This window comes from Candidatus Nanogingivalaceae bacterium (assembly GCA_015257795.3).
In the GTDB taxonomy this organism is placed as follows: domain Bacteria; phylum Patescibacteriota; class Saccharimonadia; order Saccharimonadales; family Saccharimonadaceae; genus Nanogingivalis.
On record CP072208.2, the window covers coordinates 461,371 to 663,355 of the forward strand.

Annotated in this window: 189 protein-coding genes, 17 tRNA genes and 1 pseudogene (1 of these 207 cut by a window edge); 53 read left to right on the plus strand and 154 right to left on the minus strand. The window is 35.6% G+C overall.

The features are described 5' to 3' along the window. On the minus strand, window positions 1–1,421 hold the 5' portion of the coding sequence (locus HXK94_002405) for a lysine--tRNA ligase (GenBank protein QTI96101.1). 91 nt of this gene lie to the left of the window's left edge; 1,421 of the gene's 1,512 nt are visible here — the first part of the coding sequence; the start codon lies at window positions 1,419–1,421; its stop codon lies off the left edge, out of view. A 129-nt stretch (window positions 1,422–1,550) separates the two neighbouring features. Here HXK94_002405 and HXK94_002410 point away from each other — a divergent pair, with 129 nt between their 5' ends. Together HXK94_002410 and HXK94_002415 are read left to right on the plus strand one after the other, a co-directional pair. After that, window positions 1,551–1,688 carry a hypothetical protein gene (locus HXK94_002410; protein ID QTI96102.1) on the plus strand — a complete coding sequence of 46 codons (138 nt, stop codon included), beginning with the start codon at window positions 1,551–1,553 and terminating at the stop codon, window positions 1,686–1,688. A gap of 108 nt (window positions 1,689–1,796) precedes the next feature. Then, on the plus strand, window positions 1,797–2,099 hold the full coding sequence (locus HXK94_002415; GenBank protein ID QTI96103.1) for a hypothetical protein: 303 nt from the start codon (window positions 1,797–1,799) through the stop codon (window positions 2,097–2,099). 89 nt (window positions 2,100–2,188) lie between these two features. Here HXK94_002415 and HXK94_002420 read toward each other — a convergent pair whose 3' ends face one another. The 8 genes from HXK94_002420 to HXK94_002455 all read right to left on the minus strand — a co-directional run bounded on the left by HXK94_002420 (window position 2,189) and on the right by HXK94_002455 (window position 8,320). Further along, a complete protein-coding gene (locus HXK94_002420; GenBank protein ID QTI96104.1) occupies window positions 2,189–3,667 on the minus strand; it encodes an IS1182 family transposase in 1,479 nt (492 codons plus the stop codon). A 135-nt stretch (window positions 3,668–3,802) separates the two neighbouring features. Next, window positions 3,803–3,940 (minus strand): hypothetical protein, encoded by a 138-nt coding sequence (locus HXK94_002425; protein ID QTI96105.1) that lies wholly within the window; start codon window positions 3,938–3,940, stop codon window positions 3,803–3,805. A 126-nt stretch (window positions 3,941–4,066) separates the two neighbouring features. Further along, window positions 4,067–4,210, minus strand: coding sequence for a hypothetical protein (locus tag HXK94_002430; protein ID QTI96106.1), 144 nt, complete (start codon window positions 4,208–4,210; stop codon window positions 4,067–4,069). Between the two features lie 17 nt (window positions 4,211–4,227). Continuing rightward, entirely contained in the window at window positions 4,228–4,641 is a 414-nt protein-coding gene (locus HXK94_002435) for a hypothetical protein (GenBank protein ID QTI96107.1), read from the minus strand. Window positions 4,642–4,952: 311 nt separating this feature from the next. Beyond that, entirely contained in the window at window positions 4,953–5,597 is a 645-nt protein-coding gene (locus HXK94_002440; GenBank protein QTI96108.1) for a recombinase family protein, read from the minus strand. A gap of 107 nt (window positions 5,598–5,704) precedes the next feature. Then, window positions 5,705–5,935: a hypothetical protein gene (locus tag HXK94_002445; protein ID QTI96109.1), complete on the minus strand. Its 231-nt coding sequence runs from the start codon at window positions 5,933–5,935 to the stop codon at window positions 5,705–5,707. 15 nt (window positions 5,936–5,950) lie between these two features. Beyond that, window positions 5,951–7,090, minus strand: coding sequence for a hypothetical protein (locus tag HXK94_002450; GenBank protein QTI96110.1), 1,140 nt, complete (start codon window positions 7,088–7,090; stop codon window positions 5,951–5,953). A gap of 132 nt (window positions 7,091–7,222) precedes the next feature. Further along, window positions 7,223–8,320, minus strand: coding sequence for a hypothetical protein (locus HXK94_002455; GenBank protein QTI96111.1), 1,098 nt, complete (start codon window positions 8,318–8,320; stop codon window positions 7,223–7,225). Window positions 8,321–8,451: 131 nt separating this feature from the next. Between HXK94_002455 and HXK94_002460 the strand changes: the two genes are divergently transcribed. The 7 genes from HXK94_002460 to HXK94_002490 all read left to right on the plus strand — a co-directional run bounded on the left by HXK94_002460 (window position 8,452) and on the right by HXK94_002490 (window position 14,279). Then, window positions 8,452–8,712: a hypothetical protein gene (locus HXK94_002460; GenBank protein ID QTI96112.1), complete on the plus strand. Its 261-nt coding sequence runs from the start codon at window positions 8,452–8,454 to the stop codon at window positions 8,710–8,712. Between the two features lie 9 nt (window positions 8,713–8,721). Further along, complete coding sequence (locus HXK94_002465) at window positions 8,722–8,925, plus strand: hypothetical protein (GenBank protein ID QTI96113.1); 204 nt, start codon at window positions 8,722–8,724, stop codon at window positions 8,923–8,925. Window positions 8,926–9,082: 157 nt separating this feature from the next. Continuing rightward, window positions 9,083–9,250, plus strand: a complete 168-nt coding sequence (locus tag HXK94_002470) for a hypothetical protein (protein QTI96114.1) — start codon at window positions 9,083–9,085, stop codon at window positions 9,248–9,250. Between the two features lie 2 nt (window positions 9,251–9,252). Further along, window positions 9,253–11,472: a type IV secretion system DNA-binding domain-containing protein gene (locus HXK94_002475; GenBank protein ID QTI96115.1), complete on the plus strand. Its 2,220-nt coding sequence runs from the start codon at window positions 9,253–9,255 to the stop codon at window positions 11,470–11,472. 93 nt (window positions 11,473–11,565) lie between these two features. Then, complete coding sequence (locus tag HXK94_002480) at window positions 11,566–12,369, plus strand: replication-relaxation family protein (protein QTI96116.1); 804 nt, start codon at window positions 11,566–11,568, stop codon at window positions 12,367–12,369. Further along, window positions 12,347–12,514, plus strand: a complete 168-nt coding sequence (locus tag HXK94_002485) for a hypothetical protein (protein ID QTI96117.1) — start codon at window positions 12,347–12,349, stop codon at window positions 12,512–12,514. Before HXK94_002480 ends, HXK94_002485 begins: the two co-directional genes overlap by 23 nt. A 61-nt stretch (window positions 12,515–12,575) precedes the next feature. Continuing rightward, a complete protein-coding gene (locus HXK94_002490; GenBank protein QTI96118.1) occupies window positions 12,576–14,279 on the plus strand; it encodes a recombinase family protein in 1,704 nt (567 codons plus the stop codon). 66 nt (window positions 14,280–14,345) lie between these two features. On the opposite strand, the gene HXK94_002495 is transcribed toward HXK94_002490, so the two are convergent. Then, the gene (locus tag HXK94_002495; GenBank protein QTI96119.1) at window positions 14,346–16,103 is read right to left on the minus strand and encodes a glycogen/starch/alpha-glucan phosphorylase; all 1,758 of its coding nucleotides are present in this window, start codon (window positions 16,101–16,103) and stop codon (window positions 14,346–14,348) included. A gap of 305 nt (window positions 16,104–16,408) precedes the next feature. On the opposite strand from HXK94_002495, the gene HXK94_002500 reads away from it, so the two are divergent. Next, window positions 16,409–16,684: a hypothetical protein gene (locus HXK94_002500; GenBank protein QTI96120.1), complete on the plus strand. Its 276-nt coding sequence runs from the start codon at window positions 16,409–16,411 to the stop codon at window positions 16,682–16,684. Between the two features lie 78 nt (window positions 16,685–16,762). On the opposite strand, the gene rpsP is transcribed toward HXK94_002500, so the two are convergent. Continuing rightward, on the minus strand, window positions 16,763–17,101 hold the full coding sequence (gene rpsP, locus HXK94_002505) for a 30S ribosomal protein S16 (protein QTI96121.1): 339 nt from the start codon (window positions 17,099–17,101) through the stop codon (window positions 16,763–16,765). Between the two features lie 148 nt (window positions 17,102–17,249). On the opposite strand from rpsP, the gene HXK94_002510 reads away from it, so the two are divergent. Next, window positions 17,250–17,606, plus strand: coding sequence for a hypothetical protein (locus HXK94_002510; GenBank protein ID QTI96122.1), 357 nt, complete (start codon window positions 17,250–17,252; stop codon window positions 17,604–17,606). 15 nt (window positions 17,607–17,621) lie between these two features. Here HXK94_002510 and HXK94_002515 read toward each other — a convergent pair whose 3' ends face one another. The 7 genes from HXK94_002515 to HXK94_002545 form a co-directional block, all read right to left on the minus strand. Further along, complete coding sequence (locus HXK94_002515) at window positions 17,622–18,539, minus strand: RimK family alpha-L-glutamate ligase (protein ID QTI96123.1); 918 nt, start codon at window positions 18,537–18,539, stop codon at window positions 17,622–17,624. Next, window positions 18,539–18,985 carry a RimK/LysX family protein gene (locus tag HXK94_002520; protein QTI96124.1) on the minus strand — a complete coding sequence of 149 codons (447 nt, stop codon included), beginning with the start codon at window positions 18,983–18,985 and terminating at the stop codon, window positions 18,539–18,541. The genes HXK94_002515 and HXK94_002520 overlap by 1 nt, the downstream gene beginning before the upstream one ends. 74 nt (window positions 18,986–19,059) lie before the next feature. Continuing rightward, on the minus strand, window positions 19,060–20,424 hold the full coding sequence (locus HXK94_002525) for a flavohemoglobin expression-modulating QEGLA motif protein (GenBank protein QTI96125.1): 1,365 nt from the start codon (window positions 20,422–20,424) through the stop codon (window positions 19,060–19,062). Between the two features lie 3 nt (window positions 20,425–20,427). Continuing rightward, complete coding sequence (gene rnc, locus HXK94_002530; GenBank protein ID QTI96126.1) at window positions 20,428–21,144, minus strand: ribonuclease III; 717 nt, start codon at window positions 21,142–21,144, stop codon at window positions 20,428–20,430. After that, on the minus strand, window positions 21,144–21,641 hold the full coding sequence (locus HXK94_002535; GenBank protein QTI96127.1) for an NUDIX domain-containing protein: 498 nt from the start codon (window positions 21,639–21,641) through the stop codon (window positions 21,144–21,146). The genes rnc and HXK94_002535 overlap by 1 nt, the downstream gene beginning before the upstream one ends. After that, on the minus strand, window positions 21,622–22,077 hold the full coding sequence (gene nusB / locus HXK94_002540) for a transcription antitermination factor NusB (protein QTI96128.1): 456 nt from the start codon (window positions 22,075–22,077) through the stop codon (window positions 21,622–21,624). The genes HXK94_002535 and nusB overlap by 20 nt, the downstream gene beginning before the upstream one ends. Before the next feature lie 72 nt (window positions 22,078–22,149). Beyond that, window positions 22,150–22,329 carry a hypothetical protein gene (locus HXK94_002545; protein ID QTI96129.1) on the minus strand — a complete coding sequence of 60 codons (180 nt, stop codon included), beginning with the start codon at window positions 22,327–22,329 and terminating at the stop codon, window positions 22,150–22,152. 127 nt (window positions 22,330–22,456) lie between these two features. Between HXK94_002545 and HXK94_002550 the strand changes: the two genes are divergently transcribed. Next, window positions 22,457–23,020, plus strand: coding sequence for a hypothetical protein (locus HXK94_002550; protein QTI96130.1), 564 nt, complete (start codon window positions 22,457–22,459; stop codon window positions 23,018–23,020). Between the two features lie 46 nt (window positions 23,021–23,066). Here the strand turns inward: HXK94_002550 and leuS are convergent, their stop codons facing one another. The 9 genes from leuS to hisS form a co-directional block, all read right to left on the minus strand. Beyond that, window positions 23,067–25,508 (minus strand): leucine--tRNA ligase, encoded by a 2,442-nt coding sequence (gene leuS, locus HXK94_002555; GenBank protein ID QTI96131.1) that lies wholly within the window; start codon window positions 25,506–25,508, stop codon window positions 23,067–23,069. 58 nt (window positions 25,509–25,566) lie between these two features. Beyond that, on the minus strand, window positions 25,567–27,582 hold the full coding sequence (ligA, locus tag HXK94_002560) for an NAD-dependent DNA ligase LigA (protein QTI96132.1): 2,016 nt from the start codon (window positions 27,580–27,582) through the stop codon (window positions 25,567–25,569). Continuing rightward, window positions 27,566–28,645 (minus strand): hypothetical protein, encoded by a 1,080-nt coding sequence (locus tag HXK94_002565; protein QTI96133.1) that lies wholly within the window; start codon window positions 28,643–28,645, stop codon window positions 27,566–27,568. Before HXK94_002565 ends, ligA begins: the two co-directional genes overlap by 17 nt. Then, window positions 28,646–29,473: a M48 family metallopeptidase gene (locus HXK94_002570; protein QTI96134.1), complete on the minus strand. Its 828-nt coding sequence runs from the start codon at window positions 29,471–29,473 to the stop codon at window positions 28,646–28,648. 64 nt (window positions 29,474–29,537) lie between these two features. Next, window positions 29,538–30,101 carry a LemA family protein gene (locus tag HXK94_002575; protein QTI96135.1) on the minus strand — a complete coding sequence of 188 codons (564 nt, stop codon included), beginning with the start codon at window positions 30,099–30,101 and terminating at the stop codon, window positions 29,538–29,540. A gap of 30 nt (window positions 30,102–30,131) precedes the next feature. Further along, window positions 30,132–30,219: transfer RNA gene (locus HXK94_002580), tRNA-Leu, on the minus strand. Between the two features lie 53 nt (window positions 30,220–30,272). Further along, window positions 30,273–30,587 (minus strand): hypothetical protein, encoded by a 315-nt coding sequence (locus HXK94_002585; GenBank protein ID QTI96136.1) that lies wholly within the window; start codon window positions 30,585–30,587, stop codon window positions 30,273–30,275. 24 nt (window positions 30,588–30,611) lie between these two features. Next, a tRNA-Cys gene (locus HXK94_002590) sits at window positions 30,612–30,685 on the minus strand. Between the two features lie 53 nt (window positions 30,686–30,738). Further along, the gene (gene hisS, locus HXK94_002595) at window positions 30,739–32,040 is read right to left on the minus strand and encodes a histidine--tRNA ligase (GenBank protein ID QTI96137.1); all 1,302 of its coding nucleotides are present in this window, start codon (window positions 32,038–32,040) and stop codon (window positions 30,739–30,741) included. A 49-nt stretch (window positions 32,041–32,089) separates the two neighbouring features. Here hisS and HXK94_002600 point away from each other — a divergent pair, with 49 nt between their 5' ends. Next, window positions 32,090–33,412, plus strand: coding sequence for a replication-associated recombination protein A (locus HXK94_002600; GenBank protein ID QTI96138.1), 1,323 nt, complete (start codon window positions 32,090–32,092; stop codon window positions 33,410–33,412). Here the strand turns inward: HXK94_002600 and sbcB are convergent. Further along, window positions 33,409–34,860: an exodeoxyribonuclease I gene (sbcB, locus tag HXK94_002605; GenBank protein ID QTI96139.1), complete on the minus strand. Its 1,452-nt coding sequence runs from the start codon at window positions 34,858–34,860 to the stop codon at window positions 33,409–33,411. The two genes, HXK94_002600 and sbcB, sit on opposite strands and share 4 nt — an antisense overlap. A gap of 122 nt (window positions 34,861–34,982) precedes the next feature. On the opposite strand from sbcB, the gene HXK94_002610 reads away from it, so the two are divergent. Beyond that, on the plus strand, window positions 34,983–36,146 hold the full coding sequence (locus HXK94_002610; GenBank protein QTI96140.1) for an insulinase family protein: 1,164 nt from the start codon (window positions 34,983–34,985) through the stop codon (window positions 36,144–36,146). A 31-nt stretch (window positions 36,147–36,177) separates the two neighbouring features. On the opposite strand, the gene obgE is transcribed toward HXK94_002610, so the two are convergent. The 11 genes from obgE to typA all read right to left on the minus strand — a co-directional run bounded on the left by obgE (window position 36,178) and on the right by typA (window position 51,083). Then, window positions 36,178–37,479, minus strand: coding sequence for a GTPase ObgE (obgE, locus tag HXK94_002615; GenBank protein ID QTI96141.1), 1,302 nt, complete (start codon window positions 37,477–37,479; stop codon window positions 36,178–36,180). A gap of 76 nt (window positions 37,480–37,555) precedes the next feature. Next, entirely contained in the window at window positions 37,556–38,749 is a 1,194-nt protein-coding gene (locus HXK94_002620; GenBank protein QTI96142.1) for a CHAP domain-containing protein, read from the minus strand. Between the two features lie 246 nt (window positions 38,750–38,995). Continuing rightward, window positions 38,996–40,165 carry an endolytic transglycosylase MltG gene (mltG, locus tag HXK94_002625; protein ID QTI96143.1) on the minus strand — a complete coding sequence of 390 codons (1,170 nt, stop codon included), beginning with the start codon at window positions 40,163–40,165 and terminating at the stop codon, window positions 38,996–38,998. Then, window positions 40,165–40,578, minus strand: a complete 414-nt coding sequence (gene ruvX, locus HXK94_002630; GenBank protein ID QTI96144.1) for a Holliday junction resolvase RuvX — start codon at window positions 40,576–40,578, stop codon at window positions 40,165–40,167. Before ruvX ends, mltG begins: the two co-directional genes overlap by 1 nt. Beyond that, on the minus strand, window positions 40,578–42,188 hold the full coding sequence (locus tag HXK94_002635) for a baseplate J/gp47 family protein (protein ID QTI96145.1): 1,611 nt from the start codon (window positions 42,186–42,188) through the stop codon (window positions 40,578–40,580). The genes ruvX and HXK94_002635 overlap by 1 nt, the downstream gene beginning before the upstream one ends. Before the next feature lie 11 nt (window positions 42,189–42,199). Beyond that, window positions 42,200–43,459, minus strand: coding sequence for a pilus assembly protein PilM (pilM, locus tag HXK94_002640; protein ID QTI96146.1), 1,260 nt, complete (start codon window positions 43,457–43,459; stop codon window positions 42,200–42,202). An 80-nt stretch (window positions 43,460–43,539) separates the two neighbouring features. After that, entirely contained in the window at window positions 43,540–45,423 is a 1,884-nt protein-coding gene (locus HXK94_002645; GenBank protein QTI96147.1) for a hypothetical protein, read from the minus strand. Between the two features lie 68 nt (window positions 45,424–45,491). Continuing rightward, a complete protein-coding gene (locus HXK94_002650) occupies window positions 45,492–46,784 on the minus strand; it encodes a hypothetical protein (protein QTI96148.1) in 1,293 nt (430 codons plus the stop codon). Window positions 46,785–46,794: 10 nt separating this feature from the next. Continuing rightward, window positions 46,795–47,559, minus strand: a complete 765-nt coding sequence (tpiA, locus tag HXK94_002655; protein ID QTI96149.1) for a triose-phosphate isomerase — start codon at window positions 47,557–47,559, stop codon at window positions 46,795–46,797. Between the two features lie 41 nt (window positions 47,560–47,600). Beyond that, window positions 47,601–48,920 carry a phosphoglycerate kinase gene (gene pgk / locus HXK94_002660; GenBank protein ID QTI96150.1) on the minus strand — a complete coding sequence of 440 codons (1,320 nt, stop codon included), beginning with the start codon at window positions 48,918–48,920 and terminating at the stop codon, window positions 47,601–47,603. 336 nt (window positions 48,921–49,256) lie between these two features. Further along, window positions 49,257–51,083 (minus strand): translational GTPase TypA, encoded by a 1,827-nt coding sequence (gene typA / locus HXK94_002665; protein QTI96151.1) that lies wholly within the window; start codon window positions 51,081–51,083, stop codon window positions 49,257–49,259. A gap of 377 nt (window positions 51,084–51,460) precedes the next feature. Between typA and HXK94_002670 the strand changes: the two genes are divergently transcribed. The 4 genes from HXK94_002670 to HXK94_002685 all read left to right on the plus strand — a co-directional run bounded on the left by HXK94_002670 (window position 51,461) and on the right by HXK94_002685 (window position 56,441). Then, a tRNA-Val gene (locus HXK94_002670) sits at window positions 51,461–51,537 on the plus strand. A gap of 148 nt (window positions 51,538–51,685) precedes the next feature. After that, window positions 51,686–52,174 (plus strand): hypothetical protein, encoded by a 489-nt coding sequence (locus tag HXK94_002675; GenBank protein ID QTI96152.1) that lies wholly within the window; start codon window positions 51,686–51,688, stop codon window positions 52,172–52,174. A 266-nt stretch (window positions 52,175–52,440) separates the two neighbouring features. Next, on the plus strand, window positions 52,441–53,910 hold the full coding sequence (locus tag HXK94_03465; protein ID QXT26400.1) for a collagen-like protein: 1,470 nt from the start codon (window positions 52,441–52,443) through the stop codon (window positions 53,908–53,910). A gap of 233 nt (window positions 53,911–54,143) precedes the next feature. Beyond that, window positions 54,144–56,441, plus strand: coding sequence for a DUF11 domain-containing protein (locus tag HXK94_002685; GenBank protein QTI96153.1), 2,298 nt, complete (start codon window positions 54,144–54,146; stop codon window positions 56,439–56,441). Window positions 56,442–56,514: 73 nt separating this feature from the next. Here the strand turns inward: HXK94_002685 and HXK94_002690 are convergent, their stop codons facing one another. Continuing rightward, on the minus strand, window positions 56,515–57,366 hold the full coding sequence (locus HXK94_002690) for a bifunctional 5,10-methylenetetrahydrofolate dehydrogenase/5,10-methenyltetrahydrofolate cyclohydrolase (protein QTI96154.1): 852 nt from the start codon (window positions 57,364–57,366) through the stop codon (window positions 56,515–56,517). A gap of 86 nt (window positions 57,367–57,452) precedes the next feature. Here HXK94_002690 and HXK94_002695 point away from each other — a divergent pair, with 86 nt between their 5' ends. Continuing rightward, window positions 57,453–58,010, plus strand: coding sequence for a hypothetical protein (locus tag HXK94_002695; GenBank protein QTI96155.1), 558 nt, complete (start codon window positions 57,453–57,455; stop codon window positions 58,008–58,010). A 53-nt stretch (window positions 58,011–58,063) separates the two neighbouring features. Here the strand turns inward: HXK94_002695 and murB are convergent, their stop codons facing one another. From murB to HXK94_002715, 4 genes are all read right to left on the minus strand, one after another. After that, window positions 58,064–59,110: a UDP-N-acetylmuramate dehydrogenase gene (murB, locus tag HXK94_002700; GenBank protein QTI96156.1), complete on the minus strand. Its 1,047-nt coding sequence runs from the start codon at window positions 59,108–59,110 to the stop codon at window positions 58,064–58,066. Window positions 59,111–59,173: 63 nt separating this feature from the next. Then, window positions 59,174–59,250, minus strand: a tRNA-Arg gene (locus tag HXK94_002705). Window positions 59,251–59,291: 41 nt separating this feature from the next. After that, complete coding sequence (locus HXK94_002710) at window positions 59,292–60,887, minus strand: glycosyltransferase family 39 protein (GenBank protein QTI96157.1); 1,596 nt, start codon at window positions 60,885–60,887, stop codon at window positions 59,292–59,294. Window positions 60,888–60,929: 42 nt separating this feature from the next. Next, on the minus strand, window positions 60,930–62,201 hold the full coding sequence (locus tag HXK94_002715) for a serine hydroxymethyltransferase (GenBank protein QTI96158.1): 1,272 nt from the start codon (window positions 62,199–62,201) through the stop codon (window positions 60,930–60,932). A 150-nt stretch (window positions 62,202–62,351) separates the two neighbouring features. On the opposite strand from HXK94_002715, the gene HXK94_002720 reads away from it, so the two are divergent. Continuing rightward, window positions 62,352–63,881 carry a UDP-N-acetylglucosamine 1-carboxyvinyltransferase gene (locus tag HXK94_002720; GenBank protein ID QTI96159.1) on the plus strand — a complete coding sequence of 510 codons (1,530 nt, stop codon included), beginning with the start codon at window positions 62,352–62,354 and terminating at the stop codon, window positions 63,879–63,881. Between the two features lie 31 nt (window positions 63,882–63,912). On the opposite strand, the gene HXK94_002725 is transcribed toward HXK94_002720, so the two are convergent. The 3 genes from HXK94_002725 to HXK94_002735 form a co-directional block, all read right to left on the minus strand. After that, window positions 63,913–64,314, minus strand: coding sequence for a hypothetical protein (locus HXK94_002725; GenBank protein ID QTI96160.1), 402 nt, complete (start codon window positions 64,312–64,314; stop codon window positions 63,913–63,915). A 91-nt stretch (window positions 64,315–64,405) separates the two neighbouring features. After that, window positions 64,406–64,482: transfer RNA gene (locus HXK94_002730), tRNA-His, on the minus strand. Window positions 64,483–64,527: 45 nt separating this feature from the next. Further along, window positions 64,528–65,019: a hypothetical protein gene (locus HXK94_002735; protein ID QTI96161.1), complete on the minus strand. Its 492-nt coding sequence runs from the start codon at window positions 65,017–65,019 to the stop codon at window positions 64,528–64,530. Window positions 65,020–65,098: 79 nt separating this feature from the next. Between HXK94_002735 and HXK94_002740 the strand changes: the two genes are divergently transcribed. The 4 genes from HXK94_002740 (at window position 65,099) to HXK94_002755 (ending at window position 66,004) form a co-directional block, all read left to right on the plus strand. Next, window positions 65,099–65,173: transfer RNA gene (locus HXK94_002740), tRNA-Gly, on the plus strand. Window positions 65,174–65,279: 106 nt separating this feature from the next. After that, window positions 65,280–65,356: transfer RNA gene (locus HXK94_002745), tRNA-Arg, on the plus strand. A gap of 7 nt (window positions 65,357–65,363) precedes the next feature. Continuing rightward, complete coding sequence (locus HXK94_002750) at window positions 65,364–65,882, plus strand: rRNA adenine N-6-methyltransferase family protein (protein QTI96162.1); 519 nt, start codon at window positions 65,364–65,366, stop codon at window positions 65,880–65,882. 45 nt (window positions 65,883–65,927) lie between these two features. Further along, window positions 65,928–66,004 (plus strand) — tRNA-Lys (locus HXK94_002755). Window positions 66,005–66,056: 52 nt separating this feature from the next. Here HXK94_002755 and HXK94_002760 read toward each other — a convergent pair. Together HXK94_002760 and HXK94_002765 are read right to left on the minus strand one after the other, a co-directional pair. Beyond that, window positions 66,057–68,432: an ATP-dependent Clp protease ATP-binding subunit gene (locus HXK94_002760; GenBank protein ID QTI96163.1), complete on the minus strand. Its 2,376-nt coding sequence runs from the start codon at window positions 68,430–68,432 to the stop codon at window positions 66,057–66,059. Further along, window positions 68,429–68,899 (minus strand): hypothetical protein, encoded by a 471-nt coding sequence (locus HXK94_002765; protein QTI96164.1) that lies wholly within the window; start codon window positions 68,897–68,899, stop codon window positions 68,429–68,431. Before HXK94_002765 ends, HXK94_002760 begins: the two co-directional genes overlap by 4 nt. A 132-nt stretch (window positions 68,900–69,031) precedes the next feature. Here HXK94_002765 and rny point away from each other — a divergent pair, with 132 nt between their 5' ends. Beyond that, complete coding sequence (gene rny / locus HXK94_002770) at window positions 69,032–70,537, plus strand: ribonuclease Y (GenBank protein QTI96165.1); 1,506 nt, start codon at window positions 69,032–69,034, stop codon at window positions 70,535–70,537. A 41-nt stretch (window positions 70,538–70,578) separates the two neighbouring features. On the opposite strand, the gene HXK94_002775 is transcribed toward rny, so the two are convergent. Genes HXK94_002775 through HXK94_002785 form a run of 3 tightly spaced genes read right to left on the minus strand, consistent with a single transcriptional unit; the run spans window position 70,579 to window position 74,737 of the window. After that, complete coding sequence (locus HXK94_002775; protein QTI96166.1) at window positions 70,579–71,808, minus strand: hypothetical protein; 1,230 nt, start codon at window positions 71,806–71,808, stop codon at window positions 70,579–70,581. A gap of 9 nt (window positions 71,809–71,817) precedes the next feature. Continuing rightward, window positions 71,818–74,313, minus strand: coding sequence for a hypothetical protein (locus tag HXK94_002780; protein ID QTI96167.1), 2,496 nt, complete (start codon window positions 74,311–74,313; stop codon window positions 71,818–71,820). After that, window positions 74,306–74,737 (minus strand): hypothetical protein, encoded by a 432-nt coding sequence (locus HXK94_002785; GenBank protein ID QTI96168.1) that lies wholly within the window; start codon window positions 74,735–74,737, stop codon window positions 74,306–74,308. The genes HXK94_002780 and HXK94_002785 overlap by 8 nt, the downstream gene beginning before the upstream one ends. 194 nt (window positions 74,738–74,931) lie before the next feature. On the opposite strand from HXK94_002785, the gene HXK94_002790 reads away from it, so the two are divergent. After that, the gene (locus HXK94_002790; GenBank protein ID QTI96169.1) at window positions 74,932–75,786 is read left to right on the plus strand and encodes a hypothetical protein; all 855 of its coding nucleotides are present in this window, start codon (window positions 74,932–74,934) and stop codon (window positions 75,784–75,786) included. Window positions 75,787–75,853: 67 nt separating this feature from the next. On the opposite strand, the gene polA is transcribed toward HXK94_002790, so the two are convergent. Then, window positions 75,854–78,433 (minus strand): DNA polymerase I, encoded by a 2,580-nt coding sequence (gene polA, locus HXK94_002795; protein QTI96170.1) that lies wholly within the window; start codon window positions 78,431–78,433, stop codon window positions 75,854–75,856. A 75-nt stretch (window positions 78,434–78,508) separates the two neighbouring features. Between polA and HXK94_002800 the strand changes: the two genes are divergently transcribed. Next, window positions 78,509–79,168 carry a DUF3800 domain-containing protein gene (locus tag HXK94_002800; protein QTI96171.1) on the plus strand — a complete coding sequence of 220 codons (660 nt, stop codon included), beginning with the start codon at window positions 78,509–78,511 and terminating at the stop codon, window positions 79,166–79,168. Between the two features lie 21 nt (window positions 79,169–79,189). On the opposite strand, the gene HXK94_002805 is transcribed toward HXK94_002800, so the two are convergent. Genes HXK94_002805 through HXK94_002825 form a run of 5 tightly spaced genes read right to left on the minus strand, consistent with a single transcriptional unit; the run spans window position 79,190 to window position 84,705 of the window. Further along, entirely contained in the window at window positions 79,190–80,128 is a 939-nt protein-coding gene (locus tag HXK94_002805) for an FAD-dependent oxidoreductase (protein ID QTI96172.1), read from the minus strand. A 1-nt stretch (window position 80,129) separates the two neighbouring features. Beyond that, complete coding sequence (locus tag HXK94_002810) at window positions 80,130–80,813, minus strand: FKBP-type peptidyl-prolyl cis-trans isomerase (GenBank protein QTI96173.1); 684 nt, start codon at window positions 80,811–80,813, stop codon at window positions 80,130–80,132. A gap of 8 nt (window positions 80,814–80,821) precedes the next feature. Continuing rightward, the gene (gene pheT, locus HXK94_002815) at window positions 80,822–83,323 is read right to left on the minus strand and encodes a phenylalanine--tRNA ligase subunit beta (GenBank protein QTI96174.1); all 2,502 of its coding nucleotides are present in this window, start codon (window positions 83,321–83,323) and stop codon (window positions 80,822–80,824) included. Window positions 83,324–83,367: 44 nt separating this feature from the next. Continuing rightward, window positions 83,368–84,387, minus strand: a complete 1,020-nt coding sequence (locus tag HXK94_002820; protein QTI96175.1) for a hypothetical protein — start codon at window positions 84,385–84,387, stop codon at window positions 83,368–83,370. A gap of 51 nt (window positions 84,388–84,438) precedes the next feature. Beyond that, entirely contained in the window at window positions 84,439–84,705 is a 267-nt protein-coding gene (locus HXK94_002825) for a hypothetical protein (protein QTI96176.1), read from the minus strand. Window positions 84,706–84,783: 78 nt separating this feature from the next. Between HXK94_002825 and HXK94_002830 the strand changes: the two genes are divergently transcribed. After that, window positions 84,784–85,620, plus strand: a complete 837-nt coding sequence (locus HXK94_002830) for an aquaporin (GenBank protein QTI96177.1) — start codon at window positions 84,784–84,786, stop codon at window positions 85,618–85,620. A 47-nt stretch (window positions 85,621–85,667) separates the two neighbouring features. On the opposite strand, the gene HXK94_002835 is transcribed toward HXK94_002830, so the two are convergent. Together HXK94_002835 and HXK94_002840 are read right to left on the minus strand one after the other, a co-directional pair. Further along, on the minus strand, window positions 85,668–86,768 hold the full coding sequence (locus HXK94_002835; protein QTI96178.1) for a DNA recombination protein RmuC: 1,101 nt from the start codon (window positions 86,766–86,768) through the stop codon (window positions 85,668–85,670). Window positions 86,769–86,857: 89 nt separating this feature from the next. Next, a complete protein-coding gene (locus HXK94_002840; protein QTI96179.1) occupies window positions 86,858–87,322 on the minus strand; it encodes a GreA/GreB family elongation factor in 465 nt (154 codons plus the stop codon). Window positions 87,323–87,426: 104 nt separating this feature from the next. On the opposite strand from HXK94_002840, the gene HXK94_002845 reads away from it, so the two are divergent. Next, window positions 87,427–89,457 (plus strand): LTA synthase family protein, encoded by a 2,031-nt coding sequence (locus HXK94_002845; GenBank protein ID QTI96180.1) that lies wholly within the window; start codon window positions 87,427–87,429, stop codon window positions 89,455–89,457. A gap of 63 nt (window positions 89,458–89,520) precedes the next feature. Then, the gene (locus HXK94_002850; protein ID QTI96181.1) at window positions 89,521–90,120 is read left to right on the plus strand and encodes an AAA family ATPase; all 600 of its coding nucleotides are present in this window, start codon (window positions 89,521–89,523) and stop codon (window positions 90,118–90,120) included. 49 nt (window positions 90,121–90,169) lie between these two features. Here the strand turns inward: HXK94_002850 and argS are convergent, their stop codons facing one another. Then, window positions 90,170–91,855 carry an arginine--tRNA ligase gene (argS, locus tag HXK94_002855; GenBank protein ID QTI96182.1) on the minus strand — a complete coding sequence of 562 codons (1,686 nt, stop codon included), beginning with the start codon at window positions 91,853–91,855 and terminating at the stop codon, window positions 90,170–90,172. A 54-nt stretch (window positions 91,856–91,909) separates the two neighbouring features. On the opposite strand from argS, the gene HXK94_002860 reads away from it, so the two are divergent. The 5 genes from HXK94_002860 (at window position 91,910) to arcC (ending at window position 96,696) form a co-directional block, all read left to right on the plus strand. Continuing rightward, window positions 91,910–94,267: a cation-translocating P-type ATPase gene (locus tag HXK94_002860; GenBank protein ID QTI96183.1), complete on the plus strand. Its 2,358-nt coding sequence runs from the start codon at window positions 91,910–91,912 to the stop codon at window positions 94,265–94,267. A 24-nt stretch (window positions 94,268–94,291) separates the two neighbouring features. Continuing rightward, window positions 94,292–94,645, plus strand: a complete 354-nt coding sequence (locus HXK94_002865) for a KH domain-containing protein (protein ID QTI96184.1) — start codon at window positions 94,292–94,294, stop codon at window positions 94,643–94,645. Between the two features lie 202 nt (window positions 94,646–94,847). Then, a complete protein-coding gene (gene trmD, locus HXK94_002870) occupies window positions 94,848–95,489 on the plus strand; it encodes a tRNA (guanosine(37)-N1)-methyltransferase TrmD (GenBank protein ID QTI96185.1) in 642 nt (213 codons plus the stop codon). Window positions 95,490–95,551: 62 nt separating this feature from the next. Then, window positions 95,552–95,628 (plus strand) — tRNA-Pro (locus HXK94_002875). A 132-nt stretch (window positions 95,629–95,760) separates the two neighbouring features. Next, complete coding sequence (gene arcC / locus HXK94_002880) at window positions 95,761–96,696, plus strand: carbamate kinase (protein ID QTI96186.1); 936 nt, start codon at window positions 95,761–95,763, stop codon at window positions 96,694–96,696. A gap of 71 nt (window positions 96,697–96,767) precedes the next feature. Here the strand turns inward: arcC and pyk are convergent, their stop codons facing one another. After that, a complete protein-coding gene (pyk, locus tag HXK94_002885) occupies window positions 96,768–98,198 on the minus strand; it encodes a pyruvate kinase (protein ID QTI96187.1) in 1,431 nt (476 codons plus the stop codon). Between the two features lie 112 nt (window positions 98,199–98,310). Between pyk and HXK94_002890 the strand changes: the two genes are divergently transcribed. After that, window positions 98,311–98,385, plus strand: a tRNA-Glu gene (locus HXK94_002890). Window positions 98,386–98,475: 90 nt separating this feature from the next. Here HXK94_002890 and HXK94_002895 read toward each other — a convergent pair. From HXK94_002895 to HXK94_002930, 8 genes are all read right to left on the minus strand, one after another. Then, window positions 98,476–99,333, minus strand: coding sequence for a hypothetical protein (locus HXK94_002895; GenBank protein QTI96188.1), 858 nt, complete (start codon window positions 99,331–99,333; stop codon window positions 98,476–98,478). 124 nt (window positions 99,334–99,457) lie between these two features. After that, window positions 99,458–99,532, minus strand: a tRNA-Gln gene (locus HXK94_002900). A gap of 42 nt (window positions 99,533–99,574) precedes the next feature. Further along, window positions 99,575–100,315 carry a hypothetical protein gene (locus tag HXK94_002905; GenBank protein QTI96189.1) on the minus strand — a complete coding sequence of 247 codons (741 nt, stop codon included), beginning with the start codon at window positions 100,313–100,315 and terminating at the stop codon, window positions 99,575–99,577. Continuing rightward, window positions 100,312–101,598 carry a DUF1727 domain-containing protein gene (locus HXK94_002910; protein ID QTI96190.1) on the minus strand — a complete coding sequence of 429 codons (1,287 nt, stop codon included), beginning with the start codon at window positions 101,596–101,598 and terminating at the stop codon, window positions 100,312–100,314. Before HXK94_002910 ends, HXK94_002905 begins: the two co-directional genes overlap by 4 nt. Further along, window positions 101,598–101,984, minus strand: coding sequence for a tRNA (adenosine(37)-N6)-threonylcarbamoyltransferase complex dimerization subunit type 1 TsaB (gene tsaB / locus HXK94_002915; protein QTI96191.1), 387 nt, complete (start codon window positions 101,982–101,984; stop codon window positions 101,598–101,600). Before tsaB ends, HXK94_002910 begins: the two co-directional genes overlap by 1 nt. Then, complete coding sequence (gene tsaE / locus HXK94_002920) at window positions 101,981–102,409, minus strand: tRNA (adenosine(37)-N6)-threonylcarbamoyltransferase complex ATPase subunit type 1 TsaE (protein QTI96192.1); 429 nt, start codon at window positions 102,407–102,409, stop codon at window positions 101,981–101,983. The genes tsaB and tsaE overlap by 4 nt, the downstream gene beginning before the upstream one ends. A 22-nt stretch (window positions 102,410–102,431) precedes the next feature. Beyond that, complete coding sequence (locus HXK94_002925; GenBank protein QTI96193.1) at window positions 102,432–103,598, minus strand: ComEC/Rec2 family competence protein; 1,167 nt, start codon at window positions 103,596–103,598, stop codon at window positions 102,432–102,434. 280 nt (window positions 103,599–103,878) lie between these two features. Beyond that, complete coding sequence (locus HXK94_002930; protein QTI96194.1) at window positions 103,879–105,135, minus strand: hypothetical protein; 1,257 nt, start codon at window positions 105,133–105,135, stop codon at window positions 103,879–103,881. 84 nt (window positions 105,136–105,219) lie between these two features. On the opposite strand from HXK94_002930, the gene HXK94_002935 reads away from it, so the two are divergent. Further along, window positions 105,220–106,515, plus strand: a complete 1,296-nt coding sequence (locus HXK94_002935; GenBank protein ID QTI96195.1) for a hypothetical protein — start codon at window positions 105,220–105,222, stop codon at window positions 106,513–106,515. 129 nt (window positions 106,516–106,644) lie between these two features. Here HXK94_002935 and HXK94_002940 read toward each other — a convergent pair whose 3' ends face one another. The 14 genes from HXK94_002940 to HXK94_003005 form a co-directional block, all read right to left on the minus strand. Then, a complete protein-coding gene (locus tag HXK94_002940; protein ID QTI96196.1) occupies window positions 106,645–107,124 on the minus strand; it encodes a hypothetical protein in 480 nt (159 codons plus the stop codon). 140 nt (window positions 107,125–107,264) lie between these two features. Continuing rightward, window positions 107,265–107,351 (minus strand) — tRNA-Leu (locus HXK94_002945). Between the two features lie 24 nt (window positions 107,352–107,375). After that, window positions 107,376–109,223, minus strand: a complete 1,848-nt coding sequence (locus tag HXK94_002950; protein ID QTI96197.1) for a hypothetical protein — start codon at window positions 109,221–109,223, stop codon at window positions 107,376–107,378. 7 nt (window positions 109,224–109,230) lie between these two features. Next, window positions 109,231–109,452: a preprotein translocase subunit SecG gene (gene secG, locus HXK94_002955; GenBank protein QTI96614.1), complete on the minus strand. Its 222-nt coding sequence runs from the start codon at window positions 109,450–109,452 to the stop codon at window positions 109,231–109,233. A gap of 5 nt (window positions 109,453–109,457) precedes the next feature. Continuing rightward, window positions 109,458–109,829 (minus strand): phage holin family protein, encoded by a 372-nt coding sequence (locus tag HXK94_002960; GenBank protein QTI96198.1) that lies wholly within the window; start codon window positions 109,827–109,829, stop codon window positions 109,458–109,460. A gap of 57 nt (window positions 109,830–109,886) precedes the next feature. Further along, a tRNA-Lys gene (locus HXK94_002965) sits at window positions 109,887–109,963 on the minus strand. A 45-nt stretch (window positions 109,964–110,008) separates the two neighbouring features. Further along, window positions 110,009–110,473, minus strand: coding sequence for a hypothetical protein (locus tag HXK94_002970; protein QTI96199.1), 465 nt, complete (start codon window positions 110,471–110,473; stop codon window positions 110,009–110,011). A 29-nt stretch (window positions 110,474–110,502) separates the two neighbouring features. Continuing rightward, the gene (dnaJ, locus tag HXK94_002975; GenBank protein QTI96200.1) at window positions 110,503–111,603 is read right to left on the minus strand and encodes a molecular chaperone DnaJ; all 1,101 of its coding nucleotides are present in this window, start codon (window positions 111,601–111,603) and stop codon (window positions 110,503–110,505) included. 42 nt (window positions 111,604–111,645) lie between these two features. Beyond that, window positions 111,646–111,990 carry a hypothetical protein gene (locus tag HXK94_002980; protein ID QTI96201.1) on the minus strand — a complete coding sequence of 115 codons (345 nt, stop codon included), beginning with the start codon at window positions 111,988–111,990 and terminating at the stop codon, window positions 111,646–111,648. 87 nt (window positions 111,991–112,077) lie between these two features. Next, on the minus strand, window positions 112,078–113,958 hold the full coding sequence (dnaK, locus tag HXK94_002985; GenBank protein ID QTI96202.1) for a molecular chaperone DnaK: 1,881 nt from the start codon (window positions 113,956–113,958) through the stop codon (window positions 112,078–112,080). A gap of 666 nt (window positions 113,959–114,624) precedes the next feature. Beyond that, a complete protein-coding gene (locus HXK94_002990) occupies window positions 114,625–116,988 on the minus strand; it encodes a phosphoketolase family protein (protein QTI96203.1) in 2,364 nt (787 codons plus the stop codon). A gap of 244 nt (window positions 116,989–117,232) precedes the next feature. Then, complete coding sequence (locus HXK94_002995) at window positions 117,233–117,760, minus strand: nucleotide exchange factor GrpE (protein QTI96204.1); 528 nt, start codon at window positions 117,758–117,760, stop codon at window positions 117,233–117,235. Window positions 117,761–117,770: 10 nt separating this feature from the next. Further along, entirely contained in the window at window positions 117,771–118,394 is a 624-nt protein-coding gene (locus HXK94_003000; GenBank protein QTI96205.1) for an NAD(P)H-dependent oxidoreductase, read from the minus strand. Window positions 118,395–118,408: 14 nt separating this feature from the next. Further along, complete coding sequence (locus HXK94_003005; GenBank protein ID QTI96206.1) at window positions 118,409–119,152, minus strand: hypothetical protein; 744 nt, start codon at window positions 119,150–119,152, stop codon at window positions 118,409–118,411. A 148-nt stretch (window positions 119,153–119,300) separates the two neighbouring features. Between HXK94_003005 and HXK94_003010 the strand changes: the two genes are divergently transcribed. Both HXK94_003010 and HXK94_003015 read left to right on the plus strand, forming a co-directional pair. After that, window positions 119,301–119,639 (plus strand): hypothetical protein, encoded by a 339-nt coding sequence (locus HXK94_003010; GenBank protein QTI96207.1) that lies wholly within the window; start codon window positions 119,301–119,303, stop codon window positions 119,637–119,639. Window positions 119,640–119,944: 305 nt separating this feature from the next. Beyond that, window positions 119,945–120,235: a hypothetical protein gene (locus tag HXK94_003015; protein QTI96208.1), complete on the plus strand. Its 291-nt coding sequence runs from the start codon at window positions 119,945–119,947 to the stop codon at window positions 120,233–120,235. A 41-nt stretch (window positions 120,236–120,276) separates the two neighbouring features. Here the strand turns inward: HXK94_003015 and HXK94_003020 are convergent, their stop codons facing one another. From HXK94_003020 to HXK94_003050, 7 genes are all read right to left on the minus strand, one after another. Further along, the gene (locus tag HXK94_003020; GenBank protein ID QTI96209.1) at window positions 120,277–121,005 is read right to left on the minus strand and encodes a hypothetical protein; all 729 of its coding nucleotides are present in this window, start codon (window positions 121,003–121,005) and stop codon (window positions 120,277–120,279) included. 12 nt (window positions 121,006–121,017) lie between these two features. Then, window positions 121,018–121,596, minus strand: coding sequence for a hypothetical protein (locus tag HXK94_003025; protein QTI96210.1), 579 nt, complete (start codon window positions 121,594–121,596; stop codon window positions 121,018–121,020). Next, window positions 121,584–122,267, minus strand: a complete 684-nt coding sequence (locus tag HXK94_003030; GenBank protein ID QTI96211.1) for a DUF2268 domain-containing protein — start codon at window positions 122,265–122,267, stop codon at window positions 121,584–121,586. Before HXK94_003030 ends, HXK94_003025 begins: the two co-directional genes overlap by 13 nt. Before the next feature lie 62 nt (window positions 122,268–122,329). Next, on the minus strand, window positions 122,330–123,037 hold the full coding sequence (locus tag HXK94_003035) for a YebC/PmpR family DNA-binding transcriptional regulator (GenBank protein QTI96212.1): 708 nt from the start codon (window positions 123,035–123,037) through the stop codon (window positions 122,330–122,332). Window positions 123,038–123,128: 91 nt separating this feature from the next. Then, window positions 123,129–124,502: an FAD-dependent oxidoreductase gene (locus HXK94_003040; GenBank protein ID QTI96213.1), complete on the minus strand. Its 1,374-nt coding sequence runs from the start codon at window positions 124,500–124,502 to the stop codon at window positions 123,129–123,131. A gap of 11 nt (window positions 124,503–124,513) precedes the next feature. Beyond that, on the minus strand, window positions 124,514–124,783 hold the full coding sequence (locus tag HXK94_003045; GenBank protein ID QTI96214.1) for a hypothetical protein: 270 nt from the start codon (window positions 124,781–124,783) through the stop codon (window positions 124,514–124,516). Then, window positions 124,780–125,520 (minus strand): hypothetical protein, encoded by a 741-nt coding sequence (locus tag HXK94_003050; GenBank protein ID QTI96215.1) that lies wholly within the window; start codon window positions 125,518–125,520, stop codon window positions 124,780–124,782. Before HXK94_003050 ends, HXK94_003045 begins: the two co-directional genes overlap by 4 nt. 319 nt (window positions 125,521–125,839) lie before the next feature. Between HXK94_003050 and HXK94_003055 the strand changes: the two genes are divergently transcribed. Then, a tRNA-Met gene (locus tag HXK94_003055) sits at window positions 125,840–125,916 on the plus strand. 115 nt (window positions 125,917–126,031) lie between these two features. Here the strand turns inward: HXK94_003055 and HXK94_003060 are convergent. Together HXK94_003060 and HXK94_003065 are read right to left on the minus strand one after the other, a co-directional pair. Next, window positions 126,032–126,109, minus strand: a tRNA-Met gene (locus tag HXK94_003060). Window positions 126,110–126,161: 52 nt separating this feature from the next. Further along, a complete protein-coding gene (locus HXK94_003065; GenBank protein ID QTI96216.1) occupies window positions 126,162–126,602 on the minus strand; it encodes a hypothetical protein in 441 nt (146 codons plus the stop codon). Between the two features lie 40 nt (window positions 126,603–126,642). Here HXK94_003065 and HXK94_003070 point away from each other — a divergent pair. Then, a tRNA-Ile gene (locus tag HXK94_003070) sits at window positions 126,643–126,718 on the plus strand. 87 nt (window positions 126,719–126,805) lie between these two features. On the opposite strand, the gene HXK94_003075 is transcribed toward HXK94_003070, so the two are convergent. The 3 genes from HXK94_003075 to HXK94_003085 are packed head-to-tail and all read right to left on the minus strand — an operon-like array spanning window position 126,806 to window position 129,361. Beyond that, window positions 126,806–127,048, minus strand: a complete 243-nt coding sequence (locus tag HXK94_003075; protein ID QTI96217.1) for a hypothetical protein — start codon at window positions 127,046–127,048, stop codon at window positions 126,806–126,808. Window positions 127,049–127,081: 33 nt separating this feature from the next. Continuing rightward, entirely contained in the window at window positions 127,082–127,765 is a 684-nt protein-coding gene (locus HXK94_003080) for a hypothetical protein (protein ID QTI96218.1), read from the minus strand. Between the two features lie 36 nt (window positions 127,766–127,801). Next, window positions 127,802–129,361 (minus strand): excinuclease ABC subunit UvrC, encoded by a 1,560-nt coding sequence (locus HXK94_003085; GenBank protein QTI96219.1) that lies wholly within the window; start codon window positions 129,359–129,361, stop codon window positions 127,802–127,804. 144 nt (window positions 129,362–129,505) lie between these two features. Here HXK94_003085 and HXK94_003090 point away from each other — a divergent pair, with 144 nt between their 5' ends. From HXK94_003090 to HXK94_003105, 4 genes are all read left to right on the plus strand, one after another. Next, a complete protein-coding gene (locus HXK94_003090) occupies window positions 129,506–129,790 on the plus strand; it encodes a hypothetical protein (protein QTI96220.1) in 285 nt (94 codons plus the stop codon). A 60-nt stretch (window positions 129,791–129,850) separates the two neighbouring features. Further along, complete coding sequence (locus HXK94_003095; GenBank protein ID QTI96221.1) at window positions 129,851–130,111, plus strand: hypothetical protein; 261 nt, start codon at window positions 129,851–129,853, stop codon at window positions 130,109–130,111. Between the two features lie 60 nt (window positions 130,112–130,171). Continuing rightward, window positions 130,172–130,411: a hypothetical protein gene (locus HXK94_003100; protein QTI96222.1), complete on the plus strand. Its 240-nt coding sequence runs from the start codon at window positions 130,172–130,174 to the stop codon at window positions 130,409–130,411. A 141-nt stretch (window positions 130,412–130,552) separates the two neighbouring features. Continuing rightward, window positions 130,553–131,479, plus strand: coding sequence for a helix-turn-helix transcriptional regulator (locus HXK94_003105; GenBank protein QTI96223.1), 927 nt, complete (start codon window positions 130,553–130,555; stop codon window positions 131,477–131,479). Window positions 131,480–131,530: 51 nt separating this feature from the next. Here the strand turns inward: HXK94_003105 and HXK94_003110 are convergent, their stop codons facing one another. From HXK94_003110 to HXK94_003185, 16 genes are all read right to left on the minus strand, one after another. Then, a complete protein-coding gene (locus HXK94_003110; protein ID QTI96224.1) occupies window positions 131,531–133,429 on the minus strand; it encodes a fructose-bisphosphate aldolase class I in 1,899 nt (632 codons plus the stop codon). A 65-nt stretch (window positions 133,430–133,494) separates the two neighbouring features. Beyond that, a complete protein-coding gene (locus HXK94_003115; GenBank protein ID QTI96225.1) occupies window positions 133,495–134,820 on the minus strand; it encodes an FAD-dependent oxidoreductase in 1,326 nt (441 codons plus the stop codon). A 127-nt stretch (window positions 134,821–134,947) separates the two neighbouring features. Next, a complete protein-coding gene (locus HXK94_003120) occupies window positions 134,948–136,513 on the minus strand; it encodes a histidine phosphatase family protein (protein ID QTI96226.2) in 1,566 nt (521 codons plus the stop codon). Window positions 136,514–136,717: 204 nt separating this feature from the next. Beyond that, a tRNA-Asn gene (locus tag HXK94_003125) sits at window positions 136,718–136,792 on the minus strand. Window positions 136,793–136,897: 105 nt separating this feature from the next. Next, entirely contained in the window at window positions 136,898–138,199 is a 1,302-nt protein-coding gene (locus HXK94_003130; GenBank protein ID QTI96227.1) for an ABC transporter permease, read from the minus strand. Further along, window positions 138,192–138,878, minus strand: coding sequence for an ABC transporter ATP-binding protein (locus HXK94_003135; GenBank protein QTI96228.1), 687 nt, complete (start codon window positions 138,876–138,878; stop codon window positions 138,192–138,194). The genes HXK94_003130 and HXK94_003135 overlap by 8 nt, the downstream gene beginning before the upstream one ends. A gap of 14 nt (window positions 138,879–138,892) precedes the next feature. Next, the gene (locus HXK94_003140; protein ID QTI96229.1) at window positions 138,893–140,479 is read right to left on the minus strand and encodes a PspC domain-containing protein; all 1,587 of its coding nucleotides are present in this window, start codon (window positions 140,477–140,479) and stop codon (window positions 138,893–138,895) included. 9 nt (window positions 140,480–140,488) lie between these two features. Then, window positions 140,489–140,830: a PadR family transcriptional regulator gene (locus tag HXK94_003145; protein QTI96230.1), complete on the minus strand. Its 342-nt coding sequence runs from the start codon at window positions 140,828–140,830 to the stop codon at window positions 140,489–140,491. Window positions 140,831–140,921: 91 nt separating this feature from the next. After that, complete coding sequence (galE, locus tag HXK94_003150; GenBank protein ID QTI96231.1) at window positions 140,922–141,935, minus strand: UDP-glucose 4-epimerase GalE; 1,014 nt, start codon at window positions 141,933–141,935, stop codon at window positions 140,922–140,924. Between the two features lie 76 nt (window positions 141,936–142,011). After that, complete coding sequence (gene uvrA / locus HXK94_003155; protein ID QTI96232.1) at window positions 142,012–144,822, minus strand: excinuclease ABC subunit UvrA; 2,811 nt, start codon at window positions 144,820–144,822, stop codon at window positions 142,012–142,014. An 81-nt stretch (window positions 144,823–144,903) separates the two neighbouring features. Then, window positions 144,904–145,455, minus strand: a complete 552-nt coding sequence (locus tag HXK94_003160; protein QTI96233.1) for a hypothetical protein — start codon at window positions 145,453–145,455, stop codon at window positions 144,904–144,906. A 38-nt stretch (window positions 145,456–145,493) separates the two neighbouring features. Then, entirely contained in the window at window positions 145,494–146,150 is a 657-nt protein-coding gene (gene trmB, locus HXK94_003165) for a tRNA (guanosine(46)-N7)-methyltransferase TrmB (protein ID QTI96234.1), read from the minus strand. 9 nt (window positions 146,151–146,159) lie between these two features. Continuing rightward, a complete protein-coding gene (locus HXK94_003170; GenBank protein QTI96235.1) occupies window positions 146,160–146,573 on the minus strand; it encodes a hypothetical protein in 414 nt (137 codons plus the stop codon). After that, the gene (locus HXK94_003175) at window positions 146,566–147,141 is read right to left on the minus strand and encodes a hypothetical protein (GenBank protein ID QTI96236.1); all 576 of its coding nucleotides are present in this window, start codon (window positions 147,139–147,141) and stop codon (window positions 146,566–146,568) included. Before HXK94_003175 ends, HXK94_003170 begins: the two co-directional genes overlap by 8 nt. After that, window positions 147,131–148,897, minus strand: coding sequence for an aspartate--tRNA ligase (gene aspS, locus HXK94_003180; GenBank protein QTI96237.1), 1,767 nt, complete (start codon window positions 148,895–148,897; stop codon window positions 147,131–147,133). The genes HXK94_003175 and aspS overlap by 11 nt, the downstream gene beginning before the upstream one ends. A 48-nt stretch (window positions 148,898–148,945) precedes the next feature. Continuing rightward, window positions 148,946–149,845, minus strand: coding sequence for a CBS domain-containing protein (locus HXK94_003185; protein QTI96238.1), 900 nt, complete (start codon window positions 149,843–149,845; stop codon window positions 148,946–148,948). Between the two features lie 80 nt (window positions 149,846–149,925). Between HXK94_003185 and HXK94_003190 the strand changes: the two genes are divergently transcribed. Then, window positions 149,926–150,657 carry a DsbA family protein gene (locus HXK94_003190; GenBank protein ID QTI96239.1) on the plus strand — a complete coding sequence of 244 codons (732 nt, stop codon included), beginning with the start codon at window positions 149,926–149,928 and terminating at the stop codon, window positions 150,655–150,657. A gap of 379 nt (window positions 150,658–151,036) precedes the next feature. Here HXK94_003190 and HXK94_003195 read toward each other — a convergent pair whose 3' ends face one another. The 5 genes from HXK94_003195 to arcA are packed head-to-tail and all read right to left on the minus strand — an operon-like array spanning window position 151,037 to window position 155,996. After that, window positions 151,037–151,624 (minus strand): TylF/MycF family methyltransferase, encoded by a 588-nt coding sequence (locus HXK94_003195; GenBank protein QTI96240.1) that lies wholly within the window; start codon window positions 151,622–151,624, stop codon window positions 151,037–151,039. Window positions 151,625–151,638: 14 nt separating this feature from the next. Continuing rightward, window positions 151,639–152,064 carry a hypothetical protein gene (locus HXK94_003200; protein ID QTI96241.1) on the minus strand — a complete coding sequence of 142 codons (426 nt, stop codon included), beginning with the start codon at window positions 152,062–152,064 and terminating at the stop codon, window positions 151,639–151,641. Between the two features lie 4 nt (window positions 152,065–152,068). After that, window positions 152,069–153,739: a hypothetical protein gene (locus HXK94_003205; GenBank protein ID QTI96242.1), complete on the minus strand. Its 1,671-nt coding sequence runs from the start codon at window positions 153,737–153,739 to the stop codon at window positions 152,069–152,071. Window positions 153,740–153,752: 13 nt separating this feature from the next. Further along, window positions 153,753–154,742: an ornithine carbamoyltransferase gene (gene argF, locus HXK94_003210; GenBank protein ID QTI96243.1), complete on the minus strand. Its 990-nt coding sequence runs from the start codon at window positions 154,740–154,742 to the stop codon at window positions 153,753–153,755. Window positions 154,743–154,745: 3 nt separating this feature from the next. Beyond that, the gene (arcA, locus tag HXK94_003215; protein QTI96244.1) at window positions 154,746–155,996 is read right to left on the minus strand and encodes an arginine deiminase; all 1,251 of its coding nucleotides are present in this window, start codon (window positions 155,994–155,996) and stop codon (window positions 154,746–154,748) included. Window positions 155,997–156,133: 137 nt separating this feature from the next. On the opposite strand from arcA, the gene HXK94_003220 reads away from it, so the two are divergent. After that, window positions 156,134–156,451: a hypothetical protein gene (locus HXK94_003220; protein ID QTI96245.1), complete on the plus strand. Its 318-nt coding sequence runs from the start codon at window positions 156,134–156,136 to the stop codon at window positions 156,449–156,451. Window positions 156,452–156,458: 7 nt separating this feature from the next. On the opposite strand, the gene HXK94_003225 is transcribed toward HXK94_003220, so the two are convergent. From HXK94_003225 to HXK94_003295, 15 genes are all read right to left on the minus strand, one after another. After that, entirely contained in the window at window positions 156,459–157,418 is a 960-nt protein-coding gene (locus tag HXK94_003225; protein QTI96246.1) for a mechanosensitive ion channel family protein, read from the minus strand. 41 nt (window positions 157,419–157,459) lie between these two features. Beyond that, complete coding sequence (locus tag HXK94_003230) at window positions 157,460–157,810, minus strand: hypothetical protein (GenBank protein ID QTI96247.1); 351 nt, start codon at window positions 157,808–157,810, stop codon at window positions 157,460–157,462. Next, window positions 157,800–159,494 (minus strand): LCP family protein, encoded by a 1,695-nt coding sequence (locus HXK94_003235; protein QTI96248.1) that lies wholly within the window; start codon window positions 159,492–159,494, stop codon window positions 157,800–157,802. The genes HXK94_003230 and HXK94_003235 overlap by 11 nt, the downstream gene beginning before the upstream one ends. Continuing rightward, window positions 159,442–160,887, minus strand: coding sequence for an O-antigen ligase family protein (locus tag HXK94_003240; GenBank protein QTI96249.1), 1,446 nt, complete (start codon window positions 160,885–160,887; stop codon window positions 159,442–159,444). Before HXK94_003240 ends, HXK94_003235 begins: the two co-directional genes overlap by 53 nt. Next, window positions 160,874–162,016 carry a glycosyltransferase gene (locus HXK94_003245; GenBank protein ID QTI96250.1) on the minus strand — a complete coding sequence of 381 codons (1,143 nt, stop codon included), beginning with the start codon at window positions 162,014–162,016 and terminating at the stop codon, window positions 160,874–160,876. Before HXK94_003245 ends, HXK94_003240 begins: the two co-directional genes overlap by 14 nt. After that, window positions 162,016–163,434, minus strand: a complete 1,419-nt coding sequence (locus HXK94_003250) for a sugar transferase (GenBank protein QTI96251.1) — start codon at window positions 163,432–163,434, stop codon at window positions 162,016–162,018. Before HXK94_003250 ends, HXK94_003245 begins: the two co-directional genes overlap by 1 nt. Window positions 163,435–163,518: 84 nt before the next feature. After that, window positions 163,519–164,397: a glucose-1-phosphate thymidylyltransferase RfbA gene (gene rfbA, locus HXK94_003255; GenBank protein QTI96252.1), complete on the minus strand. Its 879-nt coding sequence runs from the start codon at window positions 164,395–164,397 to the stop codon at window positions 163,519–163,521. 121 nt (window positions 164,398–164,518) lie between these two features. Next, window positions 164,519–165,523, minus strand: a complete 1,005-nt coding sequence (locus tag HXK94_003260) for a glycosyltransferase family 2 protein (protein ID QTI96253.1) — start codon at window positions 165,521–165,523, stop codon at window positions 164,519–164,521. Then, window positions 165,513–167,321, minus strand: coding sequence for a glycosyltransferase family 39 protein (locus HXK94_003265; GenBank protein ID QTI96254.1), 1,809 nt, complete (start codon window positions 167,319–167,321; stop codon window positions 165,513–165,515). Before HXK94_003265 ends, HXK94_003260 begins: the two co-directional genes overlap by 11 nt. Continuing rightward, window positions 167,311–169,869 carry a glycosyltransferase gene (locus tag HXK94_003270; GenBank protein ID QTI96255.1) on the minus strand — a complete coding sequence of 853 codons (2,559 nt, stop codon included), beginning with the start codon at window positions 169,867–169,869 and terminating at the stop codon, window positions 167,311–167,313. The genes HXK94_003265 and HXK94_003270 overlap by 11 nt, the downstream gene beginning before the upstream one ends. Continuing rightward, window positions 169,869–170,873, minus strand: a complete 1,005-nt coding sequence (locus HXK94_003275; GenBank protein QTI96256.1) for a glycosyltransferase — start codon at window positions 170,871–170,873, stop codon at window positions 169,869–169,871. The genes HXK94_003270 and HXK94_003275 overlap by 1 nt, the downstream gene beginning before the upstream one ends. 80 nt (window positions 170,874–170,953) lie before the next feature. Further along, window positions 170,954–172,153: an ABC transporter ATP-binding protein gene (locus HXK94_003280; GenBank protein QTI96257.1), complete on the minus strand. Its 1,200-nt coding sequence runs from the start codon at window positions 172,151–172,153 to the stop codon at window positions 170,954–170,956. Continuing rightward, a complete protein-coding gene (locus tag HXK94_003285) occupies window positions 172,153–172,977 on the minus strand; it encodes an ABC transporter permease (protein QTI96258.1) in 825 nt (274 codons plus the stop codon). The genes HXK94_003280 and HXK94_003285 overlap by 1 nt, the downstream gene beginning before the upstream one ends. A gap of 73 nt (window positions 172,978–173,050) precedes the next feature. Further along, window positions 173,051–175,327, minus strand: coding sequence for an RICIN domain-containing protein (locus HXK94_003290; protein ID QTI96259.1), 2,277 nt, complete (start codon window positions 175,325–175,327; stop codon window positions 173,051–173,053). Beyond that, a complete protein-coding gene (locus HXK94_003295; protein QTI96260.1) occupies window positions 175,299–175,910 on the minus strand; it encodes a hypothetical protein in 612 nt (203 codons plus the stop codon). Before HXK94_003295 ends, HXK94_003290 begins: the two co-directional genes overlap by 29 nt. A gap of 91 nt (window positions 175,911–176,001) precedes the next feature. Between HXK94_003295 and HXK94_003300 the strand changes: the two genes are divergently transcribed. Both HXK94_003300 and HXK94_003305 read left to right on the plus strand, forming a co-directional pair. Further along, window positions 176,002–176,967, plus strand: a complete 966-nt coding sequence (locus HXK94_003300; protein ID QTI96261.1) for a glycosyltransferase family 2 protein — start codon at window positions 176,002–176,004, stop codon at window positions 176,965–176,967. Then, window positions 176,936–177,364 carry a GtrA family protein gene (locus HXK94_003305; protein QTI96262.1) on the plus strand — a complete coding sequence of 143 codons (429 nt, stop codon included), beginning with the start codon at window positions 176,936–176,938 and terminating at the stop codon, window positions 177,362–177,364. Before HXK94_003300 ends, HXK94_003305 begins: the two co-directional genes overlap by 32 nt. 33 nt (window positions 177,365–177,397) lie before the next feature. On the opposite strand, the gene HXK94_003310 is transcribed toward HXK94_003305, so the two are convergent. The 13 genes and pseudogenes from HXK94_003310 to tilS form a co-directional block, all read right to left on the minus strand. Further along, on the minus strand, window positions 177,398–178,120 hold the full coding sequence (locus HXK94_003310; protein QTI96263.1) for an amino acid ABC transporter ATP-binding protein: 723 nt from the start codon (window positions 178,118–178,120) through the stop codon (window positions 177,398–177,400). Continuing rightward, window positions 178,107–178,811, minus strand: coding sequence for an amino acid ABC transporter permease (locus HXK94_003315; protein ID QTI96264.1), 705 nt, complete (start codon window positions 178,809–178,811; stop codon window positions 178,107–178,109). Before HXK94_003315 ends, HXK94_003310 begins: the two co-directional genes overlap by 14 nt. After that, window positions 178,808–179,596 carry a basic amino acid ABC transporter substrate-binding protein gene (locus tag HXK94_003320; GenBank protein QTI96265.1) on the minus strand — a complete coding sequence of 263 codons (789 nt, stop codon included), beginning with the start codon at window positions 179,594–179,596 and terminating at the stop codon, window positions 178,808–178,810. Before HXK94_003320 ends, HXK94_003315 begins: the two co-directional genes overlap by 4 nt. Before the next feature lie 76 nt (window positions 179,597–179,672). Next, window positions 179,673–180,128, minus strand: coding sequence for a hypothetical protein (locus HXK94_003325; protein QTI96266.1), 456 nt, complete (start codon window positions 180,126–180,128; stop codon window positions 179,673–179,675). A 1-nt stretch (window position 180,129) separates the two neighbouring features. Then, window positions 180,130–181,095 (minus strand): YidC/Oxa1 family membrane protein insertase, encoded by a 966-nt coding sequence (locus tag HXK94_003330; protein ID QTI96267.1) that lies wholly within the window; start codon window positions 181,093–181,095, stop codon window positions 180,130–180,132. Window positions 181,096–181,118: 23 nt separating this feature from the next. After that, window positions 181,119–181,472 (minus strand): ribonuclease P protein component, encoded by a 354-nt coding sequence (gene rnpA, locus HXK94_003335; protein ID QTI96268.1) that lies wholly within the window; start codon window positions 181,470–181,472, stop codon window positions 181,119–181,121. A 78-nt stretch (window positions 181,473–181,550) separates the two neighbouring features. Beyond that, the gene (locus HXK94_003340; protein QTI96269.1) at window positions 181,551–182,165 is read right to left on the minus strand and encodes a DUF4352 domain-containing protein; all 615 of its coding nucleotides are present in this window, start codon (window positions 182,163–182,165) and stop codon (window positions 181,551–181,553) included. Between the two features lie 137 nt (window positions 182,166–182,302). Next, window positions 182,303–184,525, minus strand: a complete 2,223-nt coding sequence (locus HXK94_003345; protein QTI96270.1) for a heavy metal translocating P-type ATPase — start codon at window positions 184,523–184,525, stop codon at window positions 182,303–182,305. 10 nt (window positions 184,526–184,535) lie between these two features. Next, complete coding sequence (locus tag HXK94_003350; GenBank protein QTI96271.1) at window positions 184,536–184,907, minus strand: cupredoxin domain-containing protein; 372 nt, start codon at window positions 184,905–184,907, stop codon at window positions 184,536–184,538. A gap of 44 nt (window positions 184,908–184,951) precedes the next feature. Continuing rightward, window positions 184,952–186,729, minus strand: a pseudogene (gene lepA / locus HXK94_003355) (translation elongation factor 4). A gap of 44 nt (window positions 186,730–186,773) precedes the next feature. Beyond that, window positions 186,774–188,405: a murein biosynthesis integral membrane protein MurJ gene (gene murJ / locus HXK94_003360; GenBank protein QTI96272.1), complete on the minus strand. Its 1,632-nt coding sequence runs from the start codon at window positions 188,403–188,405 to the stop codon at window positions 186,774–186,776. A 2-nt stretch (window positions 188,406–188,407) separates the two neighbouring features. Beyond that, window positions 188,408–190,279 carry an ATP-dependent zinc metalloprotease FtsH gene (ftsH, locus tag HXK94_003365; GenBank protein QTI96273.1) on the minus strand — a complete coding sequence of 624 codons (1,872 nt, stop codon included), beginning with the start codon at window positions 190,277–190,279 and terminating at the stop codon, window positions 188,408–188,410. 67 nt (window positions 190,280–190,346) lie between these two features. After that, window positions 190,347–191,222, minus strand: coding sequence for a tRNA lysidine(34) synthetase TilS (gene tilS, locus HXK94_003370; protein ID QTI96274.1), 876 nt, complete (start codon window positions 191,220–191,222; stop codon window positions 190,347–190,349). Between the two features lie 54 nt (window positions 191,223–191,276). Here tilS and tadA point away from each other — a divergent pair, with 54 nt between their 5' ends. Together tadA and HXK94_003380 are read left to right on the plus strand one after the other, a co-directional pair. Further along, window positions 191,277–192,551 carry a Flp pilus assembly complex ATPase component TadA gene (gene tadA / locus HXK94_003375; protein QTI96275.1) on the plus strand — a complete coding sequence of 425 codons (1,275 nt, stop codon included), beginning with the start codon at window positions 191,277–191,279 and terminating at the stop codon, window positions 192,549–192,551. 27 nt (window positions 192,552–192,578) lie between these two features. Continuing rightward, window positions 192,579–193,136, plus strand: a complete 558-nt coding sequence (locus HXK94_003380) for a hypothetical protein (GenBank protein QTI96276.1) — start codon at window positions 192,579–192,581, stop codon at window positions 193,134–193,136. Here the strand turns inward: HXK94_003380 and HXK94_003385 are convergent. Continuing rightward, window positions 193,133–193,876, minus strand: coding sequence for a recombination regulator RecX (locus HXK94_003385; GenBank protein QTI96277.1), 744 nt, complete (start codon window positions 193,874–193,876; stop codon window positions 193,133–193,135). The two genes, HXK94_003380 and HXK94_003385, sit on opposite strands and share 4 nt — an antisense overlap. A gap of 41 nt (window positions 193,877–193,917) precedes the next feature. Further along, window positions 193,918–194,952, minus strand: a complete 1,035-nt coding sequence (gene recA, locus HXK94_003390; GenBank protein QTI96615.1) for a recombinase RecA — start codon at window positions 194,950–194,952, stop codon at window positions 193,918–193,920. A gap of 128 nt (window positions 194,953–195,080) precedes the next feature. Between recA and HXK94_003395 the strand changes: the two genes are divergently transcribed. Next, window positions 195,081–195,470, plus strand: coding sequence for a type II secretion system GspH family protein (locus tag HXK94_003395; GenBank protein QTI96278.1), 390 nt, complete (start codon window positions 195,081–195,083; stop codon window positions 195,468–195,470). Between the two features lie 39 nt (window positions 195,471–195,509). Here the strand turns inward: HXK94_003395 and HXK94_003400 are convergent, their stop codons facing one another. Continuing rightward, complete coding sequence (locus HXK94_003400; protein QTI96279.1) at window positions 195,510–196,262, minus strand: PH domain-containing protein; 753 nt, start codon at window positions 196,260–196,262, stop codon at window positions 195,510–195,512. Next, entirely contained in the window at window positions 196,252–197,268 is a 1,017-nt protein-coding gene (gene ruvB, locus HXK94_003405; GenBank protein QTI96280.1) for a Holliday junction branch migration DNA helicase RuvB, read from the minus strand. The genes HXK94_003400 and ruvB overlap by 11 nt, the downstream gene beginning before the upstream one ends. Before the next feature lie 103 nt (window positions 197,269–197,371). Here ruvB and HXK94_003410 point away from each other — a divergent pair, with 103 nt between their 5' ends. Further along, window positions 197,372–197,791 (plus strand): hypothetical protein, encoded by a 420-nt coding sequence (locus HXK94_003410; protein QTI96281.1) that lies wholly within the window; start codon window positions 197,372–197,374, stop codon window positions 197,789–197,791. A 38-nt stretch (window positions 197,792–197,829) separates the two neighbouring features. Here the strand turns inward: HXK94_003410 and ruvA are convergent, their stop codons facing one another. From ruvA to rpmH, 5 genes are all read right to left on the minus strand, one after another. Continuing rightward, window positions 197,830–198,405: a Holliday junction branch migration protein RuvA gene (gene ruvA / locus HXK94_003415; protein QTI96282.1), complete on the minus strand. Its 576-nt coding sequence runs from the start codon at window positions 198,403–198,405 to the stop codon at window positions 197,830–197,832. 30 nt (window positions 198,406–198,435) lie between these two features. After that, window positions 198,436–198,921 carry a crossover junction endodeoxyribonuclease RuvC gene (gene ruvC / locus HXK94_003420; GenBank protein ID QTI96283.1) on the minus strand — a complete coding sequence of 162 codons (486 nt, stop codon included), beginning with the start codon at window positions 198,919–198,921 and terminating at the stop codon, window positions 198,436–198,438. Continuing rightward, window positions 198,918–200,429, minus strand: a complete 1,512-nt coding sequence (locus HXK94_003425) for a lamin tail domain-containing protein (protein QTI96284.1) — start codon at window positions 200,427–200,429, stop codon at window positions 198,918–198,920. The genes ruvC and HXK94_003425 overlap by 4 nt, the downstream gene beginning before the upstream one ends. Beyond that, window positions 200,416–201,483: a hypothetical protein gene (locus HXK94_003430; protein QTI96285.1), complete on the minus strand. Its 1,068-nt coding sequence runs from the start codon at window positions 201,481–201,483 to the stop codon at window positions 200,416–200,418. The genes HXK94_003425 and HXK94_003430 overlap by 14 nt, the downstream gene beginning before the upstream one ends. Window positions 201,484–201,578: 95 nt before the next feature. Further along, window positions 201,579–201,716 carry a 50S ribosomal protein L34 gene (rpmH, locus tag HXK94_003435; GenBank protein ID QTI96286.1) on the minus strand — a complete coding sequence of 46 codons (138 nt, stop codon included), beginning with the start codon at window positions 201,714–201,716 and terminating at the stop codon, window positions 201,579–201,581. Window positions 201,717–201,985 lie beyond the last annotated feature (269 nt).

Below are 201,985 nucleotides of genomic sequence, written 5' to 3' on the forward strand. Positions count from 1 at the left end.
CCTTCAAAAATCCAAAAGACTCGTTCAGAATACCCCATTCCACAAGCAGGTGGCATTCCATACTCAAGCATTTCAACATAGTCTATATCTAACATCATTGCTTCCTCGTCACCATCATCTCGCATCTTCTGCTGCTCAACAAAACGATTTAACTGATCGATTGGATCATTCAACTCGCTAAACAAGTTACAAAGCTCAGAACCAGCAATCACAACTTGTGCCCGTTGTGTCATTTCCGGAGAATCTGAATGAGTCTTCGCAAGAGGTGAAATGAATGTTGGGGTATTGACCAGCCAAATCGGTCCTGTTACATCTTTTCGAATATTTTTCCAAAGCTTATCAATTCCACGAGCTTTATTTTCAGTTTGCTCGATTTCTAAATTATTAGCTTTCAAAGCGGCTTTAACCTCTTCGAGCGAACAAGTGTAAGGATTCAATCCGTATCGTTTTTCAATAGTTTCAGCATAATCCCATTCTTCCCACTTTTTCGAAAGATCCACATCAAACTTACCAAGCTTAAATTGCAAAGTGCCAAAAGTCTGCTCTAGAACATATTTGAACATTTCTTCTTGGAATTTCAAACCATCTCGCCAATCCCAATAGGCCGCATACCATTCCATGGCAATATGTTCAGGTAAATGTTCATCAGAATAGTTCTCATTTCGAAAACGCGGACCAAGGTCATAAACCTTTTCGAAACCAGCTCCAAGCAAACGCTTTAGAGGAAGTTCGTGACTAATTCGAAGATAGAATTGTGCGCTATCTAGCGCATCCATATGCGTAACAAACGGATTTGCATCGGCTCCACCAGTAGTGTGCTCAAGGACAGGAATATTAATCTCAAGAAAACCTCGGCTATTCAAAAAGTCTCGTGTTGCTTTCCAGAATTTTGAACGACGCACAAAACGGTCGCGAACGTCAAGATTTACGTTCATATCCACATATCGTCTTCGAAAACGTTCTTCCTTATTGGTAAAACCATCTTGCTTTGTTGGCATTGGTCGCAATGATTTTGAAAGAAGTTTTAGTTCATAAGTTTCAATTGAAATTTCACCAGTTTTTGAACGAATTACTTTTCCGTCAGCTTGAACAAAATCACCAACATCAAGCAAATTCAAATTTTTTAAACCTATTAGGTTTTTCTCTTTTGAAGTTTCAGCTAAATTTTGCGCCGTAATAAATAGCTGTATTTTTCCTGAAAAGTCGCGCAAAACAATAAAGGCAATTTTACCAAATTTTCGAATACCGGCAATTCGCCCAGCAATTTTCACTTCTTGGCCTTCCATATCTTCAAAGTTAGCAACAATCTCACCAGCCATTGCTGTTCTTTCTGTTTCTGCAGGATATGGGTTTAAACCAAGACTTTTAATCTCTTCTAGTTTTCGTAGTCGCTCTTCGCGTAGTTCTTTCATTGTAGCCATAATTAACTATTATTTTAGCACATTTTCGAAACTTTTGCCAATTTTCATAAAATCTATTGACTTTTTTAAAAAATAATGTTATTATGTAAATCTATTTAGTCCTTGCGACGTTAAACACGAGGTAATGCTATGGCAAATCTGAATCGTTCTTTCCAATCTTCTACTTCTAATGTACTGGTAAGCCAAGGTTCTTCGAAAAAGAAAACTTCACAAACAGCAGCGCAACCAAAGGACGGTCGCGAACTTGAGTTCTGGCCAGAGCATTAGAAGTCGTAGCTCTCGAAATTTCGAGGGCTTTTAATTTGACTTTTTATACCTTTTGTGTTATTATAATAATATCCCACAGTCGAGAGACTTAAAATCTAGGAGTGTAATATGAATATTACAAGTACATCTACAAGTACATCTACAAGTACATTTGCTGTTGGTGATATTGTGCAGATTCTATATTCAAAGAATCCTGCAGGCAACTGTTGTATCGCTGTCGCTACAATAAGTGAAATACACGATACTTATGTTAAAGTAATTGATATTCGCTTTTTTACTGGTAACGCAGTTATGAAAGCTACTAGCAATGAAACAACACCGACTATTTTGAGCAAAATTGCTTTCTCAAGGATCTCAAAAATTTCAGAAGGAGAATACTTGAGAGATATGTACCTGTGCTCATATGAGTAATTGAAATACAGAAAAACTCATAAACTAAAAAACCCGCTAGAGGACAGCCTGACACTCAGCACTCTAAAAATAATCTGAGTTCACGCATCTTACAAGCACGTTAAAAGACGGTTCAAATGAACCGTCTCAGAATGAAGACAAACATCGTTTTTGATGTTTGTCTTTTTTATATTCTTACCTAATTCTCCTATAATCCAATAATATTGAGATATTTGGGTAAAATTATAGGTCTTTCCTGTCATCATTTTTACCAATTTTTTGATATTTAGACACGCTAAAGTAAGCCCAACCTTAGCTTCCATTTTGGACTTTCCTTTTTCTCTGGTATAACGTAAGTTATGATATTCTTTAGCTGTTCCGAATAACCGTTCTATCGTTTCTTTCCGGTGTTGATACCGTTCTTTCATACCACTTTGATGGCGAATATCTTCACAGACTTCTAGGGCATCTTTCCAAATATGACGCACAACAACTTTTTGGTGCTGGCGACTTTCAGTACAAATCGCTAACAAGGGACAGGTCTTACAAATTTTAGGATTACTTTTATACTCTCGATAACCTTCACGTGTGGTTGTACGATAAGTTAATACATGGTTCTCTGGACAAAGATAACAATCAAAATGCTCGTCATAGACAAAGTCTTTTGGACGTAAAAAATCTTTCTTACCTCTTGGTCTAGTGTAAGGGAAAACTGGTGTAATCCCTTTTTCTAGAAGAAACTTGGCAATACTAGGTGTTTTATAGCCTGAATCCGCAATAATGAATTCAGGTGAGAATGGTTCTAGTTTGACAAAAAGAGCAGAGAAAGCCTGACTATCATGGATGTTTCCTGCTTCAACCGTATAAGCTAAGGCCCAACCGTGTTTATCACAAGCTACTTGAGCATTGTAAGCGAAGACCTCCTTATGTTCTCCCTTATGAAACCAACCACTGTCTGGGTCCGTCGTTGATTGTTTCTTAGGTTTAGCCTCGCTTTTTTCGGCGGGCTTTAAGAGCTTTTTTGCGTGTTTTTTCCTATCTAAATTAATCTCAATCTCCAGTTGTTCACTCATGAATTTAGCTTTTTGATCAATAACAACAGTTTTGTACTTATGATTATTAGCAGCTGCCTTGATATGGGTCCCATCAATGAAGATTTCTGAGGGATCAATGAGCCCTGCTTCCAAAACATGATGAAGCACATGACTAAAAATGTGTGCTAACACTTCCTTGTTTTCAAAGCGTCGGCTATAGTTCTTACCGTAAGTTGTAAAATGAGGCACCTTATCGTCCAGAGATAAGCCAAGAAACCAACGGTAAGCCGTATTCACCTCAATATCTTTAATGGTTTGGCGCATAGAACGAATGCCATAAAAACATTGAATCAACGGAATTTTAACTAATAAAACAGGGTCTAGACTAGGGCGACCATTATCCGAGGAATAACTATCTTCGACAAGATCATAAATAAAAGAGAAATCAATCGTTTCCTCGACTTTTCTTAGAAAATGGTCTTTAGGCACAAGTTCATCAAGCGTATAGAATCCTACTTGACGTCGATTGTATTCAGGATTTTCTTTGTGAAACATAGGAACACCTCATCAAATACCTTTTTCTTTTATTATACTCCTTCAAAGCAAGAAAAATCCCCAGAAGTATAACTTCTGAGGACTTTGTCTTCAATCTGAGACGGTTCAAATGAACCGTCTTTTTCATGTATTCAACTATCGTTCACTAAAGGAGATTTTAAAATTATACATTGTACAATTAGGATTTTTACAAACTTTTATAACTTTACCACGTGCAGCATCTTCTGCATAAAACCATAAAACTTCGTTACATTTTGTGCATCTTTCAGTCATATTTGTCCTCCTATAGTTTATTACCACAGTTACAACACCGTTCTGGTCGGTCGCTTGTTTTTCGCCCGCAGGTTGGGCATTCAATAGTTGCTGTAAGAATTTTTTTAACTTGTTTAATCATAATGATTACCATCCAGATTTCTTTTGACAAGTTCCATAATTGCAGTTATGGTAAGAAAGATTGTGGTAAATAGCTTCTTTACACCAATCACATTTATTACCGCTTAAAGCTCGTTCACAAGCACAATACCATTCATTAGGGTTTCCCATTACGATTCCTCCTTGTTTTATATTTTAAGTCCAAAGTTTCTCGCCCATTCTTCCAAAGTTAGCCCACTCTGTGTTGATAAATCTAAAAGAGCCATTTCTATTTTCGCACGCCCCCCTTCGACTTCCGTTTTCCATCGTAAAGCTTCCTCTAGGTTTGGTATGACCACTTCTAATCTTCTTACAAATCTTTCGGTATCTTCTTTTTCTCGAAAAAGTTGCTTGTATTCATCATGATTTGCGGAACCTAGCTTTCCTCCAATTTCATTGAGGTCAGCTAAAAGTTCATAACGGATATTTTGGGCTGTTTCTAGCACTCTTCTAGCTAGTTCTAATTTTTCGTTGTATTCCTTTGTAGCAGACTCATTTGCTTGTATTTTAAACCATAAAATTCCACCAGTAATCGCAATTACTAATAACATCAAAAAAGCCATATTTTCTCCTTAACAAAACCTCTAAGTATTTGTAGCACATTAAAAATCGTATTTATCTTAATACGAAAAACCTCCTTTTTTTATTTTCACTCAAAAATCCCTGCTACAATAGGGGTGAGTTTGTTTTAGCGAACGGTCGTTTGTTAAAACAATCAAAGTTACCAATAAAAATATTTAAAATGCTGATTTGACAAGGTTTATAGGCTCTGTCAGGTTGGCATTTTTTGATTTTTCATTGTTTTAGTTGACGACCGTTTACTAAAACTGTTGATAGGTTAAATTTACTATTTTTCTAAGGAATTGTCAATCAATTATAGATGATTTTTTCTATTTATTTGAATACCATTGCGCTTTAGTACATTATAAATAGTTGCGGTAGAAATATTCAGCTGATTGGCTATATTTCGAACAGAATTTTCTTTTTGCTGGTATTGTGCAATAATTTGCTTTTCTTTATCTTTCGCTATTCCTTTATTACCAAGTTTCACACCTTTTTCTTTCGCTTTACGCAGTCCGTCTTTAGTACGTTCAGAAATAGCTTGAAGCTCCCATTCTGCAACATAACCCAGCATCAAGCAAAAGAATTTCCCAGTTAAAGAATCTGTTTCAATATTTTCATGAATTGATTGAAGATGAACACCATGTTTGGTTAAATCTTCCATAATAGCAGAGAGGTGAAACATCTTTCTGGTAAGTCTATCCAATTTATATACGACAAAATTTGTTTCAACTCCTTGTTTAGCATAATTCTTGGCTAATTTTAACGCTTTGTCAAGTTGTTGTCGCTCCTGATTTCCACCTGAGTCTTTTTCAATATAAAGCTTGTCACAGAAGTTAAGAGCTTCTGTTTGAACAGATAACCCTAATTCCTGACGATTATCTGTCGAGCTAACTCGGGCGTAACCTATGGTTATGGTTTCGATGTTTTCTAATTTGTTCTTGTGATGATTTGTCAAAATTTCTCCTTTCTTTACTATTGTAGCAGGGTGATTATATCTTTAGAAGAATGTTGAAATAAAAGAAAAGACCCACAATTTTTGTGAGTCTGAGAAGTTAGCGATTCCTACTTAATTAAACTTTTCTCCCAGGCGATTGCCTTTTCTTGAACTTTGAGCTCATATGAAGTTCTTTCTTCTAATTTCATATTTCTAATTTCTTCCTGAGCTTCTTGTAATAATTCCAGTTGTTTAATTGCTGGATAAAGGGCAGTTCCGATTATTCTTATTAACTCCTTGTTATCATCTAGTAATTTATTATGAGTTTGAGTAGTATTTAGGGCTTGTGTTTTAGACATGTCTATTCCTCTTTTCTAAAAATTATCATAAATAGTTTTCAAGAAATCAAAATCTTCATTAAGTAGATTATTGCTATGTTTAAGTGCTCGCACACGAATATCAGTCATATTATTGCGTACAACTCTCATATTGTAACTCAGTTGTTCAATAATTACAATACTTAGTGATTTTATTGTATTTTGCATAAAGTCACTATCCAGAAAATCTTTCTCGCCTATAAAAGTATTACTAAAATCATATTCCATGAATCCATAAAACTCCGTTTCTCTATTATTTATATTATCGCTCCCAATTCTAAAGATAATTTTTCTATGTTTATCAATCTTCAACTTTTTACTCGTTTTAGGGCTTTGAATCTCTTGGAATCGTTCATCGCTAACTTCATAACAGGTTTTATGGTTTAAGCTACTCTCAGAGAAAAATAATTCGTCATCAACAAACGATGAGTACATCTTATCTCTAGTATCAGAGGAATAAAAGTATAGACGTATATAAATTTCATCGTCTAATAATTTTTTCATTGCAAATTTAGTATCTTTCAATATATTTTTCAGAAAATTTTTCAAACCCTTGCAGTAAATTTTATCAAAAATAGTAATCATTTTAGTTGATAAAATCTTTAATAAAAACATTATACCATCTATATTCGAGGAAGCTGTTAGTTCATTGTTATTTTTTAATGCTTCCGTTGTGTTATATATTTCGTGAATAATAAGATTAGAAAACTCGTATTGATTAAAGGACTTATCCGTGTGCGTCAAATGAATTGTATTATTCTGAGTTAACCTTGAGCTATATTGTAACAACTCCTCTAATAGTTTATTCTTTTCTTTTACCTCGTTCCACTTTTTAATAAAAGAAAAGAATTGAGCAATAACTATAGCAGTCATAAAAATGATAGTCCATATTGCAAAAAATTCAGATACAGTTGTAGGTTGTTTGTTTGATATTTTTTCAATTTTAAATTCACTTAAATATCTAAAAAGATTCGATACCCAGTTTAGAAAATCAGTATTATCGATGATTAAAGTAAATAATCCAGAGATAAAACCTAATAATGTTATTGCTTTGAACGATAAAAAGTAATCTACAAAACTAAACCACTGATTTTTATCAGGAAAAAAATCTATAATAGAGTGAATCATTTTTTTCATTTTATATCTCCATTTCAAATATAAACCTAATTTCTTATCAACTTATTCTATCATAAAAGCGCTACGGACTCATTTGAAAACACTTACATCCAATGATTTTATTGAATTTATATCTGATTTCCGAATATTTTTTTACATAAAATACTTCTGTTCCATCAAACAAAAGAATACCAATTCATTTTTATTCATTTTTTCACCTGAACCCACCGTAAACTCTATTTTATCTTGTTTTGCGAAAGCTCTATTTTCTAGATAATTTACAATATTTTCTGTTAAGGTTATCATATCTTTCATTTTCGAAGCGGTATAGTCATAGCTGGCTTTTATAGACAAAGCAAAACTTTTAATCATAAAAATTTTATTAATAGCTTCTTTTGGTAAAAATCTATCCAAAGCTTTATAAAAATCTGCTTCGGATTGGCAAAATCCAGTAATTAAAGTTAATTTTGGGCTGTTCTCAAAGTTTTCTTCAATAAACTGTGTAATTCGTTCGTTGATGGTTTCGTTTTGAATTATTAAACCATTCTGGATAATTGGCATTTTAGAAATAGAATCTTGAATCAAAACTTTTAAAGTGGGTGAAAAGAGATTTTTATTATCGTTTAACGTTTCAGGCTTATATAAATCAAAATAAAAAATCTGCTGTTTGCTTTTTAAAGATTCTTCAATAGTTTTTCTATGTGAATATGGCATTAATAAAACCTCATTCTCAAGATATTTAAAAATGTGCTGGTTAATGATTTGCGTTTGTCTTAATTCTTCTGAGTTTTCGGAAGGAATATTCGAAAGATTTACCAAAAGAATGAAAAGGCTTGCCAAGTAAAGTTCATCTTCATGGCAATGATTAAGTAATTCTATTTTTTCGCTACCAAAAACAACGGTAGCTTTTTGGGTTTGGTTTAAAAGAGTTGATTTGATTTTAAAAACAGCTTGCCTATAATCAAAAGTTTCATCACGGTTTAAATCTTTCAAAACATCAGCTATCCTTTGGGATTGAAATCCTAAATCGCTAATTGGTAAAGCTTCTCGATAAAATTCTGGAACTTCTTCATCACCCGTAAAGAGGCGGTTACTGGAAACACGGTTAATTTCTGGAATAAATGAAATTTTAGGGTTGTTTTCACTCGCTAATCTATTCAAAATACTATTGACGAAATCTTCTTGGTTTCGTTTTTTCTTTTCAGATTTTTGCAAAATATAACAAAACCATCCTAATCTAAATTCGGTCACACGATTTCTCCTTGAGATTTCTGAGATTTTTTACCTGATGAATGAGATAAAAATATTCGCTACACTATAACCATAAACAAAGTCGACAATGTTTATAACATAAATTATATCAAAATCAAAGGAGAAATCTCATGAATCATATCCAAAAATCAACCCCAAAAGCAGAACTTTCTCAACTTGTTAATCCCTATCAGTTAAAAGTCGCCAAAACTCTAAGCGAAGCGATGGCAGATAATCAAGCCTTAGAGCTTCTAGCTAACGATATTTTATATAAAGTGGGCAATTTGGCACTTACTCAGTCTGAAATACTTAAAAATACTCCTGAAGCTAAAGAGTATACAGATTATATTCTTAAAGCATTCACTTATTATGCTACTGAAAAAATGAAATGAGGTAGCTTTATGATGGATTACTTTATAGCTTTTATAGTTATCGTTATTATTACTGTATTTCTTTGGGATTGGTTCGAAAAACCAAAACAAGCAAACGAAAAACACTGTAGCGAAGAAGAAATTGCTCTGGAGGAATTTCTGGAGAAACGGCAAGAAATCAATGAACTTTTCTTGGTTGCTAAAGCAGAAATGCGAAAAATTTCAAGAAAATAAAAGGACTGTTTAGACTAGACAAATGGTCAAAATATGTTGAAATATACTACTGTTTCATTGTTTAAATTTCATTCCAATCGCTCTTAAAACTGAAGGTAGCTAAATTTAACTTTTCACCAACTTTCTTGTATAAATATAGGCAGAAAGGAGACCAGCCATGAAAAAACTAATAGCATATATTCTTGGATTTGTTGCTTGTGCTTGGCTTATTAACTGGGCGTTGAAACTAATTCTGGAAGTTTGGTGGTTCTTGGTTTTGATGACGGCGGTCGTTTTCATCGGCTGGCTTACCTTTCGGATTATTAAAACTAAAGATTGGAGGTAGAGATGAAAAGAAAATTTGAAACACTATCTTGGAGTGAACTCAACTGGATGCGCCCGTTTAAAATAGATGATGTGAAATCTATGCTGGGTCAACTGGTGGGGTTAACTCGGCGTAAAGCGGTTATTTTTGAAATTCGATTATCTAAGAATCGCGTACGCTATCTATTAGGAACAGAAGAACAAGATAAGCGACATATCAGCCAACTAATTCAATCACACCGAGCTATTCAGTTTTCAAGAGCTCCTAAACGCGAAAAACTTTCGGTTGCACGGTTAGTGAACATCAAAGAATCTCACTATGCTTTAAAAACGGACTCTGTAGAAAACATGATACGTTCAAGCCTTGCAATTTCAAAAATACTTCAGCCAGATGAAACAGTAGTTGTTCAGTTGGTCATTGGTGCAGGCTCACCACCTCGGCCGCAGCCAAAAGATTTGCCGAATTTATCCGTTAAATGGTATCAAGTGATTACAAATAATATTCCTGAGCTTTCCGAAAACTCCAAAAAGCTGATGAAACAAAAATTAAACCAATCTACTTTTAAGTGTGAAATTCGTCTTGGTGTCCAATCTCGCAGTATTTTACGAACAAAAGAATTTTTTGATAGCTTGTTAAGTAGTTTTCGCATGATGGAATCAAATGCAACCATTGAATTAAAACCATTTGCTATCCAAAAACTAAATCAAGCACAACCTTCTTGGGCTTATCCCTATAGTTTGGGAATTTCAGACCTTGCTTGTTTTCTACTTCTACCAATTGGTGAAGAAAATATTGCAGGCGTGCCAAATGTTCACCCTAAATTAGTGACTCCGCCTTTGGGCTACAATATTAACCGAAAAAATCAGCGAAGTTTGGCGCAAACGGTTGAAAATCAATCAAGACCAATTCAAATTTCAGCACAAGCTGGCAAAAAGCACACCGTTTTTCTCGGCTCAACAGGTTGCGGGAAAACTACTGCCATGAGTCACTTGATTTTATCAGATATAAAATCTAAACATCATAGTGTAGTTGTGGTGGATGCCAAAGGTCAACTTACTCATGAACTTTTAGAGCGCACACCAACTGAACACGATGAAGATACAGTAGTCATTTCACCAACCACCAAACGAGTTGTTGGCATCAATCCTTTTGAACTCACCAAATATGGTATTGAACCCGAAGTTATCGCAGATTATCTACTGGAGCTATTTAAAGGGCTTTATCCTGAACATTTTGGAATTTACTCGCTGGACATTTTGTCACACAGTTTTCTAACGCTTGCTAGAATTCCAAATACCTCTTTAGTGATGTTACCAAGTTTGCTCACTAATAAGTCCTTTCGAAATAAACTATTAAGAGAGTTAAAAGACCCAATTGGACTGGAGAGCTTCTGGAACTGGTTTGAGCTACTCAGTGAAGCCCAACGTCACCAGATATTAAACCCCATTTTGAATAAATTCCGACAGTTTTTGCTTCGTCCGCAACTTCGGGCAATGTTGGGACAAACTAATCCAAATTTCAGTCTTGCAGAAATCTTCAAAAGCCGAAAAATCGTATTGATTCCACTAAATAAATCGGTAATCGGTTCAGAATCTGCGAAACTCATTGGTAGCCTCATCACTTCAATGCTCTGGATGTTAATTTTGCGCCAGTCGTCAGTTGAGCCAAGCAAACGCCAATCGGTCTTTATCTATATTGATGAAACACCAAGTTTCCTAGGAATCCCCAATTCTAACTTAGATGAAGCACTTTCACAATCTCGCCAATTTAATGTTGGCTGGAATATCGGCTTCCAGCATCTTGCACAGATGTCACCTCAGTTAAAAGCTGGTATTGAATCTAATGTTGCGAATAAAATTGTTTTTGGCTTAAATCTTGATGAAGCTCGCGAAATGGCAAAATATACTCTGGAGATTGATAAAGAAGATTTTTACAGTTTACCACCATTTTGGGCATATATTCGTACTGAAATTTCACAAAATACTTATCAATGGATTATTGGTAAAGCCTACCCACCTAAACCAAAAATTAGAGATAGTCGCACGCCATTTTTGAATAGCTTGAGCCGATACGGACAAGATATTTCAGAAATTGAAAGCCAATTTGAAAACTACATTTTTGAAAAATCTGCTTCAAAAAATGAAGATTCTAATCAAAAATTAACAGATTTAGGGAGGAAAAAGCGTTCCAATCGCTCTTCGAATCGTGTTGATGAAGAAAAATCTTCCACCCCTGACAAATAAAGGTTTTCAGGATTTTTACTCACACGACTTACTCCGTAACTAAGCACATTTTACAGGAGCACACCCTTTAAATTTTAATGGAGAACAAAACAGATGAAATGGAATTACAAAATAGATAACAACACGCAAATTCTTTACTTTTTGAGTCAAGCAAGATTTGCTACCACTAACCAATTAGCCAGACTCTTTTTCGCGGATAGCGCTCGATTTGAGACTACTATTCGCCGCACTAATTTTGCACTGCAAAGCCTGAAGAAAGCTGGATTGGTTTCACATTTAAAACGACGAGTTGGTGGCGCACGCCGTGGCTCCGCTTCTTATGTTTGGCAAATTACTTTTCAAGGACTAAAATTTCTTAAAAACCAAGATGAAACAGTTGTTTTGCGTTATAAAAATAAATACGAACCAACCCAGCACCACGTTGAACACACTTTGGGGATTACGGAAATTTTTGTTGAGACACTGGAGACCGTTCGAGATTCAGAAAAACTGTCGCTTGAAACTTTTTCCTTTGAGCCAAACTCTTGGCGCAGCTACCAAAAACTTTCTGGTGTTGGAATGACCCTAAAACCAGATGCTTATTTGGAACTGATTAATCACGATTATGAAGACCATTATTTTCTGGAAATAGACCGAAGCACGGAAAGTCTTGTACGTATCCTAAATACTTGTAAGAAATATATTGAATATTATCGGTCAGGTATTGAACAACGACAAAAGGAAGTTTTCCCCTATGTTTTGTGGGTTGTGCCAGACGACAAGCGAAAGCTGGCGATTTCGAAAGTGATTCAAAAAGAACTATACAATTTTTGGGAATTATTCACCGTGATTACTTTGGACGAATATTCAGATTATATCAAAGGAGGTATTTCGAATGAACCAGAAGAATCAAGATAGAGACTCAAAACAGGCTTCACACACCGCCGATGAAATTTGTCGAATTGGTCGAACGACTTACTTAATCCGTCACCGTTTTACTGGAAATCGCAATCTTGAAAATGTCCTAGAAAGGTTGATTTTAAGCGATAAATCACTACTTTAACAGTAGTAAAAATGGTATAATAGAGGTATAAGGTGTGTGAACTCCAAAAGGAGAAAAACACATGAACAGAACTTTGACAATTTCAGATTATAGACAAGTAGATACTTCAAAACTTTCAGATATTACGGTAGTTTATTGTCGCTTAAGTCAAGACGATGGTCTGGACGGAGACAGTAACTCGATTACCAATCAGAAGAAAATTCTGCTTGATGTAGTTACAAGAGAAAATCTCCCCAATCCTATTTTGTTTGTTGACGATGGCTTTAGTGGCACAAATTTTGACCGTCCAGCTATTTCGGAAGCACTTAGACTAGTGGAAAATCGACAAGTTTCAAACTTTATCGTTAAGGATTTGAGCCGTTTAGGGCGGTCTTATATCAAGGTTGGTCAACTAACGGAAATTACTTTTCCGAGCTTTGATGTTCGCTTTATCGCCTTAAATGATGGCGTAGATTCGAATAAACCTAATGAAACTAATTCAATTTTCTTGCCAATCAAGAGTCTAATGGATGAAATGTATGCGGCAGATACCAGCAAGAAGATTCGGGCGGTGGTTCAAGCTAAAGCCAAAGCTGGCGAGCGTGTAACTACTAACCCACCTTACGGCTATCTCAAAGATTCAAACAACCCTAAAAATTGGATTGTTGACCCAGTTGCCAGCGAAGTTGTGAAACGGATTTTTCAAGAAGCGAAAAGCGGAAAAAGCCTTTCGGAGATTGCTAAAGGGTTAGAAAATGACAAAATTTTTAAACCAGACCGCCACCGAATAGAAATCGGTTTGAAGTCTATTTCTTCCAGCCCAAATGTGGAAACTTTGCCTTATTTTTGGACGCGAGAAACCCTAAGCGCTATCTTAGGGCGTGAAGAGTATCTTGGGCATACTGTCAATCTTCGAACTCGCACGAAATCTTATAAAGATAAACGTAAAGTAGATAACCCAAAAGAAAATTGGCTGATTTTCAAAAATACTCATGAAGCAATTATCGACCAAGAAACTTTTGATATTGTTCGAAAAATCCGAAATCATAAGCGGTCTAATCAACGGTATAAAAATCGGACTGGTCACGAGAATTTGTTTGCGGGATTGGTTTTTTGCGGAACTTGTGGGCGAAAGCATTATTTTTGCCCACAAGAGAAAAATGGACTCAACCACGACCATTACAAGTGTTCTGGCTACCGTAAGCCGATTGATGGTTGTGAAAATCCCCACTATATTCAAAAATCTGCCTTGATTGAGATTGTGAGTGGTAAGCTCCGCCAAACTATTCAGGAAATCCACTTCGACCAAGAAGCCTTTTTGAAAAAGTTAGAACAGCAAAGCCAAGCTCAATTCAGCAAAAATAATAAACGCCAGCGCCAGCAACTCCAAAAGGATGAACACCGCTCTAAAGATATTGACAGCATCATTCAGAAGCTTTATGAAGATAATCTACTTGGAAAAATTTCAGATGAACGCTTTGTGAAGCTAAGTCAGAGCTATGAAGAAGAACAGAAACAACTTCAAACTTCCATTTCTGATTTAACTGAAAAACTCGCCAAACAACAAGAAGATAGCTTGAATATCTCCAAGTTTATGGCGAGAATTTCAAAATATACAGAGCTTCCAAAATTAACCGTTGAAATAGTGAATGAACTGATTGACAAGATTGTTATTCAGAAACCAACTGGCACGAAACGCAATCGAATTATTCAGGTTGACATTTACTACAATTTCATCGGAAAATTAAATAATGAAAAAAGCGAGCCAAACAACTGGGCTCGCTAATATTAACCCATTTAACTAAACTGCTATATGTCAGGTCAGCTGATGCGGGTTTTAAACTATTAAAATTTATTTTCCAAAAATTAACCTTAGATAATCCTTCATCATTCGAGAGCCAGAAATTACAGGAATATAGCCCTTCAATTGCTTTCGAATCTGTTTTTCAAGCAAATAATCATCTTTAAAAATTTGCCCAGCACGATTCATTTGAAGATATAAGTTTTTGACTTCTTCGTCATAATTTACACCGCTAACTTCTAAACACGGCGTTGGTGAAATATCTGCAACCCCACCATCCGCAGTCGAAATTAACATCTTCAAATTTGCTAAATCCTTCATAAATGACGTACCGCAAGCCTCAAGACCAACAATCGGTACATTTATCGCCACGTCTGAACCTACCGCTAAAGCTAAACCCAATTCCTCGTCATAATCCTGAATGAAATGCACTCGTTCTCTCAAAAAATCATCAGATTCAATTTTCGAAAGCACCGAGTTTAAAGTTGCTCGCATCTTTACATCACCTTGATGAACTTTTCCAGTTAAAATGTAGTGCGCGTTGTTATTTCTCAAGATTTGTCGAAGCTCTTCCATATTTTCGAAAGGCATCCATGGGCGCTTATAAGATACAAAACGCCGCTTGAAATCAAAAAGCATTGCATCTTCAGGAATTTGCACCACATGGCCATATTGATCTTTTCGATGTAACAGAATTTCATTCAACTTCTTGCGCCCAAGTTTTCGAAAGTTTCGAATATCCATTGAAGAAATCTTAGATAGGTTTTCTTTATAATTTTCTGTTGGCAGATCAAATTTATCAAATACCGCTTTATCTCGAAAATCTTCTAGAATTTCAGGCAAAACCCAAGTTGGCAGATCAATACCGTTAGTAACAGCCTTAAATTTAACCTTGTCCCCATTTATGTCTCGATAATCTGCAACGTTTGCGTGCAGTCTTGAAACACCATTCTTTGCTTCAGCTAATTCGATCGTAAGTGTTGAAAGCTTTAACTTCCCGTCTCTGAATAATCCCGAAATCCATGTTTTTAATGCAGAAGATTCTATATTTGGCATTACGATTCTATCAAATTGGTCATAAGAAAACTCACTTTCGGCAGCCTGAACTAATGTGTGGTTTGTGTAAAGTGTATGTTTTCGAACGTATACGATCGCTTCGTAAAGATTCATCCCATTCCGAACAAGCTCATCAAGCCGAGCAACTGCAGCAAAAATAGTAGCAGTTTCATTTAGCTGTATAACCGATGGCTTTAGGCCAACCATTTTTAATGCTTTGTACCCACCAAAACCAAGCGAAACTTCTTGATACAATCGATGATCACCCGATCCATCGCCAGCATAAAGTTCACCAAAATTACTTTCACTCATAGTCAAAAAACGCGTTGTTCCAAGAATTTTTTGGAAAATATTTAGGCGTGCTGGTGGCATATTTTTAGTATAAATCTCAACATCATCAAGATATTCAAAACCAAAATCTTCTGGATTAACCGAAATGAACTCTTCTCTTTGGTCAAGATTATAAATCGACTGATGTAATTCTTGTCGATAAAATGGTGTTATGCAAACAAATGGAATTTCAAGCTTTTCAGCAACGCGTCGCGTATCCGCGGCTAAAACACCTAAACCACCACCACCTTTAATGCCGTTGCTCTTATCGTAAACTTCCATTGTAAAATAGACATACGGACGATCTAACGAAAGTTTTTTAGTTAAATTTTCACGGTTGATCGCAGTGTAAAATTCAGCAACATCCTCAATATTCTGCTTTTGATAACTTTTATTTATTTTTTCGAAATAACTTCCCACCATTTTTCCTTTTTTACATTATTCTTATGTTTATATTCTACCAAACTTCGCATTTTTTCGCAAATTATTGACAAATATTTTTTAATATTGTATAATTTTGAATATTCTATACTTGGAGGTACATTTTATGCAAAACGGCAACAAAAAGAAAGATAAATCTCTCGCAAATATTTTAGAGGGCGTAGTTTACTTGATTATCTATTTAATTATTATATGTGCACATATAGCTAAATAATTTTATACAGAAAGGATAATCATAATACTCACTATTTACAAAGTCAGTCTATAGTTTATTTTGAGGTACTTGTATGAGTAAAGATAATTATAATAATAATGATGGGTGCTTTTCCTTTTTATTATTAATAGCGCTGTGCTGCTGTCTTGTCTTTGGCTTTATATCATACATAGATATGAAGCCTAAAGATGAGATAAAAGAAGAGATCATTAAAAAAGGAGACGAGTTTTCGGTAGATAGCGAAGATCTATCGAAATATATAGATGTCCTAGAAGATTTAAATCTTAGTTATAAGACATCTAAAGATGGCGACAAAATAATAATTAAGATTAATCGCCCTAACAAATAAGTCAGCAAATATTTGCTGGCTTTTTCTTTTTTCAAAAAAAATAAAATCACCTTTCGAAATGAAAAGTGATTTTTAGCTTTAAGCTTCTTCTGAAACTTCTTCTTTTGGTTGGTTGCGGCGAAGTTTTTCAACATTTTTAATCGCACGAGTTTTTTGTGTAGGTTTTTTAACCCATTTTGGCATTTCAATTCCTGCATCTTCCAAAAGTTTTACAACTCGTGGAGTTGGTTGTGCGCCGTTATAAAGATATTTTTCAGCCAATTCTTTTTCGATCTTAGCTTCTTTTGTATGTGGGTTATATGAACCAACATAGCTAACCACGCGCCCACTCGACGGATGTCGATGCGCTTCCTGAACCGCTACGCGATAAACAGGATAACCTTTGCGACCTAATCGCTGTAATCTGATTGCTAGCATTTAGATTATTTCCCTTTTATTAACTTTTATAGCTCTTATATTTTATCAAAAAATAACAAAAAATGCAATAGCTTTTTTATGATATTGACTAATCTATAAAAATATTGTATAATTTAACGTATCATAGCACTTTTTGGGGGTATAAAAAATGATTTCAAAAGAAAAATGGACAGAAATAAAGCTAAGTTGGGCAAGATACCGCAATGAGTATTTGTTTACAATAGCGTCCTGTATAGTTTTATTATTAGGAATTTGGGTTTTGGCAATTAAGCCTGCTATAGACGAGGATCATAACGAAACGTTAGTTGAGTTAAAAACTAAACTTCTTCAAAATATCAAAGACAATTCTGCAACTCTAGAATTTTCTAACGAGAATGAAGCCGTAGAAGCAAAATCAAATCTCGAAGAAATTTCAAGAAATGATAATATTCATTTTCGAAATATTAAACTTTCGAAAAATGGCGAAAAAACCGAAATTAAAGTTCAATTCAAAAGCGCAAAATAGATTGCGCTTTTTTCTTTATGCTCCAATTTTATCTTTTTTATTGCCGCGTTTTGCGTTTCGCTCAATATAATCAATAATTTTGCCAGCAACATTTCGATAAGTGACCTTTTCAATTCCAAACCCTGGACTTGCATTAACCTCTAAAACCAATGGACCACGCGCCGAACGCATCAAATCCACACCAGCGATCGTTAAACCCATCGCCTTTGCTGCTCGAACCGCCATTCGCTTTTCTTCTGGCGTAAGTTTAATCGGCTCACCTAGCCCACCTTTATGCAAATTCGAACGAAAATCGTCATCTAAACTCTGACGTTTCATGCTCGCAACCACTTGTGAACCAACCACAAAAGCTCGAATATCCGTTCCCGCCGACTCTTTAATAAATTCTTGAAGAAGCACATTAGTTCCATCAGAATTCGTCAAATAAAACGCTTGAAGCACTGATTTTGCAGCTTTTTTAGTTTCTGCAAGAACCACACCATTTCCATGTGTTCCGCGCGCAAGCTTGATAATTGCAGGTGTTCCACCAATTTCTTCTAACAAATCGTCAATATCATTCGAGTTTCGAGAAAAAACTGTTTTCGGAATCGAAACCCCATATTTTGCCATAATTTGAGTTGAACGCAACTTATCTCGCGCGCGCATAATTGCAATTGAACGATTCATAAAAAATGCCCGTGGATACGCCGCCTCAAGTTGGCGGACAACAGATGTTCCATATTCGGTCATATGGCTTGCAATTCGCGGAATAAATACATCAAATTTGCCGATATTTTCGCCACCATACATCACTTTTGGATTTTTTTCATCAATCGAAACATAACATTTTCCATAAGCAATAACCTCAACTTCATGCCCACGACTTTCCGCCTCTTCCCGCAAGCGCTTTGTTGAATAATTTCCTGGCCCGTTTGATAAAATTGCAATTCTCATTATTGTTTTTCTCCCATCTGTTTCCATTCTTCATCAAGATTAATTTTTCTGCACGAATCAACCAAAACATTATTTTTAATCAAAAACGCTCGGCCAATCAGCATTTCAAATTTCATTTTCGAACGATTATCTAGTCCAAATAATGCTTCAAATCTTTCGCCCTCAATCAAAATTCCAAATTTAACCAAAAAACGCTTTTTCACGCCACCGTGAGTGTTTCGAACATTTCGAAACCTAAAATCTCGCGTTTCAAAATGAAGTTTTTCATCACCAAATAAATCAAAACCTAAAATACCATCTTTTTCAAAAATATTTTCAGCATGAACAACTCCCGAAAAAGCTCCTGTATCAATTTTAGCGATAGTTTTAACTTCCGAGATTTTTTCTCCTGAAACATCAGTAAAAGTCACCTCTTCAAAAGTTCCAAAAATCACTTTTTCTTCCATGAAAGAATCACTCCTCGCTGAATTTATTATTTAAAATTATCTAAATTTTACCATGTTATCTAGTTTTTGTCAAACTATTTCTTTCCAACTTTAAGTTCATAAATCTGCCTTTGTTGATCTGAGTTGAACAAATTATTTTTTCCGCCAAGCAAAAAATCATCAATTAACGTTGGCGAATCAATATTTTCTTCAATGTACTTCCAAATTTCTTGACCACCGTTAAAATAGCTCAAGTCTTTAAACCAAGGCAATTCATCAGTTCCACGGAAAATCCTCTGCGTATTTCGATAAGCAATCTGACGTTTCTTATCAATATTCTCTTCCGAAAAATTATTTTTTCCGTCTAAAATGCCCATTCTCCAATTAGTTTCGAAAGCTTCACGAAAACTCATACTATTAAAATAAGCAAAACCTGCCGTTAAATAATGCTGAACACCTGCTTCTTGATATTTACCTTTTACAGCCATTTCCATAGCACGAGCAATCCCTTCTTCAGTGTTCATATACCCATCAAGACCAGTTCTCAAAGCTTGATTATCATAAGCTTCACCCATTTGAGCACGCATATAGTGTGTTCCAATTTCGTGCACAACCAAGCCTTCAAGCTCTTTTTTTGAGACTGGTTTTCGATTTTCAGGAATAAAAATCTTCTTATCTTTTGCTGAAACTGCAATCGCACCAGAATCTTTCCATTCAACATTAAATTTCGAAAAACCATCTTTTTCAAAATCTTTCAAAATATTTTCGAAAACCTCAAAAATTTCCTTTGCTGAGTATTTCTCGTTGCTATCTTTTTCCGGAATAAGTTCTAATTGCTTTGAATATAAGTATTTAATAATCTCACCAAATTTATGAAAAACTTCATCACTCGGTTTAAATCTTTCTGTGTTTTGATTTAAAATTTCATCATTTTTAATTAGTTCATAAAACTCTGAACGGATTCTTTCACCTTTTTCATCAAGTTTCAAAGCATCAATTTTTGTAATTTTATCTGAAAGTAGAGAATTGAATGTTTCAAAGTCCGGCTCGCCATAAACCTCAATATTGTTTTTCATGAATTCTTCTTGAGCTTTTTGTTTGTCTACCAAACTTTCAGCTTTTCGAAAATTACAGGCTGCTTCAAGCATTTTAACAGTTTTAATTCTTGTTTCGAGTTGAGTATTGTACATTTCTCGCTCAATCTCACCAAGTGAATTATCGTTTTCAACCGCTAAAATTGCATTCGAAATATTTTGGTAAAGATTTTCAATTTCAGCGCTATTTAATTTTTCATATTCATTATTTGGTCGAGAAAGATCATCGTTTGCAAGGAATTCAAGCTTTGCTTCATTTGCATTTTTTGGAGTAAATGTTGAAATAACCTTTGGCTCCGATTCTTTAAATATCTCTCTTGTATCAAGAAATTCATTTTTACCAAAATTACTTTCGAAATTATTCATAATTTATGCCTTTTCGCTATTTTTATATTTTCGAATCGCCTCTCGAGCCGCTTCTTGTTGAGCAATCTGCTTACTTGGACCTTCACCTTCACCCATTTTTTTATCACCAACAAAAACGCCTAGAGTAAAAGTCTTTTCGTGATCTGGTCCGTCTTCTTTTATCACCTTATAAATAGGTGTAAATCCATCTCTAGCTTGCGAAAGTTCTTGCAAGTAACTTTTTGGATCACGCCAAGATTCTTCTTCTAAAATTTGTGGCAAAGTACTTAAAATATTATCTGTGATATATTTTTTGGCAGCATCATAGCCTTTATCAAGGTAGATTGCGCCAGTTGTCGCCTCAAAAGCATTTGCTAAAATCTGCTGACGAGCTCGTGCTGAACCATGTTTTTCTCCTCGGCTCATTCTGATTAGTTTTTCATAACCAAGCCTTTCACCGGCAGCACCAATACTCTCTGTTCGAACTAAAGCTGAACGCCAAGCCGTCAAAATACCTTCCGGTTTGTCATAGTTTGAAAACAAAAAATCAGTAGTAACAAGTTCTAAAACCGCATCACCCAAAAATTCAAGTCGTTCGTTATGTTCTGTAGCTGATTTTTTATGTTCATTCAAATAGCTGCGGTGAGTTAAAGCCGTAACCAGTAAATCAATATTATCGAAATCGTAGCCGAGCTTCTCCTTTGCCCAGTCGCGATAAGGTGTCAATAAAATACCACTCATTACAATTTCTCCTGTCTAATTTTTTTCATAGCAAGCAATATAAGCTTACCGATATCTTCATATTCAATTTCTTCTAAAGCATCAGAGAAACTGAACCACTTAATACCATTCATCCAGTCTTCTTTCTGGATAGCATCCGTATCACCAAGAGCTTTCACTAGAAAAACTTGCGTCGTCATTAAAACTAGTTTATCAATTCTTCTATATCGAAAATTAATTTTACCAAGCCAGCCAATAATTTTCACATCGTGCAAACCAGCTTCTTCTCCAATCTCACGCTTTGCGGTCTCTTGTGCAGTTTCACCCTTTTCAATATGACCCTTCGGAATCGTCCAGCGATCTTTCGAATCTTGAATTAGTAAAATCTCAATCTCTTTTTTTTCGTTACGTCGAAAAATAACCCCACCAGCCGTCGGTTCTCTAACAATTTCTTGAATCGAAGTTCGGCGAGCTTTATGAAAATACTTTCGAAAATTCTCAACCTTCTTGTTCGCCATTTTGTTCCTCCACAAAAAGTTTATAAGCCGTTCCTAAAACGCCGTTTATAAACTTACTTGAATTATCGGAACCAAACGCTTTTGCAAGTTCAACAGCCTCATTGATTGCAACTTTTGGCGGAACCGTATCTCTAGAATATAATAATTCATAGAGACCAATTCTTAATACATTACGATCAATTCTTGCAATCTGTGAAATTGGCCATTCTGGTGCCATCGGCTGAAGCTTCGTATCAAGCTCAACTTGCTTTTCAATAATCCCGTTTAATAAATCTTGAACGAATTGCTTGTCACCAATCACTTCATCATACTGTTTCATATTTCGAAAAATAATTTCAGACAAATCTACGGTTTTATCCTGAGCCTGTAAACGAAATTCATATTCGTAAAGTGTTTGAAGAACAACAATCCTTCCTAAATGTCTATTTGATGCCATTTCTACGTAAGGTTCTTTCCTATTATTAAAATATTATTAAATTTTGTCAAATAAATTTAAAACGCCAGCAAATTAAGCAGCTAGCGTTTTATTTTCTTCGAGTTGCTTATTTAAAGCTTTACCAGCTTGTTTTTTAGTTGTATAAACTTTTACTGGTGATTTTTTGTTAACTCGACGAGCTAAATCCAATCGTAAGTGGCTGCGTCGCAAACCGGTCTTTCGAGGACTGCTCTGTTTCTTTGGCTGTGCCATTTAAAGTTTCTCCTTAGGTTTAATATTTATCTTCAGATTCAATTATACCTTATTTATCAAGATAAAGCAAGCCAATTATTTATTAAATATTGACTTTTGATAGTATTTATGCTATAATAACATTGTTATGGAAAAATACAAAAATAAAAACAATCAAGATCAAAACAAAGAATATATCAGAATTAACCGAGAAAAATTCAAAAAGCTTGGAACGAGAGTTTTAACCCTTAGTGCAGTTAGTGGCGCTTTAGCTGGATGGTTCGGACACGGCTTTTATGAAAAATATCAAGAAGCTGAAAGTCAAAAAATCTTCGAAATGGTTTCAGCTAAAAAATTGGACAACTCCCCAATGGATTTTGAAAAACTTGAAGAGATTTCAAAAGATGGTGGAAAAATTCATCTACAAAAAGGGGCATCTATCAGAAGTACAAATACTGACTATTTCGAAAAACCTGACTCTTACAATTTTAATGGTTATAACCACTCTTCGTTAGGTGAAATGACCAAAGATGCTGATTTCGACCTTAAAGGCGAAGTTTACTATCAGGATGGTAATAACCCTAGGATAATTACTCGAATCGAGAACTTTGAACAAACAAGCGATGGTAAAAAGACAAAAATAGATGTTAATATAGATAAAGATGGTTGGGTTGCAGTTGACGCAAACGACACTGACTTAAATTTAGAATAAAACTAAAAATAAAAAACGGAAGCTAACAACTTCCGTTTTTTAAAACCTATTTAACCACGAAATTAATTAATTTACCTGGAACAACAATCTCTTTAATAATCTCTTTATCTGCTAGGAATTTTGCAACATTTTCTTCCTGTTTAGCTTTTTCAAGAATTTGTTGTTTTTCAAGCTCTGTAGAAATCTTAATTTTTCCACGAAGCTTTCCATTTACCTGCACAACTATCTGAATTTCACTCGTTTTTAACATCTCTTCATCCCACTCTGGCCAGCCAGATTCTTCAATGAAGTTATTATTTCCTAGTTGTTGCCAAAGTTCGCTCGAAATATGTGGAGCAAAAGGCATTAACATCTTCAACAAATCCTCTAAGACCTGACGCCAATCTTCCGAAAACCCTTCAAGTTTAAACTTATAAAGGTCGTTCACGAACTCCATCAATGCGGCAACGACAGTATTTAAACTCTCCCGATGGAAATCTTCTGTGACTTTCTTGATTGTTTTATGCCGAGATTTCTGAACTTCTTCAAAATTTGAAAGGTTTTCAATTGATTTTTCACTCTCAATAAATTCTTGAACTAAAACCCAAACTCGATTCAAAAAACGATAAACACCCGCGATACCACGAGAATCCCAAGATGCATCTATTTCGTAAGGAGCAATAAACATTTCGTAAGTTCGGAGTGAATCTGCACCGTAACCCTGATCGATGACTTCTAGTGGATCGATAGTGTTACCTTTCGACTTACTCATTTTTGAGCCATCTTCAGCATTAATGTATCCGTGATAAAGAAGCTTTTTAACAGGCTCGGAAAAGTTAGTTAATCCCAAATCTTTAAAAACATGAGTCCAAAAGCGAACATAAAGCAAGTGTGCAACAGCGTGATCCCCACCAACATAGTAATCGACTGGAGCCCAATAGTTTACAAGTTCTGGATCCCAAGCGCGCTCAGAGTTCCTAGGGTCAGCATATCTCAATAAATACCAGCTCGAACAAGCATACCCATCCATAGTGTCTGTTTCTCGAACCATCTTTTCACCATTTACTTCGACATGCATGAACTCTTCACTTTTTGCTAATGCCGACTTTCCAGAATCATCTGGTTTAAAATCGGTTAAAGTTGGAAGCATTACAGGTAACTGTTCTTCAGGAATTAAATGCTCATTACCGTCTTTGTCATAAGCAATAGGAATTGGACAACCCCAATAGCGCTGTCGAGAGATTAGCCAGTCACGCATTTTATACGTAGTTTTTGAGCGACCAATCTCTTTTTCTTCAAGCCAGCTCAAAACCTGTTCACGAACATCTGCGGAATTTTGACCATCAAAATCACCAGAATTTACGATAACTCCCTCACCATGATAACAGATATCGTCATCTGCAATCCCTTCTGGTTTTTCAACAACCTTAATAATATCAAGGTCAAATTTTTTAGCAAATTCATAATCACGCTCATCATGAGCAGGAACAGCCATAACCGCACCCTCACCATATCCACCAAGAACATAATCACTAACCCAAACTGGAATTCTCTTACCGTTCGCTGGATTTACAACATAGCTACCAGTAAAGATACCTGTTTTTTGTTTATTCTCTTGGCGTTCAATTTCTGTTTTTTTCAAAGATTCTTTTTTATATTCTTCAACTTTATCTTTCGTTAAATCATTAACTAGCTTATCAAGAAGAGGGTGCTCAGGTGCAACTGCCAAGAAAGTCGCCCCAAAAAGTGTGTCTGGACGAGTTGTGAAAACCTTAATCTTTTCACCTTTTGCATCACCTTCAGCAATTTCGAATTCAATCTCTACACCCTTAGATTTGCCAATCCAATTTCGTTGCATTGTCTTAATTTTTTCAGGCCAGTCAAGATTATCAATATCTTCCAAGAGCTCATCAGCATAAGCCGTAATTCTAAAAAACCATTGAGTCATTCGCTTCTTTGTGACTTCTTCACCACATCGCCAACAACGCCCATTCTCAACCTGCTCGTTAGCAAGAACGGTCTTATCATTGTCACACCACCATTGATAACTTTCTTTTCGGTAGGCTAGACCTTTTTTATATAATTCTCGAAAAATCCATTGCGTCCATTTATAATATTCTGGATTCGAAGTATTGATTTCTCGCGACCAATCGATTGAAATACCAAGACGCTTGAATTGTTTTTTAAAGTTGGCAATATTTGTTTTTGTTGCTTCCTGCGGTGAAATTCCAGTCTTAATCGCATAATTTTCAGCCGGCAAACCAAAAGTATCCCAACCAATTGGGTTTAATACATTTTTTCCTTTCTGTCGATAAAACCTCGCAATCGAATCTACAATAGTGTAACTTCGCGCATGTCCCGTGTGAAGTCCGGCACCGCTTGGATACGGGAACATTCCCGAAATATACATTTTTTGTTTCGAAGGGTCAGCTTTAACCTCATAAAGCTTTGAGTCGTCCCATTTTTTTTGCCATTTTGCTTCAATTTCAATCGGATTATATCTTTTCATACTATCTTATAGTATACCATAAAATTCATTTTTTAAAAAATTATCACCGCTCCGAGATTTACAGCATCTCTAAAAAATCATCCTCTTCTAGAATTTTTACACCAAGTTTTTTTGCTTTTTCAATTTTTGTAGCACCAACTTTTTCACCAATAACTAAAAAATCCGTTGTTTTCGAAATAGATTTTTGGAATTTTCCACCAAGCAACTCAATTTTTTCGGCTGCTTTTTCGCGTGACATTTCTTTTAATGTCCCCGTGATTACAAAATTCTTACCACTTAAAATCCCCTCATTTTTTGCAAAATTTTGCACTTTCACACCAAAATCGAACATTTTATTCAAAATCTGTAAATTTTCATCATCACTAAAATACGCCAAAATACTTTCAGCCACTTTTTCACCAATTCCATCGATAGATAATAAATCTTCTATCTCAGCATTTTGAAGATTTTCAAAACTGACAAACTTTTCCGCTAAAATTTTTGCAGTTTCACCTCCAACATGGCGAATACCTAACGCCGCAATAAATTTCGCAAGTTCAGGATTTTTCGAAGACTCAATTGCTTGAAGTAGATTATTCACAGAGAGTTCTGCAAAACGTTCAAGTTTCAACAAATCATTCTTTTGAAGATTGTAAATGTCCGCCAGATCTCGAATTAAACCTTTTTCAACTAGTAGATTTACATTTTTCTCACCTAAATTCTCAATATCGAGACCCGCTTTTGAAGCATAAAAAGTAATCGTTTTTTTAAGGATTAACTCGGAATTTAAGCCTTTCGCACGATACGCAACCTCACCTTCTGGACGATAAAATTCAATTTCAGGAAATTGTTTTGAAAGCTCTTTTTCGAAATTAAAAATTTCAGCATTTTTTGGACGAAGCTCCGGTAAAACTCGCAAAATCTTCGGAATAATATCCCCCGCTTTAAAGACAACTACCGTATCTCCAATTCTAATATCTAGTCGCGAAATTTCATCCGCATTATGAAGACTCGCATGGCGAACAGTAGTCCCAGCAAGCTGGATTGGCGCAAAAACCGCAACCGGAGTTGCTATTCCCGTCCGACCGATCGAAATCACAATATCTGAAACTACCGCAGTAGCTTCTTCCGGGGAATACTTAAATGCAATTGCTGCGCGCGGCTGCTTACCAACTACTCCAAGTTTCGAAAACTTATCACGATTATTAATTTTTACAACTAACCCATCCGTATTAAACGGAAGTTCTTTTCTTTTTTCACTCCAAAATTCAATAAAATCAACAACTTGTTTAATTCCTATGATTTTTTTAGCCTGCTCATTAACTGAAAAGCCAAGGTTTTTTAATGCTGAATAGGCAAATTCATTAGTTTTGACTTCTTCAGGGTTTTCGCGAATAATATCATAAGCTCGAAAATATAGTGGTCGAGAAGCTGTGATTAAGGGGTCTAACTGACGAATCGTTCCTGCGGCCAAATTGCGAGGATTTGCAAATTCAGGATCACCCTGCTCCTTTCGGATTTTATTTATCTTATCAAAGTCATCTTTTAAGATTACAATTTCACCACGAACCTCAGTTTTGCCATTCTCGAAAAAAGCAAACTCTTTTTCTGCTCGCAAAAAGAATGGGATATTTTTAATAGTCCGCACATTGCTCGACACATCTTCACCAACAAAAGAATCACCTCGAGTCACAGCTCGCACAAACTCCCCATTTTCAAAAATTAAAGAACAAGCTAGCCCGTCCATTTTTATATCTGCAAAAAAAACATCTTCTAGTGTTGGATCTATTTTTTTAATTCTCTCGAACCATTCAACGATTTCACCTTCACTAAAAACATCATTTAAGCTAAGCATTCTACTTGCATGCTCAACTTTTAAAAATCCACCCTTTACAACATTTCCAACTCTTTGAGTTGGTGAATTTCTTGATATAAGTTCAGGATGTTCAGCTTCTATCTTTTTTAATTCTGAAAATAATGAATCGTAGACAGAATCCGGAACACTTGCGTTATCGAGCGTGTGGTATTCAAAAGAATATTGATTTAATAATTTAACTAAATCTTGATATCTATTTTTTTTATCTATTGTCGCCATCAACAATCCTTCTGTATAAAGTGTAAATATATGTAGAACTAAATACGCAAGAGAAACAAGACATTAGTAACATTGTTATTGGCACTACTGGTATTTTTGTAAAAATCTCATTCACGGAAATCAGCCAGTTCATTAAAATAATTATAGGAATTACTATCACAGACCACAAAACAGCAACAATGAAGAGCAAGAATAGAACTCGTTTTAAAATAGCTAACCTTCTCTGCGAAACCATATCTCCAGCAATTCTTAATGCTTTCATTGGGTACGTTCCAGGAATCGTAACGATGATCATTGCAAAAAAAGATCCTATAACCCAAAAAATAGATATCGAAAATAAAAGAAGCATAGCAGCAAAAAATAGCATTTGCTCAATTCCGTCAGAAAGAAAGCTCGTCGTTCTCGCAGCTGAACCAACAATAGTAGCAAGAAATGCTGGAATTAATTGAGAGACTATGACAATAGCAACTACAGTCATCGGTATAATTGGTGCACCACAAGAATATAACGCATCACGAAGGTTAAAATTCTTATTGCCATTCATTAGATTGCGACAAATTTGAACACTAGCCAGCCAAATGAACAAGACTATAATAAAGAAAAGCAGCTGTTGGGTTTCATTTGGCGACTGTACAAGACCGCCACTACTAAAACTAGCAGCCATAACCAATCCCGCCTTACCAATCTCACCCCAAAAACCCTGGAAATTACCCCCATTTGTCGTGTCTGCAACAGTCTGTAAGCTTGAAATAAAATTTTGATCCATTAAACCAATGAGTACAACACCTGCAAGAGCAGATAACAATACCAAAGAAGCAAACATTTTTTTATTTTCACGAATTAATCCAAAAACATAACCCACCATTCTCCAATAACCATCAATATTTAACGGTCTAACAAAATCTCTTCTTTTTGAAATCCGGAAACTTCTGTGAGGGCGGCGAGATTTAAAGTTTTGAAACCTTATCACTATATTTTTTCGCATAAAAATTCTTACACTAATCCACCAAAAATAGACTAAACTAATTTGTTTTTCGTTTGAACTTAAAATTCTTTCCTTCATCTATAACCTCGAACTATTGTCTTTTAATCTTGAAATCCTATCGTCTATTGATGGGTGTGTTGAAAATAAATTTTGAAAAAAACTACGCTTCATCGGATTAACTATAAACAGATTTGCTGTTGTAGAATTCTGCTTTCTAAGCGGCTTCCCATTGTTTTTTAGTTTTTGAAGAGCGCTAATCATTCCTTCAGGATATCTTGTAAGCAAAACAGCTGTCGCATCAGCCAAGAATTCGCGCTGGCGAGAGATTGCAAGTCGCGTAACTAATGCTAGCAAGGGTGAGATCATCACAAATAATAAGCCCAAAACCACAATCAATGGATTTCGATTATCATTATCGTCATCGCTCCAAATAAAAAATCTCAATACTAGTTCCGATATTAGCTCAATTACAGAAGTTAACGCCACCGCAGCCATAGAAACTCTAATATCGTAGTTCTTAATATGTGACATCTCATGAGCGACAACAGCCTCCAGTTCACTTTTATTCATAATATTCAAAAGTCCCGTAGTTGCACATATTATTGACTTTTCCGGATTAGTTCCAGCCGCAAAAGCATTAGGTGATTCATCATCTATTATATACAACTTAGGCATAGGTAGCCCCGCAGTTATTGATATAGTTTCTACAGCAGCATAAAACCCAGGAGCAATTTCTCTAGAAACTGGTTTCGCGCCATTCATATATAATACAATACTTTTTGAAATATTGTATTGAACTAAAGCATATAATATTGAAAATACTAATAAAATTATAAAAATATAATCATTTTTATAGATATACGAAAAATATAGCCCAATTCCTGAAATTATTGCGATAAATACCATAAATATTATTACAGTATTACGCTTATTCTCAGATATTGAGCTATACACCTTTAAAACACCTCTTTTAGAATTTTACCTGAGGGGCGTTTTCAACAGCTTTTCGATCTTCAACTTCAAAGAAATCTCTTTTTTCAAAACCTAATTTTCGAGCAAATACGTTTGTTGGAAATGTTTTGATTTTAATATTTAAATCTCGAACACCGCCGTTATAAAATCGTCGAGCACCTTGAATTTTATCTTCAATCTCTTGTTGTTGTTGTTGAAATTGAATAAAACCTTCATTAGCTTTCAATTCTGGATAATTTTCAGCTACAGCGAACAATCGCCCAAGAGCTTGAGTCATTTCACCTTCAGCTTTAGCAGCCGCTACAACATCGTTTCCAGCACCCATCAAACCTGCACGCGCAGAACTTACGTTTTCAAAAACTTCCTTTTCATGTTCGGCGTAACCTTTTACAGTTTCAACGAGATTTGGAATCAGATCAGCTCTATATTTTAATTGAATAGCTATGTCACTCCATGCTTCTTCAACCCGTTCGTTCAATCGAACAAGAGCGTTATATTGGCCCCAAACAAATAAACCGATCAATACAGCGATCGCGATAATTATAATAATTGCAATTGGCATTTTTCTTAAATTCTCCTACTATCGTTATTTTGGTGCGCAAGGCGGGAATCGAACCCGCACGACTGTTTAGGTCAAGGGATTTTAAGTCCCTCGCGTCTACCAATTCCGCCACTCGCGCATATTTACATTTTACACGCCCCAACCATAAAAGTCAAGGCGCGTAATTTTATTTTAAGCTTCGTCTTTATCAAGAAGTGGTGCAATAATCATAATAAATAGAGAAAAAGCACCAAGCACTAGGAACGTAGCCCAAGCTTTACCCATTAGTTCGCCCAAGTTATTATCCAACCAAATATTTACTAGGCTGATTAGAGCACAAACCATAGCCGTAAAAATATTAAACCAAATACAAATCTGTCGAATACTCTTTACTGTCTGACTGTATTTCTTTTTTACTGGGGCTGCTTGAGTATATACTACAGCTTTCTCTGTAGTATCATTCTCTCCTTTTCGAATTTCTACAACCTTCTGATTTTCACTATTCATATCTATTCCTTTGCTTTAATTTTTTGGAGGCACCTACCGGATTTGAACCGGTGTAAACGGTTTTGCAGACCGCTGCGTAACCACTCCGCCAAGGCGCCAAAGTGATATAAAATGATTATACCACATACTTTTTAAAAAATAAACAGTAGCGCTATTTTTTAAATATTTCTTCTAGACTAATACTTTGCCCCGTCTTCATATCCTTAAAAAAGAATGAATTTTCTAAGATTTCTCTATCACCAATCACTAAAGCATATCGAACACCCCTCTTATCCGCAAACTTAAAAGCTTTTTTCATATTAAAATTCTCTAACAAAACTTCAACTTTTTTACCTTGAGCGCGCATTTCGTTAGCGATTTCGAAAGATTTTTTTAGCTCCTGCTCACCACCCATTGGAATTAATAGATATTCGGCTTCTGAGCGTTTATTAAAACTCAAAAGATTTAAGTCTCGCAAACACCAAAACAACCTTGTCAACCCAATTGAGGCACCCACACCAGGGAGTTTTTCTTTCGAATAATAACTGCTTAAATTATCATATCTTCCACCGCTTGAAACTGAGCCAATTTGTTTGAAATCATCTAGATTTGTTTCAAAAACTGTTCCGGTATAATAATCCAATCCTCGAACAATCAACATGTCAAGCTTGAAATATCCTTCCTGAACACCCATATTTTTCAACAGACCCGAAACTTCAGAAAGTTCCACTATTCCATTGCTGAAGCGTTCATTATTTATCTTTCTTGACATATTTTTAAGACTATCTAAAACCTCTTCACAAGAACCAGAAATATTTATAAATTCAACTATTACTGAAGATTTTTCACCCAAATCTAAATTATTTAATTGTTCAGCAAACTCTTCACTTGAAATTTTTTCAGCCCGATCAATTAAAGCCATAATTTTAGAAGATTTATCTTCAACACCCAAACCTTCAATCAAACCGCTTATAATATTTCTATTACTAATTCGAATCGTAAAATTGCCAAAATTAAGTTCACGAAAGATGCTGTAAATCACAGAAATGACTTCAGCATCATAGTTTACGCTCAATTTTTCATGACCAATAACATCAATATCGCATTGATAAAATTCTCGAAAACGACCCCTCTGAGAACGTTCACCTCGATAAACTTTACCTATTTGCGAACGTTTAAATGGAAATTGCAATTGTCCAATATTATCCGCAACATAACGTGCGGTTGGAACAGTCAAATCAAACCGCAAACTTAAATCATTATCACCCTTTTTAAAGCGATATATTTGCTTTTCGGTCTCGCCGCCAGCCTTGGCTAATAAAACTTCAGTTCGTTCAATTGCCGGCGTATCAATTGGCGAAAAACCAAACTTTGCATAATTTAGCTCAATTATATTCTTGATTCGATTAAACTCAATTTGCTCCTCAGGAAGAAGTTCCATCATTCCTGGTAAAGGTTTAGTATTGATCTTCATAAATATTCCTTGTTTCTTCAATTTTATCTTTAAATGATACCATATTTTAATGTTTTTTTCAATTTTAGAGATTGCATTTTTTGATAATTATTTTCAAAAATGCTATAATATTTTTAATATGAACTATCAGCCAAAAATTCCGCTCGCAGAAAAAATGCGCCCGCAAAAACTCAGTGAAGTTATTGGTCAGAAGCACCTAATTGGCGAAAATGGAATTTTACGAAAAATAATCGAAAATAAAGAGCCTATCAGTTTAATTTTTTGGGGGCCAGCTGGAACCGGAAAAACAACATTATCACGAATTCTAGCAAACGAAGTTAATGCCGATTTCATTGAAATGTCCGCCGTAACTAGCGGAAAAAAAGATATCGAAAAGGTTGTTGAGCATGCACGCCAAAATTGGAATCTTGGAATTCGAACAATTCTTTTTGTTGATGAAATCCACCGTTTCAACAAATCGCAGCAGGATGCTTTTCTTCCTCATATTGAAAGTGGTTTAATAAATCTTATCGGAGCAACTACCGAAAATCCTAGCTTTGAAATTATTACCCCATTAATTTCTCGTAGTCGAATTTTAACTCTTAAACCATTATCTCTTTCTGAAATATCAGAAATAATCACGAAAACACTAGCAAAAATATCACCAAACACAAAAATAGAGAATAACGCCTTAGAACTTCTTGCAAAAATAAGTCATGGTGATGCACGCACCGCTCTGGGAAATCTTGAGCTTATCTTGAATTTCGAAAAAAAGCACATAACTCTCGAAACCCTCAAAGAATCGATCAATTCTCCGCTTTTAGCTTATGACAAAAACGGCGATGACCATTATGATACAATTTCGGCTTTTATAAAAAGTATGCGCGGAAGCGACGCGGAAGCCGCATGTTTTTATCTTGCCAAAATGTTAAAATCTGGCGAAGATCCAAAATTCATCGCTCGCCGAATGATTATTTTTGCTAGCGAAGATATTGGTCTTGCTGGAAATGGAGCAATCACCTTAGCAAATTCAACTTTCGAAGCAGTAGAAAAAGTTGGCATGCCAGAAGCTAAATATATTCTCTTTCATTGTGCAACCGCACTTTCGAAAAGTAAAAAATCTCGAGAAACAACTGGTCTAATGTACCAATCTTATGAACTCGTCAGAGAGTTTCCGCACGCGCAAATACCCTTACATCTTCGAAATTCAACCTCAAAAATCACCAAAGATCTTGGCTATACTAAAGATTATGAATGGAAGGCTGGTTTTCAACATAAAAAAGGCTTTTTGCCGCAAGAAATAATAGATTTTAAGAAATCAGCTAACAACGACTTTAAGAATTTAAAACAAGCCGAATGGTCTCATGAAATTTCTAAAAAGCTAAAAGATTAGCTCTCTAAGTCTGGTAAAACATTTTCAAGCCACAGCTTAATATCTTCCAAAATAAATTGCTCTTGCGTACTTAAATTCTCTCTTGTTGCAGCCTCTTGAAATTCTTTCATAAATTTTGGAAGCATTTTTTTCAAATTCTTCGCACGATATTCTTCCCATAACTCTTTTTCTTGAGAACTTAAACTCTTTGGAAAACTTCTAGCTTTATAGTGAAGCAGCAAACCGTTTAATCGTTCGTCGTTAAAATCAGGATGAAAATCAGCTAGCTCTCGAGCGGTAGAATTTCGAACAGCCTCGGCTTTAATTTCATCACTTCTCGATAAAAAGCCCTCAAAAAGTCGAGCCTCAGGAGATAAGCTAATATTTTCATGTCGCTCTTTCGAAATTTCATCTCTCTTTTCGAAAGCAGATCGAATATTTTCTGTAAAATGAGGATTTTTTCGCAATAAGTCTAAGTTTTTTTGAATATCTGCTAACTTAAGATTTAGCCTCTCTTGGTTTTCCTCGTTCAAAACACCAATTGGAGCAACTGCTGGACATTTATTGTATTGTAGAATTTTTGCCGCAATCGGCTTAAAGTCTGCTTGTGAACGAGTTTCGAAATCTGCCGTAATGTTCTCTAAAATTTGTTCAGCACTCCAATCAAGAAAATCTTCTGGAGAAAAGCGTAAATCCCAAACAATCACATTTTTGTTCTTAGCTGGAGCAATTGGAAAAGCGGCTGTAGTTTTTTCAAACTCAACTTTAAAACGACCCGATGTATACAAAAATGGTTTTGGGTTTTCAAGGTTGATCATTTTTTGAACTTCATTTTTTGAGCGCATCTTAAATAAATACCCAAAAATCTGTGGCTGTTTCTCTTTTAACAATCGTGCTACATCTATTAATCCATCAACATCACTTAGCGCATCATGAGCATTCTCGTGAGAAATTCCATTTTCCTTAGTTAAAAGTTCAAGTTTATTTGAAGCAAATTTCTCACCAGTTTTACCATTCTCAATAAAAGGCCAATTAATACCTTCAGGCCGAAGCGCACGTATCATACGCACAACATCTAGCAAATCCCATCGAGAACGATTTTCCTTCCATTGCCAATCATATGGTGGATAAAAATTTCTCCACAAAAGATGCTGAATATGGACATCGTCGAACCGCACATTATTATAACCAACTATTACCGTATCCGATGTAAAAAAATCCTCTACTAGCATTTTCGAAAATTCGGCTTCAGTATAACCTTCTTCGATTGTTTTTTGTGGGCTAATTTTTGTAACCATTAATGCACTCGGGCTCGGCAAAACGTCATCGTTAAGTTTTACTAAAATATTAATAGGTTCACCAATTCTATTTAAATTTTCATCCGTTCGTTGTCCTGCAAATTGCATAATTCGATCGTTTTGCGGGCTAAAGCCGCTTGTTTCAAGATCATAAAAAAAGAAAGTCTTCATGGTTATATTTTACTCTATCCTGGTATTTTTTTCAATTTTTCTTTGCTTCTTAGCGGTTTTGTCTTGTAGTTATGTTATAATTTTATAGACTAAATAAACTTTTGTCTAGGAAAGGATTTTATATGAAAGCAAAAAGAACGATCATTAACGATATAGAGCTACTCTATATAAAAAACTCAAACCCTAATACTTTTCATCTAGAATTCAACTTTAATGCAGGTTATAATCATTCGCAAAAATCACAAGTTCCACATATTTTAGAACACCTATTTGCTACTTTTCCAAAAGAAACTAGCGAAAAATTCTTAAGATTTGGCGCCTATTCAAACGCCAACACTTTCTACGAGCGAACAAGGTTTTTTATCACATCACCAAAAGAGTTTTCAAAAGAATGTTTTGATATTTTAGTAAATTCAATTTCAAAAATACCAAGCTCTCAAGAAGATTTTGAAATCCAAAAGAAAATCGTTGAAACTGAAATTACAAATAAATCCATAAAGCCATCGATTCAAATTTTCGAGAAGGCTTTAAAAGAAACTTTTCCGGACATAAAAGACAAAGAAAAACATCTTAGCGAACTGAAATCTATAAATCTTACAGATATTCAGGAATTTTATCGTAAAAACTACGTTAAAAATAATCTTCGAATAATTATTTGCGCTGATTTTTCAGATACTGAACTTGAATATTTTATTAAAGAGATTGACAAAATAAATCTGCCGTCAGGAAAAGCACCAACTATAAATCTTCTCACAATCAATCAAAAAGATTTTTCAACACTTCATAATTCAAAAACTGTTGATGAAATCTGTAAAATTTTTCATACAAACCAGCCTTTAACCGAAAAAGAGCGAGCTGCATTTCATATTTTAATGTCGTATCTTTTTCGCCCAAAAATTGGCAAAGCCTTTTTACGAGGAAGGAATACGGGTATTTTATATGGGATTAATTTTAGTCCTCACCTCAATACAATCCGAAACCACCCCTTCTTTGTGATTGGCTCAAAAATTAAACCAGAGAACAAAAACAAACTCAAAAAAATAATCAATGAGGAGTTTTCGAAAGTCAAAAATAATAAAATTGACGTTCAAGCTTTTGAAGTGATTAAACAAAATATCAAAAATAGCGAAAAAATAACTCGCGAATCAACCGAAAGAATCGTAAATTTTTATCGTGAAGAATTTTTCACTTACGGAAAAGTTCGAGATTATCAAGAATCTTTAGATATTCTCGATAAAATATCAACTGCAGATTTAATACATGTTGCGAAAAAATTTAATTTCTAGCAAAATATAACCGTAAAGTACGTCCTATACTTTAGTCTTCCCAATTCGAGTCAACTAGTTCAAATTGATTGCCCGAAATTGAAATTATGCTTGAGTTTTCTGCGCCCATTCGACGAAGCTCGTGTTCAATTCCCATTTTCCGCAAAATATCTCGCAAACGATTTACGCCATGAATATTCATAAAGTTAGTTCTTCGAGCAAATTTCTCAATTTTATCCCCAAACACTTCATAAACACCCTCTTCTTCATTAAATTCAACAAACCAAGCTTTATTGATATCCTCTTTCGAAAGTGAAATAATAGTAATATCTTCATCTTCTTCGTTATCTTCTGCCTCATTTTGAAAACTTCTAAAATCTTCAACTTGTTTTCGAAGAGCGCGAAGAACTTCTTTCAAACCCTGATGTGCGCTTGAAGAAATCGCAAAAATTTGAGAATCGCCAGCAACCTTGCGAAGTTTCGAAATCTGGAAATCGATAATTTCAGTATCCATTCCTTCTGTTTTAGTTAAAGCGATAATCTCAGGTCTATTTAATAGTTCTGGTTGGTATTTTTTTAGTTCTTCACGAATAATTCTATATTGCTCGTCTGGTTTTTCTTCATAAACATCAATTAAATGTAATAAAACACTAGTTCGCTCAACATGGCGCAGAAAAGCATCACCTAAGCCTTTTCCTTCGCTAGCCCCTTCAATTAAGCCCGGAATATCCGCTATCAATAAATTTGAGCCATCAATTTCTGCTACACCAAGATTTGGTGTTAAAGTTGTAAAAGCATAGTTTGCGATTTCTGGACGAGCATTTGAAACTACGCTTAAAAATGTTGATTTTCCAGCATTAGGAAAACCAACCAGTCCAACATCAGCAAGCAACTTTAGTTCTAAATCAGCCTCAAAAGATTCACCGGCTTCACCCAACTCCGCAACCCGAGGAGTTTGACGAACAGAAGACTTAAAGTGCGCATTACCAAAACCACCATCGCCGCCACGAGCAATTATAACCTCTTCTCCGTCAAACTTTAAATCAGCCAAAACCTCATTATCTCGCTTAACTATAGTCCCAACCGGAACTTTTACAATTAACGGTTCACCCGATTTTCCTGTCTTATTGCGCTTTGAACCACTTTCACCATTTTTAGCTTTAAGCTCTGGTTTGTATCGAAAATTTAAAAGCGTATTTAAGTCTTTGGTTGCCCGAAAAATAACATCACCACCACGACCACCATCGCCACCATCAGGGCCACCTTTTTCGATATATAGTTCACGCCTAAAACTAACCGCACCATTTCCACCACGGCCAGCCTGAACAAAGATTTTAGCTGTATCTACAAACATAAATAATATTATACCATATCTATTAATAAAAGTCTATTTTAAAATAGACACCCCTTAGGAGCATCTATTTTAATTTTTAGTGAATAAAGTTCGAAACACTACTTGCTGAAATAGTTCGTGTTGATACTACATTTAATTTTCCGGCATAATTCATGTCTGAAATAGTAATAGTACCATCACCGTTAACAGCCTCAACAATAGCAACGTGACCATATCCCCAAATATAAGAATTTGCATAAGCATTCCATTGAGCAATAGCACCCACGGTAGGAGTCTGATCTACTCTATATCCAGCAGCTCGAGCACTAACCGCCCAAGTCGAAGCATTTCCCCAGAAACTTCCAATATCTGGACGCCTATTGTAGGCATACCAAGTACAGTTTCCCCAAGCATACGCATTGCCCGCTTTAACATTATAGTTAGCAGACAGAGTAACTGAGCTGCTGCTTGAAGAAGAGGTTGACGAAGATCTTACTGAAGATTTTGAATAGCTATTAGTTGCAAGTTTCGTTTTTGGTGAGTAGTCTGGCCTTTCTTCCTCAGGAAGAATACCACCAGGAATAACAATCTCAACACCAACTTTAGGGTCTTCATTGTCTTTTAACTTATTGTAAGATACAACCCTTTCAGCATTCGCCTGATATTTATCTACGATACTTTTAAGGGTATCCCCAGGTTTTACGATATAGACAATCCCGTCAACAGGCAAGATACGCAACTCTTTCCCTGCTTCAACTTTATCGCCCTTGAGGTTGTTAACCCATTTTATAGTTTGTGCTGTAATACCATATTTATCAGCAATAGCCCGAATAACTTCCTCAGTTTCAGTTCGATATTTAACGATATCTCGCTTTTCCGAAGAAACTTCAAGAACTTTAGGCTTCTCTACAGAAGAGATAACTTGAGGGGCGTCTTGCAAAATTGCTGTAGAAGTAGACAAGCTCGCAGTAGAAGGAGCAACAGCCAGGTCTGCAGACTCAGCTAAATTTGCAATAACCCCAGACTCTGTTACCTTATCTGCTACAGAGCGGCTACCACCTAAATCACTCTTCTGTGAAGTTTCTACCTTACTCGTTTCAACCTTATTGTTTAACTCTGTAGTATCTTGTACTTCGGGCTGTTTAGAACTAAAAACAGCAACCATAATAACAATAATAAAAATAGAAGAGTAAACAACGGTAGATTTCTTACTTAAAATATTTATTATCTTTAATATTTTTGAATCCGATCGCTTCTGATCTTGTATGATTTCAATTTCAGGAGTTTTCACTCCTTTTTTTCGACTACAAATAATCTTTCTCCCGCAAACACATTACTGTGATGCAACTACCTTAATAATACCCTTTCTTCCGAAAATAAACAAGATGTCGACCTTTTTATTAATATTATAGTTAAACGATTGTCCTTACGGTATTTTCTGGTAGGTGCCTCAATATAAAAACCCATCAAGAAATAAGTCCTTATATTAATTTACATATAAAATTTTAACAAATATCCCTCATAATGTCAAGCTTAATCATAAAATCTGACATTTCTTTTTGCAATATTTATCTATATTTTCTTGATGCTCTAAGCTAGTCTTTCCATAGTATGTTTTATCATCATCACCACTCAAAAAGAATATATAGCTATGCTCAATCGGATCCGCAGTAGCTTTTAGAGCCGATATTCCTGGGGTAGCAATAGGCGAAGGAGTTAACCCTGTATTTTTTCTAAGATTATACGGGTTATCTAGATTTGGAGATCTTTCAATTCCAAGTTTATCAGCAATATACTGATAGGTCACATCAGAGCCAAGAGTCATTTCTTTTTTAAGCCTATTATAAAATACTCCTGCCACCTTTTGTTGGTCCTCAAAATCATTTAACGTTTCCTTCTGCACTATTGACGCAAGTGTAATTCCTTCATAGAGAGTTAGCCCCTTCTTCTTGAATTTACCCTCAAGGTTTAAACTAACAACCTGATTTTCAAAATCCGTAAAAAATCGCCTTAAAATATCTTCAACCTTTGTATCTTTTTTAAAGTTGTGCGTCTCTCCGTATAAAAATCCCTCTAGATCTGTATTTTTATCTTTACCAGCAAACAGCTTAGGAAATTCACTCGAATAATCTTTCGAGAAAGCTTGGTTGATCTCATTATTTGAATAACCAATTTTTGAAAGTGTAGCTTTAGCCATCTTAACTGTTCCACCAGGCAAGAAAGTCACATTAAAACTAGTATTAACTTGGCCCTTATTTAAAACTTCCAAAATTTCCGGTATCGTCATATTAGCAGATAATTGGTATTTACCTGCTAAAATATTCCTTTTATTATTCATTCTTGCGTAGAAAATTAACGAATTCTTAGAAATAATTAGCTTATCTTTTGCAAGATTTTTCGCTACTACATCTATAGAATCACCAGGATTAACTGTAAAATCAACTTTTTCTGTACTCTTAGATCTATGATTGATTGCCAAATTATAGTTTACGTAAAGTGTCGCCGAAAAAGCCAAAACACAAACTATTAAAATTGCTGAAATAAGGAATTTTCGATTCCTTCTTCTCCTCTTTTGCTCTTTCTTTAACAAAGGAACAATCTCTTTTTCTTGTTGTGTTATTTTCTCAATAACTTTTTCTGCACGTTTTTCGATAGGTTCAGATTCTTTTTGGCTACTTCCAGTCGAAAAATCCGATATCATATTCATTAAAAATTCTCCTCTAAATAGTCTTGCAAAATAATCGAAGCGGCATTCATGTCAATATCACCCTTTGAATAAGGCTTGCCGTAGCTTTTCAATCTATTTTCAGCCTGAATACTTGTTAAACTTTCATCCTGGAAGCTAATTTTATCTACAGCATATTTAAAATTTTCTACAAATTCTTTCGTATAGACACTTTGCGGTGTTTCTTCACCACTCTGATTCCTAGGTAAACCAACTACAAGTATATCAATTTCTTCTTTTGAAATTAATTGAATAATTTGTTTTATGGCTGATTCTTGAGTCTCATCATTATCGATAGTTATTAGAGGTATTGCTATTTTAATTGCCGAATCAGCAACAGCAATACCAATTCTTTTCGTGCCGACATCGAGAGCCATAAGCTTTAGTGATTTCATTATTTATTAACCGTAAACTCAATCTTTATTTTTTTACTATCTTTTGGTACGGAGTTGACCCAGAAGAAAGAGAATTTAACGTCAACATTTTGAACTCCTTCCGTAGAGCTAATTAAGCTTCGTACTTCTCCAGATTTTTTACCCTTAATTTTTTCCTTAAGTTCATCAGTATTAATCGTTGGACCAATCTTAACATTTGCAGCAATTTCTACACTACTTCCATTAAACTTAGTGAAGTTAGCGTTTTTTATTCCATAATCATAAATCTTCTGGTTATTTGCAGCACTAACCTTTTCTTTAGCTAAAGAATCAATTGCTGTTTTGATACTATTGTTTTCAAAAGCAGTAATTGAATAGATTGATGTCATCTTTAGTGTTGCCTTACCATTTGGCGCCTCTTGATTTACGGCCACAGATGAAGAAGATTCCCCGTCTTTAGCCGAAAAACTATCTTCTAGAATCGTATAATTGTTGTCAAATTTTGATTTTAACTCTGACTTAATCGAATCAATTCCTTCGGCGTTCAGTTTAGCTTTAGCGTTGTTTATATCAGCTTGAGACACAACTTTTAATGTTTTCTTGCTTCCACCAGATAATTGGCCACCACGAGCAGATATATCACCAATCGAAGATGTATATTTTTGCGCCTCTAAGTTACATTGTTCACCAATTACTGTGGCTTTAATACCGACAGTCGCACTTCCAGCAGAAATAGAACCACCCTTAATTTTTGCCCCTGGGATTGTTACATCCGAAGTTGTTACAAAATTACATTGACCAGCTGAAAAAGCTGAACCTTGCACGATAGTCACCGGGTCACTATCGCCACTTTGTGAAAGAGTCAAAGTTCCAGATGCTGCCTCCCCTTCTTCTCTAGTTCCGGTCGCATCAAATGTTACTTCACGAGTTTTATTTACAGTCTCTGTTTTTGAAAGAATCGTTTCATTGGAAGCAACATTCGAAACCTTAGAAACACCTTTAATACTACTTGTCGAAGTTTTTGCAGTAATTACAATATCCGCAAACGGAGCAAAGAACATCGCCCAGACTATAAAAATCAAAAACAACGAAACGGCACCAGCAATAATAAAAATCTTCTTCCTGAATTTTGAAAAATCTGGAACTTTTATATTCTTTTTAGCTTTATTAGTTTTCGCATTCTTTAAATCCGGCTTAACCTTATTGAAATTTTTATTGTCATCAATATCTAAGTTTTCAAGAAGTTCCGCCTCTTTTTCTTCTGGACTTGGACCGCTAAACTCTGAGATTGGTAGGCTCTCACCATCAATAACATCATCACCATCAACCTCAAGAATATCAATTTCTGGAATTTCAGGCTTACTTTGCAATGTTTTTGCTACAGGTATTTTTGCTGCAGCCGACATAGTTTTTAAAGCTGAGTTATTTGTAACAAAAACTATCTTTTTATCGGCTTTCTGGGCGGTACGAGATAGTAACCTGATATTTACAGCGCTTCGAAAAACACCCAAGCTTTTCGGTGGGACAATCGCAATAATCCGTTCTTTCGAAGATTTTATTTTATTTACAACATCTGTAATATCGTCTTCTACATCAACATAAATTACATCTTTTGTAGTTTTTTCACTCATTTTCTACCTCTTTAAGTTCGCAAAATTCTATTTAGCTTATCTCTGAAATTTTCACTCGCATTTTCATCAGAACTATAAGTGTCATAACCGACTCGCAATAGTCCCATTGCGGTAATAAACGTATGGTCGTTTATTTTTCCAGATTCATCTACGACGCCAGAGACTTCTTCTGGTTTTATATGTTTAACCGTAGGTTTTTTATTGAATGGCAACTCTTTCCACCAGTCACTATTTTCGAGACGCTCAGTCAAAGACGCTAGGCTAGACCCACCGCCACAAAGCAAAATTCTCGAAGGAAGATAATCAATATTTTCAAAATCACTTAAAGCAAGTTCAACACCCGAAACCCAAACATCAAGAGTGTTTTCGATTGCATCGATTGCTTGTTGCGCAATATTAGACTTAAGTTTATCGTTTGAAAGGTTAACTTTAAGCTTTTCAGCATTTTTGTATGACAGCCCCATTTCATTAGCAATCTGATTAGTAAAACTTCTTCCGCCAATCCCAAACATCTTAGTACCTTCAACACCGCCGTCATTAACAACTGCAATATCTGTCGTTCCACCACCTACATCAGCTAAAATAGCCGTGAAACTACTTGAAGAATCCGATCCAACAACACTTCTAGCTACAGCAAAAGGTTCAGCAGCAACTGCAATTAAGTCAAGAGCCAGCTCATTCGCAACACGTTCAATAGCACCAATATGAACCGTTGGTGCAAAAGCTGTATATATCTGGATTGAGACATCTTTACCTTGAAAACCAATTGGATTTGAAACTTTATATCCATCTATATGAATACCCACAATAGCTGAATTAACTAGCTTAATTTCAGCTTCTTGATTTCCTGTTTCGAGAGCAATTTCTCTCTGTGCCTTAAGCTGAGCGCGTTCTTGAATTTTATCGATAATAAATTCCATTTCTGCCTCATCAAGCGGTCGATTTGGTTGAGGTCGACGGTATTTTATAGTATTCGTCGCACCTTTCACTAGCTCTCCGGCTATTCCTATCACAGCCTTTTTTGCTTGAATTTCAGCCTGATCTTCTGCTTCAATTAGTGCAGTTTCACAGTTCTGAACAACGCTCGCAATATCAGCAATAGCGCCTGAATGCATATCAGAGACTTCTTGCCTCGCACGACCAACACCGATCACACGAATTTCATCATCGTGAATCTCGGCTACAAGAGCCTTCACGAATTCAGTTCCAATATCAAGCGCAACGATATGATTATCGTTTAAATCTTCTCTTTGTTTATTCTTGAATAACATCTTAAAACTATTATAAAGCTTTTATGCTTTTTTTGCAAATTTTTATACTAAATAAGTGTACATACAGTACACTTATTCTTTTATTGAAGAATCGCTTTAATTCGACGTACTCCAGCACTTGAAGATTGTTCTTTAACAATTTTAAACTTCTTACCGCCTTCTGCCAATTCTCTAGTATTATCAACATGTGGACCACCACATATTTCTACACTGAAAGGTTTTTCACCTTCAGCCTTCATTGTATACACTTTTACGGTTTCACCGTATTTATCTCCAAACACACCGATCGCTTTTAGTTCGTTTAATGCGTAATCCGTTGGATATTCCGCCCAAGAAACTTCTAAGCCTTTCGATATTTGTTCATTCACCGTATCTTCAATTTGCTTTTTCTCTTCATCTGTCAGCTTACGGTCAAATGTAAAATCAAATCGTAAACGATCTGTATTGATATTTGAACCCTTTTGCGCAATTTGCCCTTCAAACATATTATGTAAAGCCGCATTCATTAAATGTGTAGCTGTGTGAAGCTTGCGATGTTCAAGAGTTTGACCTTCAAGCCCACCTTTAAACTTACCCTTCGAAGCTGTTTGCGAACGCTCACGTTGTTCTTTCATCTTAGTGTTGAATTCTTCCTGCCAATTTTCTGAAAGAGAGATACTTCGACGAACAGCCTCTTCGGTAGAGAGCTCAAGCGGAAAACCAAAAGTGTCATACAATTGAAATAGTTCTACGCCCGTTAATCCATCTTTTGAAAACTTCTCAAGTTCACGCAATCCTTTTCGAAGTGTTCGACGGAAGGCTTTTTCTTCCTTCACCATTACGGCAATAATTTCATCACCCTTTTCAGCAACTTCTTGATAATCTGGAGCATAAATATCAACAATAACTGGAATGATTTGTTCCACGAAATTATCTTCAATTCCTAAATCGAAAGCTTTAGCCATTGCGCGACGAATAAACTTTCGCATAACATAGCCTTGCTCTTTGTTTGAAGGCGTGCATCCATCAACCGCCAAAAAAGCCGCACTTCGAAGATGATCTGCAATTACGCGCATTGAAGCAGTGTTTTCATCGTATTTTTTACCACTTATTTCTTCGATTTTATCAATAATCGGTTTCATTAAACTAATCTGGAAAACATCTGGGCTATCAATTTTAGCTGCGGCGATTCGTTCCAACCCACCACCAAAATCAACATTCTTGTGTTCAAGAGGTTCGAAAGAGCCATCCTCGAGACGGCGATACTGCATAAACACCTGGTTACCAATTTCCATAAATCGACCGCTGTCACTTGCAGGATGAGCTTCTCCAAAGCTAGCATCATGATTTTCTTCACCGAAATCATAAAACACTTCGGAGTCTGGACCACATGGATCCCCGATTGGTGTAGTATCTAATCCACCACCACGACTCCACCAGTTTTCTTTATCGTTATAAAAGAATATTCGACCACCTTGAAGACCAAGCTTGTCACCATTTTCGGCAGTATCAAGCTCAACAATTTTCGCATCAATTCCTTTTTCCGCAAAAACCTTTTGCCAAATTTTTGCAGACTCATCGTCACGGGGGATATTGTATTTTTTATTTCCAATAAAACAAGATACGTAAATCTTTGAAGGATCTAGACCAACCACATCCGTTAAAAACTCAAAAAATTGCCGAATTTGTTGCTCTTTAAAGTAATCGCCAAGAGACCAGTTTCCTAACATCTCAAAAAAAGTTGTGTGCCGATTATCGCCAACATCATCAATATCTTGTGCACGCAAACATGTTTGACTATCTGTTAACCGTACTCCATCTGGATGTTTTTTACCTAAAAGATACGGTAAAAGTGGCTGCATTCCACTTCCCGTAAATAAAGTCGTTGGGTCATCTTTTAAAATCAAAGAAGCCCTTTTAATTACTCTGTGTCCATTTTTTTGGCAAAATTCTAAATAAGCTTTTCGGATTTCTTGTGCATTCATAGAAGATATTTTAACATATTTTCATTAAAAAATAAACAGGCCCAATCTAACCTGTTTATTTTTTTATCTTATTGAAAGGTAAACCAATATGCCGCAAATCCAGCCGCTGCTCCAAAGATCATTATAGCAATTATCGCAATAACAATTCCCCAGCCAGATTTCTTTCGACGCTTTATTGGCGCCGAGTACTCATCACTTGCAAGAATTGGTGTAGTTGATTTAGCTTGTCTCAACTCTTTAACGATTGTTGGCTTTTGACTTTGGTTTAATGTAATCTTTTTAAACTCAAAACTTTTTTGTTGATCTTGACCCTGTCTCATTCCCAAAGGTCTTTTCTCGATTTGAGGATTTTGAACAAAAGGCGTTTTTGGTTGATCTATATTTTTATCAACAGTCTGAATTATAACCTTATCATGATTTTCAGACTTTTTCACCAGCTGATCTGTTTCTTCCTTATTGACATCTAGCTTATTAGTCTGGTCTTTTTCCTCGATATCTTTTTTATCTTCAAAAATAATCCGATTTTTGCTTTCCGAAAGATCTTTAACATCATCTTCTTTATGAATTGGAATAATATCATCCTCTTGGTTATCGCCGCTTCCAATCTCTGGCATAACTTTTTCGAAAGTTGGCTCGGTCTCAATCTTTGAGGTATTTATAGTTGGCTTAATATTTTTTCTCTCTGGAACCTCAATAGCTCGATCGCCGTGGAAAAATCTTAAATTATTATCATCTTCACCAATATTATAAACACCTGCATAAAATTTTGCTCGGTCCGGGATTACAGCTGTTTTTTCTTCAATATTAGTTACTTGCTGTTTTTTCGATTGTTCTTCTTGAGACAGTTTTGTCTCTTTTCGCTCAGAACGTTTTTCTAATCTAACAACACTCCTTTTTCTAATTGGAGAATTCTCCATTCTTTTTATATTTCGAACCGGCTTTTCTCCACCATAAGTTTCCAAAACTGGACTTTCGAAAGCAATTTTATCTTCCTTTTGAGAAAAAGGCATGCCAAAATTGTCTCGGTGATGTTCTGGTGAAACCGGAGCGCTAAAATCATCTAAAATTCGGACTTTGGTCTTTTTTGCAACTGTTTTTTTCTCTATTCTCGCACTCTGTATGTCTACATTTCGAATATCATTTTTAATAGTTTCGTTGCGTTTTTCTTCTGTGTTTTGATGAAGTTGGTCTGCAGATCTTGGAGCTTTTCGAGCAAAAACCATCTCTTTATGGTCTGCTAAATTTTCAGAATAATTTACTGTGCCCGCAAAATTACTCTTATTCTGTGTGTTTGGAACAACTCCATTTTCAAGATAGCTTCCAACCGCTTTATCTAATTCTTCAAAATCTATATCTCTCATATTTTTCCTTTTATTTTATTGTTTCAAAAACTTTTTGAGTAATCTGTACAAACTTTTCAACGCTTAGGCTTGCACCACCAATTAACAACCCATCAACACCTTTAATTTTAGCATAGTCTGTCGCAAATTCCGGCTGAACACTTCCACCATAGACCACTTGAATCTCTTCGGCAGTTTTTGCTCCATACAAATTTTTAATTTGATTTCTGATAGTTTTTACAGCTTTTCGAATATCATCTGGATTAGCATTTACTCCAGTTCCAATCGCCCAAACTGGTTCATAAGCGATAATAACTTTCGAAATATCTTCACTCGAAACATTCGCAAGCCCACCCAGCAGCTGATCGTTCAATACTAGATTTGTTTCATCATGGTTCCGTTCGTCTGAAGTTTCACCGATGCAGAGAATCGGACGAATATTATTCCTAATAGCTGCTGCAACTTTCGCACGAATATCCTTATCTGTTTCGTGAAAAATATTCCGCCTCTCGGAATGTCCAACAAGCGCATATTGCACAATTCCTCGAAGTTGAGAAATTGAAACTTCACCAGTAAAAGCACCGTGGTCGCGCCAATAGAAATTCTGAGCAGCAAGTTTAAATTGACGATGATTGATTTGTAGACTTAAAGATTGAAGCGTAAAAGTTGACGGTGCAAGAATAACTTCCATCCCACGATGAGCTTGAACTTTTTCACTTAATTTATGCAAGAAAATACTCGACTCTTGCATGTTTAAATTCATTTTCCAGTTGGCGATAACAAGTTTTTTGTTCATAATACCCTTATTTTAACATTTTATTTTATTTTTGTAAATTCTTATGCTTTATCTTCCAGAACTTCAAATCCTGGTAAAATTTCGCCACTCATTAACTCTAAAGCCGCACCACCGCCAGTTGAAATTAGTGAAAAATCAGCAATTTCAGGATTTTGATTTGACCAATTTAGCGCGAAAGCCGACGTATCACCACCACCTACAATCGACTTCATGCCATTATCTCTTGTAGATTTCGAAATTTGCAAACATGTTCGGCGTGAGCCTTCGGCAAAATTCTCAAACTCAGCATAACCAACGGTTCCATTCCAAACAACCATTTTAGCTTTCGAAATTTCACTCTCAAGCTTTTGAATTGCCTTTTCACCTAAATCTAAAATCGTTTCATCTTCCGCAACAGAGATAACTCGTTTTTCAACTCGTTCAGCATCTTTCGAAAATTCTTTCGCTACAGCAACTTCTTCTGGTAAAATAATAAATTCTCGAAGGCCTTCAAAACCAACCTTCTTCTCCGCCAATCTAAAAATCTGTTCGATAACTTCCTTTTGACCATCTTCAATTCGACTTTTTCCAACCTTAACATTAAGATATTTCAAAAAAGTATTTGCAATTGCGCCAGCCACAATAATTTTATCTGCACGCTCAACAAACTTTTCAATTAAAGGCAGTTTATCTGAAATTTTAGCGCCACCCATAACTGCAACAAACGGCCTTTTAGGGTTTCTAAAAGCTTCTGAAATAGTTAGATATTCCTTTTCGAGCAATAGTCCAGCCACGCTTGGAAGTTTTTTTGCGATTTCACTCGTTGAAGTATGTTCTCGATGAATAACACCAAAACCATCTTGCACGAATAAATCTGCTCCCGTAACTTGCAGTAATGCATCTGCAAAATCTGATGAATTAGATTTTTCACCTTTCGAAAAGCGTAAATTCTCAAGCATCTCAATTTTGTAATCATCGTCAGCGTCCTTCATAGAAACTGAATACCGCGTACGTGGAAAAATTGGCGTCGTATGAAAATTCATCGGAAAATTCAAATCTTCAGCCTCTAAAAGTTCCCTTAAATGATTAAAAACTGGTCGTAGTGAATATTTTCTAGACCCATTAGGCAGATGTTCAAGCTCATCCAAATCTGAAATTCCTTCAACCGCTTTTGGTCTACCCATGTGCGAAATAATAATAATTTTTCGAACGCCTCGCTCAATAAGGTTTTTAAGTGTTGGCAAGCTTGATTTAATTCTAAAATCATTCAAAATATTCGCCTCACCATTTTCAGAATATTCAATTGGGACATTATAGTCTGTGCGAACTAGGACAACCTTTCCACGCACATCAATATCATTAATAGTTTTTTTGTTAAACATATGTTTCCTTTTTTATTTTGCAAATTTTAATTTAATTTTATCACGTTTAAGTTTAAAATTCAATATTTTAATGTTTTTTTGAAAAAAGTATTGACATTTTGTTTTTAATATGTTATTATATGAACATAATCATCCAAAAATAAAAATATAAAAACAAAAAATGATTATAGAAAGGAAATATTTTGTTTAAAGTTATTCGAGTTAATCAATCTGAAGACGCTTACTCAGTAAACGTACGAACAAGTCGCGAAAAATAGTTAAGGCTTTCGAAAAACAAAAAATCGCCCTCCTATCATTGGGGCGATTTTTAAATGTTTTTATTAAATTGTCAAGTCTTTACTTTACAGCTTTTGCCATGCGCTTACGCTCAATCGAATCTAGATATCGTTTTCGAAGTCGCAAATTCTGTGGTGTAACTTCAAGCAATTCATCGTCTTCAATAAAATCAATACATTGCTCAAGGCTTAAATTAGTATACGGAGTTAATTGAACCGCGCCATCAGAAGATTTTGAACGCATGTTTGTAAGATGTTTTTCTTTCACGACATTAATTTCAAGGTCTTCTTGGCGGTTATTTAACCCCACGATCATTCCGGCATAAACTTCAGTTCCTGGTCCAATAAACAATTCTCCACGGCTTTCCGCACTTTGTAGTGCGTATGGCGTTGAAGTTCCTTTTTCGAAAGCAATCAAAACTCCATTTCGGCTAGAAGGGATTTTTGCTCCCATTTCTTGATAACCATGAGGTAAGCTATTCATAATAATAGTACCTTTTGTTGCGGTCAACATTAAGTTTCGAAGCCCAATCATGGCTCGAGTAGTGATAATATACGTTAACCGCGTTGCGCCTGTTGGCAAACTCTCTTGAGAACGCATTTCTGCTCGGCGAGTTCCCATTTCTTGACTTACTGCGCCCACAAATTCTGGCGCAACTTCAATGATCAATTCTTCAACCGGCTCTTTTTCAACACCATCTTCCTGAATTGTCACCACTTGTGGACGACCAACTTCGAACTCAAATCCTTCACGCCGTAGAGTTTCAATTAAAACTGAAAGGTGTAGCTCACCGCGACCGGAAACAATAAAACCAATTCCATCTTCTTTAACTTGAAGTGAAACATTTGTTTCAAGTTCTTTCTTTAGCCTATCACCAATCTGGCGAGAAGTTGTAAATTCACCTTCACGACCCTTCATTGGGCTTGTATTTGGTCCAAGATACATCGAAAGTGTTGGTTTTTCAACCTCAATTGTTGGTAGGGCTTCAGGGTTATTCACATCGGCTAGAGTTTCACCAATTTCAGCTTCACTAATACCCGTAATCGCAACAATATCGCCTGCAAAAGCCTCTGTAATTTCTTCACGATGAAGCCCTCGATACGCAAAAAGCTTATCGATTTTTGACTTTTTAACAGTTCCATCACGCTTAATTAGAGCAATTTGTTCTCCAGCTTTAACTTTTCCGCGAGAAATTCGCCCAATAGCATATTTGCCCAAAAAGCTATCGTATGTTAAAGAAGTTATAAGTAATTGAAAATCACCGTCAACATCAACTTTTGGCGCCGGAATTTCATTAATAATTGCTTCGAAAATAGGTTCAAAATTTGCTTCAGCTTCTGGATTTTCTGGAACCTCAGGCCAAGCTTTACCATCACGCCCAATCGCATAATAAGTTGGGTAAAGAAGTTGATCGTCGTTCGTTGCTAGCTCTAAGAATAGATCTGATACCTCATCATTAACTTCGGCAATTCGACGCGCAGGTTTATCAATTTTATTTACAACTACAATAGGTTTTAAACCAAGCTCAAGAGCTTTCGAAAGCACAAATTTCGTTTGAGGCATTGGTCCTTCTTGAGCATCCACAACCAAGATAACACCGTCAGCCATATTTAGTGTGCGTTCAACCTCGCCAGAAAAATCTGCGTGTCCTGGTGTATCGATAATATTAATTTTATAATCCCCATAATAAATTGAGGTTTGTTTTGCGGTAATAGTAATTCCGCGTTCCGACTCCTGATCACCAGAATCCATTAGGAGTGTTTGGCTCATTTCAGCCTGATTTTCACGGAATGTATTGCTTTGCTTTAAAAGTCCATCCACTAAAGTGGTCTTTCCGTGGTCAACGTGGGCAATAATTGCCACATTTCGAATATTTTCTGATTTCATGTTTTCCCTTCAATTCTTAAATTCACCTTATTTTAACATAATTAAACTATTTTTTCAATTTTCACCACATGAACTTTCCATATTAGTTTATAAAGTGGTTCCCTTTTTAAAAAATCCATTTTAATGCTGGCTTCTAACTATTTTTAGCTTATTTTTTGGGTTACGATCATAAATCAAAAAAATCTCTAAATTCACAATATGTTAAAATCTTAAAGCATTCCTCTGAGTCTTCTGACGTAATTTTAATAATAATATCGGTAAACTTTTTGACTATATATATTTATCTAAATATTTTTTATCGCACATTACTTATTTTTAAAAAAATAAAAAAAAGTTGTTGACTTTAAATAAATTGTCTGCTAAAATAGTAATTGTTCGGGTGATTAGCTCAGTTGGCTAGAGCATCTCGTTTACACCGAGAGGGTCTGGGGTTCGAGTCCCTAATCACCCACCAATTGAAATTATATCGAAAAGCTTCAATTCTGGAGCTTTTTTCTTTTGTTTCGAAAATGCTAAATATTGACTTTTAACGCTTTTTATGTTATTATATAAGCATTCTAGTACCTTTACTGGAAAATTTTTATAGAAAGTGAGGGGTTGATATGATTAACCTCTTGATGCATGCGCTAATCTTTTGCATGCAGTTATTAAATGTTGTTACTTTGGGTGTAGTGGATAACTTAGCAGTTGTCTATGGAGCACTCGTTCTCGCGACGCTCTATGTATTAGTTAAGCTAGATAAGCATTTTCCAATTTGCTTATTATGGCAAGAAGCTGGGCTATTTACTAAATCTCTAATCTTTGTAGGCTTAGTTCTAAATGCCCTTCCTACACCACTTTATTGGCTTGTTGGGATTTTTCTGATCATGTTGGCATTCTTTATTACGCCTACCAAAAAGAATGTGAAAGAAGCCAAGAAGCCTTCGCTGTTTTCGAAACTTAAAGGTGTTGTTTTCGAACACTATAACGAGAGTAACATAAAAAATAAGGCCACAAAAGTGACGGAAGCGTTTTCGAAGAAGGCAAAAAAACCTTCAAGCCCAAAAAAAGAAGAGGGCAAAAAAGAGTTTAAAAACCTCCCTCCTATTTAAAATTTTCCTTTTCTACCCCATTTTTTGGGGTATTTTTTATTTGTAAAAAACAAACCGCTTGCGCTTATTGCTTTTATATTATATAGGTATTGACTTTTTATTGCCTTTGTGCTATAATTCTAGCAGTTGACATATCATAATCACTACGATTTGTCAATGAAGCTTAACAAGAATTGGGTTATTATGAGGTATTAATCGTGCCTCAATAGTCATTATTTATTTTGGCCAAAATAAATAAAATCTGTATAGAAAGGATGGTGCAAAAAATGATGACTATAACAGAAAAAATTAACAGAATTCTAGAACAACTTGAAGGGCTATGCAAGAGTAGCGAAGAAAAGGTATGGCTAGAAAGAGTTTGCGAAGAGGCGGCTAAGAAGCCTTCGGACGAAAAAGTGGCGTATCTTGAAGGCCAGCTCCAAGCACTACGTGATATTAAAAACGAAGAGCTTGAAGAAGAAGCTGAGCCTCAGGAAGAAACTCCTGTTCGCCTTCACACAAACTGGGTGATGGCTGCATTATTAGCTATTTGTGTAGTTGTTGTAATTGCATTTCTAGTTTTAGGAATGTTCGGCAAACATAAAGCTAACGATGTCAAAGCAGCCGACAGCAAAACGGTCAGCTCTCTGGTTCTTCCAAAAGAAGAATTCCAGGTTATTGACTATAAAGTCGACGGCGACACTGTCGTCTATAACAGCGAAATTGCAAATACCCAACAAAAGGTGTTCGCAAACGGTTCAAAAGAGGATTCTCTTTCAACTAACGCTAATGATGCAGTTAACGAGATGGTTCAGTACATGAGCCACAACGCAACTGCGTTGAAAGAGAAAGCCATGACATTCGGTATTGTTGATACCAATACTGATGTCAAGGACTGGCTCGCGAAAGGTAAAGACGGAAATCTTTACTACAACGAAAAAGGAAAAGATGTCTACTATCAGACAAAAGCTTTCCTTTCCCGGAGTCAAACCTCTTCTAAGAAAATGGAAGAGGGCTCAAATTACTATGCCACTGGAGTTAATAGCAAAGGTGACGTAGTAGTAAGCGAAAACTCACAAAACCTCAGCGGACAAGAATACGTCGAAGTTTCAAATCCGAAAGGATCAACTGAGAAGTATTCTTATCGCGTACTTGTTTACTGTGGCAACACAGTAATGCAAAGCAATAACATCCCCGGGGTTAAAACGGGTAAAGTAGAGATTCCTACAAAGCCTAATGAACCTGGAAAACCAAGTGAACCAGGCAAACCTGGTAAGCCAGACAAACCTGGAAAACCAAGTGAACCAGGAAAACCTGGTAAACCAGACAAACCTGGCGAAAGCAAGGTTGAGAAAAAAGACCCTAGTAAAGATCCAGCCAACCAAGGCAAAGCACCGGTTGGTGGTGGTCAAAACGATGGATCTCAAAATGGAGCAGAAACTTCTCAGGCTAGCTTGCCTGAGCAATACTCTGCTCCATCAGCACCAGCGAACTCAAGCTCAGCTGCTCCATCACAAGATGCTCGCACTAGCGAACCATCTCAATGGACTGGAGCTGGAACAATTACGGACTCTAACGGCACTACAACAGTAGCCGATAATGGAGCCGTAACAACCCCTGATAATCATCATTACGATGGTTTAGTGGGTCAATCCACTCCTGCAGTTGAAGCAGGAGCTAACGGGGTCACAACTCCAAGTAGCTCTGCCAACTTCGCAGGCAATGGCTCTATGAGTGAGCCTGCAATCGATGATTGATTTTTTCAATAACGATTAGCACATTTTGAAAGTTAAAACTTTCAAATTTCACGCTAGGCGGTTTCCCGCCGCCTGGCTTTTCATTGATATCTCTTAATAACCCAATTCTGTGTTAGGTTTTAACAATTCGGCAAGCGAAGAAAAACAAAATATTGACAGACAGAATTATGATATTTATAATTAATAAAATTTCTAATAAAGTGGAGATTAGAAGGGAGAAAATGAGGGACCAAATGAAAAAACTCATTAATTTTATTAAAAACCATTCTGTAATCTCTGGTTCAATCTTGGCTGCAGTTATTGCTCCGGTTGCCGTTATGGCCTGGGGTCCAGCTCGACCATCATTTACTATTGAAAAACCAGCAGATTATATTACATTTAACTCAATCACAAATAACCCTGTTATTGGTGGTGACGAAAAAGACTTCGTTGGAATTCGTGAAGTTGGATCAAATGCTAACTGGACGAATAACATGAAAGTTCAAAACGGCAAAGAATACTATGTTCGAATTTACGTTCACAACAACGCAGCTTCGAATCTAAATCTTGTTGCCGAAAACGTAGTTGCGAAACTTAACGTTCCAACAACAACTGCAAAAACCGTAACTGTTCAAGGTCAGGTTTCAGCTTCAAACGCAAAACCTAACACAGTTTGGGATGAAGCAACTTTTTCAAGTGATAATGACTTCAACTTGGCTTATGTTGCTGGTTCTGCCCTTTTCGAAAACAACGGAATGGGTACAACTAAACTTCCAGACAGCATCGTAAACAATACGGGTGCAACTCTTGGATACAGCAAACTTGACGGAAAAATTCCTGGATGTTTTCAATATGCAGGTTACGTAACCGTTAAAGTTAAAGCTCAAGTTAACCAACCACAAGAGAAAACAGATATCGATCTTGCAAAAACAGTTCGAAATAAAACAAATGGCGAAAAAACTTGGACTGAAACTGTAAGTGCTAAAGGTGGCGACACAGTTCAATTCCAAATTCACGCTAAAAACACAGGTTCTGCAGGAATTCAGAACTTGGTAATTCGCGATATTCTACCAAAAGGTTTGAATTATGTTGCAGGTACAACAAAACTTTACAACACTTCAAACCCAAATGGCTTGAAAGTTAGCGATAACATTATTCAAAATTCTGGAATCAATATTGGTACATATCAAGCAAATGGCGACGCTTACGTACGTTTTGACGCAACAGTTGCAGCTGAAAAAGACTTGCCAGTTTGTGGAGACAACGTTTTGACAAACATCGCACAAGCAAGTGATCAAAAAATAGTTAAAAATGACACTGCTAGTGTACGGATCACTAAAAAATGTGATACTCCAAAACCTCAAACTCCAGCTTACAAATGTGACGCTTTAAGCTTAAATATTGTTCGAAAAGATGAAAAGCAAATCACTTATTCAGCTGATACGAAATATTCAGTAAAAGATACAGAATTTACTGGAACAAAATATGTTGTTAAAAATTCTAAAGGTGAAGTTGTAGCTCAAAAAGTAATCAACAATGGTACTAAATTTGAAATTACCGTTCCAAATGATGTAACTGAGAAATATACAATTATCTCAACAACCATGACTAAAAATGGTGAAAACACAAATGCAAATTGTGAAAAATCTTTTGAAACAAAAGCTCCAACAGTACCACCAACACCAACACCTAACAAACCTGAGTTGGTATGTAAAAACATCACAATCAACCAAATTTCTCGAACACGATTCGAATTCAATACTTCTTACACTGTAAATCACACAACATTTATCGGTGTTAAATACACCATCAAAGATGAAAGTGGTAAAGTTGTAATCGAAAAGACTGTAAACAATGGTTCGAAATTAACAGTTGATATCGAAATTGCTGGTAAATTCACAATTTCTTCAACAGTTATTACAAAAGATGGCGAGAATGCAAATTCAAACTGTGTAAAAACTTTCGAAGTTAAACGAGATGAAAAACCTTCAATCGTTATTAAGAAAACTGTAAACAATCAAAAATTTGCTAAACTTGAAGCAAATACTGATTTCAACTATGAAATTACAGTATCAAACAACGGAAATGTTGATTTGAAAGATGTTGTTGTAACTGACCGAGCTCCTGTAAACATTAAATTCATTAGCTCAGACAGCGGTAAAATTGAAAACAACATTTTGGTTTCAAAGATTGACTCTTTGAAGATTGGTGAAAGCAAAACTATCGTTATTAAATCTCAAGCAACTGCAACAGGTATGTCAGCCGTAAACACTGCTTGTGTAGATACTCCAACAATTCCTGGAGACAACGATGGTTGTGATAGCGCTAAAGTGGAAATTCCAAAGAAACAAACTCCACCAAGCCCAACACCAAACAACCCAACACCAAATGTTCCAACACCAAACAACCCAACACCAAATAATCCAGTACCAAGCGTTCCTTCAGAATTGCCTGAAACTGGTTCAGACGCCCTATCGGCAGTTCTTGGACTAGGTTCAATGGTAACTGCATTTGGTTACTACTTCGCAAGCCGAAAAGCTGCAAAATTCTAAAGCTGACCGCTTCTCAATGGGGCGATCGAGCTTCAGATAGAAAATAGACCTCAATTTCGAGGTCTATTTTTGTTTATAAATCTTGTTGCCCTTTTTGATTTGCAACTTTTCTTGCTGCAACAATGACATTATCGATCAAAGAAGCAACCGTTAGTGGACCAACTCCACCTTTTATTGGTGTAATAATCAGATCCTTTCTATTTTTACGAACTTCATCCGAAACATCACCCTTAATCTCTCCATCTTCGCTCGCCGTTCCAGCATCAATAACCACCGCCTTAGATTTTAGCATTTCTGAAGTAATTAACCCCGGTTTTCCAACCGCTGTAATTACCACATCAAAATCTTTAAGTGTTTTTACCATTTCTTCGCTATTAAATTCATCGAATTTCGAAACCATCACTCCAGATTTTTCAAACATTTTCGAAAGTGGCGCTCCTACAAGCCTCCCCTGTCCAACAACGGCAACCTTTTTACCTTCTAATGAAATATTATAGCCTGCCAAAAGCCAATTTATTGCTTGCGCTGTAGCTGGAACAAAATCACCACCATTCAAACCATCAACATCTTTTTCTTTCGAAATTTCACTCAAAATTGCTTCAGTTTCATTTTTCGAAAGTTTCTCGCCACTTTTATTTTCAAGCGGAAGTTGCACGATAATACCGTGAATATTCTCATCAAGATTAGCCTTTCGAATCTCTTCTTTCATTAACTCAACATCAACTTTTTGTCGCTCAACCTCAACTAAAATATCTTCGCCGTATTTTTCTTTTAGTCGCATATAAGTTTCAGTTACGGGGCTTTTTGAAGAATAAAAAATCACTAATTTTGGAAAAACTCGCCAGCTTTGTCGCAAGGCTCGCACCTGTTTAGCTTGGCGTTCTTTAATAAAATCACGAAGTTCTGCACCATTTAAAAATCTCATAAGCCTTATTATAAGCAAAAATCTTGAAAATTTCAATTTTTTAATATATAATCATTATAGAAATTAATCAAAGAAAGGATTTTTAAATGTATAATTATAATAGCGACTACTCATATGGATATAGAGGCTATAGTCACAGTGCAGAAACTGATGCTATTGCAGGAATGTCTATTGCGTTCTTTTTGATTTTTGCGCTAATTGCTGCAGTTATAGGATATGTTATTAGCTCTCTCCTTTACATGCTAATCTTTAAAAAAGCCGGGATCGATGCTAAAAAAGCTTGGATTCCTTTCTATAACCGCTGGATATTCTTCGAACTTGGTGGTCAAGAAGGCTGGAAATCTCTTTTGACTTTTATTCCTTATGTTGGAATTATAATCTCGGCTATTTTTGCAATTTTGGCAGCTATCGAAATTAGTAAAAAGCTCGACAAATCACCTTACTGGGCTATCCTTTTCGCATTCGCATCTCCTATCTGGTTCTTGATTCTCGGCCTAGACAGCTCTCGCTGGAATGATGCAGCCGGAAAAGAAAGTCTTGCAAAAGGAACTATTCTTGGCTACAAAATCGTAGAAGAAGAAAAAACAGAAGGAGTAAAAGAAGAGAAAACTCCTGACACTAAAGAAGAAAAAACAGAAGAATAATTCTTTTAAATTCTAAAAACGACATTCATAACTGAATGCCGTTTTTATTTTTATTAAATTTCCAGCGGTTCTTGTTCTATTTTTAAGCCAAATTTTTCAAAAACCCTATCTTGAATTAATTTTCTTGCCTGCGCTAATTCATCATAGCTTTTAGCTGAAATATTAGTTAGAACTAAAGCACTTCCTGGATGAACTCTCATTCCAAAAAACTCTCTCCCTTTTAAACCTGACTGTTCAATCAACCAGCCTGTTGGAATTTTATATTCATTACCAACCTTGAAAATAGGGATTCCTGGATATTTTTTTCGAAAATCTTCTGCGATACTCTCAGTTATTTTAACGTTTTTAAAAAAACTGCCCGCGCTCGGGATTTCTTCTGGATCAGGGAGTTTTCTTGAACGAATTTCCACTACCGCTTCCATCACATCCTTAGAAGTTAAATCTTCTTCTTTAATGCCTTTTTTCTTTAGTTCATGTTTTAAGGTCTCATATTTCGGATCCTCTGGCCGACCTTTCGAAAGTTCAAGATTTATTGAGATCACAAAATATTTATCTTTTTTATCTCTTTTAAAGATACTATCTCTATAAGAAAGTTGACATTCTTCTTTAGATAGAGTTTTAATCTCTTCCGTCTCGATTTCAAAAACTTCAACGCCTTTTAAAATATCAACAACCTCTTGACCGTAAGCGCCAACATTTTGAATAGGCAATGCACCAACCGTTCCTGGAATCATTGCCATAGCCTCACAACCACTTAAGTTTTTCGAAACTGCAAATCGCACGAATTCGTCCCAATTAACTCCCGAATTAACCTTAAATTCGATTTTTTTGTCATCTTCAAAAACTTGCTCAAAACCTAAAATTTCGTTTTTAATTACAATTCCAGGAAAAAACTTGCTTCGAACGATCGTGTTGCTTCCACCGCCCAGAATAAAAAATGGAATATTTTCTTTTTTAAAAAAGTGCACCGCCGCAGAAAAATCCTCAACACTTTTCACAACCGTAAAGTATTTTGCTCGACCATCAAGTTTCATTGTTGTAAATTTGCCAAAATTAACATCCTGGAAAATCTCTAAGTTTTCGAAAACTATATTTTTCATATTTTCATTATAGCACAGCCCTTATTTTTGCCAAAATAAAAAACTCGCAAATGCGAGATAATATGGTACACCCGGCAAGATTCGAACTTGCAACCGCTTGGTTCGAAGCCAAGTACTCTATCCAGTTGAGCTACGGGTGCTTACTGTTAAATTATACCATATTATTTTATTTTTGTGAAGACTATTTTGCAACAAATTTAAAAATTCTATACAACGGCTTTCCATCTATAGAGTTATTATAAAATTCTTCATTTGAAAGCTTATATTTATCAAAACTTGGAGCAGTATCTTCGTTATTGATATATTTTTCAATTACATAAAATTCTTTATTTTCTTTCAAAAACGACACATATTTTTCAATCTTAGGTGTAAAGTCCGAACGAATCATATCGCCAGATCCATAAATTGGCGCTTCACCATAGAACCAAACTTTACTATCACCAGTCGAATATTGAGCTGCCGAATAATAAAGAAAATCTCCTACAGCTATTGTTGCATATCTATTCTCATTACGAATTTGTTCTATTCCTTGACGAATTTCTGTTATTTCACCATCATTTTTTGAAACTCCTCGCTGTAAATCAATTTGAAAAACCCCAATACTGTGCGAAATTGCAACCAGTATCCCCAGCAATAAACTCATAAAGATTTTCTTATTTTTATAATTATAATAGATCGCAACCGCCAAAGCTATCGAAATAAAAATCTCAGCCATCAACAAATATCTGTCTACAAAAATCGAGCTCAACGGTGGTAAGCTTGCAACGTACAACACTATAACCGGAATAATTGCAATACTCAAAATCAACTGAATATTTTTTTCGAAAACCTTATTTTTCAATTCCCTTTTTATAGCAAAAAATGCAATAACTATAATCGATACTGCCACAATCGAAAGCCAGCCATTTGTTTTATTCACATCCAAGTAGAACAAAAAATTCGAAATCATATTTGGGATTGTTGAAAAATCTATAGCGGGAATCCAAAACTTTTCCTTAACGTAAGCTGTTTGCGCAATAAAAAATGGAATCCACGGTAGATATAAAATAGCAATGATTAAGTGCATCTTAAACCAGCTTTCACCAAAAAAATCATAAAAAATACTATTTTTCTGGTTCTTTCTGATTCTCAAGAATTGAAACCAAGTCTTTTTTCGCTCTAACTCTCTACGCCTACAAACCGAAAAACCTCTATAAATCCACAAAGAAACCGGAATAAGCCCGTAAAGATACTGTGTCCAAATCCCTAAACAAACCGCTAAAACATATATAAAACGCCATCGTTTAATTATTTTCGTATCATTTTTAGCCATCCAACCTTCGTAAAAAGCTCGTACCGCAACAACACCTAAAAACGTAACCATTGTATACATTCTAGCTTCTTGAGAATAACGAATCAGCATTGGAGAAATCGCCAAAAGCCCACTCGATATTAATGCTGTTTTCTTGTTAAAAAGTCGTTTAACTAATAAATAAGCCGCCAAAATTGTCAAAACGCCAAAAACTACCGACATACTTCTTAGGGCCAAATCGCTTTTACCAAAGAATAAACTCCAAATCTTCAAACAAAAATAATATAAAGGAGGATGAACATCAACAGATGTATAATGCCAAATGTCTGCAAAACTAAACCGAATTATATATGCCGAAAAAGCTTCATCAAACCAAATAGATGCTTTCGAAATCGTAGAAAAAACTATCGCTAAAAAACTAGAGAGAATCACAAGCAATACAAAACTAGCACGCCATTTTCTTATTTTCGAAAAAATTTTACTCATACTACTTATATTATATCATGGAAAAATTATCGTATTCAAATTTTATAGATCGCTCGGCAACGGGAAAAGTCTTGCAAAATCAGCAACTTCTTTTTTAACTTTTGCGAGCTCTTTAGGGTTGTCACGATTTTCGATTGCAAATCTCATCCATTCGGCAATTCGCTCCATTTGTTCCTCTTTCATACCTCGAGAAGTTATTGCTGGAGTTCCTAGGCGGATTCCACTCGGCGTAAACATTGATAACTTATCGTTAGGGATCGAATTAGCGTTTAGTGTTAATCCAATCTTATCCATCGCGCGTTCTGCCGCTTTGCCATCAATTCCAAAACTAGAATAAACATCAACCAAAATTAAGTGATTCTTTGTCCCACCTGTAACAAGCTTAAATCCTCTTTTCGAAAGCTCTTCCGCTAGTTTTTTAGCATTTTTTACAACCTGATTAGCATAATTTTTAAATTCTGGTTGAAGAGCCTCATAAAATGAAACCGCTTTCGCTGCAATTGAGTGCATCTGCGGCCCGCCTTGCGTTCCTGGAAAAACACTTCTATCAATTAAAGTCGGCAGATTCTCAAGAGTTTTTTCTGGTTTTTTGAGCGGATTTCCCACTTTTCCGTTTGAGAGAATCATTCCTCCGCGTGGACCACGCAGAGTTTTATGTGTCGTGGTTGTAACTACATTAAATCCATAGTCAAACGGGTTTTCAAGAACGCCGCCCGCAATTAGCCCAGCGATATGCGCCACATCAGCCATTAACATTGCACCATATTTTTTACCAATTTTCGAAATTCGAGCATAATCTATTTCGCCAGGATATGCTGAAAATCCTACAAGGATAATTTTAGGTTTGTATTTTTCGGCCATTTCTTCAATTTGGTTGTAATTTATTTCACCATTTTCATCCAAACCATATCGTATAAAGTTATAGATTTTTCCACTTCTTGTGACTGGTGAGCCATGTGTTAAATGACCACCTTGAGCTAAATCCATTCCAAGAACAGTGTCGCCGACCTCCAGCCAAGCATTATAAACTGCTTCATTTGCATTTGCTCCACTATGAGGTTGAACATTTGCATGGTCGCATTTAAAAAGCTTTTTAGCACGTTCAATTGCTAAAGATTCAATAATATCTGTATTTTCCTGACCACCATAATATCTTCTTCCGGGGTAGCCTTCAGAATATTTATTCGTTAAAACAGACCCGAGAGCTGCTAAAACCTCTCTCGAAACATAATTTTCGCTCGGGATTAATTCTAACCCTTCTCGTTGGCGATATTCTTCACTTTCAATTGCGTCAAAAATTTTTTCATCAAACATAAAAATCTCCTTTTATTTAAAGCATTCCTAAATACAAAACCAGTATAAAATATCGCTATATCATTCTCATATTTTACCACAGTTAATATTTAAATACAAAATCTTAAAAAATACTTGCGTTTTTTATATCATAAGTAGTATAATTCTATTATGAATAATGAAAAATCCTACCTAGAAAAAATCGGTCAGTTAATTCAAGAATATCGGCTTCACCAAAATCTAACCCAAGCTGAATTAGCTGAAAAAATTGGTACATCGCAAAGCGCAATAAATCGCATCGAGAGCGGTAAACAAAATATTACCGTTGAAATGCTTGCACGTATTTCAGAGGAACTTTCTAGCGAAATTATATCTGTTAATTCCCAGAAAAAAACCAATTTTCGAGTTCATGGTGGCCGTGAGCTTTCTGGAGAAATCGAAGTTAAAACTTCAAAAAATGCTGCAGTTGGATTACTTTGCGCCTCTCTCCTAAACAAAGGAAAAACCACTCTTCACCATGTTGCAAAAATCGAAGAAGTTAATAGGATCCTTGAAGTTTTAAATTCGATCGGCGTCAAAACAAAATGGTTAAATGATTCCAATGACCTAGAAATTATACCACCAAATGAATTAAATTTCGAAAATATGAATATTGATTCAGCTAAGCGAACTCGCAGTATTTTAATGTTTTTTGGACCACTCCTACATCAATATTCCAACTTTCAAATTCCTTTTTCGGGTGGTTGCAATCTCGGAACTAGAACTGTTGAGCCACATCTTGCTGGTCTTAAGCACTTTGGGGCAAATATCGTTGCAGAAACGGATTATTACGATGTCATAAATGAACCCAAAAAGGTTGAAAAAGCTATTCTTTTGACCGAACGCGGTGATACAACTACCGAAAATATCATTATGGCCGCTGCGCTTTCAGGCCAAAAAATCACTATTCGCAATGCTAGTCCAAACTATATGGTTCAAGATTTGTGCTTCTTTTTAGAAAAATTAGGTGTTAAAATTGAAGGAATCGGTACTACAACATTAGTAATTCACGGGGTAGATAAAATAAACAAAGATGTTGAATATTATGTTAGCGAAGACCCGATTGAATCTATTACATTCGTTGCTGTTGCTCTAGTGACAAATTCAGAAATTACTATTAAACGCGCACCTATTGAATTCAACGAACTCGAGCTCGCAACGCTCGAACAAATGGGTGCAAAATTTGAAATTAGCCCCGAATATCTTTCGAGAAATAAAAAAACTCGCTTAGTTGATATTACCGTTAAAAAATCAAAGCTACACGCCGCAAAAGACAAATTGCATGCACTACCTTTCCCTGGGATAAATATGGATAATTTACCTTTTCTAGGCCTAATTGCCACAGCCGCAGAAGGTAGAACCTTAGTTCACGACTGGAGCTACGAAAATCGCGCAATTTATTTTACGGAACTTTCAAAGTTAAATGCTAGAATTGAGCTCGTTGACCCACACCGTGTTTACATATCCGGTCCGACAAAATGGAAACCAGCTGACATTATCGCTCCAAGTGCGCTTCGCCCAAGTGTTGTTGTTTTGATTGCAATGCTTGCCGCGCCAGGAATTTCAACTTTGCGCGACGTCTACAATATTAATCGCGGATATGAAGACTTTGCCGAACGATTAAATTCGCTTGGCGCAAAAATTGAAACTTTATTTTCATAATTAAATAACTCCCGACACTGGGAGTTTTTTATTAATCTAGAGAACACTTGTGCTTATTATAATATTCTCTAGCATTTCTACACATACGATTAACAGTCTCAGAGCTATAATTGTTTATATTTTCAAGTATATACTTCATAACTCTCAAATTAAATTTAACCACCGAACTTTCACTTAACTCTTCACCATTTAGGATTTCAAAAATTGTCATGATCTCAATCTCCGTATCAATATTCTCCATCTCAGAGCTTTCTCTAAGTATGTCTTGAGCTGCTAAAATTAACGATGATTCAATAATTGTTAATATTTTAATATATTCTTTCTCTAGACTCTGAAAGCTTACGTGAAAAGAGAGGAATTCCTGAAAAGTATTAACAAATTTATCATGCATATTCTCAGTTAACCTAATATCTTCAAGGTTCATTTTGGCCATTTTTGTTCCTCCTTGGCAAAAAACTAGTCAAAATTATACCATATTTTATATTTTTAGTCAAATAAAAAAGAGCTTTACGCTCAAATTTACTTGGGGCGAATGATGGGATTCGAACCCACGGCCTCCGGTGCCACAAACCAGCGCTCTAACCAACTGAGCTACATCCGCCATAGCTTTAACAATTTTAACACACCCCCAGTTAAAAATCAAGCTTTAAAATTTTGGTTTAATTTCTGGTTGAAAATTTTTTGTAATATTTTGCGTGGATTGTGAGATTCCAGAAGAGCCATAAAAACCAGCCATTCCCGACTGGGAAACATTATCGAATCGATTTTCGCTATCCATTCCTTGTGCTTCCATTCTCATTCTAGTTGCTCGGTCGATTTGATCACCGGTAACCGTATTTTTTTGGCGATTAGAGTTAAACATATAGTCATTATTTTCTCTTTCAATACGCTTTTGACGAATTTGATCAAGGGCTGTCATTGATGATTCCATTTTAGTTTTTTGCGCCATTCTTAGTTGACCTAATTTCGAATCACCATAAGAACGAATTCTTGATTTACGATAATCGACTGCCTGACGCTGACTAAAACTTTGTGTGCTAGCAGCGCCAAAACGTCTACCAGATTGAGCTTTAGCGTAACCGCTAGAGTGAGCAACTTCTTCCAAGTTAGATTTCACGACATAATCATTCAGTTTCATGTTATTATATTAACATAAACATGTTATTTTTTCAAAAAAGTGTTGCTTTTATAGAAAATCTTTGTTATAATATTTTTATGCGGGCGTCGTATAACGGCTAATATACCTGCCTTCCAAGCAAGTGATGAGAGTTCGATTCTCTCCGCCCGCACCATTTGATCTTTTTTGTTTTAGCATAAGCCTCCACTATCTGGAGGTTTTTGCTTTAAAATAAACATATGGACTTTTTTTAAAAAAATTGATATAATTATTTTAGGTACGCCCCCGTAGCTCAGTGGATTAGAGTAAGAGGTTTCTACCCTCCTGGCCGTAGGTTCGAGTCCTACCGGGGGTACCAAGTTTTTATGGAAATTATTTTTTATTTATTACTAACACTTTTCGGCATAATTATCGCCGTTTTTCTTTTGACTGTTTTATTTGGTGCGCCATATGTCCCAACTCACAAAAAAGAACTTATTAAACTCTTTAAAGCTATCAATCTTTCTGAAAAAGATACATTGGTTGATATTGGATCAGGCGATGGTATTGTTTTAAAAATGGCAAGTAGTTTTAATGCTCGCGCAATAGGTTTTGAGATCAACCCATTTCTTGTGCTTTTTTCAAAAGTTAGACTTCGAAAATGTAAAAATGTTCAAATTTACCTTAAAAATTTTTGGACGGTTTTTCCTATAGAAAATATTACAGTTTTCTACACCTTTGGTCATCAGGAAAGAATTCATAAAATGCTCAATTTATCTCAAATTCAAGCTAATGCACAAAAATCGCCTCTTCTTTTTATAAGTTATGGTTTTGAAATTAAAAATTTAAAACCCTTCAAAATATCTGGAGCTCATTTTGTTTATAAAATAAGTCCTAAAAAATAAAAAAGACTTTATTTTTAAAAATAAATATGCTATAATACAAGTATTGGGCCAGTAGCTCAGCCGGTTAGAGCACCTGCCTCTTAAGCAGGGTGTCGAGGGTTCGAGCCCCTCCTGGCCCTCCAAAAAATGAATTTAAAAATCGACGATTATATCGCCGATTTTATTTTTTATATTTTAACTTTGCTGAACAATATCCGGTGTAATCTCAATGTTTGAACCAGGCTGAGCTTCACCCGAAAGCATTTTTCGTGCAATTGTGTTCTCCACAACACGCTGAATTACCCTTCTCATTGGTCGAGCTCCCAATTTTGGATCGTAGCCCATCTCCGCAAGCATCAATCGTGCTTCAGGCGTAACTGAAACTGAAATTTTTTGCCCAGCAAGGGTTTTATTTACTCCTGCAATCATAAGATCAATAATCTGCAATAGATTTTCTTTTGTGAGTGGCTCGAAAACAACAATCTCATCAAAACGGTTCAGGAATTCAGGCCTAAATTCACGACTAGCTATCAAATCATTTACGATGACTTCTTCGGCGCTCGTAGAATCATAACCGCGTGCAATAAGTTCTTGAATCCTTTCTGCTCCAGCGTTAGATGTAGCAATAATAATCGCATCTCTAAACGAGACTTCCCGGTTTTTCTCATCACGCAAAATACCTTCATCCAAAACTTGCAAAAGTGCCGTCAACACATTCGGGTGCGCTTTTTCAATTTCGTCTAAAAGCACAACCGAAAAAGGTTTTTTCATCATTTGAGCAGTTAGCGAACTCGCATCTCGCGATCCATCCGCAATCAACCGTGAAACATCATCAAGATTCACATATTCATTCAAATCAAGACGAATAATATTATCTTCGCCATTAAAATATACTTCAGAAAGCGCTTTCGAAAGCTCAGTTTTTCCAACACCAGTTGGACCAAGGAATAAGAATGTTCCAATTGGTCGATTCTGGTTTCGAACTCCGGTTCTTGCTCGACGCAAGGCATTTGCAACTACTGAAACAGCCTTTTCCTGTCCAACCATTCGTGCATGAAGTAGATTTTCTAGATTCAGAAGAGTTTCCTTTTCTTCATCAACGTTTGCTGTCGAAATTTTAACATTCATAGTTTGCTCAATAGCTTTTTCAACCGAGCTAGCTGTAACAATCTTATTCTCAGCAAAACCGGCGGACATTTCCAGTAATCTAACCGCTCGACCTGGCATCTCTAAATCAAAAATATACCTTTGACTTAGTCGATAAGCTTCTTTAAGTGCTTGAAATTGATATAAAACTCCGTTTTGGTGTTCGAAAAGTAAAAGCTTGTCCTGCATAACCGCCAAAGTTTCATCATAATTGGCCGGATTTACTTGTAGCCTATTCATTGCCTGCGCTAAGGCTGGATTTTTAGCTGAAATCTGTAAAAATCTCTGCTCGTCCATAGTTAAAATCATACGTAAAACCCCGCCTTGAATTATCGGTAGAAGCAAGTTCGAAACATCAACTGAACCAACCCCGTCTTCGAAGAATAATTGTGCATTATCAAGACAAATAATAATATTTTTAGCAGCATACGCTTCATTCAAAACATAATTTAGTAAATTCTCAATTTCACCGCGCCCAGGAGCCGCAGCAATCAACGAAGATGCATCCAATGAGATAACTTGTCTAAATTTTAGATTTGAAGGTATTTTTTCATTACCATTAGCGATTTTTGCCGCAAAAGAATTTACAACCGTCGTCTTTCCAACACCATCAACACCAATAAGAGCAATGTTTTGCTTACCTTGACCGCTAAATTGTTCAATCATCTTCGAAACCAGCTCTTTGTGCTGCTCTAGATTAGAAGACATTAAAATATTATTTGATACCTGGTTGGTAATATTTACCCCGAAACGATTCAATGTTGGCGTATATCCGAACGACCAGTCTCTTGCGATTCCACCAGTTTTCATCGGAATCTTAGATTTATTAATTAGCGAAAAAATATGGTCATGCCAAAGGACACCCCTCTCAAGATCTTCAAAATCAACATAAAATTGAGCTAAAAGTGTTTCATAATTTGGAAAATTTCGAACAATAGCTAAAACTAAAACTGACCCTGAAACAGTTTTAGTTTTTAATTTTTGTTGAATTTGAAGCGCAGTTTGAAAAATATTTTCTGGAGAATTTTGCGGAATCTGAACTAGACTTTCTATTGTAGTTTTTCCAAGCCCAAACCTAGCCGCAATAAACTTTCCACCAGAACTTTCAAGAACAACTTTAGCAATCTGTTCACTTGTTGGGTTTTTTGACAACCTGCCGAGTATATTGCTTGCCATTTGCCCTTCAATAGTGAATTCTGCCGAAGGCGCCAATCTATGCAATTCACCGTTCCACCAGTTAATCAGTATTGTTACAACCGAAACAATAGCTAAAACTATCCAGCCCAAAGCCGAATCCATAAAAATCAAAGAAAAACCACTTATAGCGCCAACAATCTTAAGTAAATTTAAGAGGGGTAAAAACAACCTTAAAATATTCATTAAGCGTGATTTTTTTGCTCGTAAATGGTTATAATTAAAACTCATAGCCAACCCCTTTTCTTTGTTTTAGCTGGTTTCACTTCTTTCTTTAAGCTACTATTTTTTTGCCAAGTCATAAAATCATCACGGATTTTTGGGACAATTTTTGGTGTCCAGCCTGTTGTAAAAATAACAACAAGAACTAATGGTAAAACCGGTAAAACTAACCATAACAATAATAAAACCAAGCCCCATAAAGCTTTAAATGCAATAAAAAATACACCAATTATCATCACTATTGTTCTTAAAAAAGCACCAATAAACCGTGAAAAAAGCTTGTCAAAGAATTTTCGAATTCGAACTTCAAGTGAAACATTCGAAACCGCAATCGCATCAATCTGGCGAAACGGCGAAAACCAAGTTTTTACTAATAATCCAAGAGAAAAAGTATCTATTGACCGCTCAACTCCATCTAATATTTTTTCTGCACGCCAAGCTAGACCTTTTCCATACCACCAAGTTAAAAAAGACATAAACATAATTAAATTATACACTAAAATATTTTTTTTCGCAATTTTGAAAAATAACTTTTTTATGGTAAAATGGGTTTGGGCATAGTAATTGCTTTTTGATTTTTTAAATTAATTTTTGATGAAAGGAAAAATATGGATATACTGATAGCTGCGCTTGGCGTTCTGTTTGGCGGTGCTGGAGCTTTTACGTATCAAAAAATTAAATCTGCAAATGCAAAAAATAACTCCGATAAAATTATCGCCGAGGCAAGAAAAAAGTCAGCCGAAATCCTAGAAAGAGCTAATGAAAAAGCATTAAGAATTACCGAAAAAGCTAACGAAGATGAATCTGAACGACGCAAGGAAATTCGAAAAACCGAAAATCGTTTGGCTGAGCGCGAAGAATCACTCGATCGAAAGCTTGATCAGATTGATTCTCGCAATGAAAAGCTTCGAAATGATGAAATGGAAGTTGAAAAACTTAAAAATGAAGTTAAGGAAATTCGAAAAAAACAGCATGAAAAACTCGAGAAAATTGCTAAACTTTCGAAAAAAGAAGCTGCCGAGAAAATCCTTAAACTTACCGAAAAAAGCGTAACTCAAGATATGATAAACCTAGTTGCAAAACTTCAAAAAAATGCAACTGAAGATGCCGAGGAACGCGCTCAAACAATTTTAGTTTCAGCTATGGAAAGAATTTCTAGCGAAGTTACAGCCGAAAGAACCGTCACTGCTCTTAAGCTCCCAGACGACGAGATGAAAGGCAGAATTATCGGAAAAGAAGGTCGCAATATTCAAGCCCTTCAGCGCGAAACTGGCGTAGATATCCTCGTTGACGACACTCCTGGAATGGTTGTTTTATCAAGTTTCGACCCTGTCCGCCGCCAAATTGCTAGACTTGCGCTTGAATTGTTAATGAAAGACGGCCGAATTAACCCTGCACGAATCGAGGAAGTTGTAGAAAAAGCAGAGCGCGAAATTAATAAAGAAATCAATCGTGCCGGTGAAGATGCTGCACGAGAAGTTGGGCTTTCTGGCTTACCTCGTGAAATGTTACGGCTTTTGGGTGAACTAAAATTTCGAACAAGCTATGGCCAAAATGTTCTTAAACATTCAACCGAAATGGCTAATGTTGCTGGACTCATCGCTGAAGAGATTGGTGCAAATGTAACAATCGCCAAAACTGCCGCACTATTCCACGATATTGGAAAAGCTGTAACTCATAAAATTGAAGGAAAACACGCCCAAATCGGTGCTGAACTTGCTGAAAAATACGGCATGGATCCACGCGTAGTTAATGCCATAGCTGCGCATCACGAAGATGTTGAAGCTACTACGGTCGAAGCAATTATAGTTAAAATAACTGACGCAATGAGTGCTTCTCGACCAGGAACAAGAAATGCTTCTGCTGAAAACTTTGTAGAACGAATGCGCGAACTTGAAAATGTTGCTACAAGTTTCAAAGGTATAAACAAAGCTTACGCAATCTCAGCTGGTCGCGAGATTCGAGTAATTGTTTCTCCTGAAGCCGTTGACGATCTTTCAGCAATTAAAATGGCTCGAGATATTGCCGATAAAATTGAAAGCACAATGCAATATCCTGGCGTAATTAAAGTTAATATTATACGAGAAACTCGAGCAATCGAATACGCAAAATAACTTAAACCAAATAAAATAGCCTTTCGAAAGGCTATTTTATATTACTGGTTTTTACAGTTAACGTTCGAATTACTCAATCTTGTTACTGAAAAGTCTTTACAAATAGGTTCTTTTTCGTTTTTAGTTTGCGCTGAGAACAAAGGAACCGGAAAGCTAGTATCGTTAAATCCAATCCTACTCTCCACGCGCCTTAACTGTGTGTTAGCACGACCAGTTGAATCAACTTTTGGCTGAACACCAGCAAAATCAACAACATTATCACCATTTAACAATTCAACTTCAAAGTTCGAATCATTCATTAAAGGCGTTAGGCGCAAATATAGAACATCACGAGGATCGACACTTCGGCCAATATTTACCGTCGTTTGGCAAGCATATGTATTAGAATTCGCATCCATTCTATCCGAACACCTTGTAAAAGTGTAGTCGGTAGTTGCATCTGAAGAAGAGTCATTTCTTCGAACCCTTGGCATATTTGGTGCATCTGGACTTAATAAGCTACTACTATTACTGTTTACTGGATAAAAAAGCATTTCACTTGCACCGTTTTTATCATCTGGGTATGGCGTATCCATAATTGAAGACGACCTTTCAACGCCTGGAATATAACCATAGAATTGAGCTTTCAAAATAGCAGGTCGGTTTTGGTTGCGCCAGTTTCGTGAATCAATCCTTGGGCGTACCGATGGATTACTTAATGAGTCTAATGCGATATTATTGCCATTTGTCATATTTTCTCTTGAATGCCATCGAATACGCACACGATTGAATGCTGTAGTACCCCTAAGATTAATCACCGAAGGCGAACCGTCATTAGTTCTTCCTAGAAAATCAGCAGTATTCATTCTTAATTTTACACATGTATACGCCTGGTTTAAACTTGCATCGTTACTTGCTCCACCGGCTCCAGAGGTTGTTTGAATAATTGTTTCACTGTTAGCATTTCCAATTCCTGCTGTAGCTAAAACATAGCAACTATCACTCCGGATTGCATCTCTCATAGCATTACAATCATAGTGCCCCCCTTCAAAATCACCTGTTCCAGATGGCCCACAGGCCGATCGGAAGATTCGCAAAAACCTTTTCGCGTCTTCAACGCCAGCCTGCGCACTATCGTAAGCACTCTGTGAAAGATCCAACTTACTAGCTTGTTCTTGATCTCGAAACATAAGCCTAAGGAAGCTTGCCGACATAATCGAAACCAAAACACCAACAACAATAACGATAAATATCGAAACGCCACCTTTTTTAAAATTCTTATTACTCTTCATTGTTTCTCCTTAATATCGTACCGGAAGTTCCTTGGTATAAGTTGTTACGATCTTTCCTTGGCCACCAGATTGTGCTTGTCCCCACAAATAAGTATCTGCAGATTGTTTGATAATTTCTGCCGGCTCCGAAAGAGAACTGGCAGTTTTTCCATCAGAACCATGCGTTCGCCACAATTTGAGCGTATTAGAAAGTGTTCCACCCCGAATCTGCAACTGCTCGTTACAATTTCCTGTTGTAACATTTTGTATATTTTGAAGACCATTTACAGCACAAGTGTTGATAGTTCCCTTAGCAATCAACCAAGCATCGATTCTTTTCACATTTTGATCAATAGTGATATTTCCATCTGCAATAATTATTATCTGTCTAAAATCACTATCGCTATTTACGGTCCTATCATCATTGGTAATATCACTAATAATCCGAAGGTTCTTACCATAAATAACCTTAGTTGTTCTGTCTGCACTAAAACCACCTATTTGCTCTGTATCATCATAAACATTAACTGTCATTTCTGAATTATTTGTATTTTGTCGAGGAAATTTAGATGCAATCGAACTAATAACCGAATCAATACTTGGAGCTCCTTGTCCAAAATTACCTATTGAAGTATAGTTTTCAATAGCTAATCGACGTGTGCTTTGTGAAGATTCTGTGCGGAAATTTCGAATATTTCCACCTGTTATAGCTTCATACTCAACCCAAGAACCTAATACTCCTTCTTTTGTTGGAGATAAGCTAGTTCTAATACCTGCGCGAGAAAATACACCATTTCCCCAGAACTGAACTTTTGGCTTTTTTACAACCTTAATACAGATTGGCGCACTGTGCCTCCACTGATTATTGTTTGCTTCTTGATCAGCCTTACTTTGTGTATCGCTCATCTTATATGGTGAAATTGAAAGCGCCACACAATACCTTGTTCCAGCTTCAGCTCCTTCTTCAATTTCAGGAATAAAGTCCGCAATTCTTGTATTTCTATCATACGATCTTCCAGAGCTATCTTCTCTAACAACTCTACAATTTTCTAACACCTGATAAACTTCTGAGTAGAAATTGTTTGCAGCACAAGTATCACCGTTTTCGTTATCTCGCCTATTATTTACGGTTACGCGACCTTCCCTGGCAGCAGGAACGCGCCAAGTTGTAATTTTGTATCTTATCGGAGAAGTTCCCGTTCCGTTGTCAGGCACTTCAATTTCTTCACCATTATTTGGATCTGGTGGAATTCTACCATCGGTTGGCACATCAATATCACCACCCGAACAGTTTTTAATTTTATCTATCTTCACACAAGGAGTAACATCAAAATTATATGGAACATATACACAAGCTTCATTTGTTCTTTGATTAAATCTGTTACGGTTGTCTGTACCTCCGGGCTGAGACTCAATACTGTACGCCATACTTGAACAAATAGTTTTTCCAGCCATTTGTTTGGTAACTTTAAATATTTCACCATTTTCATTTGTACTGTTAACCGTATCTGTTAAAAGACCTTGGTTAATTAAAGTTTTACGAGATTCATAGCCATATCTTCGCCAAATAAATCCACCATGATTACTAATAGTTGTATCACCACTACCATTATTTCTAAATGTAGTATAAGATCCAAAACCTTGAACATCAGGCTTGTTGAAATCTTTACCGATTACAGTATGTTTAAACGAAACCCACTGGCCAACTTTTGCAGTTTGTGGATTGTTTCGACCATTGCTTTTAAATCTTGTATCATCAGATCTAATGCTTTGGCTCGAATTCAATACCGCAGCCTTGGTGCTTGACTCAACATTGAACTTAATTGGTGCGCTAATACGGATGCTTATATCGCGACTATAGCAGTTTCCAGGATTAGTAATAGGATTATCAACATACTCATACGGGTCTTTATCGGCGGGGTAAGGTGGCACGCGCTCTCCCGACTCTGCCTTAGCGCATTGGTGGAGAGAAAATGTAAGAAAATCACCATCTTTAAACTTATTAATAGCTTCTGACTTAACAATTACCGTTATGACGCCAGTACGTTTTAATTCCCCTGGTTGAGCACCATAGCTATGGGAAGCTCCTTGCCCAGCCTCGCCTTTTGCTTTGCCAGGAGAAGTGATAAGATATTTAGCATCATGACGGCCCGCATTAATCCTAACATTAACTGCAGAGCCTGATTGATATGTATTCTTACAAGGTAAAACAGCAGTGTTTATATAAAAAACCCTCTTATCCTCACTAAGCTCAAAGTTCTTCTTTTCATAAATGGCGTTAATGTTTTTATCGCCATTTTCATCAGAAGAGATCCAGTTTGCCGTTGCAATATAATTATCACCACCATATTTCTCGAAAAATGTCGTGCCTCCACCGTAAAGAACCTCATACATTGTAAATTTTCTACACGCATCTCGCAACTGTCTTTGCACAACTCCAGGTACGTCTGCACTTGCGCCTTTAGAAAAAGATATAACGCCAAATAGGGCTAGCGCTATAGCTAAAAAGATTTTTTTACTATCCATTAATAGCATCCTCTACGCTATTAATTTGAACCCCAGAAGGGTCCATTCTATATATATTGCGTATATTTTCAATTTTAAGACTTGGGCTTTGGCCTTTTTCTACCAATTCTTTTAGAGTTTTATATGTTTCTTCTTGATTTTTTGTACCAATCGAGAACCTTATCGCTACACAGTTAGCATCTTTCTCGTTTCCCGACATTTTTGCAATTTCTTCACCCAAAGCTTTTGAGTTTTTCTCATATGCATCTTTTGGCCCTTTTATATTGTTGTATTTATCGATAATTTTATCATCACAAACTGTTCCAACAGAGCTCTTTACTTTAGTTATATCGTTGTTGTATCTAACAAACTGAAAAATGTTTGCTCCCAAACTTAAAATAGCAATAGTTAAAACTAAGCCAAGCGTTATTTTATGCCTCTTCATTTTATAATTTCCTTCCACCTTTATAAAAAAATATAGTTTTCCTAAGCCCCATTATAAACAAAAGCGTTATAAAAATCAAGTTTTTATAACAAAATTACAAAATTAGCTTGACATTTTTTATATTTTATGGTATTATTTAAGCAGAGTTGATTTTGTACTTTAAAAAACACATTAGATAGATAGGGGTGACAATTATGTCTACTAACAATATTAAAAAATTTGCGAAATATGGTCTAGTTTTGGTTGCAGCTATTACAATTGCAACAGCTGCTCAAGCTCAACAAGGTACTATGCAAAAGGTATATGCTGACGAAACTACTACTCAGTTTACTGCAGATAATTCTCGTATGTTTTATCTGAAATACACCTTATCAGATCAGCCTGAAATAACTTGGATGCAAGGAGCTGTAGTTGGTCCTAATGGGTATACAGTACAGGCACCTGACGATGTTGATGGGTATCCATACTACACAATAACAGGACCTCAAGGTAACCAGTACTCTGTCGGTGATAAAATCACTACGGAAGAACCTGGACTGTTTGGTCACACCAACCCAGAAGATGATGCTTTAAATTATCTTTACTACAAAACAGATCCTAATGCTTCAACAAGTGAGGCACCTGCGCCAAGTACTTCACCTTCAACAAGTGAGGCAGCAAACAAGGATCATGCAGTAGAAAAACCATCTCAAAAAGCAGATGATAAAACTACTGCAACTGATAAAGCTAAAAACGCTACCGATAAGAAAACCGATAGCAAAAAAGCTAAAGATCAGGTGAAAACTGAAAAATCTAAAGGTGCTACTGTAGCAGCTAAAGATGATTCTACAAGCAAAAAAGCTGAAGCGTCTGCTCCAGCAGAACAAGCAAAAGCCGTAAAAGCTAACACTAACGCGAATTCGCAAGACAATATTGTTAAAGAAGCTGATGGTACAGTAGATACCGCAGCAGTTCATAATGACAATAATGGTGGAGCAATCCTAACAATGTTAGGATTAGTTAGTGCAGCTTTTATTGGGCTGTTCAAAAATAAAAAAGAAGAAAAATAATGCTTTTCTTCTTTACGCTAAAATCAACTCTCCTTACCCAACAACCCGCTTGAAAAAGCGGGTTTTTTCATAGCTTCAACCAATTTTTTCCTACAGAGACCTCAACTTTTAGTTTAACCGGCAATTCTGGAGCAACATCCTCCATCACATTTTTTAGAATTTCAGCAACTTTATCTGCATTCTCTTCTGGCGTTTCTATTAAAATTGAATCATGAATCTGTAAAATTTGTTCACCCAAACCAGTTTGCGTAATTTTTTCATCAACAACAAGCATTGCCCGCTTCATCAAGTCAGCTTCAGTTCCCTGAATTGGCATATTTTGTGCAGCTCGTTTGGCCATTTCACGAATCATGTAATTACTTGAATTTATATCTGGCGTAGGTCGCCTTCGACCAAAGAATGTTTCAACATAGCCTTCATTTTTAGCTTTCTCTAAAGTTTTATCCATAAAATCCTGAATCGGCTTATGCGCATTAAAATATTCTTCAATATATTTTTTTGCCTCATAAAAACCAACACCAATTGTACCTGAAAGATTGTGTGCACCAACACCATAAAGAACGCTAAAATTAATGATTTTCGCAACACGCCGCTGATCTTTCGAAACATCTTCTATTGGAACGCCAAAAACTTCGCTAGCCGTTTTTGCGTGAATATCCAAATCTTTTCCAAAAGTTTCAATAAGATTCTTATCTCCCGATAAAACAGCTGCAAGACGCAATTCGAACTGCGAATAATCCGCCGAAACTAGAAGATTGCCTTCTTTAGCCACAAAACCTTCACGAATCTTTCGACCAAGATCTGATCTGATTGGAATATTTTGTAAATTTGGATTACTTGAAGAAAGCCGACCTGTTGTTGTAATATCTTGCGCAAAAGTGCTATGAATTCGGTTATTTTTATCAGCAAGTTTTGGTAAAGCGTCGACATAGGTGTTTTTTAATTTCGAAAATTCTCTAAAATGCTCAATTTTTTCAATGATCGGGCTAAATTCGCGCAATTTATCTAATTCTTTTTGGCCAGTTGAAAAACCGTTTTTTGATTTTTTAATACCTTTTGTTGGTAAAGCTAAATCTTCAAACAGAATTTTCGAAAGTTGAAGTGGACTCGCCACATTGAACTCCCTGCCTGCAATTTGAAAAATTTCAGATTCTAATTTAGCAATTTCTCCGGCAAAATTTTCACTCATTTTTGCAAAAATATTTGGACAGATTTCAACACCAGCCTGCTCCATCTTGAATAAAACTCTACTCATTGGGAAGTCTAATTTTTCAGCAATTTCGCGAATTTTTGGCACTTTTTCAAGCTTTTTTTGCTGTTCTTCAAAAATAATTCGCATCGCCGAAATTCTATTTTTTGGCTCATCTTCATTTATTTTTTCACCAAAAATACCACTCAAGGTCTTGTCGCGAATTAACGCATTTAGCAAAAACTCCATCTGTTCAATATCATAAATCTCTTGCCACTCACAAAAATCTATATTATTTTTTGCTAAACCGTGAAAAGTTTCTTTGGCGTTAAAAAATGCTGTCTTCGTATTTTCGAAAAATTCCTGAAATTTCAAAAAATCTTCAACTTTAAACTGAGAAATGTTCTCAAAATCTGAGGCAAAAATCTGTTTCGAATCCTGGTCAAGATCAAAGAAAACCATTTTTTGATTCTTTTTAAAGAAAGTTTCAGCTTTAATTTCTGGCAAAAAATCAAGATTTTTTGTTTCACGCTCAGGTTCACTAAAAATATTTATCTGATTACTATTTTCAAAATTTACTGAACTTGCCCTCATCTCTTTAGGAATTTTTTTAACTAAAGAGTTAAATTCTAATTTTCGAAGCTCCTTCAATACTTCTTCATAGTTAAAGTTATGAATATCGGCAGCATCAAAATCAATTTCAACTGGCGCATCCAAAAAAATTTTAGCAATCTCTTTGCTCATAAATGCTGATTCTTTGCCATCCTCAAGCTTCTTTCGCCAAGATGGTTTAATCTTATCTAAGTTTTCATAAATCCCCTCAAGAGTAAAGAATTCCTGCAAAAGTTGCGTTGCTGTTTTTGGTCCAATCCCCGGAACACCCGGAATATTATCGCTCGAATCACCCTGAAGCGCCTTTAAATCTAAAAACTGAGATTGTTTTAAGCCGTATTTTTCCTCAAAATATTCAAGATCAAACTCTTCAATCTCTGAAAAACCTCGCTTCATTGCAAAAACTTTTGTATTTTGATCAATCAACTGCAGCATATCAAGATCAGATGTAATCAAATTAGCCTCAACACCAAGTTTATTAGCTTGAAGCGCCAGCGTTCCTAAAATATCATCCGCCTCATAACCATCAGTCTCAAAAAGCGGCCAACCCAAAGTTTTCAAAAAATCCTTCAAAAGTGGAATTTGCTCATAAAAATCATCTGGCGCCTTTTTACGACCAGCTTTATATTCGGGGTAAATCGCGCTCCTCTTAGCGGTTGAAGTTCCTTTTTTATCCCAAGCTACCACCACATAATCTGGTTTTAGCTTCCGAATTACCTCAAAGGCCAAACTCGCAAAGCCAAAAACTCCGCCGGTTGGCGTTCCATCTTCAAGGCTTAAATTTTTCATTGCGTAATAACCCCTATAAAATACGCTTTTTCCATCAATAATCACTAGTTTTTTCATTATCTTTAATTATACCACGCTTGAGAATATTTTTCACTTTTGATAAAGTACTGTTTTTATGCTATTATAATAATTATGGTTAAAATCTCAATTGATGAAACTGGAAATCTCGGTGAAGGCGGTGGTGATTATTTTGTAATTGCTGCCAGTGTCATGAAAACTCCTGAAGCTCAAAAAAAGGCCGCAAGACTAATTCGAAAAACTCAAAAAAAGCGGTTTGGCGTTTTTCGAAAAGAAATTAAATTTAGCGAAATGAATTTTGAAGAACGAGTTGATATTTTAAATCAAATTGCTTTAATCGATAATGTTTATATTTATTACATTGCTATCTATAAACCTAATGCAGCGATTCTACGCAAGCTGCCTCATAATCTAGCCTATAATTACTTTTCTGGAATGTTAATTGATCGTATCGTTAGTGATTTCAATGAAGATATCAAGGTCGTATTTGACCAGCGCTCAACTGCTATAAAATCTCAAAATTCACTTCTTGAATACATCACTATCCGCGCAGCAACTAACCCAAACTTTAATCGTACAATTTTTGTTACTCAAAAAGATTCGCGTAGTAGTAAACGCCTCCAGTTTGCAGACGTTATTGCGGGTGCTATCGGAAGCTTCTATCGACACAGTGGCGACACTTCCCTAATCTCTATTATTGAGCCAAAAATTATAAAATGCCATTGCGAAGAATATCCTGAAGCCAATTTTATAAACCCCTTTCTCAAAAAATAAATAGGGCCTTTAGCCCTATTTTTAATTATTATGGATAAAATTAGCGATGTTTATTGCAGCCTGAACCCCTGTTGAAGCCGCCACTACAATTTGTTTTTGAGAATTTTCTAAAATATCACCAGATGCATAAACTCGCGGAATATTCGTTTCAAAACTTGAATTTACAATAATTTCACCCCTATCGTTCGTTTCAACTCCCGATTTTTTAGCAAAATCAGAATTTGGGTTCAAACCGATAAATTCGAAAATTGCCGCCGATTTGATATTGAAAGTTTTTTCACCCTCTTCGGTCTTTTGCTGAACTTGTGCACCAATTATTTTTTCACCAAAATCGGTTTTCTCAAATAACAATTCTTTAATCTCAGTTTTTAAAAACAGATTAATTTTACCTCGTTCAACCGCTTCAAACAGCCTCTTTTGAAGTATCTCTTGTGCTGAAATTTGATTTCGAACTAAAAGATTCACTTTCGAAAACTTACTCAAGAACAAAGCTTCTGTAATTGCCGAGTTTCCGCCACCAACTGCAATCAAATCTTTTCCTGCGTAAAACGGACCATCGCAGGTAGCGCAAGTGTGGATTCCGCGCCCAAAAAACTCTTCTTCACGAGGGAGTCCAAGCATTTTATAGGAATTTCCGGTTGCAATTAAAACTGTTTTCGCCTCTAAAAAACCACCATCAATATTTAATTCTATAAAGTTTCCTTTGTCCGAAAATTCTAAAACTTCACCATAATCAAACTTTGCACCAAATTTTTCGGCCTGAACTTTCATTTTTTTCGAAAGCTCTAAACCAGAAATACCCTCATCAAAACCAGGATAATTCTCGATTAAATCTGAATTTGTTACGATTCCGCCAAATGCTGATTTTTCAAAAACTCGAACCTCCAGCCCATCGCGAGCGGCATAAATTGCCGCACTAAGGGCTGATGGACCAGAGCCAATAATTACTAAATCTACCACTCTATTCAATACCTTGCAAGTCTGGCTGCGGAACTTCCTCAAAATCCGGAATTAACATCACGATAAATTTCAAAGGTGTATTCGGAGCGATACTCTTTGAAGAATCTTCACTGTTAGGCGATCCTTGAGCACCATAAGCTTTATCTGCAGGAATTGTTAATTCGCGAACTCCGCCAACTTTCATTCCTTTCAAACCTTCACTCCAACCTTTAATGACATTCCATTCATTATTATCCTTCTTAAAGACAACTGGGGACTTTAAACTACCATTCGAAAAGCTACTATCGAACACTGTTCCATCAGGCTTCCAGCCAATATAGTAAGCCTGGAATTTCGTTGTTGAGTCGGTAATTTCTGCACCATCACCTTCTTTTAAATCTACCTTTGAAAGTTCTTTTACACTTGCAGCATTAAATGCACTTGGAGTTTTTTCATACTCTTTAAAAGTATCGTAATATTTTGCTGAAAGTTCTTTAGCTTGAGCTTCAACTTTCTTTTGATATTCTTGGTAAGTTTTCAAAAGTTGTGATTGCTTTTTTTGATCTTCTTGTTGAGTTTTAGTTTGCAAGAATGATGAAGCATAAAGCGCAACTGTTGAAACTATTGTTAAAATTAGAATTCCCCAAATCGATACGCGTAACCAAGTTGGTGTTCCAGTTTGTAATGAATTTTTCTTATTTGCCATTTTCCCTCCTAGATTATTTTTCCGCCATTTTTTACGGCTTTTTCTTCGATTTTTTGCATAATATCCCGAATTTCATCACCATTTAAAGTTTTTTCGAAAGGTGTGATCTTGAACCGAATTGAAATATTTTTTGTACCATCGCCGTTATTAAACATATCTATTGGCGAAGTTTCAATCTCAACACCCTTAAATTCACTCGAAATATCTTTAAAAATATCAAAAATTTCAGCAAATTGCCGCGATTCATCAACGTTTATTGAAATATCACGCTCAACAGATTGGAATTTTGAAAAATCTTTAATTTTAACACTTGTTCTTCCTGTATTTTCAAGCAAAATTCCCAAATCAAGTTCAAAACCGGCAGTTGATTCTGGTAGTTTCAAGGCTTTTTGAATCTTTTTCTTGAATTCACCAATTACGCCCAAGGTCTTTTCGCCTTCAGAATTCGAAACCTGAATTAAAGCCGAACGTTTTGGTTCAAATTCGGTTGAAAGTGGTGATTTCGAAAGATCAAATTTTATAAATTTAACCTTTAGACCGAGCTTCTTGAATAGAAAATCTGCATAATTTTTAGCCTCGAAAAATGTATTTTCGCCCTTACTTTTTGTGTAAATAAAGGCTAGTTTTTTCTGCTCAAACGGAACATTTTCTTCATTCAAGCCAAGCGTTTTTTCAGTTATTTTATTCATCTCAAAAATAGCAAATTCACTAAAACCAGCACGAATATTCTGGTTAACTTTCGAAAGTAAGCTTGGCATTAAAGTTTGGCGATAATATTGCAATTCTGGTGAGATTGAATTTACAATTTTATAGGCATTTTTTGGATCTTGTCCGGCTTTTTTAAGCAGATCGCCATGAACAAAAGTATAGGTTAAAATTTCATTTGCGCCACTTGATACTAAAATTTCACGAATTTCAGATTGGAGTAAATCAATTTTCGCTTTCTTTACAGCCCTAAATGTTCGTTTTGGAAGCTGCAATTTAATATTATCATAACCGTTCAATCGGCCAACTTCTTCAATTAAATCTTCTTCAATATGCAAATCGTTTCGCCAAAATGGAACTACGAATATTTCAGAATTATCATTTTTGGTCAAAATTCCAACATTTTCTAGAGTTTTTCGAATCTCTTCACTAGAAAAATTCGTTCCCAAAATTTGATTAATTTTGTCTTTCGAAACTGAAATCTCGGATTTATTGTAGTAAAAATCACCTTTCGAATCCGCAATTTCACTTAAAGATTTTCCGCCAAGCGCCAAAAGTTGCACACCAAACAAATCTAGAACTTTTCGTGACATCATTTCTGGCACGCCTTTTGTAAACCGAGTAATTGCTTCCGAAAAAATTCCGTGTCGCATTTGAGTGTTTCGCAAATTATAAAGGTTAAAAGTTGCACTTTCTACTAAAATTCGTGTCGTATTTTCATCAATTTCGGTTGATTTTCCGCCCATTGCGCCTGCAAGAGCCACAGCATTTTCACCGTTTTCACCCGTTGCAATTACGATATCATTTTGACTCATTTTAATTTTTCGGCCATCCAAAAGTTCAAGCTCTTCATTTTCGAAAGCTTTTCGAACAGTCATTTTAACATTTTCGCTCCCGTTGATTTCAACCAATTTATCAAAATCAAAAGTGTGGAGCGGTTGGCCAGTTTCAAGCATTAGCTCGTTTGCTAAATCAGTTATTGTATCAATTGGCCGCATTCCAGAGCGCAAAAGATAAGTTTTTTCAAGTGTTAAATTTGGATTTTTCAAAATATCAGAAACATCAAAAATAGCCGCAGTGTAACGTTCGCAGATTTCAGAATCCTGAGCATCAATCACAATCGATTTATCATTATTAACTTCAAAACCAAAATCTGATTGCTTTATAAAATCTGGTTCAACAAATTTCTGCCCCAAAATACCAGCAACTTCACGCGCAAATCCAATAATTCCAAAACAGTCAGGTCGATGCGTTAAGCTTTTGTTTTCGACCTCAAGAAGATAATCATTAAGTTCAAATTTCTCTGTAAAAGAATCACCTGCCTGAAGACCATTTTCGAAAGCTTCTGGTGAAATCTCTAGAATTCCGTCATGCTCATCACCCAAGCCAAGTTCGCGCAAGCTCGCAATCATACCATTGCTCATGTTACCCATTAGTTTTCGAGCGCTAAGCTGGAAATTTTCACCACCAAAAGTTTCTGGAACGATTGCTTTAGGTGGCAACCAAGCTACAAAAAGGCCTTCTCTTACGTTTGGCGCACCACAAACTACTTGAACAAACCCGTTTTCGTCACGTTCAACACCGTCACGCTTACCGCCGTCATCGATTTTACACAAATTCAAATGATCGCTACCTTCAACTTTTTTAGCTGAAATTACGCGCGCGATAACTACATCTTTATATTTTTCGTTTAAATTTTCAATACTTTCAATCTCAACTAACCGTGCGCCAATCAATTTCGAAAGCTCATCAATCTCTGGCAAATCTGGAACAAACTTTTTAAGCCAATTTACTGAAATTATCATTATTCCCTCTTAATTTATTTATTACTTTTATAACTTGTTTAGTGCTAAAATTCCCTTAAGAATTCCAGTTTAGCACTTTCGAAATAACGAATATCCGAAATTCCATATTTCAACATAACTAACCGTTCAATTCCGCCACCCCACGCAAAACCACGATATTTTTTGCTATCAATTCCAGCCGATTCTAAAACATTTGGGTGAATCATTCCGCATCCAAGCATTTCAAGCCATTCGCCTTTTTTACCACCGAGAGCCTCTGGTTTTTCAATTAGAAACTCAAGGCTAGGTTCTGTAAATGGAAAATAACCCGGTTGTGTACGGATTTCTAATTTTTGACCATAATATTCTTCAAAAAAGGCGTGAAGTGTACCTAACATTTGCGCTAAGTTTGCAGTTTCGCTCACAAAAACGCCTTCACACTGATAAAAAGTATGTTCATGAGTTGCGTCTAAGTCTTCATTTCGAAAAACTCGCCCATAAGAAACGTGCGCAATTTGACCTTCTTCTTCAAGTTGTTTTTTACCGTGTTTTAAAACGCGGTTTTGCATCGTTGAGGTGTGTGCTGGCGGAATAAAGTTTTCCTCGGTTCGAAAAGTATCGTAACCATCTCGTGCTGGGTGATTTTCTGGAAAATTCAACGCTCCAAACATATTCCAATCATTATCGATTTGGCGAGATTCGATTGCTTCAAATCCCATTCTAGTGTAGATGTCTATAACTTTTTCAAGTTCCTTTTGAAGTGGATGCTTTGAGCCATTCTTTGCGCTTAAAAGTTGAGGTTTTTTAGCAATTTTCTCGTGTGAGCTTGCTGCGAAAGGAGCAGAAATATCGATTTCTTCAATTTCAGAATTTTCTTTTTCTTCAAGAATTTCTGAAACTTCAGCTTGAATCTCATTTTTTAAATCATTAACTTTTGATCCAAACTCACCCTTTTGCTCATTTGGTAAAGTTGGGATAATCTTATAAAGTTCCTTAATTTTTGGCGATTTTAAAATATCACTTGGATTTTCAAGCGTTTTAAGCTCCGCCAAAAGCTCTTCCCTAATCTGTTGAATTTGTTCCATAACTGATATCATTATACCACAATTGTACTATTTTGTCGATTTTCGAAAAATCTAAACTCGCTGTGAAGCTACCCAAATATAAAGTCCTAAAGCGATCAAAATCGCCAAAAATACCAAAAACCAAACAAATGCCAAACCTGTTGTTTCTTTAGTTCCTTCAAGGTATGCACTATCTTCAATATCAGGATTTTCTTTCTTATTTTTTGGTGTATCGCCCCCTTCACCAAGTGAATTTTTAATCTGTTTTTCACGAAGTTCTGCTGCAATCTTCTCTTGCAGCTCCGTTCGATTATCGTCTTGTCGTACATATAAAGCCATATTCCTATTGTATCAAATTTTGACTTTTTAGAAAAGTTTATGTTAAAATATAAGCATAAGTTAAACTAAGGAGGAAAAATGGCAACAAAAAAAGCCAGTTCAAAGAAAGCTTCAAAAGCTACCTCAAAAGTAGCAGAAGAAATTCAAAAAACCGAAGCAATAGTTAAAACTGTTGTTAAAAAAGAGTCTAACTCTGTGAGCGAAATTTCAAAACCAAGCTTCATTACAGCTGTAGTTCTTGAATTTATCGGAACATTCCTGTTAGCCGCTGCCGTAATTGCAGGACAAGGTCAACCGCTTGTTGTATTATTTGCTCTAGCTGCAATCGTGTTGATTGCTGGAAAAATCAGTGGTGCTCACGTTAATCCATTAATTACTGTTGGCGCTTGGGCGACTCGACGTATTAGCACAGCTAAAGCTTTGTTTTATATCGTTGCTCAAGTTCTGGGTGCAATGATCGCTTTCGTAATTTTGAATGCTTTTGTTTCAAATGCGCCAGAAGTTTCACAACAAGCTGCATTGTACGGCCAACAAAAAGCCACAATGTTTACAGCTAATGTTATTCCACATGGTAAAGAACTTCTAATTCTTGCTTCAGAATTAATTGGATCTTTCCTATTTGCTTTTGCTGTAGCATCTGTAACATCAGACAAAAAGAAAGGAAGTTCAGCTGTAGCTTTTGGCGTTGGTGGTGGATTATTCCTTGCCGTATTAATCGCAGGCTCACTTTCATCAGTGGTTGGTGGATCTGCAATTCTTAACCCAGCTGTAGCATTTTCATTACAAGCATTTACGCTTAAAGGACAAAACGTTCTATTCGCAATTGCAACATATGTTGGAGCTGCACTACTTGGTGGAATCCTAGGATTTGCGCTAGATTCATTAATTCAAGAAGCTTCAAAAGAAGAAAAATAAATTATACAAAAAAGAGCGAAGCAACATTCGCTCTTTTAATTTTGCTTTTATTCTCTTGGCTTGTCTAATAGTTGAGGCTCAACTCCAGATTTACTATCTTCGCCTGCAATTTTCACCACGTCCTTATCGATTTTACCTAATTCTTTATGTGCGTTATTAAAATGATTAACTGTAGTTCCAAGTGATTTACCTAGACGCTGCATCAAATCTTCATACTTTGAAATATGAGTTCCAAGCTGAGAGACTCGTTTTTGAATCTCTTTACTCTGTTCTTCAATTTTCAGTGATTTCAAGCCTTGCAAAACAGTTTGAAGATATGCCATAAAGCTTGTTGGGCTCACTACAATCACCCGCTTATCACGAAAAGCATATTCAATTAAATCACGCTCAGAACCTTGTGAACCAACTTTATTTATTAGCATATCATAGTATAAACTTTCACTCGGAATAAACATAAACGCAAAATCCATTGTATTCTCATCTGGGCGAATATATTTCGAAGTTTCATCAATTCGCATTTTTAAATCGTCGCGAACCTTTTTCGCCAAAATTTTTCGCTCCTCACCTTCAGATTCAATCATCCGATTATAGTTTTCAAGGCTAAATTTCGAATCTACTGGTAAAATTTTATGCTGATCTAAGAAAATCGCTGCATCAACGATTTCACCATTTTTAAATTTATATTGAATCTGAAATGCATTAGGCGGCAAAACATTTTCTAACACTTGCGCTAAATAAAACTCACCCAAAACTCCTCGCTGCTTCGGATTTTGCAACGCATTCTGTAGAGTTTTCAATTCGTCCGCAACATTTACGACACGATTATTTGTTTCGTCAAGCTTTGTAAGACGTTTCGAAACTTCTTCGACAATTTTTGCACTTTCTGAAATCTGTTTTGTCATCGAGTTTTGTAACTGAACATTATTTCGCTCTATTTTTTCAGAAACTTTCTCATTAAAATTATTCAAGTTTAAATCAAGGTTTTCACGCATTCGATTCAAACTCTTGTTTAATTCGATGACGTCCATTTTTAGTAAATTAATACCTTGGTCTTGATTTTTAGAATTTAAGTTTTTATTAATTTTAATTGATTGAAAAATTATAACTGCCGCTAATGCAATTATAATAATTATCGGTATTATTTCCATTTTTCTCCTTTTAAAGTTACTGTAATTACTTAAATTATAGCAACATTAAGACAAAAATAAAAGGCGCTTTTCGCACCTTTTATCTGTTTTTAACCAATTGCTACAAGTGTCATATTCATATTCCGCGAATTCGCCGTCCAACTAACAATCTCATTCACAGTTCGCCCGAGCACACTTTTACCGAGTGGGCTTTCCGCAGAAATTTTCCCGATAAGCGGGTTAGCCTCTAAACTTTCAACGACTCGAAACTTCATGATTCGCCCAGTTGCGCGATCGAAAAGCTCCACGAACGAACCGATTGAAACTTTCGAATTTCGTTTTTTGCTGCGTGGCAAAATTTTAGCATTATGAATTTGAAAATTCTTCTCATTAATTTCGCTTCGAATTGCATCAATCCGCGCAAAAATATCATTTTGTCGTAACAAATCCTCTTTAACATCTCCATCGCGAAGTTCAATTTCGAGCATCTTCTGTTCTCGCTCCAATTTCGCAACTTTCTTTTTTAACTCTTTAAATCCTTGTTTACTTAAATAAATTTTAGTTGTATCTTTCATATTGATCCTCCTTTTGTAGCAACGCTACATTGTTATTATATCGAACTATTCTTAAAAAACGCTTAAATTTATCATTTCTTTCATTTTTATGGTAAAATATAATCATGAAACACTTTAAAAAAATCAGCCTTAAAGGCTTTAAATTCCCACAAAAAGCTAAAACTCCTTTCGAAAAAATTACCTCTTTTTCTCGAAAGCAAAACAAAAAAATGAAAAAGAAATTACATAAATTGTTTAAAAAACACTTTTCAAAAAAAGCTCAAAAAAGAATTAAAAAATATTACAAAGTTTTTAAAAAAGTCGTTAAAAGCAAATCTTTCTTTTTGCTATTTTCGATATTTTGTATTTATTTTCTCGGAAAATTTTTAACATCATTTATTTTAGCGCTTCAGTTTGGAGATTGGCAAAAAGCACAAAATTTACTTTCGGAAAAGCCTGAAATTGCAAATTATAGCTCAGTCATAACTGTTTTACTCAGCTTTTTATTTGTTGGAATCTTTCGAAATTGGCGTATAGGGCTCGGTGTTTTATATTCGCTTGCAACCATAATTATGTACATCAACACTGAAAAAATGGCTTCACGGAATACTCCATTTTTGCCCGAAGACCTTGCAATGTCGGGTGAAGCCGGAGGGTTAGCGTCAATGATTAACCTTGGCCGTTTTTTAAATATGATTTTAACTATTCTGGTTATCGTTTTTATCGCCTTTATTCTTAATAAAATTTCAAAAAGAATTTGGCATTTCAACCTTTCGAAAAAACAAAAAATAGCCATTTTCATTCCACAAATTGCAGTAATTCTAATTTGTGGTTTTAATCTCAACTCATACACATCTGAAATTCGAAACCTAAACGGCAAAGGAACCTTCGTTAAAGTTGAAAGCCTTAAAACTTCGGTTGATTTTACTAACCAGTCTTATAATTACCAAATAAATGGTTTTATTGTGGGGACAATTTCAAATCTTCAGGCTAAAACTCAAAAAGAGCCCAATGGATATTCAAAAGAAGCTGTTCAAAAAATTGTTCAAAAATATCAAAAAATCGCCGCAGAAAAAAATCAAAACCGCAAAGAGCTTAGCGGCGAAAAAGTAAATGTGGTCTATGTTATGAGCGAAAGCTTTATTGATCCAGCATTAGGTAAACACCTTTACGATTATGGAAATACAGAACCAATCCCCTATACAAAAGAAATTTTAAAATCACAGAGTTCAGGCTGGGCAGCATCAAGTGAATATGGTGGCGGAACGGCAAATGTTGAATTTGAAGCACTTACTGGATTAAGTAATTTCTTTCTAAACTCAATTCCTTACACCTCAATTGTACCATCAAATAAAGATACACCATCGGTTGTAAAAAACTTTAACGATAATGGTTATAAAACTCTAGCAATGCACCCATATAACCGAAATATGTATCGACGCGAAACGGTTTATCCGAACCTCGGTTTTCAAGAGTATAAAAGTATTGAAAGTTTCAAAAATACTTCTAAACTAGATAATTCAAAATACATTTCAGACGATTCTGCTTTTAAAGAAGTTTTGTCAGAACTCAAAAATAGCAAAAAACCCGAATTCATCCATCTTGTAACCATGCAAAATCACATGCCTTATGAAGAAAACCTTTACAACAAGAAGAATTTTAATGTTGAAGCAAAAAACGGCGGCAACAACGATAGCGCAAAAAGCATTCAAACCTATCTTGAAGGAATTTCAAAATCAGATGAAGCGTTAAAAACCTTTTTAGCAGAACTTAATAAAATGGACGAGAAAACAATTGTTGTCTTTTGGGGTGATCACTGGCCTGGAATTTATGGCGAAATGTTCGATAAAGAACTAAGAAAAAACGATATCCGCCGAACTCCGCTCTTTATTTATTCGAACTTCGAAAAAGAAAAACAAGATCTGGGGACTTCAAGCTTAATCTATAATCAACTCTTAGTATTAAACTCAATAAACACAAAACTCTCCCCATTCCAATTCTTATTAGCCGATTTGCGCGAAAAATATCCAGCGCTCACAAAACAGTTTGTCGATTCGAACGAAAACAGCGAAATTCTGAAAGACTACGAAATGATCGAATATGACATTTTAAACGGAAAAAAATATAGTCTTGGTGATTTTTATAAAATTAAATAATTCCAATTGAAACAGATTAGCTCCTCGCTTGAGGGGCTTTTTCTTTTATGCTATAATTTACTTATGAACAAGCAAATCCTACGCCTCAAAAATCAAAAAAAGAACGATTCAGTAAAAATTATTGCCCTGGTTGGCCTTGCTGGTAGCGGTAAAAGCACTACCACAGAATATCTTAAACAAAAAGGCTACCCGAGTGTCTACTTTGGGGGTGTAGTAATTAATGCTCTGAAGGATGCCGGCTTAGAAATTACACCTTCAAATGAAAAAATGATGCGCACAAAACTGCGCGAGGAATTTGGAAAAGACGTAATTGTTAATAAAATTGTCGAACAAATTCAAAAACTAATAAAATCCGGCCAAAAGCGTATCATCGCTGATGGGCTTTATACTTGGACCGAATATAAAATCCTCAAAAAGCACTTCCCAACCGAATTAAAGCTTATTGCACTAGTTCCGCCTAAAAATCTTAGACACAAGCGAATTTCTGTCCGTCCAGATCGCGCAATGACTCTAGCCGAAGTTAATGATCGTGATTTTAATGAGATAGAAGCTCTCGAAAAGGGTGGGCCAATTGCGATTGCTGATTACTTCATCGTAAATAAAGGCTCTGTTCTTCGAACTCGCCTTAAAATCGATCGCATCCTTAAAGAAATTAATTTTTAACTTAAAAAGAGCTCTTCTTGTTCGAGAGCTCTTTTTCTTGCTTTGAAGCCTACATTTTTTCAGGAATTTCAATACCAAGCAAGTCTAAACCGTTTTCAAAAGTTTTCGAAACTTTCTTTAAAAGTGTTAATCTTGCTGATTTTTCGATTTCTGGCGCATCTGCAACGCGTGTTTTTTCATAATATCGATTCATTTCTCGCGCTAGATCATAAAGGTATTTTGAAATTTTGTGAGGTTCTAAGTCGCGTGCAGCAATCTTAACCACTTCCGGAAAGGCCAATAATTGCAAAATTATATTCTTTTCAGCTTCGAAATTATAATTTTCAAAATCAACTATTTCGAAATTCTGTTCTTTTCGCAAAATATTATTTACACGCACGGCTGAATATTGAACGTATGGGCCAGAAAATCCAGTTAACGCAAAAATATTTTCCCAATCAAAAAGAATATTTGTTCGCCTATCTGCAGCAAAATCTGAGAACTTAATCGCACCGAGCGCGATTTTCTTAACATCTTCCTCAGAAACATCTCGCCCAGCCACAATTTCACGCGCACGCTCTTCAGCCTTATCGAGAAGTTCCTCCATCAAAACTACGCCTTTTCGTGAAGACATTTTTTCACGCGTCCCATCTTCATTAAGCTGGTCAATCACACCAAACCAAAGGTGATACAAATCAGTTTTAATACCAAGTTTTTTCGCCATTGCAAAAATTTGTGAAAAATAGAATTGCTGCTCAGCACCAACTGAATAAACCACTTTATCAGGAGCGAATTCTTCCTCACGGAACAAAATTGTTGCGAGATCATTTGTGGCATAAAGTGCAGCACCGTTACTTTTTTGAACCAAAAGTGGAACATCAAATCCATATTCATCTAGAGGAACAATCACTGAACCGTCTTCATTTTGAACCGCAACGCCACTTTCAAGTAGCTTCTGTACTGCCGCTTTACCTTTTGGCGCAAAAAACGCTTCACCATACTCATAATCCGTTGAAATCTTAAGACGCGCCATTACATCATGAATATGCTTTAAGCTAATCTCTTTAAACCTGTTCGAAAACTCAATCGCTTCTTTATCTCCTTTTTCAAGTTTCAAGAGCCACTCTTCTGCAAGTTTTTCGATTTCTCCACCTTCACCCTGTTTTTTCATTGCCGCTTTAGTTTTAATATAAACATCACCAAGCTCGTAAATTCCACGGCTAGCAAGTTTTTCTTCACTTGAAAACATTTTAAAGCCGACAACCCAAATACCAAAAGGTGTCCCATAATCACCTAAGTGATTATCTGTGATAACCTTCCATCCAGAAAATTCTAGTAGTTTTTTTGCTGCCCATCCTTGATTTCCAGGTCGTAAATGACCAACGCTATAAGGTTTTGCCATATTTGGGCTTGGTCCATCAATTAAAGCTAATTTCCCCTTACCTTCATCATTTGAACCAAACCTATCGCTAAATTCTTGACTCAATAATTTTTCAAGACTTTTTGCCGAAACTCGTAAATTCAAAAAACCAGGACCCGCAATTTCAACCTTTTCAAAAATTTCATTTTTCGAAAGCTCCTTTGCTAATTCTTCGGCAATTTCGCGCGGATTTTTCGAAAGTTTACCTGCAAGTTGCATTGCAATATTTGTTGCAAAATCACCAAATTCTGGCCGTGGCCGAGTTAAAGAAACCTCAATTTCAATATTAAATTTGTCCTTAATTAATTGGTTAATTATTTCTGCAACTTTATTCATATATTATATATTAACACTTTTTATAAAAAAATAAAATATGTTATAATATTTCATATGGATAACGAAAAAAAACTCAACGGATTAACCGCCGCCGAGGTTCGAAAAAGAATTTCACAAGGGCTAGTTAATGATTTTAAAATAGATAATAACAATAGCTTTTGGGAAATTGTAAAAAGAAACGTTTTTACTCTTTTCAATTTGTTAAATTTTTTAATTGCTATTCTTCTTGCACTTGTTGGCGCCTGGAGTAACTTAATCTTTTTTGTAGTTATCATATTTAACGCAATCTCTGGAATCGCAACCGAGGTTCGCGCTAAAAAGATGATCGATAAACTCAATCTGTTAAGTAAAGAAAAAATCACAGTAATTCGTTCTTCTCGTGAACAAAAAATTACACCCGAAGAAATAGTGATGAATGATATTCTTAAGATTTCTGCCGGAGAGCAAATTCCATCTGATGCCGTTGTTATTGAGGGGGTTGCTGAAGCAAATGAAGCTATGCTTACCGGTGAAAGCGACTTGGTCTTAAAAGAGAAAGGCGCAATTTTACTATCAGGTAGTTTTTTGGCAAGCGGCAACATCCTAGCAGAAGTTTCACATGTTGGAGCAGATAATTACGCCTCAAAACTTATGGTTGAGGCCAAAACCCATAAACCGATCAACTCAAAAATTCTCAATTCTCTCGATCGTATCGCTAGTTTTACTAGTAAAATTATCATCCCCTTCGGTCTTGCACTGTTTTTTGAGGCGCTCCTAATAAAAATGCTCCCAACTAATCTTGCTGTAATCTATACATCAACACCACTCTTGGGTATGCTTCCGAAAGGAATTGCCCTCCTTACAATCACTTCATTGCTAACTGCAGTAATTAAACTCGGACTTCGAAAAGTTCTTGTTCAAGAAATGTATTCCGTTGAAACACTCGCTCGAGTCGATACGCTCTGTCTAGATAAGACCGGAACAATTACTGAAGGGAAAATGAAAGTTGAAAATCTATACAACCTTTCACGAAAATTTTCAGAAGAAGAAGTTAACACTTTTCTAGCGACTTATATGAAATTTAGCGAAGATAGTAACCCGACAGCTCAAGCAATTCGCAAATATTCTTCAAAAACAAAAACCGATCTTAATGCTACAAATATTATCCCTTTTTCAAGTGATCGAAAGTGGGGATCAATGCAAATCGAAGGTGTTGGAACATTGTTTTTAGGTGCGCCCGAAATGATTTTTGGCGAAACTTTAAAGCAAGCGAACGAAGCGCTAAAAAGAGGATCCCGTATTTTAGCCTTGGCATTTTCGAAAGATGAAATTGATAATAAAAACATCAAGATGCCTGAAAAAATCTCAAAACTAGCCCTAATCGAAATCACCGACCCTATCCGTGAAGGGGCACGTGAAACACTAGAATACCTCCGCTCACAAAAAATTGACCTAAAAATTATATCTGGTGACAACCCTATTACTGTTTCGAATATTGCCAAAAAAGCCGGTTTTGTAAATTTTGAAAGCTACATTGACTGCTCCAAAGTTAAAGATGCTGAGCTTAAAAAAATTGCCGAAAAAACCGCAATCTTTGGTCGAGTTTCACCGCACCAAAAGAAATTAATCATTCAAACACTCAAAAAAGCTGGTCGCACAACCGCAATGACTGGTGATGGTGTGAATGATATTCTAGCCCTGCGTGAGGCTGACTGTTCGATTGTAATGGCCGAAGGAGACCCCGCAACCCGTCAGATAGCTAACCTAGTTCTTCTAAATTCTGACTTTAACGATTTGCCAGAAATTCTTTTTGAAGGGCGTAGAGTTGTGAATAATATTGCCCGAATTGCACCAATCTTCTTTATCAAAACAATTTACTCATTTATTCTAGCGATAATTTGTATTTTGAGCGCCCTTCTTTTCGATAAAAACCTACTTCTAGTTTTCCCATTCATTCCTATTCAAGTTACACTTATCGATCAATTCGTTGAAGGTTTCCCGCCTTTCGTATTAACTTTCGAAAAAAATATTCGCCCGGTTGAGAAGAACTTTATTAAAAAATCACTCCTGATGGCTTTGCCTAGCGCCTTAATGGTTGTATTTTCTGTAATCTTCGTACGAATTTGGGGTGCAGCAAATGGTTGGATTGCACAAGAAATCTCAACCGTTTCTTACTATCTTCTCGGATCAATTGGAATGCTATCAGTTATTCGAGCATGTTTACCTCTTAATATTTGGCGAGTTTTACTACTAACTTGGTCGATCGGTGCATTTATTATAACCGCTATCCTATTTCGAAAACTCATCGAAATTAGCGTTCTTTCAGAAAGAGCATTCATACTCTATGTAATATTAATGACTATTTTTACAGCAATCTTCATTTATATTGAATGGTTGAAAAATCACAAGAAAAATGATACAATTAAAGCATAAACTGAATAAAAGGAGTATCTGATAATGACAATTGACCAACAGTTTGTTGAGTATATCGTTAAAAATTTAGTTGAAAATCCTGAAGACGTTAAAGTTGAACGAACAATCGACGAAAAAGGTGTTTTACTAACTCTTAGCGTAAATAAAGAAGACCTAGGTAGAATCATCGGTCGTCGAGGTGCAACCGCACAAAGCCTTAGAGCCCTTCTCCGCGCATTAGCTCTAAAAAATAATGCTCACTACAATCTAAAAATCAGCGATAGTGAAGAAAAGAATGAAGCTGTGGAAAACACAACAGATGAAGCTGTGGAAAACAAAAGCACTTTCGCAGATCAGACAAGAAAAGAGCTTGCAGAACTAGACGATATTGCGTTATAATATAAACAGTTCAATTTGAAACTTGTAAGTGGAGTTTCAAGTTTCGAAAGAACTGTGGAAACAAAAAAGTCAAAGCTCTATGCGAGCAAACTAAAGGAAAGTTTGAGAGCTTATACTTGTTAAAAATCCAGCCGATATACTGTGGCTGGATTTTTAGTTCCCTATTTTTGCAAAAACAATAAAAAAATGCTAAAATATAGTAATGAAAATTCAAGTTATCACTCTTTTCCCCGAAATGTTTGAACCAGTCCTAAATAACGCCATGATATGGAAAGCACAAAAACAAGGAGTGGTTTCTTTCGAAATTATTAATCTTCGAAACTTTGGAATTGGCCCTCGAAAACAAGTTGATGATATTCCCTATGGCGGTGGAGATGGCATGCTTTTAAAACCTGAGCCCTTGTTTGAAGCTATAGAATTCGCAAAAAAGAAAACACCAAATGCAAAAATTATCGCAATGACGCCAAGTGAAAATATTTGGTGTCAAGAAAAAGCTCAAGAAAAAGCAGCCACGCATGAAGATTTAATTATTCTATGTGGTAGATATGAAGGTTTTGACTCACGTATTTTTGAAATTGTTGATGAAAAAATTAGCGTAGGAAAGTTTATTTTAACTGGTGGCGAAATTCCAGCAATGATAGTCATTGATAGTATTGTGCGGCTAATTCCTGGTGTTCTTGGCGGCGAAAAATCAGCTGAAATCGAAAGTTATTCCGATGGCGACAATTTGGAGTTTCCTCAATTTACACGCCCAGCAAATTTTAGAGGTATGGAGGTTCCCGAAGTTCTATTGAGCGGTCATCATGCTAAAATAGACGAGTGGCGAAAAAAATATTCAAAATAGTATTTTCTTCTTGATTTTTCAAAGAATATACGCTATAATGGTTGTATATTTCGAGTGAATCTCGGGGTGTGGCGCAGTTGGCTAGCGCGCGCGGTTTGGGACCGTGAGGTCGAAGGTTCGAGTCCTTTCACCCCGACCATAGAAATTATATAATGAGCATGCTTCATAAGGTGCTCATTTTTTTATATTTATAACACAGTATTGACATTTATAAAAGTTTATGCTATAATTCAAGAACAAGTATTGAAAAATAAAAAAGGAAAAAATAAATATGTCAAAAATTGTTGTTGCCCTTGGCGGAAACGCATTACAAAAAAATGGTGAGCTAACTGCTCAAATCCAGGAAGAAGTTGCTAAAGAAACTGTCCAAAAATTAATCCCCCTAATTAAAGATGGTCATGAGTTGGTTATTGTACATGGAAATGGCCCACAAGTTGGTAATTTAGTTCTCCACGAAGAGGCTGGAAATTCGCCATCAACCCCAGCAATGCCCCTTCACGTAAGTGTTGGAATGACACAAGGAATGATTGGCTACTGGATCCAGAAAGCACTTCAAGAAGAACTTTCGAAAAATGGAATTTCAAAAAACGCCGTGACAGTTATTACACAAGTTGAAGTTTCGAAAGAAGATCAAGCTTTTCAAAATCCAACAAAACCTATTGGACCATTTTATTCAGAAGAAGAAGCTCAAAAAGTTGCGCATGAAAAAGGCTATGTTGTAAAAGAAGATTCTGGGCGTGGATGGCGAAGGGTTGTTCCATCACCTAAACCAATTCATATTCTTGAAAGTGAAACAATTACCGATTTAATGAAAACTGGAGCAATTGTAGTAGCTGCCGGCGGTGGTGGAATCCCAGTTGTTTCAACCGGCGTAGGAGCTTTCGAAGGAGTTGATGCCGTGATTGATAAAGACTTTGCTGCTGAATTATTAGCAGAAAAAATTAACGCCGACGTTCTCTTAATTTTAACGGCAGTAGATAACGCAATGATTAACTTCGGAAAAGAAAATCAACAATCTTTGAATATGATTTCTCCAAGTGAAGCAGAAGAATATATTAACGAAGGCCAATTTGGAGCTGGATCTATGTTACCAAAAATCCAAGCATCCCTAAAATTTGCAAAAACTGGTAAAAAATCTATAATTACAAGTCTGGAAAACGCTCAAGATGCAATTGCTAAAAATCTTGGAACAATAATTTCAGAATAATTAAAAATAGCCTTTCGAATTGAAGGGCTATTTTTATATTTCGAACGATTCCTATTAAGATGTATATATTATTAAACTGTTCGAACACGGATGGTGTCTGTTCCACCAACCAAACCAGGTTGACGTCCAGAAACAATAACAACCGTAATATTTTCTTTTGAACCAAATGTTCCGTTAGCTTTAAGTTCTTTTGCTAGCTCAAGACCAGCAAATTCACCGTCTGGACGAATGAAGCTTCTAGTTGCATAATTTAAACCTAATTGTTGAGCAACACGGCTCGAACTTGTTACGGCATAAATTGGAAGTGCTGGGCGATTTGCGGCAACAGTTGCAGCAGTTTGGCCAGATTTAGTTTCAACAATCAAAGCATCAGCATCAATTTGTTCAGCAAGTTCAACAGCAGCAAGTGAGATAGCATTTAAAGCTTCGTCTTCACCACGCTCTACAATATCATCAATTGGAGAAACTGCTGCATGTTCTTGTGTATACATAATCACATCACGCATTGCTTTTACGGTTTCTTCTGGATATTTACCAGTTGCAGATTCGTCTGAAAGCATCACAACGTCTGCACCTTGGATCACCGCATTGGCAACATCTGATACTTCAGCGCGTGAAGGTTGTGGATTATCAACCATTGAACCCATAGTTTGAGTTGCGACAATTGAAATCTTACCATGCTTACGACAAAGCGCTACAGCTTTTCGTTGGATGATTGGCACAACTTCTGGAGCAACTTCGTAAGCCATATCACCACGAGCAATCATCACACCATCAGCGGCAAGAACAATTTTTTCAAGTTCTTCGTCTGATACAGCTTTTTTAGTTTCAATTTTTGCGATAACTTGAGCTTCACTATTGTGACTAACAAGAAGCTGGCGAACATTTTCAATATCTTCAGCAGTTTGCACAAAACTCATTGCTACATAATCGATATCTTGAGTTGCGCCAAATTCAAGGTCTCGCATATCCTTTTCAGTAATAACATCGCCACCAAAATCTGTATCTGGTAGGTTTAGACCTTTTCGGCTCATCAAAGTTCCTTTATTCAAAACTCGCAACTTGATTGCAGTATTTGAAGGAATGTCAATAACTTCTGTTCGAACCTTACCGTCAAAGATATAAACAGGTTCACCAATTTTAACTTTTTCAGCTAAGTTATATTGAACTGGTAAATTAGCTGATCCATCGTGCTGCTGAATCGCATAGTCAAGAACCAATTCATCACCTTCAACAACATCGAAACGATTATCTACGATATCTCCAAGACGAATCTTTGGACCTTGCAAATCTTGCAAAATAGCAACTTCACGACCAAGCTTTTCGCTAATTTCGCGAACTGCTTTAATTTTTGCAGCATGTTCCCCGTATGAACCGTGTGAAAAGTTCAATCGCGCACCATTAATTCCTGCATTAATAAGTTTTTCGATCATTTCAGGGCTGTCGCTTGCTGGGCCGATCGTAGCCAAAATCTTTGTTCGTTTGTAAACATTATTTTCCATACTTTTCTATTATAACACTTTTATTTTTATTAAAAAAGGGGTTGATTTATTTTTTATAATCTGCTAGAATAGTAATGAGTTGCTGCTTTATCACCCCAAAGCTCAGCTCGATGGTCTTATCGTCTAACGGTTAGGACACCAGGTTTTCATCCTGGCAATCCGGGTTCGATTCCCGGTAAGATCACCAAAAAGAAATTATTTAGAATCGCTTTTCTAAAGATTAGCGGTTCTTTTTTATGATATTATAAAAAACCATTCTTTTCGAATGGTTTATTGTTTAAGGTTTGTAGGTTTCCCCAGATTGAGGGTCTTCAATTTTCTCTAGAGCCCCTCTCACGAACAGCAAGTCATTTTCTCCAGAACAACCCTGAAGAGTAATCATCGGTTCTCCGATATGTGCTGAAAGATTGTCGTAATTAACATCTTTGTACACAATATTTTCTGAGTTTCCCTTCTCACCAAATGAAATTTTCGAAACCCTGAATGTATATTTCCAGCCCGTAGAGTTTTCTGTTATAAAAATCTCATCACCTTTTTTAAGTTTTAAATCTGAGATTTTATCAGTAACCACACCGCTTTCATTAGTCAAAAGCGGAGTAAACCAATCTTTAGAATGGCTTACAGAACCCTTTACATTATAGGTGTGACTAGCTATTACGAAATTCGAAACACCAAGTTCTTGATATGCTCGAACAGTAACAGCATTGAATAAACGATTATAATCACCGTTTGGCGAGCTTGTAGTTGAACCAATTCCATCGAATATTGGCATATTAATTCCCACCTTTGGTACTTCTAATGTGCCAAGAATATCCTCAGGATTAGTGGAATCTTTATCCCCACCATAGCTCACGTCATAAAAAATCTTCTCTTTACCGTCTTCTCGATAGGATAGTTTTTTTTGCAACGCCTCTTTTCTATTCCGCATTTCGCTAGCTATGCTATTTGCAATATCAATTTTCTTGGTTGATGTTTTAGCCACAATCGTGGTAGGAGTATCGTTCGTTCTTCGAAGAGTTTTAGCCCAATTAAAGAAACCAGCATAACTCAATGATAGAAGCAATAATCCTACAATAATAACAAACTTGATTCCTGCTAGAAATCTTTTCTTGATTTCTTTTTTCATTTGTTTCATATTCTATAACCTCCAAAAAGTTCTTTTCTCGATATTATCAAGAAACATACTCATATTATAGCATAAAATCTACATAAAGTCAAAAGCTACCCTTTTTAAGAGTAGCTTTTTATATAATTTCGTTTGGCTGGGATGGAGGGATTCGAACCCCCGAATGCCAGGACCAAAACCTGGTGCCTTACCACTTGGCGACATCCCAATACCAAACTATTTTAACAAATATTATTCAAAAAATCAAGTGCTATCGTGGACATTTTTTTGCAATTTCACGAGCATTGTTGGTTATTCTCTTGAGTACGTTAGCTTTTCGAATATTCCCGTACAGGATTTTTGGCATATCATAATCCCTATTCTTTAACGCTTGCTCAATTAAAAATAAAGATATTTCTGGATTTTTAGGTAGGAGCGAACCGTGAAGATATGTTCCAATAACATTTTTATAACAAGCACCCTCAAATTCGCCATCTGGCAAATTACCAGCGCCAATTTTCACTTCTGCTAAAGGCTTAACATGCTCTGAAAGATAAGTTTTTCCACTATGGTTTTCATAGCCGATAATTTCACCAAATTGATCAGAATTCTCAACAATATTCCCAATCATTCGTTGACTACCGCCAATTGTTTTAACACCCCTAAAAATACCGATGCCTTTTATTTTCTCGCCACTAGCCGTTTCGAAAGAATTCCCGAAGAGCTGATAAAGACCACAAACTACCAGCATTGGGATGCCGTTGCTTGCAAGCTTCCTTAACTTTGGAGCAATTTTTAATAAATCATCCTGAATCTGGCCTTGGCCTGAATCTTGGCCGCCACCACCGATAACGATATCTACATCTTCTGGAAAAACATCGCCTGGATTATATTCAATAATCTCAAAACTAATTCCGCGCAGTTCCATTTGTTTTTTTAGTGCTAGAATATTCCCGTAATCACCGTAAATATTCATATCTTTAGCATAAAGCCATAATACTTTTAGATTCATAAGATTTTCTCCATTTCTGCCATTTTCGAAAGTTCTTTTCGAATCTCAAGCATCGCAGTATAGGTTGCATAAATTCTTTTATTCTTGCTCTTGTCTGCAACAAATTTTTTAACCGCTTCGTGAATATCAGTATCGATATTTTCCTCTTCAAATGGAACCGCATCATGGAATAAACGAATAGCCATATCATAAGCACGCGAACCCGTTATTTCCTGAACACCGGCATCTTTCAAGACCGAAAAATCAACATCCCAAAGCCAACTCATATCACGGCCATCAGCATAATTATCATTTATCGCAATCATTGTACTATAATTTTCAGGGTTGAAGTTCTTCAAGTTGATTCGAAAACCAGCTGGATTTTTTACCAGCATAATCTCGATCGTCTTACCCTTAATTTTAATTTTTTCACCACGACCAAACGCTGGCAAAATTTTTCCAGCAGCAGAAATAATCTTCGTCTTATTAATCTTTTTATTTTCGGATTTCAAAATTTCATCAACTAAAGCAACAGCAGCCGTAAGGTTTAAAATATTATGAATTCCGCTAATTTTAAGATTAAATCGTTTTACTTTTCCACCCCAAACAATATCGGCAGAATCCTCAGAGAAACCCTTCAATAAAACATCTGCAGAAATCTTTTGGTGAGCCTTTTTAATATTCTCACTATGCATTTCGTCATCATTGGGGAAAAATTCAGCTAATTTTTGATCAAACCCAAATTTAACAACGTTCGAAAAATCTTTCGAAAACGCCTTCTTACCTAAAAGCGTATCATTTGCGTTTAAAACTACACTTTTAGTAGTATTTTCACCAATTTTCTTAAGAAGCTCTGCTGTGTAATCAATTTCACCAAACCGATCAAGTTGATCACGCATTACATTTAGCAACAATGAATAACGAGGTTTAACTAACTTAACAAAATGTGTCGCATGCGCTTCATCGAGCTCCAAAACAGCAATGTCCGCATTTAATTTACCCGTCCAGCTCGACTCTGAAAGAAGCGCAGCTCCAACACCGCGAACAAAATTCGAACCAGTCTTATTCGAAAAAACTTTCATTCCTTGGCTTTCGAGCAACTCAACAACCATTTTAGTTGTGGTAGTTTTTCCATTTGTTCCACTGACAACCACGACTCCGTGTTTCAAATTGCCCAGCATATTACCAATGAAATTTGGATTTATTTTTTCAACCACAAGGCCCGGTAGCGCAGACCCGCCCCCGCGTAATCTTGATACAAACTGAATAATTTTTCCAACTATTATCGAAATTCTATCTTTCATTATTTCCTCGGTTTCGTTATATTTGCATCTCTACCATAAAAAGGTAGTGCAATTTTATCGTTTTCATTATTTTTTAATTTTTCAAAAGCTTTTTGTCGCCAATCATCATTTTCATCTTCTTTTTTTATAGCAACAATCGGAATGTTTAGCCCATCTGCTAGAGTATTTGCGACTGAAGCACCAATCCTTAAACCGGTAAAGCTCCCCGGCCCAGCAAAAAAGCCAATTCCTTCCAAATCTTTATAGTCTTTTCCGATATTTTTGAGACTATCCTCTAAAAATTTTAGAATATCTCTCGACATATTTCTATTTAGCTCTTTTTCGAAACTATTTTCACCGAGCCAAATTCGGCAATTTCCCGTTGAAGTATCTAAAAATAAAATCATCTAACTTCCCTAACTTTAACCAATCGTTTATCCTCACTTACACTTTCGAAAATCAATTTCAAATGTTTTTCTGGTAAGATATCAGCCAGATCCCCAGCCCATTCTACTACTGTAATATTTTGTGGATCGCTTAAATTTTCAGCTAGCTCCATTTTCATAATTCCATAATCGTTCAACCTATAAAAATCGTAGTGCGAAAGCGTTAAATTATCTCCTTCATAAACCCTCGAAATAGTAAAAGTTGGGCTCTGTACCGTTTCAAGGACCCCTAGGCCAAGAGCAAGACCTTTTGTAAATGTAGTTTTTCCAGCACCTACATCACCAATAAGCTCTAAAACTGAACCACCCTCAAGATTCGAACCAATTTCTTTTCCAAATTCTATCATCTCTTCGGTAGAATTTATTTCTCTTTCGAAATTTTTCACAAAACTATTATACCACATAAATTCATTCGCTTAAAGTGTTTTCAATATTACGCCTTCTATCTTTGCAGCAAACTATAGAAAGAAATGTAACTGCAACTATTAAGCAAACGTAAAAAATAACTAGCCCAGAAAAATCCATTTTAAACTCAATTTGTGCGCCTTTGATTTTCGAAAACCAGTCTATAATAAAGATCGAATATTTCAAAATTAAATCCGAAATAAACCCGAAGAATTGGGCGAGGGGTGAAAATAAAGAAGAAACTCCCGTTAAGAATACAAAAAGCATTGCAATTGGCACGAACGGCAAAACTAACATATTCGCGATTATTGATACTATACTTACTGCGCCAAAATTAAAAATTATCAGAGGTAGAGTTACTATTTGGGCGCTAAAGGTTTCGAAAAATAGCTTAAGTGCAGCATTTAGCTTTTGTGAATTTTCGAAAAAATATTCTTGCAAAAGTGGCGACACGATCAGCACTCCAAAAAACGATGCAAAAGATAGCTGCCACCCCAAGTTTAATAAGTTCGCAGGACTAATTATTACTGTTATTGCAGCAACTAAAATAATCAAAAAATAAGAATGAGTTCTTCGTCCAAAATACCACAAAAGTAAACCAATAGCTGAAACTATTCCCGCACGTGTCATTGAAGGAGTAAATCCAACAATTAATACAAACCCAAAAACCAATAGTAACGCTAAAAATAAAGCAATTTTTCGCGAAAATCGATTAAGCACCTTTTGTGCGGCCGAGGCAAGCACGGTTAAATTATATCCACTCGCAACAACAATATGCGTGAGGGCCGTAATTGTTAAAGCCTTAGTAAGTTGTTCGGGGAGCGAATTTTTCTGTCCCAAAAGATAGCCAAGACCTAAATCTACTTCTGGAGAAGGAATAAACTTTCGAATCCCATCCGCAAAAGAATCTCGCAAATCTCGAACCAGATCACTTTGAGGTATAATCTTAACCAGCTTTCCCCGCTTAAGCGAAATTGAGAAATCTCCAAAACCTTTCGAAATTTTACCTTTCACTAAAATCTTGTCGCTTCTTCGCAACTTCTTTTGCGTTTTTATGTTTACAAAAATCTTTCCTCTTGATTTTTTATTTGAGATTTCTTCTACTTCACCACGCAGACTAACTTCATCATTGCTTTTACTATCAGGATCTTCTAAAATTCTTATATACACCGTCTTCTCAAAACCAATATTTTTCGAAATTTTATGATTTTCAAAATTATAAATTGAACCTCGCCAAAACGAAATTAGAATTCCCGAGCATAAAATAAAAACAATACAAATTCGACGAGCATAAATCCATGAAAATACTAAAAGAATTAAAGATAAAACCAGCCAAACACTACTTTTAAAGAATGTTATATCCGAAAGAATCGCAATAACTGCACCGAATATTATAGCCGCAAAAAATACAAAATTTAAGTAAAATCGATGAATCGGTTTGATATCTCTGCTACTCCTTAAATTGGCGTTTTTTATTTCGATAAACTCGGTAATTTACAAAAATCATCGGTAGAACTAAGATTCCCGAAATAAATACTATTATTCGTAATGCAGTTTCGCCGGTTGGATCAACGCTGCTTGTATTTGCAAATATCCAAAAAAGCAACAAGACGCCCAAAACTGATGCTAGGTCCACTCCTGCTCCATAGATACACAGATATTGTGTTCGCATCCCAGATTCATCAGCCTCCCCATAGAGACCTTTTGAGTTAGCCATATCGAAACCGCTTGAAGATATACCGCCTAATATCTCAGAAAATCCAATAAAAGTCGGGTTTGAGCCAAGAAAAACTCTTAAAGAATGGACCATCCCCATCAATAAAGAGCTAATCTTTAAAAGCCCACCTTCCTTATTTCTATCTATAATTTTTCCATAAGTAAATGCCGCTACAAACGCAGAAATCGAAGCGATTGAGGCCAGGATTCCAGCTGAACCATAGGTGTTTACTCCTTTTAGAATAAAAACCGACGCAAGAAAACTCCAGGTAGTAGTTGAAAGTGCAGCCATTCCAGTACTAAGGCAAATAATACTTAAGTGTTTATAATTTCGCCAAGGGAAGCCTCGAAAACTCACTTTTTGATTTACCTTAATCGGCTCTCTGGTTACCAGCAATGGAATAATTGTTAATACTAAAATCACCGAAGAAACAATAAATAGTTTGTCTAGACCAAAAAAAATCGCAAAAAAAGCACCCGCAGCCGGAGTGATACCACTCACCAACTGCTCTAGGATGTTAGCAATTCCAAGCTGACCACCCACTTTTTTAGCATTCTTAACTTTCGAAAAATTTACATGATAAGAGACTCCAGATATAGCACCTGATAAACCTCTAAAAACAGCTCCGATTAAGGCAATTATTAGGCCGAATTCTTTATTGAAGCCTCCTATTGAAGCCATTAAGATTAAAACTGGAATGTATAAAATATTCCCCAGCAACATCCCATGCTTTGGCCCATTTTTTGAAATGTACAAGAAAGACACCATTGAACCAACAAACTTTGCAGTAAAATACACGAGTAGATAAGCTAAAACCGCCCGAATAGAATAACCCAAGTTGTAAAGATAAATTAAATTAAAGGCACTCGTCAATTTAATCGCAAAAAGTCGCATATTTTTCGAAAGATATAAAACAGCGACTTCATCAAAAGAGATATTTCGCCAATAGCTTCGAATTTTCAAGATTGGTCTTAACGTTTTTTTAAGCATAAGCTATTATATTTTAACATATTTTAAGTATTTTAAAAAGCTTAAGACCTTTATTTTAAGGCTTGAAAGTGATAAAATTAAGTTATGAATATTTATTTTTCTGGAATTGGTGGCGTTGGAATTGGCGCCCTTGCAAGTATTGCTCACAGTGCTGGGTATAAGGTTTTTGGTAGTGATCAAAATTCAAGTTTAATGACCGAAGAACTTCTAAAAAAAGACGTCGAGATTGAAATCGGTAAGCAAGATGGCAGCTTTTTAAAAAGTAAGTTTATTAATGATAGCGTAGATTGGTTTGTATACACTGCAGCTCTACCTAAAGACCACCCAGAACTTAAGACTGCTCAAGAATTAGGAATTAAAATTACAAAGCGAGACGAGCTTTTGAATGAAATTATAACTTCCAAAAACCTTAAGCTTATTGCAATTTCAGGAACTCATGGAAAAACTACCACAACAGGAATGGCAATTTGGGCCTTTAAACAGCTAAATATTCCCGTTAGCTGGTCAATTGGTACAACTATTTCTTTTGGTGAAAGTGGCTTTTTTGACCCAAAGAGTGAATACTTTATTTATGAAGCAGATGAATTTGATCGGAATTTTCTTCATTTTACACCGGCGGTTAGTTTGATAACATCAATCGATCATGATCATACCGATATCTACAAAACTGAGCAGGATTATTTTGATGCTTTTACAGAATTTGGTGCTCAGAGCGATTTTATCATTTCTTGGAAAGACCAACATCCAGAAATTTTCGAAAAGTTCAACAATAAAGTAATTCTATCTAAACCTGAAGAAAAACTAAAAATTCCTGGCCTTCATAATCGCAAGAATGCAAGTCTTGTTCTTGAAACCATCGATTATCTTGTCGAAGCTCAAGATCTACAAGCTCCAGAAGATTTTTATGAAAAAACTATAGCCGCATTGAATAACTTTCCAGGAACAAATCGCCGTTTCGAAAAAATAACCGAAAATATTTATTCAGATTACGGACATCACCCAAAAGAAATTCAAGCAACGCTTCAATTAGCAAACGAGGTAGCAAAAAATAACGGTTTTTCTGGAATTTCTCTGATCTATCAGCCCCATCAAAACGTTCGCCAAGTTGAGGTGCAAGATGAATATACGCCAGAAATTTTCAAGTACGCAGATGAAATTATTTGGTTGCCAACATATTTAAGCCGTGAAAATCCTAATTTTGAGATTCTCTCACCTGAATTTCTATCTAGAAAAGTATATGAAAAAACAATCGTTATGGATCTTGCAAAAAATGATTCACAATTATTAGAAAAAATCAATGAACTTAAAGATGAAAATCGACTAATTCTAGCTATGAGCGCCGGCTCTCTTGATGGCTGGATTCGAAAAAGATTAAAATAAAATTACATTCCCGCAAAAAGCGGGTTTATTTTTTAATAAAAATAAAAGCGGTAGAACCGCTTAAGTATCAAACTGGTGCTAAAAATCAAGATTTTTTAGAATATTCTCAACCCTTTTCCTGATATCGCCCTAAACTATTGATGGGCTGCCCGAAAGCTTGTTGGCAACTATTTTCACAGATTTCTCTAAGGTTAAAGCGAGATTATTAAACAAACAAAGTGAGTAAATGTTTAAATATAAATCTGAAGAATAGTCAAAGAGTGAAATTAATTCATGCCATGCTTCCCTTATCAATCCCGAAACATCATCGTATTTGAATTCATTTCTGGAAGATATTTGAACAATTTCAATAGATAAATCAAGAACTCTTTTTGCGCAAAAATTTAAACGCGTTACTTCATTGATGATTAGAGATTCATTTTTTATAAAATTAATTTTTAAGCTTTCTACACCCATACTATGCATGTAAAGATCGGGATCAAGATTAAGCTCATTCATGATTTCTGAAAGTTTTTTAAATGCACCTAGCCATTCATCAACAGTATGTCTCTCGGACGCAAAAATAATTTTGTCTAAATAATTTATTGTAAAATCTTCGTTTCTAATCATTATTTTTCCTCTCACTTTATATAATATCATAAAATAGACTAAAGCGGTATAAACTAAGTTAACTTTCTGCCTCTACTCCGAGTTTTGCTCAACAATAAAAAAACGCGCTGGCGCGCGAATATTTTTCAAAAAGTCTGGTATGGTGCGCACGAGAAGACTTGAACTTCCACGAGCCGAAGCTCACTAGCCCCTCAAGCTAGCGCGTCTACCAATTCCGCCACGCGCGCAAAACCAGTCTTATTATATCAAAATTAAGGAGTCTTGTAAAGAGTTTCCTTTTTAGCAGACCAATAGATTACATCCGAATATCTATCAGTATCTGTTACAAATTTATTTTCAGCTGAATAAGGCTGAACTGACTTTCTAAATACATAACTAACTTTTGTTTGACCGAGGCCAATTGCAGCAGAACTGTTAATCCAGCGTCGAGTAAACTTTGTTAGCTGTGTCTTCTTGTCATCGAAAGTTCGTGCAGTACGAGCATTCAACAATAAATCATCCGAGATAGCGTCACTATAGTTTGAAAAATTTAAGCCCTTTTGACTAGCTTGCGAAGAATGCCAAAAAGGATAAATATCGGAGTCTGCACCCATGTCAATCTCATAAATTAAAATTCCATAATTTCTTGGTTGAAGAATCGTTTGAACAAAAGTGCCAAGCTTATCGTCTTTATCAATAATCGTACTATTCACATCAAAACCAAGCTTTTTCAACTGAGACGCGATTTCTTCTGCAGATTTTTTATAATTATAAACACTCGTCGTCGCAATATTAATAGTTGCCTTTTGACCATCTTTTTCACGAATACCTTTTGAATTTTTCATCCAGCCAGTTTCATCCAACATTTTCTCAGCTTGTGAAAAATTATATTCAGGAACGGAAAGCCAATTGGTATTTATAAACTTATTTAATGTCGGGTAATCCAAATTATTGATATATTCCATCTTACTATGAATTTTATTCATATCTAAACCAGTCTGGATCGCTTTTCGAACCTTTGCATCCTTTAAAATTGGATCTGAGTTATTCAAAAAAGCATAAATTCCACGATTAACACTAGTTTCATATGACTTCAACCCTACTTGTTCAGAACTACTAAAATCGTTAATTTTAACATTAGGTGAAGCTACAATTTCACCAGAAACTAGCGCTTTCTTTAGTTTGGCTTCATCTTGAAAAGCAACAATATCAAAATTATCAATATATGGTTCACCCTTATAGTAATTTTTATTTTTTACTAATGAAACTGTAGTTTTATTAGTATTGCTATTAGTTTGCACTCCTTTAAAATTAAAGGGGCCTGAAGTTACTGGATTATTAGAGAACGAACTCTCACGAATTTTATCTGTAGAAACATCTTTTAAAACATGTTCAGGAAGAATTGAAAAATTGAAACCATATAAAACTGATGATGAATTTGAAGGAACTTTAAATTTAACCTCATAATCACCTGATTTTGAAGCCTCTACATTTTTCCAAACTTTATATGCAGATGGGTTTAAATTTTGGTCTTTTAATTTTTTTATAGTAAAAATAACATCGTCTGCAGTAATTTTTTGTCCATCAGACCAAGTAGCATTTTTACGCATTTTTATAGTGAAATTGCGATAATTATCACTAGTTTCAACACTTTCCGCCAAATCTCCTTTCAGCGAGCCATCACTATCTATACTATACAATCTAGAAAAAGCAAGCCGCTCGAAAGATTTTTCTGCATCAGTTGTAGCAAAAATTGGATTTAAAGTTTTAATTTCACTCAAAAACCCTTCCGAATACGTCCCACCCCTAAAAAAAACCTCTTCAGAAAAATTACGATCACTCAACCATCTAAATAAACCAATTGACGAAATCAATAGAGCCATCACACAAATCCAAACAACAATTAGTTTTCGAACGTTTGAGAGGTTTTCGAAGCGTCCAAAGAATAGCTTCTTGGTATGCGAAATAACAGCTTTCTCAGCAATATCAGCCTTCTCTAAAAAAGACAGTTTTTTACTATCTATAGCCTGAATTGAACGAACTTTCGAAACTTTGCCTCTATTTTTTTGAGACATATTAGAAACTCGCTTAACTTTTTTTGGGTTTTTTTTAAAATCCATAAAACCCCTATTTAGGCAAAAGTAAAATTGTAAGAATTGATGCTACAAATATAAATGCAAAAAATATCGTAGCTCTAAAAATACTTTTCTCTACCCCGCGTCGCTCTGTGTACAATTCACCGGAAGCACCAAAGCCAGCACCAAGGGTCGCACCACGCTGTTGAAGTAAAATTAAAAGCATTGTCAAAATACCCGAAATTACGGTCGCAAATTGCAAAATAACATTAATATTCATTACAAAGTCTCCTTTTCTTTATCAATACCAAAAAATTGGCTTAAACTATAATTCAACAAACTCATCGCCGCACCAACTATAACAGAATTCCAAAATCCCATAGAAATATTTGGCGCCAAAATCATTGAAATCCACACAATTAAGCCATTTACAATTAATGTAAAGAAGCCAAAGGTTACAATAATCATTGGCAATGATAAGATTGTAAGAATAGTTTTTAGCGAACTATTAACAACCGAAAAAATCAGACCGGCTAAAAAGAAAGTTCCTGCACTATGGTTACTGACATTTCCAAAAATTGAAACTAAAATCCATAGCAAAAAACTATTCAAAAACCACCGATTTATAAATGTTATCAATTGATCTTTCACATTACCATTTTAACATATTTCAACAATAAAAAAAACACCTTTTGGTGATTTTTAAATTGGTGGGTCTGATGGGGTTCGAACCCATGACACCCTGCTTAAAAGGCAGGTGCTCTAACCAGCTGAGCTACAGACCCGTGCACTAACTGTATTTAAGAGTATATCTTATTTATCAATAAAAGTCAAGACTTTTTCTCGTTTTTCTTAAATTTAACTGGCGCAATACTCAAAATTGAAAGCACAACGCCAGCCAATATCACCCAGTTCATCCAATAGCCTAAAAAGATAGCTATATTTTTAGACATATTATCTAAAACAAAAACTTTTTCAAAATATGGTAACAACAATAAAAATGCAAAAAATGCAGAAAATGCAGAAGAAATAACCCTAATAATCCAATTTTCTTGCTTTGGGTTTTTTGTCAAAATTAATAAAGCTGGTGCTAAAATCAAGACAATCCCAACAATTCCACTTAGTGTTAATTCTGGAATTGTTAAATTTGAAGTTGTCAAAAAATTCGTAATTTCTTTATTCCAGTATTTATTAAGCACAACCCCAGATAAAACTACTAAGTTGAAATATCCCATTTTTCGTTGCGAAAGTGTCAAAAAAACAATCAAAATCGCAATAAATATTATTGTTATCATAATTAATATTATACTCTATTTTTCAATTTTCAAAACAATGACTTTTTAGATTTTTTAAATTCTTTAAGAAGTTCTTTTTGCTTCTTCGAAAGTCGTGTTGGAGTTTCAACAATAATCGTTACAATGTGCGCACCACGTTTATCATTTCGAAGATATGGAACTCCGTGCCCAGAAAGCTTAAAGTCAGTGTGGCTTTGTGTTCCAGCTGGAACTTTCATAGTTAATGGGCCATCAATAGTTTCAACTTCGATTTCAGCGCCCAGAGCAGCATCAACCATTGAAATCTTTTCTTCACTTAAAATTAAGCTACCCTCTCGAGTGAATTTTTTATCCGCTTTAACCCTAATATTTACATATAGATCACCGTTTTGACCACCTTTAACAGCCTCACCATGACCAGAAAGACGAATTGTTGCGCCATCATCAATTCCTGCTGGAATTTTAAGTTTAATAGTTTGTTTCTTGCGAGAGATTCCGCTTCCACCACAAACTGAACAATTTTGTTCCGGAACTTCACCGCTGCCACTACATGTCGGGCAAGTTACCGTTTGCTGAATTGGTCCAAAAAGAGTTTGAGTTGCTCTAGTTTGTTGGCCGCTTCCATTACAATCTGGACATTTTTTCATTCCATGGCCAGGCTCTGCACCAGAACCTTTACAGTGTTCACATTTACTGTCTAAATTTAACGCAATTTCAGTTTCAGTACCAAAAATAGCTTCCTTAAAATTGAGCGTTAATTCTACTTCAACATCTCGGCCTTTTTTAGCTTGAGACCCTCGATTTTGCGAAAAACCACCGCCAAAAATTCCATCAAAAATATCACCAAATCCACCGCCAAAATCAAAATTAACATTTTGTCCAGAAAATCCATTAAATCCTTCGAAAGGATTTCCACCAGAGAAACCGCCAGAATTTCCACCAACTCCGGCATGCCCAAATTGGTCGTAACGTTGACGTTTTTCTTTGTCTTTCAGAACTTCGTAAGCCTCATTCACTTCTTTAAAGGCTTTTTCGTCACCGCCCTTATCTGGGTGAAGTTCAATAGCTTTTTTTCGAAAAGCTTTTTTAATTTCATCAGCACTGGCGTCTTTTTTAACGCCCAAAATATCATAATAATCAGCTTTGCTCATATATTTATATTATATCAAATTAGCACTTAAAGCGCAAGAGTGCTAATTTTCTTCAAGTTTCGAAAGTTTAAACTCTAAACCAGAAATTTCAACGCTCAATTTGTAGCTCTGCTCACTTAAACGTTCAATTTCATAATCTGCTCTATCTAAAAAATTCCCATAAGAATGAACATCACCCATTTCTTCCGGATCAGCCTCTCGAGTAAGTTTTAAAGCTTCTTGAATCTGTGCCTGAATTTTCTCATCTTGCTGTTCAAGTTTGGAAATTTTATTTTTAATTTGCTCAATTTCTTTTTGTCTTTCCGAACTTGGATCAATTTCCGAAAGCTCTTCCCAGCTATTTTGCGAATTAGTTTGATATTTTTTATTTTTATTAAAATCTTCCATGAAAATATCTTATCAGATTTCGAAGCAAATCGCAACAAACTAAAAGACGCCCGATTATTCGAACGTCTTTTAAGGAAAGAATCTTAGTTATTTTTTATCGATTACTTCGCCCTCAACAGGTTCATTGTCTTTCTTATCTGATTCTTTGACATCTGAAGCTTCTGCGCTTTGTGCTTGATACAATTTAGCACCAATTGGCATAATTGCATCTTGAAGATCTTTCGAAGCTTTTTCAAGCTCATCTTTATCTTCAGAATTTTGATGTTTTTTAGCTTCTTCAACCGCTTTCGAAATTGCTTCTTCATCTTCTTTCGAAATTTTATCTTTAAATTCGCTTGGCATTTTTTCAGCTTGATAAATAGCATTTTCAAGTTGGTTTTTTGCATCAATTATTTCGCGCTTTTTCTTGTCTTCGTCTGCGTGAAGTTCTGCTTCTTTTTGAGCTTTTTCAATATCTTCTTTACTCATATTTCCTGAGTTTTGAATTGTAATATTATTCTCTTTACCAGTTCCTTTATCTTTAGCAGTAACTGTTAGGATTCCGTTCGCATCGATATTGAAAGTAACTTCAATTTGTGGAACTCCGCGTGGAGCTGGAGCAATTCCTGAAAGCACAAACATTCCGAGTGATTTGTTGTCAGCGGCCATTTCACGTTCACCTTGAAGTACATGAATTTCAACTTGCGGCTGATTGTCAGCGTAAGTTGAGAAAACTTGCGATTTCGAAGTTGGCACAGTTGTGTTTCGATCAATCATTGGAGTTCGAACGCCACCAGCAGTTTCGATTCCAAGAGTCAAAGGTGTAACGTCAAGAAGGAGCACATCTTTAACATCTCCAGCCAAAACACCACCTTGAATTGCAGCACCAACAGCCACAACTTCATCAGGGTTTACACCTTGAGTTGGTTTTTTACCAAAGATTTTTTCAACTTTTTCAACTACGGCTGGCATTCGGGTCATACCACCAACCATCACAACTTCAGCAATATCACTAGCTTTTAGATCTGCATCTTTTAGAGCTTTTTCAACAGGATCAGCTAGTCGCTCAATCAAATCAGCAACTAATTCTTCGAGTTTTGCTCGAGTTAGAGTGTATTCAAAGTGTTTTGGACCATCTTCATCAGCTGTCAAGAATGGCAAGTTCACTTCATAAGATATTGTCGAAGAAAGCTCTTTCTTAGCTTTTTCAGCTTCATCCTTCAAGCGTTGCATTGCAGCAGAATCATTTTTAAGATCGATTCCTTCTTCTTTTTTAAATTCTTCTAAGAAATGGTTCACAATTCGGTTGTCGAAGTCTTCACCACCGAGGTGTGTATCACCGTTTGTTGAAAGAACTTCAAACACGCCATCAGCAATATCAAGCACTGAAACATCGAATGTTCCACCACCAAGGTCGAAAACAGCAATTTTTTCGTCTTTTTTACCATCCAAGCCATAAGCAAGTGCGGCTGCAGTTGGTTCGTTAATGATTCGTTTTACCTCAAGACCTGCAATTTTACCAGCATCTTTTGTTGCTTGACGTTGGCTGTCATCAAAGTAAGCTGGAACGGTAATCACAGCTTCGGTAACTTTTTCGCCCAAGAAAGCTTCGGCGTCAGCTTTAATTTTCGAAAGAATCATCGCTGAAACTTCTTCTGGTGTATATTCTTTGTCACCCATTTTCACGGCAACACCATTACCTTTTTTAACAATTTCGTAAGGCATAATTCCGAGATCTTTTTGAACTTCCTCGTCAGAATATTTTCGTCCAATCAAACGCTTTACGCCATAAATTGTATTTTTTGGATTTGTTACGCGTTGACGTTGAGCAACTTGGCCAACCAAACGATCACCTTTTTTATTAATCGCTACAACTGATGGAGTAGTTCGATTTCCTTCCGCATTTGTAATCACTTCTGGTTTTCCGGCAACCATGTAAGCAAAAGCACTGTTGGTTGTACCAAGGTCAATTCCAATAATTTTTCCCATTCTATCCTTCTTTCTTTTATTAATTATCACTGCAATTTCTTGCGTTTATTATCTTATTTTTGGCGCGCCTCGTAGTTCTCTCGCGCCATATTTAAATTATACGCTTTTAGCACTCACAAGTCAAGAGTGCTAATGATGTATTATTTACAATATTTATTATTAATACCCTTTATGCTATAGTTAATATTAAATATTTTTATTTATGCAACAATAGCGCTCTTAGTTTGCGAGCGCTATTGTTGTATTATTTAGATATTTATTAGATACCGTATATTTGACATAATTAAAGTAATATATTATAATTATAAAATCTAGGTAAGTCCTTTAACTTTCTAGAAGTTTAGAAGTAGAGGTATTAGTATCTACTTCATGCAGTTTTCTTTTTGCAAATTGAATTCAATTTTAGAAACAAATGAATTTAATTTTCGAAACAATATCAAGGAGGAAAGCCATGGATAATAAATTCCCTTGTCCAAAATGCGGATCTTACGATATAGAAATTTCATATGCTACACTTTCAGGTCTAGATATGCCTACAGCAGTCTACGGTTTTACTAAGTATGATTATGTCTGTCATAAGTGTGGAGGTTCTGGATATCATTGGATCGCCCCTTAAATCCCATCATAGAGTGATGGGATTTTTCCTTTTTAGATATAAATGTATTACTAATAAAATTTCAAATATCCCCAATTCTCTATCTCTGGCGCGTCTACTGAATTTTCTCGCGCAAAGCGTAAAGCATCATCTTGGCGTTTTCGATATTCTTTTACAAGACTCTCAAAAACTTCATCACCTTTACTAACCGAATTTAAGGCTCTCGCTGCAATATCATATCGCGATACTTTATTTCTCGCAAGCATATCAAACGGTGTAGTTGTTGAGCCTTTTTCTTCATACCCATTAATTTGAATACGCGCTGGATTTTGATAATCAAATAAAATTGATTTGAGAGTTTTAGCGTATCCGTGAAAAGCAAATATAACTGGCTTATCTTTAGTAAAAATCTTCACAAAGTCGCTTTTCGAAAGCGTATTTTCGAAAGTTCCAATTCCTTTTCCACAAAGCGCCTGAATATAAACCAAGCGAATCTTAACTTGCGCAACATCATGAAGCAAAACTTGAAGTGCCGCAACTGTTTCTTTAAAGACATAATCACCACTTGCCGCCAAAATTAAATCCGGTTCATCATCTTCCAAAATTGAATCCCAATCTGTAATCTTCTGATTTTTCCAACTATCAAAAATAAATATTCCGCCATTTTCAAGCTGTTTTTGCGCGCTTTCTAGAGAAAAATATCTTGGCTCTGGCGTTTTTCCCGCAACTAAAACATTGATATTATTTCGAGATTTTAGCATTTTCGAAATCGACACAACCGCAGAGTTGTCATCCGCCGGCAAAAAAATCTGTCCAATTCCATTTTCGCGCCGCAAAACTTCATCAATAAAGCTTGGATTTTGGTGCGAAAAACCATTGTGATCTTGACGCCAACCAGTTGAAGTTAGAATATAATTCAAACTTGCTAAATCACCTCGCCATTTTACCTCTTTCGATTGTGCCAAAAACTTCGCATATTGATCCATCATTGAAGAAATAATTGGCGCAAAAGCTTCATACGAAGTTAAAATCCCGTGTCGACCAGTTAAAATATATCCTTGCAAAAGCCCTTGTAAGCAGTTTTCACTTAGAATTTCCGTCACCCGACCATTTTTTGCCAAATCCTTTTCCCAAGGTTTAATTTCTCGTTGCCAAGAACGTGAAGTTGCTTCAAAAATCGCATCTAGTTTATTTGAATAGGTTTCATCTGGGCTAAAAAACCTAAAATTATCAGGGTTTTTTTCGAAAACTTTCTCCAACAAACCACCAACGGCATTCATTGCAAGAGATTTTTCGCCTAGCCCTTCAGTAGTTTCCGGCAATTTTAGCTCTTTAAAATTCAAATTCGCATCAATAAAACGATTTCGGCCAATTCTGCTTGAACTTTCTGGCAAAAAGTCATTAAGCCATTCCTTAAATTCACCTCGCTTATAATCAAAAAGCTCATCAAACTTATATGATTTCATCCAATTTTCAAGTTTTTCAAGCTCATTTTTATCTGTTTTTGCCTTTAAAAGAGGCACTTGGTGTGCAAGTGAATTTCCTTCAATTTTTTGACCATTATTTTCCTTTACACCCGAGCTACCTTTTTTGCTTCGCATAATAATCATTGGTAAACGGATAAATTTATTGTTTCGCCCAAATTTTATTCGCGAAATATCTCGAAACGCATTCGAAAATACATTCGAAAGTTCCAAATCAAAATCTTCTGCGGAATATTCATCGACAATTTTAGGCTCCCAACCAGCTCCATGAAAAAATTGAATTAACTCAAAATCACTCATTGAACCAAAGATCGTTGGACCCGAAATTTTATAACCATTTAAATGTAAAATCGGCAAAACAACCCCGTTTTCAACCGGATCAATCAATTTATTCAAGTGCCAAGAGGCTGCAATCGTTCCGGTTTCAGCTTCACCGTCACCAATTAAAGTTGTAATTACTAGGTTTGGATTATCTAAAACAGCACCAAAAGCGGTAGACAATGAATAACCGAGCTCACCGCCCTCAAGAATTACACCAGGCGTAAATGGGCTGGCGTGCGATGGAAAACCGCCCGGCCAAGAAAAGTTTTTCGAAATATACTGAATTCCGCTACGATTTCGAGCAGCATTAATATCAAATTTCGAAAGAGTTTCTTCAAGAAAAAGATTCGCTTGAAGTGCCGGAAAAGCATGGCCAGGACCAAGCATAAACGCTGTTTTTAGATCACTTTTAGCAAAATCTAGCTGTTTTTGCATATTTAAAAGATGTGCATAAACATGATTAACACCCGGACAACTTCCCCAATGACCAAGAAGCCGAGGTTTAATGTCTTCAGAAGTTAAGGGGCGCTCCAACAGAAAATTGTCTTGCAAAAAAATTTGCGAAACCGTTAAATAATTTGCCGCACGAATAAACTTTTTAATATTTTCAAGATTTTGCCCACTATTCATATGTTATATTTTATCATATTTATGCTTAATTTTAAAGTTTCAAAATTAAAAACCGCCTAATATTAGACGGTTCGGTTATAAGAGGATAGGCTTCCTCAAGACAAAAAGAAAAGTACGGACTCTAGCTTTTTAAAAAATCATTTTGGTAGGAGGCTAATCCGCGAGTCCCAACCTTCTAGAATAAGGCGAAACGGATCAACGCTTATAATAATATCACATTCCTTATATTTTGTCAACGATAATTTTATTGTCTTCCAACTTTAACCATTGCGGCCCGCAAAACCTCACCTTTTAAAGTGTATCCTGCGCGCAATTCTGCTAGAATAATTTCTTCTTCACCCTCAGAGTCTTCATCAAATTGAATTGCTTCGTGAAGTTCAGGATTAAAAACAGTTCCTTCAGCGGAATTAATTTTTTCTACACCAATTTTAGAAAGGTTTTTATCAAGATTTTTACTCATCTTAACAACATTTTGCGCCCAAGCATTTTGTGCTAATTCTTCTGGTAAGTGCGAAATTGCTCTTTCAATATCGTCAACCATTGGAATTAACGCCAAAATAGCTTTCTTTTCACCTAAATTTTGTGCATTCGAAACTCGACTTTCCACATTTTTACGATAATTCTCAAAATCTGCTCGCGTACGCTGTAAATCGTTTTTTAGCTCCAAATTTTCTGCGTGAAGTTTTTCCGCTTTAGAATCTTTTTTAAAAAATCCACCTTTTTTCTCATCTTTCGAAACTTCTTGATTTGTATTTAAATTATTATCTTTCATACTTTCCTCCTTAAATTTTACTTGCATGTTTTGCAACTTTCTCTAAAAATATTTCTCGAACCTCCAGTGTATTCGGCTCCCGGTTCATATCTCCCAAATTCATTACTTTTCTAGTTTTTATACCACAATGATTCAATACCGCATTTTTTAAAACTGCAATTCCATAGCTATCTGGTACGCTAATGATTCCGCTAAAAATTTTATACCACCAACTTGGCCCTTGAGATGTTGTGATAATATCAGCAGTTTTACCCTTTAAAAGCTTTTTAAATTGCTGACCAGTGATAAAGTTTAATATAAAAATACCTTTATGATTAGATGAATATGCGACTCCAGGCGTAAAAACACGATCAATCCAACCCTTCATCAAACTTGGCATTGAGCTCCACCAGATCGGATAAATGAAGATTAGGTGATCCGCCCATTGAATTAATTCTTGCGAACGTGTGATTTCAGCGTCCTCTTCCATTCGCTCTCGATAGCCAAAACGCAAAACTGGGTCAAATTTCATATCCGCAAGATTTAGAGTTTCAATTTCATGCTTTTCATTATCAAGATTATCTATAACTTTATTAAAAATAGCTGTGCTAAAACTCTTTTTATCTGGATGACCGTTTATCACTAGAATATTCATTATCTCTCCTTAAACTATAATATCTCTTCTAAAAATTCACCGGTTTTTTGAACTAATCGCACTACTTTTCCGTAATTCTGACGAGTTGGCCCAAGCACTCCAATGTAAGAATTTTCCGAAAATGGACTTTCGAATTTCGAAATAATCAAACTTGCACCCGAACTTTTACCGATTGGATTTTCGCTACCAATATAAACATTCAACGGTTCATTTGGCGCAACTTCACGCAGCCAAGGTTCAAGGTTGTCTAATAGCTGAGCAACAGATTGAACCGCCTCACCGCTTTCGAATTCTGGCTGTGAAAAAAGATTATAAATTCCGTTCATATAAAGTTGGTCGCCAATCGTTGCAAGACCAAGATTACCAGTAATCTCGACTAAAGAATCCACCGCCGAACGAATTGCATGATCAGCACGATCATTCTGAGCTGAAACCCGCGAAGAAATTGCACGAAAACCTCTTAGATTATCTTTTGAATTGCTTGCATTGAGTAAAATTTGCTCGTCTCCACCTTGGTTTTCTTCCGTTAATCGATTAACATAGAATCGATACCCTTTATCCGTCGGAATTCTGCCAGCGGAAGTATGTGGCTGAGTAATTAAACCGAGCTCCTCCAACTTAGCCATCTCTGAACGGATCGTTGCACTAGAAACTTCGAAAAGTTTAGCTAAAGTGACTGAGCCAACCGGGCTGGCAACCTCGGCATATTGCTCAATAATTGCAACTAAAATTTGCGTTTGTCGCGGCGTAATATTCATATTTTTAGTTTAGCACAAATTAGCACTTAGGTCAATAGAGTGCTAATTCTGTATTTTCAGAACATTATACTTGACTTTTCCACTTCTGCATGTTATAATTATATTGTTTTGATTTATGTCAAAAAGTTTTTTCAAGGAGGACAAGAATATGCCGAAAATTACATCAACTTCATCTGTTAGCTCTAAAAGGATTGCACACGCAATCAATGAAAAGTTCCGCGAACAAACGCTAAGTTCCAACAAGGATGAGCTAACTGGATTTGGTAGGTTCTGCCGCGAATTCTATAATCTTAACCCAGATTTGGATTTTAAGTTTAGGCTCGTTGATGATAATGGAAATACGCTATATGCCATATGGCTCACAAGTGAAGCTTGGCAATCTATGAAGATTCCTGAAGGCTATTTCTTCGGTAAGCCGTGTGGATTTTCTGATGGTGTATTTAAAACTGCGGTTTTTGTCGACCGTCGCAGAAAAACTTATTTCTAAGTCCCCGTGCAATCCCGTAAAATACGGGATTTTTTATTTTTCCTTATTTTTTATACCCATATAGAATAATCTCGAAAAGCGCTTTATTTGACTTTTTGTTGTATTTATGCTATAATTAAAAAGTCTTAGTAATTACTAAGAAGTAAGTTTTAAAGAAGAGTTATCTGGAATATCATCTATTCATTTTTCTAGATTTTCATTTCCGCAGATGGGTTTTCAATGTCTGAAAGCTCGCCCGCGGAAATGAAAACCGCCAAAATAATGAAAGGCTTTCACTAACAAGAGTGGAAGAAGAGTGAGAAAAAATGGCTAAACTCAGTAGAGAAGAAATGATTCGACTAAATCCTGGAATAAAAATGGTTTTTGGAAGAACCCATGATTGTAGGGGTTATTTAGTACTATTCAGTGCTTTAGATTTTCGTAATTTAATCCTACCAAAAGGGTGGAAGATTGATGCCGAAAATGGTTTAACAGATAAATATTTTACTAATGGCTCATACGGTTCATATCCAGTATTTATAAAAAATGTATTGGTCGCAGGACCAAAGATAAATATTGACGAAAAAACGGATAAGGCTGTTATTTACAGACCATAGCTCTTCTAAACCCGCAAAAAATGCGGGTTTTTTCTTTTATTTTATTTTTGCAGTTCTAAAAATTTACTCTTAATATCTTCCAAAAGCTTTCTTGCTCGCACACGCACCTCGATGTCTTTATAATTAAACTCAACATCTTGGTGCATAATTTGGTTAATAATTCGCGCCGTATTTCGAAAATCATCATTCAAAATAAAGTGAAAATATGGCACTTCGAGCGCCTGTTCTAGTGAAGAAATCGCTTCTGGCAAACGTTTTTCGAAATCTTTTTCGAATTCTTCTGCGCTTGAATACCGGTTCGCGAAACGCGCTCGCCAAGTTTCAAAATCTGGTGGCAAAATGAAAACTGCAACTACATGCTCGCTCATTTTTTTATATTCTGCAATTCCTTGAATATCAATATCCGTTACAGAAATCTGCCCGTTTTGATTTGCTTTTTCAATTTCTGCAACACTTGTGCCATAAATCTTGCCGTGAACAAATTTCGCCTCAATAAACTCACGCTTTTTAAGCATTTCTTCGGCCTTCTCTTTCGAAATAAAGTTATAATCAACACCATCTTGCTCAAGATTACCATTATTTTCACGAGGAGCACGCGTTGTGTGGCTCACAATATCGCGATATTCTGGGTTTTTCAAAAGATATTTTTTAGTCGTGTCTTTTCCTGCACCAGAAATTCCCGCAAGCAATAAAACTCGAGAACTCTCAACTAGCGAAATTGCTTCGGGCGGTGTTTGATAATTTTTTACAAGAAATTCAAGGTTATTCATCTTAAAATTTTACTATTTTTTTTGGATTTCGTCAAAAATTTCTTGCTCAGAAATTTCATTTAATTTTCGATCTTTAACAATTTTTGAAATAATTTCGGCCGCAAAAATTCCAAGAAGATCCTGCTCAATTTTATTTTCACCATTCATATATTTATCAAAATCATAGTTTTTGGCATTTTTAGAAAATTCTAAAAAATCTTTTTTAATCTCTGGCGAAAGTTTGATATTTTTTGAAATTCCAGCCAAATAAAATCCTCCGCCAACCGCCAAAATATCCATTAAAAATTCGTTTTTAAAATTTAATTTTCGCAAATTCTCACTTGTGACAGCTCGAATTATCGCGTTTCGAATATCAATATTGCGAATATCTCTAAAAATCTCACAAATTTCAAAAGCAGCATGATTTTGGCGACGATAAAAATCAACTCCATCGTCAGAATAAGTCCAAATTTTTCGGCAGAAAACCAAATCATAACCTTTATTATCACCAAATTGTGGTCGTAAAATTCGCATCGCCTGCCTATAACTTGAGCGCAATTTCTTGCGGAAAACTTTATTGTTTTTAAAATTTCCCAAAATTATTTTTCGCATTTTAGAATCTCCTTTTTGGCAAATTTAATAAATTCCATTGTTGGAATTCGCACGGCTTCAATCGGTTTAATTTTATGAGATTTACAATATTCACCAACCAAAAAATCACCAATTTTATAGCCCAAATTGTGTGGAAAATCAGGATTTTCACCATTAAAGTTATACAGCCATGCATTATAATCGTAGTCTTTTTTATTTTCACAAATATCAATCGCTTCAGTAAGCCGCTTTAAGATCATTGCTTTTTCATTTTTATTAAAATATAAAGATCTATCCTTCCATTGTATATTAATTTCTTTTCTAATCTGCTTCTCAAAACCCAAAGCCAAACCCTCTGGAATTATATTAGCCATTAGCCAAAGATCTCGCTCATAAAATCCTCGATAGACATGATTTAATTCATGAAAAATTAGCCATACAAAATCTGCTTCCGTAAAGTTATCATCGTAAATTTGAATTTCTGCACAGTTATCGACAAGATAACCAACACCCATCAATAGCTCATTCTCTTTACCTATAATGGACGGCTTTTTCTCATGGGCAAAATAAATATCAACATTATTCATTTCCGGAAAATATCTTTTAAAAAATGGTTTATATTTCTCGAAATATCGTTTAATTTTTGCACGTATTTCAAGGTTTATATCTGAATTAAAAATTAAATTAAACATGTTTTCCCTTATAATAAAATCGAGACTCTTAAAATTAAAAGCCCCTTTCGGAGCCTTTAAAATTAAAATTTAGCATTCGTATGAACATTCACCACGTCATCGACATCATCAAGCGCATCCATTAGTTTTTCAACTTTCGCACGAGTTTCATCGTCGGTGATTTCAACTTCCATATTTGGTACATATTGAAGCTCAGCTTCTTTCACAGTTAGACCTTTTTCAATTAGTTCTTTTCGAACTTTCATTAGATCTTTCTGATCTGTATAAACTACAATTTCACCATCTTCTTCAACTGCATCTTCTGCGCCAGCATCAAGAATTTCAAGTAGAGCGTCTTCGCCCGTTGCTTCAACTAAAATAACACCTTTTCGAGAGAATTGAAACATCACACTTCCGGCATCGGCGATTCGACCACCGTTTTTCACCAAAGCTGTTTTTACTTCAGGCAAAGTTCGATTGCGATTGTCTGTTGCAGTTTCAATAACCAACCCAATGCCGTTTGGGCCATAGCCTTCATAGGTGATTTCCTCAAGTGCTGCTGCATTTTTATCGGCAGCTCGCGCAATCGCACGTTCAATATTTGCGTTAGGCATATTTACTGCGCGTGCTTTTTCAATTGCGAGTGCTAAGCTTGGGTTCATATCTGGATCAGCACCACTGCGCGCTGCAATTGCTATTTGGTTTCCGATTCGTGTAAAGATCGCGCCTCGTTTTGCGTCATTCACACCTTTTTGTCGTTTAATTTTTGACCACTTATTATGACCAGCCATAATTCTCCTTAATTTTTATCTATAAATCTTTACCTATTTTAACACTTTTTGGCTAAAATTTCAAATTTTGAAAGCAAAAATATAGCTGCTTTTATCTAACTCGGTGTGCCGCTACACGAATAATTTCACTCCAGCTCAAAAATGGTTGCGGAATTTCAGCTAACTCTCGAGCTGTCATTTCATTTCGAATTGCTAGGGAAATTTGCGCAATAATATTCGATGCATCTGGTGCGACAACACTTCCACCGATGATTTTTCCTTTTTTATCACAAATAAGCTTCACGAATCCATTGCTAAAGTTTTCAATATTACTCTTTGCGATTAGGTTCAATGGCGCAATCGCAGTTTTATATTTTAAGTCTCGCTTCAAACAATCATCTTCACTTAAACCAACACTTGCGATTTCTGGCCAGGTTGAAATCGTTCGAGGCGCAAGTGGAAAATTAACCGCCATTTTTGATCGAGGATGTAAAATATTATGCGCAACTGTTCGACTTGAAAGCAGAATCTCAGATGTTTGCATTTGCGGATTAACAACTCCTCCAACGGCAAAAATATGTTTCATTGAAGTTTGCGCAAATTCGTTTACTAAAATGCCGTCCTTAGAATATTCAACATGAGCATTTTCGAGACCAATATCTGTATTCGGAGTCCTCTCACCAACAACCAAAATCTCATCAACACGAACAAATTTTTCCGCTCCACCACGTTGAAAAATCACCCGTTTCATTAGCCCATCTTTTTGAACCGCTAAAACACGTGTTTGTGGCAAAACATAAACATGATGTTCTTCTACTAAAATATTTTCTAAGGTAATTCCTACTTCCTCATCTTCTTTAGGTAAAATTCTAGCTGAAACTTCGCTAATATAAACCTTCGTGCCGAAAATAGCTAAAAATTGCGCAATCTCAACAGCCTCCGACCCTCCGCCAATAATGAATATACTCCTTGGTGGACGTGAAATTTCGAAAATTGTTTTAGGAGTATAATACCTTACATTCTCAATATTTTTAACATCTGGGATTGAAACTTTCGAACCAGTCGCAATCAAGAAATTCTTTGCAGAATAATGCTTTTGGTTAATTGAAATTTCATTTGGTGTTAAAAATCTTGCCTCACCACGAAAAGTTGTAATTCCTAGGCTTTCAAAGAACTTTTGGTTATCATGAGCACCAGTTCGTTCAACTGCGAGTTTTCTCCAATTAGAAATCATCGGAAAGTTGTAGGTCAAATTTGCCGAGCGAAGACCCATTTTTTCTATTCGCTTAGCTTCGAAAAAAGTTTTCTCTACTTTCGAAATTGCCGCCAAGGGAATATCGCTATAATTTGGTGATTCACCACCAAAAAGGTCATTCTCAACAACCGCAACATTTAAACCAGCCTTTGATGCAATATTAGCGGCAGCAGAACCGCCAGCACCACTTCCAAGCACAATCAAATCAAAATCAAATTTTCTTTTTACCATTTTCATACTCCTTAAATTATGCTTTTGAAATTTTTATATACATATGCAGCCTCTGGGTGAATCTTTTGTAATATTCCACTGGCTTGCCTTCGAATATCATCACTAGTTATCTCTGGCTTATTTTTTTGCCAATCGGCAAACTCAAGAAGAGTTTTTTTAACAAATTCATTGCTTTGACCTTCTGGAGATTTTACTATCAAAAAAGTTTCGCTTAAACTTCTCTGTAGTTTTTTATAATCAAATTTTTCAATTTTTCCGTTTGACTTAACTACAACCCTCACAACGAAACTCCTAAAATCTCTGGAGTAAATATAACAACCCCTACAATAAAAGCTAAAACTATCATCCCTAGGCCAGATACAAATTGCAAAAATCTTTTATTCATATTCCGCCAAACCTGAATTTCAGAAATTGGATGACCACCAGATATAATACAAGCAATACTAAAAATCGGTAGATTTGAAATCAAGACATAGATAACTAAAATAGCAAACTGGAATGCAGGCGAAACCCTTGACGCAAATAATGCTGAAACTACTAGAGGAGCAAAATAGAATAATAATTCGCTCAAAACGCTAATTACCCCCAAAGCAAAGGCTTCAGCTGAATGTTTAGTTTTACTTGCGCGATTATTTAAATACTTAGCAAGTGGCCGAGGAACCCAAAGTTCTGTTCCATCTCGAATATTCTTCCCTCGTCGATAATAAAAAATCCAAGTAGCAACACCTGCAGAAACTAATATCCCCACCAAAACAGCCCAAACAACCTTCGAAAATACAAAATTATAAAATATTCCACCAAAATGTGCAAAAGTAGAAAAAATCAAAATTGTTGAACATATCGAGCCTAAAACTAATGACATTGAAAGTTTAGTTAACTGAAGTTGAGATTTTTTACGGCTTAATGTATGTCCACTTAAAAGTGTTAAAACACTGATACTCAAATGGAAACTAGCGTGCACCATTGCCGCTAAAATCACCACCAATAAAATCATCCAATTATCCATAACCTTTATCATAAATTATATTATAAGCACGAGCGAAAATCAAGGAAAATGTTTAAGTTTTTTCTAAAAGAGTCTTGACTTTTTTATTTTTTTGTGTTATTATAAATAACGTAATAATAAATAAAACAAAAAAGGAAAAAATACATGGCACAACATGAACGAATGGCCTCATGGGATAGGCACCGAACAAAAAAAGAACTTCGAAATTTTATTGATGCAAGAATTTCTCGCTTTGATGAATTTGACGATTTAATGTAAAAACTAAAGCTCCTAAAATTGGGAGCTTTTCTATTGAATTTTTTTTCTAGATATGCTAAAATAGACTCATTGTGGTAGCGTAGCTCAGTTGGTTAGAGCGTAGGACTCATAAGCCTAAGGTCGCAGGTTCAATCCCCGCCGCTACTACCAGATATTATTTTAGGTTGCTGTAGTTATTACATCAACCTTTTTTATTCAACACATATTACATATTAGAAAAACAACCTCTTAGTTAGCGAGAGGTTGTTTTAAAAAAATAATTTCTTGGTTGCGGGAGTAGGATTTGAACCTACGACCTCTTGGTTATGAGCCAAGCGAGCTGACCAGACTGCTCCATCCCGCGATATCTGTTTTATATTTTATCACAGAGCCCACCAAGAGTCAATAGTTTTTACTTATTTTGATGATTTTTGCGCATTTCCGCCAAAAATAAAGTTCATCCACTGTGTAAAATTAGACTGTTTAGAAGTTTCAGCTTGTTGTTTCTTCTTTTCTTCTGGATACTTAGGAAGCACTAAAACGTGCTCGCCCGGTAGTGCAAGCCCAAGCTTTTCACGTACCGCTAGCTCTTGATATTCTGAGCTCTTTAAATATTTTTGCTCATATTGTAATGTTTGATAGTTGATCTCCTCAATTAAAGCCTGCCTTTGCTTTAACTCAAGCTTTTTCTGGATAGCGTAATTTTTTTCCATTGCAGAAATACTTCCCCAAACCCAAACAATCGAAACAACTATTACACTCCCCATGATAATATTACTCAAAGTTAAAATATCGTTCGAAAAATAATACTTCGCACGACGAGTTTTAGTTTTTAAATCGTTTACGTTTAATTTCACTATTTAATTTTATCATATTTTTTGTTATAATTAAATAGTCGGGGGATTAGCTCAGCGGTTAGAGCAGTCGTCTCATACACGATTGGTCGCTGGTTCGAACCCAGCATCCCCTACCAAATTCGCCTAATTGGCGTTTTTTTATTTTTGCTTAAAATTCAACAAAAAACCGCCCCATCTGGATGGAAGCGGTTTTCATAAATCAATTATTTCTTTCGAGAAACTGTCAAGAATCCATTTCGTGGATTTTCTTTTACAATTCGATCTTCTGGAAGATCGCAAGGTGTTCCTTTATCGTTTTTTTCTTTTTTAGCAAAGAAGTAAATTGTTTGTGGTTTTCCGCCACGCAAAGTTACTTCACTTTTGTGCAAATAATATGTAATTCCTTTTGAATTTGTTTGACTATAAGCCATTTCTATCCTTTCATTACTACTGTTGTATATTTTCATTGTATACTAGTTATTAAGTAGTGTCAAGAGTTTTTATACTTTTGGCTTATATTTTTTTAGAATAAGCTTAAGAATTGTCGTAATCATCATTTTAACTATAATCATAATTATAATTATAAACGCGAGCAGAGTTGTCCAACCAGCAAGATCTGGCGACCAAAGCGGTGCGATAAACGTATAAACATATTCTGATTCACGTAAAGATTCAACTTTTAATTGTCCTTGGGTGCTTGAAGGGTATTTGTTTTGCTCGTTCAAGATACATTGTTGATATGCTAAAGAGTATCCACCGCTGAATCTTGGCCTACAAGCTTGCTCGGCTTTTTTAAAAATATTTCCGTTTGGGTTATTTTCGGCAGCATCACGAGCGGCTTGCTCGGCTTTAGCTGAGTCAATTTTATAAATATTAGCCCAAGCAACCTTAACTTCTCTATTAATTTTAAACCAATGCGTTTTATCGCTATACACAATTCCACCACTATTCATATGTGCATGAACATAATTAGCAAACTCAATTGTTGCCTTTCTAGTAGCTTCAACATCACCAGCTTTATCTGCTGCCTCAACCGCTTCTCGCCGGCGAACCATTCCAACATTATTCAATCTTAATGCAGTCAAATCAACAAAGATAACAAGCAAAAGCAAAATAAACAACTGCCAATTTTTTAGCGATTGTATCTGTTTAAGACGTTTTTTAATCTTGCCTTTACCCACCATAATTCTTATGTCTATTTTATCAAAAACTTTCAAAAATTACAAATTTTGCTTAATTTTTTCAGCTAATTTTTCGCCAACTATTTTCGAAATCTCACTAACCGGGGCTTCACGAATTCGCTTCACTGAACCAAATTTACGCAATAATTTTGCTCGTGTTTTTACACCAACTCCATCAATTTTTTCTAAAATATTCTGCGTTTGTTTTTTTGTACGCAAATTCGAATGATAATTAATTGCAAATCTATGCGATTCATCACGAATTCGCTGAAAAAGTTTAGTTAAATCACTAAATTCAGAATTATTCTCGCCCAGTAAATTTCTAGCATGCCCATGCGAATGACTTTGCGATAGATGTAAATTCAAAACCAGGAAATCGCCTTCACACCGAACCGAAAAATCTTCACCCCTTTTAGATAAATTTTCATTAAGCCAATCCGTTTTTAGATTAGTATTTCTAGTGTCAAAAATAATTTCCTCATCCCGCTTAGCTATTCCAATTGCTAAAATATCACTCGGTAAAACTTCTAACGCCACGCTCAATTGGCCTTTTCCACCATCAATTAAGACTAAATCTGGCCGTGCCCATTTTTCATTACGTTTCGAAAATCGCCTCGTCAAAACTTCTTTCATATGTAAAAAATCATCATTTCCACCAGTAGTCATTTTAAATTTTCGATACTCGCGCTTATCGCTTAAACCGTTCGAAAAAACCACCATAGAGGCCACATTATTTTCGCCTCCTGTGTGTGAAATATCATAAGCCTCAATTCGCCGCGGAGGATTTTCAAGAGAAAGAATTTCTGCCAATTTCGAAAGCGCATGATCTTTAGAAATATCCAAAAACTCCTCATTTGAAAAAATAACCTGCTTACCAAGCTCACTCAAATCCCGCAACTGATTGCGTTTTTTTGCCGCCATTTCAAAATTCTGTTCACTCGCAAAATCAAACATTTCTTTTTCAATTTCAAGCTGGAGCATTTTTCGCTCGCCCTTCAAATACCTTGCGAGTTGCTGTAAATTGCGCCTATATTCAGCCTTTTTTTGATTAAATTCCTGCGAATCTTGTTCGAAATTTTCCAGTCCTGGCGTTAACCCAATTTGGAAATCTAAACTATTTTTTGCTGGCATCTTTTCGCTCAAATAGTACGGAAAAACTTTTCGAAGCAACCGCACCGATTTTTTTACCGCATTTGAATTATAAAACGGCCCAAAATATTCTGCCGAATCATCAAGCGGATTTTTGGTAAAACTGATATGTGGAATTTTATCACGAAAACCAATTCGCACATAAGTTGGCGATTTATCATCTCGCAAAAGAATATTATATTGAGGTTTATAGCGTTTAATCATCTCGCTTTCCAAAAAAAGCGCATCCATTTCAGTTTCAACTTCAATCCAATCGGTCATCGCTATTTCTGCCACTAAAGCTTGCGTTTTCGAATCTTTACCGCGTGAATTTTGAAAATATTGCCGAACACGATTCTTTAAATTTGCCGCTTTTCCGACATAAATAATTTCGTCTTTCGAATTTTTATGAAAATAAACGCCAGCAGAATTTGGCAGATTTTTCAATTTTTCGGCGAGTTTGGTGTTCATTTTATTATTTTAACATTTTTTCGATAAAAAGTCTTGACAAATAGTAAAAAAAAAATGATAAAATATCCTTGAATTTGAAAATTGTAGTAGAATATCAGGTTAACCGAACTATTCGGTCGCACTTTTTAGAAAGAGGTGGCAAAAATGCCAACTAACGACAACGATGCAACTTTCGGAATGGGTCAAGGTGAAGGAAGTGGTGGAGATCGCAGCTGGTCAGCACCAGTCCATGCCGCAGACTCTAACGGCAATCCAGTAACAGTATCCTTCGGTCAGGGTAATCAAGAAGGTCAAACCCTAATTGCTAGCGGTCATAATAATTTTCTTGATTTCTACGGGGATAAAAATGCTGGCGTCCAACCAAATCACGACCACTACGGCAAAGATGGCAATACTGGCAAAAACGGAGATCGTGGATCCTGGTGGTAGTTGTCGCAATGACTGTTCATTTTTGAGCAGTCATATTTTATAATATATAAGGGGAGTAAAATGATGAACAAAACAACACTCTACAACAGTTGGCTAGATAGCCTTAAAGAATCTCTCGATAATCAAGATGCGGAAAAAGCCCAAATAATAGCCTCGAAAATTTCAACCGAGCTACATTCAGATTACGATAAAAATTCACCGATTAGTATAATTGGGTTGAACGAAATCGCCGACTATATAATAAGCCACCTATTAAATTCGCCCAACGACAAACAATCTTATGACGAAATAGTGAAATTTTATAACGAGCTAAAATCATAATCCGCCTAGAGTAAGCCAAAACTTGCTCTTTTTTATAAAATATTTTATAGTTAAATTATCATGATTATCGAAAAAGCAAAATTTCCAGATTATCATTACGAATTTTATTATTCTATTTTTAAAGATGGCTCTGAATACTTTTTAGAATTTGATTTTTATGGTCCAGAAATTGATTTTTCGAAAAATTCAGAAGTTACAAAAGAGATTTTCGAAACAATCGGCGTTAATTTTATTGATTGGAAAGTTAAAAATAAATTAGCAAAAGTCCAGCTTCATTTTCCTGAAAAAGCTTATAATTAATCAATTTTTGACAATGCAAGCAAATTTAACATAAAATCAATCTGTTTTGTTAAAAATTTTAGCAATATTTTTTGCAAATATAAAGCAAACTTGGTAGCTGCAATTGAGTCTTTTTTGTATAATTAGTGTATAATATTTAATATGAAAGGACAAAAAATGTTTAGTCAAAATTTACAAAAGCTACGTGCTTCAAAAAATATTTCACAAGAACAACTTGCCGATAAAATTGGAGTTTCGCGACAATCAGTTTCAGCCTGGGAAAGTGGAAAATCTTCACCAGAGCTTGAAAAGTTAGTTGCTATAAGTAATCTTTTTAATATTAGTTTAGATGAATTAACTGGTGAAATTTCAACCAAGAAAATAGATTTCGATAAAGAAGACTATAATAAAACTTATAGAAAAATTGCTATAATCCGATCTTTAGGAATTTTTATTTTATTCTTAGGAATCACCCTCGCTACTTTTTCTTCAGGATATGATTTTAAAATGCGACAATCTCTACTTTCAGATTCAATGCCAGATTTCTCTATACTTTCCAGTATCGTTCTAATGTTGTCACTAGCAATCGCAGTACCATTATTCATCCTCGCTAGAAACTTTGATAAAACAGCAATTGAGAATCTTGCCGAATCTAATACAAAAATTAACGAAGTTTTTTCGAAAAAAGAAATTCAAAACGCTGAGAGTATCGAAAGCTTTAGCAAAATGGCTCTTGTTTCGATAATCTTCATTGCTATAGCTAGCCATCAAGTTATCTACAATTTTACAAATCTTGGCGGAAGAAGTGCATCAACGATTTTTATGCTCTTACTTGGAATTGGACTTTCTATATCAACCTATGGTAATTCTATTTTTGCTAAAATTAGCAACTTTAACGAAATCGAAAGTGAAAATAAAGAGAAAAATCGAAAAATTGGCCTTTTCGCGGCTATTACAATGATGTCGATTACAGCAATTTATTTAACTTATAGTTTTATCACTAATGATTGGTCTTCAGCAAGAATTTTTTATCCTGTAGGCGGTATCGCAGTTGGAATTTTTGCAGTAATCACTAACCATAAAAAATAAATAACGAAAAAACGCTCAATTTATAAACTGAGCGTTTTATATTTTCGAAAATTAGTTTTTATATAGTGCATGCGAATTTGCTGCAACACGTTCAAGAAACAAAAGCTGTGCCTGAGAAACGTTTTCAGCTTTACCAGCCCAAGCTTGCAATGCAGGCAATTGAAGTGCTCTAGCATAGCTGTATGTAACCCCCCAATCAAAAGGACCAAGATTTGTAATTTCTTGCAAATTATCTGTTGCTTGAGTCGGTGTTTGACCGCCAGACAAGAATACAACACCCGCTAATTCTTTAGGAACAGAATTTTTCAAGGCCGCAATAGTTTCGCGTGCAACTTCTCTTGAAGATGATTGAATTTCATTTTCAGAACCAGCAAGAACCATACCCGTTTTTAAGATTGTTCCAGCAAGATCAACTTTAAAGATTTCTAATTCTTTAAACAGACTCTTCAAAATCTTTTCAGTAATCTCACGACACTGCTTTATCGTATGGTTTCCTGAATAAACAACTTCTGGCTCTACAATTGGTACAATTCCATATTTTTGACAAGCTTTCGCATATTGAGCCAAAATTCGTAAATTCGCCTCAATGGCAGCATCGCTCGGAGTTCCTTTTTCTTTATTTATTTCAAAAGCAACTCGCCATTTTGCAAAGTCAATATTCATTTTTGAATATTTTTCAAGCTTTTGGTCCAAAGAATCTAAACCTACAGAAATAGTCTCGTCCTCAAAACCAGCTAAAGGTCGAAGTCCACCATCAAGTTTAACTCCAACTAAAATATCTCGGTTTTTTAGATATTCAACAAAATTAACACCTTCAGAAGTATTTTGTTCAACAGTTTCTTCAAATAGAATAATTCCGCTTAAATAATTCTCGATATCTTGAGTTTTAAAGAACATTTCCCTATAAGCTCGGCGATTTTCAAAATTATCTTCAACGCCAATACTTTCAAACTTTTTATGGATATTTCCACCAGATTCATCCGCTGCAAAAATTCCTTTTGGTCGAGCGACTAGGCTTGATGCAACTTTATGTAATCTTCCTTTAATATCCGGCGTATCACTTATGATTTCAACCGGTAATTCATAGTTTTTACGATTTAGGATTTGTTGCGCATAAAAAGGTTTTAGAACATCATTAAAATCTGATTTATTCGCAATTGTTAGCGCTAGCCGCAAGCTCTCTTCTAAGTTAGAAGAGTTTGAAAAGTTTTCAGCCACAAAAGCAGCCTGAAAAATATTGCTCTGATAAAAAGAATTCAATCCAAAATCGGATTCTGCGCTAGCAATTTTTTCTTTATTTCCAACAACTATTTTAGCTCCGTCAAAAATAACTATGCTACGAACACCAACCTTCAATAAAGATTCAACAACGGTTTGGTAATTGGAGTAATCGATTAAATCGCTTAAATTTTGTTTTCGAAAATCTACAAAAACTAAATTCGCTCGAACAAAGAGCTCCCTTGATAAGTCTTGATCTAGATCGGCAATGTTATAAACCAGCTCGATTTGTCGGTTTTCAGATAGATATTTTCGAAAATCCATTAAATAAGATTCCGAAAAGTTTGTATCCGCGATATAGATTAAGTCTGGTGCATAAGGTGGAGAATTCCATTTTGTTTCGCGTGGATTGCTTGTTAAGATAAAACTCTTACCCTTATATGAAACGATAAATCGTTCAACTAAGGAATCGTTAATTTCACTATATTCAAATTGAGATATCCCTTTTGGATTAGCATTCGAAAAAGCCTTGAAATGAGCAGCGGTAAAAATCTTCTCGCTTAAAATTGTACCACCAAAAATACCAGCTTTCTTTTTATAATTCAAAGTAGAGTCATCAAAAGTTAAATCGTAATGAAAATCATTAAGTTCATCTTTGTATATTTTTTGATCTTGAATATCTAGAAAACTGTCTTTTGTTGCATTTCCAATCGATAGAATCGTCGGTTTCATTTCCCACCTTTAAAAATTATTATGCTTTTGTTTAATTATAACAAATTTTTAATACCAACGCAAATCTAAAGATTAAACAAGTCATTTAAACTTTCCGCAACAGTTGGGTGTGTAAAGATTTGATCTCGCAAAACTGTATAATCCAGATTGGCATCGATTGCGGTTTTTATAATATTTATCACTTCTGGTGAATTGTAGCAGAACAAAGCTGCGCCTAAAATTTTATTCGTCTGTACATCAACTACAGATCGCAAAAGTCCTGTTGTCTTAAACTCGAGCTGAAGCTTTGGAACCGCTGCGGCTGGAATTTCTTTCACTTTAATTTCGAAACCTTCTGCTAGGGCTTGCTTTTCAGTTAACCCAACTTTCGAAAATGGAACCTGCAAGAAAACTGAATTTGGCAAGTTTTTGCGGCTATTTAAAGAATATTCGCCATTACCATAAAATTGCGAGCGTAAAATTCGAAAATCATCCAAAGAAGCATAAGTGAATTGTTCTTTTCCGCGCACATCACCAACCGCCCAAACTTTTGGATTTGAAGTTTGAAGTTTTTCGTCCGTCCAAATTCCACCATTTTCAAGCGTTTTAATTCCCGCTTTTTCAAGATTCAATTTCGAGATTGCAGGTTTTCTTCCAATCGAAACCAACACTTTGTCAAACGCAAAATTTTCGCCATTATTTTTTACTAGAATTCCATTTTCAGTATTTTCGAAAGCTTCAATATTTGCATTAAATTCAAAATTAACACCTTGCGAAACTAGAAAATCATAAATCGCTTTTCGCATCGAGTCATCTTCATCGGCTAAGATTTTATCAAACTTCTCAAAAATTGTAACTTTTGTGCCTAATTTTGTGAAGGTTGAAGCAAATTCCAAACCAATAAATCCACCACCAATAATTGCTAGATTATCAATTTTTTCTTGGTTATCAAGAAGTTCTGTGCTTGTAAAGATTTTTGAATTTTGCAAACCTTCTTCAATTCCTTCAATTTTAGGAATAAAACTTTCCGCACCGGTATTAATGATAATTTTATCGGCCGAAAGCTCAAGTTTTTCACCATTCGATTCAACTAAAACCGTGTTCTCATCTAGAAATGAGCCAAAGCCATCAAAAACCGTAACCAAATCGTTATCAGCCAACATGTGATAGTTTTTTAAGTTTAACCGCTTAACAACATCGCCTTTACGCGAAATCGCTTCTTCGAAAGTTAAATTCTCGCTTGCCGCAACCGCTAAAGTCTTCGTTGGAATACAAGCAATATTAATGCAAGTTCCACCATACATTTTTGAAGATTTTTCAACCAGAGCAATCTTTTCACCTTTATTTGCTGCTAAAACAGCTAGCGTTTTTCCAGCCTTTCCAAAACCAATTATAACTTTATCAAATTTCATCTTACCTCTTTTCTCTTTCTATTTTATCATATTCAACTTAGAAAAATCTTAAATTAAAAAGAAAAACCCCCCGATTCTTCGGGAGATTTTCTTGGCTCCCCTTGATAGGAATATTACTAACCAACAACTACTCGGGTACTGTATCAGACAGCCGAAAATCTTCAATTTTAATAGATGAATCTTTTGAAAACATAGATAAATTAGAGTCATCTTCATAAGCAGATAGGTATTTTTTATATTCTTTAGAGTCTTGCCAATACACCCCACTTTTCGCCATGTTTTTATATAACGATAATGAATTCGGCAAGAATTTATAATGAAATACTACCGATGATATATTTACAAAATTTAACTCTTTCGGAAATACATAATGATCGTTCACAATTAATTCATTTCCAGTGTAATATAGTAGTGGAACCTTTTGTAGGCTAGACCTTAAACCAAAAATCCTTCCTCTAGGGCCACCGTAAATTCTTAACCCGTAAAAAGGGTTTATTTCAGTTTTATAAGTGTTCGAATCTACAAATTTCATATCACTTATATTCTTATTTTCGAAAATGGGCTTTTTAGAATATACGTCTACCATAATAGCTTTAACAGATTTACGACCATCCTTACTTATAGAGTCAATGTATTCTTCTATCTTTTCATCAACATGGAATAATTCATCGGAATCAACATTCAAATACCATCTATTAATTCCATAAATATCTAAAATCTGTTGTCTCCAGCTACAAGCCCTAAAACAATTATAGGTAGCTTCAACATTGTATAAATCCAGTTTAATATCTTTAATATTTTTCGTAATTTCATTTATCTTTTTTATTGAGTCATCACCAGAATTATTATTTACCAATACGAAATTCTTAACGCCCAATTCGACGTAATGTCTTATCCATTTCTCAAAAAATTCTGAAAAATTATTAAATATACAAACTAAAATAATCTCTTTTTTATTTTTATCAATAGGTTTTAAGGTATTTTCAACCTTACTGAGTTTATCATTCAACCCTAAAATTAAATACTTAAGTGTTTCATTATTAAATTCTATATTGTTATAGTCTTTAGCGATATTTACATATTTATGTCTGGTTTCGCTATTCTTAATTTTGTCTGTTTCTTTAAGTCTTTTGCTAACTTCAAAATTCGATATATCACTCAATAAATTATTGTGTTTTTCTAAAAATTGAAAATCAACATCTTTAAAAACTTCGAATTTACCTTTTTTCGCATGAGAAGATTTTAACCCTAAGATCCACTTCATAAAGGATATAATCGTTCCATGAGAAACTATTAATACAGTGTTGTTTTTGAAATTATTCTTTTGGATATCAGTTAAAAAATCGCATAATCTACTTTCAATGCTATATTTACTATCACCATACTGACCAAATCTAATAAAAAAATCCCCAGCAACTTGCTTTTCTCTAACCTCATCTAATTCGGTAGAGTTTTCTTTTCCGTTAAATTTACCCCAATTTATCTCTCTAATACGGTTATCTATTTCAACATTAAGATTTTGATTATCCGCAACTTCTTTCGCTGTTTGCAGGGTTCTAATTAATGGCGAAGCGTATATCTTATCTATTTTAGGCAATAATTTTACCGATTCGATAACTTTCTTTCTACCATTTTCAGTCAATATTGAACATTGTATTTCTTGGCTCGATAAAATTTCACGCGTATTATCCATCGCCTCACCATGTCTCATAAATATTAAGTTCATAATATACCCTCTCTAGTTCTTTAGTTTTTTATCAGACTAGTTATATTTTCTTTATTTATAATATATTAATTAAAAATTTTTTACAATATAAAATTAAATAAAAGAAAAAAGGCTCTATTTTAATCTGTTAGAACCTTTTTTACATTATCAAATTATAATAAAAATCAAATTTGGCTCCGGCAGCTGGGCTCGAACCAGCGACCTATTGGTTAACAGCCAACCGCTCTACCACTGAGCTATGCCGGAATAATAGTTATATTATACATGAATATTTTCGAAATATCAAGACTTTTTTATAATTTTCTAAAAAATAAAATTGACCCGCATTTCTACAGGCCAATTTTCAATATTTTATTCAGTTCGAAGAGCTTCGATTGGATTCATTTTTGCAGCTTTTCGCGCTGGAAGATATCCCGAAAGAATTGAAATTATCATCAAAACAAGCACCAATAAAATCCAGGCCAACCAATTCGGCTGAAGAAGATTTGTATCCACCCCAGCTGTATTTTGTAGTTTTAAGGCATTTTTAATTACTGGGTTTAAGAAAGTTATCCCATAAGCAACAACAATTCCAATAATTCCACCAATCAAGCCAATTAATGCTGCCTCGTATCTGAAAAGTTTCGAAACATCACTTTTACGCATTCCAAGTGATTTCATTAAGCCAATTTGCGAAGTTCGCTCCAAGACTGAAATATATTGAGTATTTATAATTCCAAAAACTGCTGCCAAAAGAGTTAAAAACCCAAATCCAGCAAGTCCAGCCGATATTGCATTAATTCCTGCTTGAACAATAGCTTTATCATCCGCAAAAGTTGAAACATCATAGTAGCTTCCGCCATTTAAAGCTAAAATATCTTTTTTAATTTCATCAACCGTCCGGCTTCCATCTGTTGTTACGCTCAAACTATAAAATTGAGGATCCCCTTCATTCTGTTTGGTAGCAATCGCCAAACCATCACTATTTTCTATCCAGAAATTACCTTTATAGCTAAAAGTTGTCTCTGTTTTTCCAGCATCAACTGCTTGGATTTCGAAAGTTTTTTCAAAAATTTCTCCTTTCGAATCTTTAAATTCCAAGATAACTTTTTTACCTATAATATCCTCGGGTTTTTTGCCGCCAAGAACTTCAACATAAGCTTTTGGTGCAACAATTTTACCAGCATCAATTCGGTTATTTTTATCAAGCTTTCCAGCCGAAAGCTCCATTTCTTGCTCGTCATTTTTAGTTGCAACACCAACATCATATTTTTCGCCATTTTCTATTCGAACTGTTTCGGCGCTTACTGGTATTGCTGGTGAAGCCTTTCGAACACCTTTTACTTTCGAAATTTTATTTAGATCTTCTTTGCTGATTATTCGCGATTTTATGCTTTCTTCTGTTTGAGTTTTTTCAAAATCCTCGCGTGTTGTCGAAATCTTATTCGGTGCATATGGGTCTCGAGCTTTAACAGCACGAATTACTGTTAAGGCTCTTTGGTCACCGATTTTATTAGCTAAACTTTCAACATATGCATTTCCACCTTTCGCTGCAGCTATTGCGACCGCCACTGTTGTTGCCCCAACTGCAATCGCAAGGCTTGTTAAAATTGTTCGTTTCTTTGCTAGACGAAGACTCTTTCCGGCTCGTCTAATAATATCAATCCTACGCATTTCTTACTCCTTCAATCTGTTCAACTTTTCCGTCTTTAATTCGAATTCGAATATCACATTTTTCCGCCAATTCTTCATCATGTGTAACAATTAATAGCGTTGCTTTAGAATTCTTATTATATTCGAAAAGCATTTTTTCAATCTTAGCGCTTGTGATCGAATCAAGATTTCCAGTCGGTTCATCCGCAAAAATTATTTCTGGCGAATTCGCAATCGCCCGCGCAATCGCCAAACGCTGTTTTTGCCCACCCGAAAGATCACGAGCTGGTGTTTTAATTTTATCCTCCAAGCCAACTGCTTTTAGGGCATTTTCAATAATCTCTTTTCGCCGAAAAATTGGCTCTTCGGCAATTTCAAGCGGCAAACTTACATTTTCGAAACAAGTTTCATTGCCTTGCACGAAAAAACTTTGAAAAATAAATCCCATTTTTTTCGAACGAAATTTATCAATATCTTTCTGCTTCATTGAAAGAATATTCACGCCATCCATTAAAACTTCACCTTCTTCTGGCGCGTCCAAACCGCTCATCGCGTGAATCAATGTTGATTTTCCGCTTCCCGATTTTCCAATAATCGCCACGCTTGCGCCTTTTGGAATTTTAAAACTTACATTTTTTAAAGCTTGAAAACTATTTTTCTTTTTACCGTAAGTTTTTGAAATATTTCGAACTTCAATCATATCGCTCCTTTTAATTAAAATTGATCCTCATCTGGGTTTTCAAGATACAAACACTGACCTTTTGTGTTTTCATTGAAATCATAACCATTTACTTTAACTTTTTCAGCACGCATTTTTAATCGCGTATTTTTCGAAACCACAGAATTACACTTATTTGTTTTAACGTCCGCATTTTCAACCTTGTTCAATTCCAAATTTCCACCATTACTATTTACGCTTAAGTTCTTTGCGTCAATTCCGTTCGCATAAAAATTGCTAAATTCGCCCGCGTAAACTTCTAAATTATCAATTTTTGCTGAATTTTCGAAATTAACAGACCCGTTTTTCGAAATGTCCACCTTAATTTTCTCGGCATTTTTTGCAAAATATTTTACTTGCGAGCTCGATTTCAAATTAATTTCACTTAACTCTGGGCCATAAATATGAACTTCTTCCTGATTTCCGCCATAAAAATAACGCGCATTATTTGAAACTTTATTCAAATTTAGTTTTAAAGTTTCGCCATCAAAATTCATTTCAAGATTATCTTTTTCGAAATTAAAATGTGTGAATTCAATTTTTGGCTCATCCGCAATATGATAGAAAACCGCCACCGAAGAATCAACTTCTAGCTTTTTAATACTTTTCATTTTTGCAGAATCAATTTTAACTCGTTCTGAAATTAAACTTTGAGAAACCCTATTATTTACTTTATCGCGCAGCAATGATGCTGAAGTAATAAATCCCATGAGTCCTACAAATGCAATCACAACTGAAATAATCGAAACAAAGATGTCAATTTTTGTAATTTTTAGTTTGAAAAGCATTTTTGCGACAAATCCCGTGAGCAAAAGATAAGCAAAACCTAAAATATTAGCACTAATAATTACACCTATACCGGCATCTTTAGCATTTGCAAAAGCCGCCGCGCTATAAATTTCTGAAAGCGCTAAATTTCCAAGAATTATTGCTGTAACTCCGCCCAAAAAGGCCAAAACTGCAAAAATACCAAAAATTATACCAAAAGCTTTAGCAATCTTTAAGTTTCGAAGGTGAATTTTTTCGAAATTATATTCTTCATTTACTTCCCGAATAGAATTTGCGGTAATATTTTCGCCACGAAGTCGCAAAATGTCATTCGCATTTTTTGCTGCAGGAATAACCAAAATCGACAAAATATAGATCGGAACTATTCCACCAAAAGTCATAAAAAACATTACAATTAACACCAAGCGAACCCAAACTACATCAATGTTTAAGTATTGGGCTAAACCGGATGCCACGCCAGAAATCATTCCATTTTTCTCATCACGATAGAGCCTTTTTGAAATTTTCGCCGAAGATTTCTCTTCATTTTTTTCGGTAAAATCTGTATCTTGAAAAACTTCTGGTGAACCAATTTGAGCTTCAATTTTCGAAATCTCTTTCTCGGTAATAACTCCACCTTCTTTCACTCCAAGTTCCGCCAAAATCTCAGTAATCCGAATTTCTACATCTTCAAAAATATCTTTATCGCTTGAATAAATCTTCAAATCTTTTAGGTATTTTTCTAGTTGCTTTTTTGCTGGAATTTCAATTTCATAAGGAATTTTAGCCAAATGAATTCTTGTAATTTCTTTCATATTTCTCCTTTAAAGATTATTTATTGTTTTGGTTAGCTTTTCAATTTCTTCACTAATATTTGCTAAAACTTTTGTACCAAAATCGGTTATTGAATAATACTTTCTTGGCGGCCCTTGCTCACTTTCTTGCCATTCGTGGCTTAATAATCCATCTTTTTGTAATCTTGAAAGCAGTGGATAAATCGTGCCTTCAACCACAACCATTTTAGCTTCACGCAATTCCCGAATGATATCACTAGTGTAAACTGGTTTTTTTGCGCAAACTTTTAACACACAAAACGCCATAAAACCTTTTCGCATTTGGGTTGAAATTTGTGAAGCATATTTTTCAATACTTTCTTGTTCTTTCATACTTCTATGTTATACAAGGTAGCTTAAAAAGTCAAGTACTTTTTTCGAAAAATAAAAAAGTTTGCTTGAAAACAAACTTTTTTTAAAATTTTTATACTAATCCATTCGGATTTTTACTTTGCCAATTCCACGAATCTCGGCACATTTCATCGAGTGTTTTTTCAGTTTTCCAGCCAAGTTCCTTTTCAGCCTTAGCAACATCAGCATAACAAAATGCAATATCACCCGCACGACGCGAGGTAATTTCGAAAGGAATCTTTTTACCTGAAGCCTTTTCGAAAGCACGAACTAATTCTAAAACACTCACTCCTGAGCCTGAACCAAGATTATAAATTTTAACGCCACCGTTCTTGCGGTTATTTTCTAATGCTTTCAAATGACCTTTTGCTAAATCAACAACATGAATATAATCACGCACACCTGTGCCATCAGGAGTTTCATAATCATCGCCAAAAATCGAAAGTTTTTCTCGTTTTCCAATGGCAACTTGAGAAATATACGGCATCAAATTATTCGGAATTCCTTGCGGATCTTCACCAATTAAACCACTTTCATGGGCACCAATTGGGTTGAAATATCGTAAAATCGTAATTGACCAGCGCGCATCAGCCTTCGCTAAATCTTTCAGAATATGCTCAATCACAACTTTAGTGTATCCGTAAGGATTCGTTGCTGTTTCACAAGGCATTTCTTCTCGATAAGGAACTGGATTTTTGTCACCATAAACCGTTGCGCTCGAAGAAAAAACGATATCATAAATATTAAACTCTCGCATAATTTCTAAAAGAGAAATCGTTCCTTGAATATTATTTTTATAGTATTCAAGTGGTTTTGCAACACTTTCGCCAACTGCTTTTAAACCTGCAAAATGTATCACTTGCTTAATATCATTTTCTTGAAAAATTTTTCGAAGCCCATCCTTATTTAAAATATCAACTTCGTAAAACTTAAAATCTTTACCCGAAATCTCACGAATTCGCTCTAAAGCTTTAGGTTTTGAATTTCGAAAATTATCAATTATTATGATCTCTTCATTATTTTTAAGAAGTTCAATTGAAGTGTGAGCACCAATAAATCCTGCGCCACCAGTTACTAAAATCGCCATCTTTTCCTTTCGTGATATAAACTTAAGCACTTTATAGCATTATTATACTATTTTTCAAAAGACATAGCAATTTATCCTAAAGAATATTTTTAAGATACTTTCCCGTCCAGCTTTTTTCGACTTTCGAAACTTGCTCAGGTGTTCCGGTTGCCACAACAGTTCCACCGCCAGCACCACCTTCTGGCCCCATATCAATTAACCAATCGGCACTTTTAACCATATCCAAATTGTGCTCAATAATCACCATTGAATTACCAGCATCAACTAAACGATTCAAAATTGAAAGCAATCTTTTCACATCCGCATTATGAAGACCAGTCGTTGGCTCATCTAAAATATACATTGTCTTTCCAGTCGAAGCACGCGCAAGCTCAGTTGCAAGCTTAATTCGTTGTGCCTCACCGCCCGAGAATGTTGTTGCAGGCTGACCAAGTTTAATGTACCCCAAACCAACTTCTTGAATCGTTTTTAATTTGCGATAAATTGCAGGGATATTTTCGAAAAACTCTGTTGCTTCGTCAATCGTCATCTCTAAAACATCCGAAATCGTCTTTCCCTTATAAAGAATTTCTAACGCTTCCCGATTATATCGCTTGCCGTGGCAAACATCACATTCCACATAAACATCTGGTAAAAAGTGCATTTCAATCTTAATAACACCATCACCCTGACAATTCTCACAGCGACCCCCCTTAACATTAAAACTGAACCGACCAGCTTTATATCCACGAATATTTGCTTCAGGCGTGCCAGCAAAAAGTTCACGAATTTGAGTGAAAACGCCCGTATAAGTTGCTGGATTCGAACGCGGTGTGCGACCAATTGCGCTCTGATCAATGACAATTGCTTTATCGAGTTTTTCCAAACCTAAAATTTCATCATGCGCACCAGGAACTTCTTGTGCACGATGCTTCCGTGCTAACAATTCTTTACTTAAAATTTCATTAACTAAGGTTGACTTTCCACTTCCCGAAACACCAGAAACTACTGTCATTACGCCTAATGGAATTTCAACATCGATATTTTTCAAATTATTTTCACGAGCGTTTTTGATTACTAACTTTTCATTCTTTTGAATTTTGCGTCGGTTTTTTGGCGTTTGAATTTTATCTTCGCCACTCAAAAACTTTCCTGTTAGTGATTTTGGATTTTTCGAAACCTCTTCAGGTGTGCCAGAAGCCACAATCATTCCACCATTTACACCAGCACCAGGACCAACATCAACTAGCCAATCCGCCGCCCGAATAGTATCTTCATCATGCTCCACCACCAAAACAGTATTGTTTAAATCACGCAGGTTTTTTAGCGTTGCAATCAATTTATCATTATCTCGTTGATGAAGCCCAATCGAAGGCTCATCGAGGACATAAAGCACTCCTTGAAGGCCAGAACCAATTTGTGTTGCCAAACGAATTCGCTGCGCCTCGCCACCGCTCAAAGTGTTTGCCGCGCGCGAAAGCTCCAAATAATTCAAGCCAACATTATTCATAAAGCCCAATCTCGAAGAAATTTCTTTTAGGATTTGAGTTGAAATAAACTTTTGCTGCTCGTTTAATTCTAAATTCTTAAATAGTTCAACCGCCTCGTCAATTGCAAGGTCACAAATTTCAACAATATTCAAACCAGCCACCGTCACAGCAAGAACGACTGGCTTTAAACGTTTTCCACCGCAAGTTTGGCATTTTCGAACACGCATAAATCTTTCGATATCCTTGCGCTGGAATTCGCTATCTGTATCTCGATGGCGACGCTCCAAATTTGGAATTACGCCTTCAAAATTCATATTATAAACCCGGCCGTTCATTTCGATCGGATATTTTTCATCTGTTTTTGTGCCGTATAAAATAATTTCAATCGCTTCTTTTGAAAGCTTTTTGGTTGGAACTTTTGTTGAAAATCCATAACGTTTTGCAACTTCCTCAAGCAATTTAATTCGATAGCCCTTTTCCATCACACGATTATACGGACGAATTGCGCCTTCGGAAATCGTCAAATTTGGTGAAAGCACTAATTCTGGGTCAATTTCCATTCGTGTTCCAAGCCCGGAACAAGTTTCACAAGCTCCTTGTGGTGCGTTAAATGAAAACAATCGTGGTTCAAGCTCAGGAATATGCTCATCTGGGTGAAGTTCACAAGCATAACGTTGTGAGAAAATTTTAACTTCGCCAGTTTCATCATCTAAAACCTCAAGAATTCCATTTGTCATATCTAGAGCCTGCTCAACACTTTGAGCTAAACGTGTCCGCATTTCTTTCGAAAGAACTAAACGATCAACTACAATTTCGATATTGTGCTTAATATTTTTTTCAAGCTCAGGGAATTCATCCAAAGCGTAAATTACACCATCAACACGAGCACGAGCAAAACCTTTTTTCGAAAATTCAACAGGAACGTGCGCAAATTCACCTTTTTTAGCTTTCGCAATTGGTGCAAGCAAAATTAATCGAGACCCTTCTTTGAGGTTCATAATTCCATCAACGATACTTTGCGGTGTACGGCGAACCACATCTCGACCACAAATCGGACAATGCGGCGTGCCAATTCGTGCGAAAAGAAGACGCAAATAATCATAGATTTCAGTTACAGTCGCTACAGTTGAACGTGGATTTCGGCTAGTAGATTTTTGATCAATTGAAATCGCAGGGCTAAGTCCAGTAATTTGATCTACATCTGGCTTATCCATTGTGCCTAAAAATTGTCGTGCATAAGAATTAAGGCTCTCCATATAGCGACGCTGGCCTTCCGCATAAATCGTATCAAACGCCAAACTAGACTTTCCACTACCAGAAAGCCCTGTTATTACCACTAGTTTATCGCGCGGAATCTTTAAATCTACATTTTTTAAATTATGTTCGCGCGCGCCCTTAATTTCCAAAAAATCCGCCATAATTCTCCTTTATTATTCGAACTATTATACCATATTTTTCGAATTCTTTCCAGGATTACAAACTTTCAAAATTATTTCAAGCTATTTTTCTTCATTCAAAATTTCGCTAATTTCACTTTTCGAAAGCTTGCGCCAACGCTTTTTATCATTTTCGAAAATACTAATTTGCGAATTTTCAAAAGGAATTTTATTTGTTGCACACCATTTTTGCATTTTTGCTAAATTTTCAATATAAAAAGTAATTCCATCAAAGCCAAAATCATAATTTTTAAAATTAAGGCGTGTTTTGTTCGGATTCTTTTTTGCTGAAATCTCCACAAAATCCTTAACCGCAAAATCTGGATAGCCCAAAACCTCGCCCATCAAGCGCGTTTTTTCTTCAAGATTTTTGGCGTAATTTAGCTTTTCAGCCCTTAAATATTTCTCTAAATTTTCTCGATTTCGAAAAGCGAAAAGTCTATTTTTTGACTTTGTGCGATTTTTATCCCAAATCTTGTGCGTATAAACATTCTTGCGAAAAAATATTTTCCAGTAAAATAACTCACGGATTTCTGTAAAGTTCGAAGTTCTAAAATCCAAAATCATTGAGCTTCGCCAGCCTTTTTGAAAGGCTTTTCGCATCTTTTTCTTCATCGCAACCAATATTATATATCCCAAACAGTAATATATTTTTATTCTTTCGGTGGCGTAGCTTTTACAAAGTTAATTTTTAGACCTTCATTTGTGAAACGTTTTTCGTAAGTGGTCATAACTTTGTAGTTTTCGTTCAAATTGCTTTCGTGAAGATCAAAACTAAGGCGTTCAATTCGCCAACCTTCCGCCACAAGTTGCTCTAAACTCCAATCGAAAAGATCTTTAGCGTCAGTTTTAAAATATAAAGCACCGTTTTCCGCTAATAATTTTGCATAAATTCGCAAAAAAGTTGGGTGAGTTAATCGGCGACCAGCATTTCGATTTCGTGGATATGGATCCGGAAATGTAACCCAAAGATATTTTACTGAATTCTCAACGAAAGCATCAAGAAGCTGATCGGCTCGAGCCCTTAAAAAGCGAATATTTTTTATACCATCTTGTTCGGCCTTAATTGCACCTTTAACTAGCCTATCAGCTTTAACATCAACCGCTACAAAATTCTTGGTTGGATTTTTTGCCGCTAAAGCTTCGCTGAAAAATCCAGTTCCCGCCCCAATTTCAAGGTTATCAACTTCGGCGTTTTCCTTATTCCATTCGTCAAATTCAAAACAAATTGCAGAATTATTAAAAAGTGCAAATTTATAAAGTTTGCGTTTTCGAGTGATTATAAAATCTTTCGGGTTTAAAAAAGCCATTTTTCTCCTTTACTGATCTGTTATTTTTAAAGCTTCATCGCTAAGAGAATTCTCATTAAACTCATTTGCATGAATTTTATTACGTGCATGCGAATAAAACAATTCAAAATTCGCCATTTCTTTATTCGAAAGTCCACCTTGCGGAGAAAAGTCTTCATCTTTCTCGAACTGCTTGCGTTTTTCTTCTTCCTTCTTCGCCTTTTTCTGAGCTTCACGCGCTTCTTGCAAAACTGGTCGACTCAAATCAAGCTGGATTGTTCCATCGGCAGTATATAGAGCTAGGCTCGCAACCACTAGAACAATTGTAATCCCCAAACTTCCAGCAATAAATATAATTAAATTCCTCGAACCGTTAACTTCTTTTTGTGGTTGTGATGATAAAGTAGTAATTTTCTTTTTAATTTTTTTCCAAAAATCATTCATTTGCTGCTCCTGTTGTGTTTTTCATAACGAATTCATGAACTTGAATACCGTATTCTTCAGCAATTTCGCTTAATTTTGTCGTATTATAACTCACTTCTCGTCGCAATTTTCGAACTTTTTCAAGCTTTAAATAAAATTCTCTTGGATTTTTTGCGCAATCTTGAGTGGTAAGTTCCGAAAGTTCGCGCTCATAATTTTGAAAATTATCCCTAAAATAACGGAAATTTTCATCAAATTCTGCTGTTAGTGAAATCAATCCTGCATCATTTTTCTTGTTTAAAGCAATTCGGGCATTAAAATTCGACATTAACCCATTCGAAATTTTTTCGTAGTCTTTACCTAAATTAACCCGCTTTAAGGCATCTTCTGAACGTAGCTTTTTTAAATCTTTCTTTAAATCTGTGCATTTTTCACTGATTTTCGAAAGTTGCACATCTGTTGGCTTTTCTTTTGCGGCTTCTTCAGCAAAAACTGCCTTCGAAAATTGCATTACAATTAACAAACCACATAATGCAAAAACTATTAAAAATCCAGATTTTTTTCGAAAATTAACCAATTTAGTCCTCATCTTCAGCGATTTCAATTTTTAATTCTTTTAATTGGTTTTCATCAACTACACTTGGCGAACTCATCATTACGTCAACACCCGAACCATTCTTAGGGAACGCCACAACTTCACGAATATTTTCTTCGTCCATCAAAATCATGAAAATTCGATCCAAACCAAATGCACAGCCCGCATGTGGTGGAGCACCAAATTTAAAGGCGTTTAGCATTGCGCCAAATTTAGTCTCAACATATTTTTTATCATATCCAAGAAGGCCAAAAGCTTCATACATTACTTCTGGATTATGATTTCGAACAGCACCTGAGCAAATTTCATAACCATTCATCACCATGTCATACTGATCAGCTTTAATCGCCAATTTTTCAGCATCGGTTTCAGCATTTCGAAGAGCTTCAACGCCACCTTTTGGCATTGAAAATGGATTATGACCAAAGTCAACCTTCTGATTTTTCTCATCAAATTCATAGAATGGAAAATCAACAACCCAAGCCAAAGCAACTTCATCATTATTTTTTAAGTTGAAGAAAGTAGCAAATTCATTTCGAAGGCGACCCAAAACTTTATTCACAACTTCACGTTTATCTGCACCAAAGAAAATCGCATCACCATCTTCTGCGCCAGTTTCTTCTTTAATTTTCGAAAGCTCATTTTCACTCAAAAACTTCACAATTGGACTTTTTGCTTCACCTTCAGCATATGTAATATAAGCCAAACCGCCAGCACCCTCACTCTTAGCAATTTCAGTGAAGTTATCAATTTGCTTACGGCTCAAACTTGCACCATTTTTTACACAAATCGCTTTTACACATTTGGCATTTTTAAACACACCGAATTCAGTTTCAGCCAATGCGTCATTTAAATCAATCAATTCCATTCCGAAACGCAAATCAGGCTTATCACTACCGTATTTTTCCATCGCAACTTCATAAGGAATCCGCGGAATTTCTTCGCTCAAAAGTTTCTTTCCAGCAAAATTTTTCACCAAATCTTTAATAAGAACTTCCATTTCAGCTCGAACTTCTTCACCACTTTCAACAAAAGCCTTCTCGAGGTCTAACTGATAAAAATCCCCATAAAGCCTATCCGCGCGCGGATCTTCATCACGAAAACAAGTAGCAATTTGATAGTATTTGTCAATTCCACCAACCATTAAAAGCTGTTTGAATTGCTGTGGAGCTTGCGGCAAAGCATAGAATTTTCCAGGATGAACACGACTTGGAATTAAGAAATCACGTGCACCTTCTGGGCTAGAGTTAGCAAGAATTGGCGTTGCAATCTCAACAAATTCATGGTTTTCCATAAATTTTCGAATTTCACGATAAAATTCTGCACGGCGACGCAACATTTTTTGCATTTTTTCACGACGCAAATCCAAGAAACGATATTTCAAACGCAATTCTTCATTTGATTTTTGACCATTATCAGAAACTGTAACAGGCAGAGGCTCACTTCGGTTTAAAATTTCAAAATCTTCAACTACCAGTTCAATATCGCCCGTCAAGATATGCGGATTTTTCAAGTTTTCATCTCGCTCTTTAACTACGCCAGTTGCCGAGACAACAAACTCATCCCGACATTTTTCTGCCAACTTGAAACTATCCATAAAATCTGGTGAAATCACAAGTTGAAGTAATCCAGAATGATCACGTAAATCAATAAAAATTAAACCACCGTGATCGCGCCGAGAATTAACCCAGCCTTTTACTGTAATTTTTTCACCCACCATATTTTTTGAATTTTTCGTAAGCGTTCGCATATTTCTCCTAATTTCTGAATTTAACTCTTTATATTTTACCACATTTTACTATTTTTTGCGAATGAAATCCGTCAAATTGACAATTCCGGCTAGATCACCATTTTTTTCAAGCAAGATTGCATAATTTTTATCTTTCGAAATCATTTTTTCGAAAGCATCTAGTGCGCTAATATCCGACTTTAATGAGAAAAAATCCTCACGCATCACTTTTTGTGCTTTTTTCGAGTCGCTCGAATCTATTTTAGTAATATCCTCTAAGAAAATTACACCTTTAACACTAGTTTCTTCTGAATCCATTACTGGAAAAATATTTTGCTTCGTCTTAAAAAGCTCATCAATAATCAACGGCGTCAATAAATCATTTGCATGGATAATAGCCATTTTCTCGCTCGAAATACCTTCATCCAAAGCGCGCCCCTCTTTAAGCTCAAAAATTTTTTCAATCCATTTTTGTTCATTTTTATCTAAGATTTGACGATGTTTTTCTAAAAAATGCAGAAGTTCTTCCTTGGAGTAAAAAGCCCAGGGCTGTTTCTTATTCGCCATTTTTGAAAGTCGATTTTGAATTCGCAAATTTTGTGCAAAATAAATTCCACCAAAAATTGGAATAGTTTTTCGGTTAATTTTCGAGGAAATGTTTGAAAGCACGCCACTTTTTAAAATACCTTTCGAAACTAAGAAAACTACGAAAATGATTAACGTTGCTTGATAAAAATCAACAACTTTGGCAAATAAAACTACTGATAAAATCATTAAAGCACAGCCAAAATAGCGCAAAAAATAATTATAAACTGGAGCAAACTTCTTTTTATTGAGCATCTTTTCTGCTCGCTTATCACCCGCATCAATTCGGCGCTGAAGCTCAAATTCCGAAAAGTCAACTTCTTTTTCCTTCAACGAGAAAACAATAAGCATTAAAACTAAGAAAAATATACTTATTAATAGCATATCCTAATTGTACCATATTTTAGTAATTTTGAAAAAGCTTATTTTTATGTTAAAATGGTAATAGTTAATGAAAGGAGATTATGGCTCAAAAGAAAGATAAGGCAAAAAACCTTGCTAAATTTAAGGATTTTGTCGATGATAATAAATTTGCGATAGTTTTTAGCGTTCTAGTCGTAGCTTTTTTGGGCGGGATTATTTGGTTATCAAGTCTTGAAAAAATCGATTTAAGCAAAGTTGATATTAGTAAAGAAATTCCCGCAACTGCAGATTCTGGAAATATCGCAGAACATGTTTACTTAAAAAGCGATTCAAAGGTAACACTAGTTGAATATGGCGATTATCAATGCCCTGGATGTAAAACTGCATCAAACAGGATTAAGGCTATTGCAGAAGAATATAAAGGTAAAATTAATTTAGTTTTTCGAAATTATCCACTAGTTTCAATACACCCAAATGCCCTAGCTGCCGCTAGCGTTGCAGAAGCCGCCGGACTTCAAGGTAAGTATTGGCAAATGCACGATTTGCTTTATGACAAACAGGATGAGTGGACATCTTCAACGGCTAATGATCGGATGGACTACTTCATAGAGTATGCGAACGAACTTAAATTGAATATTGATCAATTTAAAAAAGATATCGAAAGCGAAAAAGTCAAAGCAAAAATTAAATACGACCAAGCTATTGGAGCAAAGGCTAAAGTTTCAGGCACGCCATCTTTTACCCTAAACGGAAAAGACCTGGACTCAAAAATCTGGGGTGACGACTCGAAACTAAAAGCTGCTTTAGACGAAGCTATAAATTCTAATAAATAATAACCAAAAATTTTTATTACAATAAAAATCTCACCCACAAAACGGATGAGATTTTATTTTTTGTCACTTTTTATTGTTCAATGTAGCGTTGCCATTCAGCAGGCACCACATCCACCGCAATTATTTTCTTCCTTGAAGGAGGAAAATTGATTTTGATAGGCATGTGTTCTCCTTTTATTTGTGCAACTCACGCGCTCGACCGATATTCCTAATACTATAATTTTACGTTTTTGCGCGAGCCTATCAATCATTCTATCAAAAAAAATAACAAAAGTCAAGAAAACACGCTATTTTTCGTTTCGCCTCCTAAAAAACTCTTAGCGCTTATACTTATATAATACATTATTTTATGCACAAGCGCAATAGTTTTTTAAACTTTTTATGGTTTTTTAAAAATAGCCAATGTTGCTTCAATATCTTTTGGAATATTATATTTTCTGCACCACTCGTCAACGGCCTTTGATGCTCCGGGTAACGCCTGATTACCATAATCATCAACAACGATAACCGCCCCGCTCTCAAGATTATTCCATATTAAATTAAGTGGGTCTAAAATTGAATCATAATAATCTCCGTCCAAAAAAGCAAAGCTAATTTTCGAAGGGATTTGTTCTCGCGAAATCTGATTAAACCAACCTTTTGTGATTTTTGGTATTTTTTTGACATTCGCTTTTCTTAAATTCGAAATAAGCTGTTTTTTGCTTGCACAAAGTTCGCCCTTTTTAAAATCCTCACCCAATGAATTTACGTCTTCAACGGATTTCTCCGGAAGACCCTCAAAAGAATCATATAGCCAAAGATGCTTTTCACTGTTCCATTCCTCAATCTTTTTCGCCAAAAAAACACTAGTAGTTCCGACATAGCATCCAAATTCAACAATATCACCAAAAATTGCGCGAGTCTTTTCGAGCTCGCGCAAAATTATTTGAATTTCACGTTCATTAACTTGATCACTTAGTAGTTTCATTAGTATCTATTATACTACGAACGTTTAATTGTACCAACTATATCGTAAATCTCATTCTCGTCAACAGGCTGAAACTCACCAGAAACCTCAACACCATTAGAGCCAGCTTCTCCGCCATAAAACTCTAATATATTGCCTCCTCCAGATATTGCATATTTTTTGCCTTTTGAATCGATAATTCCGACCTTACATTTTTGCGAAGAATCGGTCTTACCTTGCTTAGTTGATAAACAAATTAGATTTCCTGATATTGTTATTGTCTTTGAAGACTCTTCTTTTTTATTATCTTTTAGACCACGATGCGCTGAAGGTATCGTAAAATCAAGAAGTTTAACTACAAAGGCAGTTGCAAAAACTATCGCTACTAAAACTAGAATTATCAATATTGAAGTTAGTTTTTGATGGAAAGATTCTCTTTGATATTTTGAAATTTCTCTCATTTTATTATTTCAAGAATCCCATCACAATAATTACAACCAAACTGATAATCGTTAAGATTGCCATAATTGGAGCAGTTCGTTTTACCCAGTTTTTATATGGCACACCAGCAAGCGCCAAACCAGCCATCAATGATGCGATCGTTGGTGCAATCATATTTAGCAATCCCGAGGCTGTCGCAAATGCAACAACAGCAATCTCTTTAGTAGAACCAGCTAAACTTGCAACAGGTGCAATAATCGGCATTGTTGCCTCCGCTAAACCTGAAGATGAAGGAATTATAAATGACATTGGAATATAGAAGATAAATGCCAAAACGCCAAATATTTGCGAAGGAACCTTGCGTAACAAGTCTTCACCCCAATAAACAATCGTATCTTGAATTCCACCAGCACGCATCAAAACGCCAATTGCAGCAGCAACCGCAATGATTAATGCAACATTTAATAGATCAGCTGAACCTGCAAGAAAGGTATTAGTTACTGAAATATCTTCTTTTTTAAATTCTTCATAATATAGAATTTTAATAAGAACCGTCGATATCAAGAACAATGCTGAAATTTCATTAAAGTACCAACTACCGAACGCTACTGAATGTTCAAAACCGAAAACTGGTCCAACAACAGGCAAAGTTGCAAGCCATTCGTGCCATTCTTTAAAGAAAGAAACCCCTAGATCCTCCCATGGAATCAATGACATAACCATTACAAGGAATGTAAAGCCAAAAATTCCCATAACGAATTTTCGTTCAAGAGTAAATTTTGGAATATTCGAAGCATCGATTGATTTAACTGCTGGTTTACCCTTTGAATCTTCAGCATAACCACCAGCTTTAACTTTTCCAGCATATCGCATCGTAAAAATGATTGAAGCGATCAAAGATACAACCAAAATAACAAATTGAGGTAAAAGAACTTTTGAAAGATCCGCCCCAGCAGCATTTGCAGCAATTCCTGTTGAGAACGGGTTAACAGTTGACGCTAAAACACCAACTCCAGCGCCCAGAACAATCACCATTACTGCGGTCATTGCATTATAGCCAGCCGCTAACATAATTGGCACAACTAATGCATAAAAGGCCACTGCCTCCTCTTGCATACCGTAAGTTGTTCCACCAATCGCAAAGAGCGTCATTAAGACTGGAATCAACCATTTCTCTTTGCCTTTCATCTTTTTGAGAAGCCCACCGATTGAAGCATCGAGAGCACCGGTTTTCATTACAACACCCAAAAATCCACCAAGGATTAGCACGAACACAATTACATCGAGTTTATTCACCATTCCATAAATCGGCGAAGTGAAAATATCCCAAAAACCTTGTTTTAGATTAATATAGAAATCTTTGTTATCCTTTTTGGCATTTTCGTAATCTTTTTTAACGTTTTTATATCCTTTGCTTTCAGCATCAGAAGCCGAAATCTCATTTTTCGGATCCTTAACTTCCTCAACAACCTTCAAACGCTTTTCAGTTCTAGTATAACTTCCCGATTTAATTGAAGATTCACCTTTTTCATTAGTTGTGTATTCATATCGCCCTGACGGAATCAACCAAGTTAATCCCGCCATAATCGCGATTATGATAAACAAAACACTAAAAGCTGAAGGTGATTTAAAAACTTTCAGTTTTTTCGAAACCTTTTTATCAGTTTTCTTTGCATCAACTTTTTTTGTAGCCATTTTTTCTCCTAAATTACAAAGTTAAAGCCATTACCGCTTTAATTGTATGCATTCGATTTTCAGCTTCATCAAACACAATTGAAGCATTTGAGTTGAAAACCTCGTCTGTAACTTCCATTTCTTTCAAGCCATATTTTTCGAAAATTTCCTGACCGATTTTAGTGTTTAAGTCATGAAAAGCTGGCAAACAGTGCATGAATTTTACATTTGGGTTGCCCGTTGCATGAAGAAGTGCAGTATTAACTTGGAATCCTCGAAGCTGATGAATTCGCTCTTCAAATTTATCTTCTTCACCCATTGAAACCCACACGTCAGTATAGATGAAATCTGCACCATGAGCGGCACCATATAGGTCATCTGTAATTGTGATTTTCGCCCCAGTTTCATGTGCGATTTCACGACACTTTTCAACCAAAGCTTGGTCTGGATGAAGTTCATTTGGCGCAGCAATTCGAAAATCAACGCCCATTTTTGCAGCCCCGATCATTAAACTATTCGCCATGTTATTTCGGCCATCACCAACAAAAACCAATTTAGCACCTTTCAAATAACCAAGATGTTCTTCCATAGTCATAAAGTCTGCCAAAATTTGAGTTGGGTGATATAAATCAGTCAATCCATTCCAAACTGGAACACCAGCATATTTCGCAAGTTCTTCAACGGTTGAATGAGCAAATCCACGAAATTCGATTCCGTCAAATGATCGCCCAAGCACAATTGCCGTATCTTTAACTGACTCTTTTTTACCCATTTGAATATCATCTTTACCTAAAAATTCTGGGTGGATTCCTAAATCACGAGCCGCTACAGTAAAAGCAGTTCGAGTTCGGGTTGAAGTTTTTTCGAAAAGCAATGCAACTTGCTTGCCTTCATGAATTTTGTGTGGAATTCCAGCACGTTTTAGACGTTTGTATTCGTGCGCTGTATCAAGCATTAGTCGAATTTCTTCTGGTTTAAAATCCAAAAGCGTTAAAAAGTTTCGACTCCTTAAGTTTAGTGCCATTTATTAAATCTCCTCTCTCCAAATTGGCATTGACATACATCGTGGACCTCCTCGACCGCGGCCAAGTTCGGCACCTTGAATTTCAATCACTTCAACACCAGCTTCGCGTAAAGCTTTGTTTGTTACGTAGTTTCGATCATAAGTAACCACAACACCTGGTGCAATTGCTAGCGTATTTGAGCCATCGTTCCATTGCTCACGAGCAGCAGCAATCGGATCACCATCTCCACATTGAATCAAAGTTACATGGTCAAGACCAAGAACTTCTTCCAAGGTTTCTTTTAGATTTGTTCGGTGCGTAATTTTTGGCTGTCCTGGGATACCAGAATCTTCCAAAATATAAATGTTCAATTCGCCATCTTTATCTAGAATTTCAGGGTGAACTGTAAACTTATCTCGATCAATCATTGTGAAAACAGTATCGAGATGCATAAATGCATGCGAAACTGGAATCTGAATTGCCAAGATTTTATTAAAGTCTGAAAATTCAAACAATTTCGAAGCAACTTTTTCAATAGCTTCAGGAGTTGTTCGTTGCGAAACGCCAATTGCCATCACGTTCCTTGAAAGCACGAGTTCGTCGCCACCTTCCATATTAAATTTATTGTAACGGTCAAACCAAACTGGCACTTCTCCACCGGGAGTTTTGGCAGCAAAACGTGGGTGATAGCGCATGATATATTCCATGAACAAGCTCTCACGTCGACGTGCTGGATAACGCATCTTATTGATTGTCAAGCCATTTCCAACTGCTGCGGCTGGATCGCGCGTAAAATAAAGGTTTGGCATTGGGTCAAGTAAGAATGGATAATTACTCTTAAAATAATAATTCAAATGAGTTTTCTCATCTTCTTCAGTTTTAATTTCATCCTTTTTTACTCCAGACATAAGTTTTCGAACTAAATCGAGTGGCTCAAACTCACCTAAATAACGCATTAAAGCGTGAGTAACGTGTCGTTCTCCCTGTTTTGAGGCTCGAACAAAATCTGAAATAAAACGCCATTTAATCTCATCATTATAAAGTGATTCTGCGGCTAATTGATCAAGATAAAGAACTTCAACCCCCCGGCTGCGCAGAGTTTCTGCAAAAGCGTCATGTTCTGCTTGCGCAACTTCCAGATATGGAATATCGTCAAAAAGCAATTGTTCCAAATATTCTGGAGTAAGCCCTTCAAGTTCTTTTCCTGGTCTATGTAAAATTACGGTTTTGAGTTTTCCGATTTCACTATTCACCTGAATCGGTTTTTCACCCATATTCCCTCCCTTATTTTTATGTTTATGCTTTAATTTTATCATAAAGCTTAAGTTTTATCAATCAGTTTGATTTTATTGACCTTTTAGTCAAAAAATGGTATAATAAAAAAATCTTAGTACCTTGGAGGTGATTAACTATGGTGAAGATTAAAGCGAAACATAAGTTTCGTAAAAAAACGATCGAAATGGATATTCCAGAAAACACACTTATCCATGCTGAAAAAGGTTACGGCTGGGCGGTCCGAAGCATTTTCGAATCTTATTTACAGATATGCCACTATCAAAGAGGGAAACTTCATCCTCAAAGTATAAAATTCTGGCGAGTTGAGTCGAAAACCCCTAAGCAAACTTTCGCACACCGAACAGATAATCTTTCGGCTTGCAAAAAAGAAAATTGCTCATTTTGCAATGCTGGAAAATACGAAGAATGTCCAAATAATCGCCACAAATTATAAAACCCTTCTAGAAGGGTTTTATTTCTTTTCCGGTTTTTTTTGCATTATTTTTATTATGTCGATTTGGTGTGTGATTTTTATTAGTCTTGTCTTTTGCCGTAATGCGGTTTATATCGTGAATAACCATTTGTGGATATGGAAGAACAATGTCATTCTCATCAAATGCTTTTTTAATTTCACGTCGAAAAATTCCTGCAACATCCCACTGCTTACCGGCCTTAACTCGCCCTAAACATTTTATCTCCATAGAAGAATCCAAGAATTTATTAACACGCACAAACTCAATCGGCTCAATAATATTCTTTTTAAGCTCAGGATTTTCTAGCATTTTTCTACCAACACCGTTAATAACTTTTTCGAGAGTGTCAATATCTGTATCATAAGAAACTCCGAACAATAGATTAACATTCGCATATTTAAACGAGAGGTTTGTTACGGCTTCGCTTGCACCATTTCGAATTGTATGAACCTTACCATCAGCATCGCGAACCTGCGTAATTCGCAGAGAGATATTTTCAACCTTACCAGAAATTAAGCGTCCGCCGACCATAATCTCAATCGTATCACCAACTCGGTATTGATTTTCACCAACAATAAAGAATCCCGCAAGAATATCACGCGTGGTTGTTTGAGCGCCAAGACCAACTACAACACCAATCAATCCAGCTCCAGTCATAAGTGAAGCCACATTAACTCCGATAGAAGAAAGAAAGTTCATTGCAGCCGTCATCCATATAACAATATCTACAGCTGTTTTAGCAATCTTTGAAATCGTTTCATTACGTTTCAGTCGTTCTTCGGAACGTTTAATTTTTTTAGCTTTTTTTCGAATTCCAAATGCAAAATTAATAATCTTCCTTGAAAGGAAGCTAGCTAAAATTGCTAACATTACAATTGCAAATGGCTCAAACCAGTCATAAGCCAATACGCTAGCTATAAATTTTTCAATACTCTTAAAAATATCCATCTTCTTTAATTAAAGCACATGCATTTTACTTTTTCAAGATATTAATACCATAAAGTTAAAATTGCATCATCTATTTTCTGTGCATTTTCAATTTGATTATTTTCTGCATAAAAATCACGTTTTTTTACTAAAAAATCATGAACTGCTTTTTCATCACCAGTTAACTCTGATCCCTGTTTTCTTATAGAAATCGAACGTGCTTCACCATTTTCAGACTTAGAAAGCTTCCCCATCAGAATTAAATTATCAATATGTTTCGAAACGGTTGCAACAGATCTATAGCCCATACCACGAGCTATTTCGCGATATGTTGGGCTATATCCAGATTCTTCAATAAAAACTTCGATAAAATTTAAGAGTTCAACCTGCTTTTTTGTTAAATTATTCGCCATTATCCTCGCCTAAAATAATAATTATATCCACACCTTCGCCATATGAAGATAACTTAGACGGAAGTTTTTCGGCTTTTGTAGAATACTTAGATTCAAGTTTTTTAACCGTATTCGGTTTTGATTCTTGCTTAATATAATAAACTTTCGTTTTCTCATAATCATGCGTTGGAGCAGAATCAATACCCTGAATAGTATAACCTTCTTTTTCGAGCTTCTTTTGTTCTTGAGCTGCTAGTCCGGAATAATTCGTACCATTCAAAATTTTAATTTTGGCCGATTCTTTCACTATATCACCGCCTAAAGTATTTTTTGAAATATATGCTTGAATTTCACTATAGTCAAAAAGTCCAGCTTTAGGAATAACCGCGCTAACAGATCCTACATGACCTGTTGTAAAATAGTTTCCGGACGCATCAGACTCACTCACTAGAGGCAAAGATGTCATTTTGCCGCTATTGAAGCTTTGAGCAATTTCTGAAACAGTTGTCAATTCTGAAGATTCGAATGTATGGTGAATATTTTCACCAAGCGAATTCGCAATTGATAGCAGAGTTATCGGATTCATTTTTTGCTGATTAATTTTAGCTAATGTAGCTTTTAGGATTTTTTGCTGATTTCGCTCGCGGTCAAAATTACTTCCGCTCAAACCAACTCCACCCTCAGAGCCACGCGCTCGAGAAAATGCCAAAGCAGCCGCACCATCCATATGGTAAGTTTTACCACTCTGGTAATTGATTTTAGTAGCAACGTCATAAACTCTATTTGAGCCGTCATAAGCTTCGACCTTAACATCAATTCCACCAACAGCATTCACCGCATCAATCAAAACTTTCCAGTTTCCATGAACTACGTATTGAATATCTAGCCCAAGAATTTCTTTCACCTTTTCAGACAACACTTTTTGGCCGGCTTTCTCTGCATCTTCTTCGCTCAAACCACTGTTTTTCGCATCATGATAACCGCATCCATAGGTTTCATTCAACTTTCCAGCAGTAGTTCCAAGCCAAGTTTTACATGTATGTTTTACCCAAAGGTCTCTTGGTAATGAAACGGTTTTAATTTCTTTATTTTCTTGATTAACAGAAGCAACCATAATTGAGTCTGTCAATTCTTCCCCGTCCCAACCTTTTGGTGAAGTTCCAAAAATTAAAATATTGGTGCGACCATTTGAATCAGCCTTAAGTTTTTTGTTCTCAATAACACCAAGGATATTTCCATTAGTAATTTTATTTAACGTATTAAGTGTTGGATAGATTAACCATCCACCAATGACCAATAATAGTAATATAACAATAGCAAAAAATCGCTTAATTGATCGGCGTTTTTTAAACTGTTCTAAGGTTAAAGGCTTTTTGCCTTTCTTTTCTCGCTTAGCGTTATTCTTTTCGAACTTTCGAAGTAGTTTTTGATGCTTTTTTGAGGCAACTCTCTCCCTATGTTCAGCTTCTTGCAATTCTTCAATTTCTAGATTTTGCAATGCAGCTTCGATATCTTTGCCCGAATCTTTTTCATTCTTTTCAGGTTTTTTAGTTTGAACAAAATCATCAACAGAACCTCTTTTTTGAGATTTTACCACTTTTAAATCTGGTTTCTTAACTGTTTCTTTAGGGCTGTTATTTAGACTTAGAGATTCAGCCCTCCGCCTTGGCGTAAATCCGTCTATCGATCTCTGATTTTTTTTCATAAGCTCTTTCAATTATAGCAAAAATGAAAGCTAAAATCAAATAAATATGTAGTGCATTTGGTAATCCTGAGAAGAAATACCACTGGATTAAAAATGCAAAAACTAATGCCCAAATATATTTTTTATCTTTAGCTAATCTAATTATTGAAAACAAAATGAGAGACCAAATTAGAAAACCAAAAATACCAAGTTCTAACAAAATTGATAGAAATTCATTCTGAACAATTTCTGAAGTGTTTGCAATTTTGTGTGTAGAATTATAAATTGCAGCACCTGATCCGCCAGCGCCAACACCAAAAAACATTGCAAAAATATTTGAGCGCCAAGTTTCAACTGCTAAGTCTGACATCTTCGTTCGTTCATCTGTTGATTTTTCAACATATCCATTGAATAATGCTTTTTTTGAATACTGGATATTTTTTTGATTATTATGCTGACTTTCGAAACCTTCAATTGCTGGCTCATTGATTTCATGATTCCCCGTTTTTTCAATTTTCGGCAAACTAATTTTACCTAAACTCATCTGGTTTATACTTTTCGAAATCGAATCATAAAAACCATCACTAATTCGCGGATTCAATTCTGTAAAAATTGCATGAAAAATCATTCCACTTAAAAAACTCGAAAGTATAAAACTTATTGAAATTATTATATTCGAAAGTATTTTTCTTTTCGAAAATGGCTGATTAACAAAAATAAGAATTAAAATTGCAAAAAATGCCGCAAAAATTGCCCCACGTGAAAGTGTTAAATATAACGAGAATAATAAAATCCAAAGTGTTATTTTTTCAAATTTCGAAGCTTTTTTGCTAAAAATCTTGTGAGTTAATAAAACTATTGGCGCCAAAAGCATACTTCCAAAAAATTGCGGCTCAATCGCAAAAACACTTGGTCGCACAAACCCAAACCCCTGAGCCCTGCATCCTGCACACAACCCCCAATCTGTCCAAGCACCATAAATAACTTGAATAATTGACAAACAAGCCATTACCAAACTACTAAAAATAAAGTTTTTAGTTATCTTTTGAAAAAGTACTCTGTTTTTCGAAAGACTTAAAATTACCAAAAAATTAAGCCATAAAACCAACCAAACTCCTGAAACTAATACCGTTCTTAGTAAATTTTGCGTATTTAAAATTGTCAAAAAATTCCAAAACACAAAAAATCCAGTTAGCAAAACAGCGTTATTTTTTATTAATTTTTTACGGTTTTGGTAAATTGTTTTAATTCCAGCCAGAGCTAAAACAACTACATAAATTAAAGCAATCGAAAACTCTAAATTCGCACCCGCAGATTTTCCAAAATGAAAATTAGGATAATATGAAAACCACATTGCGAATGGCGCAAAAAACAAAACCTTTTCAGCAAAATTTAACTTTTTAAAATTTTCCATTAAAATTCCTCTTTATCTCTTCTTCAAAATTCTTCTTAAATTCCTCTTTCGAAAATTTCTTTGCGCTTTCTGAAACTTTTTCAGCATCAAAACTTATTTTTTCGAATTTTTCAACTGCTTCTAAAATTGATGTTGAAGATTGTTCGTTAAAAAATACACCGTTCTCACCATCTTTAATATAATCTTGAGCGCCGCCTTGATTAAAAGCCAAAACTGGCGTTCCTGTAGCCAATGCTTCGATCGGTGCGATACCGAAAGGTTCTAAGCTTGGAAAAACAAAACCTTTTGCCTCAGCCACGATTTTCGAAAGTTCAAGAGGGTCACTAATTCGCGGAATAAACTCGATGTTTTTAGCGCCCCCAGCTAATTCAACCAGTTTTTGATGTTCAGCACCGCCCCCAACTAAAACTAACTTTTTGCCGTTCTTCGAAAAAGCTTCGACCGCTAAATCTAACTTCTTCCAATTCACTTGGCGCGAAGTTGTAATATAATAATCTTTTTTATTTCTTTCAAGTTTAAACTTATCAACTTCTACTGGCGGAAAAATAACACTCGCATCACGTTTGTAATATTTTGAAATTTCATCTTTCGAATAACTTGAATTCGCAATTAGAAAATCTGGCTTTTGAGCAAGCTTAAAGTCGTTTTTTCGAAGCGGATTAACTAAAATTTTAAAGAAAAAACGCACCAAAAAACTTAATTTACCAAACCCGGGATTGTTAACATAATCATCATACATTCCCCAATAATATTGAATTGGTGGACCTTGTAAATAGCTAATATGTAGCTGTTTTTTTGAAAGGTTCAGCCCCTTACTTTCAGCACAACAAATTGAAATAACAACATCAAAATCTTTTAGCTTTTTACCTAAATTTCGAAAATATAAAACTCGTCCAACTGGTAAAATTTTGCGCATTTTTGCAGGAAAAATATTTAACCAGCCCGTTTTAACCTGCTTATCCGAAAACCAATCTACTTCTTTTTCGGAATATTGAGAAGTAAAAATTGGTGCTTCTGGAAAAATTTCCGAAACAGTTAATACGACTTTTTCAGCTCCCCCGTAAGTCGTCAACCAATCAGTCACAATTGCAACTTTTTTACCCTTAAGCCATTTTGGATTTTTATTCATTATTTTGCCCCTTTTCGAAAAATCACACTCGCAACAGTTTTAAATAAAATTTGAATATCGAAAATAATTGACCAGTTCTGCACATAGTATACATCCAAGCGACGACGTTCTTCAAAAGAAATATCACGCCGACCAGAAACCTGCGCTAAACCTGTTACTCCAGCTTTAACAGCCAGAATAACATTTTTACGATTTGATTTATTAATTTCTTGAGGAATTAACGCGCGCGGTCCAACCAAAGAAATATCTCCTCGAATAACATTGAAAAGTTGAGGGAGTTCATCTATCGAAGTTGCCCGAATAAATTTACCAATTTTTGTAACCCGCGGATCATCATCTAACTGGTCACCGTTTTCGCGATATTTTTTCGAAAGTTCAGGTCTACCCATTTTTTCGAAAGCTTGTTCAGGAGTTAGGCCATCAAATTCAGCCTTTTGTGAGCGGAATTTATATATATAAAACTCCCGATTAAAGCGCGTTAAACGAACTTGTTTAAAAAAGATTGAATCCTTTGGTGCAGTAATCTTCATAATAATAGCTACCGTCAGCATAATTGGACTGGCCAAGATTAAACCAATCCAGCCTAAAGTTAAATCCATCAAGCGTTTCCAGATTCGACCCATACCAAAAAGCTTCGTAACTTTAACATCGATTACCGGCAATCCACCAACAACCTCAATTGTATTAATTTGCGACAACAACCGATCTTGTTGTGGCACAAACATATACTCTAGGTGATTTTCAATTGCATAATTATAAATATCCTCACTCCTGAGAGCATCTGTTTGAATTAGGATATCTGGATCGGTTTTTAAAACCGCCTCTTTAAAACTCGAGAAGTGCCGAACGCCAGTATTCAAAGGTAAAAACGCACTTTTCGAAACCATTCCAATCGTATCATATCCAAAATCAATATTATCATGAAAGAATTGCGCTAAATCTGTTGAACGTGAATTTGAACCGATGATTAAAACTTTTTGCCTACCGAAACCGCTCCTAATCAAAGCTCGCCGAATAAAACGCACAATTTCGCGACCAAGAATCATCATTAAAAAGTTAATCGGCACAAAGAAAATCGCGATTATCCGAACTGGAAAAACCTCATCACCAGTAAAGAATTCATAAGAAATCATCGCCATAATACTGATAACTGAAACGATTAGCGCTCTTCCATACTCCTTTGGTCGATAAAAAAATACCGAGCGTTCATAAAGTCCAAAAAAATAGTTAATCGCTAACCAAAGTGGCAAAAGCGAAACCGCTAGAAAAACAAAATTCCAAATATTTGGCGCAAAATAATATGCTCGTGTATCAAGATGGGTTCGTGCAAAATATGCTAGCATAAATGAGCTTACAACCGCTAGGGTATCAGAGGCTAACATAATTATGCGAACAATCGTAAGTTTGTCTCGTTTCATATAGTTATATAATACTATTTTTAAACGATTTTGTCCATTTTATAAAAGAAAATCGCCCATATTAAGTGGGCGATTAATACAATCCTAAGAGTTAATGATTCGAAGAAGATAATTCCCATAATCATTTTTACAAAGTGGCTGTGCGAGTTTTTCAACTTCTTCCTTCGAAATCCAACCTTTTCGGAATGCGATTTCTTCCAGATTAGCAACCTGAACATTTTGCAAGCGTTGAACAGTTTCGATATACTGTGAAGCTTGCAAAAGACTCTCATGTGTTCCCGTATCAAGCCATGCAAATCCACGACCAAGGAGTTCGACAGAAAGATGTCCACCTTTCAAAAAAACTTTATTTACATCTGTAATTTCAAGCTCTCCGCGTGGGCTAGGTTGAACCTGCTTGGCAATTTCTACAACAGAATTATTATAGAAATACAAACCTGTTGCAGCGTAATTTGACTCTGGAGATTCTGGTTTTTCCTCAAGAGATTTGACATTCATCTCTTCATCGAAACCAATAACGCCAAAGCGCTTCGGATCTTTAACCTGATAACCAAAGATTACAGCATTAGCTTTTTTACGCTCAATTTTATTACGAGCGCTCTTGAGCTTATCTGTAAAACCTTGACCGTGAAAAACGTTATCCCCAAGAACTAGAGCAACGTCGTCACCATCAATAAAGTCTTCACCAATGATAAATGCTTCTGCCAAGCCATTCGGCTTTTCTTGAATAGCATAGGTAATTTTTACACCGAAGCTTGAACCGTTGCCAAGCAATTCTTGAAAACGATAATTATCTTCTGGTGTTGTGATTATTAAAATATCACGAATCCCCGCCAACATTAAGATTGAAAGTGGGTAGTAAATCATTGGCTTGTCATAAATTGGCAAAAGCTGTTTACAGTTTGCCAGAGTGATTGGGTAAAGGCGTGTTCCTGAACCGCCTGCGAGTATGATTCCTTTCATATGAGGAACCTCCTTCTTTCTAGATTTTTAACTCTTTCGAATTTTAAAGAGCTACGAGACTTACTCGTAACTCCAATTATACAATATTGTTTTATTTTAGTCAAATTTATTTTAAAATATTTTAGCGCTTAAGCTTTAAAAATTTCTTTATTCGATTAACTTGTTTTAATGGTAGTCCGTGATAAAGAATCGATTTTAAATACTCATTTGAAACCACTTTTCTACCTTGAATTTCTCGCCGCTTTTTAAGCGATTTAGGAATCAAAAGAGTTCCCTGCCAAATTCCTTTTAGTGCAAATTTGACCCCGCCTTTCGGTATGCGATAAATCACGAAAGCCCAATAAACTGCATAGAACTTAAAAAACATTGGCAAGATCATTGGAAATGGCACGTTCTTCCAGAAAACTTGCGGCAAATTTTTAAAAACTTGATTAATTGTGAAACCCGGAATTTTCGAACTTGTCGCTGAATGTTTATGCCAAACAACTGCGGTTCGCTCATACCAAACTTTAAAACCGGCAAGCTGCATTCGCCAATCAATATCGACATCCTCATTATAAGCAAAGAAGTCTTCGTCAAAAAAACCAATCGTTTTAAAAACTTTCGTTCGGTAAAGTGTTGCTCCACCAGTTCCACCAAAAACTAATCCACTTTTAGGTGCGTTTTTCTTTGGTTCACCTTCATTGCGAAGCATCGGGATTCCCCAAGTTGAATAAACGTCGCCCGCATCATCAATAAATTTACCAGTTTTGTCTAGCATTAAACTAGTTACCGCACCAATTTCAGGAGATTTTTCAAGCGGTTTTAATAGATTTTCAAGCCATTCAGGCTCAGCGTTTGCGTCATTATTGAGTAAAACCACATTTTCGAAATTATTCTTAATTGCCCATTTAATTCCAATATTTACGCCACCAGTAAAACCAGTATTCTTCTTCTCTTTATGAAAATGAAGATTTGGCATTTCAATCTTCGAAAGCTCTTTAACAGATTCGTCTTTTGAACCATTATCGATTAAATAAATCTCGAAATCTTGAACAGTTTGTTTCGAAAGAGCTGCAAGACATTTTTGCGTATCTCGCCAACCATTAAAATTCAAAATTACAATTGCAGTCTTATTATTTCGCATTTTTATACCTCTTAATAACCATAAATAACCCACAAGCTAAAAAGCTTAATCCGCTCACAATCGAACCAATTTTCGTCGCTGGACTTATACCATAATAAACTTCCAAGGCGCCATTTTGTCCCGGATTAAGTTTAACCGAAACCATTCGATTTTTATTCGAATAACTAGTTTTTACAAGTTTACCATTAAGTACAGCCTTAAAACCTGGATAATAAAACATTGGAAGCTCAATTTCGGCACCATTCTTATTTTCCGAAACCGCTAAACGCATTCTCGAACCTTTTTTCTCAAATCCAGAGATTTTTGCCGAACCGGAGATTACATCAGCTTTTTGTCCCTTTTCAGAAATAGTTTTCTTAACATATCCAGCAGCGGTTGCAGAAATATCCTTTACATTCTCAACTTTTGGAAATATCGGTTGATATTCTCCCATTGCGATACTAATACCGTCGACTAAATTATAATCAACCCCAACATTCATCGGTAAAGAAACCTTCCCTGGTTCAATTGCACTTGTTGTGATGTGGATATATGAAATCGATGCAATTGCGGCGGCAATCATTATCTCACGCTTATTTTTGAGCTTTTCACCAATAAAATACCCTGCCACAAAAGGCAAAAGAACAGATTGAATAATTAACATCCGCTGACTAAATTGCAACATACTATGAAAATTTTGAACCGCCGGGACAAATGCAAAGATTCTTGTTGAAAAAAGCACAAAAATTGCCGAAATTATAATTGACATCATTGAGAAACGGCGATAATTTTCATTTTTTATATCTTTTCGAAAAACCAAAAAACCAATAGTTAGAACCAATAATACTGGACTTAAACCAAACACAACTGAAGCATGTCCAGCCGGTGGACGGAACATATTAGTTGGCAACCAAGCGTCAGCAGGAGTGACTTGCGATCCATTCACATAAAACCATTTTTGAAAATCAGGATTGAAAATATTGTAAATTCCTACTTCTCGAACCTCAAGAAACGGCAAAATAAAAATCGCAGAAAATCCAACGGCCAAAATTCCAGCCAAAATTAGCGAAAATAGAATTTTTGGCTTCGAAAATACCTTTCGAATATTGAAAACCACAAAAAGTGCTGCCATCGCTGCGATTAAAACGGCGGTCAAATTATGATTCATAATAATCCCGAAAGCAGAAAACGCAAGCATAAAAATACGCTTAAAATCAGTTTTACTCTCAAAAATAATCTGATAAATTGCTAGAATTATAAACGGAATGAATGCAAACGCTAAATATTCGCTAAACGAGCCGCGAGTTAGTAATTCACCCACATGAAACGGCTCAAGTGTAAAAAATAGGGCTGTAAAAAATCCAGCTTTTTCGCTTTTAAAAATCTTTTTCGAGGCATAATACGCGCCAAAAGTTGTTGCGATTGTTGCAACCAGCATTAAAAACATTAAAGATATTTGCAAATTTGATGTAATTTTAAAGACAACCAAAACTAACCAACTCAACATTGGGCCGTAAAACAAATTTGGCGCCTGACCAAAGCCTTGAAGCTGATCAGCGTCAAGCTGGAGGAACTTTTGCCCATCATCAAAGGCAGAAATTGAAGTCGCAAATCTATATAGATGATAATTACCATCGTGGGTTTTTATTAAATTACCTGGTCCCACATACATAAATGAGACCAGTATTAGATCAACAATGATTAAAGTTAAGAAAAATGGATTTGAGAAAAACGATTTTAAGTTTTTCCACACTTTTCTCGAGCCACTCAAAATATTTTTTGTAGATTTTTTTGAGATTTTTCTAGCATTAATTTTCATTCAAAACCTTCTTAATCTCGTCAATTACAAAATATTCAGAATGCGTAGCCTTTTCAGCAATTTCTTCTGACACTTTTGACATTTTAGCGAGCTTATCGTTTGAAGTTTTTTCTAGATTTAGACTTTCTTCTATTGCATCACAAAGTGTTTGATAATCATCGTTTCGAACAGCCCAACCATTACCACCATCGATTAGTTGTTCCTCTTGACCATAACAATCATTTCGAATAATCGGATGACCAAATGCCATACCTTCATAAACAAAAATTCCCATTGACTCATGATAAGAGTAGCAAATTGTCATATTAGCTTCTTCCACAAAATCTAGAACTTTTGCTCTCGGAATTTGTCCTACAATTTCACATTTTCCATCTAATCCCTTGGCAGAAACCTCCATTTGTTTTTTAATATATCCAGCTTCATCGACACCAATAAATTTCAAACTAAAATCACGATATGTTTTAGGGTTTTTCTTATAGAAATTGTTATAGAAATTCAAGAATGCATAAAGAATTGGCAACTGTCCTTTTCGGCCATCAGAAACCGCTCCAGTAACGATAAAGTCAAGTTTTTCGAAGTCTTCAGGATCTTTAACTGCAAATCGATCACTCGGAAAATCAAATCTAAAGTTCATAACTTCCGTATTTTTATCTGTTCCGAAGAATTCTTTATAAGCTTCCGCACTGCCTTTCGATACGGCATAAAGTTTAGCTTTATTACTTTCAAGAAGTTTAACAAATTCATCCCTTGTATCCAAATCTACAAATCTTTCAGGAGTAGCTTCATGGCCATACCAATAAAAAGCATCAAGGGTATTGTTTTTAGCAGCCTGAATTGTTGAATGTGTAACAGCCCTAGAAAGTCCAAAACTATTTAGAATAACTATATCACCCTTATTGTAGTTCAACCAAAGGTTTCTATCTGTGTAAATTTCAACTTCGATACCAGCTTTCTTTAATTCTCGAACATTTTCAATATTAATTGGCGTAAAGGCAATAAATTTTAATTTTCGCCCAAGATTTTTAACCTGTTTTTGGATATCGAAAGCCAAATCCATTGCGACAAATGGAGCGCCCGTATTATCAAGTTGGTGAGATACAATAATTATCTTTGGTTTTTTATCGATATTAGAAACTGTTTTTCTCTTGATTTTTCGAACAACTTTGTCTGTTGCTATTTTATATGTTGCCGCGAATCCGTTGTTTTTGTAATATCGTAGGGCTTTACCTGTGATTCGTCGTGCTTTATTTTTAGCTCGAACAATTCTGCTTCCACTTGCATTTTGAAGCACTGGCGAATTCAGAATTTCAACTTCCTTCAAAAGCCCCGCGTCGGCAGGTTTATAACCTTTAGAAATTAGTTTACTTAGATTTTCAGTAACTTTATCCCAATAAAATAGTCTTCTAACTTTTGAAAGATTTGTTGAAACTTGTTTGAGAGTTTCTTTATCTTTCGAAATTTTAATAATCTCTTTTTCGATAGTTTTTGCATCAAGATCTGGCAAAATATAAACCGCTTTATTTGCTTCCAAAATATCACTCATTGGGTCACCGCCGTTCGTAACAATTGGTAGGTCGGCCCAAACATAATCAACCAACCGCGTTCTCCAAGCGAGCGTATTCTCCATTCCAATATTGTTAATCAGCACTACAGCATCACTTCCAAGATACCATTCAGCCCTATCTTCAAATTTAACCCAATCAGTAATATGAACGATTTCATCCATATTATTATTTTTAATATAGTCCATGACCTCTTCGTATCTTTTTATGAAATCTGGGTGTTGATTGAATGGATTTTTAACTCCAACCATGATTAATTCAATTGGTGTTGTTTTATTGGCATTTTTAACAGCCTCGAGTAGATTAGTGAGATCAAACCAAGGGTAAATTCCACCAAACCACAACAGTTTGAAAGCCTTTTTATTCTTAACAAGTTTCGATACTGGATCATTCTTAGCTACCGCTTTTTCTCGATAAATACCATAAGGAACAATCTGAATTAGATCTTCATCACCATAAGTTATTGGATTTATTCGGCCAACTTGCGCCATCACGCCTGTGTAAAATTTCTTTTGAGCTTCGTTTGCACATAGCAAAATATCACCTCTTCTCAAGGCTTTTGTCCATATCTTATTTTCGAAATTAAACGCATCATATTCACGATCAAGGTTATCTGAATTTCGTGCAGACATCTCAATGTGAATAGGAACATACCCATCCAATATTAACTGCTGATCTTGACGTATATTATCAACAACTGTTTGCGTTATATCTCCAGCATTATAACTAACAAGAACTGAATCAAATTCTTGAATTTTCTCTGCCAATGTCGATATTTCCCAAGTAGAAATTTTAATACCATTTAATTCATCCGTAAAATTATCTTGTTTAAAAACTTGGTTATATGAAACTTCAACTTCATACTTATCTTTTGAATTATTTTGAAGTCCATTCGCTAGCCCCCAAGCTCTCAATCCACCACCTTCAACATTTTTAATTTCTGGTGCTGGAACTGGACCATTCGAAATGATTAAAATTTTTTTCATTATTTCTCCTTACTACTATCTTTATGAATAATCTTATGTAGACCAAACCACTTTCGGTTTTCTAGTTCTTCAATATTATTCTCTAAATTTTTTACATTATTTTCATGATGCTTAATGATTAGCCCTTGCTCATCTATAAACTTCTGTCTATCACTTAATAGCTTGTTCCGCTCTAAAATTGAAATCTCTTTTTCCGCAAGATAGTTTTCAAGTGTGGTTTGTTTTTCTAAGAGCTCCTTAATCGCCTGTAAAAAATTAACTTTTTCTTGATATTTTTGTAAAAATTTTATCTGCGTTTGAAGTAGTCGCTGGTTTCTTTCTTGAATTCTCGAAAGATCTTCTGGATGGGAGTCTGATCCTGTAGTAAACCTATATGCAACCATTGGCTCTTCTATTGTTGAAAGTTTGGTCTTAACAAATAATTCCAGTTGGATATCAAATGTATCATCAGGAGTTTTAGTATCAAGTGTATTGTTTATTTCCTTCATTAGTTCAGTATTAACTAACCATGTTGAAGCATTTGTAAAACCTTTAGAAATTAACATCTCAGTAAAATCTTCGGGCATTTTTACAAATTTTTCAGCGAAAGACTTTTTAAAAAGAATTTCCCCTTCCTCATTCTCAGTTTGAAATTCAGTATTACACCATTTCGAATCTTTATTACTCTCGAGAAGATCGACTTGTTTTTGTAGCTTATCTTTTTTAATCCAATAATCATCACCGTCGCACCGAGCTATATATTTGCCTCGAGCCTTATTACATATTTTCTTCCAAGTTTTCGCAATCCCTAGATTTTTTTCATTTTCGAAGAAACGAATCTTCTTAGGATTTTCATTTGCAAATTTTCGAATAATTTTAGACGATGCATCGGTGGAAGCGTCGTCAATAATTAAAATCTCAAACTCAAAACTAGTTTCCTGCATTAAAAAGCTCTCAATTGCTTGCGCAATCCACTTTTCTTTATTGAAACTCGTACAAACTACAGAAACTAACGGATTTTTCATTTACTACTTTTCTCCTCAATAGATGTTTCAATTGTTTAAACTAATATCCTAAAAGATAACTCCCGTTCTCAAGATTGATCTTATTTGATCCTTTCAACCTTAAAAACTTCACTATTGAGCAATGCATAATCTGAAATTTCTTTTTTGTTTGAAAGCTTAAAAATTAAGGAATTTTCATCATTCGTAAAGCCAATTAAGTTTTCATTACCACTCAACTTTTTATTGGCATCTCGAATTGAAGCAGTAAGCTTAAACTCACTACTGTTAAATAATTCCATCGGAATTGAAAACCTTACCTTTTGGTCACCACGATCAACATAAACTTGGCTCGAATCGTAGACAATTCCACCACGAGTTTGATCGAACATAGCCACTGCAAGGAAGATTTTTTTCTTACCTATATAATTATACTCTACCTCAAATTCAAAATTCTCTTTATTTGATACAACTTTTTTACTGATTGCATTAATCTTTAATTTAGTCAGTTCATCATTCAAACCAAGAACTTCTTGAGTTTCAGGCTCTTTCTTTCCAAGTTTTTCAAGATTTAATTGGGTGTAAGCTTCAACAACTTCATCGATACTTCCAAGAGAAGCAACTTCACCTTGGTTAATCATAATAGCCTTATTACAATATCTACGCACAGAAGACATAGAGTGCGTCACAAGGATGACAGTTTTAGTCTTATCTTTTTTAATTTTCGAGAAGAAATCATCACATTTTCGCTGGAAAGCTTCATCACCAACCGCCAAAACTTCATCCAAAACCAGGATATCACCCTGAGCTTTAATCGCAATCGAAAAAGCCAAACGAACTTGCATTCCGCTAGAGTAATTCTTTAGTTTTTGGTCCATAAATTCTTCAAGTTCCGCAAACTCAACAATTTCGTCATACATTGCCGAAACTTCATCTTTCGAAAAACCTAAAAGCGCACCGTTAAGATAAATATTTTCACGACCAGTTAGCTCTGGGTTGAATCCAACGCCAAGCTCAATAAATGGAATTAATGTCCCGTTAACTTTTACAGTTCCTTTTTCAGGAGTATAAATTTGTGAAATAATTTTTAAAAGAGTCGATTTTCCTGAGCCGTTTCTTCCAACTATGCCAAAAAAATCACCTTTTTCAACTTTAAATGAAATATCTTTTAAAACATGTTGTTCTTTGTAACCTTTAATTCCTTTTGTCCAGTTTACGAAAGCCTGTTTAATACCGTTAGCCTGTTCAGTTGGCAAACGAAAACTTTTCGAAACATGTTTCACTTCTAAAGCGTATTTTCCCATTACATAATCTCCGCAAATTTCTTTGAATTTTTATTAAAATACCAAAGTCCGAAAACAACCAAAAATATTGCTAGCGAAATTGGAATTATTGCTATCCAATAATTTTGGAATAGTGTCCAAAAAGTTGGCGTTTCTAGTGCAATTAAATTATGGCGAATATCCTGGATTGCTAGCGCTATTGGATTAAGCATCATTAATTTCGCAACTGATACGCCAAAAATTGAGACTTTTGATACCATTGAAATTGGGTACATAATCGGCATTGAATATACCAGAATCTGCATAAAAACTTCCCAGATATGCGAAACATCGCGGAATTTAACATATAGAGTCGACAAGATCAACGCAAGACCAAAAGCAACTGCAAATAACAGAATGATGTTAAAAGGTAGCCATAAAACTGTTAGGTGATACTTCACCCCTGCAAATATTGCAAACGCTAGCACTACTAGAAGATTTATCGAAAGCGAGATTAAAGCACTCACCATCGAAGAAAGAATCACGATGTATTTTGGAAAATTAATTTTCCGCATCAAATCACCGCGAGAAACAATAGACGTCATTCCTAATGTTACAGCTTCAGTAAAGAACGCCCAAAGCGAAAGACCCAAAAGTAATGTAATTGCATAGTTAGGAATTGAAGGGTCAGTAATTCGCAAAAATTTAACAAAAACAAAGTACATCACCACAAAAATCATAAGCGGTTTTAATACCGACCATAGAATCCCTAAAACCGACCCTTGGTACCTTAATTTAAAATCTGTTTTAACGAGCTCCGCAAGTAAGACTCGGTTTCTCTTATCAAAAAATCCCATTTTAGTCATTATGCTTACAATTATACCATATTAATCTATTAAAAAAAAGATCACTCTCGAGAGAGAATGACCTTTTTAAAAACTATTGTTTTAATTTCCACTGTTGAGAAAGAGTCTGGTTTCTTGAATACAATTGTAACTTAGTACCGGACACGCCTATCATCCCCCCAGACACATCTATAGTCTTGTTGGAATCACAGGCGGATAAAATTTCATACAACCCGTTATCGCTCTTTAAGATTTTCCATTTTTGAGCACAAGTTCCGTTATAATCATAGAGTTGAAGTTTAGTACCGTTTGATATTCTACCACCAGACACATCAATTACTTTACCGTTATCACTACGGATGACATAAAGATTGTCTGAAGTTTTTTCGATAGTAAAATTCTGAGCAAGTGTTTTATTTTGGTTGTATATTTGTAAATTCGCACCATTAGTCATTCTACCACTAGCTACATCCATCGCTAATGTAGTCATGGTTGAAACTACATGCTTACCTTCTACCTCATCGCTATTAGATATTTGTTCATCTAAAGCCTTAATAGTGTTAACATCCTCAATCTTCCATCTTTGTGCATCGGTGTTATTAGAGCTATAACCTTGAAGATATGAGCCGCTAGTATTAATAGCGCCATTAACAACATCTATAACAAAACCTCCAGAACAAGCATTTTGAACCTTATAAGCGCCTCTTTCATCGGCATGAATTGACCAAAGTTGCTCGCAAGAATTTTGTCTATCATGATTGAAGCGTAGTTGCTTAGCATTTACATTCTCAGTTATTTCCAAAAAACTTCCACTAGATATACTTTTAATTTTATAGAACACTCCGTCATACTTTTTTATCTCAAATTGTTGAATTGGGCTATTTGAGACAAAATCTACGATATGAGCGGAAGCTTCTTCATTCTTAATACCTATAACCTTGTTAGATACAAAATTCGAAATCTTAAACGTTCCATTTAGGCCTTGAGATAAAGATTTAATATTGAACTCTTGAGATGGCGTATCATTCCTGCTATAAAGTTGAAGTTTAGTACCAGAAGAATTTACATTTCCACCGACTATATCCAACGCTTTATTTCCATTACACTTAGAAAGAATTTCAATCTTTCCGTTAGGTTTTCTACTTAAAGCCCATTTTTGTGCACAAGTTCCATTATAATCATAAAGTTGAACCGAAGCTCCATTAATAGTTCTTCCTCCAGCCACATCAAGAACTTTTCCTGATCCTAAGTTCCTAATAACGTAGTATCCGTCGTCAGTCTGTTCGAATGAAAATTGTTGCGCTTTAGAACTATTTGCAGCATAGATTTGAATACGAGCACCATTTGAGTTGATTGCGCCATTTTCAATATCTAAATTTAATGAAGAGTTAGCCGAAACTGCATAAGAATCTTTAGGCAAAGCCACATTAGATTTAACAATTTCAACCTTGTCATCAGTAGTTGAACCAAATAACTGATTGTAGAACATGAAGAAATTACGATTTCCGTAAGCGCCACAATTTGCAGTTCCTGGGAAGTTTGCAAGTGCTGCATCATTTGGAACATATGGAGTGTAGATATACAAGCTTAGTGTTGCAACATTTTCAATATTAACTCGTTTTGTTCCACATGCTGGATTTGGCGAATATTGTATATTATTCCAACCAATTCTCAAAGAGTATCCGCCATCTTTATAGTGATCTTTATAATATTTTAATTGCCAAGCAGCAAGAGTCATCTGTTTATAAAAACCAGCTTTCGAATTTACACAAGCAGCAGTATAGTTTGGCCCAGAATCAGGACAACCATAACCCATTGCATATTTATATTGACCCTTTACCGGCCAATTATCATTTAAGACATTCTGTGATTCCTTTTTTAATAGGACTAAAAGAACCTTCGGGCTAATTCCATATTCTTGAGCAGCATTATAAATAATTTGCGCAGCTGATATCCCGCCACTAAACGCTCCACCACCTTTTTCGAAAGAAGTTTCACCTGTATTTGGATTTTCGTGATAGTTGTTTATACAAACATACGGCGGTTGATGCCAATAACTCGAACGTTGAGCCGCCGCAAATTGCGCCGCGGTTCGTCCATCACCCCTACCAGACGGCCCACTACCCCAAGTATCACATTGTCCAACTTGACTATTTAAAAATGCCTGAATTTGTTGAACATTCATAGAGTCTTTATCATAAAAAACACTATCATCAATAATTCTTCCTGGATTAAAATCAGTTGCGCGTACTGCGCTTGAGATATTTCGAATTATAGCTAAAGCACTAAAAACAATTAGTGCCACAACTGGAACCCCAATAAAAACTGCTTTTCTAAATTCTCTATTTCTCGATCGTAAAACTTTGAGCATCAGATTTTCCTTCTTGTTTTTGTTTTATATTTTTATATGTTGTTACCGCAGTCCACTTACCAGATTTAAGATCATTATCACTGATTTTTTTCGAAACAGCCTTACAATACTTATTGTTTGGACTTTCTAAAATTTCAGTTGAAAGTTCAATAGTAGTTCCGTCTGTATGGGTTAGAGTATACGAACATTTCCCGTTTCCGTCATCATAAAGCAATCCTGAAATTTGTCCAGCAACACGAACTGCACCATCTTCAACTTGAACTGTTGTATAAGTCGGGAAACTGGTATATCCTGATGTATCAGTAGTTCCTTCTGCACGATCTGTTGTCGTATTCTTGGTTTTTGAATCAATAATCTTTTTTTCAGATTCGTCTTGTTTTTTATTTTCATTTTCAGATTTTTTTGAATCTGTTTTTTTATCTTCAACCTTCGAAGTTTTTTCTTCTTTTTTATTTTCACTTTTATCGCTCTTTCGTGAATTCATCCACCAAAAAGCTCCGCCAGCTCCAAGCAGCAAAATAATCGCAACAATTACGAAAGCAATAATTTTAGTTTTTTTAGTATTTTGTCTATTTATTTTCATTTTTTCTCCTGAAACAATTTTATCATAAGCTCAATAAAAAATCAACGTTTTTAAAGTTTTTTTAAACTTTTTATGTTATAATATAACTACTATGAAAAAACTCATCACGATTATGATACCCGCCTATAATGAGGAAAAAGCTCTACCAAAACTTTTCGAAAGGCTAGATCTTTTAGCCAACAATGTAATAAAATACGATTTCGAATTCCTTTTTATTAACGATGGATCAAAAGATCGAACGATGAAAATTATTCACGACCAAAGCGAAAAAGACCCGCGAATTTCATACATCAATTTAAGCCGTAATTTCGGCAAAGAAAATGCGATGCTCGCTGGATTTGATTACGCTAAGGGTGATGCTCTAGTGATTATTGATGCTGACCTCCAAGATCCGCCTGAATTAATTCCTGCAATGATCAATCTTTGGGAAGATGGCTATGATGACATTTACGCTAAGCGTGAATCTCGTGAAGGTGAAACTTGGCTTAAAAAACAAACTTCGAAATGGTTTTATAATATTCTTGACACTATTTCACAAATCGAAATTCAACGAGATACCGGAGATTTCCGACTACTCGATCGGCGAGCTGTCGAGGCTTTAAAAACCTTGCGCGAAACAAACCGATATACAAAAGGTATGTTTTCTTGGATCGGTTTTAAGAAAAAAGAAATCACCTATAAACGAGACGCTCGTGTTGCCGGCGAAACTAAATGGAATTATGCCAAACTCATTAATTTAGCCGTTGAGGGAATCACTAGTTTTACCGTTGCTCCTCTTCGAATTGCAACATTCACTGGAATTCTAATTTCAATAGGTGCATTTATTTGGATTGCTTTCTTGGTAATTCGGCCTCTTTTTGGTGTACCGGTTGGAAACGGTTATGCTTCAATTATGTCTGTAATTCTATTTCTAGGTGGCATTCAGCTTCTTTCGATTGGTATTCTTGGTGAATATATTGGCAAAATTTTTATTGAATCAAAAAATCGACCAGTTTATCTAGCGCAAGAAATCAAGGAGTTTAAGCGTGAAAAATCTACTAAAAAAGCTCAAAAATAACCAAGCTTTCTGGTTCTCGATAATTGGTGGAATTAATACAGCACTCGACTTTATAATTCTTTTTGTTTTAACATCTTTTGGTATAAAAATTTTCATTGCGAACATTTTTTCAACTGGGATCACATTTATTATTAGCTTTCTAATGAATAAGAAAATAACCTTCAAATCTGTTTCGAATAATAAAAAAGAACTTATTCACGAAATGGTTTTATTTATTCTCGTAACTCTTTTTGGACTTTGGGTTATTCAAAATATTGTCATCTCAACCACAATGCCAATTTTCGAAAACTTACTTAAAAATAAGCGAATATCATTATTACTATCAAAACTTATTGCTACTATTTTCAGTTTAATTTGGAACTTTATACTCTATAAAAAAGTAGTCTTCAAAAAATAAAAGCGGCCAGTTACAGCCGTTTTTATTATATTTCTAATTACTGAAAAATTGTCTTGCTCGTTCTGTTTTTGGATTATCCATAACTTCAGATGGCTTCCCATCTTCAATAATTACACCTTTATCTAGAAAAATCATCCTTGTACCAACTTCTCGGGCAAATTTCATCTCGTGCGTAACAATAACCATAGTCATCCCTTTTTCAGCAACCTCTCGAATAACATCAAGAACTTCACCAATCATTTCAGGGTCGAGGGCAGAAGTTGGCTCATCAAAGAGCATAATTTTCGGCTCCATTGCTAGAGCTCGCGCAATTGCTACACGCTGTTTTTGACCACCTGATAAACTATTTGGCATCGCTTTAGCTTTATTTAACAAACCGACGTCATTTAATAGTTCTCTAGCTTTTTTGGTGATTGCCCTATCTGAAACTTTTCGAAGTTTTTTAGGTGCCAGCTTGATATTTTCGATCACACTATAGTTCGGAAAAAGATTAAACTGTTGAAAAACCATTCCAACTTCTCTTCGCAACTTATTTAAATCAGTTTTCTTATCGGTAATTTTTACGCCATCAACAATAATTTCTCCCGATGTCGGTTCTTCAAGTAAATTCAAGCATCTCAAAAATGTCGATTTTCCCGAGCCGCTCGAACCAACGATAACGACAACTTCGCCTTCCTCAATATCAATATCGATATCTTTTAAAACATGATTAGAACCGTAATTCTTTTTTAAGTTCTTAATGCTAATTATTTTCATTATCTAATTTCCTCTCAACCTTTGACATAATTCGTGTAAAAATCGCTGTTAAAGCAAGATAAATCAAAGCAGCTGCAAAAAGTGATTGAAACGCAGTTGAAGTTTGGAAACGAATATTATCCGCACCACGCATAATATCGCTTAAACCAATCCAACCGACAATTGAGGTTTCCTTAAGCAATGCGATAAATTCACTAATAAGTGGCGGTAACGAATTTCGAAACGCTTGCGGCAAAATTACTAGTCGCATAGCTTGCCAATTACTAAAACCTAGCGAACGAGCAGCTTCCGTTTGTCCCTTATCAATACTTTCAATTCCCCCACGAATAATCTCAGCAATATAAGCTCCCGCATTTATTCCAAAGGCGATTGCTGCCGTGAAAATTTTTGGCATGAATTGATACGAACCGAACACAACATAATACATAATTAAAAGCTGTACAAGTAAAGGTGTTCCGCGAATAATATCTACATAAATTTTTCCCAAAAAAGCTAACGGATTGAACTTTGCTAATTTCTTATTTTTTGAATTTCGAAATGGCTGAAAATTCGATGTTCGCATTAAGGCAATTAAAACACCAATAATCGAACCTAAAATTACTGAAAGTACCGTTAATACGAGCGTAACTTCTAAACCTTGCCAAAGAAAAATCCACCGATTTCCGCCAAAAATTACTTCCCAAAAATTCATTTTTCACTCACTTCATTAAAATACTTTTTAACCAATTTCTGATATCGACCATCTTTTTTCATCTCAGTAATAACTTTATCCACCTGATCTTTCAATTCATTATTATCTTTTTTTATAGCAACTGCATATTCTTCATTACTCAAGGAATCTGGTAAAATTTGTAAATTTGAATATCCATGAACATATTGATTAGCGGGAGCCTCATCTAAGACCGCTGCATCAATTTTTCCAGAGCTCAAATCTTGCAGAACGCTTGGGACTGATTGTAGTTGAGTTACGCTAACGCCTTTAATTTTCGAAACGATCGTATCACTAGTTGTCCCTAATTGAACACCAATTTTATTTCCCGAAAGCTCATATTTGTTTCGAATTGTTGAACCTTTACGAACAACAATTTTTTGTGCCGCAGAATAGTATGATTTCGAAAAAGAAACATTTTTCTCACGTTCGGGAGTTTTTGTCATTCCCGCAATAACCATATCTACTTGTCCAGTTTCTAGAGCAGGAAGAAGTCCATCAAAGCCCATATCTTCAACTTTTAGTTCTTTTCCTAAACTTTTTGCAACCTCCCGTGAAAGATCAATATCAAATCCAACGACTTTTCCGTCTTGAATATATTCAAAAGGTTTAAAACCGGCATGCGTCCCAATAACCAAAACGCTCTTTCGATCACCGATAGTCCCTTCACGATATAAAATATCTATTAACATTAAAAAAATAGCTGCAATAAAAATAAAAATTCCTGCTAGCCAAATAAAATTACTTCTTTTTGCTACACCTTCCATAGGTATATTATAGTCTTTTTGCTTATGATTATCAACTTAATTTCTAACAAAAAATAAGCTTTTCACAAAGAAAAGCCTATTTTTTCGAAATAACCAATTGACGCTCTCGGCCTTCGCCTTCAGAATGAGTTTCAATATCGGAATAATCTTGAGCCAATTTATGAACCGTAAACCGATCTGTTGGATTTAAATTTAAGCGATAAGGTTCGCCTGTTTTACGAACTTGTTCTATCCATTTTTCGGCTTTTTGCGAAATCTTTTGAGCACGCTGTTTTTTGTAATCCGCAACATCGATACTTACACGAGTGATTTCGGCATTTTTCGATTCAAGCGCACGCGAAACCAAAAATTGCAATGCTCGCAAATTCCCTGAATCACGGCCAATGAAGAGCGAGTTTAATTCACTAGAAGGAACTGAAAGTTGGATAACTTGATCTTCAGAAGTGGAATAAACCGCCAGATTAACTCCAAAAAAGCTTAAAATATCTTCTAAAAACTTTTGCGCAAAAACAATTGACTCTTCCCGATTCATATTACCTCCGTTTTCCTTCTTTCGCTTTAATCCTTCGAATATTCGTTCCTCCAGTTTTTTCTTTCGAATTCTTCTTTGGAACTTGTACCGTTGTATTTTTCACAATAACAGCTTCTTTTGCATTCCGAAGTTTTTTCTTGTTTGATTCTGCAGCGATCTCTTCCATCTCTTTAGAATCAATTGAGAAGATATATTTTTGCTGAATAATTTGGACGATGTTTGAAATTAAGTAATAGAACGTTAGCGCACCATAAAGGCTAATCATAACGAAGAACATAATTGCCGGGAGAATTAAGTTCATATTTGAATTAACCGCAGCATTAAGTTCTGCTTGATTTGGTTCTTTGCCGTCAGCGGCATCCTTAAAGATTTCTCGAACCGTTCGCTTGCCCTTTTGAGGTTGAGTTTGCTTAACCATATACCATTGCGAAAATGCAAGACCGAGTGCAATAATCATCATAAATCCGCTAGAAAAGTCGTTTAACGGTACAGCTGTATCCGTTAGGTCAATAACCCCAAGGAATTTTGGATCAAGCTTTTTATGAGAAATAACTTCGCTAACTCGACTCATTTGTGCAACCGGCTGATAAGCCCATTTCGAAATTTGACCTGGATTATTTACTACAATCCGCATCACACTAAAGAAGGTTAAGAGAATTGGCAACTGAATAAATAATGTTAACATTGAGCGGAATGGTTTGAAATTATGCTTGCGGTAAAGTTCCATCATCTGAAGTGTTTCAAGCTGTTTATTGCCTTTTGCGTTCTTTCGAATCTTCTGCAATTCAGGTTGAAGATTTCGCATAGTTTTTGTTTGATGAAGTTGGCTTTTTGTAAGCGGCCACATCAAAAAACGCACAATTAAAGTAAAGACAATAATTGTGAAACCAAAATCACCGATAAAGTTATAAATCACCAATAATAGGTTCAAAATTGGCTGAGTAATAAATAGTTCAAACAGATTCATATCTATTATTATACTACCTTTATCTATTTATTACAATAAAAATCAGCTTCTTTAAAGGTGTTGACTAAAGTCTCTTTCAATTCTTCATGGGGAATATCTTTAACGCTTTTATGAAAAATCAAAACCACAACATCAAAAGTCCCATCAATTTTCGGTAGTTCATTTCGAATAATTTCATAAACTCGCCGACGAATTCGATTTCGGCCAACCGCACTTTTTAATACCTTTTTCGAAACTACCACAGCAAAACGTGAGTCTTTTCGCCGTTGGTTTTTTGTAAATTTTACAACAATTTTTTGTGTTCGAACCGAATTTCCATTCGCATAAACATACCGCAAACTGCCATGACCGTGAAACCTATTTTTATAAGATAACATAACTTTTTATATTTTAGCATTTTTTGATAAAATTAGCAAATTAAAACGAGCTCATGCTGAACCCGTTTTTAAAGCTTATTATAAGTTTACAATAACTTTTTTATTTGACCAGAATGATGGTTGGTAGTGAAGCTTTATTTGAGAACCTGCAGGAACCTCAAAAATCATAGAACCAGTCTTTTTACCACCTTTTACTAGATCCCCAGAACCAAGGCTATCTGGCAAACTGTATGTTTGTCCATCCGCGCTCTCAGCAGCACCGTTAGAATCTTCAGCTTTAAATTCAAAAACGTTATAGCTCATTTCAGTTTCAGATTTATTTTCAATCTTTACTGTAACCTTTACATATTCTTTGCCATCTTTTGGCTTCATATAGGTATTTCCAGAATCCCAATTTCGCTCAACCTTTTCAACAGTTAATTCTTTTCCATCAAAAGCAATTATATCGCCAACCTTAAATTCAGTTTTTTCTTCTTTCTTGGGTTCATTATTCTGAACTTGAGATGATCCATTTGATCCAGAGTTTTTATTTTCGCCAACTTTTTCAGCCCGTTTAGATTGACTACCAATAAGCACAACAAATACAACCACAATAACCCAAAACCAAGCTTTTTTATAGAACGGTTTCCCTGATTTAGTTTTTGCTAACCGTTTTTCATCCTTAGATTCTGTAGCCAGCTTTTCTTCTTTCATTAGAACTCCTTTTATAAAATTTTAATTTATTATGTAATAATTTTACCCCCCCCCCCCCGATATACTTTGTCAATAGCAAAAAATAAAAAAATGGTACAGAACCTTAAATGAATTCTGTACCACTTTTTTTATTGAGTCTAATCAATTTTCGCAACATTGAGAAGCAGCGAGCTAGTCAAAACAGACAAAGAACTAAGGGCCATAGCAAGACCTGCTAGTTCTGGATTGAGGGTCAATCCCAGTCCTACAAAGACTCCAGCAGCAATTGGAATCCCAAGGAGATTGTAGATAGAGGCCCAGAAGAGATTGAGTAAGATCCTGCGGAAGGTCTTTTGACTCATGTCAAAGGCGCGCACAACGCCAAGCAAATCATTTTGCGTGAGCACGATGCCACCGGACTCGATCGCAATATCCGTTCCAGATCCCATAGCGATCCCCACATCCGCGATCGAGAGAGCTGGAGCATCATTGATCCCATCTCCAACAAAGGCGACCTTGCTATCTTCTTGCAGTTTTTGGATGGCGCTAGCTTTTTCTTGAGGAAGGACATCAGCAATGACGGTGTCAATTCCCACTTGCTTAGCAATAGCTTGGGCCACCCGTTCATTATCCCCCGTTAACATGACCGTTTTCAAGCCCCGTTCTTTGAGCTTTTTGATCGCTTCTTTTGAGCTGGCCTTCGGAGCATCTTGAATGGCAATCAAGCCAATCACTTGCCCATCCACAGACAAACTGATCACTGTTTTGGCCTGCTCTTGCAAGTCTACCATCCGTTTTTCAAGCTCCGGATCCATCGCTGTCCCGTCATGAAGTTTGCCATTTCCCAAGGTCACCAACTGCTGGTCGATCTGACCTTGGACCCCTTTTCCTTCAATCGCTTGGAAGTTTTCCACAGGGGATAACACCAAACCTTTTTCTTCTGCTTGGGATAACACCGCTTGGGCTAGTGGATGTTCTGAAAAAGTTTCAAGACTAGCAGCCGGTGTCAAGACACGCGCTTCATCTCCTACAACATCGGTTACAAGTGGTTGGCCAATGGTAATGGTCCCTGTCTTATCAAACACCACGGTTTGAATCTTTTGCACTTCTTGAAGAACTGTTCCATTTTTAATCAGAACCCCCATCTTGGCACTACGGCCGGTTCCGACCATCAGGGCTGTTGGGGTTGCTAAACCAAGGGCACAAGGACAGGCAATAATGAGGACAGAGACTGCATAGAGCATGGCCTCTTGAAGCGACGCGCCCAGAAGCACGGACCAAACCCAGAAAGTCGCAATGGCCAAAATCGTCACCACTGGAACAAAGATACCTGAAATCTTATCCGTCAAATCTTGAATAGGAGCACGACTGGATTGGGCCATTTTGACAAAGTCCACAATTTGAGATAAGAGGGTCTCACTACCGACTTTTTCAGCCTTAAAGAGAATGGTCCCATTGCTGTTGATAGTGGAGCCGATCACTGCATCACCAACTGATTTTTCCACAGGCAAGCTTTCACCTGTCACCATCGACTCATCAATGGTCGTACTTCCTTCTACAATCGTCCCATCAACCGCAATCTTTTCCCCAGGACGGACCCGAATCAAGTCACCAATTTGGATATCTTCTGCCGCCACCTCGACATAGTTCCCATCACGGAGAACTTGAGCCGTTTTTGCCTGCAAATCCAACAATTTTTCCACAGCCTCGGAGGCATTGTTACGCATCCGTTCTTCAAAGATTTGCCCTAAGAGGATAAAGAAGATGATAAAACCCGCAGCCTCAAAGTATACTGGCTGACCAGTAAAAAGGGCAAATACACTATAGACATAGGCTACCAGGGTTCCAAGAGCTACCAAGGTATCCATATTGGAATGGTGCTTCTTAAATGAGGCCCAGGCACTCTTGATAAAAGGTACTCCTGCTACCAACATGATCGGCGTTGTCGCTAGAAAAGCCCCCCAGCGACTGACTGGATGGGAGACAAATCCTGCCCACATCCCAATCATCAAGATCAATAAAGGAAGGGTAAAGATACTAGTAATCCAAAAGCGACCCCGTAAATTTAAGACACGACGGCGTTTTTCCACAACCGTGTAGGAACCCTTTTGCATCTTCATTCCACATGAAAACTCGAAGTCCCCTGTTTCTGTCGGGGTAAAGGATATCACCTTATCCACACCGACTTCCAAAGGCTCTAAAATCCCCTGATCTTCAAACAAAATTTCCTTGTAACAGCCGGAAGGATTGACCCGATGGAAGGTGATTTCAGCAGGGATCCCTTTTTGAAGTTGAAATTCCTTTGGACTATAGCCTTTTTCTGCTGTAATACGGATCTTTTGCACTCCGTTTTCCACAACTGCTTTTTGTTTTTCTACCATACCTACTCCTTTATTTCACAATCATGTGACCATGCATCATGTTCATTCCACATGAATACCCATATTCGCCCGCTTTTTCTGGCGTAATTTCAATGACATGTTTTTCACCTAAAGGCAAATCTTCATGAACACCAAAATCTGGAAAGATCACTTGATCCAGACATGAAGATGGATCCTTGCGATTAAAGATGATCCGGGCTGGAACATTCTTTTTCAGGACAATGGTTTCAGGCGAATAGCCCCCCATGACTTCGACTTCAATTTCTTGATAACCTGATTTCTGACGAGCGTGGCCGCTTACCTTTTCATGCTCTGCAAAGAACCACCAAGCAATAAAAGCAACCACAAGTAAACAAACAATACTAATCAACAATCCAAACATGGAATTTCCTTCTTTCTATTACATACAATTGCAATGAATCGTTTTTAATCTCGTTTAAGCATCACAGTAAAAGCTTCACTCGGAATTTCAACATTTCCAAATTTCTTCATTCGCTTTTTACCACGTTTTTGTTTAGCCAGCAATTTCTTCTTTCGAGAAACATCACCACCATAAAGATAGCCCGTCACATCTTTTCGATAAGCTGAAATGTTTTCGCGCGCAATGAATTTTCCACCGATTGCCGCTTGAATTGCCACCTGGAAGTTTTGCCGCGGAATCACTTCTTTCAATTTTGCAGTAATCTCGCGACCCATTCGCACACTCTCCGAACGGTGACACATCACTGAAAGCGCATCAACCATTTCGCCCGCAACATAAAAATCTACTCGCACTAAATCTTCTGCTAAATAATCCCAAAGCTCATAATTAAATGAACCGTAACCCGACGTAACACTCTTAAGCTGATCGTAAAAATCGGTCAAAAGATTCGCAAGCGGTGCTTCAAAAGAAATCAAAACACGTTCATCAATATAACTCAAGTTTTTCTGTAAGCCACGTTTCGAAACAATTAATTGAATTACCGCACCAACATAATCTTTTGGCACCACAATTTCGCCCTTAATCCACGGCTCACGAATTTCAGAAATTCTTGTTTGGTCTGGTAAATCAGCTGCACTCTTAATATCTAATTCTTCACCTGTTGTTAAAATTACATGATAGTCAGTTGAAGGGTTAGTAATCACTAGATCTAGATTATATTCTCGTTCCAAACGCTCACGAACAATATCCATATGAAGAAGTCCAAGAAAACCAATTCGTATACCAAAGCCCAAAACTGGCGAATTTTCTGGCTCAAACTGCAATGCAGAATCGCTCAAGCTTAGCTTTTCGACTGCATCTTTCAAATCTTGATAATCTTCGTTCGAAACTGGGAAAAATCCCGCATAAACAAACGGCTGAACATTCTGGTATCCCGGTAAAGGTTCATTAGCGGGGTTTTTCGAAAGTGTTACAGTATCACCAACCTTCGCCTCGCGCGTGGTTTTCAAGTTTGTCACGATGTAGCCAATTTCTCCAGCCCCCATTTTATCGTATGGCGTCATTTTTGGCTGAAGCTTACCAATTTCGAGTGCTAAGCCTTTCGAATCGGTTGCCATCATTTTAATTTCATCACCCTTTTTCAATTCACCCGAAAAAATCCGAACATACAAAATTACACCGCGATAATCATCATAATAACTGTCAAAAATCAAAGCTTTTAGTGGTTTCATTAAATCTCCTTTGGTGATGGTATTCTTTCAATCACCGCATTCAAAACTTCTTCAACACCCATTCCTGTTTTGGCTGAAATATGTAAAATCTCGCTTTCATCACACCCTAAAAGATTAATAACTTCTTTCGAAACTCGTGGAATATCTGCAGCCGGTAGGTCAATTTTATTTAGCACAGGAATGATTTTCAAATCAGCCGCTATCGCAAGATAAACATTTGCGAGTGTTTGAGCTTGAATTCCCTGTGAAGCATCTACAACCAAAATCGCACCCTCACAAGCTTGAAGTGAGCGCGAAACTTCATAAGAAAAATCCACGTGTCCTGGGGTATCAATTAAGTTTAGCTCAACACCTTTCCAATTCATTGTTACTGGAGCAAGCTTAATAGTGATTCCTTTTTCCCGCTCCAAATCCATCGAATCCAAAAGCTGCGATTTCATGTCACGTTTTTGAACTGTACCTGTAATCTCCATCATTCGATCAGCTAAAGTTGATTTACCGTGATCAATGTGCGCGATAATACAAAAATTTCTAATATTTTTTAAATCCATAAACTTTCAATATTTTAACATATTTATAATAGTTGAGCAAATTTTTATTTAATCTTAATCTGTACAAAGAATATTTTCTTAACTTGCGCAATTATCGGATCGGCTTCTTTAAGTTTTAATAATTTTGCAGCCAAAACATAAACAGCAGAACTCACGGCTCCGATAAATACGAATTTTGGAAATATCGAGAAGAATCGTAAATCTGAGCCCAAAAGAGGCATCTTTGCCACCAAAAGATAACACACAAAACCAGAAAAAGCACTTGCAACGAACATTCGCCCAACCCCTAAAACAAATTGTGCGTCAAAAAGTCCATCAATTCTTTTGCGCATCAAAAATAGCAAAATTGCAATTTCAAGAACTGCACCAATCGCTTGAGCCCAAGCTAACCCGTAAGCACCAAACTTAAAAATTAAACTGAAGACTATCGCCAAAGCAATATTTAGACCAATCGCAACTAGTGAGATATAGAATGGCGTTTTCGTATCTTCCATTGCATAAAAACTCCTTGCTGCAATATGATAAATCGAACGCGCAAAAATTGAAAGAACAAGAACTCCCAAAAGTCCAGCAATTAAATCATCACCACCGTTTTTAATAAAGCTTACAATGTAGCCACGCAAGAAAAAGAATAAAACCGAAACTGGCAAAGCCAAGAAAATAATCATTCGAAGAGCGGCTTGTAAATCTTTTCGAAAGAGGTCTTTTCGCCCAATCGCTAATCTTTCAGTTAAATTTGGAAAAAATGCCGTAGAAATCGCAACACCAATTAAGTTTACTGGCATCATTTGAAGGGTTAAGCTCTGCGAATATGCACGCACCGTTCCCGAACCCATTCGGCTGGCCATATTAGTTTCGACAATTGAATTAACATAATCCAAACCTTGATCCATTGAGCGTGTTGGCAGTAGTTTCATAACCTGTTGAAAGCCTCTATTTCGCCAAAAAATTCTAAATTGATATTTAAAGTCAACACCAATTAGTCCAATTGCCGCAATCAAAAGCTGGAGAACAGACCCGAAAGCCACACCAATCGCAACGCCCATGATTCCACCTTCGAAAACCTGAACGCCAAAAATATTTATACCATTCGTAAAAAATACTGTTCCAATAATAATACCAATATTATAAATTGCTGGTGCAAGAGCCGAAAAAGTAAACCTTCCTATAGCTTGTTGAATACTTGTAAGTACCGTCGCAATAGCAAAAAGAAAGGGATTGATTGCAATCACGCGCATCATTGAAATTGCCAAAGATCGTGAAGACTCACTTAATCCTGGCCCAACAATATATTTAACTAGAGGTTCAGCAAAAATAATAATCAAAACTGAGGTTATAAGTGTTAACAGGGCTAATAAATTAAGAACACTCGTGCTTAATTCCCATGCAGATTTTTTATTTCGATTCGCCATTCGCTGATTAAATACAGGAATAAACGTAACACTTAATGCACCCGAAACCAAAATAAAAAACATAAAATCAGGAATCGTGAATGCGACAGTATAAGCATCAATTCCATCAGGGTAAGAATCTAGATAATACGAGTTTAGCAACCTGTCACGCAAAAAGCCCAACAAGCTCGACAAAAGAGTCGAGCTCGCAAGAATGATCGCTGCAAATTTAACCGTTAACCGCGAATTTGCTTTCGAAACAATAGATCGAACTTTAGATTTCATAATTAATCGTGAAGTTTTGCTTCCTTAGGCAATTTAGCATCTTTCAAAATTTCTGCAACCTCTTTTTCGTCTAGAGTTTCTTTTTCAAGAAGCGCATCCGTTAAAGCTTTAAGCGGTTTTTTATTCGCTTTGAGAACAGCTGCAGCACGTTCAACAGCTTCTTTAATTAACTTAGCGATTTCAGCATCAATTTTTTCTGCTGTTTTTTCAGAATATGGTCGTTCACGAGTCATCTTATCAAAAAACATTCCCGAATTTTCCTCATGAAATACTTGGTCAAGCAAATCTTCACCCATTCCAAATTCAATAACCATATTACGTGCGATATCTGTTGCATTTCGAAGATCGCTTGAAGCGCCTGTTGAAATTCCAGCCTCGCCATAAATCAACATTTCAGCCTGACGTCCACCCATTGCGCGCGCCAAGATATCTTTATATTCGAAAATATTTGTATAACTTCGATCTTCTGGCGGCAAGAACCATGTTACACCACCGGTTCCACCACGCGGAATAATCGTAACCTTATGAACTGGATCTGAATCTGGTAAAACATGTCCAACAACAGCGTGGCCAGCTTCGTGCCAAGCAGTAGTTTCGCGCTCTAGATCGCTCATTACTTTTGATTTTCGTTCTGGGCCGATGGCTACTTTTTCGAAAGCTTCCGTAAGATCATCGTTAGTAATAACATCTCGGTTATTTCGAGCTGCCAAAATAGCTGCTTCGTTCGCAATATTCGCAAGATCGGCACCAGCAGAACCAGCTGTCTTTTTAGCAAGCGCATTTAAATCTACTGAATCATCAACTTTTTTATTCTTGAAATGAACTTTCAAAATTGCCAAACGATCTTTTCTTTCAGGAAGAGCAATTTCAACACGACGGTCAAATCGACCAGGTCGCAAAAGAGCTGGATCAAGAACATCGGCACGGTTTGTTGCTGCAAGAACAATAACACCAGTATCTTTTTCGAAACCGTCCATTTCAACCAAAATTTGGTTCAAAGTCTGTTCGCGCTCATCGTGACCGCCACCCATTCCTGAACCACGTTTTCGACCGACAGCGTCAATCTCGTCAATAAAGATAATCGCAGGCGCATTCTTTTTAGCTTTCGAAAATAGATCTCGAACACGTGAAGCACCGACACCAACAAACATTTCCATAAATTCTGAACCAGAAATCGAGAAGAAAGGAACTTTAGCTTCACCAGCAACTGCACGAGCAAGCATTGTTTTACCAGTTCCTGGATTTCCAACCATCAAAACACCACTCGGGATTTTCGCACCCATTTTTTGATATTTTTTAGGATCTTTTAAGAAATCAACAACTTCGTATAGATCTTGTTTTGCATTCTCATTTCCGGCAATATCTTCAAATTTAATCTTTTTCTTATCATCGCCATAAATTTTTGCTCGAGATTTTCCAAAGTTCATAGCTTGCGAATTCTGGCCGTTTGCTGAACGCATCATTAACATCAATAAAGCTACAATCGCAATAATTGGAACGATCATAATTGCCAAATTCCATAAAATCTCTGAAGTGTTATCTGCTGGGAAAACATTAACAGTAGTCTTTCCTTTTTCAAGACCTTGTTCATAAATTGTACCAGCTTCTTTTACAGATTTTTCAGTTGGTTTTTTCTCACCTTTTTTAGTAACTTTTACATCATTTCCTTGAATTTCAATTTTCGAAATTTCGCCCTTATTAGCACGAGCAATCACATCTGAAATCGGAACATCTTTCAATCTAGCTGAGAAAAAATTCTGGCTAGACCAAAATACGCCTAAAATAATTGCGATAACAATCGCCCAAAAAAAAGTATTTCCCGCCCGTTTCGCAAAATTATTCTTCTTATTATCTTTCATTCTGTCCTTTCTCATATTCAACTCCTTCTATTTTAGCAAATTTTTAAAGCATTTTCAAATGAAATGATTTTTCTATTTCACTTTAAAAGAATTCAAACTCATCTCTATAAAACTTAACTTCTCGCCCGCTCAAAATTTGAGTTTTTGAGCCATTTTTAAAAGTTCGAATCGCTTGCAAAAAATTCGCGATTTGTTTCGAGAGCGGAATTTTGCCAGATTGAATTCGCATAATCTCACGCAAAATTTCTACACAAACTTCATCGGAATTATTTCGAAAAAAATTTCGCTCAAATTTTCTTCCATCACCAATTTTCGATAAAATATCGTTAGTAATTTCTTCAATTTCACGCTTAATTTTAATCTGTTTTTGCCAAATATCAAAGATTTTATTCAAGTTTTCTTCACTAAAATTTATTTTTTTACGAATTCGATTGCGTGCATATTTTTCACTTAAATTTGTCGAATCTTCACACCATTTCAAACCTTTTTCTTGCGCTTTGTTAAGAATTTCCGCTTTCGAAAACTTTAAAAACGGCCGCTTAATATTTGGTGAATCAAAACAGGCAATCGCTCGCCAACCTCCGCCACGATTTAAGTTCAGAACAAAAGTTTCGGCCAAATCATTCTTGTGATGTGCTGTAAAAATTTCAGCATTCTCTCTTTTAGCCAGCGCCCTCAAAAAATCGTATCTTGCTTTTCTTGCTTTTTCTTCACTAGCATTTTCTCCAAGAAAACCTCTTTCAAACTCAAATCTCAAGTTATTTTTGTTCGCAAACTTTCGCACAAAATCAAAATCTCGCATGCTTTCTTCGCCACGAATTCCATGCTCAAAATGTGCAATTATTAAATTATCCTCAACCCACTTCAAGCCATTCTTTTGTTTAAAAAAATCAATCAAAAAATCCGCCAAAACAATCGAATCAACCCCGCCAGAAACCGCCACAAGAATTTTTTTCATACACTTATTCTACCATACTTGCGTTTTTAAATCGATTATGTTAAAATTTATACAATGAAAAATGGTGGGAACAGTTCGAAAATTAAAGAAGTAAAATTCGAAAAAACGATAAAATTTACAGCTGAAAGCATTATTGAAAATGCCTTAAATTTGCACGCAACCGATGTTCATATTGAGCCTCGCGAAAATTCAGTTTTGGTGCGTTTTCGAATTGGTGGTGTCCTAAAAAATATGAGCGAAATCCCAAAAAAAGATTTTCCAAAAATAACTAAATATTTCAAGTCCTTAGCTGGTCTTAATTTTAGCGAGAAAACTTTTCCACAATCATCGACAATTCATTACGGAGAAGCTCGAATTCGAATTTCGACAACACCAGTTTTTTTGGGTGAAAAAATCACTCTCCGTTTAATGCGTGCGCGAAAATACGTTCGAAAACTTAACGAAATTGGGCTTTGGGGTGAAAATCTTCGTGCCGTAGAGCAAATTCTTCGCCAACCACGAGGTATTGTTTTTACTGTTGGCGATGGAAGCAATACAACAAACTTCTCAATTTTAAACGAATTAAATTCCTCTGAAAAGAATATTGTAACAATCGAAAAAACAATCGAAAAAACAATTACCGGAATCAACCAAACCGAAATTAACCCTAAAATTGGCTTAGGTTATTTCGAAATGACCAAATCCGCCCTAAGCCAGAATCCAGATATTATATATATCGATAACCTAAACGATAGAAAAACAGCCGAACTTATTTTCGATTCTGCAATGCGCGGAAAATTCATCATCGCTAGCGTTCCTGTTCGTAAAACTAGCGAGGTTATTCCGTTTTTAAATCACCTCGGAATTGAACCGTTCCTAATTATTGCGAATGTTCTTGGGATTATTTCACAAACACTAATGCGAACCATTTCTAAAAAATCTACCACTAATGTAAAAATCTCAAAAGAAGAGTCATCATTAATCTTGCAAGAATTTAATATTTCTCCACTTCGAATTCACCAACTCGAAAAAGATTTCAAGAATGAGAAATACCCAAATAATAGTCTCGCAACTTCGTCAAATTCAATTCTTAATCTCCCATCAATTAAGAAAAACATCTCGCCCGAGATTGCTTTTTCTGGAACAACTGGAATTTTCGAAGTTCTAAGTTTACTCGAAGGTAAAATTTCAAAAGAAATTAAAGAGTTAATCCCCGTAAATCCAAGTTCTGTTGAAATTGAAGAGATTCTTTCTATAAATAATTTTGTCAATTTACGAACTGATGGCCTTCTAAAAGTTCTTCAAAAAGAAACCGTTCTATCTGAATTGATGCGTAGAACTGGATTTTAGACAATAAATCTGATAAAATTATAAATTATGTTAATCCTAGCTTCGAATTTATCTAATACTCCAGTGATGAGCCTACAAACCGGTTCCCAGCTTGCAAGAACAGGTAGAGCAATCATCGACCCTTCGAATCTTCAAATTTTAGCCTACGAGCTAAAAGCGAATACTTTTTTAAATCAAGAAATGTTGGTTCGCATTGCTGATATCCGTGAGCTCTCAAGAGTTGGTTTTATTGTTGATTCTGGCGAAGATTTTATTCTGCCAAATGATGTATTTAAAATTAAAGGAATTCTTGATCTAAATTTTAATCTATTAGATTTAAGAGTTGAAGATGAGAAGAAACATAAAATTGGTAAGATTATTGATTACACAATTAGCCTTTCGAATTTTTCTGTTCAACAATTAATCGTTAAACGTCCATTCATAAAATCTTTTAGCGATCCAACACTTACAATCCACCGCTCGCAAATTATTGAAATTAACGATAATAAAATCGTAATTCAGAGCGAAGAAGAATCTGTTCCGCAAAAAAGCGCCGAAAAAACTGAGAATTTTGTTCCAAATTACGTTAATCCATTTCGAGATTAAAATTCATCTTTAGAAAGTGCCCTCTTAATTTCGTCATACGAAAACCCTTGTCGTGCTAAATATGCGACAAGTTTTTTTTCGTCAGCGTATTTTTTGGCTTTTTTTGCAATTATTTTTTGAATTTCTTCCGAATCATTACGCTTTGAACTTGCTAAAATTTGTTCGATAATTTCGTCTGAAACACCTTTCGAAAATAATTCAGATTTTAATTTTTTAATTGAACTTCCTTTTCTTTGATTTCGATTTTCAATCCAAAATTTTGCAAATTTAAAATCATCAACATAGCCTTTCTCAATCAATCTTTGCAAAGCTTGTTCTGCTGAAACTTTTGAAACTCCTTTTTTCTCATAAAATTCACCCGTTTTTTTATTTCGAAGCTTTCGATTTAGCGTTTTTTTCCACAGATAATCACTAATTTCCTTTTCAGAATGTGGCCGCATCAAACAATAATTAAGCCCAAGAGCATATAATTTTCCAAATTCACTCTGTTGTTCGAGATTTAAAATTTCATCTTCTGAAAATTTTGCACCAATTTTAACATTTAGTTGAGTTAATTGAAAAATATCCAAAGAAAAACGATATTTTCCATTTACAAAAATATTAGCACGATTTGGATTTTTAACTGCTTGTTTTATATCTGTAATCGTGAAATGGCCATCTTTAAAAATATCTTCTTTTCGAAAACTTTTTTTTGCAACTTTTTCTTTAAAATCATTTTGATCGAAAATATCTAAAGCCATAATTAAAAGTATAATTAGCCCGAATTTTCAGGCTAATTATATTATTTTTCTTCTTTTTCCTCATTATCAGAAGATTCTTCAGCAATTTCCTCTCCACGAATTTTTGCACGAACTTTTTTCTCAATTTCAGCCATAACTTCTGGATTTTCAAGCAAGTATCGTTTAGCGTTTTCACGACCTTGACCAATATTTTGGTCGTTATATTTGTAAAACGCACCTGATTTTCCAAGAATTTCATGTTCAACTGCTAGATCTAGAATATCACCCGTTTTCGAAATACCTTCATTATACATAATGTCAAATTCAGCAATTCTAAACGGCGCTGCAATCTTATTTTTAACGATTTTAACCTTTGTACGGTTACCAATTACATCGTCGCCACTTTTAATTTGTGCAGTTCGACGGATATCGGCACGCACTGACGCATAAAATTTAAGCGCATTACCACCAGTTGTAGTTTCAGGATTGCCAAACATCACACCAATTTTCATTCGAATTTGGTTAATGAAAATCACAGTCGCTTTTGATTTATTAATAATTCCGGTAAGTTTTCGAAGCGCTTGCGACATTAATCGAGCCTGAAGACCCATATGCGCATCACCCATGTCGCCATCGATTTCAGCTTGTGGAACTAACGCTGCAACAGAGTCAACAACAATCAAATCAACAGCATTTGAACGCACTAGAGTTTCAGTAATTTCAAGAGCCTGCTCGCCATTGTCGGGCTGCGCAACAAGCAAATTCTCAGTATCAACGCCGAGTTTCTTTGCGTAAGCTGGGTCAAGTGCATGTTCCGCGTCAATGAAAGCTGCAGTTCCACCTTGCTTTTGAATTTCAGCAATCGCATGAAGTGTTAGAGTAGTTTTTCCTGAACTTTCTGGTCCATAAATTTCAATGATTCGTCCTTTTGGATAACCACCACCAAGCGCAATATCTAAACTTAAGCATCCCGAAGGAAGAAGCTCAACATCAACCTTATGATTTTCACCAAGTTTCATAATTGAACCGTCACCAAATTGTTTCGAAATTTGAGCAATTGCTAAATCTAATGCTTGTTTTTTGCCGCTTTCGGCCATTCCCATATCTGTTTTCTTCGCCTTAGCCATAAATAATTCTCCTTAAAATAATATCTTTATTTTAACACTTTTCAATAAAACGTTCAAGGTTATTTTTATATTTATCTTTAATATGCTATAATAAAAGCATGAAGAGAAAATCTGGTTTTACACTTATCGAGATTTGTGTTGTAATTATTTTTTTAATTGCGGCGGGTATAATTCTTACTATCCAGCGTTTCGAACTTTTATCAGTTCAACGCGATCAAACTCGTAAGCTAGCAATTAATGAAATTTATTATAATCTCGAGGAAGTCTATTACAAGAAAAACGGTTTCTATCCTGAAAAACTTGATGAAAATGCCGTCAAAGGAATTGACCCAAACCTATTAACAGACCCCTTCGGAATCCTAATTAACGAAGAAAAGAGTGACTACCGTTATGAGCCAACAAGTTGCGAAAACGGAAAATGCAAAAAATTCTCTCTTCGTACAAAATTAGAAAAAGAAAGCGATTTCGTAAGGCGTTCGAAAAACTAATTATAAAATAGCCCTGTTAAATTCTAGGGCTATTTTATATTATTTTACCGATATTTTTGCACCTTCTTCAAAAAGTTTATCTGAAAGCATTTGATTTTCGCGTGCTGTCTCCACGATATCGCTCAAAAATTCAGCTTTCTTGTCCGGGTTTGGTGCAAACGGAAAAGTATAGGTTGACTCATCACCAATAGTGCTTAATCGCACTGTTCCATAATCAAACAAATGCTGTAAAATCCCTTCACGAGAATACGAGATATCTTCAATCGCTTCCAGGTTAATAACCTGCTTTCTCTGATTCATAATTGTATTCGAAATCCACTGAATTGCACGTTCATTTGTTATGATTAATCTGTTCGCTCGATAAACAACATAATTTATATAAGTTATTAAAATTAAAAGCACCGTTATTGAACCGAAGATTAATGAAAGTTGCGGCTTAAAGTTGGCTGGAATTGGAAACGGATTTGGTAAAAAGCAAATAATAATCCAGGCGCTAATCAAGAAAACAGCAATAATTGAGCTAAAAATAATGTTAAGCAAATAGCCTAGTGCATGCCGACGCATCGAAAGCACAACATATTCATCTTCATCAACTGTAATATCGGGATACATTCTTACCGATTGATCATGACGTGCTTTAATTACGCGTGGATCGCCAGCAGGAACTTCAACCTGCATAACTGGCTGAACTCGAATTGGCGCGCCCAGACTATTTTCGAAACTTAAATTTTCATTCTGATTCTGGGCAATTTTTTCCTCAAATTTCTGGGCTAGGCTTTGCTTATCGTTCATCTTTGAATTCCTTTCCTAAATGCTCAAACGCTTTTTTCGTAATTATTCTTCCTCGTGGTGTTCTTTGCAAAAAACCAATCTGCATTAAATATGGTTCATAAAAATCTTCAATTGTCGCAGCTTCATCACCCGTCAATGCAGCCATTGTATTTAAGCCAACTGGCCGAGTGCCATAATTTTCAATAACCGATTTTAATAGATTTCTATCTGCTGCATCCAACCCTAATTCGTCAATTTCAAGCATTTCTAAGGCCTCTTTAACCGTTTTCGAGTCAATAATTCCATCACCTTTTACATCTGCATAGTCTCGAACGCGCTTCAAGATGCGGTTCGCAATTCGTGGTGTTAATCTTGCTCGAGTTGAGAGAATATCTGAAGCTTCTTTTTCAATATCACTACCTAATAAATTACTTGAGCGTAAGATAATTTTTGAAATTTCCTTAGGTTTATAAAATTCTAACCTATAGATATGTCCGAACCGGTCTCGGAGTGGAGCCGCCAGACTTCCAGTTCGAGTTGTGGCGCCAATAACTGTAAAATGCGGCAAATCCAGCCGAACCGAGCGTGCGGCCGGCCCTTTACCAATCACAATATCAAGTTTAAAATCTTCCATTGCAGAATAGAGAATCTCTTCAACAGCACGCGGCATGCGATGAATTTCATCAATAAAAAGAATATCGCCATCTTGTAAATTCGTCACAATCGAAGCTAAATCTCCCGCTTTTTCGATTGCCGGACCAGATGTAATTCGAATATTCGCGCCCATTTCACGCGCAATAACATTTGCCATTGTAGTTTTTCCTAGTCCTGGCGGACCATAAAGTAAGACGTGATCAATACTTTCACCACGTTTTTTTGCCGCGTCAATCGCAAGCTTTAAATTCTTTTTCAATCGCTCCTGACCGATATATTCATCAAAATTCGTTGGACGCAAAGAAATCTCCACCTGCTGCTCTTGCGGTTCGTCATCGTGTAAGTTTGCATCAATAATTCTTTCAATAGCCATTGCTTATATTATACCACGACTTGACAAAAATAGAAAAATTTGTTATAATTCTATTCAGTATTCCTTTTTGGAATAAGAATTTTATACTTAGGAGGCTCTTAATATGGGCAACTTACATTTAATCAAAGGTGACGTTGACATTTTCAAGAATGCTGTAAAAGCAGCACGTGGTGATGAAGAAATGGCAAAAGAAAACTTAACTAAAGATATTTTCAAATATGCCAGGGCTATCTCTAGACACGTGTTTAATAAAAAAACACATAGAAGCTACCTCTATCACATAGATAATCTGGATGTCACTAACGGTTTTGGGGATGAGCCTGTTGCGGTTCTTGTAGAAACCAAAGACTGTTTTGCTATAAATAAAAATGGTGACATTTATAGCAAAACTAGCAGTAATAAATACGGTTTCAAGAAGGTAAATGAAGCAGATCTTCTCAGCTTAGCTGGAGAACAAATCGGATTCTTATATAAAGCGCTTCATAATCTCCTACGAGAAGTTGTAACCTTCCGTAAAAATTAAAATAGTCGCACGAAATGTGCGGCTTTTTTCTTTTTAAATTAAATTCCAGCTTTCAATGCCAAAGTAATGCGTTCTTCTGTTGGTAAATCACGCGGGATTTGCTCTAATGCTTTTGTTGCATCGTTCAAGTTAAATCCAAGCGCAATAAGCGCCTCTAAAGCCTCATCTGAAGCCAAGCTAATATTATCGCCAACTCCATCGGGTTTCGAAATCGCCATTCCAACTTTATCTTTTAAATCTAAAATTACGCGCTCGGCCGATTTTTTACCAACGCCAGCAGCTTTTTGAATAAATTTCGCATCTTCACAGGCAATTGCGTTTCGAACTTCTTCGGTTTCACCCAAGCTCATAATGGCAATTCCAGCTCTTGGCCCAACACCTTGAACAGTAATCAACAATTCAAAAAGTTTTTTAGCCGCCAAACTTGAAAAGCCAAATAATTCCTGGCTTCTATCAGTAATATTATGATAAGTATAAAATTTAATCTGCTCGTTTAAAACCGCCCGTTCGAATTCTCCTACGGGAACAATAACTTCATAGCCAACACCAGAAACATCAACAATCACGCTCCCTGCAAATTTTTCAGCAATTTTTCCAGAAATATGTGCAATCATTGTTTAATTTTACCATAATTATTTTAGTTTTTAAATACGCGTCATATAAAAATGCGTAATTGCGGCAGCAAGCGCATCGGCTGCGTCATCCGGCTTTGGCACTTCTACTAGATTCAAAGTTGAACGCACCATTTCTTGCATTTGTTTTTTGTTTGCACCGCCATACCCAGTTAAAGTTTGCTTAATTTGATTTGGCGTATATTCAGCGATTGGAATTTTCGATTGTTGAGCTACTAAAATCGCCACACCTCGAGCCTGTGCGACCGAAATTGCCGTCGTTACGTTTTTCGAAAAGAATAGTTTCTCAATTGAAACCTCATCTGGCTTAGTTTCTTCAATAATCTCTTTTAAGCCGTTATAGATCTCCTCTAGTCGAATTTCAATTGGCGTGTGTGCAGGAGTTGAAATAACCCCTCCTGTAATCATTTTTAACGGTTTTCCAATCTGGCAATCTACAACGCCAAACCCTAAAATTCCTGTTCCTGGGTCGATACCTAAAATTCGCCGTTTTTTCATTTTTTACCTTTCATTAATTTTGCAAAAATATCTCTTCTAAACTCGAAAAATAAAATTGCTAAAAATATCAAAATAATTACAGCAATAGCCCACCAACCCGTAAATTCAGCCTGTTTCGATTCTTTTTCATCTTTTTCGACTTCATTATTTGCGCCGTTGTTTTTAACTATTTTTCTACAACGATTTGTTTCAGTGTTGCGCTCGTAGCCATCTTTGCACGGCGTTATTTCTTTTTTCGCATCTGAACTATTTTTTCGACATCGATTTGTGATAGGATTACGCGTATAGCCCGGCGCACAAACCGCCAGCTCTTTCGAAGAACTTGCCAGTGTTGCAATTTTGCGGCAACGATTTGTTTCTGGACTTCGAACATAACCATCGCGACACTCTGTTGTCGCTACTTTTTCGACTGGCATTTTATTACAACGATTCGTTTGCGGATTCAAAAAATACCCATCACTGCACTTTTTCTCAGTTTTTTCATCATTTTCAATCTTTTCGGTTTTTTCTTTTTCGAGTTTTTCTTCTTTTATTTTATTACATCTTCCAGTTTCTTCATTTAAAAAATATCCGTCTTCGCAAACTTTTATTTTTTCGCACTGCCCTTGCGAATTTAAATTGAATCCATTTTCGCAAGGCTGAAAAATATTTTCACTTTTTTTTGTAATTTTAAAACTTTGACTCCATTCTTTTCCATCAAAGATCCAGCTCAAATCCTTTTTCGAATTTTTTAAATCAACAGTTTGAATTTCTTGATTGTTCGAATCTAATAACGAAATTTTATTTAAGCCCATCTTTAAAAGCTTGAAATTTAGATCCGTATTTAAATCAAGCGAGAAAAAACTATTTGGTAAAATTTCTTCATCCGTAAAAACTTTTTTATACGGCTTTTTTAAACTTCCAAGATGAATTTCAACTGCGCAATTTTTAAGATTTATTTTTTTATTTGTATTATTTTTAAATTCAATAAATTGCTCGCTTGAATTTGCTAAAACCTCGTTTAATTGTATATTTTCGCAAAAATCAGGCTCTTTTTCCGCCAGGCCGCCAGTTTTAAAAACTACACCCTCTTTCGAAATCTCAAAATCACCGCCCAAGTTCAAATCTCGAACTAAAACATCTTCTTCTGTAAATTCTGGCGCATTTTTATTTTTGCAAGTCATTTTTAGACCACATAAAAAGTCTACATCCTGCCCGTCAATCCTTAATTTTATTTGGCTTTTCAACAATTCCGGATTTAAAATAAGTTCCCCATCACCATTTTCGCCAAATGAAATTTGTGATTTTTTAAGAAAAACTCCGTTTGAAATTTCGCCAATTATTTTATTTTTCTGAATTATCTCAATTTTCGAAAAACTCAAATTATCACCCAAATTTGTGATCTCAATCATTGTATTTGAAACTTTCGAAATTAAAATTTTCTGATCAGAAATAGCCGAAGCTTGATTAAAATTTCCCAAAAAGAATAAAGCTAAAATTAAAAATAAAAAATATCTAAAAAACCTCATTCAAAACCCCTCTCTTAAATACAATTAACATTTCAAACGCGGATAAAAGTAAAATCTGTAAAGTGAAATTAGCATTTTTTTGATTAAATCCAGTATTCGGAGCTAAAATTTTAGTCTTATTCTTAGATTGAGTTATTGTTTTATTATTTTTTTCTTCAAAATTAATCTTTGGCTTAAAAAAATCATCTTTTACAGAAGGTTTTTTATTTTTTTCAGTTAAAATACCCACATTCTGCTTTTTATCATCAATTTTATTTTCATCTATAAGATTTAAGTTGTTATTTCCACTAATATTATCAATTTCTGGTTTAGCTAAATTCTCATCTTTTTCATTTTTCATAGTTAACTCTTCTGATTCTCCTAAGGCGTTATTAGTATTTTCAGGTTTGTCACTTTCATCTGTATTTTTAAGAGTTTCGATTGGCTTTTCGGCACTATTTTCAGAATTACTATCTAATTCTATTTTTTTATTATTAAATACCAAACCGCCAGTTTTTGGTAAGTAATCATTAAAATTACGCAAACTAAAATCATAGCCTTTTTTTATTTCTGAAGGCTTCATTGTTTCGCCATTTTTGAGAATCTCCTCTTTCGAAACTGCCATTTTTTCTACTCCACCCGCTGGTTTTAAGTCTGTTGAATTCTTTTTATATCCAGCAATACATCTCTTTTCATCTGAACAGACGTAATCTTTCAATTCACCATCAATATATAGCCCCAAAATTGGCTGTTGACTAATTGTATCTACATTCTGAAATTCATCTTTAAAATTTGAATCTGCGCCTGTCGCATTTTGTGAAAAAGTAATATAACTCTGAGATTTAAAAATACCGTCTTTAAGATTTGCAATTTCAATCTGCTTTTGAGTGTTTCTGATAGAAATTTCTTGAAATTTATAATCTTCGCCGCTATTAAAAATCTCCACGAATTCTCTTCCATTCGTGGCATAAACTCGTGAAATATAAATATTTTTCTGACTAGCAAAAGTGTTTTTCGAAAGGAAAAGTGCGAGAAAAATCGGTAAAAATCCAACGATTATTAAAAATCTACGCATTCTCCTCCTTTTAAAATCATTAAAAATATTTTAGCATAACCGAGATTTTTTTTCAAACCAAAATAAAATCACCCGCCTTTGGAGTGATTTTATAATTAGACTGCGAGTCGTTTTCGGCCTTTTAGTCGGCGTCGTTTCAAAACTTTAATTCCAGCCTTTGAAGACATCTTATTTCGAAAACCATGAGTTCTCGCACGATGTCGTTTGTGTGGTTGATGTGTTCTTTTTGGCATATCTATCCTATTTTACAATTTAATATTCAAAAAATCAAGTTTAATACTTTTCATAAGCGTTTTAATCTTTTATTTAAACTTGAATTTTCGTTAAATTCATTTTATAGTATACCATAGTTTTCCACAAAAGACAAGGACTTTTCCACAATTATTACAGTAGTAATGTAAAACTGTGGAAAAGTTTTAATTCTTTTCAAAAATTATACCATATTTTTATTTCTTTGGTTTTTTGGGTTGTTGAAAACTCGAAAATATTATAGAATAGAAAT

Excerpts from the sequence above, each read along its gene's own strand:
- HXK94_002940 (QTI96196.1), bottom strand. The coding sequence starts at position 107,124 with ATGATTAGAAACGAAGATTTTACAATAAATTATTTAGACAAAATTATT.
- obgE (QTI96141.1), bottom strand. The coding sequence starts at position 37,479 with ATGTTTGTAGATACAGCTAAAATCTTTGTTCAGGCTGGCCGTGGTGGA.
- HXK94_002710 (QTI96157.1), bottom strand. The coding sequence starts at position 60,887 with ATGAGTAAAATTTTTTCGAAAATAAGAAAATGGCGTGCTAGTTTTGTA.
- tpiA (QTI96149.1), bottom strand. The coding sequence starts at position 47,559 with ATGAACAAAAAACTTGTTATCGCCAACTGGAAAATGAATTTAAACATG.
- HXK94_003340 (QTI96269.1), bottom strand. The coding sequence starts at position 182,165 with ATGAAAGAAGAAAAGCTGGCTACAGAATCTAAGGATGAAAAACGGTTA.
- ruvA (QTI96282.1), bottom strand. The coding sequence starts at position 198,405 with ATGATTGCACATATTTCTGGAAAAATTGCTGAAAAATTTGCAGGGAGC.
- HXK94_003245 (QTI96250.1), bottom strand. The coding sequence starts at position 162,016 with ATGAATAAAAATCCAAAATGGCTTAAGGGTAAAAAAGTTGCAATTGTG.
- rny (QTI96165.1), top strand. The coding sequence starts at position 69,032 with ATGGATATACTGATAGCTGCGCTTGGCGTTCTGTTTGGCGGTGCTGGA.
- HXK94_002600 (QTI96138.1), top strand. The coding sequence starts at position 32,090 with ATGTTTTTTTCAATTTTAGAGATTGCATTTTTTGATAATTATTTTCAA.
- HXK94_002835 (QTI96178.1), bottom strand. The coding sequence starts at position 86,768 with ATGGAAATAATACCGATAATTATTATAATTGCATTAGCGGCAGTTATA.
- HXK94_002420 (QTI96104.1), bottom strand. The coding sequence starts at position 3,667 with ATGTTTCACAAAGAAAATCCTGAATACAATCGACGTCAAGTAGGATTC.
- HXK94_002715 (QTI96158.1), bottom strand. The coding sequence starts at position 62,201 with ATGTTTGATGAAAAAATTTTTGACGCAATTGAAAGTGAAGAATATCGC.
- HXK94_002480 (QTI96116.1), top strand. The coding sequence starts at position 11,566 with ATGAAATGGAATTACAAAATAGATAACAACACGCAAATTCTTTACTTT.
- ligA (QTI96132.1), bottom strand. The coding sequence starts at position 27,582 with ATGGCGACAATAGATAAAAAAAATAGATATCAAGATTTAGTTAAATTA.
- HXK94_003095 (QTI96221.1), top strand. The coding sequence starts at position 129,851 with ATGATGAACAAAACAACACTCTACAACAGTTGGCTAGATAGCCTTAAA.
- ftsH (QTI96273.1), bottom strand. The coding sequence starts at position 190,279 with ATGAGAAAGGACAGAATGAAAGATAATAAGAAGAATAATTTTGCGAAA.
- aspS (QTI96237.1), bottom strand. The coding sequence starts at position 148,897 with ATGCGAACGCTTACGAAAAATTCAAAAAATATGGTGGGTGAAAAAATT.
- HXK94_003240 (QTI96249.1), bottom strand. The coding sequence starts at position 160,887 with ATGGAAAATTTTAAAAAGTTAAATTTTGCTGAAAAGGTTTTGTTTTTT.
- HXK94_002905 (QTI96189.1), bottom strand. The coding sequence starts at position 100,315 with ATGAATCTAAAAGTATTATGGCTTTATGCTAAAGATATGAATATTTAC.
- arcC (QTI96186.1), top strand. The coding sequence starts at position 95,761 with ATGTCAAAAATTGTTGTTGCCCTTGGCGGAAACGCATTACAAAAAAAT.
- HXK94_002790 (QTI96169.1), top strand. The coding sequence starts at position 74,932 with ATGTCTACTAACAATATTAAAAAATTTGCGAAATATGGTCTAGTTTTG.
- HXK94_003380 (QTI96276.1), top strand. The coding sequence starts at position 192,579 with ATGTTAATCCTAGCTTCGAATTTATCTAATACTCCAGTGATGAGCCTA.
- HXK94_002475 (QTI96115.1), top strand. The coding sequence starts at position 9,253 with ATGAAAAGAAAATTTGAAACACTATCTTGGAGTGAACTCAACTGGATG.
- HXK94_003430 (QTI96285.1), bottom strand. The coding sequence starts at position 201,483 with ATGCGTAGATTTTTAATAATCGTTGGATTTTTACCGATTTTTCTCGCA.
- rpmH (QTI96286.1), bottom strand. The coding sequence starts at position 201,716 with ATGCCAAAAAGAACACATCAACCACACAAACGACATCGTGCGAGAACT.
- pyk (QTI96187.1), bottom strand. The coding sequence starts at position 98,198 with ATGGAAAATAATGTTTACAAACGAACAAAGATTTTGGCTACGATCGGC.
- HXK94_003010 (QTI96207.1), top strand. The coding sequence starts at position 119,301 with ATGCCGAAAATTACATCAACTTCATCTGTTAGCTCTAAAAGGATTGCA.
- HXK94_003100 (QTI96222.1), top strand. The coding sequence starts at position 130,172 with ATGATTATCGAAAAAGCAAAATTTCCAGATTATCATTACGAATTTTAT.
- HXK94_003025 (QTI96210.1), bottom strand. The coding sequence starts at position 121,596 with ATGCGAAAAATAATTTTGGGAAATTTTAAAAACAATAAAGTTTTCCGC.
- HXK94_003090 (QTI96220.1), top strand. The coding sequence starts at position 129,506 with ATGCCAACTAACGACAACGATGCAACTTTCGGAATGGGTCAAGGTGAA.
- galE (QTI96231.1), bottom strand. The coding sequence starts at position 141,935 with ATGGCGATTTTAGTAACTGGTGGCGCAGGATTTATTGGTGCTCACACT.
- nusB (QTI96128.1), bottom strand. The coding sequence starts at position 22,077 with ATGGCATCAAATAGACATTTAGGAAGGATTGTTGTTCTTCAAACACTT.
- HXK94_002635 (QTI96145.1), bottom strand. The coding sequence starts at position 42,188 with ATGAGTGAAAAAACTACAAAAGATGTAATTTATGTTGATGTAGAAGAC.
- hisS (QTI96137.1), bottom strand. The coding sequence starts at position 32,040 with ATGAAGATCAATACTAAACCTTTACCAGGAATGATGGAACTTCTTCCT.
- HXK94_002765 (QTI96164.1), bottom strand. The coding sequence starts at position 68,899 with ATGTCTTTTTTAACTTGGTGGTATGGAAAAGGTCTAGCTTGGCGTGCA.
- HXK94_002800 (QTI96171.1), top strand. The coding sequence starts at position 78,509 with ATGGTTAAAATCTCAATTGATGAAACTGGAAATCTCGGTGAAGGCGGT.
- HXK94_002820 (QTI96175.1), bottom strand. The coding sequence starts at position 84,387 with ATGGAACAAATTCAACAGATTAGGGAAGAGCTTTTGGCGGAGCTTAAA.
- HXK94_002840 (QTI96179.1), bottom strand. The coding sequence starts at position 87,322 with ATGAAAGATACAACTAAAATTTATTTAAGTAAACAAGGATTTAAAGAG.
- HXK94_003130 (QTI96227.1), bottom strand. The coding sequence starts at position 138,199 with ATGCGTAGGATTGATATTATTAGACGAGCCGGAAAGAGTCTTCGTCTA.
- HXK94_003275 (QTI96256.1), bottom strand. The coding sequence starts at position 170,873 with ATGAAAAATCCGTTAGTTTCTGTAGTTTGTACGAGTTTCAATAAAGAA.
- HXK94_002445 (QTI96109.1), bottom strand. The coding sequence starts at position 5,935 with ATGTCTAAAACACAAGCCCTAAATACTACTCAAACTCATAATAAATTA.
- ruvX (QTI96144.1), bottom strand. The coding sequence starts at position 40,578 with ATGAAATCACTAAAGCTTATGGCTCTCGATGTCGGCACGAAAAGAATT.
- HXK94_002970 (QTI96199.1), bottom strand. The coding sequence starts at position 110,473 with ATGATAACAATAATATTTATTGCGATTTTGATTGTTTTTTTGACACTT.
- HXK94_002690 (QTI96154.1), bottom strand. The coding sequence starts at position 57,366 with ATGAGATTTTTAAATGGTGCAGAACTTCGTGATTTTATTAAAGAACGC.
- HXK94_003040 (QTI96213.1), bottom strand. The coding sequence starts at position 124,502 with ATGGTAAAAAGAAAATTTGATTTTGATTTGATTGTGCTTGGAAGTGGT.
- HXK94_002725 (QTI96160.1), bottom strand. The coding sequence starts at position 64,314 with ATGGCCAAAATGAACCTTGAAGATATTAGGTTAACTGAGAATATGCAT.
- HXK94_003160 (QTI96233.1), bottom strand. The coding sequence starts at position 145,455 with ATGAAGAAAAAGATGCGAAAAGCCTTTCAAAAAGGCTGGCGAAGCTCA.
- HXK94_003225 (QTI96246.1), bottom strand. The coding sequence starts at position 157,418 with ATGGATATTTTTAAGAGTATTGAAAAATTTATAGCTAGCGTATTGGCT.
- rnc (QTI96126.1), bottom strand. The coding sequence starts at position 21,144 with ATGAGTGGTATTTTATTGACACCTTATCGCGACTGGGCAAAGGAGAAG.
- HXK94_003310 (QTI96263.1), bottom strand. The coding sequence starts at position 178,120 with ATGAAAATAATTAGCATTAAGAACTTAAAAAAGAATTACGGTTCTAAT.
- dnaK (QTI96202.1), bottom strand. The coding sequence starts at position 113,958 with ATGGGAAAAATTATTGGAATTGACCTTGGTACAACCAACAGTGCTTTT.
- HXK94_003135 (QTI96228.1), bottom strand. The coding sequence starts at position 138,878 with ATGATTGAAGTTCGAAATATTTCAAAAACTTACGGTAAAAAGAAAAAT.
- HXK94_003000 (QTI96205.1), bottom strand. The coding sequence starts at position 118,394 with ATGAATATTCTAGTGATAAACGGTCATCCAGATAAAAAGAGTTTTAGC.
- HXK94_002645 (QTI96147.1), bottom strand. The coding sequence starts at position 45,423 with ATGAATGCACAAGAAATCCGAAAAGCTTATTTAGAATTTTGCCAAAAA.
- HXK94_002520 (QTI96124.1), bottom strand. The coding sequence starts at position 18,985 with ATGGAAGAAAAAGTGATTTTTGGAACTTTTGAAGAGGTGACTTTTACT.
- trmD (QTI96185.1), top strand. The coding sequence starts at position 94,848 with ATGAAAATTCAAGTTATCACTCTTTTCCCCGAAATGTTTGAACCAGTC.
- HXK94_003425 (QTI96284.1), bottom strand. The coding sequence starts at position 200,429 with ATGAGGTTTTTTAGATATTTTTTATTTTTAATTTTAGCTTTATTCTTT.
- typA (QTI96151.1), bottom strand. The coding sequence starts at position 51,083 with ATGAAATCAGAAAATATTCGAAATGTGGCAATTATTGCCCACGTTGAC.
- HXK94_002935 (QTI96195.1), top strand. The coding sequence starts at position 105,220 with ATGAATATTTATTTTTCTGGAATTGGTGGCGTTGGAATTGGCGCCCTT.
- polA (QTI96170.1), bottom strand. The coding sequence starts at position 78,433 with ATGAAAAAACTAGTGATTATTGATGGAAAAAGCGTATTTTATAGGGGT.
- HXK94_003235 (QTI96248.1), bottom strand. The coding sequence starts at position 159,494 with ATGAAAAAAAATCAGAGATCGATAGACGGATTTACGCCAAGGCGGAGG.
- rfbA (QTI96252.1), bottom strand. The coding sequence starts at position 164,397 with ATGAAAGGAATCATACTCGCAGGCGGTTCAGGAACACGCCTTTACCCA.
- HXK94_002525 (QTI96125.1), bottom strand. The coding sequence starts at position 20,424 with ATGAATAATTTCGAAAGTAATTTTGGTAAAAATGAATTTCTTGATACA.
- HXK94_003250 (QTI96251.1), bottom strand. The coding sequence starts at position 163,434 with ATGAAACGAGACAAACTTACGATTGTTCGCATAATTATGTTAGCCTCT.
- HXK94_002910 (QTI96190.1), bottom strand. The coding sequence starts at position 101,598 with ATGAAAGATAGAATTTCGATAATAGTTGGAAAAATTATTCAGTTTGTA.
- HXK94_003035 (QTI96212.1), bottom strand. The coding sequence starts at position 123,037 with ATGGCTGGTCATAATAAGTGGTCAAAAATTAAACGACAAAAAGGTGTG.
- HXK94_003175 (QTI96236.1), bottom strand. The coding sequence starts at position 147,141 with ATGAGGACTAAATTGGTTAATTTTCGAAAAAAATCTGGATTTTTAATA.
- HXK94_002980 (QTI96201.1), bottom strand. The coding sequence starts at position 111,990 with ATGGAAGATTTTAATAAAAATAAAAAATATCAAACTAATTCGCAAAAT.
- HXK94_002685 (QTI96153.1), top strand. The coding sequence starts at position 54,144 with ATGAAAAAACTCATTAATTTTATTAAAAACCATTCTGTAATCTCTGGT.
- HXK94_003080 (QTI96218.1), bottom strand. The coding sequence starts at position 127,765 with ATGGTGGGTAAAGGCAAGATTAAAAAACGTCTTAAACAGATACAATCG.
- HXK94_002535 (QTI96127.1), bottom strand. The coding sequence starts at position 21,641 with ATGGCGAACAAGAAGGTTGAGAATTTTCGAAAGTATTTTCATAAAGCT.
- HXK94_002995 (QTI96204.1), bottom strand. The coding sequence starts at position 117,760 with ATGAAAGATAATAATTTAAATACAAATCAAGAAGTTTCGAAAGATGAG.
- dnaJ (QTI96200.1), bottom strand. The coding sequence starts at position 111,603 with ATGAGCAAAGCTGATTATTATGATATTTTGGGCGTTAAAAAAGACGCC.
- HXK94_002465 (QTI96113.1), top strand. The coding sequence starts at position 8,722 with ATGATGGATTACTTTATAGCTTTTATAGTTATCGTTATTATTACTGTA.
- HXK94_003400 (QTI96279.1), bottom strand. The coding sequence starts at position 196,262 with ATGAACGATAAGCAAAGCCTAGCCCAGAAATTTGAGGAAAAAATTGCC.
- HXK94_003170 (QTI96235.1), bottom strand. The coding sequence starts at position 146,573 with ATGAATGATTTTTGGAAAAAAATTAAAAAGAAAATTACTACTTTATCA.
- HXK94_003220 (QTI96245.1), top strand. The coding sequence starts at position 156,134 with ATGGTGAAGATTAAAGCGAAACATAAGTTTCGTAAAAAAACGATCGAA.
- pilM (QTI96146.1), bottom strand. The coding sequence starts at position 43,459 with ATGTTATTCAAGAATAAACAAAGAGAAGATTTAAACGATAATCATATC.
- HXK94_002575 (QTI96135.1), bottom strand. The coding sequence starts at position 30,101 with ATGCCAATTGCAATTATTATAATTATCGCGATCGCTGTATTGATCGGT.
- rpsP (QTI96121.1), bottom strand. The coding sequence starts at position 17,101 with ATGCTAGCAATCAGATTACAGCGATTAGGTCGCAAAGGTTATCCTGTT.
- HXK94_003075 (QTI96217.1), bottom strand. The coding sequence starts at position 127,048 with ATGAAAATATACAACAGTAGTAATGAAAGGATAGAAATGGCTTATAGT.
- HXK94_002830 (QTI96177.1), top strand. The coding sequence starts at position 84,784 with ATGGCAACAAAAAAAGCCAGTTCAAAGAAAGCTTCAAAAGCTACCTCA.
- HXK94_002675 (QTI96152.1), top strand. The coding sequence starts at position 51,686 with ATGATTAACCTCTTGATGCATGCGCTAATCTTTTGCATGCAGTTATTA.
- HXK94_003350 (QTI96271.1), bottom strand. The coding sequence starts at position 184,907 with ATGTTTGGATTGTTGATTAGTATTGTTTGTTTACTTGTGGTTGCTTTT.
- HXK94_002460 (QTI96112.1), top strand. The coding sequence starts at position 8,452 with ATGAATCATATCCAAAAATCAACCCCAAAAGCAGAACTTTCTCAACTT.
- HXK94_002565 (QTI96133.1), bottom strand. The coding sequence starts at position 28,645 with ATGAAGGAAAGAATTTTAAGTTCAAACGAAAAACAAATTAGTTTAGTC.
- HXK94_003265 (QTI96254.1), bottom strand. The coding sequence starts at position 167,321 with ATGAAAATTAATGCTAGAAAAATCTCAAAAAAATCTACAAAAAATATT.
- HXK94_002760 (QTI96163.1), bottom strand. The coding sequence starts at position 68,432 with ATGAGTTTTAATTATAACCATTTACGAGCAAAAAAATCACGCTTAATG.
- HXK94_003325 (QTI96266.1), bottom strand. The coding sequence starts at position 180,128 with ATGAATCGGGAAGAGTCAATTGTTTTTGCGCAAAAGTTTTTAGAAGAT.
- HXK94_003295 (QTI96260.1), bottom strand. The coding sequence starts at position 175,910 with ATGAAAATAAATAGACAAAATACTAAAAAAACTAAAATTATTGCTTTC.
- HXK94_003030 (QTI96211.1), bottom strand. The coding sequence starts at position 122,267 with ATGTTTAATTTAATTTTTAATTCAGATATAAACCTTGAAATACGTGCA.
- HXK94_002410 (QTI96102.1), top strand. The coding sequence starts at position 1,551 with ATGGCAAATCTGAATCGTTCTTTCCAATCTTCTACTTCTAATGTACTG.
- HXK94_002570 (QTI96134.1), bottom strand. The coding sequence starts at position 29,473 with ATGGTATTTATCGCAATAATTTCAGGAATTGGGCTATATTTTTCGTAT.
- HXK94_002490 (QTI96118.1), top strand. The coding sequence starts at position 12,576 with ATGAACAGAACTTTGACAATTTCAGATTATAGACAAGTAGATACTTCA.
- HXK94_003285 (QTI96258.1), bottom strand. The coding sequence starts at position 172,977 with ATGACTAAAATGGGATTTTTTGATAAGAGAAACCGAGTCTTACTTGCG.
- HXK94_003115 (QTI96225.1), bottom strand. The coding sequence starts at position 134,820 with ATGAAATTTGATAAAGTTATAATTGGTTTTGGAAAGGCTGGAAAAACG.
- HXK94_003270 (QTI96255.1), bottom strand. The coding sequence starts at position 169,869 with ATGAAAAAAATTTTAATCATTTCGAATGGTCCAGTTCCAGCACCAGAA.
- HXK94_003290 (QTI96259.1), bottom strand. The coding sequence starts at position 175,327 with ATGCTCAAAGTTTTACGATCGAGAAATAGAGAATTTAGAAAAGCAGTT.
- HXK94_003190 (QTI96239.1), top strand. The coding sequence starts at position 149,926 with ATGGCTCAAAAGAAAGATAAGGCAAAAAACCTTGCTAAATTTAAGGAT.
- tadA (QTI96275.1), top strand. The coding sequence starts at position 191,277 with ATGAAAAATGGTGGGAACAGTTCGAAAATTAAAGAAGTAAAATTCGAA.
- HXK94_003260 (QTI96253.1), bottom strand. The coding sequence starts at position 165,523 with ATGCGAAATAATAAGACTGCAATTGTAATTTTGAATTTTAATGGTTGG.
- HXK94_003105 (QTI96223.1), top strand. The coding sequence starts at position 130,553 with ATGAAAGGACAAAAAATGTTTAGTCAAAATTTACAAAAGCTACGTGCT.
- HXK94_002430 (QTI96106.1), bottom strand. The coding sequence starts at position 4,210 with ATGGGAAACCCTAATGAATGGTATTGTGCTTGTGAACGAGCTTTAAGC.
- murJ (QTI96272.1), bottom strand. The coding sequence starts at position 188,405 with ATGAAATCTAAAGTTCGATCTATTGTTTCGAAAGCAAATTCGCGGTTA.
- ruvC (QTI96283.1), bottom strand. The coding sequence starts at position 198,921 with ATGAAAAAACGGCGAATTTTAGGTATCGACCCAGGAACAGGAATTTTA.
- HXK94_002950 (QTI96197.1), bottom strand. The coding sequence starts at position 109,223 with ATGGATTTTAAAAAAAACCCAAAAAAAGTTAAGCGAGTTTCTAATATG.
- HXK94_003110 (QTI96224.1), bottom strand. The coding sequence starts at position 133,429 with ATGAAACCGACGATTCTATCGATTGGAAATGCAACAAAAGACAGTTTT.
- HXK94_002470 (QTI96114.1), top strand. The coding sequence starts at position 9,083 with ATGAAAAAACTAATAGCATATATTCTTGGATTTGTTGCTTGTGCTTGG.
- HXK94_003385 (QTI96277.1), bottom strand. The coding sequence starts at position 193,876 with ATGGCTTTAGATATTTTCGATCAAAATGATTTTAAAGAAAAAGTTGCA.
- HXK94_003015 (QTI96208.1), top strand. The coding sequence starts at position 119,945 with ATGGCTAAACTCAGTAGAGAAGAAATGATTCGACTAAATCCTGGAATA.
- HXK94_002550 (QTI96130.1), top strand. The coding sequence starts at position 22,457 with ATGGAAAAATACAAAAATAAAAACAATCAAGATCAAAACAAAGAATAT.
- HXK94_002610 (QTI96140.1), top strand. The coding sequence starts at position 34,983 with ATGAAAGCAAAAAGAACGATCATTAACGATATAGAGCTACTCTATATA.
- rnpA (QTI96268.1), bottom strand. The coding sequence starts at position 181,472 with ATGTTATCTTATAAAAATAGGTTTCACGGTCATGGCAGTTTGCGGTAT.
- trmB (QTI96234.1), bottom strand. The coding sequence starts at position 146,150 with ATGGCTTTTTTAAACCCGAAAGATTTTATAATCACTCGAAAACGCAAA.
- arcA (QTI96244.1), bottom strand. The coding sequence starts at position 155,996 with ATGGGTGAAAAACCGATTCAGGTGAATAGTGAAATCGGAAAACTCAAA.
- HXK94_002545 (QTI96129.1), bottom strand. The coding sequence starts at position 22,329 with ATGGCACAGCCAAAGAAACAGAGCAGTCCTCGAAAGACCGGTTTGCGA.
- pgk (QTI96150.1), bottom strand. The coding sequence starts at position 48,920 with ATGTTTAACAAAAAAACTATTAATGATATTGATGTGCGTGGAAAGGTT.
- HXK94_002990 (QTI96203.1), bottom strand. The coding sequence starts at position 116,988 with ATGAATAGTGGGCAAAATCTTGAAAATATTAAAAAGTTTATTCGTGCG.
- mltG (QTI96143.1), bottom strand. The coding sequence starts at position 40,165 with ATGAATATGATATCGGATTTTTCGACTGGAAGTAGCCAAAAAGAATCT.
- HXK94_002865 (QTI96184.1), top strand. The coding sequence starts at position 94,292 with ATGACAATTGACCAACAGTTTGTTGAGTATATCGTTAAAAATTTAGTT.
- HXK94_003395 (QTI96278.1), top strand. The coding sequence starts at position 195,081 with ATGAAGAGAAAATCTGGTTTTACACTTATCGAGATTTGTGTTGTAATT.
- HXK94_003280 (QTI96257.1), bottom strand. The coding sequence starts at position 172,153 with ATGGGAAAATACGCTTTAGAAGTGAAACATGTTTCGAAAAGTTTTCGT.
- HXK94_002780 (QTI96167.1), bottom strand. The coding sequence starts at position 74,313 with ATGGATAGTAAAAAAATCTTTTTAGCTATAGCGCTAGCCCTATTTGGC.
- HXK94_03465 (QXT26400.1), top strand. The coding sequence starts at position 52,441 with ATGATGACTATAACAGAAAAAATTAACAGAATTCTAGAACAACTTGAA.
- HXK94_002860 (QTI96183.1), top strand. The coding sequence starts at position 91,910 with ATGGATAACGAAAAAAAACTCAACGGATTAACCGCCGCCGAGGTTCGA.
- argS (QTI96182.1), bottom strand. The coding sequence starts at position 91,855 with ATGAATAAAGTTGCAGAAATAATTAACCAATTAATTAAGGACAAATTT.
- HXK94_002450 (QTI96110.1), bottom strand. The coding sequence starts at position 7,090 with ATGAAAAAAATGATTCACTCTATTATAGATTTTTTTCCTGATAAAAAT.
- HXK94_002895 (QTI96188.1), bottom strand. The coding sequence starts at position 99,333 with ATGAAACAAATGAAAAAAGAAATCAAGAAAAGATTTCTAGCAGGAATC.
- HXK94_003300 (QTI96261.1), top strand. The coding sequence starts at position 176,002 with ATGAAAAAACTCATCACGATTATGATACCCGCCTATAATGAGGAAAAA.
- HXK94_002695 (QTI96155.1), top strand. The coding sequence starts at position 57,453 with ATGTATAATTATAATAGCGACTACTCATATGGATATAGAGGCTATAGT.
- HXK94_003050 (QTI96215.1), bottom strand. The coding sequence starts at position 125,520 with ATGATAAAGGTTATGGATAATTGGATGATTTTATTGGTGGTGATTTTA.
- HXK94_002585 (QTI96136.1), bottom strand. The coding sequence starts at position 30,587 with ATGAATAGTGAAAATCAGAAGGTTGTAGAAATTCGAAAAGGAGAGAAT.
- HXK94_002720 (QTI96159.1), top strand. The coding sequence starts at position 62,352 with ATGAATAATGAAAAATCCTACCTAGAAAAAATCGGTCAGTTAATTCAA.
- HXK94_002500 (QTI96120.1), top strand. The coding sequence starts at position 16,409 with ATGAGTAAAGATAATTATAATAATAATGATGGGTGCTTTTCCTTTTTA.
- uvrA (QTI96232.1), bottom strand. The coding sequence starts at position 144,822 with ATGGCGGATTTTTTGGAAATTAAGGGCGCGCGCGAACATAATTTAAAA.
- HXK94_002785 (QTI96168.1), bottom strand. The coding sequence starts at position 74,737 with ATGAAGAGGCATAAAATAACGCTTGGCTTAGTTTTAACTATTGCTATT.
- HXK94_002415 (QTI96103.1), top strand. The coding sequence starts at position 1,797 with ATGAATATTACAAGTACATCTACAAGTACATCTACAAGTACATTTGCT.
- HXK94_002775 (QTI96166.1), bottom strand. The coding sequence starts at position 71,808 with ATGAAGAGTAATAAGAATTTTAAAAAAGGTGGCGTTTCGATATTTATC.
- pheT (QTI96174.1), bottom strand. The coding sequence starts at position 83,323 with ATGATAATTTCAGTAAATTGGCTTAAAAAGTTTGTTCCAGATTTGCCA.
- HXK94_002435 (QTI96107.1), bottom strand. The coding sequence starts at position 4,641 with ATGGCTTTTTTGATGTTATTAGTAATTGCGATTACTGGTGGAATTTTA.
- HXK94_003185 (QTI96238.1), bottom strand. The coding sequence starts at position 149,845 with ATGCTATTAATAAGTATATTTTTCTTAGTTTTAATGCTTATTGTTTTC.
- HXK94_003230 (QTI96247.1), bottom strand. The coding sequence starts at position 157,810 with ATGGCGAATAATTTAACAAAAAAGCAGGTTGAACTCTTAAATTTTATC.
- tilS (QTI96274.1), bottom strand. The coding sequence starts at position 191,222 with ATGAAAAAAATTCTTGTGGCGGTTTCTGGCGGGGTTGATTCGATTGTT.
- HXK94_002515 (QTI96123.1), bottom strand. The coding sequence starts at position 18,539 with ATGAGAATTGCAATTTTATCAAACGGGCCAGGAAATTATTCAACAAAG.
- HXK94_002930 (QTI96194.1), bottom strand. The coding sequence starts at position 105,135 with ATGCTTAAAAAAACGTTAAGACCAATCTTGAAAATTCGAAGCTATTGG.
- HXK94_003320 (QTI96265.1), bottom strand. The coding sequence starts at position 179,596 with ATGGAAGGTGTAGCAAAAAGAAGTAATTTTATTTGGCTAGCAGGAATT.
- HXK94_003005 (QTI96206.1), bottom strand. The coding sequence starts at position 119,152 with ATGAATATTACGCCGCGACAAACGCAAATTTTAGTTGCAATTATTGAG.
- tsaB (QTI96191.1), bottom strand. The coding sequence starts at position 101,984 with ATGATTTTATTTTTAGATACTTCAACGGGAAATTGCCGAATTTGGCTC.
- HXK94_002495 (QTI96119.1), bottom strand. The coding sequence starts at position 16,103 with ATGGTGGGAAGTTATTTCGAAAAAATAAATAAAAGTTATCAAAAGCAG.
- HXK94_002650 (QTI96148.1), bottom strand. The coding sequence starts at position 46,784 with ATGAGAGATATAGATTTTGAAGAATTAGATAAAGCGGTTGGAAGCTAT.
- sbcB (QTI96139.1), bottom strand. The coding sequence starts at position 34,860 with ATGAAGACTTTCTTTTTTTATGATCTTGAAACAAGCGGCTTTAGCCCG.
- HXK94_003020 (QTI96209.1), bottom strand. The coding sequence starts at position 121,005 with ATGAATAACCTTGAATTTCTTGTAAAAAATTATCAAACACCGCCCGAA.
- ruvB (QTI96280.1), bottom strand. The coding sequence starts at position 197,268 with ATGGCTATTGAAAGAATTATTGATGCAAACTTACACGATGACGAACCG.
- murB (QTI96156.1), bottom strand. The coding sequence starts at position 59,110 with ATGAAAAATATAGTTTTCGAAAACTTAGAGATTTTCCAGGATGTTAAT.
- HXK94_003345 (QTI96270.1), bottom strand. The coding sequence starts at position 184,525 with ATGGTAGAAAAACAAAAAGCAGTTGTGGAAAACGGAGTGCAAAAGATC.
- HXK94_002825 (QTI96176.1), bottom strand. The coding sequence starts at position 84,705 with ATGGCTTTATATGTACGACAAGACGATAATCGAACGGAGCTGCAAGAG.
- recA (QTI96615.1), bottom strand. The coding sequence starts at position 194,952 with ATGGCCGAAAGCGGCAAAAAACAAGCATTAGATTTAGCAATTGCTCAA.
- HXK94_002425 (QTI96105.1), bottom strand. The coding sequence starts at position 3,940 with ATGACTGAAAGATGCACAAAATGTAACGAAGTTTTATGGTTTTATGCA.
- leuS (QTI96131.1), bottom strand. The coding sequence starts at position 25,508 with ATGAAAAGATATAATCCGATTGAAATTGAAGCAAAATGGCAAAAAAAA.
- HXK94_003140 (QTI96229.1), bottom strand. The coding sequence starts at position 140,479 with ATGAAAGAAATTACAAGAATTCATTTGGCTAAAATTCCTTATGAAATT.
- HXK94_003330 (QTI96267.1), bottom strand. The coding sequence starts at position 181,095 with ATGAATCTGTTTGAACTATTTATTACTCAGCCAATTTTGAACCTATTA.
- HXK94_002510 (QTI96122.1), top strand. The coding sequence starts at position 17,250 with ATGATTTCAAAAGAAAAATGGACAGAAATAAAGCTAAGTTGGGCAAGA.
- HXK94_002850 (QTI96181.1), top strand. The coding sequence starts at position 89,521 with ATGAACAAGCAAATCCTACGCCTCAAAAATCAAAAAAAGAACGATTCA.
- HXK94_003085 (QTI96219.1), bottom strand. The coding sequence starts at position 129,361 with ATGAACACCAAACTCGCCGAAAAATTGAAAAATCTGCCAAATTCTGCT.
- HXK94_003315 (QTI96264.1), bottom strand. The coding sequence starts at position 178,811 with ATGAATTTTTGGGAAGTAATTTTTGGCGGAAATCGGTGGATTTTTCTT.
- HXK94_002810 (QTI96173.1), bottom strand. The coding sequence starts at position 80,813 with ATGGCAAATAAGAAAAATTCATTACAAACTGGAACACCAACTTGGTTA.
- HXK94_003195 (QTI96240.1), bottom strand. The coding sequence starts at position 151,624 with ATGAAACTACTAAGTGATCAAGTTAATGAACGTGAAATTCAAATAATT.
- HXK94_003410 (QTI96281.1), top strand. The coding sequence starts at position 197,372 with ATGGGCAACTTACATTTAATCAAAGGTGACGTTGACATTTTCAAGAAT.
- HXK94_003120 (QTI96226.2), bottom strand. The coding sequence starts at position 136,513 with ATGGATAATACGCGTGAAATTTTATCGAGCCAAGAAATACAATGTTCA.
- argF (QTI96243.1), bottom strand. The coding sequence starts at position 154,742 with ATGGCACTAAACTTAAGGAGTCGAAACTTTTTAACGCTTTTGGATTTT.
- HXK94_002750 (QTI96162.1), top strand. The coding sequence starts at position 65,364 with ATGGAAATTATTTTTTATTTATTACTAACACTTTTCGGCATAATTATC.
- HXK94_003200 (QTI96241.1), bottom strand. The coding sequence starts at position 152,064 with ATGAGAGAAATTTCAAAATATCAAAGAGAATCTTTCCATCAAAAACTA.
- HXK94_003145 (QTI96230.1), bottom strand. The coding sequence starts at position 140,830 with ATGAAAGAACAAGAAAGTATTGAAAAATATGCTTCACAAATTTCAACC.
- HXK94_002845 (QTI96180.1), top strand. The coding sequence starts at position 87,427 with ATGAAACACTTTAAAAAAATCAGCCTTAAAGGCTTTAAATTCCCACAA.
- HXK94_002735 (QTI96161.1), bottom strand. The coding sequence starts at position 65,019 with ATGAAACTGAATGATTATGTCGTGAAATCTAACTTGGAAGAAGTTGCT.
- HXK94_003205 (QTI96242.1), bottom strand. The coding sequence starts at position 153,739 with ATGGCTACAAAAAAAGTTGATGCAAAGAAAACTGATAAAAAGGTTTCG.
- HXK94_002485 (QTI96117.1), top strand. The coding sequence starts at position 12,347 with ATGAACCAGAAGAATCAAGATAGAGACTCAAAACAGGCTTCACACACC.